At 71.1% G+C, this 224,501-nt stretch carries 210 protein-coding genes, 1 tRNA gene and 7 pseudogenes (2 of these 218 running past the window's edge); 92 read left to right on the top strand and 126 right to left on the bottom strand.

Features of this window, described 5'->3' with window-relative positions; genetic code table 11:
• The 4 genes from ACIQWG_RS23425 to ACIQWG_RS23410 all read right to left on the bottom strand — a co-directional run.
• Positions 1-1,056, bottom strand: the 5' portion of a protein-coding gene (locus ACIQWG_RS23425; protein ID WP_404099408.1) for a PstS family phosphate ABC transporter substrate-binding protein. 483 nt of this gene lie to the left of the window's left edge; 1,056 of the gene's 1,539 nt are visible here — the first part of the coding sequence; it begins with the start codon at positions 1,054-1,056; its stop codon lies off the left edge, out of view.
• Between the two features lie 130 nt (positions 1,057-1,186).
• Positions 1,187-3,124 carry a serine/threonine-protein kinase gene (locus tag ACIQWG_RS23420; protein ID WP_404098961.1) on the bottom strand — a complete coding sequence of 646 codons (1,938 nt, stop codon included), beginning with the start codon at positions 3,122-3,124 and terminating at the stop codon, positions 1,187-1,189.
• Positions 3,125-3,202: 78 nt separating this feature from the next.
• Positions 3,203-3,661 (bottom strand): MarR family winged helix-turn-helix transcriptional regulator, encoded by a 459-nt coding sequence (locus ACIQWG_RS23415; RefSeq protein WP_404098959.1) that lies wholly within the window; start codon positions 3,659-3,661, stop codon positions 3,203-3,205.
• On the bottom strand, positions 3,658-4,263 hold the full coding sequence (locus ACIQWG_RS23410) for a type 1 glutamine amidotransferase family protein (protein ID WP_404098955.1): 606 nt from the start codon (positions 4,261-4,263) through the stop codon (positions 3,658-3,660). The genes ACIQWG_RS23415 and ACIQWG_RS23410 overlap by 4 nt, the downstream gene beginning before the upstream one ends.
• Positions 4,264-4,449: 186 nt before the next feature.
• Between ACIQWG_RS23410 and ACIQWG_RS23405 the strand changes: the two genes are divergently transcribed.
• The 4 genes from ACIQWG_RS23405 to ACIQWG_RS23390 all read left to right on the top strand — a co-directional run bounded on the left by ACIQWG_RS23405 (position 4,450) and on the right by ACIQWG_RS23390 (position 9,865).
• Complete coding sequence (locus ACIQWG_RS23405; protein ID WP_404098952.1) at positions 4,450-5,805, top strand: aspartate aminotransferase family protein; 1,356 nt, start codon at positions 4,450-4,452, stop codon at positions 5,803-5,805.
• 120 nt (positions 5,806-5,925) lie between these two features.
• Positions 5,926-6,627 carry a GntR family transcriptional regulator gene (locus ACIQWG_RS23400; RefSeq protein WP_404098949.1) on the top strand — a complete coding sequence of 234 codons (702 nt, stop codon included), beginning with the start codon at positions 5,926-5,928 and terminating at the stop codon, positions 6,625-6,627.
• A gap of 122 nt (positions 6,628-6,749) precedes the next feature.
• Positions 6,750-9,167 carry a glycosyltransferase gene (locus ACIQWG_RS23395; protein ID WP_404099406.1) on the top strand — a complete coding sequence of 806 codons (2,418 nt, stop codon included), beginning with the start codon at positions 6,750-6,752 and terminating at the stop codon, positions 9,165-9,167.
• Between the two features lie 47 nt (positions 9,168-9,214).
• Positions 9,215-9,865, top strand: coding sequence for a hypothetical protein (locus tag ACIQWG_RS23390; protein ID WP_404098946.1), 651 nt, complete (start codon positions 9,215-9,217; stop codon positions 9,863-9,865).
• 78 nt (positions 9,866-9,943) lie between these two features.
• On the opposite strand, the gene ACIQWG_RS23385 is transcribed toward ACIQWG_RS23390, so the two are convergent.
• The 4 genes from ACIQWG_RS23385 to ACIQWG_RS23370 form a co-directional block, all read right to left on the bottom strand.
• A complete protein-coding gene (locus tag ACIQWG_RS23385; protein WP_404098943.1) occupies positions 9,944-10,387 on the bottom strand; it encodes a hypothetical protein in 444 nt (147 codons plus the stop codon).
• Complete coding sequence (locus tag ACIQWG_RS23380) at positions 10,384-10,650, bottom strand: hypothetical protein (RefSeq protein WP_404098940.1); 267 nt, start codon at positions 10,648-10,650, stop codon at positions 10,384-10,386. Before ACIQWG_RS23380 ends, ACIQWG_RS23385 begins: the two co-directional genes overlap by 4 nt.
• Before the next feature lie 28 nt (positions 10,651-10,678).
• Positions 10,679-11,299 carry a hypothetical protein gene (locus ACIQWG_RS23375; protein WP_404098939.1) on the bottom strand — a complete coding sequence of 207 codons (621 nt, stop codon included), beginning with the start codon at positions 11,297-11,299 and terminating at the stop codon, positions 10,679-10,681.
• Positions 11,300-11,524: 225 nt separating this feature from the next.
• Positions 11,525-11,920: a hypothetical protein gene (locus ACIQWG_RS23370; RefSeq protein ID WP_404098937.1), complete on the bottom strand. Its 396-nt coding sequence runs from the start codon at positions 11,918-11,920 to the stop codon at positions 11,525-11,527.
• A 125-nt stretch (positions 11,921-12,045) separates the two neighbouring features.
• On the opposite strand from ACIQWG_RS23370, the gene ACIQWG_RS23365 reads away from it, so the two are divergent.
• The 3 genes from ACIQWG_RS23365 to ACIQWG_RS23355 all read left to right on the top strand — a co-directional run bounded on the left by ACIQWG_RS23365 (position 12,046) and on the right by ACIQWG_RS23355 (position 13,831).
• Positions 12,046-12,882, top strand: coding sequence for a Scr1 family TA system antitoxin-like transcriptional regulator (locus ACIQWG_RS23365; RefSeq protein ID WP_404098935.1), 837 nt, complete (start codon positions 12,046-12,048; stop codon positions 12,880-12,882).
• The gene (locus ACIQWG_RS23360) at positions 12,879-13,085 is read left to right on the top strand and encodes a DUF397 domain-containing protein (protein ID WP_404098932.1); all 207 of its coding nucleotides are present in this window, start codon (positions 12,879-12,881) and stop codon (positions 13,083-13,085) included. Before ACIQWG_RS23365 ends, ACIQWG_RS23360 begins: the two co-directional genes overlap by 4 nt.
• A gap of 158 nt (positions 13,086-13,243) precedes the next feature.
• On the top strand, positions 13,244-13,831 hold the full coding sequence (locus ACIQWG_RS23355) for a TetR/AcrR family transcriptional regulator (RefSeq protein ID WP_404098930.1): 588 nt from the start codon (positions 13,244-13,246) through the stop codon (positions 13,829-13,831).
• Between the two features lie 45 nt (positions 13,832-13,876).
• On the opposite strand, the gene ACIQWG_RS23350 is transcribed toward ACIQWG_RS23355, so the two are convergent.
• A complete protein-coding gene (locus tag ACIQWG_RS23350) occupies positions 13,877-15,160 on the bottom strand; it encodes an adenylosuccinate synthase (RefSeq protein ID WP_404098929.1) in 1,284 nt (427 codons plus the stop codon).
• A 197-nt stretch (positions 15,161-15,357) separates the two neighbouring features.
• Between ACIQWG_RS23350 and ACIQWG_RS23345 the strand changes: the two genes are divergently transcribed.
• Positions 15,358-16,218 carry a diacylglycerol kinase family protein gene (locus ACIQWG_RS23345; RefSeq protein WP_404098927.1) on the top strand — a complete coding sequence of 287 codons (861 nt, stop codon included), beginning with the start codon at positions 15,358-15,360 and terminating at the stop codon, positions 16,216-16,218.
• A gap of 12 nt (positions 16,219-16,230) precedes the next feature.
• Here the strand turns inward: ACIQWG_RS23345 and ACIQWG_RS23340 are convergent, their stop codons facing one another.
• A complete protein-coding gene (locus tag ACIQWG_RS23340; RefSeq protein WP_404098925.1) occupies positions 16,231-16,728 on the bottom strand; it encodes a GbsR/MarR family transcriptional regulator in 498 nt (165 codons plus the stop codon).
• A gap of 73 nt (positions 16,729-16,801) precedes the next feature.
• On the opposite strand from ACIQWG_RS23340, the gene ACIQWG_RS23335 reads away from it, so the two are divergent.
• Positions 16,802-17,707, top strand: coding sequence for an ATP-binding cassette domain-containing protein (locus ACIQWG_RS23335; RefSeq protein WP_404098922.1), 906 nt, complete (start codon positions 16,802-16,804; stop codon positions 17,705-17,707).
• Positions 17,704-19,308 carry an ABC transporter permease gene (locus tag ACIQWG_RS23330; protein WP_404098920.1) on the top strand — a complete coding sequence of 535 codons (1,605 nt, stop codon included), beginning with the start codon at positions 17,704-17,706 and terminating at the stop codon, positions 19,306-19,308. The genes ACIQWG_RS23335 and ACIQWG_RS23330 overlap by 4 nt, the downstream gene beginning before the upstream one ends.
• Before the next feature lie 9 nt (positions 19,309-19,317).
• Here the strand turns inward: ACIQWG_RS23330 and ACIQWG_RS23325 are convergent, their stop codons facing one another.
• The 10 genes from ACIQWG_RS23325 to ACIQWG_RS23280 form a co-directional block, all read right to left on the bottom strand.
• Positions 19,318-19,899 (bottom strand): Uma2 family endonuclease, encoded by a 582-nt coding sequence (locus ACIQWG_RS23325; protein WP_404098918.1) that lies wholly within the window; start codon positions 19,897-19,899, stop codon positions 19,318-19,320.
• Positions 19,900-19,986: 87 nt separating this feature from the next.
• Positions 19,987-21,207, bottom strand: a complete 1,221-nt coding sequence (locus tag ACIQWG_RS23320; protein ID WP_404098916.1) for a cytochrome P450 — start codon at positions 21,205-21,207, stop codon at positions 19,987-19,989.
• 41 nt (positions 21,208-21,248) lie between these two features.
• Positions 21,249-21,686: a VOC family protein gene (locus ACIQWG_RS23315; protein WP_404098914.1), complete on the bottom strand. Its 438-nt coding sequence runs from the start codon at positions 21,684-21,686 to the stop codon at positions 21,249-21,251.
• A 23-nt stretch (positions 21,687-21,709) separates the two neighbouring features.
• Positions 21,710-22,375, bottom strand: a complete 666-nt coding sequence (locus tag ACIQWG_RS23310) for a response regulator (protein WP_404098913.1) — start codon at positions 22,373-22,375, stop codon at positions 21,710-21,712.
• Positions 22,372-23,712 (bottom strand): sensor histidine kinase, encoded by a 1,341-nt coding sequence (locus tag ACIQWG_RS23305; protein WP_404098910.1) that lies wholly within the window; start codon positions 23,710-23,712, stop codon positions 22,372-22,374. The genes ACIQWG_RS23310 and ACIQWG_RS23305 overlap by 4 nt, the downstream gene beginning before the upstream one ends.
• A gap of 118 nt (positions 23,713-23,830) precedes the next feature.
• On the bottom strand, positions 23,831-24,505 hold the full coding sequence (locus ACIQWG_RS23300; protein WP_404098907.1) for a response regulator: 675 nt from the start codon (positions 24,503-24,505) through the stop codon (positions 23,831-23,833).
• A gap of 16 nt (positions 24,506-24,521) precedes the next feature.
• The gene (locus ACIQWG_RS23295) at positions 24,522-25,877 is read right to left on the bottom strand and encodes a sensor histidine kinase (RefSeq protein ID WP_404098905.1); all 1,356 of its coding nucleotides are present in this window, start codon (positions 25,875-25,877) and stop codon (positions 24,522-24,524) included.
• Positions 25,870-27,135: an acyltransferase gene (locus ACIQWG_RS23290; RefSeq protein ID WP_404098903.1), complete on the bottom strand. Its 1,266-nt coding sequence runs from the start codon at positions 27,133-27,135 to the stop codon at positions 25,870-25,872. The genes ACIQWG_RS23295 and ACIQWG_RS23290 overlap by 8 nt, the downstream gene beginning before the upstream one ends.
• Positions 27,128-28,201: an alpha/beta hydrolase gene (locus ACIQWG_RS23285; RefSeq protein ID WP_404098901.1), complete on the bottom strand. Its 1,074-nt coding sequence runs from the start codon at positions 28,199-28,201 to the stop codon at positions 27,128-27,130. Before ACIQWG_RS23285 ends, ACIQWG_RS23290 begins: the two co-directional genes overlap by 8 nt.
• A gap of 152 nt (positions 28,202-28,353) precedes the next feature.
• Complete coding sequence (locus tag ACIQWG_RS23280) at positions 28,354-29,244, bottom strand: alpha/beta hydrolase family protein (RefSeq protein WP_404098899.1); 891 nt, start codon at positions 29,242-29,244, stop codon at positions 28,354-28,356.
• A 209-nt stretch (positions 29,245-29,453) separates the two neighbouring features.
• Here ACIQWG_RS23280 and ACIQWG_RS23275 point away from each other — a divergent pair, with 209 nt between their 5' ends.
• The gene (locus ACIQWG_RS23275; RefSeq protein WP_404098896.1) at positions 29,454-30,056 is read left to right on the top strand and encodes a TetR/AcrR family transcriptional regulator; all 603 of its coding nucleotides are present in this window, start codon (positions 29,454-29,456) and stop codon (positions 30,054-30,056) included.
• Here ACIQWG_RS23275 and kynU read toward each other — a convergent pair.
• From kynU to ACIQWG_RS23250, 5 genes are all read right to left on the bottom strand, one after another.
• The gene (gene kynU, locus ACIQWG_RS23270) at positions 30,053-31,255 is read right to left on the bottom strand and encodes a kynureninase (protein ID WP_404098895.1); all 1,203 of its coding nucleotides are present in this window, start codon (positions 31,253-31,255) and stop codon (positions 30,053-30,055) included. The two genes, ACIQWG_RS23275 and kynU, sit on opposite strands and share 4 nt — an antisense overlap.
• A complete protein-coding gene (locus tag ACIQWG_RS23265; protein ID WP_404098893.1) occupies positions 31,248-32,096 on the bottom strand; it encodes a tryptophan 2,3-dioxygenase family protein in 849 nt (282 codons plus the stop codon). The genes kynU and ACIQWG_RS23265 overlap by 8 nt, the downstream gene beginning before the upstream one ends.
• Before the next feature lie 141 nt (positions 32,097-32,237).
• A complete protein-coding gene (locus ACIQWG_RS23260; RefSeq protein WP_404098891.1) occupies positions 32,238-32,651 on the bottom strand; it encodes a DUF3151 domain-containing protein in 414 nt (137 codons plus the stop codon).
• A 125-nt stretch (positions 32,652-32,776) separates the two neighbouring features.
• The gene (locus ACIQWG_RS23255; protein ID WP_404098888.1) at positions 32,777-33,805 is read right to left on the bottom strand and encodes a methyltransferase; all 1,029 of its coding nucleotides are present in this window, start codon (positions 33,803-33,805) and stop codon (positions 32,777-32,779) included.
• Positions 33,806-33,849: 44 nt separating this feature from the next.
• On the bottom strand, positions 33,850-34,698 hold the full coding sequence (locus tag ACIQWG_RS23250) for an alpha/beta fold hydrolase (RefSeq protein WP_404098886.1): 849 nt from the start codon (positions 34,696-34,698) through the stop codon (positions 33,850-33,852).
• A 217-nt stretch (positions 34,699-34,915) separates the two neighbouring features.
• Between ACIQWG_RS23250 and ACIQWG_RS23245 the strand changes: the two genes are divergently transcribed.
• A complete protein-coding gene (locus tag ACIQWG_RS23245) occupies positions 34,916-35,425 on the top strand; it encodes a MarR family winged helix-turn-helix transcriptional regulator (RefSeq protein WP_404098884.1) in 510 nt (169 codons plus the stop codon).
• Between the two features lie 33 nt (positions 35,426-35,458).
• Here ACIQWG_RS23245 and ACIQWG_RS23240 read toward each other — a convergent pair whose 3' ends face one another.
• The 7 genes from ACIQWG_RS23240 to ACIQWG_RS23210 form a co-directional block, all read right to left on the bottom strand.
• The gene (locus tag ACIQWG_RS23240; RefSeq protein ID WP_404098882.1) at positions 35,459-36,937 is read right to left on the bottom strand and encodes an MFS transporter; all 1,479 of its coding nucleotides are present in this window, start codon (positions 36,935-36,937) and stop codon (positions 35,459-35,461) included.
• Between the two features lie 59 nt (positions 36,938-36,996).
• On the bottom strand, positions 36,997-38,019 hold the full coding sequence (gene fbaA / locus ACIQWG_RS23235) for a class II fructose-bisphosphate aldolase (protein WP_404098880.1): 1,023 nt from the start codon (positions 38,017-38,019) through the stop codon (positions 36,997-36,999).
• 138 nt (positions 38,020-38,157) lie between these two features.
• The gene (pyrE, locus tag ACIQWG_RS23230; protein ID WP_404098878.1) at positions 38,158-38,706 is read right to left on the bottom strand and encodes an orotate phosphoribosyltransferase; all 549 of its coding nucleotides are present in this window, start codon (positions 38,704-38,706) and stop codon (positions 38,158-38,160) included.
• A gap of 10 nt (positions 38,707-38,716) precedes the next feature.
• On the bottom strand, positions 38,717-39,514 hold the full coding sequence (locus tag ACIQWG_RS23225) for an aldose 1-epimerase (RefSeq protein ID WP_404098876.1): 798 nt from the start codon (positions 39,512-39,514) through the stop codon (positions 38,717-38,719).
• A gap of 57 nt (positions 39,515-39,571) precedes the next feature.
• Complete coding sequence (locus ACIQWG_RS23220) at positions 39,572-40,435, bottom strand: SRPBCC domain-containing protein (protein WP_404098874.1); 864 nt, start codon at positions 40,433-40,435, stop codon at positions 39,572-39,574.
• Positions 40,436-40,549: 114 nt separating this feature from the next.
• Positions 40,550-42,187: a polyamine aminopropyltransferase gene (locus tag ACIQWG_RS23215; protein ID WP_404098872.1), complete on the bottom strand. Its 1,638-nt coding sequence runs from the start codon at positions 42,185-42,187 to the stop codon at positions 40,550-40,552.
• A gap of 36 nt (positions 42,188-42,223) precedes the next feature.
• The gene (locus tag ACIQWG_RS23210; protein ID WP_404098870.1) at positions 42,224-42,796 is read right to left on the bottom strand and encodes a DUF2617 family protein; all 573 of its coding nucleotides are present in this window, start codon (positions 42,794-42,796) and stop codon (positions 42,224-42,226) included.
• A 1,062-nt stretch (positions 42,797-43,858) separates the two neighbouring features.
• Here ACIQWG_RS23210 and ACIQWG_RS23205 point away from each other — a divergent pair.
• Positions 43,859-44,362 (top strand): hypothetical protein, encoded by a 504-nt coding sequence (locus tag ACIQWG_RS23205; protein ID WP_404098869.1) that lies wholly within the window; start codon positions 43,859-43,861, stop codon positions 44,360-44,362.
• Positions 44,363-44,425: 63 nt separating this feature from the next.
• On the opposite strand, the gene ACIQWG_RS23200 is transcribed toward ACIQWG_RS23205, so the two are convergent.
• The 12 genes from ACIQWG_RS23200 to ACIQWG_RS23145 all read right to left on the bottom strand — a co-directional run bounded on the left by ACIQWG_RS23200 (position 44,426) and on the right by ACIQWG_RS23145 (position 54,357).
• Positions 44,426-45,730, bottom strand: coding sequence for a tyrosine-type recombinase/integrase (locus ACIQWG_RS23200; protein ID WP_404098867.1), 1,305 nt, complete (start codon positions 45,728-45,730; stop codon positions 44,426-44,428).
• Between the two features lie 88 nt (positions 45,731-45,818).
• A complete protein-coding gene (locus tag ACIQWG_RS23195; RefSeq protein ID WP_404098865.1) occupies positions 45,819-46,058 on the bottom strand; it encodes a helix-turn-helix transcriptional regulator in 240 nt (79 codons plus the stop codon).
• A 492-nt stretch (positions 46,059-46,550) separates the two neighbouring features.
• Positions 46,551-48,029: an ATP-binding protein gene (locus ACIQWG_RS23190; protein ID WP_404098863.1), complete on the bottom strand. Its 1,479-nt coding sequence runs from the start codon at positions 48,027-48,029 to the stop codon at positions 46,551-46,553.
• A 2-nt stretch (positions 48,030-48,031) separates the two neighbouring features.
• Positions 48,032-48,880, bottom strand: a complete 849-nt coding sequence (locus ACIQWG_RS23185; protein WP_404098860.1) for a bifunctional DNA primase/polymerase — start codon at positions 48,878-48,880, stop codon at positions 48,032-48,034.
• Positions 48,881-48,969: 89 nt separating this feature from the next.
• Complete coding sequence (locus ACIQWG_RS23180; RefSeq protein ID WP_404098857.1) at positions 48,970-49,437, bottom strand: hypothetical protein; 468 nt, start codon at positions 49,435-49,437, stop codon at positions 48,970-48,972.
• 204 nt (positions 49,438-49,641) lie between these two features.
• Positions 49,642-51,768 (bottom strand): FtsK/SpoIIIE domain-containing protein, encoded by a 2,127-nt coding sequence (locus tag ACIQWG_RS23175; protein WP_404098855.1) that lies wholly within the window; start codon positions 51,766-51,768, stop codon positions 49,642-49,644.
• Between the two features lie 105 nt (positions 51,769-51,873).
• Complete coding sequence (locus tag ACIQWG_RS23170; RefSeq protein ID WP_404098852.1) at positions 51,874-52,191, bottom strand: hypothetical protein; 318 nt, start codon at positions 52,189-52,191, stop codon at positions 51,874-51,876.
• A 28-nt stretch (positions 52,192-52,219) separates the two neighbouring features.
• On the bottom strand, positions 52,220-52,597 hold the full coding sequence (locus ACIQWG_RS23165) for an RRQRL motif-containing zinc-binding protein (RefSeq protein ID WP_404098850.1): 378 nt from the start codon (positions 52,595-52,597) through the stop codon (positions 52,220-52,222).
• A complete protein-coding gene (locus tag ACIQWG_RS23160; RefSeq protein ID WP_404098848.1) occupies positions 52,597-53,487 on the bottom strand; it encodes a DUF2637 domain-containing protein in 891 nt (296 codons plus the stop codon). The genes ACIQWG_RS23165 and ACIQWG_RS23160 overlap by 1 nt, the downstream gene beginning before the upstream one ends.
• Entirely contained in the window at positions 53,484-53,906 is a 423-nt protein-coding gene (locus ACIQWG_RS23155; RefSeq protein ID WP_404098846.1) for a hypothetical protein, read from the bottom strand. Before ACIQWG_RS23155 ends, ACIQWG_RS23160 begins: the two co-directional genes overlap by 4 nt.
• Positions 53,903-54,094 carry a hypothetical protein gene (locus ACIQWG_RS23150; RefSeq protein ID WP_404098845.1) on the bottom strand — a complete coding sequence of 64 codons (192 nt, stop codon included), beginning with the start codon at positions 54,092-54,094 and terminating at the stop codon, positions 53,903-53,905. Before ACIQWG_RS23150 ends, ACIQWG_RS23155 begins: the two co-directional genes overlap by 4 nt.
• A complete protein-coding gene (locus ACIQWG_RS23145; protein WP_404098843.1) occupies positions 54,091-54,357 on the bottom strand; it encodes a DUF6284 family protein in 267 nt (88 codons plus the stop codon). Before ACIQWG_RS23145 ends, ACIQWG_RS23150 begins: the two co-directional genes overlap by 4 nt.
• Before the next feature lie 552 nt (positions 54,358-54,909).
• On the opposite strand from ACIQWG_RS23145, the gene ACIQWG_RS23140 reads away from it, so the two are divergent.
• Positions 54,910-55,305, top strand: coding sequence for a GntR family transcriptional regulator (locus ACIQWG_RS23140; RefSeq protein ID WP_404098840.1), 396 nt, complete (start codon positions 54,910-54,912; stop codon positions 55,303-55,305).
• Between the two features lie 216 nt (positions 55,306-55,521).
• Here the strand turns inward: ACIQWG_RS23140 and ACIQWG_RS23135 are convergent, their stop codons facing one another.
• Positions 55,522-56,100 carry a flavoprotein gene (locus ACIQWG_RS23135; RefSeq protein ID WP_404098837.1) on the bottom strand — a complete coding sequence of 193 codons (579 nt, stop codon included), beginning with the start codon at positions 56,098-56,100 and terminating at the stop codon, positions 55,522-55,524.
• Positions 56,082-57,317: a helix-turn-helix domain-containing protein gene (locus tag ACIQWG_RS23130; protein WP_404098834.1), complete on the bottom strand. Its 1,236-nt coding sequence runs from the start codon at positions 57,315-57,317 to the stop codon at positions 56,082-56,084. The genes ACIQWG_RS23135 and ACIQWG_RS23130 overlap by 19 nt, the downstream gene beginning before the upstream one ends.
• Before the next feature lie 327 nt (positions 57,318-57,644).
• Here ACIQWG_RS23130 and ACIQWG_RS23125 point away from each other — a divergent pair, with 327 nt between their 5' ends.
• Positions 57,645-58,835 (top strand): pyridoxal phosphate-dependent aminotransferase, encoded by a 1,191-nt coding sequence (locus ACIQWG_RS23125; protein WP_404098831.1) that lies wholly within the window; start codon positions 57,645-57,647, stop codon positions 58,833-58,835.
• A gap of 257 nt (positions 58,836-59,092) precedes the next feature.
• On the opposite strand, the gene ACIQWG_RS23120 is transcribed toward ACIQWG_RS23125, so the two are convergent.
• Both ACIQWG_RS23120 and ACIQWG_RS23115 read right to left on the bottom strand, forming a co-directional pair.
• Complete coding sequence (locus ACIQWG_RS23120) at positions 59,093-60,802, bottom strand: hypothetical protein (protein ID WP_404098830.1); 1,710 nt, start codon at positions 60,800-60,802, stop codon at positions 59,093-59,095.
• A 320-nt stretch (positions 60,803-61,122) separates the two neighbouring features.
• On the bottom strand, positions 61,123-61,677 hold the full coding sequence (locus ACIQWG_RS23115) for a Uma2 family endonuclease (protein WP_404098827.1): 555 nt from the start codon (positions 61,675-61,677) through the stop codon (positions 61,123-61,125).
• 132 nt (positions 61,678-61,809) lie between these two features.
• Between ACIQWG_RS23115 and ACIQWG_RS23110 the strand changes: the two are divergent.
• Positions 61,810-62,082: pseudogene (locus tag ACIQWG_RS23110) on the top strand (aminotransferase class I/II-fold pyridoxal phosphate-dependent enzyme); the annotation flags it as partial.
• 129 nt (positions 62,083-62,211) lie between these two features.
• Here the strand turns inward: ACIQWG_RS23110 and ACIQWG_RS23105 are convergent.
• Complete coding sequence (locus ACIQWG_RS23105) at positions 62,212-62,739, bottom strand: YbjN domain-containing protein (protein ID WP_404098826.1); 528 nt, start codon at positions 62,737-62,739, stop codon at positions 62,212-62,214.
• 136 nt (positions 62,740-62,875) lie between these two features.
• Between ACIQWG_RS23105 and ACIQWG_RS23100 the strand changes: the two genes are divergently transcribed.
• Positions 62,876-63,373, top strand: coding sequence for a hypothetical protein (locus tag ACIQWG_RS23100; protein WP_404098823.1), 498 nt, complete (start codon positions 62,876-62,878; stop codon positions 63,371-63,373).
• Between the two features lie 57 nt (positions 63,374-63,430).
• Here the strand turns inward: ACIQWG_RS23100 and clpB are convergent, their stop codons facing one another.
• On the bottom strand, positions 63,431-66,040 hold the full coding sequence (gene clpB, locus ACIQWG_RS23095; protein ID WP_404098821.1) for an ATP-dependent chaperone ClpB: 2,610 nt from the start codon (positions 66,038-66,040) through the stop codon (positions 63,431-63,433).
• A gap of 119 nt (positions 66,041-66,159) precedes the next feature.
• On the opposite strand from clpB, the gene ACIQWG_RS23090 reads away from it, so the two are divergent.
• Positions 66,160-66,573, top strand: coding sequence for a pyridoxamine 5'-phosphate oxidase family protein (locus ACIQWG_RS23090; protein WP_404098819.1), 414 nt, complete (start codon positions 66,160-66,162; stop codon positions 66,571-66,573).
• 184 nt (positions 66,574-66,757) lie between these two features.
• Here ACIQWG_RS23090 and ACIQWG_RS23085 read toward each other — a convergent pair whose 3' ends face one another.
• Entirely contained in the window at positions 66,758-67,093 is a 336-nt protein-coding gene (locus tag ACIQWG_RS23085) for a hypothetical protein (RefSeq protein WP_062673604.1), read from the bottom strand.
• 382 nt (positions 67,094-67,475) lie between these two features.
• Here ACIQWG_RS23085 and ACIQWG_RS23080 point away from each other — a divergent pair, with 382 nt between their 5' ends.
• On the top strand, positions 67,476-68,447 hold the full coding sequence (locus ACIQWG_RS23080) for a helix-turn-helix transcriptional regulator (RefSeq protein ID WP_404098816.1): 972 nt from the start codon (positions 67,476-67,478) through the stop codon (positions 68,445-68,447).
• Between the two features lie 45 nt (positions 68,448-68,492).
• On the opposite strand, the gene ACIQWG_RS23075 is transcribed toward ACIQWG_RS23080, so the two are convergent.
• Together ACIQWG_RS23075 and ACIQWG_RS23070 are read right to left on the bottom strand one after the other, a co-directional pair.
• Positions 68,493-69,602: a LuxR C-terminal-related transcriptional regulator gene (locus ACIQWG_RS23075; protein WP_404098813.1), complete on the bottom strand. Its 1,110-nt coding sequence runs from the start codon at positions 69,600-69,602 to the stop codon at positions 68,493-68,495.
• Between the two features lie 417 nt (positions 69,603-70,019).
• Positions 70,020-71,144 (bottom strand): substrate-binding domain-containing protein, encoded by a 1,125-nt coding sequence (locus ACIQWG_RS23070; RefSeq protein WP_404098811.1) that lies wholly within the window; start codon positions 71,142-71,144, stop codon positions 70,020-70,022.
• Between the two features lie 294 nt (positions 71,145-71,438).
• Between ACIQWG_RS23070 and ACIQWG_RS23065 the strand changes: the two genes are divergently transcribed.
• Positions 71,439-73,127 (top strand): fibronectin type III domain-containing protein, encoded by a 1,689-nt coding sequence (locus ACIQWG_RS23065; RefSeq protein WP_404098810.1) that lies wholly within the window; start codon positions 71,439-71,441, stop codon positions 73,125-73,127.
• A 74-nt stretch (positions 73,128-73,201) separates the two neighbouring features.
• On the opposite strand, the gene ACIQWG_RS23060 is transcribed toward ACIQWG_RS23065, so the two are convergent.
• From ACIQWG_RS23060 to ACIQWG_RS23040, 5 genes are all read right to left on the bottom strand, one after another.
• Entirely contained in the window at positions 73,202-73,666 is a 465-nt protein-coding gene (locus tag ACIQWG_RS23060; protein WP_404098808.1) for a heat shock protein transcriptional repressor HspR, read from the bottom strand.
• Between the two features lie 5 nt (positions 73,667-73,671).
• On the bottom strand, positions 73,672-74,853 hold the full coding sequence (gene dnaJ, locus ACIQWG_RS23055) for a molecular chaperone DnaJ (protein ID WP_404098806.1): 1,182 nt from the start codon (positions 74,851-74,853) through the stop codon (positions 73,672-73,674).
• Positions 74,854-74,889: 36 nt separating this feature from the next.
• Positions 74,890-75,540: a nucleotide exchange factor GrpE gene (gene grpE / locus ACIQWG_RS23050; protein WP_404098804.1), complete on the bottom strand. Its 651-nt coding sequence runs from the start codon at positions 75,538-75,540 to the stop codon at positions 74,890-74,892.
• Positions 75,540-77,387 (bottom strand): molecular chaperone DnaK, encoded by a 1,848-nt coding sequence (gene dnaK / locus ACIQWG_RS23045; RefSeq protein WP_404098801.1) that lies wholly within the window; start codon positions 77,385-77,387, stop codon positions 75,540-75,542. The genes grpE and dnaK overlap by 1 nt, the downstream gene beginning before the upstream one ends.
• Positions 77,388-77,481: 94 nt before the next feature.
• A complete protein-coding gene (locus ACIQWG_RS23040; RefSeq protein WP_404098799.1) occupies positions 77,482-78,546 on the bottom strand; it encodes an MraY family glycosyltransferase in 1,065 nt (354 codons plus the stop codon).
• Between the two features lie 184 nt (positions 78,547-78,730).
• Here ACIQWG_RS23040 and ACIQWG_RS23035 point away from each other — a divergent pair, with 184 nt between their 5' ends.
• Both ACIQWG_RS23035 and ACIQWG_RS23030 read left to right on the top strand, forming a co-directional pair.
• A complete protein-coding gene (locus ACIQWG_RS23035; protein ID WP_404098796.1) occupies positions 78,731-81,025 on the top strand; it encodes a heterodisulfide reductase-related iron-sulfur binding cluster in 2,295 nt (764 codons plus the stop codon).
• 108 nt (positions 81,026-81,133) lie between these two features.
• Positions 81,134-81,427 carry a zinc-ribbon domain-containing protein gene (locus ACIQWG_RS23030; RefSeq protein WP_404098795.1) on the top strand — a complete coding sequence of 98 codons (294 nt, stop codon included), beginning with the start codon at positions 81,134-81,136 and terminating at the stop codon, positions 81,425-81,427.
• A 49-nt stretch (positions 81,428-81,476) separates the two neighbouring features.
• Here the strand turns inward: ACIQWG_RS23030 and ACIQWG_RS23025 are convergent, their stop codons facing one another.
• The 7 genes and pseudogenes from ACIQWG_RS23025 to ACIQWG_RS22995 all read right to left on the bottom strand — a co-directional run bounded on the left by ACIQWG_RS23025 (position 81,477) and on the right by ACIQWG_RS22995 (position 86,586).
• Positions 81,477-82,175: a DUF2637 domain-containing protein gene (locus ACIQWG_RS23025; RefSeq protein ID WP_404098793.1), complete on the bottom strand. Its 699-nt coding sequence runs from the start codon at positions 82,173-82,175 to the stop codon at positions 81,477-81,479.
• 2 nt (positions 82,176-82,177) lie between these two features.
• Positions 82,178-82,357: a hypothetical protein gene (locus ACIQWG_RS23020; RefSeq protein ID WP_404098791.1), complete on the bottom strand. Its 180-nt coding sequence runs from the start codon at positions 82,355-82,357 to the stop codon at positions 82,178-82,180.
• 218 nt (positions 82,358-82,575) lie between these two features.
• Positions 82,576-83,225 (bottom strand): annotated as a pseudogene (locus ACIQWG_RS23015) (MFS transporter); the annotation flags it as partial.
• A 49-nt stretch (positions 83,226-83,274) separates the two neighbouring features.
• Positions 83,275-83,886 carry a Chromate resistance protein ChrB gene (locus ACIQWG_RS23010; protein ID WP_404098789.1) on the bottom strand — a complete coding sequence of 204 codons (612 nt, stop codon included), beginning with the start codon at positions 83,884-83,886 and terminating at the stop codon, positions 83,275-83,277.
• Between the two features lie 70 nt (positions 83,887-83,956).
• On the bottom strand, positions 83,957-84,886 hold the full coding sequence (locus ACIQWG_RS23005; protein ID WP_404098786.1) for a calcium-binding protein: 930 nt from the start codon (positions 84,884-84,886) through the stop codon (positions 83,957-83,959).
• Positions 84,887-85,101: 215 nt separating this feature from the next.
• Complete coding sequence (locus ACIQWG_RS23000; protein ID WP_404098783.1) at positions 85,102-85,830, bottom strand: SDR family oxidoreductase; 729 nt, start codon at positions 85,828-85,830, stop codon at positions 85,102-85,104.
• Positions 85,831-85,917: 87 nt separating this feature from the next.
• Positions 85,918-86,586: a nitroreductase gene (locus ACIQWG_RS22995; protein ID WP_404098781.1), complete on the bottom strand. Its 669-nt coding sequence runs from the start codon at positions 86,584-86,586 to the stop codon at positions 85,918-85,920.
• A 172-nt stretch (positions 86,587-86,758) separates the two neighbouring features.
• Here ACIQWG_RS22995 and ACIQWG_RS22990 point away from each other — a divergent pair, with 172 nt between their 5' ends.
• Positions 86,759-87,409 carry an FMN-dependent NADH-azoreductase gene (locus tag ACIQWG_RS22990; protein ID WP_404098780.1) on the top strand — a complete coding sequence of 217 codons (651 nt, stop codon included), beginning with the start codon at positions 86,759-86,761 and terminating at the stop codon, positions 87,407-87,409.
• 130 nt (positions 87,410-87,539) lie between these two features.
• Here ACIQWG_RS22990 and ACIQWG_RS22985 read toward each other — a convergent pair whose 3' ends face one another.
• Positions 87,540-88,031, bottom strand: coding sequence for a MarR family winged helix-turn-helix transcriptional regulator (locus ACIQWG_RS22985; RefSeq protein ID WP_404098779.1), 492 nt, complete (start codon positions 88,029-88,031; stop codon positions 87,540-87,542).
• A 160-nt stretch (positions 88,032-88,191) separates the two neighbouring features.
• Here ACIQWG_RS22985 and ACIQWG_RS22980 point away from each other — a divergent pair, with 160 nt between their 5' ends.
• On the top strand, positions 88,192-89,508 hold the full coding sequence (locus ACIQWG_RS22980) for an FG-GAP repeat domain-containing protein (protein WP_404098778.1): 1,317 nt from the start codon (positions 88,192-88,194) through the stop codon (positions 89,506-89,508).
• Between the two features lie 9 nt (positions 89,509-89,517).
• On the opposite strand, the gene ACIQWG_RS22975 is transcribed toward ACIQWG_RS22980, so the two are convergent.
• On the bottom strand, positions 89,518-90,123 hold the full coding sequence (locus ACIQWG_RS22975) for a hypothetical protein (RefSeq protein ID WP_404098776.1): 606 nt from the start codon (positions 90,121-90,123) through the stop codon (positions 89,518-89,520).
• A gap of 242 nt (positions 90,124-90,365) precedes the next feature.
• Between ACIQWG_RS22975 and ACIQWG_RS22970 the strand changes: the two genes are divergently transcribed.
• The 6 genes from ACIQWG_RS22970 to ACIQWG_RS22945 all read left to right on the top strand — a co-directional run bounded on the left by ACIQWG_RS22970 (position 90,366) and on the right by ACIQWG_RS22945 (position 97,877).
• Positions 90,366-91,025: a DUF5701 family protein gene (locus ACIQWG_RS22970; RefSeq protein ID WP_404098773.1), complete on the top strand. Its 660-nt coding sequence runs from the start codon at positions 90,366-90,368 to the stop codon at positions 91,023-91,025.
• Positions 91,026-91,290: 265 nt separating this feature from the next.
• Positions 91,291-92,766, top strand: a complete 1,476-nt coding sequence (locus ACIQWG_RS22965; RefSeq protein WP_404098771.1) for a VCBS repeat-containing protein — start codon at positions 91,291-91,293, stop codon at positions 92,764-92,766.
• Positions 92,767-92,850: 84 nt separating this feature from the next.
• Positions 92,851-94,257 (top strand): FG-GAP repeat protein, encoded by a 1,407-nt coding sequence (locus ACIQWG_RS22960; protein WP_404098769.1) that lies wholly within the window; start codon positions 92,851-92,853, stop codon positions 94,255-94,257.
• 47 nt (positions 94,258-94,304) lie between these two features.
• The gene (locus ACIQWG_RS22955) at positions 94,305-95,750 is read left to right on the top strand and encodes an FG-GAP and VCBS repeat-containing protein (protein ID WP_404098767.1); all 1,446 of its coding nucleotides are present in this window, start codon (positions 94,305-94,307) and stop codon (positions 95,748-95,750) included.
• A 78-nt stretch (positions 95,751-95,828) separates the two neighbouring features.
• Complete coding sequence (locus ACIQWG_RS22950) at positions 95,829-96,872, top strand: Yip1 family protein (protein ID WP_404098764.1); 1,044 nt, start codon at positions 95,829-95,831, stop codon at positions 96,870-96,872.
• 201 nt (positions 96,873-97,073) lie between these two features.
• Complete coding sequence (locus ACIQWG_RS22945) at positions 97,074-97,877, top strand: hypothetical protein (protein WP_404098761.1); 804 nt, start codon at positions 97,074-97,076, stop codon at positions 97,875-97,877.
• A 44-nt stretch (positions 97,878-97,921) separates the two neighbouring features.
• On the opposite strand, the gene ACIQWG_RS22940 is transcribed toward ACIQWG_RS22945, so the two are convergent.
• On the bottom strand, positions 97,922-98,437 hold the full coding sequence (locus tag ACIQWG_RS22940; protein WP_404098758.1) for a phosphoribosyltransferase: 516 nt from the start codon (positions 98,435-98,437) through the stop codon (positions 97,922-97,924).
• Between the two features lie 8 nt (positions 98,438-98,445).
• Positions 98,446-99,021 (bottom strand): dCTP deaminase, encoded by a 576-nt coding sequence (dcd, locus tag ACIQWG_RS22935; protein WP_030951181.1) that lies wholly within the window; start codon positions 99,019-99,021, stop codon positions 98,446-98,448.
• A gap of 530 nt (positions 99,022-99,551) precedes the next feature.
• Between dcd and ACIQWG_RS22930 the strand changes: the two genes are divergently transcribed.
• Together ACIQWG_RS22930 and ACIQWG_RS22925 are read left to right on the top strand one after the other, a co-directional pair.
• Positions 99,552-99,625 (top strand) — tRNA-Gly (locus ACIQWG_RS22930).
• Positions 99,626-100,146: 521 nt separating this feature from the next.
• Positions 100,147-101,553 (top strand): hypothetical protein, encoded by a 1,407-nt coding sequence (locus ACIQWG_RS22925; protein WP_404098755.1) that lies wholly within the window; start codon positions 100,147-100,149, stop codon positions 101,551-101,553.
• 35 nt (positions 101,554-101,588) lie between these two features.
• Here the strand turns inward: ACIQWG_RS22925 and ACIQWG_RS22920 are convergent, their stop codons facing one another.
• From ACIQWG_RS22920 to ACIQWG_RS22910, 3 genes are all read right to left on the bottom strand, one after another.
• Positions 101,589-102,428 (bottom strand): ImmA/IrrE family metallo-endopeptidase, encoded by an 840-nt coding sequence (locus ACIQWG_RS22920; protein WP_404098754.1) that lies wholly within the window; start codon positions 102,426-102,428, stop codon positions 101,589-101,591.
• Between the two features lie 433 nt (positions 102,429-102,861).
• Positions 102,862-103,629, bottom strand: a complete 768-nt coding sequence (locus tag ACIQWG_RS22915) for a phytanoyl-CoA dioxygenase family protein (RefSeq protein ID WP_404098752.1) — start codon at positions 103,627-103,629, stop codon at positions 102,862-102,864.
• A 151-nt stretch (positions 103,630-103,780) separates the two neighbouring features.
• The gene (locus tag ACIQWG_RS22910; protein WP_404098750.1) at positions 103,781-105,085 is read right to left on the bottom strand and encodes a cation:proton antiporter; all 1,305 of its coding nucleotides are present in this window, start codon (positions 105,083-105,085) and stop codon (positions 103,781-103,783) included.
• Between the two features lie 132 nt (positions 105,086-105,217).
• Between ACIQWG_RS22910 and ACIQWG_RS22905 the strand changes: the two are divergent.
• A pseudogene (locus tag ACIQWG_RS22905) lies at positions 105,218-106,595 on the top strand (polysialyltransferase family glycosyltransferase).
• A gap of 147 nt (positions 106,596-106,742) precedes the next feature.
• Here ACIQWG_RS22905 and ACIQWG_RS22900 read toward each other — a convergent pair.
• Together ACIQWG_RS22900 and ACIQWG_RS22895 are read right to left on the bottom strand one after the other, a co-directional pair.
• Positions 106,743-107,396, bottom strand: coding sequence for a 4'-phosphopantetheinyl transferase (locus ACIQWG_RS22900; RefSeq protein ID WP_404098747.1), 654 nt, complete (start codon positions 107,394-107,396; stop codon positions 106,743-106,745).
• 12 nt (positions 107,397-107,408) lie between these two features.
• Positions 107,409-108,638, bottom strand: a complete 1,230-nt coding sequence (locus ACIQWG_RS22895; RefSeq protein WP_404098744.1) for a methyltransferase domain-containing protein — start codon at positions 108,636-108,638, stop codon at positions 107,409-107,411.
• Between the two features lie 304 nt (positions 108,639-108,942).
• Between ACIQWG_RS22895 and rfbA the strand changes: the two genes are divergently transcribed.
• The 3 genes from rfbA to ACIQWG_RS22880 are packed head-to-tail and all read left to right on the top strand — an operon-like array spanning position 108,943 to position 112,295.
• The gene (gene rfbA, locus ACIQWG_RS22890; RefSeq protein WP_404098741.1) at positions 108,943-109,815 is read left to right on the top strand and encodes a glucose-1-phosphate thymidylyltransferase RfbA; all 873 of its coding nucleotides are present in this window, start codon (positions 108,943-108,945) and stop codon (positions 109,813-109,815) included.
• A gap of 58 nt (positions 109,816-109,873) precedes the next feature.
• A complete protein-coding gene (gene hutH, locus ACIQWG_RS22885; RefSeq protein ID WP_404098738.1) occupies positions 109,874-111,400 on the top strand; it encodes a histidine ammonia-lyase in 1,527 nt (508 codons plus the stop codon).
• Between the two features lie 13 nt (positions 111,401-111,413).
• Positions 111,414-112,295 carry an SAM-dependent methyltransferase gene (locus tag ACIQWG_RS22880; RefSeq protein ID WP_404098736.1) on the top strand — a complete coding sequence of 294 codons (882 nt, stop codon included), beginning with the start codon at positions 111,414-111,416 and terminating at the stop codon, positions 112,293-112,295.
• A gap of 71 nt (positions 112,296-112,366) precedes the next feature.
• On the opposite strand, the gene ACIQWG_RS22875 is transcribed toward ACIQWG_RS22880, so the two are convergent.
• The 4 genes from ACIQWG_RS22875 to sbnB form a co-directional block, all read right to left on the bottom strand.
• Positions 112,367-113,074: a response regulator gene (locus tag ACIQWG_RS22875; protein ID WP_404098733.1), complete on the bottom strand. Its 708-nt coding sequence runs from the start codon at positions 113,072-113,074 to the stop codon at positions 112,367-112,369.
• Positions 113,062-114,231: a sensor histidine kinase gene (locus ACIQWG_RS22870; RefSeq protein WP_404098730.1), complete on the bottom strand. Its 1,170-nt coding sequence runs from the start codon at positions 114,229-114,231 to the stop codon at positions 113,062-113,064. The genes ACIQWG_RS22875 and ACIQWG_RS22870 overlap by 13 nt, the downstream gene beginning before the upstream one ends.
• 22 nt (positions 114,232-114,253) lie before the next feature.
• A complete protein-coding gene (locus ACIQWG_RS22865) occupies positions 114,254-114,982 on the bottom strand; it encodes a hypothetical protein (protein ID WP_404098727.1) in 729 nt (242 codons plus the stop codon).
• A gap of 70 nt (positions 114,983-115,052) precedes the next feature.
• Positions 115,053-116,078 carry a 2,3-diaminopropionate biosynthesis protein SbnB gene (sbnB, locus tag ACIQWG_RS22860; RefSeq protein ID WP_404098726.1) on the bottom strand — a complete coding sequence of 342 codons (1,026 nt, stop codon included), beginning with the start codon at positions 116,076-116,078 and terminating at the stop codon, positions 115,053-115,055.
• A 74-nt stretch (positions 116,079-116,152) separates the two neighbouring features.
• On the opposite strand from sbnB, the gene rfbB reads away from it, so the two are divergent.
• The 5 genes from rfbB to ACIQWG_RS22835 all read left to right on the top strand — a co-directional run bounded on the left by rfbB (position 116,153) and on the right by ACIQWG_RS22835 (position 122,942).
• Positions 116,153-117,160: a dTDP-glucose 4,6-dehydratase gene (rfbB, locus tag ACIQWG_RS22855; protein WP_404098724.1), complete on the top strand. Its 1,008-nt coding sequence runs from the start codon at positions 116,153-116,155 to the stop codon at positions 117,158-117,160.
• A 125-nt stretch (positions 117,161-117,285) separates the two neighbouring features.
• Positions 117,286-118,302, top strand: coding sequence for an NAD-dependent epimerase/dehydratase family protein (locus ACIQWG_RS22850; protein WP_404098722.1), 1,017 nt, complete (start codon positions 117,286-117,288; stop codon positions 118,300-118,302).
• A 142-nt stretch (positions 118,303-118,444) separates the two neighbouring features.
• Positions 118,445-119,233 (top strand): ABC transporter ATP-binding protein, encoded by a 789-nt coding sequence (locus ACIQWG_RS22845; protein ID WP_404098719.1) that lies wholly within the window; start codon positions 118,445-118,447, stop codon positions 119,231-119,233.
• Between the two features lie 2 nt (positions 119,234-119,235).
• Positions 119,236-121,755: an ABC transporter permease gene (locus ACIQWG_RS22840; RefSeq protein ID WP_404098717.1), complete on the top strand. Its 2,520-nt coding sequence runs from the start codon at positions 119,236-119,238 to the stop codon at positions 121,753-121,755.
• 380 nt (positions 121,756-122,135) lie between these two features.
• A complete protein-coding gene (locus tag ACIQWG_RS22835; protein WP_404098715.1) occupies positions 122,136-122,942 on the top strand; it encodes a BTAD domain-containing putative transcriptional regulator in 807 nt (268 codons plus the stop codon).
• A gap of 86 nt (positions 122,943-123,028) precedes the next feature.
• Here the strand turns inward: ACIQWG_RS22835 and ACIQWG_RS22830 are convergent, their stop codons facing one another.
• Positions 123,029-124,141, bottom strand: a complete 1,113-nt coding sequence (locus tag ACIQWG_RS22830) for a hypothetical protein (protein WP_404098712.1) — start codon at positions 124,139-124,141, stop codon at positions 123,029-123,031.
• Positions 124,142-124,311: 170 nt separating this feature from the next.
• On the opposite strand from ACIQWG_RS22830, the gene ACIQWG_RS22825 reads away from it, so the two are divergent.
• Positions 124,312-125,292 (top strand): TauD/TfdA family dioxygenase, encoded by a 981-nt coding sequence (locus tag ACIQWG_RS22825; protein WP_404099404.1) that lies wholly within the window; start codon positions 124,312-124,314, stop codon positions 125,290-125,292.
• 49 nt (positions 125,293-125,341) lie between these two features.
• On the opposite strand, the gene ACIQWG_RS22820 is transcribed toward ACIQWG_RS22825, so the two are convergent.
• The 5 genes from ACIQWG_RS22820 to ACIQWG_RS22800 form a co-directional block, all read right to left on the bottom strand.
• Positions 125,342-126,289, bottom strand: a complete 948-nt coding sequence (locus ACIQWG_RS22820; protein ID WP_404098710.1) for an ornithine carbamoyltransferase — start codon at positions 126,287-126,289, stop codon at positions 125,342-125,344.
• Between the two features lie 4 nt (positions 126,290-126,293).
• Positions 126,294-132,827: an amino acid adenylation domain-containing protein gene (locus ACIQWG_RS22815; RefSeq protein WP_404098707.1), complete on the bottom strand. Its 6,534-nt coding sequence runs from the start codon at positions 132,825-132,827 to the stop codon at positions 126,294-126,296.
• Positions 132,824-138,031: an amino acid adenylation domain-containing protein gene (locus ACIQWG_RS22810; protein ID WP_404098705.1), complete on the bottom strand. Its 5,208-nt coding sequence runs from the start codon at positions 138,029-138,031 to the stop codon at positions 132,824-132,826. Before ACIQWG_RS22810 ends, ACIQWG_RS22815 begins: the two co-directional genes overlap by 4 nt.
• Positions 138,028-138,243, bottom strand: coding sequence for an MbtH family protein (locus ACIQWG_RS22805; protein ID WP_404098702.1), 216 nt, complete (start codon positions 138,241-138,243; stop codon positions 138,028-138,030). Before ACIQWG_RS22805 ends, ACIQWG_RS22810 begins: the two co-directional genes overlap by 4 nt.
• A gap of 183 nt (positions 138,244-138,426) precedes the next feature.
• Complete coding sequence (locus tag ACIQWG_RS22800; RefSeq protein WP_404098700.1) at positions 138,427-139,467, bottom strand: asparaginase; 1,041 nt, start codon at positions 139,465-139,467, stop codon at positions 138,427-138,429.
• A 151-nt stretch (positions 139,468-139,618) separates the two neighbouring features.
• Between ACIQWG_RS22800 and ACIQWG_RS22795 the strand changes: the two genes are divergently transcribed.
• Together ACIQWG_RS22795 and ACIQWG_RS22790 are read left to right on the top strand one after the other, a co-directional pair.
• The gene (locus tag ACIQWG_RS22795; protein ID WP_404098699.1) at positions 139,619-141,205 is read left to right on the top strand and encodes a tryptophan halogenase family protein; all 1,587 of its coding nucleotides are present in this window, start codon (positions 139,619-139,621) and stop codon (positions 141,203-141,205) included.
• 3 nt (positions 141,206-141,208) lie between these two features.
• Positions 141,209-141,763, top strand: coding sequence for a flavin reductase family protein (locus ACIQWG_RS22790; protein ID WP_404098697.1), 555 nt, complete (start codon positions 141,209-141,211; stop codon positions 141,761-141,763).
• Between the two features lie 24 nt (positions 141,764-141,787).
• Here ACIQWG_RS22790 and ACIQWG_RS22785 read toward each other — a convergent pair whose 3' ends face one another.
• The 13 genes from ACIQWG_RS22785 to ACIQWG_RS22725 form a co-directional block, all read right to left on the bottom strand.
• Positions 141,788-143,050: an activator-dependent family glycosyltransferase gene (locus tag ACIQWG_RS22785; RefSeq protein ID WP_404098694.1), complete on the bottom strand. Its 1,263-nt coding sequence runs from the start codon at positions 143,048-143,050 to the stop codon at positions 141,788-141,790.
• A 22-nt stretch (positions 143,051-143,072) separates the two neighbouring features.
• Entirely contained in the window at positions 143,073-144,344 is a 1,272-nt protein-coding gene (locus ACIQWG_RS22780) for an activator-dependent family glycosyltransferase (RefSeq protein ID WP_404098692.1), read from the bottom strand.
• Between the two features lie 24 nt (positions 144,345-144,368).
• A complete protein-coding gene (locus tag ACIQWG_RS22775) occupies positions 144,369-145,646 on the bottom strand; it encodes an activator-dependent family glycosyltransferase (protein ID WP_404098689.1) in 1,278 nt (425 codons plus the stop codon).
• Positions 145,647-145,681: 35 nt separating this feature from the next.
• Complete coding sequence (locus tag ACIQWG_RS22770; protein WP_404098687.1) at positions 145,682-146,947, bottom strand: activator-dependent family glycosyltransferase; 1,266 nt, start codon at positions 146,945-146,947, stop codon at positions 145,682-145,684.
• Positions 146,948-146,963: 16 nt separating this feature from the next.
• Entirely contained in the window at positions 146,964-148,259 is a 1,296-nt protein-coding gene (locus ACIQWG_RS22765) for an activator-dependent family glycosyltransferase (RefSeq protein ID WP_404098684.1), read from the bottom strand.
• Between the two features lie 10 nt (positions 148,260-148,269).
• Positions 148,270-149,301, bottom strand: a complete 1,032-nt coding sequence (locus ACIQWG_RS22760) for an NAD-dependent epimerase/dehydratase family protein (RefSeq protein ID WP_404098682.1) — start codon at positions 149,299-149,301, stop codon at positions 148,270-148,272.
• A gap of 77 nt (positions 149,302-149,378) precedes the next feature.
• Positions 149,379-149,939, bottom strand: a complete 561-nt coding sequence (locus ACIQWG_RS22755) for a GNAT family N-acetyltransferase (protein WP_404098681.1) — start codon at positions 149,937-149,939, stop codon at positions 149,379-149,381.
• Between the two features lie 4 nt (positions 149,940-149,943).
• Positions 149,944-150,924, bottom strand: a complete 981-nt coding sequence (locus tag ACIQWG_RS22750; RefSeq protein ID WP_404099402.1) for an aldo/keto reductase — start codon at positions 150,922-150,924, stop codon at positions 149,944-149,946.
• Between the two features lie 18 nt (positions 150,925-150,942).
• Positions 150,943-152,547, bottom strand: coding sequence for a PH domain-containing protein (locus ACIQWG_RS22745; protein WP_404098678.1), 1,605 nt, complete (start codon positions 152,545-152,547; stop codon positions 150,943-150,945).
• Entirely contained in the window at positions 152,544-153,083 is a 540-nt protein-coding gene (locus ACIQWG_RS22740; RefSeq protein WP_404098676.1) for a PH domain-containing protein, read from the bottom strand. Before ACIQWG_RS22740 ends, ACIQWG_RS22745 begins: the two co-directional genes overlap by 4 nt.
• Positions 153,080-153,805, bottom strand: coding sequence for an LmbU family transcriptional regulator (locus ACIQWG_RS22735; RefSeq protein WP_404098675.1), 726 nt, complete (start codon positions 153,803-153,805; stop codon positions 153,080-153,082). The genes ACIQWG_RS22740 and ACIQWG_RS22735 overlap by 4 nt, the downstream gene beginning before the upstream one ends.
• Before the next feature lie 194 nt (positions 153,806-153,999).
• Positions 154,000-154,989, bottom strand: coding sequence for a 2,3-diaminopropionate biosynthesis protein SbnA (sbnA, locus tag ACIQWG_RS22730; RefSeq protein ID WP_404098673.1), 990 nt, complete (start codon positions 154,987-154,989; stop codon positions 154,000-154,002).
• Positions 154,990-155,023: 34 nt separating this feature from the next.
• Positions 155,024-155,362: a hypothetical protein gene (locus ACIQWG_RS22725; protein ID WP_404098670.1), complete on the bottom strand. Its 339-nt coding sequence runs from the start codon at positions 155,360-155,362 to the stop codon at positions 155,024-155,026.
• A gap of 312 nt (positions 155,363-155,674) precedes the next feature.
• On the opposite strand from ACIQWG_RS22725, the gene ACIQWG_RS22720 reads away from it, so the two are divergent.
• The 5 genes from ACIQWG_RS22720 (at position 155,675) to ACIQWG_RS22700 (ending at position 160,577) form a co-directional block, all read left to right on the top strand.
• Positions 155,675-156,205, top strand: coding sequence for a GNAT family N-acetyltransferase (locus ACIQWG_RS22720; protein ID WP_404098667.1), 531 nt, complete (start codon positions 155,675-155,677; stop codon positions 156,203-156,205).
• A gap of 22 nt (positions 156,206-156,227) precedes the next feature.
• Entirely contained in the window at positions 156,228-157,337 is a 1,110-nt protein-coding gene (locus ACIQWG_RS22715; protein WP_404098665.1) for a DegT/DnrJ/EryC1/StrS family aminotransferase, read from the top strand.
• A gap of 3 nt (positions 157,338-157,340) precedes the next feature.
• On the top strand, positions 157,341-158,750 hold the full coding sequence (locus ACIQWG_RS22710) for an NDP-hexose 2,3-dehydratase family protein (RefSeq protein ID WP_404098662.1): 1,410 nt from the start codon (positions 157,341-157,343) through the stop codon (positions 158,748-158,750).
• 29 nt (positions 158,751-158,779) lie between these two features.
• A complete protein-coding gene (locus tag ACIQWG_RS22705) occupies positions 158,780-159,901 on the top strand; it encodes a glycosyltransferase (RefSeq protein WP_404098660.1) in 1,122 nt (373 codons plus the stop codon).
• A gap of 88 nt (positions 159,902-159,989) precedes the next feature.
• Positions 159,990-160,577 (top strand): dTDP-4-dehydrorhamnose 3,5-epimerase family protein, encoded by a 588-nt coding sequence (locus ACIQWG_RS22700; protein ID WP_404098657.1) that lies wholly within the window; start codon positions 159,990-159,992, stop codon positions 160,575-160,577.
• A 19-nt stretch (positions 160,578-160,596) separates the two neighbouring features.
• Here the strand turns inward: ACIQWG_RS22700 and ACIQWG_RS22695 are convergent.
• Positions 160,597-161,492, bottom strand: a pseudogene (locus tag ACIQWG_RS22695) (IS982 family transposase).
• A gap of 140 nt (positions 161,493-161,632) precedes the next feature.
• Between ACIQWG_RS22695 and ACIQWG_RS22690 the strand changes: the two are divergent.
• The 6 genes from ACIQWG_RS22690 to ACIQWG_RS22665 all read left to right on the top strand — a co-directional run bounded on the left by ACIQWG_RS22690 (position 161,633) and on the right by ACIQWG_RS22665 (position 166,350).
• Positions 161,633-162,100, top strand: a complete 468-nt coding sequence (locus ACIQWG_RS22690; protein ID WP_404098655.1) for a DUF5990 family protein — start codon at positions 161,633-161,635, stop codon at positions 162,098-162,100.
• Between the two features lie 517 nt (positions 162,101-162,617).
• Entirely contained in the window at positions 162,618-162,821 is a 204-nt protein-coding gene (locus tag ACIQWG_RS22685; RefSeq protein ID WP_004986771.1) for a cold-shock protein, read from the top strand.
• Between the two features lie 246 nt (positions 162,822-163,067).
• Positions 163,068-164,561, top strand: a complete 1,494-nt coding sequence (locus ACIQWG_RS22680; protein ID WP_404098653.1) for a DEAD/DEAH box helicase — start codon at positions 163,068-163,070, stop codon at positions 164,559-164,561.
• A gap of 86 nt (positions 164,562-164,647) precedes the next feature.
• On the top strand, positions 164,648-164,968 hold the full coding sequence (locus ACIQWG_RS22675) for a hypothetical protein (protein ID WP_404098650.1): 321 nt from the start codon (positions 164,648-164,650) through the stop codon (positions 164,966-164,968).
• The gene (locus ACIQWG_RS22670; RefSeq protein WP_404098647.1) at positions 164,932-165,252 is read left to right on the top strand and encodes an SCO5918 family protein; all 321 of its coding nucleotides are present in this window, start codon (positions 164,932-164,934) and stop codon (positions 165,250-165,252) included. The genes ACIQWG_RS22675 and ACIQWG_RS22670 overlap by 37 nt, the downstream gene beginning before the upstream one ends.
• 744 nt (positions 165,253-165,996) lie before the next feature.
• Positions 165,997-166,350 (top strand): MerR family transcriptional regulator, encoded by a 354-nt coding sequence (locus ACIQWG_RS22665; protein WP_404098645.1) that lies wholly within the window; start codon positions 165,997-165,999, stop codon positions 166,348-166,350.
• Positions 166,351-166,655: 305 nt separating this feature from the next.
• Here the strand turns inward: ACIQWG_RS22665 and ACIQWG_RS22660 are convergent.
• Positions 166,656-166,835 (bottom strand): annotated as a pseudogene (locus ACIQWG_RS22660) (site-specific integrase); the annotation flags it as partial.
• Positions 166,836-167,076: 241 nt separating this feature from the next.
• Between ACIQWG_RS22660 and ACIQWG_RS22655 the strand changes: the two are divergent.
• Positions 167,077-167,520, top strand: coding sequence for a hypothetical protein (locus ACIQWG_RS22655; protein WP_404098643.1), 444 nt, complete (start codon positions 167,077-167,079; stop codon positions 167,518-167,520).
• 324 nt (positions 167,521-167,844) lie between these two features.
• On the opposite strand, the gene ACIQWG_RS22650 is transcribed toward ACIQWG_RS22655, so the two are convergent.
• The 3 genes from ACIQWG_RS22650 to ACIQWG_RS22640 all read right to left on the bottom strand — a co-directional run bounded on the left by ACIQWG_RS22650 (position 167,845) and on the right by ACIQWG_RS22640 (position 170,506).
• On the bottom strand, positions 167,845-168,435 hold the full coding sequence (locus ACIQWG_RS22650; RefSeq protein WP_404098640.1) for a DUF6415 family natural product biosynthesis protein: 591 nt from the start codon (positions 168,433-168,435) through the stop codon (positions 167,845-167,847).
• A 140-nt stretch (positions 168,436-168,575) separates the two neighbouring features.
• On the bottom strand, positions 168,576-169,763 hold the full coding sequence (locus tag ACIQWG_RS22645) for a helix-turn-helix domain-containing protein (protein ID WP_404098638.1): 1,188 nt from the start codon (positions 169,761-169,763) through the stop codon (positions 168,576-168,578).
• Between the two features lie 101 nt (positions 169,764-169,864).
• A complete protein-coding gene (locus tag ACIQWG_RS22640) occupies positions 169,865-170,506 on the bottom strand; it encodes an HAD family hydrolase (protein WP_404098635.1) in 642 nt (213 codons plus the stop codon).
• A 674-nt stretch (positions 170,507-171,180) separates the two neighbouring features.
• On the opposite strand from ACIQWG_RS22640, the gene ACIQWG_RS22635 reads away from it, so the two are divergent.
• Entirely contained in the window at positions 171,181-171,612 is a 432-nt protein-coding gene (locus ACIQWG_RS22635; RefSeq protein ID WP_404098632.1) for a hypothetical protein, read from the top strand.
• A gap of 629 nt (positions 171,613-172,241) precedes the next feature.
• Positions 172,242-172,577, top strand: a complete 336-nt coding sequence (locus ACIQWG_RS22630; protein WP_404098631.1) for a hypothetical protein — start codon at positions 172,242-172,244, stop codon at positions 172,575-172,577.
• A 340-nt stretch (positions 172,578-172,917) separates the two neighbouring features.
• On the opposite strand, the gene ACIQWG_RS22625 is transcribed toward ACIQWG_RS22630, so the two are convergent.
• The 4 genes and pseudogenes from ACIQWG_RS22625 to ACIQWG_RS22610 all read right to left on the bottom strand — a co-directional run bounded on the left by ACIQWG_RS22625 (position 172,918) and on the right by ACIQWG_RS22610 (position 174,908).
• Positions 172,918-173,094: a hypothetical protein gene (locus ACIQWG_RS22625; RefSeq protein ID WP_404098630.1), complete on the bottom strand. Its 177-nt coding sequence runs from the start codon at positions 173,092-173,094 to the stop codon at positions 172,918-172,920.
• 139 nt (positions 173,095-173,233) lie between these two features.
• A pseudogene (locus ACIQWG_RS22620) lies at positions 173,234-173,344 on the bottom strand (alpha/beta hydrolase); the annotation flags it as partial.
• Positions 173,345-173,765: 421 nt separating this feature from the next.
• Positions 173,766-174,275 (bottom strand): zinc-binding dehydrogenase, encoded by a 510-nt coding sequence (locus ACIQWG_RS22615; RefSeq protein ID WP_404098629.1) that lies wholly within the window; start codon positions 174,273-174,275, stop codon positions 173,766-173,768.
• Positions 174,276-174,386: 111 nt separating this feature from the next.
• On the bottom strand, positions 174,387-174,908 hold the full coding sequence (locus ACIQWG_RS22610; RefSeq protein ID WP_404098628.1) for a hypothetical protein: 522 nt from the start codon (positions 174,906-174,908) through the stop codon (positions 174,387-174,389).
• Between the two features lie 190 nt (positions 174,909-175,098).
• Here ACIQWG_RS22610 and ACIQWG_RS22605 point away from each other — a divergent pair, with 190 nt between their 5' ends.
• Complete coding sequence (locus ACIQWG_RS22605) at positions 175,099-176,298, top strand: 4-hydroxybenzoate 3-monooxygenase (protein ID WP_404098626.1); 1,200 nt, start codon at positions 175,099-175,101, stop codon at positions 176,296-176,298.
• Between the two features lie 90 nt (positions 176,299-176,388).
• Positions 176,389-178,077, top strand: a complete 1,689-nt coding sequence (locus tag ACIQWG_RS22600) for a methyltransferase (protein ID WP_404098624.1) — start codon at positions 176,389-176,391, stop codon at positions 178,075-178,077.
• 74 nt (positions 178,078-178,151) lie between these two features.
• On the opposite strand, the gene ACIQWG_RS22595 is transcribed toward ACIQWG_RS22600, so the two are convergent.
• From ACIQWG_RS22595 to ACIQWG_RS22585, 3 genes are read right to left on the bottom strand one after another with little or no spacing between them, the layout of a single operon-like run.
• Positions 178,152-178,889, bottom strand: coding sequence for an LmeA family phospholipid-binding protein (locus ACIQWG_RS22595; RefSeq protein WP_404098621.1), 738 nt, complete (start codon positions 178,887-178,889; stop codon positions 178,152-178,154).
• Positions 178,886-181,162 carry an MMPL family transporter gene (locus tag ACIQWG_RS22590; RefSeq protein WP_404098618.1) on the bottom strand — a complete coding sequence of 759 codons (2,277 nt, stop codon included), beginning with the start codon at positions 181,160-181,162 and terminating at the stop codon, positions 178,886-178,888. The genes ACIQWG_RS22595 and ACIQWG_RS22590 overlap by 4 nt, the downstream gene beginning before the upstream one ends.
• A gap of 23 nt (positions 181,163-181,185) precedes the next feature.
• Positions 181,186-181,749, bottom strand: a complete 564-nt coding sequence (locus ACIQWG_RS22585; RefSeq protein ID WP_404098616.1) for a hypothetical protein — start codon at positions 181,747-181,749, stop codon at positions 181,186-181,188.
• 143 nt (positions 181,750-181,892) lie between these two features.
• Between ACIQWG_RS22585 and ACIQWG_RS22580 the strand changes: the two genes are divergently transcribed.
• Positions 181,893-182,579 carry a response regulator transcription factor gene (locus ACIQWG_RS22580; RefSeq protein ID WP_404098613.1) on the top strand — a complete coding sequence of 229 codons (687 nt, stop codon included), beginning with the start codon at positions 181,893-181,895 and terminating at the stop codon, positions 182,577-182,579.
• Positions 182,576-184,012 (top strand): sensor histidine kinase, encoded by a 1,437-nt coding sequence (locus tag ACIQWG_RS22575; RefSeq protein ID WP_404098611.1) that lies wholly within the window; start codon positions 182,576-182,578, stop codon positions 184,010-184,012. The genes ACIQWG_RS22580 and ACIQWG_RS22575 overlap by 4 nt, the downstream gene beginning before the upstream one ends.
• A gap of 43 nt (positions 184,013-184,055) precedes the next feature.
• On the opposite strand, the gene ACIQWG_RS22570 is transcribed toward ACIQWG_RS22575, so the two are convergent.
• A complete protein-coding gene (locus ACIQWG_RS22570; RefSeq protein ID WP_404098608.1) occupies positions 184,056-185,123 on the bottom strand; it encodes a PQQ-dependent sugar dehydrogenase in 1,068 nt (355 codons plus the stop codon).
• Between the two features lie 206 nt (positions 185,124-185,329).
• Here ACIQWG_RS22570 and ACIQWG_RS22565 point away from each other — a divergent pair, with 206 nt between their 5' ends.
• Together ACIQWG_RS22565 and ACIQWG_RS22560 are read left to right on the top strand one after the other, a co-directional pair.
• On the top strand, positions 185,330-185,545 hold the full coding sequence (locus ACIQWG_RS22565; protein WP_404098605.1) for a hypothetical protein: 216 nt from the start codon (positions 185,330-185,332) through the stop codon (positions 185,543-185,545).
• A 189-nt stretch (positions 185,546-185,734) separates the two neighbouring features.
• Entirely contained in the window at positions 185,735-187,873 is a 2,139-nt protein-coding gene (locus tag ACIQWG_RS22560; protein ID WP_404098603.1) for a PQQ-binding-like beta-propeller repeat protein, read from the top strand.
• 61 nt (positions 187,874-187,934) lie between these two features.
• Here ACIQWG_RS22560 and ACIQWG_RS22555 read toward each other — a convergent pair whose 3' ends face one another.
• A complete protein-coding gene (locus ACIQWG_RS22555; protein WP_404098601.1) occupies positions 187,935-188,621 on the bottom strand; it encodes a DUF2848 domain-containing protein in 687 nt (228 codons plus the stop codon).
• Between the two features lie 127 nt (positions 188,622-188,748).
• On the opposite strand from ACIQWG_RS22555, the gene ACIQWG_RS22550 reads away from it, so the two are divergent.
• From ACIQWG_RS22550 to ACIQWG_RS22540, 3 genes are read left to right on the top strand one after another with little or no spacing between them, the layout of a single operon-like run.
• Complete coding sequence (locus ACIQWG_RS22550) at positions 188,749-190,122, top strand: MFS transporter (RefSeq protein WP_404098598.1); 1,374 nt, start codon at positions 188,749-188,751, stop codon at positions 190,120-190,122.
• Between the two features lie 13 nt (positions 190,123-190,135).
• Positions 190,136-190,933, top strand: coding sequence for a carbon-nitrogen hydrolase family protein (locus tag ACIQWG_RS22545; RefSeq protein ID WP_404099400.1), 798 nt, complete (start codon positions 190,136-190,138; stop codon positions 190,931-190,933).
• Entirely contained in the window at positions 190,930-191,274 is a 345-nt protein-coding gene (locus tag ACIQWG_RS22540) for a cupin domain-containing protein (protein WP_404098596.1), read from the top strand. Before ACIQWG_RS22545 ends, ACIQWG_RS22540 begins: the two co-directional genes overlap by 4 nt.
• Here ACIQWG_RS22540 and ACIQWG_RS22535 read toward each other — a convergent pair.
• The 6 genes from ACIQWG_RS22535 to ACIQWG_RS22510 all read right to left on the bottom strand — a co-directional run bounded on the left by ACIQWG_RS22535 (position 191,271) and on the right by ACIQWG_RS22510 (position 197,573).
• Positions 191,271-191,918, bottom strand: a complete 648-nt coding sequence (locus tag ACIQWG_RS22535) for a GntR family transcriptional regulator (RefSeq protein ID WP_404098594.1) — start codon at positions 191,916-191,918, stop codon at positions 191,271-191,273. The two genes, ACIQWG_RS22540 and ACIQWG_RS22535, sit on opposite strands and share 4 nt — an antisense overlap.
• A 70-nt stretch (positions 191,919-191,988) precedes the next feature.
• Complete coding sequence (locus ACIQWG_RS22530; protein WP_404098591.1) at positions 191,989-192,573, bottom strand: hypothetical protein; 585 nt, start codon at positions 192,571-192,573, stop codon at positions 191,989-191,991.
• Positions 192,570-193,988, bottom strand: a complete 1,419-nt coding sequence (locus tag ACIQWG_RS22525) for an ATP-binding protein (RefSeq protein ID WP_404099398.1) — start codon at positions 193,986-193,988, stop codon at positions 192,570-192,572. Before ACIQWG_RS22525 ends, ACIQWG_RS22530 begins: the two co-directional genes overlap by 4 nt.
• A 53-nt stretch (positions 193,989-194,041) precedes the next feature.
• The gene (locus ACIQWG_RS22520) at positions 194,042-194,725 is read right to left on the bottom strand and encodes a response regulator (RefSeq protein WP_404098589.1); all 684 of its coding nucleotides are present in this window, start codon (positions 194,723-194,725) and stop codon (positions 194,042-194,044) included.
• Between the two features lie 23 nt (positions 194,726-194,748).
• On the bottom strand, positions 194,749-196,302 hold the full coding sequence (murJ, locus tag ACIQWG_RS22515; protein WP_404098586.1) for a murein biosynthesis integral membrane protein MurJ: 1,554 nt from the start codon (positions 196,300-196,302) through the stop codon (positions 194,749-194,751).
• 53 nt (positions 196,303-196,355) lie between these two features.
• Positions 196,356-197,573, bottom strand: coding sequence for a lipid II:glycine glycyltransferase FemX (locus tag ACIQWG_RS22510; protein ID WP_404098583.1), 1,218 nt, complete (start codon positions 197,571-197,573; stop codon positions 196,356-196,358).
• A gap of 205 nt (positions 197,574-197,778) precedes the next feature.
• Here ACIQWG_RS22510 and ACIQWG_RS22505 point away from each other — a divergent pair, with 205 nt between their 5' ends.
• Positions 197,779-198,963, top strand: a complete 1,185-nt coding sequence (locus tag ACIQWG_RS22505) for an Ig-like domain-containing protein (RefSeq protein ID WP_404098581.1) — start codon at positions 197,779-197,781, stop codon at positions 198,961-198,963.
• A gap of 190 nt (positions 198,964-199,153) precedes the next feature.
• Positions 199,154-199,927: a polysaccharide deacetylase family protein gene (locus tag ACIQWG_RS22500; RefSeq protein WP_404098578.1), complete on the top strand. Its 774-nt coding sequence runs from the start codon at positions 199,154-199,156 to the stop codon at positions 199,925-199,927.
• Between the two features lie 7 nt (positions 199,928-199,934).
• On the opposite strand, the gene ACIQWG_RS22495 is transcribed toward ACIQWG_RS22500, so the two are convergent.
• Both ACIQWG_RS22495 and ACIQWG_RS22490 read right to left on the bottom strand, forming a co-directional pair.
• Positions 199,935-200,120, bottom strand: a complete 186-nt coding sequence (locus ACIQWG_RS22495; protein WP_404098575.1) for a hypothetical protein — start codon at positions 200,118-200,120, stop codon at positions 199,935-199,937.
• Positions 200,121-200,325: 205 nt separating this feature from the next.
• Positions 200,326-201,147 carry an MBL fold metallo-hydrolase gene (locus ACIQWG_RS22490; RefSeq protein WP_404098572.1) on the bottom strand — a complete coding sequence of 274 codons (822 nt, stop codon included), beginning with the start codon at positions 201,145-201,147 and terminating at the stop codon, positions 200,326-200,328.
• A gap of 231 nt (positions 201,148-201,378) precedes the next feature.
• On the opposite strand from ACIQWG_RS22490, the gene ACIQWG_RS22485 reads away from it, so the two are divergent.
• The gene (locus ACIQWG_RS22485) at positions 201,379-201,993 is read left to right on the top strand and encodes a TetR/AcrR family transcriptional regulator (RefSeq protein ID WP_404098570.1); all 615 of its coding nucleotides are present in this window, start codon (positions 201,379-201,381) and stop codon (positions 201,991-201,993) included.
• 89 nt (positions 201,994-202,082) lie between these two features.
• The gene (locus tag ACIQWG_RS22480; protein WP_404098567.1) at positions 202,083-202,754 is read left to right on the top strand and encodes an enoyl-CoA hydratase-related protein; all 672 of its coding nucleotides are present in this window, start codon (positions 202,083-202,085) and stop codon (positions 202,752-202,754) included.
• A 32-nt stretch (positions 202,755-202,786) separates the two neighbouring features.
• On the opposite strand, the gene ACIQWG_RS22475 is transcribed toward ACIQWG_RS22480, so the two are convergent.
• The 4 genes from ACIQWG_RS22475 to ACIQWG_RS22460 are packed head-to-tail and all read right to left on the bottom strand — an operon-like array spanning position 202,787 to position 204,775.
• On the bottom strand, positions 202,787-203,221 hold the full coding sequence (locus tag ACIQWG_RS22475; protein WP_404098565.1) for a DUF6233 domain-containing protein: 435 nt from the start codon (positions 203,219-203,221) through the stop codon (positions 202,787-202,789).
• A gap of 33 nt (positions 203,222-203,254) precedes the next feature.
• On the bottom strand, positions 203,255-203,473 hold the full coding sequence (locus ACIQWG_RS22470; RefSeq protein WP_404098562.1) for a hypothetical protein: 219 nt from the start codon (positions 203,471-203,473) through the stop codon (positions 203,255-203,257).
• A 51-nt stretch (positions 203,474-203,524) separates the two neighbouring features.
• Positions 203,525-203,911, bottom strand: a complete 387-nt coding sequence (locus ACIQWG_RS22465; RefSeq protein ID WP_404098560.1) for a barstar family protein — start codon at positions 203,909-203,911, stop codon at positions 203,525-203,527.
• A gap of 21 nt (positions 203,912-203,932) precedes the next feature.
• Positions 203,933-204,775: a hypothetical protein gene (locus ACIQWG_RS22460; protein WP_404098558.1), complete on the bottom strand. Its 843-nt coding sequence runs from the start codon at positions 204,773-204,775 to the stop codon at positions 203,933-203,935.
• A 315-nt stretch (positions 204,776-205,090) separates the two neighbouring features.
• Between ACIQWG_RS22460 and ACIQWG_RS22455 the strand changes: the two genes are divergently transcribed.
• The 11 genes from ACIQWG_RS22455 (at position 205,091) to ACIQWG_RS22405 (ending at position 212,121) form a co-directional block, all read left to right on the top strand.
• Positions 205,091-205,441, top strand: a complete 351-nt coding sequence (locus tag ACIQWG_RS22455; protein WP_404098555.1) for a MerR family transcriptional regulator — start codon at positions 205,091-205,093, stop codon at positions 205,439-205,441.
• Between the two features lie 232 nt (positions 205,442-205,673).
• Entirely contained in the window at positions 205,674-205,877 is a 204-nt protein-coding gene (locus tag ACIQWG_RS22450; protein WP_007383480.1) for a cold-shock protein, read from the top strand.
• A 244-nt stretch (positions 205,878-206,121) separates the two neighbouring features.
• Positions 206,122-207,654 (top strand): DEAD/DEAH box helicase, encoded by a 1,533-nt coding sequence (locus ACIQWG_RS22445; RefSeq protein ID WP_404098552.1) that lies wholly within the window; start codon positions 206,122-206,124, stop codon positions 207,652-207,654.
• Positions 207,655-207,776: 122 nt separating this feature from the next.
• Positions 207,777-208,064, top strand: coding sequence for an SCO5918 family protein (locus ACIQWG_RS22440; protein ID WP_404098550.1), 288 nt, complete (start codon positions 207,777-207,779; stop codon positions 208,062-208,064).
• Between the two features lie 57 nt (positions 208,065-208,121).
• A complete protein-coding gene (locus ACIQWG_RS22435; RefSeq protein ID WP_404098547.1) occupies positions 208,122-208,502 on the top strand; it encodes a hypothetical protein in 381 nt (126 codons plus the stop codon).
• Positions 208,503-208,615: 113 nt separating this feature from the next.
• On the top strand, positions 208,616-208,936 hold the full coding sequence (locus tag ACIQWG_RS22430) for a hypothetical protein (protein ID WP_404098545.1): 321 nt from the start codon (positions 208,616-208,618) through the stop codon (positions 208,934-208,936).
• 215 nt (positions 208,937-209,151) lie between these two features.
• Positions 209,152-209,523, top strand: a complete 372-nt coding sequence (locus ACIQWG_RS22425; protein ID WP_404099395.1) for a DUF6325 family protein — start codon at positions 209,152-209,154, stop codon at positions 209,521-209,523.
• 49 nt (positions 209,524-209,572) lie between these two features.
• On the top strand, positions 209,573-209,869 hold the full coding sequence (locus ACIQWG_RS22420; RefSeq protein ID WP_404098542.1) for an SHOCT domain-containing protein: 297 nt from the start codon (positions 209,573-209,575) through the stop codon (positions 209,867-209,869).
• Positions 209,870-209,876: 7 nt separating this feature from the next.
• Complete coding sequence (locus ACIQWG_RS22415) at positions 209,877-210,248, top strand: DUF2255 family protein (RefSeq protein ID WP_404098539.1); 372 nt, start codon at positions 209,877-209,879, stop codon at positions 210,246-210,248.
• Between the two features lie 57 nt (positions 210,249-210,305).
• Positions 210,306-211,340: a zinc-dependent alcohol dehydrogenase family protein gene (locus ACIQWG_RS22410; RefSeq protein WP_404098536.1), complete on the top strand. Its 1,035-nt coding sequence runs from the start codon at positions 210,306-210,308 to the stop codon at positions 211,338-211,340.
• A 94-nt stretch (positions 211,341-211,434) separates the two neighbouring features.
• On the top strand, positions 211,435-212,121 hold the full coding sequence (locus ACIQWG_RS22405; protein WP_404098533.1) for a DNA alkylation repair protein: 687 nt from the start codon (positions 211,435-211,437) through the stop codon (positions 212,119-212,121).
• Positions 212,122-212,155: 34 nt separating this feature from the next.
• Here the strand turns inward: ACIQWG_RS22405 and ACIQWG_RS22400 are convergent, their stop codons facing one another.
• Together ACIQWG_RS22400 and sigJ are read right to left on the bottom strand one after the other, a co-directional pair.
• A complete protein-coding gene (locus ACIQWG_RS22400; protein WP_404098530.1) occupies positions 212,156-213,367 on the bottom strand; it encodes an NAD(P)/FAD-dependent oxidoreductase in 1,212 nt (403 codons plus the stop codon).
• A gap of 101 nt (positions 213,368-213,468) precedes the next feature.
• Complete coding sequence (sigJ, locus tag ACIQWG_RS22395) at positions 213,469-214,413, bottom strand: RNA polymerase sigma factor SigJ (protein WP_404098527.1); 945 nt, start codon at positions 214,411-214,413, stop codon at positions 213,469-213,471.
• Positions 214,414-214,539: 126 nt separating this feature from the next.
• Between sigJ and ACIQWG_RS22390 the strand changes: the two genes are divergently transcribed.
• On the top strand, positions 214,540-215,757 hold the full coding sequence (locus ACIQWG_RS22390; RefSeq protein WP_404098524.1) for a cysteine desulfurase-like protein: 1,218 nt from the start codon (positions 214,540-214,542) through the stop codon (positions 215,755-215,757).
• Between the two features lie 66 nt (positions 215,758-215,823).
• Here ACIQWG_RS22390 and ACIQWG_RS22385 read toward each other — a convergent pair whose 3' ends face one another.
• A complete protein-coding gene (locus tag ACIQWG_RS22385) occupies positions 215,824-216,300 on the bottom strand; it encodes an SRPBCC family protein (protein ID WP_404098521.1) in 477 nt (158 codons plus the stop codon).
• A gap of 153 nt (positions 216,301-216,453) precedes the next feature.
• Between ACIQWG_RS22385 and ACIQWG_RS22380 the strand changes: the two genes are divergently transcribed.
• From ACIQWG_RS22380 to ACIQWG_RS22340, 9 genes and pseudogenes are all read left to right on the top strand, one after another.
• The gene (locus ACIQWG_RS22380) at positions 216,454-217,980 is read left to right on the top strand and encodes an FAD-dependent oxidoreductase (RefSeq protein WP_404098518.1); all 1,527 of its coding nucleotides are present in this window, start codon (positions 216,454-216,456) and stop codon (positions 217,978-217,980) included.
• Positions 217,981-218,083: 103 nt separating this feature from the next.
• On the top strand, positions 218,084-218,263 hold the full coding sequence (locus ACIQWG_RS22375) for a hypothetical protein (protein ID WP_404098515.1): 180 nt from the start codon (positions 218,084-218,086) through the stop codon (positions 218,261-218,263).
• Between the two features lie 49 nt (positions 218,264-218,312).
• On the top strand, positions 218,313-218,915 hold the full coding sequence (locus tag ACIQWG_RS22370) for a flavodoxin family protein (RefSeq protein WP_404098512.1): 603 nt from the start codon (positions 218,313-218,315) through the stop codon (positions 218,913-218,915).
• A 20-nt stretch (positions 218,916-218,935) separates the two neighbouring features.
• On the top strand, positions 218,936-219,616 hold the full coding sequence (locus ACIQWG_RS22365) for a HemK2/MTQ2 family protein methyltransferase (RefSeq protein ID WP_404098509.1): 681 nt from the start codon (positions 218,936-218,938) through the stop codon (positions 219,614-219,616).
• On the top strand, positions 219,600-219,827 hold the full coding sequence (locus tag ACIQWG_RS22360; protein WP_404098507.1) for a CDGSH iron-sulfur domain-containing protein: 228 nt from the start codon (positions 219,600-219,602) through the stop codon (positions 219,825-219,827). Before ACIQWG_RS22365 ends, ACIQWG_RS22360 begins: the two co-directional genes overlap by 17 nt.
• On the top strand, positions 219,824-220,840 hold the full coding sequence (locus tag ACIQWG_RS22355; RefSeq protein ID WP_404098505.1) for an iron-containing redox enzyme family protein: 1,017 nt from the start codon (positions 219,824-219,826) through the stop codon (positions 220,838-220,840). Before ACIQWG_RS22360 ends, ACIQWG_RS22355 begins: the two co-directional genes overlap by 4 nt.
• A gap of 55 nt (positions 220,841-220,895) precedes the next feature.
• On the top strand, positions 220,896-221,912 hold the full coding sequence (locus ACIQWG_RS22350; protein ID WP_404098502.1) for a Ppx/GppA family phosphatase: 1,017 nt from the start codon (positions 220,896-220,898) through the stop codon (positions 221,910-221,912).
• 73 nt (positions 221,913-221,985) lie between these two features.
• Positions 221,986-223,458 (top strand): annotated as a pseudogene (locus ACIQWG_RS22345) (aminotransferase class I/II-fold pyridoxal phosphate-dependent enzyme).
• A gap of 127 nt (positions 223,459-223,585) precedes the next feature.
• On the top strand, positions 223,586-224,501 hold the 5' portion of the coding sequence (locus ACIQWG_RS22340; protein ID WP_404098499.1) for an LLM class F420-dependent oxidoreductase. 41 nt of this gene lie beyond the right edge of the window; only the first 916 of its 957 coding nucleotides appear in the window; it begins with the start codon at positions 223,586-223,588; the stop codon falls past the right edge of the window.

Below are 224,501 nucleotides of genomic sequence, written 5' to 3'. Positions count from 1 at the left end.
GATCTCCTTGCCGGCCCCCGGAAGCACCTCGCCCCACGTCTTGTACCGGCCCTTGTAGAGGTCCCGTACCTGCTGCACGGTCAGCCCGTCCGGCCCGAGGTCGATCCCGTCGTTGACGACGAGGGTGAACACGGACAGCGCGACCTTCTTGCCCTTCAGGCCCAGCCGTTCGCCGAGCGGGCCGTCGGAGAACGCGATCACCGAGCGTGCCCCGCTCTTCGACCGCTCGGCGAGCGCGCCGAGTTCGGCCACACCGGCCTCGCTGCCGCGGGCTTCGACGTGGATCTCCGCGCCCGCGCACTTGCCCTCGTACTGCTTCGCCAGCGTCGAGATCACCGGCTCGAACGCGGTCGACCCGATGACCGTCAGATCGCCCTGTTCGCATTCGATCGGGTTGCCGTCCCGGAAGACGACGATGCCCGCGAGGGCGAGGACGGAGAGGGTGAGCAGTCCGGTGAAGATCCTGGCCGGGAGGCTGAACACCGGTGCCTTGTCGTCCGGGGTGGCACTGCGGTTGGGGTGCACCTCGCCGTCCCGGATGCCGCCGCGCAGCCGGATCTCGGCGCCGACGTCGCCGCCGGACAGCAGCACCAGCAGCTTGTAGTAGTCGCCGGGGTTGAGCGGGACGCGCGGGACGCGCAGCCGGTTGTCCTCGTAGCCGAAGCCGCGCTGGGCGGTGAAGTGGTCCATCAGATGGTCGATGTCGGTCGGCTGGGTGACCGAGACACCGCGGATGGTGCGGTCGGTGAACACCGCGGTGAGGCCATGGGGTCCGGGACCGGTGTAGTCGTCGCGGTCGATGCTCTGCGAGCCGTCGTTCTCGACGCGCAGCAGTACGAGCGTCGCGTCCTCCATGTCCACGTCGAACAGCCCGAGCCGGACGTTGGCCCGCCCCGAACGCACGTCGTCGCCGATGGGGTTGTCCATCTGGACGCGGTAGCCGATCCGCTTCCTGCGCGGCACGCGCCGCTCGTACCAGACCATGACGCCCGACGCGACCACACCGATCACCGCGGTGCCGACGGCCACGATGTTCTCTGCGCTCAGCCACTCCACAGTGGTGCCCCCGTGACTCACCAGAGCCGTAGTGTGGGGTCACCGTACGTCCGTTCGGGGCCACCGTCAGGGTGCCGACGACGATGTTCGCCGGACGTTCAACTGCCTCACGGCGAAGCCGATTTCACCCTCACTGCCGGGTGTACGTCAGCTTCTCCCCGCTGCCGCTGTTCACGCGTTCCAGCCTGCCGTCCGGCAGCAGGGTGACCTCGGTGGCGCCGCCCGGCGAGCAGGAGGTGGCCGGCTCACCGGCCGTCACGGTGGACGGGCCGATCCTCAACCGGCCGTCGCCGCCCGGCGCTTCGGTCAGCGCCGCCTCGAACTCGCAGTGGTAGGTGCCGGTGCCGGCAGGGCCGTTGGCGACGAGGGAGAGGACGGTGTCGCCCACCTTGCCCTGCCGGATGGTCAGCCGGCGGGTGTTTTCGCCGGTGCCGTTGTCGATCGAGGCCGTCCAGGTGCCGAGGAAGCCGGTCGGGATCGCGCCGTCGACGGGAGCGGAAGTGGAGTCGGCCGGGTCCGGGGAGGTGGCGGGGTCGGTCGGGTCGGCGGTGGCGGGGTCGGCCGCGGTGGCCGTGGGGCTCGGGCCGCCGTCGGCCCGGTCGTCTCCGCCGCCGCTCATGAGGGCGTACACCGAACCACCGGCGGCGAGTGCGACGACCAGCGCGACGAGGACGAGCACCACCGTGGAACGGCCGCTGCGGCGGGCGTCGTCGGGCGGCGGCGTTGGGAGATACGGCAGCGACGGGTCGTAGGGCGGGGTGGGGCCGTAGGACGGGCCGGGACCGTACGAGGGGGCGAAGCCGTACGGCGGCTGGGGGCCGGGCGGCGGGTTCGAGGCGGCCGGCGGATGGCCGTACGGCTGCTGCTGCGGGTGCTGCTGGGGGTAGCCGTAGGCCGGGTGGGCCGGGGTGTCACCGGGCGCGGCGGCGTCCCCGAAGGAGCTGCCGGACGGGGTGCCGGGGCCCGGCGGCAGGGTCGGGCCGGTCCGGGTCGCGGCGATGGTGGGGAGGTGGTCGGGCGGTGTCGCCGGAGCGGCCGGGGCGTGCTCCGGGGAGGCGGCGGGGGTCGGCTCCCCGGAACCGGGCCCGTCGGGGGCCGCCTGCGCCGGAACGCCCTGCCGCTCGGCGGCCTGCGGTCCTCCCGGCCCGACCGGGTCCTCCGTGTCCAGCAACCGCACGGCGTGCCGCCCCAGTTGGGCGACCAGGGCGCTCGGCAGCCACGGATCGCGGGACCGCCCGCCGGAGACGGTGTCCTCGGCGCCCGTACGCTCCAGGATCCGGTCGAGTGTGGGACGGGCGCCGGGGTCCTTGCGCAGACAGTCCCGCACCAGCTCGGCGATCCCTTCGGGCACGCCCTCCAGATCGGGGTCCTCCTGCGCGATCCGGAACATCACGGCGTGCGCGCCGCTCTCCATCGAACCGAAGGGCAGCTTGCCGGTCGCGGCGAACGCGAGCACCGAGCCCAGGCAGAACACGTCGCACGCGGGCGTGATGCGGTCCCCGCGCACCTGCTCGGGCGCCATGAACCCCGGCGATCCGACGAGCGCGCCGGTGCGGGTGAGCCCGCTCTCGTCGACGGTCTCCAGCGCGCGGGCGATGCCGAAGTCGATGACCCGGGGCCCGTCGATGGTGACCAGGACGTTCGACGGCTTCAGGTCCCGGTGCACGATCCCGGCGGCGTGGATGTCCTTCAGGGCGTGCGCCAGTCCGGCCGCCAGGATCCGCACCGAACGCTCGGGCAGCGCCCCGTGGTCGTGCCCGACGACCTGCTGGAGGCTGGGCCCGGCGACATACCCTGTGGCGACCCAGGGCACCTCGGCCTCGGTGTCCGCGTCGAGCACCGGCGCGGTCCAGAACCCGCCGACCTGCCGCGCGGCCTGCACCTCCTGCCGGAACCGGGCGCGGAACTCCTCCTGCGCGGCCAGCTCCCGCCGTACCAGCTTCACGGCGACGGTACGGCCCCGGTCCGACCTGGCGAGATAGACGTCCCCCATGCCGCCCGCGCCCAGCCGTGCCAGCAGCCGGTACACCCCGATGCGCTGTGGATCCCCCGGCCCCAGCTTCTCCATCGCCCGCCCCCAAGCAGCCCCCGCCAATGCGTCGGCCCCACGATAGTGCGGCATTTGGCGAGGTGAGCGGCCCGGTGTCTACGGTTCCGTAACAGCCACGGCGAGTTCGTCGAGGACCTTCGACATCCGTTCCAGAATCTGGACCGCGTCGGCGAGTTCGGCCTCCCCGAAAGCCTCCGCCAGCCGGTCCGCGAAGACCGCGTGGCCGGGGTCGATCCGGGAGATCGCCGTACGGCCCTCCTCGGTCGGCGCGAGGAGCTTGGCACGGCGGTGCGCGGGGTTGGGCCGGTACTCGGCGAGTCCCTTGTCCACCAGCAGGTCGGCGATGCGCTGCACGCTCTGCCGGGTGATGCCCATGGCACGGGCGATGCCGGAGACGGGCAGGGGCTCGCCGAGCACCGCGCCCAGCACCTGCCACCAGGCCGCCGTCAGCCCGGACGGCCGGGCCAGTTCCTCGGCGACTGCGAGGAACTGGCCGTTGAGCCGGAAGACTCCGAGCGCGCCACGGCTGAGCAGGTCCTGTCGCTCACGGCTCACGCGGCTCCCGCCTTCTCCAGCACGGCGTACGCCGCCGGGTCGGAGTCGTGGAACAGCCGGTACCAGGCGTCCAGCACCTCGCCCTCGTACACCCCGAGCAGCCGGAGGATCTCCCGGGCGAAGGCGACGGGCTCGGTGGGGCCGGCGGTGATCAGCTCGCCGTCGGTGACGGCATCGGCCTCGACGTACCGCCCGGCGCCGCCGTAGCCCGTGGCCGCGAGGTAGAAGGAGACGGCGCTGGTGTGGGCCCGGTCGTCGAGCAGCCCCTCACGGGCCAGCCCCGCGGTGGCCCCGCAGATCGCGGCGACGGGCACCCCGGCGTCCAGGAACTCGCGCGCCTTGCGGGCGAAGGGCGCCAGGTCGTCGCCGGTGTCCCAGAGGTCGGCGCCCGGGAGGATCAGCAGGGCGCTGTCCTCGGGCCGTACGCCGTCCAGGGCGAGGTCGGGCTGGACGCGCAGTCCGCCGATGCTGCGCACGGGCCGGGTGGACGGGCCGACGGTACGGATGTCGTGGCCGGCGCGGGCGAGATGGGCGGTGGCGTGCCCCGTCTCCCAGTCGGCGAAGGTGTCGTAGACGGCGAGGTGCACGGGCTTGCTGCTCATGGCTTCCCCCTTGGGAGGCTTCGAGAACGCTGACCTCAAGATGACAATATCCTGTCACTTGGACAGCTTGCTGTCAACAGCTTCGGGACCGCCCCTGCCCCTGTCGACACCCTGTCGCGGAAACCCTCCGACCACAGACAGGACGCCGATATCTCGCCCACCCCCCGCACGCCTACGCTCACCCGCATGACCCCTCAGCCAAATCCCGAGGTCGGCGCCGCCGTGAAGGCCGCGGACCGCGCGCATGTGTTCCACTCCTGGTCAGCGCAGGAGCTCATCGACCCGCTCGCCGTCGCCGGTGCGGAGGGGTCGTACTTCTGGGACTACGACGGCAAGCGGTACCTGGACTTCACCAGCGGGCTCGTCTACACCAACATCGGCTACCAGCACCCCAAGGTCGTCGCCGCGATCCAGGAGCAGGCCGCGCGGATGACGACCTTCGCGCCCGCCTTCGCCGTCGAGGCGCGCTCGGAGGCGGCGCGGCTGATCGCCGAGCGGACGCCCGGCGACCTGGACAAGATCTTCTTCACCAACGGCGGCGCGGACGCCGTGGAGCACGCGGTACGCATGGCCCGGCTGCACACGGGCCGCCCGAAGGTGCTCTCGGCGTACCGCTCGTACCACGGCGGCACCCAGCAGGCCGTGAACATCACCGGTGACCCGCGCCGCTGGGCCTCCGACAGCGCCGCGGCCGGTGTGGTCCACTTCTGGGCGCCCTTCCTCTACCGCTCCCGCTTCTACGCCGAGACCGAGGAGCAGGAGTGCGCGCGGGCGCTGGAGCACCTGGAGACGACGATCGCCTTCGAGGGGCCGTCGACCATCGCCGCGATCGTCCTGGAGACGGTCCCGGGGACGGCCGGGATCATGATCCCGCCGCCCGGATACCTCGCCGGTGTCCGTGAGCTCTGCGACAAGTACGGGATCCTCTTCGTCCTGGACGAGGTCATGGCGGGGTTCGGCCGGACCGGCGAGTGGTTCGCGGCGGACCTCTTCGACGTGACGCCGGACCTGATGACCTTCGCCAAGGGCGTGAACTCCGGGTACGTCCCGCTGGGCGGCGTGGCGATCTCGGGGGCGGTGGCGGAGACGTTCGCCAAGCGGCCGTACCCGGGGGGTCTGACCTACTCGGGCCATCCGCTGGCCTGTGCGGCCGCCGTCGCGACGATCAACGTCATGGCCGAGGAGGGCGTCGTCGAGAACGCGGCCCGGCTGGGCGCGGACGTGGTCGGACCCGCCCTGCGGGAGCTGGCCGAGCGGCACCCCTGCGTCGGCGAGGTGCGCGGCGTAGGCATGTTCTGGGCGCTCGAACTGGTGCGGAACCGCGAGACCCGGGAACCGCTGGTCCCCTACAACGCGGCGGGCGAGGCGAACGCCCCCATGGCCGCGTTCGGCTCCGCCGCGAAGGCGGCAGGCATCTGGCCGTTCGTGAACATGAACCGCACCCATGTGGTGCCGCCGTGCAATGTGAGCGAGGCGGAGCTGAAGGAGGGGCTGACGGCGCTGGACGCCGCGCTGGCCGTGGCGGACGAGTACACGTCGTAGCGGCCGATCACCGGGCGGCGGTCGCGGAAAGCTCCCCCGTGATTCGAACGCGTAAGGTGGCGTGCTCGTAGACATATACGTGCACGCCACCTCATCGCGACGACGGGAGACGCCCTGACCATGCCCGGTACCGGCGGCAACGGCTCCGTCACGCGCAGCACCCTGCGCCAGCAGATCGCGGACGCGCTGCGGGACGAGGTACTGGCCGGGCGTCTCCAGTCGGGCCGCGAGTTCACCGTCAAGGAGATCGCCGAACAGTACGGCGTCTCCGCGACCCCCGTGCGCGAAGCCCTCGTGGACCTCTCCGCGCAGGGACTCCTGGAGGCCGACCAGCACCGCGGCTTCCGGGTGCACGAGTACTCCGTGGCCGACTACCGCGGCATCGTCGAGGCCCGCGGCCTGGTCACCGACGGCATGTTCCAGGTCCTGGCCACCGACCGCTCGCCCCACCGCGACCCGGACAACCCCCGCGTCGCCGCCGCCGTGACCGGAGTACGCCGCCGCGCCGAGGAGGCGCAGCGCGCCGCCACCGCCGGCGACCTCACCGTGCTGATCGGCTACGACCTGCGCTTCTGGCGCGAGCTCGCCTCCCTCTTCGGCAACCCCTACCTCGCCGACTTCCTGCACCGGCTGCGCCTCCAGTCCTGGGTCTGCGCCGTCCAGCACCTGCGCCGCGTCGACGATCTGCGCGGCCATCTGTGGGCCCGGCACACCGACCTGGTCGACGCCCTGATGCGCCGCGACCTGCCCACGGCCCGCGCGATCATCGCGTCCGGCGACGCGGACTCCGTCGCCCTGATCGAACGACTGGCGGCCCAGTGACCGCTGAGGGGAGCCTGCCGGACCTCTCCGAACCCGACCCGCCGGTCGATCCCGCCCCGACCGAACCCGGCCCGGTCGCCCCCACCCCCGTCACCCCCGGCTCCTGCGACCTCTCCGTCGTCATCCCCGCCTACAACGAGCAGCATCGCCTCACCCCCACCCTCGACGCCCTCACCGCCCATCTGGCCGGCGAGCACGAGCGCTGGTCCGCGTGGGAGATCGTCGTCGCCGACGACGGTTCCACCGACGCCACCCGCGAGCTCGTCGCCGCCCGCCAGGACCCCCGCATCCGTCTGGTCACCGGCGACCGCAACCGCGGCAAGGGCCATGCGCTGCGTCTCGGTGTCGCCGCCTCCCGGGGCCGTCGGGTGCTGGTCACGGACGCCGATCTCGCGACGCCCATCGAGGAGTTGGAGCGGCTGGAGAAGGCCCTCGCCGAGGGCAACTGCGCGGCGATCGGCTCGCGTTCGGCCCCCGGCGCCACGATCGGCGACCGCCAGCACCGGGTGCGCGAGCTCCTCGGCCGCGCCGGGAACCTGCTCATACGCGCCACCGCCCTGCCCGGCATCCGCGACACCCAGTGCGGCTTCAAGCTCTACGACGGCGACCGCGCCCGCGAGGCCTACGCCGCCTCCCGCGTCAACGGCTGGGGCATAGACGTGGAGGTGTTACGGCATCTGCGCCGCGCCGGCCTGTCCGTCGCCGAGGTCCCCGTCCGCTGGTCCCACCGGCCCGGCTCGAAGGTCGGCCCGCTCGACTACGTCCGCGTGCTCACCGAGATCACCCGCATCGCCGCCCGCGCACTGCGCCCGGCCGACGTCTTCGCCGCGTTCCTGTTCCTCCTGATGTCGGTGGCCCTCTACTCCGCCCGCTTCTTCGCCCCCGCCGACCGCTACCTCCCCGACTCCCTGCGCGACCAGAACCAGTGGGAGTGGTTCTTCGCGGTCACCGCCGACAACGTCGCCCACTTCCGCAACCCCCTCTTCACCGACCTCCAGGGCTTCCCCGACGGCGTCAACCTCATGGCCAACACGGTCATGCTCGGCATGTCCGTCCCCCTGACGCCCCTCACGCTCACCGCCGGACCCGCCGTCACCCTCAGCCTGGTCATGACGCTCGGTCTCGCCGCGACCGCCGCCGCCTGGTACCGGCTCATCGTCAAGTACGTCGTACCCGGCAGGGTCGCGGCCTTCCTGGGCGCCTTCCTCGCCGCCTTCGCGCCGCCGATGGTCAGCCACGCCCACGCGCACCCGAACTTCGTGGTCCTGTTCATGATCCCGCTGATCATCGACCGCGCGCTGCGCCTGTGCACGGGCACCCGGGTGGCACGGGACGGGGTGCTGCTCGGCCTGATGGCGGCCTACCAGGTCTTCCTCGGCGAGGAGCCGTTGCTGCTGACCGCGCTGGGCCTGCTGCTGTTCGCCGCCGCCTACGCCGTCGTACGCCCGGACACGGCCCGCACGTCCTGGCGTCCGCTGCTCAGGGGCCTGCTCATCGCCGCCTCCGTCTGTCTTCCGCTGGTCGTGTATCCCCTGGTCTGGCAGTTCGCCGGTCCGCAGAGCTACACCGACATCGAGCACAACCCGCGCTCCTTCAACAGCCCCCTCGCCCTGCTCTCCTTCGCCGAGCGCTCCTGGCTCGCGGGCGACGCCCGGACGGCGAACGCCCTGGCCTTCAACACCACCGAACAGAACGCCTTCTACGGCTGGCCGCTGGTCCTGCTCGCCGCCGCGATCCTCGTACGGCTCTGGCAGCGGGCCCTGGTCAGGGCGCTGGCGTTCACGGCGGTGGCCGCGGCCTTCCTGTCCCTGGGCCGGGAGTTCCGCATTCCGCTGACGGACGTCACCCTCCCCGGCCCGTGGCGACTGTTCGCCGACAAGCCGTTGTTCGAGGCGGTCATCGAGAGCCGGGTGGCGATGATCTGCGCCCCCGCGCTGGGCCTGCTGCTCGCGATCGCCGTGGACCGGCTGAGGACGGTACGCCGCCCGGCCGTGCGCCGCGCCGGCCTCCTCGGCGTCGCCCTCGCCCTGCTCCCCCTGATCCCGGCCCCGCTCAGGGCGGTCGACCGCGAGGAGGTGCCCGACTTCATCGCGGACGGCACCTGGACGTCGTACGTCCGCGAGGGCGAGTCACTCGTGCCGGTGCCGCTGCCCGACCCCTCCGACGCGGAGGCGCTGCACTGGCAGACCGAGGCCGGCCTCGGCTTCAAGCTGCCCGGCGGCTATTTCAACGGCCCCTACGGCGACGAACGCGTCGGCATCTACGGCGCCGAGCCCCGCTTCACCTCCAACCTGCTGCGTGACGTGCGCAATTCGGGGGACGTCCCGCCGGTCAACGAGTCCTGGCAGGCACAGACCAGGGCGGATCTGGCGTACTGGAAGGCGGGCGTACTGGTGCTGGCCCCGCAGCCGAACGACCGCGCGCTGCGTGAGACCTTGGACAAGCTGGTGGGCACCGGGGGGACGTGGGTGGACGGAGTATGGGTATGGGACCTGCACGAGGGGAGCCACTCCCGCGCCGCACCGATTACCCTGCCCTGACCACCGCACTACACCGTGCTACGACCTGCTGAGCGAGGAGCCCTCTTTTGGCCTGTGACCTGTGGCTGGTACCGCTCGTCGACGTGTTGTGCCACACCCCCGACAACCCGTTCGCCGAGGAACTCGCGCAATACAACAAGGTGCTCGCCGAGGCCGGGCTGCCACCGGTGCCGGTGTACCAGTACATGCCGGGCCTTTCCGGGGACGTCGCCCCGGTCGCCGGCTTCGACTACGACGCGCTGCACTTCCTGCGCCGCGCCTATCTCCTCCAGGTCTGCGGACTCGCGGTCACCCCGGTCGACGACCTGGGCGGCGACTACGAGCAACTGCTGGAGATGTTCGAGTCGACGGCCAAGCAGTCGCACCTGGTCTGGCACTACGACCACGCGGGCGCCTATGTCCCCGTCGACTTCCCGAGCCCGCTGTCCAACGACGAACTCCTCGCGGGCGGCGGCCCCCTGGGCTCGGCACAGTCGCTCCTGCGCGAGCTGGAGTCCGTGGCCCCGGTGATCGGCATCGACGCGGCCAACCCGCCGACGGCCCCCCAACCCCCGCTCAGCCCCACGGCCCTGGAGGAACCGGCGGTCCCCGCCCCCTACGACCCGAGCCCGTTCGCCCGCGAACGACACGTCTGGCTGGGCCTGCACGCGGCGGCGACCCGGAGTCTGGCGCAGGGCTCGATGATCGTGTTCAGCTAGCCACGTCAGCTGGGCCGGCCTCTTCCGCATCGGCACCCGGACCGGGGCGGCGGGCTGCCGCCCCGGTGACTGTGGGGGTCAGCTCTGCTCGACGATGCGGATGGTGCGGATGCCCGTGCCTCGATAGCGGGTCGGCGTCCTGGTCAGCACCGGACGGCCGCGCGGCCACTCGACGGTGGGCAGGGCGAGGTGCAGCACCTGCGCCCCGCTCCAGTCCGGTTCGTCCTTGCCCTCGTCGTCGACGCCGGCCGTCCGCAGGCGCTTGCCCACGGCGGCAGCGGCCGAGAAGTCGAACCCTTCCACATTGACCGACGGCAACGCGCCCAGGTGCTCGGCGACTCCGACCCGCTCACGCTCTGCGGCCGCGAGGCTGAGTGCCGGGATGTAGACGCGCAGGGCGGGGTCCTTCTCCGCCTCGACGACGAGCCGCGAGGCCATGCTGTTGCCCGCCCCGAGGGCGAGCGCGGCCGTTTCGTCGAAGATGACGGCACGCGGCAGCGGGTACCGCTCCTCCTGAGTCACTGCACCTCACCGATCCGTCCGGCTTCGAGGTCGGCCCACAGCTTCTCGCCGGCCCGCTCGTCCTCCTCGGTGTACGGCCGCCCGAGGAAGTGCTCCTCGACGTACGCCTTGGTCTCCTCGTACCGCTTGAGCAGCTCTTCCTTGGTGGGCGTGGCCCCCGCCAGCTCCGCCACGAAGTCCCGCATGCTCATCCCGCGCTCCCGGGCCAGCTCCTGGAGCCGGTCACGGACAGCGGGGTCGACCTTGATCGTGGTGTCAGCCATGAGCAGAGTATACCGACGGTATACCACCTCAGGCCGCTCCAATACGGCAGTCATCGAACACGCTCCATTTCTCCCGAAGGAACCGCCGGACGAATCCGCCCGGCTCTCGGAAATCGACCTCAACGGCCGTGACAGGAACGGGGGTCGGTGCCACCGGAGGCCGCAGCCGGGCCTCGACATGGCTGTACGCGGAGGGCGCGCACCGGGGCCCACCCCACGTCACCGCCGCCCGCACCTGGGCACTGCCGGCCCCCCGCCGCCACCACTCCTCCACCAGCGGCGCGAGCCGCACCGCCTCGGCGGCGTCGAGGGTGAGGCGCCGGTCGTAGTCCCCGAACGACAGGAGCAGACGCACGGCTTCGGCGGTACGCGCGCCCGTCGGCGCACTCCGGCCGCCGACTTTTTCGGTTTCACCCGTTCGTGGCCCGGCTTCGTACGGAGCGTCGAACACCTCGTAAGCGACGGAGAGTTGGCCCGCCGCACCGCACCGGCACCCCTCCCGCACCACCCGCCGCAGATACCGCCGTTCCTCCAGCTCACGCAGGGCGGCGGCGACCCGCCCCCGCCCCTCGCCGCGCGGCACGGCGAGCGCGCGCAGGGTGACGCGGGCGTGATGCGGGAGGGCCAGCAAGTACGTCAGTACGCTCACCGCGCACCAGGAGATGCTCCGGTCGCGGAGAAGGGCGGCGGACAGGCCTGAAAAGACGCGCGCAGGCGTCGTACGATGAGAACGCATCCGGAGGTAGTGCTCCTGGGTGTCGAGCCCCCGGGTGTTGGCGCACCGCGGGGGCATTTCCGTTGGCGTGACTCTAAGGCCACGCAGAGCGACGATTGCAAGTCGAAACCGCCTTTCCCGGGCGGAAGTTCGCGTTCTTCACTCCTGCGAGTGAAGAGCGGTGCGCAGCAGCAACGTGTGCACGAGCCGGTCGGCGGACGTGGGGCGGTAGCGCCAACTCAAGGGCCAGGTCGGACCGTTGAGCGCGGGCACCGGGACGTACGAGACATGGCCCGGAGCGGCGACGAAGCGGGTGACTCCGGCGGGCCAGACGCGGTGGGACGTACTGCCGACGGGCACGAGGAAGTACACCCCGCGCCGCCCGGTCGCCGTCTCTACGATCGGCCCCGGGTCACCGCCGGTCATCCGCGCGAGCCGGTCGGCGAGGTCCCGGCCCTCCTCGCCGTCGACCCTGATCGCGTCGAACTGGACGCCCGCCTTGCGGAGTTGCATGCCGGTCGGCGGGACCCAGGTCAGGTCACTTTGCGTATTCACGGCCTCAGTCTGAGGGCACAGAGCTAGCGTGATCCATAACTCTGCGTCGCCGGTTGAGCACGGTTGATGACCGGCGTCCGTGAGTTGTGACCGGTTGAGTTCGGTTGAGTTCGGAGGTGACCGCAATGGCGCGGGCGGAGAACAAGACGGAGGCAGGCGGAACGGCCCATCTGGTCGCCGCGTTGGCGAAGGCTTTGCGGGAGCAACATGGGCTTACACAACCGCAGTTGGGGGACAAGCTGGGGTATACGGCAGCGGCGGTGAGCGCGATGGAGACGTGCGCGCAGCCGGCCAGCGATCAGATGCTGGTGAAGTTGGAGAAGGAGATCGGGGGTGGGCTGGGCGTATTCGAGAAGGCCCGCAAGTGGATGCTGCTGGAGAAGTACCCGGCTCGGTTCCGGGGGTTCTCGGAGCTGGAGGCGGGGGCGGTCACCATCTGTTCGTACGAGACGCTGGTGGTCGACGGGCTGTTTCAGACGGAGGACTACGCAAGGGCGCTGATCGGCGGCAGCTATCCGCCGGTTTCCGAGCAGAAGCGGGAGGAACTGGTTGAGGCGCGGCTAGCCCGTCGGGCGCTTTTCGTCAGAGATCCAGCTCCGATGATCGAGCTGATCCTGGAAGAGAGCGTGCTGCGGCGGCCGTTTGGCAGCCGGGAAGCTCTGCGTGGTCAGTTGCGCTCGCTCGCCGAGGACGCCCAGCGGGACAACGTCTGCGTCCAGGTGCTGCCTCTCGACCGTGGGCTGCGCGGAACCTATGCGGGCGACCGCGGCGCGATGAAACTGGTGGAGACCGAGCATCACCAACATGTCGTCTACTTGGAGATCGAGGACCAGGGAATTCTGGTCAGCGATCCCCCTGAGGTGTCCCAACTGACACACCGCTATGCAAAGATCCGCTCGCAGGCCCTTGGTCCCGACGACTCACTGAGCCTCATCGAACGGTTGGCAGGAGAGGAACGATGACAGGCACCGGAACCCTGCGCTGGTTCAAGTCGAGCTACAGCGACGGCGGTGGCGGCAACTGCGTCGAAGTCGCCCCCTGCCCCCACCCCACCCCCACCATCCACATACGCGACTCCAAGAACCCCGACGGCCCGAAGCTCACCGTCTCCGGCGGGGCCTGGGCCGCCTTCCTCGCGCTCCCGGCCACACCCCCCACCCCCTGACCCAAAACACGTATCACTTTCCCGAAACCCGTCACATCTTTTCCCGACCACACCCCCACCCCCGGGGGATCCGCGGGCGACTGCCCGGTGGTTGCCCGCCCGCGTGCGCGACGCTGGTCGGCATGACTGGATCCCCCCATGCCAAGGCGCCGCCCGGCATGGCCACCGTGTACCGGGCGACCCTTGAAGCGCTGGCACAGTACGGGCCGCGGCGTGCCGGGATGACGCAGATCGCGCGCCTGGCCGACACGAACCGGCCCTTTCTCTACCGGAACTGGGCGAGTCGCGATGCCCTGATCCGGGAAGCCACACAGCTTGAGCTGAGGCGTCTGCTGTTCTTGGCCCGCGAGGTGCCGGACACCGTGCCGCCCCGGTGCCGGCAGGCGCACTTCGTGGTGCGCGCCGCGCGCCTGCTGCGGGAACATCCCGTGGTCGGGACGACGGCCCGCACCACCCCGGAGCTCGTGCACACCGCTGTCCTGCGTCCGGTCAGCGACTGGCACACGACGGCATGGCTCTGGCTGCTCGAGCATGTGACAGGCCACATCAAGGCACCGGCCGAACGCGACAGCGCCACCCTGGCGGTACTCACCACAGCGCTGCCTTACGCCCTGACGCCGTCCACGAATCCCTCGGATCCCGAGGAGCGCGCGGCCGTCGACGCCCGCTTGAGCACCGCCGTACACCTTTGCCTCGCGGTCGCGCCGTGCGCGGAACCCCGACCGCCGGGCGGCCACACCGCGTGAGGTGACGCCCCGGCGGGCACCACCGCCGGGGCTCACTGCCGTCTCCTACAGGAACGAGTTGATCTCGATCGTCTCGTCCCGGCCCGGACCCACGCCGATCGCGGAGATCGGCGCGCCGGACATCTCCTCCAGCGCCTTGACGTAGTTCTGCGCGTTCTTCGGCAGGTCCGAGAAGGACTTGGCCGACGTGATGTCCTCGGACCAGCCGGGCAGCGTCTCGTAGACCGGCTTCGCGTGGTGGAAGTCGGACTGGGAGTACGGGAGTTCCTCGACGCGCTTGCCGTCGATCTCGTACGCCACGCAGACCGGGATCTCCTCCCAGCCGGTGAGCACGTCGAGCTTGGTGAGGAAGAAGTCGGTCAGGCCGTTCACGCGGGTCGCGTAGCGGGCGATCACCGCGTCGAACCAGCCGCAGCGACGGTCACGGCCGGTGGTGACGCCCCGCTCGCCGCCGATCCGGCGCAGCGCCTCGCCGTCCTCGTCGAACAGCTCCGTCGGGAACGGGCCGGCGCCGACGCGGGTCGTGTACGCCTTGAGGATGCCGATGACGCGGCTGATCTTCGTGGGGCCGACGCCCGCGCCGGTGCAGGCGCCTCCGGCGGTGGGGTTGCTCGACGTCACGAACGGATACGTGCCGTGGTCGATGTCAAGGAGCGTGCCCTGGCCGCCCTCGAAGAGGACCACCTTGTCGTTCTCCAGCGCCTCGTTGAGGATCAGGACCGTGTCGGCGACGTACGGCGCGATCTTCTCGGCGTAGCCCAGCAGCTCCTCGACGACCTGCTCGACGGCGATCGCGCGCCGGTTGTAGAGCTTGGTGAGGACCTGGTTCTTGACGTCGAGGGCCGCCTCGACCTTCTGGGTGAGGATCGACTCGTCGTAGAGGTCCTGGACCCGGATGCCCACGCGGTTGATCTTGTCGGCGTAGGTCGGGCCGATGCCGCGCCCGGTCGTCCCGATCTTCCGCTTCCCGAGGAAGCGTTCCGTCACCTTGTCCACCGTCACGTTGTACGGCGTGATGACGTGCGCGTTTCCGCTGATCAGGAGCTTGGACGTGTCGACGCCGCGCTCGTTCAGACCGCTCAGCTCGGAGAGCAGGACCGACGGGTCGACGACGACGCCGTTGCCGATGACCGGGGTGCACCCCGGGGAGAGGATGCCGGAGGGGAGAAGGTGGAGGGCGTACTTCTGGTCGCCGACGACGACCGTGTGGCCGGCGTTGTTGCCGCCCTGATAGCGGACCACGTAGTCGACGGATCCGCCGAGCAGGTCCGTGGCCTTCCCTTTACCCTCGTCACCCCACTGAGCACCGAGCAGCACAAGTGCGGGCACGCGCGTACACCCCTTCCGGGCGGGGCATGTCCAAGGTCAGGGGTGCCACACGGCGGTCTTCCACCGTGTGCACCGCAACCGTCCGCGACCGTCTTTGGCCGCGAACCGTCGGACCGGATGGCCCCGGAATAGACGAAGCCCCTGGCGCAATAGCGCAAGGGGCTCTTGCACAAAGATGCTACCCGAGGAAGCGAGGCATGGCCGAGGTGGCGACTTTCGCGATGTCCGATCAGCTGCTGGTGGTGATCGATCCGATCGCCCGGAGGACGGAGGGCGAGTCCGTCAGGATCGCGAAAGACGTGCTCAGCGCGGGTGCGGCGACGAAAGTGTGCCTGCCGGAGGGGCCGGACGAGTTCGCCCGCGCGCTCGCGAAGCGCGGGTCGCGCCGGCCGGTGGTCGTCGGCGACGACGGGGCACTGCTGCGCGCCGTGGCGCTGCTGCACCGGCAGCGGCAGCTGGCCGAATGCGTGCTGTCGGTGGTGCCGGTCGGGGGTGCGCTGGCCCTGGCCGGATCTCTGGGGGTGCCGACGAGCACGGTCGCGGCGGCTCGGGCGGTGCTGGACGGGGTGGAGCGGCGCATGGATCTGCTCGTGGACGACAGCGACGGGGTGGTGCTGGGCGCGCTGCGGATCCCGCCGATACGCGACCCCGCCGCGCCGGTCGGGGCGAGCGCGGTGGGGGCCGGGGCGGTACGACCGTGGCTGCGGACGTGCCAGTCGCTCGTCAGGACACTGGTGCCGGCTCGCGGCACAGCGGTACCGGGGCCCGCCGGCCCGGTGCGGCTGCGCGTCGAGGTCGACGGGGCGCCGCTGGTGGACCTGGACCAGCCGGTGGAGGGGGTGTCGGTGACGCCGGGGGGCGCGGGTGTGGCCGAGGTGGAGGTGCGGCCGACGTCGGTGGGGGCGGAGGCCTCGCCGCTGCGGGCCGAGGGGCGCACGGTGACCGTGTCGGGGGCGCATTTCCGGTACCGGGCGGACGGGACGGTGTCGGGGCCGGTGCGCAGACGGACGTGGACGGTCGGGGAGGGCGGGCTGCGGCTGGTGCTGCCGGGGCGGTGAGCCGCTGAGGGGTCAGCCCGGTCCGAAGGTCTTCTCGCGGTGCGCCCGCCAGCGTTCCATCATGGCCGCGACCTCACCGTCGATGAACTCGAAGAAGGCGAGCGTCTCGGCCAGGCGCCGCCCGGCCGGGGTGTCGGCGCCGAGGCTGGTGACTCCCTCGCGCAGGGCCGACTCCCACCGCTTGAGGACCGCCTCGCGGTTGGTGAGGGCCTCGTACCACTGGTCGCCGTGCACCCGGTAGCGCTCCCGGCGCGACCCGGGCTCCCGCTCACGCGACACCATGTGCGTCTGGGCCAGGTAGCGCACCGCGCCGGAGACCGCGGCGGGGCTGATGCGCAGTTGTTCGCTCAGTTCGGCGGAGGTCAGCACACCCTTGTCGGAGGCGAGCAGCGCGGCGAAGACCCGGGCGGCCATGCGCTGCATCCCGGCTTCCACCAGTTGCGCCGCGAAGGACTCCACGAACTTCGACACGGACTCCGCGTCCCGGCCGGCCCCGACTGACTCCGTCATCCGCCCATCCTATCCGGCCTTCATACGCTTCCTTAACTTCACAAATTTCTGAAAGAAGCGTACGTTCTGAACCATGACGAAGGCAATCACCGTCTCCGGACTGCACAAGTCGTTCGGCAGGACGCACGCGCTCGACGGCCTGGACCTGGACGTCGAGACCGGCGAGGTCCACGGCTTTCTCGGCCCCAACGGCGCCGGCAAGTCCACCACCATCCGCGTCCTGCTCGGCCTGCTGCGGGCCGACTCCGGCGGCGCCCAGGTACTCGGCCGCGACCCCTGGGCGGACGCCGTGGAGGTGCATCGCCGGATCGCCTACGTGCCGGGGGACGTGACGCTGTGGCGGAACCTGTCGGGCGGTGAGGTCATCGACCTGTACGGCCGGCTCCGCGGCGGGCTCGACACCCGGCGCCGCGCCGAGCTGATCGAGCGCTTCGAACTCGACCCCACCAAGAAGGGCCGCACGTACTCCAAGGGCAACCGGCAGAAGGTCGCCCTCGTCGCCGCCTTCGCCTCCGACGTCGACCTGCTGATCCTCGACGAGCCGACGTCGGGCCTGGACCCGCTGATGGAGGAGGTCTTCCAGCGCTGTGTGGAGGAGGAGCGCGAGCGCGGCCGTACGATCCTGCTCTCCTCGCACATCCTCAGCGAGGTCGAGGAGCTCTGCGACCGGGTCAGCATCATCCGCAAGGGCCGTACGGTCGAGAGCGGCTCCCTCGCGGACCTGCGCCACCTGACCCGGACCAGCGTCACGGCCGAACTCGCCGGCCCGCCCAACGGATTGGCGCACCTGACCGGCGTCCACGACCTCAACGTGCAAGGCCACCGCGTCCGTCTCCAGGTCGACACCGACCATCTCGACGCCGTACTGCGCTCGCTCAGTGAGTCCGGCGTACGGTCGCTGACCTCGACACCGCCGACGCTGGAGGAACTCTTCCTGCGCCACTACCAGGCCGACCTGAGCGAGGTGGCCGCCCGATGACCGCCACCGCCTTCGGGGTACGGCCCGGTGGCGCGCGCCAACTCGCGGGCACCGGGTCCCTGCTGCGCTTCGCCCTGCGCCGCGACCGGGTGATGATCCCGGTCTGGGTGGCGGTGAACGCGCTGATGATCCTCTCCATGCCGAACACGCTGGAGAACCTCTACGACTCCCCGGCCGACCGCGCCAACCTGGTGCAGGACACCGCGACCAACGCCTCCTTCCGCGCGCTGATCGGCCCGGTCTTCGACGACTCGATCGGCGCCCTGACGGCCTGGCGGGTCGGCGTGTACGCGGGCGCGCTCGCGGCCGTGGTGAGCATGCTCCTCGTCCTACGGCACACCCGGGACGAGGAGGAGAGCGGCCGTCAGGAGCTGGTGGCGTCCGGGATGGTGGGCCGCCGGGCCTCGCTGACGGCCGCACTGCTGACGGCGGCGGTCGCGAACGCGGCGCTGGCCCTGCTGGTGACGGCCGGACTGGCCGGCCAGGGCGCCTCGGGTGCGCTGGCCTTCGGGCTCGGTCTCGCCGGGGTCGGCATGGTCTTCGCGACGCTGGCGGCGATCGTCGCCCAGTTCACGGAGAGCGCGCGGCTGGCGCGGGGACTGACGGCGGGGCTGCTGGGCGCCGCGTTCGTGCTGCGCGCGGCGGGCGACTCGGCGTCGGACGACGGTTCGTCGGCGCTGACCTGGGTGTCGCCGCTGGGCTGGCTGGAGAATCTGCGGCCGTTCGCGAGCGAACGCTGGTGGGTGCTGTTGCTGTTCGCGGGGGCGGCGGTGGTCCAGGGCGTGGTGGCCTACGAACTCGCCGGGCGCCGGGACGTCGGCATGAGCTTCCTGCCCACCCGCCCCGGTCCCGCCGAAGGCCGCCTCGGCACGGCGGGCGCGCTGGCCTGGAGGTTGCAGCGCGGCAGCGTGCTCGGCTGGAGCATCGGCTTCTTCCTCGCCGGGGTCGTCTACGGCGGGCTGACCGACGGCGTGGCCGATCTCGTCGGCGACAACGAGAACGCGCGGGAGATCTTCGAGCGCATGGGCGGCCAGTCGGGTCTGACGGACGCGTTCCTGGCGTCGATGGTCGGCATGCTCGGCCTGATCGCCGCGCTGTATGTGGTGGCGTCGGTCCTGCGACTGCACGGCGAGGAGACGTCGATGCGCGCGGAACCGATCCTGGCGAACGCGGTGGGACGGCTGCGCTGGGCGGGGGGCCACCTGGTCATCGCCTTCGCCGGGTCGGCCCTGATCATGCTCCTGGCCGGCCTGGGCTTCGCCGTCGGCTACGGCAAGGAGGTCGGCCCGATCCTTGGGGCGTGCCTGGTGCAGCTGCCGGCGATCTGGGTCATCGGCGGCCTGGCGGTCCTGCTCTACGGCCTCTTCCCGCAAGCGGCGATGGGGGCGTGGGCGGTGGCCGGTGCGATCCTGCTGATCGGCTGGGTGGGACCCGCGCTCGACGTCCCACAGGCGGTCCTTGATCTGTCCCCCTTCGGCCATCTGCCGAAGCTGCCGGGCGGCGGGATGGAGTGGGGGCCGGTGCTGGTCCTGCTGGCGCTGGCGGCGGGGTTGGTGGCCGCGGGGCTCGCGGGGTTGCGGCGGCGTGACATGACGACCTGACGGGGCGGCTCAGTCGACGTACTGCTTGAGCTTCTCGGTGTCGAGTTCGATGCCGAGGGGCTCGGGCAGCAGGAGCTTCGCGCCGAAGGCCACCCGACGGGCATGGCGATATCCGATGCGCGGATCCGGTTCGCTGTACAGGGCAACTGTGGACTCGTCACGGTCGATCAGCAGATAGAACGGGATGCCGGCCTCGCCGTACGCCTGGCGCTTCTCCACACGATCGCGGTGGTGTGTGTACGAGTCGTGCGACGTGACCTCTACCGTCATCAGCACCCCGTCCGGATCGGACCAGTCTCCATGCCCCGCGAAGTGCCCGACGGGTGCCAGCGCGCCGTCTGGCAGGACACGCCCTTGCCCGTGTGCCTCCACCTTCAGTCCCCGCGCCGGGTAGAGGCCGAACTCGGGTCTGGCCTGCATCCACTCATGGACCAACCGCATGACAACCGTGCCGTGGTTGCCATTGGTGGCCTTCCTCAGTCCGAGCCTGCCGCCCAGGAACTCGAGACGCACGGTTTCGATCTCCCGCTCGGCAAAGGCGGCGAGCTGCTCGAATTCCTCCACCAGCAGCTGATCCGAAGTGTCCGTCACGGTGCTTCCCTTCGCAGGCGCGCACCAGCGTCGCGTGTCGCCCCCGAGCACCGTCCGGCCTTCGCACACGATCGTCCGAACGGGTGATCACCCCACCTCGACGCTGAGCCCCTCCAGCCCCCGGATCACAAAGTTCGGCTTCCGCTCCGGCTCCGCCGCCAGCCGCAGGGTCGGTGCCTTCTCCAGCAGGGCTGTCATCGAGGCGGCCAGCTCGATCCGGGCCAGCGGAGCCCCGATGCAGTAGTGGATGCCCGCGCTGAAGGAGATGTGCGGGTTCTCCGCGCGGGTGAGGTCCAGCCGGTCCGGGGTCTCGAAGACCTCCGGGTCGTGGTTGGCGGAGCCGAAGAGCAACGCGATCTCCGCGCCGCGGGGGATCGTCGTGCCGGCGATGTCGATGTCGTCCAGGACCCAGCGTTCGAAGAGCTGGAGCGGGGTGTCATAGCGCATCAGCTCCTCGATCGCGGACGGGATCAGGGAGTGGTCGGCGCGCAGCGCGGCCAGCTGGTCGGGGTTGCGGAACAGGGCCCACCAGCCGTTGACCGTCGAGTTCACGGTGGCCTCGTGGCCGGCGTTGAGGAGGAGGACCGCCGTGGAGATCATCTCCTGCTCGGTGAGGCGGTCGCCCTCGTCATGGGCCTCGATCAGGCCGGAGATCAGATCGTCGCCCGGCTCCTTGCGGCGGGCCGCGATCAGCTCGACGAGGTACTCCGAGAACTCCACCGATGCGCGGACCGCCTTCGCCGCCGTCTCCTCGGACGGGTTCAGCTCGTACATCCCGCAGATGTCCGCCGACCAGGGCCGCAGCTGCCCCCGGTCCGCCTCGGGAATGCCCAGCATCTCGGCGATCACCGCGACCGGCAGCGGCTCCGCGACATCCGTCAGCAGGTCACCGCCGCCCGCCGCCACCAGCCCGGACACCAGCTCGCCCGCCAACTGCTGGACATACGGCCGCAGCCGCTCCACCGTGCGCGGTGTGAACGCCTTCGACACCAGCCGGCGGATCCGCGTGTGGTCCGGCGGCTCCAGGTCGAGCATCCCGTGGTCGTTGAGGACGTGGAACGGCTCGTGCTCCGGCGGCGGCGCGGTACGGCCGAAGTCCTCGTGGGTGAAGCGGTGCTGGTACGTCCGGCCCAGCCGGCGCTCACGCAGCAGCGCCGAGACGTCCGCGTGGTGCGGCACCAGCCACTGGTTCGTGGGCTCGAAGTAGTGCACCCGGCCCCGGGCACGCAGCTCGGCGTAGGCCGGGTACGGGTCGGCGAGGAACGCCGGGTCCCACGGGTCGAAGGCGAGGGCGGAAGGAGCTGCCATGACCGGACGGTAGCCCGCCCTCCCCCTCCCTGACCAGGGGTCTAGGAGGCGCCGAAGTCCGGCAGTGTGATCGTGCCGTCCTCCGCCAGCGGGAACCCGGGGTTGTGCGCGACCTCCCACGCGTGACCGTCGGGATCGACGAACGCGCTGGAGTAGAAACCGATCGCGTTGACGGCCGCCGGCTTGGTGACCGTCCCGCCGGCCCGCTCCACCGCGGCGAGGAGCTCGTCCACCTCCGCCTCGGACCGGACGTTGTGCGCGAGGACGATCCCGCCGAAACCCCCCGCCGGGGCGGAAGGCTCCAGCCCGCAGTCCTCCGCCAGCTTGTCCCGGCCCCACAGCACCAGCCCCAGACCGCCCGCCTGGAAGAACACGGTCTCCTGGACCTCCTGCCCCCGCCAGCCCAGGGCCTCGTAGAAGGCCTTGGAACGGGCGAGGTCGGAGACACCCAGCGTGATCAGAGTGATGCGCTGTTCCATGTCCTCACCGTAGCCCCGGCGCCTCAGCCCGGCGTGACCAACCGCGCCTCGTACGCGAACACCGCCGCCTGGGTACGGTCCCGCAGGCCCAGCTTCACCAGGATCCGGCTGACATGGGTCTTGATCGTCGACTCGGCGACCACCAGCCGCCCGGCTATCTCCGAGTTCGACAGGCCCTGCGCGATCAGCACCAGCACCTCCGTCTCCCGCTCGGTCAGGTCGCCGTACGCCGCGTGCGCGGACGGCATCAGCCGCGGGGAGTCGGACAGCTTCGAGAACTCCGTGATCAGCCGCCTGGTGATCGACGGGGCGAGCAGCGCCTCACCGGCCGCCACCACCCGTACCCCGTCGGCGAGTTGCCGCGCCGAGGCGTCCTTCAGCAGAAAGCCGGAGGCTCCTGCCCGCAGCGCCTGGTACACGTACTCGTCGAGGTCGAAGGTGGTCAGCACCAGCACTTTGGCCGCACCGTCCGCCGCCACGATCTCGCGGGTCGCCTCGATGCCGTTCAGCTCCGGCATGCGGATGTCCATCAGCACGACGTCCGGGGCGAGTTCACGGACCCGGTCCACCGCCTCGCGGCCGTTGACCGCCTCGCCGACGACCTCGATGTCCGGCATCGCGTTCAGCAGGACCGAGAAGCCTTCGCGCACCATCATCTGGTCGTCCGCGATCAGCACGCGGATGGTCATGAGTTGTCCTCTGTGGTCGCCGCGACCGGCAGGAACACCGTCACCTCGTAGCCGCCTTCGTCCGTCGGGCCCGCCGTCATCTCGCCGTTCAGCATCGTGACGCGCTCCCGCATGCCGGTGATGCCGTGCCCGGCGCCCGGGGAGGGCTTCACCAGGGCCGGAGCGGGCGGCGGGCCGTTGACTATACGCAGGCCGAGGCCGCCGAGGACGTACGCGATCTCCACTGAGGCGCTCGCGCCGGGCGCGTGCCGCAGGCTGTTGCTGAGCGCCTCCTGCACGATGCGGTACGCCGACAGCTCCACGCCCTGCGGCAGGGCGCGCACCGCTCCGGTCACCGTCTTCTGCACGCTCAGGCCCGTGTCGCGCACGTTCGCCAGCAGCCCCTCCAGGTCGGTGAGGGTGGGCTGTGGAGTGTCGGGGGCCTCGTAGTCCTCGGCGCGGACGACGCCCAGGACCCGGCGCAGTTCGGTGAGCGCCGCCACCGCGTTCTCCCGGATGGTGGCGAAGGCCCGCTCCAGCTCCTCCGGCGGGTTCTCCACCCGGTAGGGGGCGGCCTCGGCCTGGATGGCGACGACCGACATGTGGTGCGCCACCACGTCGTGCAGCTCGCGGGCGATGTTCGTGCGCTCCTCCAGCAGGGTGCGCCGGGAGCGTTCGTGCGCGGTCACCGTCTGCTGCGCGGTCACCTCCTGGCGGGCCTCCCTGCGGGTGTGCCAGACGGCCACGACGAGCAGGACCAGCGCGGAGACCATCAGCATCGCGCCGGCGTTGGTGCCGGAGGACGGACCCCCTCCGAGCATGATGTCCGCCACGAAGGCGTACGCCGCGGTGACCGCCCACATGTACCCGGCCGTGCGCGGCCTGGTGCGGATGGCCACGATCGTCAGCACCGTCAGATGGCAGGCGAAGCTCGCGGGCAGCCACGGCCATCCCTGCATGGAGCTGCCGAAAACCTGGCTGACCGGGGTGGCCGCCAGCGACAGCCAGAAGGCGCCGACCGGCCTGATCATGGTCAGCAGGATCGGGAACAGGGCGAGCGGGCCGAGCAGCACGGCCACGCCGTCGTTGTCGACAGCGGCCATCAGCAGCGTGAGCAGGCCGATCCCGGAGATCAGGGCGTGCGGTGTCCAGGCCGCGTATTCACGCAGGCGGCCCGGCAGCCGGCGGGTCACCGGGCCGTCCACTCCCATCCGCGGCAGCGGACGGTAGGCGAAGGCGTCGTGGAACAGGTCCTGCCGCAGCCCCCGCAGGGCGCCCGCGGCCAGCCGGTACTCCGGGCTGCGCTGCTTGGCCGCGTCCCCCGTCGGAGGGGTCGGCATCTGAGTCGTGTCGGTCACGTACCGAACCGTAGGCGCCGCCCGGTGTTCCGGTCGTCCCCAGTGAGAGGGGTTCTGCCGGGTCCCTCTCAGGTACTACGGGTGTCACCGCTGGTCGGGCCCGGTCCGGGCGCTCGGGTCAATACCCCGAGGGCCGAACCAGACCCGATTCGTAGGCGAAGACCACGGCCTGCGTACGGTCCCGCAGTCCGAGCTTCACCAGGATGCGGCCCACGTGGGTCTTCACGGTCTGCTCGGCCACCACCAGGCGCTCGGCGATCTCCGCGTTCGACAGTCCCTGCGCGATCAGGGACAGCACCTCCGTCTCGCGTTCGGTCAGCTCGCCGACGCGCTCCCTCAGCGGGGCGCGCGGCCGGCCGTCGAGACGGAGGAACCGGGTGAGCAGACGGCGGGTGACGACGGGCGCGAGGAGGGCGTCGCCGGCCGCCACGACCCGTACCGCCTCGGCCAGTTGGTCGGCGGAGGCGTCCTTGAGGAGGAATCCCGAGGCGCCCGCGTGCAGCGCCTCGTACACGTACTCGTCGAGGTCGAACGTCGTCAGCACCAGCACCCTGATGTGCGGCGAGGCGGCGACGATGCGGCGGGTGGCCTCGATCCCGCCGAGCTCCGGCATGCGGATGTCCATCAGGACGACGTCCGGGGCGAGTTCGGCGACCTTCGCGACCGCGTCGAGGCCGTCGACCGCCTGGCCGACCACGTCGATGTCGGGCTTGGTGTTGAGCAGCACGGAGAATCCCTGCCGGACCATCTGCTGGTCGTCGGCGATGACTACGCGGATGGGGCTGCTCGTCATGGGGTCGGTTCTCCTGTCAGGGGCGGTGAGTCAGTGGGGCGTCGCCCCGTGGGAGGAAGGCCGAGACCGCGAATCCGCCGTGCTGGGTCGGAGCCGCGGTGAGATGCCCGCCGAGCATCGCCGCGCGCTCACGCATGCCGAGCAGGCCGTGTCCCGCGCCCGAGAAGGGCCGGACCGGTTGCTGCGGGCGGGAGTTGACGACGCCCAGATGCAGACCGTGGTGGTCGTGGGAGATCTCGACGCGTACCTGCGAGCCCGGTGCGTGCCGCAGGGCATTGCTGAGCGCCTCCTGGATGATCCGGTACGCGGACAGCTCCACGCCCGTGGGGTACGGCGGAGCCTCGCCCCGGATGTCGGTGACGACGTCCAGGCCGGCGGCACGGGTGTTGTCGATGAGCGCGTCGAGCCGGTCGAGCCTGGGCTGGGGGGCGTCGGGGGCGGCCGTGGAGCCGAGGTCGCCGAGGCCGTAGGGGTCTTCCGAGCCGTCGGGGTCCTCGGAGCGCAGGACGCCCAGCACCCGGCGCAGTTCGGTGAGCGCGTCCAGGGCGTTCTGCCGGATGCCCGAGAGGTTCTCCTTCAGCTCCTCGGAGGGGTTGTCCACCAGGTGCGGGGCCACCTGGGCCTGGATGGAGATCACCGACATGTGGTGGGCCACCACGTCGTGCAGTTCGCGTGCGATGCGGCTGCGCTCCTCCAGCAGGGTGCGCCGGGACCGCTCCGCGGCGGTGATCGTGGCCTGCCGGCCGAGTTCGGCCCGGGCCTCCCGGCGACCGCGCAGCGCCGTGCCGAGCAGCACGGCGACCGCGAACAGCGAGAGGGCGAGCGCCCCGGTGCTCTGGGTGTCCGGGGCTCCCACCAGTCCTTGAAGGAGGTAGGTGACCAGCGCGGACAGGACCAGCGCCTCGGCGGACACACGCGTGGGGACGCGGAGCGCGAGCAGCAGCAGCACGAGCAGCTGCGCGATGAGGCCGGAAGCCGTCCATGGCCACGTGAAGTCGTGCGCGTCGCCGGACATCAGCCGTTGGCGCACCGCGAGGGCCGCGACCACGGTGGCCCCCAGCGACAGCCACCAGGCCGGGATCGGCCGGCTCAGGGCGAGGACCACCGCGCCACCCTGCGCGATCGCGACCGGGAAGGCGAGCCCGAAGGCCAGCCCTCCGCTGTCCTGAAGCAGTGCCATGTCGCCGAGCGTGATGCCGAGCGCGGCCAGGCACAGCAGGCCGTGCGGCAGCCAGCGCAACCACACCGAGGGAGGCAGCGGATCCGCCCGGAGGGTCCACAGGTCGCCGCGCAACACCCGCGACCAGCGCCGCAGGCGGCCCGCGAACGCGTGCTGGGTCCCCGCCTCTGTCACATGGCCAACCCTAGGCATGATGGTGTGCCTCCGTTTCACTGTCGCGGGAGACCGGTTGGGACCGGACGACTCTGGACCGGCGGCCCCTCGGGCGGCGTGGGCCCTGTTCATGGACGCGGAAGGCCGCCCAGCACAGGGCCAGGGCCACCGTGAACAGGGGAAGCCAGACCAGACGGGCCGCCACCCAGGTCACGTGATCGGGGCGGGTGTGCAGGCCGGGGAGGTGACCTGCCGTCAGGGCCGTGGCCGTGGTGGCCATCAGAGCCGTCTGGTGCCACAGGAAGATCGTCATCGCGGAGAGGTTGAGCAGGGCCGCCGCCGCCCAGGCCACCGGGCGGCGCATCGCCCGCCGCAGCGGGTCGCGCAGAAGCAGCGCCAGGCCGCACTGGGCCAGCCCGAAGGTGACGGCGGCCAGCGTCGGCGGGTTGAGGTTGGAGACACCGGCGCCGGGGACGCCGACCATGGACGCCGGATAGCCCGCCCAGGCGATGAGCGCGGCCGTCGCCGCCGCGCCGCCGGTCAGCAGGATCCAGCCCGCGCGTGGGCGCTCCAGTTCGCCCCTGGTCCAGGCCGCGCCCAGCGTGTACGGCACCAGCCAGCCCGCCGCCAGGTTCACCCAGCCGAGCCGGTCGGGGCCGCCCAGGCCGAAGCGCAGGAGGTCCACATGGAGGACGACGGCCAGCGGCCACAGGGGGTGCAGCCGCAGCAGGAGCGGCGTCGCCGCCGTCAGCGCGGCGAAGACCAGGAGGAACCACAGGGGGGACAGGGCCAGTTTGGCCAGTGTGTGGACGGTGTCCGGGTCGGTGCCCGAGACGAGCAGCAGCGCCGATGCCACCGTCCACAGGGTGAGGACGGCCGCCACCGGTCTGAACAGGCGGGACAGCCGGAGCCTCAGCCACTGTCCGTAGGTGGTGCCGCGCTGCCGGGCCGAGGTGTAGCCGCGGGTCGCCACATGACCGCCGACCAGGAAGAACACGGCGAGGGTCTGGAAGATCCAGGAGATCGGGGACAGCCAGGGCAGATGGTGGAGCGGGCTGGCGGTGCGCAGACCGGTCCCGCCGTCGTCCGCCACCAGGGCCGTGACCAGCCAGTGGCCGAGGACCACACCGAGGATCGCGAAGGCCCGCAGGGCGTCCACGGCACGGTCGCGCTCGGCCGGGGTGGCGGCGTCCACCTGGGCGGCGCCCCGGCGTACGCCATTCCATGCGTCCTTCAGACGCGCCGCCGTCGATTTCCACGCGCCCTTCGGACGCGCCGCCGTCGTCGGCTCAGCCATGGCCGACCTCCGGGGTCTCGCCCAGGACGATGCGGGTCAGGTTCGTCAGGGAGGTCGAGCCCGGCCTGAAGTAGTCGCTGTGGCCGCCGTCGCCCGCCGCGAAGACCCGGGCGCCGAAGGCCGGGGAGACCGGGTCGGTGCCGAAGCCGACGGTCGTGCCGAGCAGGTCGAGGCTGATGTGCGGCACCTCCGCCACCCAGTCGGCACCGCCGCGCGCCGCCCAGACGCGGGCCCGGGTGTGCAGCGCGGCGGCGCTGTCCGCGCCGGTGCCGGGGCTGCCGACCAGGGCGATGTCGTTCACGTCGAGGTGGGGGGCGGCGCGTCCGCAGACCACGGAACCGTAGGAGTGGCAGAGCAGGGAGACCCGGGCCTCCCGGCCGGTGACGGCGCGCAGTTGCTGTATGAACTCCCGTAGTCGCGGGGCGGCTTGCTCGGCGCGGTCCGTCGTGGTGACCGTGGTGCTCACCGTGCCCGGGGTCTCGTAGCCGAGCCAGGCCAGCACCGCGGTGCTCGTGCCGTGCGGGGCCTGCCGGCTGAGGCGTTCGTGCAGCGCGCGGGCAGCGTCGCGGAAGCGGTCGTAGGTGTCGATGGAGGTGTCGGAGCCGGGGACCAGGACCGCGACACGGTCGGCGTGGGCGAGGTCGCCGAAGACCTCCGTGGCGAGGCCGGCGCCACGGCCGTCGTAGCTGAGGAACCGGCGTGACGGGTCGGCCATCGCGCGGACCGCGGCGGCGCGCTCATGGTTGCCGTGGGCGGCGGCCATGCGGGACGCCTCGGCGGCGTTGGCACGGTTGGCCGCGTAGGTCTCGTCCAGCGTCGCCGCCGTGACCGGTGCGAGGGCGGCCGGGGCGGGGGCGGGGATCTCGGGGCGTGCGGCGCCGGACAGCGGGACGACCACGGCGGCGGTGATCAGGGCGGCGAGGAGGGCGCGGCGCCGGCGGTGGGTCCGCCTGCGCCCGCAGGGCCCCGGTGCCGTCGGCGGCGATTCGTCCGCCTGATCGGATCCGCGCGGCCGGTGAGCCTCGCGCGGCTCGCTCGTCCCGGCCGCCCCCGTCGTACGCCCCATGGTGGTCTTCCCTTCCGGTCCGCCCGGCCATCGGGCTTGCCTGGAGGGGAAGTTACGGATCGCGACGTGTCGTCCGCGTCATGCCAGGGAGCTCACCTGCGACGTAGCTCTCAGGTACTACGGGTATGAGAGGGAGCGGTCAACGCGGCGTCTCACCAGGCCAATTGCGCGATCTCCTCGGCCACCACCGCGCACGCGTCGGCCGCCGGATCGATCAGCGGGAAGTGGCCGACGTCCTCCAGCAGCGTCAGACCGACCACTTCACCGGACTTCGCCGCCGCGTCCGCGTACGACTCGGCGACCGCCGCTGGCACCACGATGTCCGCGCGGCCCTGGACGAGCGTGGTCGCGATGCCCGTCGGAAGCAGGAACGCCGGGTCGGCGTACGGCCGGCGCTCCGCGAACTCCATGCCGCCGCCGAGGAACTGGCGCGCCGCTCCCCCGCAGACGTCCAGCTTGTCGGCGACGTCGAAGTCGGCGATCGGGGCGAGGGCGACCACACCGCGCAGGGGCGCGGGCCGGTCGGTGCGCCAGGGGGCGTCCGCCGGGAGGACATGTCGGGCCGCCGCCCACAGGGCGAGGTGGCCGCCGGCGGAGTGGCCGGTGAGCACCATGCGGCGCGCGTCGGCCTGCGGGAGCGTTTCGCGTACGAGCGCGGGCAGCGCGTCCACCGCGGCGGCGATGTCGTCGAGGGTGTCCGGCCAGCGGCCGGCGGGCGGGCCGGCGACCGGGTCGCCGTCGGCCGGATGCTCCGCCCCGCGCCGGTACTCCACGTTGGCCACGGCGAAGCCCCGGCGGGCCAGGAAGTCCGCGAACGGCGTGACGTGGCGCCGGTCGTAGCGGGCCCGCCAGGCGCCTCCGTGCAGCAGCACGACCAGCGGGGCCGGCGCGCCGGCGGGGATCTCGCCGCGGGGCGCGTAGAAGTCGATCACCTGGTCGGGGTGGTCGCCGTAGGACGCGAGGGCGTCCGGGTCGACGGGCGGGTGCGAGAAGGCCGATTCCTCCTCGGCGGCGTCCCGGGCAGCTGCGGCGTCGTCCGGCATGCTCCAACCTCTCAGCGATGAAACGGGTTTGGACGAAAGGGGGGTGGCGGACCAGGTGCGAATTCGGCCGTTGGCGGGGACGGTATCAGGCGGGTGACGTGCGCGGACACGTGGATGTCACGCTCGGTGAGGGTTAAACGGTTCTGCTGTTTCGTTACGCTGGCGGTGCGGGGCACACCACGGCCCCCGCCTGCACCAAGGAGGCCGAAATGTCCGCCGAACCCGGCACCGTACGTCCCGGAGGGCGCACCGCGCGTGTCCGCGCCGCCGTGCTCCAGGCCGCCGGAGACGTCCTCGCGGAGCAGGGATTCGACGGCCTCGACCTCGCGGACGTCGCCCGCCGCGCGGAGGTCGGCAAGACCACCGTGTACCGCCGGTGGGGCTCGGTGACCGGGCTGGTGGCCGATCTGCTCGCCGACATGGCCGAGCAGTCGTCGCCGCGCCAGGAGACCGGCTCCGCACTGGGGGACCTGCGGGCCAACGCGGCCCTGGTGCGGCGGACGTTGGCCGATCCGAGACAGGGTGCGCTGTTCCGCGCGGTGATCGCCGCGGCGACCTGCGACGCGCGGACGGCGCAGGCGCTGCGGCGGTTCTACGAGGTGCGGGTCGCGGAGTGGGCGCCGTGCGTGGACCAGGCCGTCGGCCGCGGCGAGTTCCCCGCCGGGACCGACGCGGAGGCGGTCGTACGGGCAGTGTCTGCGCCCCTCTACTACCAGTTGCTGACGACCGGGCTGGTCCCCGACACCCCCGCCGCGGAGCGTGCCGCACGCGCCGCGCACGCCGCCGCCGTGGCGGGGGTGTACGTCGGTTAGCGCGGCGCCGCCCCGCCCAGCACCTCCGCCAGCACCCGCGCCGCCCGCTCCACGTCCGCGAACCCGGCGTACAGCGGGGTGAAACCGAACCGCAGCACATCGGGGTGCCGGAAGTCGCCCACGACCCCCCGCTCGATCAACCGCCGCATCACGTCCCCGGCGTCCGCGCAGCGCAGCGCCACCTGGCTGCCGCGCTCCCCGTGGGCCACCGGGGTCACCGACTCCACGCGTCCCTCGGGCACATACGCCCCGACGCACTCCAGGAAGAAGTCGGTCAGCGCGAGCGACTTGGCCCGTACCGCCTCGATCGACACCCCGTCCCAGACCTCCAGAGCCGCCTCCAGGGCGAGCATGGAGAGGATGTCCGGCGTGCCGACGCGGCCGCGCAGGGCGCCGGCGGCCGGCTCGTAGGCGGGACGCATGCCGAACGGCTCGGTGTGCGAGTTCCAGCCGGGCAGCGGGGAGTCGAAGCGGTCCTGGAGGGCCTGGCGCACGTACAGGTACGCCGGTGAACCGGGGCCGCCGTTCAGGTACTTGTAGGTGCAGCCGACGGCCAGGTCCACGCCGTGCTCGTCGAGCCCGACCGGCAGCGCGCCCGCGCTGTGGCACAGGTCCCACACGGCGAGCGCGCCCGCCGTGTGCACGGCGGCCGTCAGGGACGGCAGGTCGTGCAGGCGGCCGGTGCGGTAGTCGACGTGGTTGAGCAGCACCGCGGCCGTACGGCCGCTCAGCGCGTCCGGCACCTCGGCGGGCGTCACCGGCCGTAGCGTCCGGCCGGTCATCCGGGCCGCCGACTCGGCGATGTAGCCGTCGGTGGGGAAGGTGGTCGCGTCGACGAGGATCTCGTCGCGCTCGTCCCCGGCGATGCGCACGGCGGCCACAAGCGCCTTGAAGACATTGACGCTTGTCGAGTCGCCGACCACGATCTGCCCGGGCGCCGCGCCGACCAGCGGGGCGATCCGGTCGCCGATCCGCTCCGGCGCGGTCCACCAGCCGCTCTCGTTCCACGACCGGATCCGCAGCTCGCCCCACTGCCGGCGTACGACGTCCTCGACGCGGCCGGGGACGTTCGCGGGCAGGGCGCCCAGGGAGTTGCCGTCGAGATAGACGACGTCGTCGTGCAGCACGAACTGCTTGCGGACCGCGGCCAGCTCGTCGGCGGCGTCGAGCGCGCCCGCCCTCACCACCGGCTCAGACATGGGACCTCGCCGTCCACAGCTCCGGGAAGACGTTCTTCTGCGCGCGCTTCTCCAGCCAGGCCACGCCGGCCGAGCCGCCGGTGCCGGCCTTGGCGCCCATCGCGCGCCGGGTGGCGACCAGGTGGTCGTTGCGCCAGCGCCACACGAGCTCGGCGACGTCGGTCAACGCCTCGCCCAGACGGGCGAGTTCGGAGTTCTGGTCGCCGGCGTAGATCGCGGTCCAGGCGGCCTCGACCGCCTCGGTGGGCTCGTACCGGCGCGAGACGTCACGCTTGAGCACCGCCTCGGGGATCGCGCAGCCGCGCCGGGCGAGGAAGCGCAGCACCTCGTCGTAGAGGCTCGGCTCGTGCAGGGCCTTCTCCAGTTCCGCGTGGACGCGCGGGGCGCCGCGGTGCGGGACCAGCATGGACGCGGACTTCTCGGCGAGCAGGAACTCCATCCGGCGGTACATCGCCGACTGGAAGCCGGAGCCCTCGCCGAGGGCGCTGCGGTAGGAGTTGAACTGGGCCGGGGTGAGCTGGCCGAGCGGCTTCCAGGAGGAGTTCAGGGCCTCCAGTTCCCGCACGGAACGCTTCAGGGCGTCGATCGCCACGGCCGGCCGGTCCTCGCGCAGGGCGCGGGCGGCGGTCTCCCACTCATGGACGATGACCGTGAACCACAGCTCCATCACCTGGGTCGTGACCAGGAAGACCATCTCTCCGGGGTCGTCGGAGAGGGTGTGCTGGAGGTGGGTGAGCACGTCCGCCTTGACGTAGTCCTCGTAGGGCGTCGTGCCGGCGAAGTCGAGATTCGGCGTCTCGGGCTCCTGAGTCTGCGTGGACCTCTGAGCCTGCTGGGACATCGCTGTCTCCTGTGTTACTCCGGGTAGCGGTCCGCCCTGCCGTTATCGGCAAAGGGGCCCCGGTCCCCACCGGCATCCTCAGGGATCGCCCGGGGCAGCGCAAGGCCCGCCTGATCACATGGGGCGGGCCTCACGCGGGGCCTAACCCAGCGTCTGTGCCGCGGTCGGCGAGGAGTCCTTCAGGAACTGCGTGCAGCGCTCGTACTCCTCCTGCTCGCCGATCGATCCGGCGGCGCGGGCGAGGCCGTGCAGGGCGCGCAGGAAGCCGCGGTTCGGCTCGTGCTCCCAGGGGACGGGGCCGTGACCCTTCCATCCGTTGCGGCGCAGGGAGTCCAGACCGCGGTGGTAGCCCGTACGGGCGTAGGCGTACGACTCCACGACGCTGCCCCGCTCGAAGGCGTCGTCGGCCAGCTGGGCCCAGGCCAGCGAGGAGGTCGGGTGCTTCGCGGCGACGTCCGCGGGGGCGGTGCCGCCGGCGAGCAGCTCACGCGGCTCCGGGTCGTCGGGGAGGTGGGTCGGGGGCGGGCCCCCGAGAAGGTTCTCGTGAATGGACATGTGGTCCAGTCTGGCCCATCGGGCCGGTGCGGCAGCCTGGGGCGCCCTTGACCGGCCTCACCCCCGAACGCCGGCCGGGCAGACCTTGCCCGGACCGGCGTCGCAGGACGGAGTGGCGGGATGGCTCAGGCCGCGGGAACCGCTTCGATCACGGCGAACGCCCCGGCCGTGCTCACCTTCACCCGCCGCAGACCGGCCGCGGCGAACAGCGCGTCGAACTCGGCTGTCTCCCGCTCCCTGCCGCCGGTCATGCCGAGCATGTTCATGTCCATCAGCGGAGCGAGTCCGGGCTCCCCGACGGCACCGACGAGGTGGTCCACCACGACGACGCGGCCGCCTTCGAGCAACGAGGAGGCGCAGTTCTTCAGGATGCGGACACAGCTGTCGTCGTCCCAGTCGTGGAGGATGTACTTCAGTACGTAGAGGTCCGCGGGCGGGACCTCCTCGAAGAAGTCGCCGCCGACGACGGTGAAGCGCTCCGCCATCCCGTCGGCCCGGGCGGCCTCGGCGGCGGCGGGGACGATGTGCGGCAGGTCGAGGACGCCGCCGTGGAGTTCCGGATCGGCCTTCATCATCGCGCGGACCACATGGCCGGCCGCACCGCCGACGTCCAGGGCGAGCTTGACGCCCTCGGTGTCGAGGACCGCGGCGATGTCCCCGGCGGCGGCGACCGACAGATTGGTCATGGACTCGGTGAAGAGGGACGCCTCCTCGGGCCGGCGTGCGAAGTAGTCGAAGATGCTCGCGTCCGCGTGAGCGGCCGTCACCTGGTGCTCACCGGTGCGGACGGCCTCCGGGAACCGGCCCCACGGCAGCCAGTGCCCCGGCGCGGACTGCGAAACCGCGAAGTGGTGCAGCGAGTTGGGGGCGTCCTTGCGCAAGGTGCCGAGCAGGGACGTACCGGTGAAGTGGACACCGTCCTGCGACGTCATCAGGCCCAGCGACGCGCAGGTGCGCAGGAGACGACGAGTGGCGTCCGGGTCGGTCGACTCCGCGTCGGCGATCGCCTCGGGGGTGTTCGTCCCCGACGCCAGGTGGTCCGCGAGGTTGTACAAGGCCGCGGCACGGACGATCTGGGTCACCCAGTAGCCCGTCACCATGCCCATCATGCGCTGGTGATCCCGCGCCTCGGCCGGTATGTCTGCCGTGGTCATGCCATTGCTCCTTGTGTCGGTGGGGCCGCGAGTCGTGCGGGAGTTCAGCGGACGGCGGCCTGGGCGGCCCGCTCGATCAGCCGGGCCACCGCGCCCGGACGCGAGACCGACACGGCGTGGGAGGCCTTGACCTCGGCGGTGTGGGCGTGGGCGCGTTCGGCCATGAAGCGCTGGGCGGCCGGCGGGATGTTGTAGTCCTCGGTGGCGATCAGGTTCCAGGAGGGGATGGTCTTCCAGGCGGCCTCGGTCGCCTTCTCCTCCAGGGCGGACGCGGCCACCGGACGCTGGGTGGCGGCCATCAGATCGGTGACCGACTCCGGGACGTCGGCGGCGAACTGGTCATGGAACTTATCGGCCTTGATGTACAGGTCGGTACCGGTCCCACCGCCCGCCAGCGGGAACGGCACCGAGGCGAGAGTCCCGCCCAGCGTGCTGCCCGGGAACTTGCCGGACAGCTCCAGCGCGCTCTCGCCCACCTCGGGCGTGAACGCCGCGATGTAGACCAGCGCCTTGACGTCCGGATCGCCGGCGGCCGCCTGACTGATCACGGCACCGCCGTAGGAGTGGCCCGCCAGCACGACCGGCCCCTCGACGCTGTCGAGCACGCTGCGGACGTATGCGGCGTCACCGGCCAGGCCGCGCAGCGGGTTCGCCGGGGCCACCACCGGATAGCCGTCCCGCTCCAGGCGCTTGATGACGCCGTTCCAGCTGGAAGCGTCCGCGAACGCGCCGTGCACCAGGACCACCGTGGGCTTCTTCGCCGGAGCGTCGTGCCGGGCGGTGCGCTCGGTCGCACCCGCGGTGGCGGCCAGGGACACAGCCGCCACGCCGGCGACCGCGCCGAGCACGGCGGTGGTCTTGCGGCCGTTGCGGAAGACGGTCTTGAGGTTCATCTGACTCTCCTTGAAAGCACATCGCCGGGGCACCGGTCAGCCGGTGCTTCCCGTCGCCCCGGTCGGGGTGACATCGAGAAACCTAGCGAACGATTACCTCGTGCACAAGTTAAGTGTCCGCAAGGAACTCGTCAGCGATACACTGGGACCCACAGAGATAGGGACAAAGCGGTTCCGACGACAGCCCGGAACCCGAGGACCAGGGGAAAGGTCGGCCATGAGCGACGAAGACAGGCACACATCCGCACCCGACGGCCCCAGCGAGCCCCCGCTGCCCCTGGAAGACCACTTCTGTTTCACCCTGTACGCGGCCTCACGAGCCGTGACCAGCGCCTACCGGCCCCTGCTGGATCAACTGGGCCTGACCTACCCCCAGTACCTCGTGATGGTCGTGCTCTGGCAGCACGGCACCGCCTCCGTGAAGGACCTGGTCGCCGCCCTGCACCTGGACTACGGAACCGTGACACCGCTGATCAAGCGCCTGGAGGCGAACGGACTGCTCGCACGGCAGCGGCGAGCGGACGACGAACGGGTGGTGGAAGTGGCCCTCACCCCGCAGGGCAGCGCACTCAGCCACCACATCCGCGCCGTCCCCCTCGCCATCGGAGACGCCATGGGCCTGACCGACGAGGAGTTCGCGACCGCGCGGGACCTGCTGGGCCGGCTGACGGCCAACGTCATGCGGCACACCGCCGACACGGCCCCCGCGAAGGCGTCCCGCGCATAGGGGGACGCACCCACTCCGGGCCCGCTCCCCCGACTAGTCGCCCGGCTCCAGCCGCCCCCTGCTCCGCTGCCCCTCCAACGGCGGTGACGTGACGCTTCCGTGGTGGAGGCACTCCGGGCGGCGGCAGTCCGGTGGGAGGGGCCGTACCGTCGCGAAGGCGACCAGCGCACCCAGGACCATGACGCCCGCGCAGATCACCATCGCCCGGCCGAACGCGTCGTCGAAGGCGTCGGCCGAGCGGTAGGCCTCCTCGCTCATGCCGGCCAGCAGCGGCAGCGCGGCCACCGCGATCAGGCCGGCCGCGCGGGCCGCCGCGTTGTTGATGCCGCTGGCCAGGCCCGCGCGGGCGACACTCACGGAGGCGAGGACGGTGGCGGTCAGCGGGGCGACCAGGATGACCAGGCCGAGGCCGAAGACACAGACGGCGGGCAGGACGTCGGCGACGTACGAGGCGTCCGGGCCGACGCGCAGCATCAGCAACAGGCCCGCCGCACCCACCAGCGGCCCGACGGTGAGCGGGATGCGCGGGCCGATCTTGTCGGCCAGAGCGCCGGACCTGGCGGAGAACAGCAGCATCAGCACGGTCGTCGGCAGCAGCGCCGTACCGGCCTGGAGGGCCGAGTAGCCGGAGACGACCTGGAGCTGGAGCGCGGCCAGGAAGAAGAAGCCGCCGAGGGCCGCGTACACGCACACGGTGACCAGGTTGACCGCGGTGAACTGACGCGACGCGAAGATGTCGAGCGGCATCATCGGGTCGGCCCGCCGCTTCTCGACGTACACGAAGGCGATCCCGGCGGCGACACCCGCGACCGCGGTGAGCACGATGGCCAGGGACCCGTCGCGGGCCTCGATCAGCGCGTACGTCACCAGCGCGAGGGACAGCGCTCCGAGAGCCGCGCCCAGCACGTCGAAGCGGCCGTGCTTGGACCCTCCCCCACCGGACTCGGGGACATGGTGCAGGGCGATGGGGACGCACAGCAGCGCCAGCGGGACGTTGAGGAGGAAGACCCAGCGCCAGCCGGGCCCGTCGACCAGCCAGCCGCCCAGGAACGGGCCGACGGCCGCGCCGATCCCGCCGAAACCGGACCACAGGCCCACCGCCCGGGCCCGGTCATCGGGGTGGAAGGACGCCTGGATCAACGCGAGGGAACCGGGGGTGAGAAGCGCGCCGCCGATGCCCTGCAAAGTCCGCGCGGCGATGAGGAATCCGGCGTTCGGGGCGAGCCCGCACAACAGCGAGGCCGCGGCGAACCAGACGACGCCGATGACGAAGATCTTGCGGCGGCCGTAGCGATCGCCCAGCGAACCGCCGAGGAGGATCAGACCGGCGAGGGCGAGGGTGTAGGCGTTGACCGTCCACTGGAGGGCGGACAGGTTCGCGTCCAGGTCCTCGCCGATCCGGGGGAGGGCGACGTTGACGACGGTCGAGTCCAGCAACGCCATGCTGGAGCCGAGGACGGTGGTGAGCAGAATCCACTTGCCTTGCGGGGAGGCCATCCGGACGTCGGGCATGACCCCAGGTATACAGCGAGCCCGGTGCCGTAGCACCGGGCTCGCTGCATCCGCAACGGCTACTTGATCCGCGTACCCGCGGACCGCAGGTGGGCGCAGGCCTCCGTCACCCGCGCGGCCATGCTCGCCTCGGCCAGCTTGCCCCAGGTGCGCGGGTCGTAGGTCTTCTTGGAGCCGACCTCGCCGTCGACCTTCAGGACGCCGTCGTAGTTCTGGAACATGTGGGCCGCCACCGGACGCGTGAAGGCGTACTGGGTGTCGGTGTCGATGTTCATCTTGACGACGCCGTTGTCCAGCGCGGTCGCGATCTCCTCGGCGGAGGAGCCGGAGCCGCCGTGGAAGACGAAGTCGAACGGGGACGCCTTGCCGTACTTGGCGGCGACGCCCTCGTTGAGCTCCTTCAGCAGCTCGGGACGGAGCACGACGTTGCCCGGCTTGTACACACCGTGGACGTTGCCGAAGGACGCGGCGAGCAGGTAGCGGCCCTTCTCGCCCAGGCCGAGCGCCTCGGCGGTGCGGATCGCGTCGTCGACCGTCGTGTACAGGGAGTCGTTGATCTCGTGCGAGACACCGTCCTCCTCGCCACCGGTCGGGGTGATCTCGACCTCAAGGATGATCTTGGCAGCGCGGGTGCGCTCCAGGAGCTCCTGGGCGATGGCGAGGTTGTCGGCGAGCGTCTCGGCCGAGCCGTCCCACATGTGCGACTGGAAGAGCGGGTTCTCGCCGCGCGCGACACGCTCCTCGGACACGGCGATCAGCGGCCGTACGTACCCGTCGAGCTTGTCCTTCGGGCAGTGGTCCGTGTGCAGGGCGACGGTGATGTCGTACTTCTTGGCGACGATGTGCGCGAACTCGGCCAGGGCGACGGCGCCGGTGACCATGTCCTTGCTGTGCTGGCCGCCGAGGAACTCGGCACCACCCGTGGAGATCTGGATGATGCCGTCGCTCTCCGCCTCCGCGAAGCCGCGCAGGGCCGCGTGCAGGGTCTGGGAGGAGGTCACGTTGATGGCCGGGTAGGCGAACTTGCCTGCCTTCGCCCGGTCGAGCATCTCGTTGTAGACCTCGGGGGTTGCGATGGGCATCTGTCCGCTCCTTGGAGTGTGCGGGTTGACGTACTGCGTACGGCGTTTTTCTTACGGCCCTGACCTAGACCTTGGGGGGTGTGACGTCGTCGTCGGGGCACATCTTTCCAGACGAACCGGGATGCTCCGAGTGCCGTCTCAGTCCAGGCCCAGCTCGTCCTTGGAGTACGCGAACAGGTACGGCACCCCCGCGCCCTCCTGGATCTTTTCGGCGGCGCCGGTGGCCCGGTCGACGATGGTCGCGACGGCGACGACCTCGGCGCCGGCCTCGCGCACGGCCTCGACGGCGGTGAGCGGGGAACCGCCGGTGGTGGAGGTGTCCTCGACGACGAGCACACGGCGGCCGGCGATGTCCGGCCCCTCGACCCGGCGCTGGAGCCCGTGCGCCTTGGCGGCCTTGCGCACGACAAAGGCGTCCAGCCGCTTCCCGCGCGCGGCGGCGGCGTGCAGCATGGCGGCGGCGACGGGGTCGGCGCCCATGGTCAGGCCGCCCACCGCGTCGAACTGGAGCTCCGCGGTCAGGTCGAGCAGCACCTGACCGACCAGCGGGGCCGCCTCGCCGTCGAGGGTGATGCGGCGCAGGTCGACGTAGTAGTCGGCCTCCAGCCCCGAGGACAGGGTGACCTTGCCGTGCACCACGGCCTTGTTCTTGATCTGTTCCAGCAGCTCACCGCGTACGTCAGTCATGCCGCCCAGCTTAGAGGCGCCGCCAGCGCCAGACGGTGGTGGCCTCCAGCGGTTCCAGGGGTGTGACCAGGCGGGGTCGGGTGTTGAGCCCGTTGGGCGGCCCGGTCTGCGGCTCGATGCAGACGGCGGCCTCCTGTTCGTCGTACACCACCACCCACTGCTCGCGGCTGCTCACCTTCAGCTCCAGCCGCCCCGGCCAGGTCAGGGTGACGTCGACGCCGTCGGGCATGCCGAAGCAGTCGTCCCAGGGGCCGGGGCGGGGGTCGATCCGGTTCCCGGTGGGCAGGTGGTCGTCCCCGCGTTCCTCCTGCCAGGCGGGGCTGAAGTCGAGCAGGACGTCCTGGTCGCCGTCGCCGCCGAGGGTGCGGTTGAACCAGGGGTGCCAGCCGATCTGGGCCGGGAAGGACGTCTCGTACGTCTCGACGGACATGGTGAGGCTGAGGCTGTCCGGGGTGAGCGCGACGGCGTGGGTGACGCGACCGGCGTAGGGCCACGGCTCGACCAGGTCATAGGTGATGACGGCTTCGTCATCGGTGACGCGGGCGACGTTCCAGGCGCCGTCGCGGGCGGTGCCGTGGATGGCGTGCGGCGGGGCGTTGAGCGGCATCTGCCGCATCTGGGCCCCGTCCAGGAACCGACCGTCCCTGATCCGGCCGCACCAGGGGACCATGGGAAAGCACCCGAACCGCTCCCCCTGCCGCAACAGCTCGGTCCCGCCGACGCGAAGCCCCCCGACCCGCCCGCCGTTGCCCGGCAGCACGTCCACCTCCGCGTCACCCGCGGTCAGCGTGATGTGTTCGTTACGCACGGCACGACCCTACTGGGCCGATCAAGGGGACCTCTCACAGCCGTACGGCGAAACCTCTCAGCGTCGTCGCCGCAGCATCCGCCCCACGACGATCGCCGAGGCCACCACGACGACGGCCGCCGGCGCGGCCCACCGCAACGCCGGGTTCGGCGCGACGGTCTGGGGCGCCGGGACCGGCGCGTACCGCCCGCGGGGCGGTGCGTGGTCGACCTCTTCCGCGCTGCGCCCGATCATCGTCCGCCGGGCGTGCGCGGCCTCGGCGACGGGCGGCTCCTCCTCGTCGCCGTCGTCCTCGTCCCGGGCCTGGAGTGACGGCGGGGGCACATCGGTCTCGAAGACGGACGCGGACTCCGCGTCGCCGACGGGCCCTTCCCCGCTCCCGGCCTCCGGTGCCGCGTCGTCATCGGCGTCCGGCGTCGTCTCGAAGTCGCTGGTCGCCCGCGTCTCGAACTCCCCGGGCGCCAACGACTCCTCCACCGCCTCCTCGGCCGCGGACTCCCCCGCCACGCCGCCCAGCTGCTCCCCGAACCGATTCAGCAGCCGCCCCACGGCCGCCTGGACCGCGTCCGATGCGAACTCCGTGATCCGCCCGTCCGCCGAGGCACTGCCCTCGAAGCCCACGACGGACCCGCCGTCGGCCGCCCGCACCCGCACGGTCAGGGCCAGCTTCACGGACCCGCTGCCGCGCGCCTCGGCCGCCTCGCCCTCGACGGCGTACGAGCCGTCCTCCCGGGCCGACACCCGCACGGCGCCCCGATAGGTGATGGTGTGGCCACCGACCCGCAGCTTCAGCCGCCCCGCGACGGGATCGGCCCCGGCGTCCTGCTGAAGCCCGGGGACCGCCCGGGCCACCCGTACGGGATCGGCCAGCACCTGCCTCAGCCGCTCGACCGCAACCGGAACGAACACCTCATGCTCCATGCCGATCGAGCCTACCCAGCATGGCGTGAACCGCACCCGAACATCCCGGGATTCTCACCTCGCGCCCGTCCGGCGGGCGTATCCTCCCGGCCCGGCCTCGCCCCAGGGCACCGCTCAGTACCGCGGGTGCACCAGCGTCGACGGCCCGAGTCCCACGAGCCGTGTCCCCTCCGCCGCGCGTCCGTCCGCCATCAGCCCCGCCTGCGTCAGGGTCCCGGGCCGCGGCGCCCCCACCCCGAGTCGCAGTTCCGGGCGCTGTGCCCGACCGGCGAGGAGGAACCCCCATTCGTGCGGTGCGCGCGCCGGTCCGCTCAGTCGGTCGGGGCCGGCCGTGAAGGCGGAGTCGCGGCCCCGGACCCGGTAGGGGGCGGTGTGCAGGCCGGCCGCGCGCAGGGTCGTGTCGACCGTCCAGAAGACGCGCGGGCAGGTGGAGACCGGCCCGGCGTGCACCGCGAGACGGCCGTGCGGGGTGAGGGCGCGGCGGGCGAGGCCGTAGAACTCCTGCGAGTACAGCTTCGTGCTGGCCGTGATGCCAGGGTCGGGCAGGTCGGAGATGACGACGTCGTAGGTCGAGGGTGGTGCCGTCCGCAGCCAGCGGAAGGCGTCGTCGGTCATGACGTGGACGCGGTCGTCGTCGTACGCGTAGCCGTTGAGGCGGGACAGCGGGGGGTCCTGGCGCGCCAGCCGCACCACGCCGGGGTCGACCTCGACGACGTCCACCCGGTGCACCCCGGGGTGACGCAGCACCTCACGCGCCGCCAGCCCGTCGCCGCCGCCGAGGATGAGCACCCGGGTGTGCTCGCCGTTCATCGCGGGGTGGACCAGCGCCTCGTGGTAGCGGCGTTCCTCGCGCCCGCTGACCCGCAGCCGTCCGTCGAGGAAGAGGTCGAGGGGGCGGCCTCGGGTGCCGCCGGTGATGACGACCTCCTGCATGCCGGTCCGCAGCGCCACGCGGACGTCCTGTCCGTACACCTCGTGCCGGGCGGCCCGTTCGAAGTCGTCGACGAGTACGGCGGCGGAGGCGAGGATGCCGAGCACGGTGACGTTGGCGATCGTCAGCAGCCAGCGGGCGCGGCGGGTGAGGTCGCCCCGGAACAGGCCTAGGACGAGCGCGCCGCCCGCGACGACGTTGACGGCGCCGGTGATCAGGGCGGAGGTCAACTGGCCGAGCAGGGGCAGCAGAAGGAAGGGAAAGGCGAGGCCGCCGACGAGGGCGCCGACGTAGTCGGCGGCGAACAGGTCGGCCACCGCGCCGCCCGCGTCCTGCCGTCGGATGCGCTGGATGAGCTCCATCAGCAGGGGCACTTCGGCGCCGATGAGCAGGCCGATGGTCAGGGAGAAGGAGACGAGCAGCACCCGGGACCCGGCCCCGCCCGTCCCGCCCCAGCCGCCGGTCCAGGCGAACGCGGCGTACAGGGCGAGCGCGCTGCACCCGCCGACCAGGGCCAGTACGGCCTCGACGGCGCCGAACCCGGCCGCCGCGTGCGGGCGCAGGCGTTTCGCGGCGAGGGAGCCGATGCCCATCGCGAACACCATGACGGACAGGACGACGGAGGCCTGGGTGACCGAGTCACCGATCAAGTACGAGGCGAGGGCGACCAGTTCGAGTTCGTACACGAGTCCGCAGGCGGCGCAGACGAAGACGCACACGAGGACCAGGAACCGCCCGGTGTCGGGCCGCACCGGCAGCCGCGGTCGGCCGCGCCAGGGCGGCGTCGTGCCGGGCGGGGCGGGGGCGTGCGGCTCGATCACGCTGCCGACGGTACGTCACTGCACGGGCACGCTTCGTCACCCACACGTGTGGTGTTGGGGCGCGGGACGTTTGCGTCGCCGATCGACCAGGGCGGCTGCTCTGGACCTGCGCACCCCCACCCTTGTCCGCGTCGCCACCAACTGCCCGTCCTGCGGGTACGCGTGCCAGGTGCGCCAGTGCACCTGGCCCTCGTGGTGCTGGGCCAGCATCGCGGTGAAGGCGTGCGGGCTGCCGGGGAAGACGCCGGCGAGGCCGTGCGGGTGGTCGGCGACCAGGGCCAGCAACTCCTGTGCGCGTCCGGCGAACTGGCCCGGCGACAGGATCTCCACCCGGGCCGCGAACTCGTACTCCCAGTCCCCCTGTCGCTTGGCCACGCCGAGCGGAAGGGGGGTGCTGCTGCCGGGGATGCAGGCCACCGTCTCCGAACAGTTGCCCCGCTTCTCCTCCAACAGCACCTGGTGGGACGCGCCGAGCAGTCGCAACTGGAGTTTCGCGTCGGTCAGTTCGAGGTCGAGCAGGGCCAGCGCGGGCAGCGGCTCGCGCCCCAGGGCCCAGGCGAGGTCGGCCGCGCGCGTGTCGGTATAGGCGGTGTTCAGGGTCGTGAGCATGGATCGGCTCCGCAAGCACACAAAGAAAGGGAGGTGGAGGTCGCCGGCGCCCCCGTCCGACACCGGGAGGCCGGCCCGGTCAGCCCAGTCGGCCGGTCAGAAGAGGTGTCCGCGGGACGTCCGAGGGGCTGCGTCGGTGAAATTAACTGAATCATGAACGGTGGGGCCGCCACAGCGTTTTTACCCAAGTTCGTAGGGTTTCCATCCCTCAGAGGGCTTATCAGCTCAACTGTTCAACTCCGGCGTACGCCACCGGGCGTGGGGCGCGCGCCGGTGCACGGCGATTCCCGCCCGGCTCCCGCCCGTGAAAACCCGTGAGAACACGAAAGCGGGGCCGGTCCCAGGTACCGGCCCCGCTCCCCTCCGGATGCGGTTCCCCCTGCTCGGGGAGCTCAGCTGCCCCGTGTCAGCTGCCTCCGCCACCGCATCCGCCCCCGCCTCCTCCGCAGGACGACGACGACCCGCCTCCGCATGACGAGCCGCCACCGCAGGAGGAGCCACCCCCGCAGGACGACGATCCGCTGTCCCCGCCGGCCCACCAGCTGCCGCTGCCGCTGTCGCCGTGCGAACGCCTCCTGCGGCTGTGGCCGCTGTGCGCCGACCGGGCGCCTGTGCGGACGGCGGACACGACGACCGCCACGAACACCACTGCGACCAGCGCCACGATGAAGCCTGTAACCATGGCGTCAGCCTCCTTCCGTTCCCCGTAGCGGACCGAGACGTCCCCCCGTGGGCGCCTCCCGCTCGGTGCGTGCGAGGGAGATGCCCGGCCGGTCGGCGACCCAAAGCAGAGTTGAGGAACTTCAGAGGCTTCTCCACGGGCAACGGCCCCTGACCTGCACATAAGGGCAGTTCAGGGGCCGTACGTGGGTCACTGGGCCGTCTGTGGGCCGTGATCTTCCCGAGGACAGCAGTACGGCAACGTGCCTTCCCTCGTGCTGCTGGACCGACATCGCAACCGCCTTCCAACCTGACCTGCACGATCTTGACTCGGCCTTTGTCTGGTGTGGAGAATCGGTCTCGGGGTGGTCCGCGATGCGGATGAGGGCGATCAGACGGCCCGTGTATGTGTGGCTGCCGGTGACCTGCGCGATCGCCAGCTACGCCGTCGCCTCTCTGCTGATAGGACCACTGCACGAAGAACCATCGGCGGCCTTCCTGCTCGGCGGTGTGGCGATCTTCTTCTGGGCGCTCGGGTGGGACTCCGCGATCCGCAGTACCGCCGACCGCGTGTCTGTCACCAACTTCCTCCTGACCTCGACCGTTTCTTGGAACGACGTCGCGCGGGTGACGGCCGACGATGGCCTGATCATCGCTCTGCGGGACGGGCGCACCATCGGTTCGGTCGCCTTCGGCAGTTCACTGATGGGCACTTTCACCGGATACCGGACCCACCAAAGAGCCCTTCGACTGCTTGGGGAGGCGCACCGCTCGGCGTCGCGGGCGCACCGCGGCAAGAGCAACAGCCCGACCCGGATAGACGTGACGTTCGAGTGGAGACGTCTCCTCTGTGCCCTTGTGGCTGTCTACGGCCCACTCCTCATCATCTGGGCACTGTCACGGTGAGTGCACGGCGCTGCCCCGCATCGAAGGGCAGCGCCTGAACACGCATCAACCCGCAAGCGACAGCTACACCCCGTTCCCACTCGCCGCGAATTCCTTCGACGTCCGGAGCATCCCCTCAGCGATCTCCTCCTGAGACGCCCCCTGACGCTGAAACACCGTGTCGATGGCGCGGCGGGCACGCTTGCGGCTGTCGGGCATCAGGTGGGCGTACACCCGCAGCGTCAACCCCGGGTCGGCGTGCCCCATGTACTCACTGACGGCCTTGATGTTCTCGCCGGCGTCCAGCAAGGCGGATGCGTAAAAGTGCCGTAGGGCGTGCATGCCGTGCTCACGCGCCGACTCGTACTTGCCGTCATCGTCCACGTCCAGGATGAGTCCAGCGGCGGCGAGAGCAGGCTTCCACTCCTTGCCGTTGAAGTTGCTGCGCCAGACCATGCCCCCTTGCTCCGCTGTGAAGATCAGACGAGCGGATACCTTCGGGCCCTCCGGTACGTCCCACGGCAACGTGATCTCTACGGGCTTGAAGGCGTCCATGTGCGCCCGGAGGGCTTCCGCCACGGAGTCGGGCAGGGGAACGTCCCGTTTCTTGCCTCCCTTGGGGAGGGCGAAGACCGGGTGCCCTTCCACATGCTTGATCTGCCGAACCACGTGAAGCGTGCGGCCGTCGGCGTCTATGGCGTCCTCAGCGAGCCCGAACACCTCGCCCTGGCGCAGGCCGCACCCAGCTCCAACGTTGACCATCGCTTGGTACCGGTCCTGAAGGGCCGCGCGAACTGCGAACACCTGGTCGGGCACCCACGGGATGACGGGATGCGGGTCAGGCTTGGGGCGCCGAACGGTTCGGGCACCGCACGGATTGCGGGACAACAGCGTGTCGTCGACAGCGGCGGACAGGACCGCTTGGACGTCCGCAAAGATGTTCCGGGCGTAGGAGGCACTGACGCCAGGCTTCGCTTCCAGGGCCGCGACAAGCTCCCTGATGTGCTCCGGCCGGAATGTCCCGACCGGCCGGGTGCCGAGCACCGGGTAGACGTGCAGCCGAAGGCGCCGGCCGAGTTCCTTCCGCGTCATCGGGCTCGAAGTCCTGGTGTCCAACCACTTGTCGGCGTACTGCCGGAATGTGATCTGCATGGACTTGGGGTCGGTGTACTGGCCGCGCGTCATGTCCGTCTCGATGGCACTGAGCCACTTCTCAGCGAGCCGCTTCTGACGGTCGGGGAAGCTCTTGGACTTCTCGGTGCCGTCGGGGCCGACGTAGCGGGCCCGGTAGCGCAGGCCGGTGCCGTAGCGGTCGGATTTGACGCGGACGGTCTTGCCGGCGGTGTTGGTCTCAGTCTTGAACCAGCGGTCTTGGATGTGGCCTGCCATGTGGGGTGTGGTCCCTTCGGAGCATGGGACGGGGAGGGCCACGGTGTGGCCCTCCCCGGGGAGTTGGGTGGTGCGGAGTGCGGCAGGCTCAGGCCGCGTCTTCGAGGGCGGTCTGTTCGGCCTCCCACGCCTGTACGGCGGCGGGGTTGAAGCGGAGGTAGCGTCCGACTCGGAAGCCGGTCGGGCCGATGCGCTTGCGGCGCCACTGGTAGACGGTCTCGACGCTCGGGAGGCTGAACATGGTGACCAGGTCTTCAGGGGTGAGGTAGCGGTCCGGGAGGCCGCCGCGCAGGAGGGCGCGCGGGTCGGTCGGCTCGTCGGTGGCCATGGCGTGGTGACTCCTCATGTCCGTCGCGGGGTTGGGTGAGGTGTCCTGCGGTGGGTTGCGTGCAGGCGTCGGGGGCCTGCGTCTGTCCGAGGTGCGGATTTCTGCGTCACCTGCGTCATCTGCGTCATTCACCGCTCTGACCTGCGGTTTCGCGGTGACGCAGAACGGTGGGGGTCCGTCACCGGTGACACAGACCTGCGTCATCGGGTGACGCAGGTGACGCAGGATGACGCAGGAATCGGCCGTCTGCGTCACCCGCCTTTCGGCAGGTCACCGGCCGTTTTCGGGGCCCGGGTGACGCAGGTGACGCAGCGTCTCTCTACTTCGGACAAAGAGGGTGGTGGTGTCTGTTGTGGTGCGCGGCTCAGAAAGTGAACAAGGAGCCGCTTCGCGGCGCGACCCTCACAGGGCGGCGCCGCCGCCGAACAGCAAGAGGAGCACGCGCCCCCGGGTGCTCCTCTTGCTTGTGCGGGGCGGTCGTGGTGCGCGCGGTCAGAAGGCCGCTTCCTGCTCGGACGGAGGCGGCGCGGCGGCCGGCCGCGCGATCTCGATATAGCGGGATGCGTTGGTGCGGCCCCAGTCGATGAGGACGCCCCGGGCCGCGAGAGTGGGTTGAAGGCGCTTGAGGCGGTCTGAGAGCACCTTGCCGGTGGTCGGCCACCCTTTAGGCAGCGGACGGAAGTCCTCGCCCGCGTAGAGGCCCGTGAGGCAGTGCAGCCACTCGGCCGACGTCATCCGCTGCTCGGTGCCCGGCTCGATGCCGGCGGCGTGCTTGAGCACCGTCTGCGCCAACAAGTCGCCCTCAATGACGTCGTCGTTGAGGTCATCCAGGCTCGCCCGGTAGGCGGCCAGCGCCCCCAGACCGGTGGCCGCGTCGAGCTGCGCGCACAGGTGCGCGAAGTCGGCCATGCGCAGGTCGGTGGGGATGTCCGCCTCGGCCGCCCGCACCTGCACGGTGAGGTCCAGCAGCGAGCCGAGGATGACGGGCAGCACCTCTGCGAAGTCGGACCACAGTTCCGCTTCCGTGCGCCTCACGCGGGGGCGTTCCAGCCGCAGGGGCAACAGCCGTTCGGCGAGGTCGGGCCGGATGACGCCCACGTCGATGCCGGTCAGGAGCAGGGGGCGGCGGTAGCCGACGCGGAAGACGTCCCCGTCGGTGAACAGGGCACGCTTGACGTTCTCGGCGCCGGTGACGATGCAGCACATCGCATCCGACAGCTCCGGGGTCATGTGGGAGAGGTTGTCCAGGGCGGTGACCCAACCGGCCGCTACCGCTGTGATCAGGTTCTCCTCATCCTTCGGGGCTCGGCGCAGGTCTCCGGTCATGCCCTCGATGATCCGTACGAGCATCCGGCCGCCGGTGGACTTGCCCGCCCCCTGCGGCCCGGTGAGGAACGGGGCCGGGACGGGCACCGTCGGCCCGAGGCAGCCGATGAGCCAGGCGATGGCCAGGCACTCGGTCTCCGCGGTGGCGAAGTTGCACAGCCGCATCAGCAGGTCGATGCCCTTGCCGTTGGTGTCCTTGGCCGGCAGGGGCAGTTCCCCGGTGAGCTGGGTGCGCCGCCAGCACAACTCGCGCGGGTCCGGGGTGGCGATGTCCCATCCGGTGGGGTGGATCCGCACGGACTGCCCGTCGCTGCGCCCGAGATCCAGCCACGTCGCCCCGTCGAATCCCGGGGCGACGCGGATGTGCACGGGCTGAACGTCCTCGGTCAGTGCGAGTGCCTCGATCAAGTCGAGCGCCTCCTTCATGGCGGTGCCGTTGAACACGCCGACGCCGTCCTTGAACAGGCCGACCATGAGTTCTTGGCGGTGGCTGCCGGTGGTGCCCTGGGAGCGGATCGGGCGGGCCACGGGGTGGCCGTTGCGCTGCGCGTACACGGTGCCGTCGGCGGTGCGGAAGTAGCGGAAGTGGGATTGCGCGTAGTCGGTGATGACCTGCCGTGCAGGGTTCTTTTCGTCCTCGGACATGGCTACATCCCCAGGGCGGTGCGGGCGTTGGTCCACGCGTCGGTGCAGTGCCGGGCCGTCTCGCCCTTGGTCTGCGCGGCGGTGAACAGCCGGGCGACGTGGCTGTCGGTGAGGCAGCCGCACCGGCCGTGCGTGGACAGCACCGCGAGGAACGTCCCGTAGACGGTGGCGTGGATCGCGCTGCGGGCGGCGGTGATGCGCTGCTCGGCCATGGCGATGCCGCGTTCCAGGAAGGCGGGCGTGCGGTGCGGGCACTGCCCGCCGCTGCACCCGGTGGACGCGCCGGCGTGCGGTACCGGCCGGGCCGAGGAGCGCGTCTTGGCGGCCAGGGCACGCACGGTGTCCGGCAGGTCGACCATGCGGCCGGTGCCGGGACCGAGGTAGCGGGCATAGGACATGGACGACTTGACGTCGACGCCGGGACGCACCCTGTTGCGGGAGGTCATGGCACCCCGGTAGATCCAGTGCTCACCGCGCGTGGTCGGCACGGTCCGTGTGGCCGGTAGGGTCGCGCGGGCCCATGCGATGGCGTCCGCGTCGTCCAGGTCGACGACGGTCAGCCCGGCGCCGCCGGGGTGATAGCCGACGCACACCGCGCGCCCCCACGCCGCCGCCCACGGGGGCGAGACGATGACGGCCGGGTCGGTGGTCGCGGCGGCCCAGGCGTGGCAGACGTCGGGGCAGTCGCAGGGGCCCGGGGTCTTCATGTTCGGCCGGCCGCCGCACGCGTTGTCCGCGCACGTCGTGCAGTTACCGAACGGGACCTTGCCCCGACGCAGGGGCAATACGGGCACACCGGACGCCGCGAGACTCAGCGCCGTATGCTGCGGATAGGGCGTGGGTTGCGTCATGCTGGGTTGTCTCCAGTTCCTTGACGGGCTCTGGCTGGCAAGGGCGGCCCCGGATTCATTGGCGTGAGTGGGGGCCGCCCTTGGCGTAGCTAGCCGTGGAAGTGGTTGCGCTTGAACGTCGCCTTGCGGATGTTCACGGTCGTCCCGGCGCCCTGGTGGCCGCTCGCGCTGAAGAGCTGCACGGCGATCCATCCGCCGAAGATCACGGCGGCCAGGGTGATGAGCTGGGTGATGAACGCGGTGAGCGCGGCGATGAACGAGGTGAGCAGGATCAGCCCGCCGCACACCGCGAGGAACCCGATGCCCCCGAGGGCGACGTTCACGGCCGTCCGCGAGACGGCCGGCTTGGCCGCTACCGGCTCGGGCTGGACGGGGTTGATGGCGTAGCCGGTGACGACGCGGCCGTCCGGCAGGACGATGCTCGCCACCGCCGGAACACTGCCGGGCTGCACCGGCACGACCGGTGCCGACACGGCCACGGCGGGCGGGAGCGGGGTGGGCTGGTGGACTTCCACGGCCAGCTGTGCGGGCACGTGCGGGGTGTGGTCGGGGTACATGCGGAATCCCTTCCGGTGCTCGGTTGGGGAGGTGGAGGCACCCCCGTCGGGGTGCCGTGTGGAGGGGTGTTTCGGGGGTCTGAGCAGGGCGCCTCCCCGCCTCCCCGAAACGATGTTTGTGCTGATCAGTGCGGGGAGGCGGGCCCGGGGAGGGGGTTGGGGAGTTCTCCCCGCCTCCCCGGGCCGGACGGGTGTTCCTCCCCGCTACTCGGCAGCGGAAGCGGAATCGTCGGCGTCGCGGTTGGCGAGGGCGCGGGCCACGTCGTCGCGGCGCACGACCATGACCCCGTGGGACTTCTTCGGCTCCTCGCCGTGCTCCTCCAGCAGCCGCTTCAGGCGGACGTTGTTCCACTCGCGGTAGACGGCCGTGTCGAGCGCGTGCAGCCGCTTCAGCACCTCATCGGTGCGCAGTCGGGCCGCGTCGCCGATGACGGCCGCGACGTCGGCGAGCGCATCGCGCTCCTCGGTGCGGTCGATGGCGTGCAGGGTGGCCACTCCGTCGCGCAGGGCCTTGGCGCGGGCGGCGATCTCGGCGGCCGGTTCGTCGTCGATGAAGTGGGTTCGCACGGTGATGGAGGACTGGCCGGCGGGGATGGCGATGCCGTCGGAGGCGACCACGAGGGTGCCCTTGTCCAGGCCCTGGCGCAGCAGGTGCGGGGCGGCGCCGGCGTTGACGGCCTTGGCTCCGAGCGCCATCTCGGCCTGCGATTCGGTGCCGACCACGAGGGAGGCACGGGTGTGGGCGCCCTCGCGGACCAGCTTGGGAAGGTTCTGGTCGGTGGGGTCTTGCGTGCCCTGCCACATCAACACGTCGACCGCACGGCCCTGGTTGTGGATCTCACGCACCGCCATGAAGTAGCGGGAGGTGGCCTTGGCGCCGCCGTAGGGGCGACCGTCCTCGCCCTTGGCCGGGCACATGAACGCCTTCTGCGCCTCATCCACCAGCACGATCAGCGGCGGGAACGCAAGGGAGGGGTCTTTGCGAACCGCCTCGATCCGCCGGTTCATCTCCTCCACCGCGTCCTCAACCATCTCGGTCGCCTGAATGCAGTGACTGTCCGAGGGGCCCTCGATCAGGACCTTTGCGATGCCGTCGAACGGGGCCCAGTCACCGACACCCTTCAGGTCGGCGATCCAGAACTGCACCGTCCTATCCAGCGCCAACCACAGAGCCAGGGCGCGCAGGGCGGCCGTCTTGCCCTGGTTGGACAGGCCCGTGACCAGCAGGTGGCGCTGATACACGCTCAGCTCAGCGGCGTCCCCGCGCAGGTCCTGGCCCCACGGGGCCCGACCGGTCTTGTAGTTCGCGGTCAGCGTCTCGTCGGTGACCAGCGGGGACGGGCCGATCGGCTCGTCCAGCGCCCCGGAGTCGGCGATCCACAGCCGCACCGTCCGCGCGGCCTCCGGGATCGTAATGAACACCTCGTGCTCATGCCGGGTCAGGTTCTCGGCAAGCTTGCGGCGCTTGCCCTGCACCTCGTTCGTGGCCACCCCGGAAGGCAAGGTCACGTCGACCTCGACACCGCATCCGGCGATGCGGATCGGTCCGAGCATGCTCGCGCCGGCGTCCCCCATCTCCTGAATCGCCTTGCGCAAGGCCGGGATTCCCAGGTCACGCAGGGCCATGACCACGATCGACGGGGTGATCGGCTCACCTTCGCTCGATCGGGCGTTGGCCGGCAGCGCCCACTGGGGTGCGGCCTGCTGCTTGCTGCCGACGGCCCACATGCCCAGCAGGGCGAACAGCGGTCCGAGGACGACCGCGTAGGGCCACACGACCTGCACGATCCGGATCAGGGTGGCGATGAAGTCGATGGTGGCGGCGAGCGGGGTGACGACGTCCTTGACGTCGCCGTTGCTGATGGCCATCACGATCCCGAGCGCGACCAGCGCGCCGATACCCATTCCCGTGCCGACGGCGGCGCCCTTGGCGACCTCGATCGGGGAGTGCAGCAGGTCCATGCGGCGGCGGTGGCGGGCGTCACGGAAGCGCTGAAGACGCTCTTCCCACTCTTCGGCGACTTCGTAGTTCCCCGCGGCTTCCGCCGCGCGGAGCATGCGTTCGTAGCGGGCGCCGGTGCGGCCGTCCCAGGTGCGGCGGGCCACGATCCGGCCCCCGTTGAACGTGTAGAGGCCGTGCCGGGCGACCGCGCGAGCGGCGGCAGTGGTGCGGTCGTGGGTGGCGGCGGACTTCACCGCCCGCCCGGAGCGCACCCACAACGGCACCGGCCGCGCGGGCAGGGCGTCGGGCACCACGGTCAGCGTGGTCACCGAAGCATCAGGGTCGACGGGTTCGGGTGTCTTGTGGAGGTGGATGACGTTCTCGGACATGCTGGGAGTGCTCCTGACTGCCCCAATGCCGGGGCGGGAGTTGAGGTGAGAGACGGGGTGGCCGTGTCCCTGGCAGGTGGCGGCCACCCCGGCGGTTTCGGCTGGTCAGAACCAGCCGGACTTCTTGCGGGCGGCCTTGGCGCGGGCGGCCTCGGTGATCAGGCGCTGACGCTCGCCGTGCAGGGCGGTCAGCTCCGCGTTCAGCCGCGTCTCCACGGAAGAACCGATGGAGTCCATCCGGCTTTCCGCGCCGGTCGTGCTGCGGTCGCGGTAGACGCTGCGGGCCCCGCTGGCCATCGCGCGGCTCATCGAGAGCCGTTCACGGGCGGTCAGGGGCCACCACTCGCCCCGGCGCACCGCTTCCAACTTCCTCTGGGTCCGCTGGATCTCACGGTCCAGGCGGCGAATCTCGGAGTTGCCCATCACGTACTCCTCGGTGGTAGGTGAGAGGTCAGGCGGCTTCTTGTGCGGCCAGGCACAGGCCGCAGATGCCGTGCGAGCGGGGGATGCAGTAGCCGACGTCCAGCCGGCAGGACGGGCAGGTACGGCGGGCGAGCATCGCCAAGGCCAGGGCGCCCCACTTGCGCGACGTCATCGGCCGTACGGGCTTGGCGCGGTCGATGCGGTAGAGGTAGGCGACCCTCGGGGTGCCGGTGCGGCGGTTGATCCGCATGGCTTGGGCCGCTATCGGCTGACCTCCCGGGCGCAGGCCCTCAGCGCGTAACTGGCGGCGGGTGGCCAGGCCATCCGGCGCCAGGCGCCACGGGTACGTGGGGACCCCGTAGCGGGCGCCGGTCGGGTCGAAGCACTTGCCCCACGCGGCCGACATCAGCCGGCTCGCTCGGCAAGGAGGGTGTCGCGCAGCATCCGCGCGTTCGCCGGCGAGGTACGGACCTCGCGACGGATGCCCTCGGCAGTCACCTTCGCGTCCGGCCAATCGGCCGTCGCCTTGCGCGCCTCGATGAGCAACTCATGGGGGGTGCGCTTGGGTCGGGTCGACTTCGCCGCGTCGGGGAGTCGACCGGTCGCCCGACGGGATCGGGTCGACTCGGCAGGCACCGCGCGCCGCTCGATTGGGGCGAGCGAGACGGTGTCGCCCTGCGGGATCGGCTTGAAGACCGGGGACGACTTCACGTGGTCGACCGGGCCCTGATCGGGCACCCGCACGAGCGTCGCGGTGATCGGCTCGGGAGTCGATTCGGGGAGGTCAGCCGTAGACCGTTTCATTGTGGTCTCGGTGGATTCCTCCGCATTCTCGATCGGGGTGGCGATCGGGGTAGGGCGGTGGTGCAGGACCTTGGCGACCAGATCGGAACCGAAGTAGATCGACCCGACCGGCAGCGATGTGGCGAGCAGGACCAGGGCCCAGTTCGCCGGGTCCCAGTCGGCCAGCCGAGTCCAGTCGACCCTGGCGCCCCCATCGCTGTGCAGCTCGGGCACGAGACCGTGGACGTAGTTGAGGACCAGCGAAGCGAGCGTGTAGGTGCCCAGCACCCGCAGCGCGAACTTCCGCGCATCGCCGGTGAGCACGAGGGTGGCGATCAGGGCCAGGGCCATGAGGCCGTCGACCACGAACGGGTACAGCGTCGCGGCGGTCTCGTCCGCACCGACCGCGCCGGCAATGTCCCGCAGCGCGTTCCACGACACCCGAAACGCCATACCGACCACGCCGACCAGCGCCAGGACCAGGGCGGCGCGCCCCTTGCGGTGAAGGTTCATGACCGGCCCTCCCGCCACGGGAAGGGACGGGTGCGGTGCGCGGCCCGGAAGATGCGCAAGGCCACCCCGGCGGGGGCGTCCGGCTTAGCGACCGGGCGAGCACCGGTGATCGAGGCCAGCATGCGGATGGCGTGCAGCTCGCAACCGTCGGCGCCCGCGTGGTGCGCGTCCAGGACGGTCACGACGACCGGACCGCCACACGGCGCCGGGTCCTCCGGGTGCGCGGCCGGGCACCGGCGGGCCGGATCCTGGCCGGCGCCGAGGATCTCCAGCAGAGACCGCAGCGACACCTCCAGGCGGCCCACCATGTACGCGGCGGCGGACGCGTCGGTCAACCTCGCCCCGACGATCGCGGCGAGCGTCTCCCGCGCCGCTTCAACCTGCGCCCGCTCATGCGGGCTCAACTCAACGCGGCTCATCGCCTGCCCCCGTTCCGACCGCCGTGGACGAACCAGCCGAGGAACTGCACGAAGCAGCCGCCCGCGATCAGGTAGCGCCAGACGCGCTCGTCGGTGACGAACGCGGCCGTGATGCTGGTGAAGGAGAGCAGCAGGCCCACCACGATCAGCAGCAGGGCCAGACCGGTCGGGGAAGTGTTCGCCCTCATGCCGCACCCCCCGGCATGCTCGCGTTCTCGCGGTTGATCAGCGCGACCCGGGCGGCGAGCGCCCGGCGGCGGGCACGGCGGATGCGCTGGTGGTCCAGCTCGCTCGGGGGGCGGTCCAGGGTGACGATCTGCGCGTCGAGCAGCTCGACGTCCGCCAGGATGACGGGCATCTCCTGCTCGATCGCATCCAGCTCCGCGTCCGTCGGCTCCATGAAGTCGGCGAACGCGGTAACAGCGTCCTGAACAGTGACGATGTGTTCCATTGGGTCGTGTTCCTCTCAGCGCGGAACGGCCCATCGCGGCTCCCGGGATGCACCCCGGGAGCCGCTTGCCGTTGGAGTCGGTTCCGGCTCCCCTCAGCGCTGCACGTACGAGACGTGCAGCGGAGGCAACCGGCCGCCGCACGATGCGGCGAGGGTCAGAGGTGCGCGGGCCTGAGCCGCGCCGGACGCCTTTTGCGGGAGGCGACGGCCCGTCGTACGCGATATGGATCTGTGCCTCAGTCCCGCTCTTCCGAGGAATCGCATCTCGGTCTCTTCGCGCGGCGTGCGTGCCCTTGGGCAGATCCGTTCTTTTGAGTCGGCACGTGTCCCTGACGGGAGATGACCGACTGGTCTCCACTCGCCTCGGCCGGAGTCGTCACGGCCGTCGTATCTGCGGTGGATCACGCTGTGGAGTTGTCGTGCACCGGCACTGAGGCGAACCCTTGCGGGCCACCTTCCGGCGTGAGTTCAGATTGACCTAGGTCAATCTGTCTGTCAAGAGAGTCCGCCGAAGGATCAGAGATTGACCTAGGTCCGGTTACTCTCGATGCCATGGAACAGAGCCCCGAAGCGCCCAAGCAGACGCCCACGGCCAAGGAGATCGCGGCGCAGTTCCGCGAGAAGATCACGGGCCCCGACCGCGACTACGAGCCGGGCGACCAGCTCCCAGCCGCTCGCAAGCTCGCCAAGGAACTTGGCGTGCAGCTCATGACTGTTCAGAGCGCGTTCGGTCAGCTCCGTGACGAGGGGTTGGTTCTCACCCAGCAGGGCCGCGGCACGTTCGTCCGCGATCCTTCCGTGCCCCTCGGCAGCGAGCCGGGCAGTAGCCCGGCGTTCACCGCCCTGGCCGCAGAACTCAGCACGATTCATGACGCCCTGGCCCAAGTCGGCGAGCGCCTTGATCGCCTTGAGCGGCTCGTGGGTAGCGAGACTCCACCGTCGCCGTGAGTTCGTCCGCGCGCCTCAGCAGTCGTTCGACCTTGACCCGCGCCTCGCTCAAACTCGCTTTGATCAAAGCGAGTTCGGCGGGAGTCATGCCTTCCAGCTCGCCGCTTTGCTGATTGATCCCTGACATGCCAATGAGCATGTGGCCCCGAACGGCGGAGGACCCGGACAGACTGTCCGGGTCCTCTTTCCTTGCAGGTCAGGGGTGTTGACGAATCGTCACTGGGTGACCGCATCCACTGTGTCGAGCACTGCCGACCAAGGAAGTGGGCGGCCCGCCGGCGCTTCCCGGGGCTCATACAGCGGCCACACATCCGGGCCGTAGACGACGTGCACGCCTCCCGCCCGGAGGGTGTCGATGTGGTGTTGCCATGCCGGATGGCGAGCGTGCGCCGCGTTCACCCGAGGGAAGACGACGACCGGTAGACCGAGGGTGCCGATCGCCTCGCCCACCTGCGTCAGTGCTTGGTTGTCCATCAGGCCGGTCGCCAGCTTCGCGACCATGTTGGCCGACGCGGGAGCGACGGCGTAGCAGTCAACCGGCGGGTGCGGTCGCACCTCGCCGGGCAACCGTGGCTCATCGCGGACGGGGAGGCCGGTCAGCTTCTCCAGCCGCTCGACCTCGCCACTGAGCCGCAGCCACTGACCTGCGGTCGGGGTGAGCGTGACGGCCACCTGCCATCCGCGATCCATCGCGGGCTCTACGAGACCGGTACGCAGCGACTCAACGCCGCCGGCCGCAGAGCCGACGACCCCGAGCACTCCACGCCTGCCTGAACTCACTGCACCGCCCTGCATCGCTGAGCCATCACGAACACTTCGGACGAACGCGAGCCGCCCGTGACCGGAGACTGTTTGATCAGGTCCCGCAGCGTCTCGCGCACCCTGGGATTGTTGCGTACGAGCTGCGGTGACGTGCGCTCAGCCGTTCGGAGTTCCGTGAACGCATCATCGCCCTGTCCGGCCAGTGACAGGGCGCGCGCGTAGTCGATCCTGTGCGACACGCTGCGTTCCTGCGGCATGTGGTCCACGTTGACCTGTCCGTGCTCCACCACATACGACACGTTGTCGAGGTCCAGCTCTACGGACAGGCGGTGAAGCAGCACGTTCGTTGGCCCAAAGCCGGTCTGCCAGTAGTTCTCATCCGACCCGAGATCGTCCGCGAGTTCCTCGGCTCGGTTCAGCAGGCCGGTCGCGGTGGGTCGATCCTGGTGACGCGCTGCGGCCACCGCGGCACGCAGGTGGATCATGCCCAGCAGGCTCAGTGCCGCCGGGTCGTTCTCCGTGACCCGGGACGACAGCCATGTGGCGGCGGTGTTGCCCAGTTCCAGCGCGTCGTCATACCGACCGTTGGCCAGCAGGGCATGCGTTCCGGAACGCGCGGCTGACGCCAACACAAGCGGGTCGTCCGATTCGTCAGCGGCCCGCATCGCCCGTTCGGCAGCGAGCCATGAGATGTCCGACTCGCCGATCTTCGCGAGCGTCGTGGCTGCGAGGTGATGTGTGCGCGCCGATACAGCCCAGCAGTCGCTACGGTCATCGCCGCGTCGCGCGGCGCGGTCCTCCAGCTCCTGTGCCGTCTGCAAGAGAGCCGGAAGGGCCGCGATCACGCTGCCGAGCCGTCCGCCCTGGTAGTCGTTCCAGGCCTGCTCCACACGTACGGCCACGGGTGCCGGTGTCGGAAGTTGCGCATCTGCCTCGGGACCGAAGAGCAGGCGCGAGAGTCGCCGCGGGGTCATCAGCGCATCGCGCACGGCCGGGACGTCGTCCTGCTGCCTCTCGTCCTCCACGAGGACGGTCTGACCGAGCAAATCCCCGAGCGGGACGCGCAGGATGCGCGACAGCTCGGCAAGCATGTCGATTCGGGGAGGCTTCCGGCGCCCCGTCTCGATCTTCGCCAACCAGTCGGTGCTTCGGCCGACCAGGCCGGCCAAGACCTCTTGCGTGTAGCCGCGACGCTTGCGGTAGAACGCGATCCGCTCGCCGATGCTGAGGTGATCTCCGAGACCACGCATTGCGTGCTGCCTCCTGCTGCTTGTGAGGGGCCGGTTTCACGGTACAGAGCCGGTGATGGGGCGGGTAGCGGGCCTTGTCCACTACCCCGAGTGGGTACGAGCGTGACGGGCCCGGAAGGGCGCAACCCGGACACTCTGTCCGGGCCTCTGATCTCCTGCTTTGCGCGTCAGGGCCGGGCCGTCTGTGGGCCGTCCGAGGGTGGCCAACGCCGACAGATGACGACAGTTGCCGACGGCTCAACCCCTGCTCAGAGGTGGCGCGTTGAGTCCCTCCGCAGGCGCCCAACCCCGAAGGTAAGTTGAGGAACTCCAGAGCTTGGGCGCAGGATGGCCGGCATGACCTCCAGCACCCGCCCGCTGCTCAACCGCCGGCTCGCCGAGTTCGGGACGACGATCTTCGCCGAGATGTCGGCGCTCGCGCTGAGCACCGGCGCGATCAACCTCGGCCAGGGCTTCCCCGACACCGACGGTCCCGAGGAGGTCCGCGAGGCGGCCGTACGGGCGCTGCGGGACGGGCGCGGCAACCAGTACCCGCCGGGCCCCGGCGTCCCCGAGCTGCGCAACGCGGTCACCGCACACCAGGAGCGGCGCTACGGGCTGTCGTACGAACCCGACACCGAGGTCCTGGTCACCGCGGGCGCCACCGAGGCCATCGCGGCGGCTCTGCTCGCGCTGCTGGAGCCCGGTGACGAGGTCGTCGCCTTCGAGCCGTACTACGACTCCTACGCGGCCTCCATCGCCATGGCGGGCGGCACGCGCGTGCCGGTCACCCTGCGCCCGCACGAGGGAAGCTTCCGGCTGGACCTCGACGAGCTGCGGGCCGCCGTCACCGACCGCACCCGGCTGCTGCTGATCAACACCCCGCACAACCCCACCGGCACGGTCCTCACCCGCGCGGAGCTGGCCGCGATCGCCGAGCTGGCCGTCGAGCGGGATCTGCTGGTGGTGACCGACGAGGTCTACGAGCACCTGGTCTTCGACGACGCCGAGCACCTGCCGCTCGCCACGTTCCCGGGCATGCGGGAGCGGACGGTGACCATCGGGTCGGCGGGCAAGACCTTCTCCTTCACCGGGTGGAAGGTCGGCTGGGTGACGTCGACGCCCGCCCTGGTCACGGCCGTGCGCTCGGCGAAGCAGTACCTGACGTACGTCGCGTCGGGGCCGTTCCAGTACGCGGTCGCGGAGGCGCTCGCCCTGCCCGACGGCTACTTCACGGCCTTCCGCGAGGACATGCTGGCCAAGCGGGACCTGCTGGCGGCGGGGCTCGCGGAGGCCGGGTTCGGGGTGTTCAAGCCGGCCGGCACGTACTTCGTCACCACCGACATCCGGCCCCTCGGCCACACCGACGGCTTCGCCTTCTGCCGTGCCCTGCCGGAGCGGGCCGGGGTCGTCGCCATCCCGAACGCGGTCTTCTACGACCACCGCGAGCAGGGGGCGCCGTTCGTGCGGTTCGCGTTCTGCAAGCGGACCGAGGTGCTCCAGGACGCGGTGAAGCGGCTCAAGTCCCTGGCCGGCTGAGTCCGCCCACACCGTCCACAGGCTGTGGACGGACGGGGCGCCCGACCCCGCACACGGCGAAGCCCGGCCCGGCACCCGGCGCACCGATGATCGGCAGTGTTATCACGCAGCCCGTCCTCGCCCCATCCCTCAACCACGCCCCCGACGGTAACGCGCCACCGAGGACGTACGACGCCGGGACCCATCGGCTTCCCTCCGCCCGGCTCCGTGCCAGTGCCGGTGCACCCGGCGCCTGGGGGGCAGGCGGTGTTGCCCGGTCAGCGGCGCCGCTTGCGGCCGCTGTTTCCTGACGAGCGCCGAGCCTTCCGGGCGCGGCCGACGCGGGCGCCCTGGGCACCCAGTGCCCGGGCCGCCAGCCGCCCGAGTTCGTCGAGTCCGGACCGGTCCGGGTGCGCGGAGTCCAACGCGGCGGCAACCGCGTCCCTGGCCTGGGAGCCCTGGGCGCGCAGCATCTGCTCGGCGCCGTCCCCGCCGCCCGCCAACTCCACGAGCTGAAGCAGGCTCTCGGCGAGCACCAGCAGAGACTCTGCATCGGTCATGTCCTCCGGGAACAGCAACTCACTGTGTGCCAGCGCGTTCAGCGCCAGCGGCGCCAGCTGTGTGTCTCGCCGCAGCGTGCGCAGCAGCCGCTCGCCCTCACCGTCCGGCAACGCCACCAGCAGCACGTCGAGCATCGCCTGCGCACGCGTGCGGAAGGTCATGGTCCTTACGGCGTCGGTCAGTTGCCGCAGGGCACCTTCCCGCTCGCCGCGGGCCGTGATCCAGCCGGCCAGCTCCGTGCGGGCGGCGTCGGGATCGTAGTCCTCGGCCAGCACTCCCAGCAGGCCGGACGCCGGCGCCTGGGCCAGTTCACCGACCGACGGTGCGTCCCTGCCGGCCGCCAGCAACCGCTGTCGTACGGCCCGGGTACCGAGCTCGGTGAGACGGATGAGCTCGACCGGCCCGGCGGTCAGCTCCTCTCGCCGGGCATCGGCACGCTCCCGCGCCGCCGGGTCCGTTGCCGCCCCCGCGACGCCCAGCTGCTCCGCGAGCTCCGGCGGCACGTCCGCGGGCACCTCGGGACCGGCATCGGAGAGGTCGATGTCGAGGAACGCCGGGTCGGCCATCCCACGGTCACGCTCGATCGCGCCCAGGTCGTCCAGCAGGTCGAGCACCGCGCGCAGGTCCCGGTCGGCGTGCTCGAACCACATCCGGTGCTGAAGGTCCAACCCTGCGTCGAACTGGAAGGAGGTCCGATAGGCCAGGTGTACCGTGTCGCGCAGCCGCGGCCAGGGCATGGGGTACGGCAGGCTGTAGAGCGTGTTCAGCACGTCGTCCAGGATGTGCTCGTAGACGTCGAAGAGCATCGACTCGACGTGCCAGCCGCTGCGTACCCCGATCAGGGCCTGCCGCAGCTCGAAGCACGCGTCGAAGGCGCGCAGCCACAGCTGGAGCGGGTCGGCCAGCACCGGCCGGGCCTTGGCGACCGCGTACAACCGCCCCTTGACCACCCGGACCAGCCGTGCCTTCTTCGCCCACTCCATCAGCAGTCCCAGCCGCGGCAGGTCGGCCGAAGAGCGCACCCCCTCCGTTCTGTCGCCGGTGCCGAGTACGTCCACCAGCTCGCGGGCCTCCGCCATCCGCAGCCGTCCCGTCCCCGTCACCGGGCGGCCGCCCTGCCCCGCCCATTCGGCGAGTCTGCGCAACTGCGCCACGGTCGTCGACGCCTCGGCCCGCAGGCGCAGTTCGTCGTCCGGGGGAAGCATCACGGGCAGTTGCGGCTCGGCCCGGGCCACGCCGGACAGCGTGCGGTCGGTCAGCCGCCGTTCCATGATCGCGGCGAGAGCCTGCTGATCGTAGGCGACCTCCCCGCGCTGCGCTCGGTCCGCGAAGCGCTGCAACGCCGCCCCGTCCTGGACGTCCACGCCCTGCTCCGCAGCCGTCATCGCCCAGAACTTCGCCAATCCCCAGCGAGTGCGGTCCGTCATCGCCGCCAGATGCTGTTCCGCGACACTGTCGACCGCGGCAAGGGAATCCTGGAGTGAGGGGCCGCGCGGGTCCGCCAAGTGCGCGGCGTGCAGATAGCGCAGTAGCGTGCGCAGTGTGCCCTGGGCGTCGGCGCGTTCCTCCCCGGGAAGCTCGGTGACCTGCTGAGGAAGCCTACAAGCGGGCCCGCTGCCTCAGGGCAGTACGTGGTGGTTGTCGCCCGCAGCAAACACGGCTTCTAACCTCCTTGTGAAAAACCGGACTTCGTCGCGAGGACTCACGGCACAGAACGGCACGGGCCTGGCCAGGCGGAAGTCCCTCGTCAGCGAGCGTCCGACTCGGAATCCGGGCGCGGGAGTTCGTCGAGGTCGAGGGTGAAGGTGCGGCCGTCGGCCAGGGGGATGGGGAGCTTGCCCGTGCCGTACTTGTGAGTGTGTGCGGCGATGTAACCGGTGGCGGTCGGCTGGGCGTGAAGGACGACTTCCTGGGCGTAGGGGTCCACGACCAGGTAGATCGGGATTCCGTAGCGGCCGTACTTCGCGGTGCAGTCGTCGTAGTCCTTGCGTGCGGAAGAGGTCGAGACGACCTCGGAGATCAGCAGGACGTCCTCGAAGCTGTAGCGCTTGCCTTCCTTGCGTGCGTCCTCGCGCAGGATCGCGAGGTCGGGGGCGGAGTTCTCGTCGGCGGGGAAGTCGATATAGACATCGGAGGTGACCTTCGCGTGACGGCCGAGAGCAAGAGCGGAGTCGATCTGCATCGACCTGATGGTGCTGGAGTGCTCTTCGCTCTGCGGGGTCATGATCACCTTTCCGTCGGCCCCGAACAGGACCGTGTACCCCTTGGGGAACTCGGTGTGCACGATCGCGTCGACGCTCATGGACGGCTCCTTCCCGTGTGTGGTCAGGATACGACGGACAGTGCCGCGTCACCGAGCCCGTCGGTACGGCCGGCAGACCGGTCCGGACTGGTTGTGCGCTCGCTCACCGCCGGTGCCGGAGATCCGCAGTGGGACCTGCTGGCGGCGGGGCTCGCGGAGGCCGGGTTCGGGGTCTTCAAGCCGGCCGGCACGTACTTCGTCACCACCGACATCCGGCCCCTCGGCCACACCGACGGCTTCGCCTTCTGCCGTGCCCTGCCGGAGCGGGCCGGGGTCGTCGCCATCCCGAACGCGGTCTTCTACGACCACCGCGAGCAGGGGGCGCCGTTCGTGCGGTTCGCGTTCTGCAAGCGGACCGAGGTGCTCCAGGACGCGGTGAAGCGGCTCAAGTCCCTGGCCGGCTGAGTCCGCCCACACCGTCCACAGGCTGTGGACGGACGGGGCGCCCGACCCCGCACACGGCGAAGCCCGGCCCGGCACCCGGCGCATGTCGGCGCCGGTGCCCTGGCCGGGCTCCGCCTCGCGGCTGCGGGACTACTCCTCGCCGTCCTCCGGTTCCTCCGCGTCGTTGACCTCCTGCTCCAGGCCGAGCTGCTCGACGAGCCACTTGTCGAACTCGATGGCGGCCCGCACCCAGCTGACCGTCGACGAGACGAAGTGCTCCAGGCTCACGCCCGTGCCGATCAGCATCTGTGCCTCGCCGATCAGGCGGACGGTGCCGTCGTCGTGCGTGTGGCTGTAGACCTTGGGCCACAGGGTCCGGCGGTTCCAGTCGTCGATCGACTCCAGAAGCTGGGGCTTCTCGTCGATCTTGTGGGGCCGGTCGTAGAACGTCCGCACCGAGAAGACCTGCTGGTCACCCTCGCCGCGGAACATGAAGTACGTACGGAACTGCTCCCACGGCGCCGCGAGGTCACCCTCGTCGTCGACGACGTACTTCAGCTCCATCTGGTCGAGGAGCTGCTTCACGAGGTCCTGATCCGGGACAACGGGGCCGGGCGGGGGCCCGGGCTGCGGCTGCTGGCCCCCGAAGTTCGGAATCGAGGACGGGTCGATGCTCACCGTGATTTTCCCTTCGTACGGATTACGCCATCCTCCCCCATGCGGGGAGGGGGGTGGCAACCCCGGACCGGGCCTGTCAGCCCTCGGCTGACATGATCTGGCCTGTCGTGGCGGTCCCGTACGGGAGGTGGGGGCGATGTCCGAAACGGAGGGCGGGCCGGGCGCGTCTCGCGGCCGTACCCGGTGGGGGCTGGTCGCCTCGATCACGGCCGTGCCGGCGCTGGCCCTGGCGGGCATCCTGACGCTGGTGGCGGTGTGGGTGATGGCGGACGACTCTCCGGGCCGCTCGGGCCCCGAGAAGGTCCCCTGCGCCGAGGCCCTGCGCTTCGGCGGTGCGGCCCTGCCCGACGGAGCCCGGCTCGTCGGGGCGTGCGAGGTGCAGGGTTTCCAGGACATCCACTACAGGGCGACCTTCCGGATGCCGCGGGCCGACGTCCAGGACTGGCTCACCGCCACCTATCCGGACGCCCCCGCGCCGCGGAATCGGCCGTGCGGCGGCGCGAACGCCGATCTCTGTCTCGATGTGAACCTCGCCGGGACCGAGCCGAAGGCGGACGCTCACGCGGTGCAGGTCGGCGTGGAGTACGAGGACGCCGACACCGCCCTGGTGCGCTTCGCCGCGTTCACCATGTGACGTGAGCGGCGACGGCCCGCCCCGGTCGTGCGGGGCGGGCCGTCGCCGGTCTCGGTGTCAGAGGGTCTTGCCGGTCGCCTCCTCGGTCGCCGGTCCCACGATCAGCCCCTCCCCGAAGGAGTCCACCCGGACCGTGTCGCCGTCCTTGACCTCGCCGGAGAGGATCTCCTTGGCCAGCCGGTCGCCGATGGCGGTCTGCACGAGCCGGCGCAGCGGCCGGGCGCCGTAGGCCGGGTCCATGCCCTCGTCGGCGAGCCAGGCCAGGGCCGCGTCGGTGACCTCCAGCGTGAGCCGGCGCTCGGCCAGCCGCTTGGCCAGGCGGTTGATCTGGAGCCGGGCGATACGGCCGAGCTCGTCCTTGTTCAGGGCCGAGAACACCACCAGGTCGTCCAGGCGGTTGAGGAACTCCGGCTTGAAGGAGGTCCGGACCACCTCCAGCACCTGCTCCTTCTTCTCGGCCTCGCTGGTGATCGGGTCGACCAGGAACTGGCTGCCCAGGTTGGACGTCAGCACCAGGATCGTGTTGCGGAAGTCGACCGTACGGCCCTGACCGTCCGTCAGCCGTCCGTCGTCCAGCACCTGGAGCAGCACGTCGAAGACCTCCGGGTGGGCCTTCTCCACCTCGTCGAGCAGCACCACGCTGTACGGCCGCCTGCGCACCGCCTCGGTCAGCTGGCCGCCTTCCTCGTAGCCGACGTAGCCGGGAGGCGCACCGACCAGCCGGGCCACGCTGTGCTTCTCGCCGTACTCGCTCATGTCGATGCGGACCATGGCCCGCTCGTCGTCGAAGAGGAAGTCGGCGAGGGCCTTGGCGAGTTCGGTCTTGCCGACGCCGGTCGGGCCGAGGAAGAGGAAGGAGCCGGTCGGGCGGTCCGGGTCGGAGATACCGGCACGGGTGCGGCGTACGGCGTCCGACACCGCGCGCACGGCCTCGCCCTGCCCGATGAGCCGCTTGCCCAGCTCGTCCTCCATGCGCAGCAGCTTCTGCGTCTCGCCCTCCAGCAGCCGCCCGGCCGGGATGCCGGTCCACGCGGCGACGACATCGGCGATGTCGTCCGAGCCGACCTCCTCCTTGACCATGGTGTCCTTGGCGGCCTCCTCCTCGGCCTCGGAGGCGGCCTCCAACTCCTTCTCCAGGGCGGGGATCTCGCCGTACAGCAGCTTGGAGGCGGAGTCGAAGTCGCCGTCGCGCTGGGCGCGTTCGGCCTGGCCGCGCACCTCGTCGAGCCGTTCCTTCAGCTCACCGACGCGGTTGAGGGACTGCTTCTCCTTCTCCCAGCGGGCGGTCAGACCGCGCAGCTCCTCCTCCTTGTCGGCGAGGTCGCGGCGCAGCTTCTCCAGACGCTCCAGGGAGGCCGCGTCGGTCTCCTTGTCGAGGGCGAGCTCCTCCATCTTCAGCCGGTCCACGGACCGCTGGAGCTCGTCGATCTCGACCGGCGAGGAGTCGATCTCCATACGCAGCCGGGAGGCGGCCTCGTCGACCAGGTCGATGGCCTTGTCGGGGAGGAACCGGGAGGTGATGTACCGGTCGGAGAGGGTCGCGGCGGCCACGAGCGCGCTGTCGGCGATCTGCACCTTGTGGTGAGCCTCGTAGCGTCCCTTGAGCCCGCGCAGGATCGCGATGCTGTCCTCGACCGTCGGCTCGGCGACCAGCACCTGCTGGAAGCGCCGCTCCAGGGCGGGGTCCTTCTCGATCCGCTCGCGGTACTCGTCGAGCGTCGTGGCACCGACCATGCGCAGCTCGCCGCGCGCGAGCATCGGCTTGAGCATGTTCCCGGCGTCCATGGCGGAGTCGCCGCCGGCTCCGGCGCCTACGACGGTGTGCAGCTCGTCGATGAAGGTGATGATCTGCCCGTCGGAGTCCTTGATCTCCGCGAGCACGGTCTTCAGCCGCTCCTCGAACTCACCGCGGTACTTGGCGCCGGCGACCATGGCGCCCAGGTCGAGCGCGACGAGCCGCTTGTCCTTGAGGGACTCGGGCACGTCGCCCTTCACGATCCGCTGGGCGAGTCCCTCGACGACGGCGGTCTTGCCGACGCCGGGCTCGCCGATGAGGACGGGGTTGTTCTTGGTACGGCGGGACAGCACCTGCACGACCCGCCGGATCTCCTGGTCCCGCCCGATGACCGGGTCGAGCTTGCCCTCGCGCGCGGCGGCGGTGAAGTCGGTGCCGAACTTCTCCAGCGCCTTGTACTGCCCCTCCGGGTCGGCGCTGGTGACCCGACGGCCGCCGCGGGCCTTGCGGAAGGCGTCCAGCAGCTTCTTGGCGGTGACCCCCTGCCGGCCGAGCACGTCCGCCGCCGGGCCGCCCTTGGCGGCGATGCCGATGAGCAGGTGCTCGGTGGAGAGGTACTCGTCCCCGAGATCCTGCGCCCGCGCCTGGGCGTCCGCGATCGCGGCGAGCAGGTCCCGGTTGGGCTGCGGGGGCGCCACGGTGGACCCCGTGACGCTCGGCAGCGCGGCGAGCGCCTTCTCGGCGTCCGCGCGCACAGAGGCCTGGTCGGCGTCGACGGCCGCCAGCAGATCGATGATGTTCTCGTTGTCCTGCCCCTGGAGCAGAGCCAGCAGCAGGTGTGCGGGGGTGAGATCCGGGTGCCCCTCCGTCACGGCCCGGTTGCTGGCCGCGTTGATCGCGTCCCGGCTCCTGTTGGTCAGCTCGGCGTCCACGTGTCCGTTCTCCTCCTGGTGTCAGCTTCTCCCAGTACTGACTGAAACAGCGTACACAAAGTTGAGCGTATTCCACTCAAGGTGGGCGCGGGAGGCTTGGGGCGACTAGCTTCCCTGGCATGGCCGCATACCCCCAGGACCCTGCCGCGCCGGACGCGCCGTACCTCGCCTTCTGGCAGGAGAAACACCTGTGCACCCTCACGACCCTGCGCCCGGACGGCACACCTCACGTGGTACCCGTCGGAGTGACATACGACCCCGAGGCACGTCTGGCTCGGATCATCGCCGACAAGTCCACCGCGAAGGTGCGGCATGTCCGCCGCGCCGGCCCGGACGGGGCCCGGGTGGCCGTGTGCCAGGTGGACGGCCGGCGGTGGGCGACGCTGGAGGGGCGGGCGTACGTCAGGACCGAGCCGGAGCGGGTCGCGGAGGCCGTGCGGCGGTACGCGGTCCGCTACCGGCGGACGCCGGCGCCGAATCCCGACCGCGTGGTCATCGAGATCGAACTGACGCGGGCGATGGGGCAGGGGTGAGCGCACGCAAGGTGGCATGGCACGGGTTGGCCGGATACCGGTCGCCCGGTTTCGGCCACCGCCGGAACGGGCGGATACGGGGAAATGTCCCCGCAAAACTGCAGCGGCGTCACCGTGTTCAGGTCACGGTGACGCCGCTGCGGGGGGAAGCACCTGAGCGATCTGTTACGACGGGGGAATCGCGTCAGGCACTGCGGGGGGTGGCTGAGATGGTCCTTGGGGCCGGGGCCTCCGGCTCCACCAGCCGGTGGTCGCGCTGATCGAGGTTGACGAAGATCATTCCGTACCGGATGGCGCACCGCACGGGCTGTGGCGCCCCCCGGGGCCGCCGCAGACACCGGTATGCCCGTACGTCCTCGTCCTCGTCCCGCGTGACCACGACCGGTTCTCCGAAGACCGTCACCATCAACGAGTCACCGGGGTGGGGGATCGCGGTGACCAGGTCGATGAAGTGCCAGCCGGAGCGGTAGGCGGTAGCCATCTCGCGGCGAAAGGAACGGTCGTCGGGTGGGGTGGTCATGCCGACTCCTGCCCGCTGCTGCTCTCCTCGCTGGCGACCGGGGCGACCGGCCACGAACTGTCCGTGGCGATCGTGACAGTCTGGGCCTGGCTGGGCCAGCTGCTGTCCGCCCGCAAGTCGCTCTTCGCTTCCGAGAGGCCACTCAGGACTCCGAAGGCCATAACGGTGGAGAAGGCGGCGACAAGAATCGAGCGAAGCATTCTGTTCCGCATAGTCGGCTTCGTCCTCACTTGAAGGTCCCCTCTTCCCCCGTCGAGTAAGACGATGGCTCATTCGGGCACTTCATGGCCACACGATCGGTGCATCATGTTCCTGCATGTTCAGGACCCTGGGGGGTGGAGATTTGACAACGAATCAGACTAAAGCGACACATCCCCATGCGATGACCGAGATGTGCGCGGAAGGTGGCCGACTCTATGCGAACGCGCTGCGCACGGGGCGTATCGCTCGCGCGGACGTGGAGGCCGCTCCCTGCCTGGTGGAGTTCGCGCTGCTCTACCCGGACCCGGACGACCCGGACTGGCTGCGCCCGGTGCCGGCGTCGGTCGCCCTCGCCCAGCGTCTCAATCCGATCGAACGGGAGATCGCCGAACGCCGGCGGTTGTCGGTCGGCCTGGCCGAGGCCCTGCAACCCTTCATGGACCTCAGTACCCAGGTACCGGGGAGCACGCACTCCATCACCGTGCTGGAGGGCGGAGAGCGGATCAACGCCGCCCTCAACCTGGCCACGGCCCAGTGCCGGACCGAGATGCTCACGGTGCAGCCCAGCAACCGCATCTCGGAGAGCAGCCTGTTGCAGGGCCTGGAGCGGGACCGGCCGCTGATCGAGCGGGGCGTGCGGATACGGACCCTCTACCAGCACACCGTGCGCCACAACCCGGGGAAGCTGGCGTACGTCGCCCAACTCTCGGACGGCAAGGTGGAGTACCGCACCATCGACGAGTTGGTCGAGCGCCTCATCATCTGCGACGAGTCGGTCGCCTTCATCCCCACCCGGGACGACCAGCAGGTGGCCCTGGAACTGCGCCAGCCGGGGCTCATCCGGTACCTCATCAAGGTCTTCGAGTTCATGTGGAGCCGCGCGGTGCCGCTCACCGAACACGCGCCCTACGAGACCGCGCCGGACGGGATCACGGAGATCCAGCACTCCATCGCCAAGCTCCTCGTGGAGGGGCATGTCGACGAGGCGATAGCCCGCCGCCTGGGCATGAACGTACGCACCTGCCGGGCCCATATCGCCAAGCTGGCCACCGCCCTGGGCAGCGGGAGCCGGGCCCAACTCGGCTATCTCATCGCCCAGTCGGGGCTGCTGGAGGCGGACCAGTCCTCGTCGGGGGGAGACGGCCACCTGTGACCGAGGCGCGTCCGCCACCGCGGCCCCGCGCCCCACTCGGCCCTCTCATCGGCCGGTCGGGGATTCCTGACCGGGCACCCCATGTCCCCCGGGCACCCCACGGCCCGCGGGCAGCCCGGGCACCCCGGCGACTCTGATCACCGCGGCGTCGGAGGACGAGGCGCGCGAACGGTCCAGGCCCACCTGGGCGATCCGCACCCCCAGTTGGGTACGGCTCGCCGCCCCCAGCGTCTCCGACAGACGGGCGATGTGCGCCCGGCACGTCCGCACGCTTATCCCCAGCCGTTCCGCGATCACCGCGTCCTGATGCCCCTCGGCGAGCAGCGCGGCGATGGACTGCTCGCGGTGGGAGATGCCCTCGATGCCGGTGTCGGGGAGCGGGGCCGTCAGGGGGATCGCGAGCCGCCACAGCCGCTCGAACACCGTCACCAGGTAGTGCACCAGCCCCGGATGGCGCAGCTCCAGCGCCATCGTGCGGTCGGCGTTCGCCGGGATGAAGGCCACCGTGCGGTCGAAGAGGATCAGCCGGTCGATCACCTCGTCCAGAGTGCGGGCCTCCACCGAATCGCCCATCAGCTCGAGGTAGTTGAGCAGTCCCTGACCGTGCCGGGCCACGTGCGTGTACAGGTCGCGCATGCGCACGCCCCGCCCCCGCAGCGCCATCGCCCGGTGCAGCCCCTCCGTCAGCTCGTGCTCGGGACGGATGCCGCCGGGCTGCACGGTCAGCACCTCCCCGGTGCAGGCCTGCGTCGCCTCGTCCAGCGCGGCCTGGATGCGCGCGTCGCCCTCCAGGACCCGGATCGCCGAGCCCGGCGCCATGCCGTCGGCGCCGGCGGACTGTGCCGCGAGGGGCCCGAGTCCGGCGTACCACTCGAACGCGGCCACCGCCGAGCCCATCCGCCGCTGGCTCGCGCTCACCTCGTCGTACACCCCGCGCAGCAGGCGGGTCATGACCTCCTGCGGGGACGTGGGCACCAGCCAGGCCATGTCGTCGGGGTCGGGGTGCAGCAGCGCCAGTTCCAGCAGACAGGGCACCGGCTCCGCGTCCTGGCGCGGCACCCGGCCGTGCCGTACGGCACGCGCGTACACGCGGTCCCCGGCCTCGCACAGCCGGTCGGCACCGTGTGGATGCTCCTGCGCCCCGTGCCCGGCCATCGCCCATCCACCCCCGGTTCCTGCCTCGTTCGCCGGCTCGCTCACCTCCGGAGCGCGGGGTCGAGGCCCGGCCGTGCGGCCCTGCGGTTCGCTCGCGCTTCCGCAGCGCAACTATGCGCGGACCGGCCGTGCTCCGCAACACGGCTCCCCCGGGGACGGGCGTCGCAAAACACCAGTTCGTCCGGGTATTTCTGGGCCTCCGTCGGCCGAGTTGCAACAAGCTGACGGTGTCTTCCGGCCTTTGCGCTGTGTGCAGCAAAGGCGGAGGGGGAGAAGGGCGGAGGGACGCGGAGACGGGGTGGCGTCCCTACGGTCCGGCCGAACCGCGCCAACCGAAGGCCGCTCCCGGCCGGAGCCGAGAGCTCGCCGGGAGGTCCGGAGCGGACCGCGGGACGACCGAACGCAGTCGCAAAGCCGCTACTTGATCCCGGCCGCCGAGCAGTCCGACTTGTACTGCGCCGTGCAGATGTCGGACACCTCGTAGATCCCGTCCGCGAGGACGGTGTCCTTGATGTTCTGCTTCGTCAGGGCGACCACCGGGACCAGCAGGGCCGGGATCTTCTTGTCCGTCGGGCTGTCGACCTGGTCCTGCGCGAGCGCCTCGAACTGGATGTCGTGGCCCTGCACCTTGGCGACGGCCATCTCGGCGGCGCTCTCGGCCTCCTGCGGGTACGACTTGTACACACTCATGAACTGCTCGCCGGCCAGGATCCGCTGGACGGCGTCCAGTTCGGCGTCCTGCCCGGTGATCGGCGGCAGATCGGTCACGCCCGCCGCCTCCAGGGCCTTGATGACGCCGCCGGCCATGCCGTCGTTGGCGGAGTAGACGCCCTTGATGTTGTTCGCGCCTATGGACTTGATCGCCGCGGCCATGTTGGCCTGGGCGTTCTCCGGCTTCCAGTCCTTGGTGTCGTAGGACTTGGCGATGTCCACCGAGCCGTTGAGCTCGGAGAGGGCGCCCGCCTTGAACTGCTTGGCGTTGGGGTCGGTGGGCGAGCCGTTCATCATGACGATCTTGTCGGAGGAGTCGACCTCCCCCATGGCCTCCAGCAGGCTGCGGCCCTGGACCTCGCCGACCAGTTCGTTGTCGAAGGACACGTAGGCGTCGATCGGCCCCTCGGCCAGGCGGTCGTAGGCGATGACCGGGATGCCGGCGTCCTTGGCCTTCTGCACCCCGCCGGAGATGGCGTGCGCGTCGACGGCGTCCAGCAGGATCACGTCGACCTGGTCGGCGATCATCTGCTCCAGCTGGGTCTCCTGCTTGCCCGCGTCCGCGTCCGCGTTCTTGTAGACGACGCTGCCCTGCTTGTCGGTGAGCTCCAGGACCTTGCTTCTGATGATGGGGAAGTCGAACTTGTCGTAGCGCGTGTTCGCCGTCTCCGGCAGCAGCAGCCCCACCGTGAGGTCGTTGCCCTTGGTCGGGCTCGCCTCACTGCTGTCCCCGGTGACACCCAGTGCCCCGCACGCGGCCAGCGAGAGGGTCATCGTGGATGCGGCGGCCACGGCGGTGGCGGTGCGGCGCAGGGGGCGCAAGGGACGCATAAAGAAGCTCACTTCTGGTGCCTTCGGGACACGGGCGCGCCAGAGCGCCCAGATGTCTGAAAAGACAACGCGTCGACGCCCCCCAGCGTCAAGCGGAATCACTTAACGAGTGCGCAACACCACGCTCCGCTGATCATGTAAAGACATAGCGGAACCCCTCCAAACGCCCGTTACACCCCCTCCACCGAACCTCGATCGAACGTGTGACCAAGATCCGTACAACCAACCCCATTCCTCGCGAGTCCTGATGAGGACAGCTCGCCCCGCTGTCCCGTTACTCGACCAGAGGATCGAATGAACCCAGCCAGAGGCACGGCCGCCACGGTCGTGCTCGCCACCGCCGCAGGACTCGTCACCGCCGTCGCGGCCCCCGCCTCCGCGGCGGTCACCTGCACCTCACCGGTGTTCAAGCGGACATTCTACGCGAATACCAGCTTCTCCGGCACGCCGCGCAGGACCGACTGCGACGGCGTCATCGACCAGAACTGGGGCACGGGCGCCCCGGCTTCGGGACTGCCGACGAACAACTTCGGCGTCCGCTGGAGCGTGACCCGCGACTTCGGGTCCGGCGGGCCGTTCACTCTCAGCGCGTCCGGTCTGGACGGCATCCGCGTCTACGTCGACGGCAACCTGAAGATCAACCTCTGGAAGAACCTCTCCACGACGGTGTCCAAGACCGTCAACGTCGACATCCCGAAGGGCAAGCACGCCCTGCGGATCGACTACGTGAACTGGACCGGGTCCGCCCGCGTCAAGGTCGGCTACACGCCCCGCACTTCGGCCTCCGTCGACAAGATCGCACCGCTCAGCCCGACGGGCGCGGCCGTGACCTACGACCGGGCCACCGGCAAGGCCAGGCTGACCTGGGCCGGGAACAAGGAGATGGACCTCGCGGGGTATCGCGTCCACCGCCGGGTCAAGGGCGGCTCGTATCCCGCCGCTCCGCTGGCCACGACGACCTCGACGTCGTTCACCGACACCTCCCTCCCGGTCACGGGCGCCGCCTACGAGTACTCCGTCCGCGCCTACGACAAGGCCGGCAACGCGTCAGTGGGGACGGCTTCGCTGACGGTGACCACAGCCGACCGCACGGCGCCCGGCGTCCCGGGTGGGCTGAGCACGGATTCCCGGCAGGACGGGCTGTGGGTCGGCTGGGGTGCCGTCGAGGGGGCCACGTCGTACCGGGTGTACCGGGCGGCCACCGCGGACGGGACGTACACGCGCGTCGGCGCCACCTCCGACGCGTCCTACGTGGACACCTCGGCCGTGGAAGGCACCACCTACTTCTACCGGGCGACCTCCCTCGACGCCGCGGGCAACGAGTCCGCGCGGTCCTCGGCCGTGAGCGGCAAGCGCAAGGACCTCACCCCGCCGTCCGCTGTGACCGGCGTGAAGGTCACACCGACCGAGTACGGCTTCCATGTCAGCTGGGACGCCAACCCCACGCCCGATCTGGCGCGTTACGTGGTGCGCCGGGGTGAGCTGCTCGGTGACGAGGAGGAGCGGATGTGCTCCCTCTACCCGGGCTACTACCTCTCCGCCGATACCACCTCGTACGCCTACACCACCGTCCCGGACGGCGAGGAGTCCTGCTTCATCGTCGATGCCGTCGACGACGACTGGAACTCCAGCTTCCAGTGGACCCGCGAGGCCGAGATCGTCGTCGCGACCGAGCTGGACCTGACGCCGAGCACGCCGACGCCCGAGGGTTCGCCCCTGACGCTCACCGTCACCCCGGCCGAGGGCGCCGAGGGCAACCTCCTGGAGTGGTCCGGGGCGCAGGCCGAGAACGGCTACCGCGTCTACCGCTGGAACCGGGCGACTTCGGCCTACGAGAAGATCACCGACGCCGCCTCCGGTACCCACCAGTACTACGACACCGGCGTCTCGCGCGGCACCACGTCCTACTACTGGGTCACGGCCGTGTCCGCGGACGGCACGGAGAGCCTGCCGGCGGGCGACACGGCGGTCACCACGCCGTAGGTCCCGAGCACCGCGCAACAGACGAAGGGGCCGTGGGTTCGTACCCACGGCCCCTTCTGTGTCCTGACGTGACGTCAGTCGTTCTGCTGCCGCTTCGGCCGCCACACCACCAACGCGCTGGTCTGCTGCACCTCCTGGTACGGCACCAGATCGCGCCGGTAGGACGCGTGCACCGCCGCCTCGCGCTGCTGCATCGCCGCCGCGGCGCCCTCGACGGCGGCCTGGAGCTCCGCCACCCTGGCCTGGAGGGCGGCGACCTGGTTCTCCAGTTCGATGATGCGCTTGATGCCGGCCAGGTTGATGCCCTCGTCCTGCGACAACGCCTGCACCTGGCGGAGCAGTTCGATGTCGCGGGCCGAGTAGCGCCGGCCGCGGCCGGCCGTGCGGTCCGGGGACACCAGGCCCAGACGGTCGTACTGGCGCAGTGTCTGCGGGTGCAGGCCGGAGAGCTGGGCCGCCACCGAGATGACGTAGACCGGGGTCTCCTCGGTCAGTTCATACGGCCCACGGAAATTGTCACCGCGTCGACGACCGTCCATCACCGTCATGCTCCCTTCGCGGCCTCGAACAGCTCCGCCCGCGGATCCTCACCCGCGGTCGCCTCGCGATACGCCTCGAGCGCGTCACGAGCCTTCCCCGAAAGGTCCTTCGGGACACTCACCTCGACGGTGACCAGCAGGTCTCCGCGCGTGCCGTCCTTGCGGACCGCGCCCTTGCCCCGCGCCCGCATGGTGCGGCCGTTGGGCGTGCCCGGCGGCAGTTTCAGGGTGACCGGCGGTCCGCCCAGGGTGGGGACCCTGACCTCGCCGCCCAGCGCCGCCTCCGTGAAGGTCACGGGGACGGTCACCGTGAGGTTGTCGCCCTTGCGGCCGAACACCGGGTGGGCGTCGACGTGCACGGTGACGTACAGGTCGCCCGCCGGGCCGCCGCGCTCGCCGGGCGCTCCCTTGCCGCGCAGCCTGATGCGCTGACCGTCCGACACCCCGGCCGGGATGCGGACCTGCATGGTCCGGGACGACTTCGCGCGGCCGCTGCCCTTGCACTCCATGCACGGGTGCTCGGCGATCAGGCCGCGCCCCTTGCAGTCGGGGCAGGGGTCGGTGAGCGAGAAGCCGCCGCCCGAACCCCGGGCCACCTGGCCGGTGCCGACGCAGGTCGGGCACACCCGGGGTGTGCCGTTCTTGTCGCCGGTGCCCGCGCACGCCTTGCACGGCGACTGCGAGGACATCCGCAGCGGGACCGTCGCCCCCTCGATCGCCTCGGTGAAGCTGAGGCTGACCTCGGTGTCGATGTCCTGGCCCCGGCGTGGCTGGGTGCGGGTGGTGCCCGTACCGCCGCGGTTGAACAGGCCCCCGAAGACGTCACCGAGTCCGCCGCCGAAGCCGCCCGCTCCTTGCTGTCCGCCCTGGGCGCCGCCTCCGAAGAGGTCGCCCAGGTCGAAGTTGAAGGAGCCGCCCGTGCCGCCCGGCCCCGGGCGGAAGCCGCCGTTGCCGAACAGGGTGCGCGCCTCGTCGTACTCCTTGCGCTTCTTGGGGTCGCCGAGGACGTCGTTCGCCTCGGAGATCTCCTTGAAGCGCTCCTCCGCCTTGGCGTTGCCCTTGTTGGCGTCCGGGTGGTTCTCGCGGGCGAGCTTCCGGTACGCCTTCTTGATCTCGGCCTCGGTGGCGTCCTTGGGGACGCCGAGGACCTTGTAGTAGTCCTTCTCGATGAAGTCCTTGGTGCTCATCCTCGACGTCCCTCCTCTCTCCTCGTCAGTTCAACGTCAGCCCTCGTCCGGGCCACCGCTCTCCTTGTCGTCGGCCGCCTCGCCGGACTCCTCCGACTTGACGGTCTGCGCGCCCGGCTGGGGCTCGGCCACGGCCACCCGCGCGGGGCGGATGGTGCGCTCGCCGATGCGATACCCCGGCTGGAGGATCGCGACGCAGGTCGTCTCGGTGACGTCCGGCGCGTAGGAGTGCATGAGCGCCTCGTGGATCGTCGGGTCGAAGGGCTCGCCCTCCTTGCCGAACTGCTGAAGACCCATCTTCGCCGCCACGGTCTCCAGCGACTCCCCGACGGACTTGAATCCGCCGACGAGTTCGCCGTGTTCCCGCGCGCGGCCGATGTCGTCGAGCACGGGCAGGAGCTCGGTCAGCAGGTTCGCGATGGCGACCTCCTTGACCGTGATCCGGTCCCGCTCCACCCGGCGGCGGTAGTTCTGGAACTCGGCCTGGAGCCGCTGGAGGTCCGCGGTGCGCTCTTCGAGCGCCTTGCGCACCTGGTCCAGCTGCGCCGTCAGGCCGGCGATGTGAGCTGCCTCGTCCCCGGCCGGGGCCGCCCCCTCCTGAGGAGCGGCCTTCGACTCGGCGTCGTCAGGGGTCGCGCCGGAGGGGACGTCGGGCTTCTCCTCGAAGCCCGGGGTCTCCTCCGTCATTACGCGACACCGTCCTTGCGCTCGTCGTCCACGATCTCGGCGTCGACGACGTCGTCGTCAGCGGCCTTGCCGCCCTGGGTGGCGCCCTCGGGACCGCCCGCGGCCTGTCCGGCCTGGGCGTCGGCGTACATGGCCTGGCCGACCTTCTGGGAGACCGCGGCGACCTTCTCGGTGGCGGTGCGGATCTCGGCGGTGTCCTCGCCCTTGAGCGCGGTCTTCAGCTCCTCGACGGCGGCCTCGACCTCGGTCTTGACCTCGCCGGGGACCTTGTCCTCGTTGTCCTTGAGGAACTTCTCCGTCTGGTAGACGAGCTGCTCGCCCTGGTTGCGGGACTCTGCGGCCTCGCGGCGGCGGTGGTCCTCCTCCGCGTACTGCTCGGCCTCCTGGCGCATCCGGTCGACTTCGTCCTTCGGCAGCGAGGAGCCGCCGGTGACGGTCATCTTCTGCTCCTTGCCCGTGCCCAGGTCCTTGGCGGTCACGTGCATGATGCCGTTGGCGTCGATGTCGAAGGAGACCTCGATCTGCGGGACGCCGCGCGGGGCCGGGGGCAGGCCCGTGAGCTCGAACATGCCGAGCTTCTTGTTGTACGCCGCGATCTCGCGCTCGCCCTGGTAGACCTGGATCTGCACGGACGGCTGGTTGTCCTCGGCCGTCGTGAAGATCTCGGACCGCTTGGTCGGGATCGTGGTGTTGCGCTCGATGAGCTTGGTCATGATGCCGCCCTTGGTCTCGATACCGAGGGACAGCGGGGTCACGTCGAGGAGCAGGACGTCCTTGACCTCACCCTTGAGGACACCGGCCTGGAGCGAGGCGCCGATGGCGACGACCTCGTCCGGGTTCACGCCCTTGTTGGCCTCCTTGCCGCCGGTCAGCTCCTTGACGAGCTCGGCGACGGCGGGCATGCGGGTGGAGCCACCGACGAGGACGACGTGGTCGATCTCGTTGATGGAGACGCCGGCGTCCTTCATGACGTTGAAGAACGGGGTCTTGCAGCGCTCCAGGAGGTCCGCGGTCAGCTGCTGGAACTGGGCGCGGGTGAGCTTCTCGTCGAGGTGCAGGGGGCCCTCGGCGGAGGCGGTGATGTAGGGCAGGTTGATCGAGGTCTCGGTGGACGAGGACAGCTCGATCTTGGCCTTCTCGGCAGCCTCACGCAGACGCTGGAGGGCCATCTTGTCCTTGGCGAGGTCCACGCCGTGACCGGACTTGAACTGCTGCACCAGGTAGTCGACGACACGCTGGTCCCAGTCGTCACCACCGAGGTGGTTGTCACCGTTGGTGGCCTTCACCTCGACGACGCCGTCGCCGATCTCCAGGAGGGACACGTCGAAGGTGCCGCCACCGAGGTCGAAGACGAGGATCGTCTGGTCGTCCTTGTCGAGGCCGTACGCCAGCGCGGCCGCGGTGGGCTCGTTGACGATGCGCAGGACGTTCAGACCGGCGATCTCGCCGGCCTCCTTCGTCGCCTGGCGCTCGGAGTCGTTGAAGTACGCCGGGACGGTGATGACCGCGTCGGTCACCTTCTCGCCCAGGTAGGACTCGGCGTCGCGCTTCAGCTTCTGGAGGATGAAGGCGGACATCTGCTGCGGGTTGAAGGGCTTCCCGTCGAGCTCCGTCTTCCAGTCGGTGCCCATGTGGCGCTTCACGGACCTGATGGTCCGGTCCACGTTGGTGACCGCCTGACGCTTGGCGACCTCGCCGACCAGCACTTCGCCGTTCTTCGCGAAGGCGACGACGGACGGCGTGGTCCTGGCACCCTCGGCGTTGGTGATGACGGTGGGCTCGCCGCCCTCCAGAACGCTGACGACGGAGTTAGTCGTGCCCAGGTCGATGCCGACCGCACGTGCCATGGTTGATTCCTCCAGCTGACTTGAGTGGAACGGACTCAAGTGTGCACGACGGCTCCCGATGGGTCAACAGACCTGAGTCGCCCTCACTCAACTCTTATCCGTTCCTTACGCGCAACTGGGCTCCCACCTGCGAAGACGCGACCCGCGCGGACGCCCGAACGGAGTCCTGCACCGGAAAGCTGGGTTGACGCCGAGGCCCGTAGGTCTTGATGTGCAGCAACGCGAACACGGCGATCAGGGCAGCCACCCCCACCCACAACGTCCCGGACCGCGCCATCCATCCCATGTGCACGAGGACGCCGACGAGTACCCCGGCGAAGGCCCCGGCACCCAGCAGGACCGTCACCCCCTGCGGAGTGAGGCCGACCCGGCGCAGCCGGTGGGCGAGATGGTCCGGCCCGCCCCGCAGCAGCGGCCGTCCGGCCAGCCGCCGGGACAGCGCCACGAGCAGGACGTCGGCGGTGGCGAGGAAGGTGAGCGCGTAGAGCACGCCCGCGCTCGACACCGGGTCGTGCCCGGCACGGGTCATCACGGCCGACGACGCCAGCACGAACCCGACGAACAGCGAGCCGGACGCCCCGAGCCCGATCTTCGCGGGATGCCAGTTGTGCATGAGGAACCCGGTCAGGGCGGCGGCCAGCACGCTGAGCAGGACGGCCAGTTCGTCCATCACCTCGGCCGCCGCGCACACGCCGACACCGAACGCGGTGAGCACCCCGACCGTGCCGACCAGCGCGTCCGCGTGATCGAGCGCCTTGAAGCCGACGGCGACGGCGACGATCCAGCCGACGGCGACCAGGCCCAGCAGGATGCCCGTGTCGCCGTACGGCACCACACAGGCGGCCGCCACGGCCGTACCGCCGACCAGGAACCGCGCCTTGACCCGGCGGACGTCGGCGACCAGCCCGAGCACGGCGACGGCGCCCGCGGCGATCAGCAGCCGCATGATCTCCGGGCCCAGCCGGGCGACCCCCGTCCACTCCCCCGCACCGGCGACCAGGCATGTCACGAGCGCGACGGCCACTCCGCCGAGCAGGGGCAGCGGACGCTGCCGCCGGCGGTCCACGATGCCGAAGCGCAGGGCGGGCAGGCGGAAGAGCGCCGCGAGCAGGGCGGCGAGAAGGAGGGCGGCGGTTGCGGCAGCGATACCGTAAAGCACGGGGCTAGGTTAGTGGCGTATATACCATTTCGGGATGAATAACACGATCCGTTCTTAAGGCAACCCTCAGCGACTCAGATCACCCCGCGCCTGGCTACAGTGCGATGGAGGATGCGGGTAGTCTCAGAGGACTGCATAAGTTACCGCTTAGTAATGTCGCCTCGCAGGCCCGAGGAGCCCCGAAATGCAACTCGCCGCGATCATCGTGTCGCTGGTGCTGACCGTGGTCGGCGTTGCGCTGCTCGCACGCGCCATCGGCCAGTTCGTCCGGTACTTCAAACTCGGCCAGCCGGTCCCGGCCGGCAGCCGTACCGACAACCCCTACGCGCGCAGCGTGACGCTGGTGAAGGAGTTCCTCGGCCACACCCGGATGAACCGGTGGGGCATCGTCGGCGTCGCGCACTGGTTCGTGGCGGTCGGCTTCCTGACGCTGCCGCCGACCCTGGCCCAGGCGTTCGGCCAGCTCTTCCAGGCCGACTGGACGCTGCCGATCATCGGCGGCTTCCTGCCGTTCGAGCTGTACATCGAGTTCATCGGCGTGATGACGATCCTGGGCATCGCGGTGCTCATCGTGATCCGCCTGCTGAGCCTGCCCTCGCGCCCCGGCCGCAAGTCCCGCTTCGCGGGCTCCAAGTCGGGCCAGGCGTACTTCGTCGAGTACGTGATCCTCACCATCGGCCTCGCGATCTACGTGCTGCGGGGCCTGGAGGGCGCGATCCACCACGTGGAGCACTACGAGGCGGCGTACTTCGCCTCGTACCCGCTGGTCCTGGCCTTCAAGGGACTCAGCGTCGGTGTGCTTCAGAACCTGGTCTACCTCACCGCCATGGTGAAGATCGGCACCTCGTTCATCTGGATGATCGTCGTCTCGCTGAACACCAACATGGGTGTGGCCTGGCACCGCTTCCTGGCCTTCCCGAACATCTGGTTCAAGCGCGAGGCGACCGGCGGGACCGCCCTGGGCGCCCTCCAGCCGATGACCTCCGGCGGCAAGCCGATCGACTTCACCGACCCCGGTGACGACGACGTCTTCGGCGTCTCCCAGGTCGAGCAGTTCTCCTGGAAGGGCCTGCTGGACTTCTCCACCTGCACCGAGTGCGGCCGCTGCCAGTCGCAGTGCCCCGCCTGGAACACCGGCAAGCCCCTCTCCCCCAAGCTGCTGATCATGTCGCTGCGCGACCACGCGCACGCCAAGGCGCCGTACCTGCTGGCCGGCGGCGGCAAGACCATGGAGGGCGAGGAGAAGGCGTCCGAGGAGCAGCTCGCCTCAGTGCCTGCCGAGGCGCTGGCGGAGGCCGAGCGTCCGCTGATCGGCACCGCGGAAGAGAACGGCGTCATCGACCCGGACGTGCTGTGGTCCTGCACCACCTGCGGCGCCTGTGTCGAGCAGTGCCCGGTGGACATCGAGCACATCGACCACATCGTCGACATGCGCCGCTACCAGGTGATGATCGAGTCCGCGTTCCCGTCCGAGGCGGGCACGATGCTCAAGAACCTGGAGAAGAAGGGCAACCCCTGGGGCCTGGCGAAGAAGCAGCGCCTGGAGTGGCTCAAGGAGGTCGACTTCGAGGTCCCGGTCGTCGGCCAGGACATCGAGGACCTCACCGAGGTCGAGTACCTGTACTGGGTCGGCTGCGCCGGCGCCCTGGAGGACCGGGCCAAGAAGACCACCAAGGCCTTCGCCGAGCTGCTGCACATCGCGGGCGTGAAGTTCGCGATCATGGGCGGCGACGAGAAGTGCACCGGTGACTCCGCCCGCCGCCTCGGCAACGAGCCCCTGTTCCAGGAGCTCGGCATGGAGAACGTCATGGCGCTGAACATGGCGTTCGGCGAGGAGATGGACGACGACGGCAAGGTGACCGAGGAGTCCCGCAAGCCCAAGTCGGCCAAGAAGATCGTCGCCACCTGCCCGCACTGCCTGAACACGATCGGCAACGAGTACCCGCAGATCGGCGGCGACTACGAGGTCATCCACCACACCCAGCTGCTCCAGCACCTGGTGGACGAGGGCAAGCTGGTCCCGGTGACCCCGGTCGAGGGCATCATCACCTACCACGACCCCTGCTACCTGGGCCGGCACAACAAGATCTACACGCCGCCGCGCGAGATCATCGCCGCCGTCCCGGGCGTCCGCAACGAGGAGATGCACCGCCACAAGGAGCGCGGCTTCTGCTGCGGCGCCGGTGGTGCGCGGATGTGGATGGAGGAGCGGATCGGCAAGCGCATCAACAACGAGCGCGTCGACGAGGCTCTCTCCGTCAATCCCGACATCGTCTCGACGGCCTGCCCGTTCTGCCTGGTCATGCTCACGGACTCGGTGAACGGCAAGAAGAACGACGGCAAGGCCAAGGAGTCCATCCAGGTCGTCGACGTCGCCCAGCTGCTGCTGGATTCCGTCAAGACGCCGGTCACGGACGACGAGCCCCCGACGGGCGAGGCCGAGGCGGAGAACGCGCCGGAGCCGGCACCGGCGAAGTAACCGGCGCCCTCGGGCCGAACAGCCGACGACGCCCCCTGTCCCACGCGGGACAGGGGGCGTCGTCGTACGGCAGGCTGGAGGCAGGAACTGATCGGAGAGGACCGAAGCGTGATCATTTTCGGCACCAAGGGCTATCTGTACCAGCTCGCGATACTCACGCTGGTGTGTGGCCAGTGCGGCAACCCCGCGGCCCACACCCTGAGGAAGCGCGTCACGAAGTTCACGCTGTTCTTCGTGCCGCTGTTCCCGATCTCGACCAAGTACGCGACGCAGTGCACCTTCTGCGGCGCGGAGCAGAAGGTCAGCCAGGAGCAGGCCACGCAGCTCCAGGCGCAGGCCACCGCCGGGGGCCCCGGTGGTCAGCAGCCGTACGGACAGCCTCAGCAGCCGTACCACTCCTGACCCGGTCCCGGCCCGGTCGGCCGGGAGTTCCGGAACCCCCGGCGGGGGCCTACGGCTTCGGCTGCCTGGGGCCGTTCATGGTGTCGGCGGCGTGCTTCGGGCCGGGGCGCGACGAGAACTGGCCGACAAGCTCGCGAAAGCAGACCAGGGCGGTGATCGGCGGAATTCCGACGATCACCATCGCCAGCATGGAATCCGCGGACTGTCCGATGCACAGGGCGACGGCGACGCCGGAGGAGACGAACATGACGGCCCAGGACCGCCGGGCGGTCCGGCGCTGAACGGACGCCCGCAGGATGGAAAGTCCCGCCAGCAGCCACGGCCCGTACACCGTCAGCGGCCACCAGTGGGCCAGCTTCGGCGAGACCACGAGCAGCGCGATGGAACGCAGCTGATCGTATGAATACGAAATGGACCAGGTGAGCATCGTCACTGCGCACAGGGTGATGAGTGTGACCAGGATCGAGACGGTGAGGAACCTCGGATTTCGGGTGAGACCGTGCGCGCCGGGCTGCGGGCGCTTGCGATGGACCGGGCGGGGCTGCGGCGGAGGCGGCCGGTCCGTGTCCTGCCGGGGCGGGACGGGCTCCGCGACGACGGGCGTGGCACCCAGCATCTGCGCCAGCTCCTGGTCCAGGTCCCAGCCTTCCGGCGTGATCACCTGGTCCGGCGCCTGCCAGAGGTTCTGCATGTCCAGCTGCTGGGCGTAATGAGGCTGCTCGCCTACCGCGTCATAGTCGATCCTCATTTCTAGAACTGTTCCCCTTCCATCGCCGCACGAATATATTCACGCTCCATCCGGCTGATGGTTTTCAGGAAATCCTCAAGCAGATCAGAGCACTGGGTGATGCTTTCCGCAGCAGTCTGATCAGATACCTGAAGCGACCCGAGCGAAAGAGCATCGGCTGCGTGTTTTTCCTGCCAAGTCACGCCCACATAACGAGTGCCGCGCGGGGCAGGACATCTGGCATTCGGGGGAATATGCGTCAACGGTGATTATCTGGAATATCCATCGACAGGGTCCGGACGTCGAAATTCAGAATATCTATGAAACGGCCCAAGGGTCCGGGTGGCCACCGACGCCGGGTGGCCACCGACGCCGACACTCGCCGGTGGCGATCAACCGGGCGAGGGCGGGCGGCGAAGCCGAGTGGGGTGCGGGTGGTGAGCCGGCCGTCGTCCAGGGCCCGCCCCGCCTTCGGCTGTGCGACGGCCGCGCAGGCCGCGAGCACCGAGACCGCCGCGCGGGTCGCGACGGTGCCGAGTCCTGCGGCGGCGCCGGAGACCGGCAGGAAGCCGACACCGACGGAGAGGGCGGCGGTCGCCGCGGTCAGGGCCGCGGTAGGGCGCAGGAACGCCGGGTCGGCCAGCCGCCGGGCCAGGTCCAGCACCGTCTGCCGTTGCTTGGGAAGGGGCGGTACGTGAGGGACGGCTACGACGGCCCAGAGCGCGACCCCCAGACCGAGCGCCGCCAGGACGACGAACAGCAGCCGCAGACCGCCGGCCCACACCAGGACGCCGCCGAGCAGGGGGCCGAGGGTGTAGCCGACGGACTTGGGGAAGCCGTAGCTGCCGAACGCCCGTCCGTGCTTGGCGGCCGGGTTCAGCCGGGCGACCAGCGCGGAGGCGGACGGCGAGAACGCGGAGGCGGCGCCGTGGCCGAGCCGTGCGGCCCACAGCCGGCCAGGGCTGTCGGCGACGACTAGGCGGCGGAGCCGGCGGCGAAGGCGACGAGCCCGCCGAGCACGAGCAGGGAGGTCACGGCGTCGTCGGAGTGACCTCCGAGGTTGGCGGCGATGCCGTGCGCACCGAAGGCGCCGGAGCGGCCTGCGGGGGCGCCGGCGCGGTCATCGGCCCGTCCCCTCCTCCGACGCCCGCGGCTCCGGTACCTGGTGCAGGGCGGCGAAGACGCGCTCGGCGTAGTCCTCGCAGGCGGTCACGCAGGCCTTGAGGCGCTCACCGGCCGGCCGGGCCTCGGGGGCGCCGAAGACGTCCCTCGCCGTCAGGTCGCGGTGCCAGCGGCGCAGCCGCTCCAGAGACTGTTCCTCCTCCTCCAGCTCGGCGAGGGTGAACTTGGCGATGCGGACCTCCTTGGCCAGTTCCGTCTCGAACTTGCCGCAGTCGGCGAGGAACTCGGTCCAGTCGGCGGAGCGCGCGGCCGTGAACATGGCCCGCAGCCGCCGCCCGTCCTGCGCCCCACGCCCGGTCGCCGCGAGCGACACCGCCTCGCCGCCGGCTCGCTCGGTCAGCTCCAGCGCCCGGCCGACGCCGTCGGTGAACACCGGTACGTCCGGTACGGCCCACACGCCCTGCCCGAGCGAGAGCGCGCCGATCTTCCGCAGTTCGCGCCAGACGGCGACGCGGTGCCGGGAGGGTTGGGCCGGGAGCCGGACGACGAGGACGATCCAGCGCGTCTCGTCGCGCGCGTCGCCGCCCTCGTCGTCCTGGAGCTCGGTCACACCTCAAAATGTAGCAGCCGTTACATCCGAGCGGGCCTCGTCCGGTATCCGGGGATCGATGCGGGAACGGTCAGTCCTGGCGCTCGACGTCCGTGCCGGGTCCGCCCGAGAGGGTGTCCGTGCCCGGGCCGCCGTACAGCTTGTCGTTGCCGCTGTTGCCGTAGATCGTGTCGTTGCCGCTGTTGCCGTACAGGACGTCGGCGCCCGGACCGCCGTACAGGAAGTCGTCTCCGGTACCGCCCCGCACGGTGTCGTTGCCGTCTCCGCCGTTCAGGCGCTGCCGGCCGGCGCCGCCGAGGAGGACATCGTTGCCCGCGCCGCCGTCCGCGTCGCTCTCGTCGCCGTAGGAGTAGATCCGGTCGGCACCGTTCTCGCCGAGCGCGATGGTTCCGTCCGCGCCGTGGATCTCGTCGTTGCCGTCCCCGCCGAGGGCCACGCCGGCGGTGCCCACCGTGAGGGTGTCGTCGCCCGTGCCGCCCTTGACCGAGCCGCCGTCGACGCTGCCGGCGTGGGTCGAGGTGTCCTTTCCGGCGCCCAGGTCGGCGGAGACCATGTAGTAGGCCTGGTCGGTGTCGTTGCGGTAGGTGAAGGCGTCGTTGCCGTCGCCGAGTGCCACGGTCAGGGTGGCGTACGGGTCCTGGCTGTCCCGGGTCTCGATCGTGCAGGAGACCTTGGTGAGGTCCGCGCTGTCGGGGTGGGCGCAGCCGGTTCCCACGGTGATCGCGACCACGTCGTCGATGACGTACGTGATGTGCGACAGGCCCTCGCTCGCCGTGGCGGTGACGACGGCCTTGTTGGCCTGGCCGGACGCGGCCCGGTATTCGATGGTCCCGCCGGAGGCACCGGCCGTCGCGGTGGCCGACGATGTCGCGGCGGCCGCCACCACGGGCAGTGCCGCCGACGCGGTCAGGGCCGCGCCGAGGGCCAGGGTGAGGGCCGAGGCGGCTCGTAAGCCCCTGGGGCCGACGGGACGGACGGTGCGTATGGGGCGCAAGGACATGACATACCTCCGTGAGGAACAAGTGGTGTCAACAACCACATGTGACTCGCGGTGTATGCGCGGGGTTGCGTTCGCATTCGTACGGCGACGGGCGGTCAGCCGCCGGCACAGGGCCCGCCGACACCTGCTGACCAGCGGTGATCGTTCCTTCCGAGCACGCGACGACACCTGGCCTTCGGCCAGGTGTCGCCAGGAATTCACACTGCGGCGCGGGGTCAGGAGAGCCAGTCGGAATAGCGGGTGGGCGCGAGGTGCGCCCCCTTGTCCGTGAGGACGTCTCCGTTGACGACCGCGAACATTCCGGCCGTGGGATCGGTGACGACCGTACGGCTGTCGCCCTTGTGGGACAGGGTGATCCGGCCCAGTTCGTCGAGGTTGAAGATCTCGGGTCCGCCGATGGCGTGGATGCCGTTGAGGGGCTCGCCCGCGGCGACCTCCGCCACTCCCGCCGCCACGTCCTTCGCGGCGATCGGCTGGACCGGCGTGGCGGGCAGCCGGACCGTGTCGCCGTCGGCGGTCCAGGACAGGACGGAGTCGATGAACTCCATGAACTGCGTCGCCCGGACGATCGAGTACGGCACGGGCCCGGCCGCGAGGAGTTCCTCCTGGAGCGCCTTGGCCTTGTAGTAGTCCAGCTGCGGGACCTGGTCGACGCCGACGATGGAGAGGATGACGAAGTGGCCGACGCCGCTCTTCGCGGACGCCGCCAGCAGGTTCTCCATCGAGGTCCGGAAGAACGCGGGGGACGCTTCGTCGAACGTCGGCGAGTTCGTCAGGTTGACCACGACGTCGGCTCCCGCCACCGCCTCTTCCACCCCCTGTCCGGTGATGACGTCGACGCCGGTGGACAGTGAGTGCGGCACCGCCTCGTGCCCGGCGGAGTTGAGATGGGCGACGACCTGCGAGCCGATGAGGCCGGTTCCGCCGATGACCGCGAACTTCATGAGATGCCTTTCGCCGGTGGAGTTGTGGAAAGTGGCTTACGTACCACTATGTGGGCCCGTCGGGAACGGGCGCGCGCTGTGCGGTCCTCAGCCACCGTCGACGACCGTGACCGTCTCGTCCAGTGGAGCCCGGCCGATACGCGCCTCGCGGGCGGCCGCGTCCTCGAACCCGATCGACATGCCGCAGAAGAGCATGAGGTCGTCCGGCGGTGACAGCACCTCGGCCACCGACTTGTGGTACTTCGCCCACGCCATCTGCGCACAGCTGTGCAGCCCCTCGGCACGCAGCAGCAACATGACCGTCTGGAGATACATGCCGACGTCGGACCACTGGGCCGGACCCATACAGCGGTCGATGTAGCAGAACAGCGCGGCCGGCGCGCCGAAACAGTCCCAGTTCGCGGCAGCCGCCCGCTGGCGCGCCTCCAGGTCCTCACGCGGGATGCCGAGCCCGCCGTAGCGGTGCTCGCCGAAGGCGTTGCGGCGTTCGCGGTAGGGGGACTTCAGACCATGCGGGTACTGCTCGTACTCGGCCTCGTCCCAGGGCTCGCCCGACGCCACGCGCTCCCCGGCGTGCGTCTTCAGCTCGGCCAGCGGTCTGCCGGTCACCACGTAGGCACGCCACGGCTGGAGGTTGGACGCCGACGGCGCCCAGGCCGCGGCGGACAGGACACGTCGCAGCACCTCCCTCGGAACGGGCCGGTCGGTGAACCCGCGCACCGCCCGTCGGCTCGTGACCGCTTCGTAGACGTCCAAGATCGCCTGCCTCCGTTCGCTCGGCGCGCTCGGTCGGCGCGCTCGCTCAAGCACACTTATTTCCGTTGCACTCGCGACGGTATCATTCGATACTTTCTCAAGCTAAACTGTGGTCGAGTACAAGACACCGCCCTCGGCTCCCGCCCTGGGCACGGCCCCTTGGAGAAAGCGCATGGCCACCCTGCTGCACATCGACTCGTCCGTGCTCCCCGGCGAGGCGTCCTCGTCCCGTTCGGTGGCGGCCGCCTTCCGTACGGCCTGGCAGGAGCAGCACCCGCGAGGCACGGTGATCCACCGCGACCTCGCGGCCGACCCCGTCCCGCACATCACCGCCGCCGCCTGGTCCGCCGGCTACACCGACCCGGCCGAGCACAGCCCGGAGCAGGCCGCCGCGTTCGCCGCCCGCCTACGGCTGATCGAGGAACTGGAGCAGGCGGACGCGGTCCTGATCGGCGCCCCCATGCACAACTTCTCGATCCCCTCGACCCTCAAGGCATGGCTGGACAACGTCCTCCTGCTCGGCCGCACGGCGGGCGAGAGCCCCTCGGTCCAGGGCACCCCGGTCACCGTCATCGCCAGCCGCGGCGGCTCCTACGCGCCGGGCACCCCGCGCGAGGGCTTCGAGTTCGTGCGCAACTACCTGGAGGCCGTCATCGGGCGCACCCTCGGGATGGACCTCGACTTCATAGTCCCGGAGCTCACCATGGCGCCCCGCAACCCGGCCATGTCCGAGCTGATCCCGCTCTACGAGGCCTCCCGCAAGCGCGCGTTCGAGGACGCCGCCACCAAGGCCAAGGAGGTCGCGGAGCGCCTCGCGGCGTAACCCCCCCCGGCCGGACACCATGCCGGACGCCGTGCCGACACCATGCCGGACGCCGTGTGACGCCCCACCCCCCGGACGTCACACGGCGTCCTCGTCCCCGGACGTCACACGGCGTCCTCGTCCCCGGACGTCAGACGGCGCCCTCGTCCTCCGCGGGATGGGCGAACCGGGTCAGCAGGTCCACCAGTTGCGCGTCCTCGCCCGGAGCGAGCCCGGCGACCAGACGCCGGGCCTGCGGTTCGGCGGCCACATGGGCCGCGTCGAAGAGCTCCATGCCCTGCGGCGTGATCTCCACCGCCCGCACCCGCCGGTCCCCGGGCACGGCCTTGCGCACGGCCAGCCCCTTGCGCTCCAGGTCGTCCACGACCCGCATGATTCCCGCCTTGTCCGTCCCCGTGGCCGCGGCCAGGTCGCGTTGCACCGTGGGCCCACGGTTGACCAGCACGATCAGCACGGAGAAGTGCCGCAGCTCGATGCCGAGCGGCCGCAGCGCCTCGGTCATCACGGTCTGCGCGCGCCAGTGCGCCCGGCGCAGCAGCAGGCCGAGCGCGAAGGGCGACTGGTCGCCAGGGCGGTCGGTCGCCCGCGAGCTGCTGGTTTCGTGCGGGACGTCGGCGGTCATGGGGCCAGGTTACCGCTGTTCGATCACTCGATACGGTATCAATTGAAACCAAATATGACACTTACGGCATCGGCCGATACTCCGCGCACAGGTCTGTCACCCTCACTCGAACGCGTGCATCATTGCCAGGTTGTTGCCCCAGATGCTGACGAGGTGAGCGGTGCGCGCGCGAAGAAGCGGGAAGTGTACGGCGGCCCTGACCGGGACCCTCGGAGTCCTCGCCCTCGCGGTCGCCGCCTGCGGCCCCACCCGGCACGACGACGCCGAGCCGGCCCGCCAGACCCCCGTCCAGGTGGCCGACGCCCCGGCGCGGCTCCCCGTGCCGCAGGGCAAGGGCAGCAAGACCCCGGACGACTTCAACGGTGACGGCCACCGCGACCTCGTACTCAACGACCTGGTGAAGGCCCAGGCCCACGCGGACGACGCCGGGATCGGCATCGTGTACGGCGGTGAGCGCGGACTCGCCCCGGGCGCACGGCAGTTGCTCAGCCCCGAGCGGCAGGGGGTCCCGACCAAGGGGCAGCTCCCGGCCGTCTTCGACGCGGAGGCGACCTGCGACCTGGACGGCGACGGCTTCACGGACCTCGTGGTCTCGACCGACCCGCCCTACGACGGCCAGGGGCGGCCCCCGGTGCCGTTGCAGATCCTGTTCGGCTCGCCGAAGGGCCTGGCCGGCAAGGCGGTCAAGCTGGCGGTCCCGGACCGCGCCCGCTACGGCAACGACTGGCCCGACCAGCCGGTCTGCGGCGACTTCGACGGGGATGACGCGCAGGACCTGGTCGTCCACGCGTCGGGCGGCCGACTGAGCTTCCTGCACGGCCCGTTCAGCCGCAAGGGCACCCCGCGCACGGCCGGCGCCCCCATCCAGTCGCCCGGCAACGTCCCCACCGGCCCCGCGGCCGACGTCGACGACGACGGATACGACGACCTGGTGGTCCGTACGACGCAGGGCGCGGGCACCTCGGCGGTCGTCCTCGGCGGCCCGACCGGCCCCACCCGCACCGGAGTCGCCCTCCCCGCCGGTATCGACGTGGCCCTCGGCACCTTCGGCAAGGGCGAGCAGGCCCTGGACGCGGCGATCGGCGCCATGGGCGAAACGTCCCTGCGCTACGACCTCCCGACCGCCGCCGTGCGCGGAACCCTCGACTCCCCCGGCTCGATGCTCGACGCGGCCGACTTCGACGGCGACGGCCTGAGCGAACTCCTCTCCAGCGGCTCGCAGTTGCGGATCTTCCCCGGCCGTAAGGCGGGACTCGCGACGGCGGGCATGGTCACCGTCCAGCCGCCCGCGCGCGGCACCAGCCGTGTGGTGTCGACCGGCGACTTCGACGGGGACGAGCGGGCGGACCTCGTCGTGCGCACCTATGTCGGCGAGACGAAGGACACGGTGACGGTGTATCCGGGGGCGGAGAAGGGGCTGGTGGCGGCGGAGCCGTCGGTCACCTTCTCGACGTCGGAGTTCCTGGCCGCGCGCTGACGGGCGGCGTCAGTCGGCGACACGCGCGCCGATGGCCCGGGCACGGCGGCGGGCCTCGGGGCTGAGGCCCTTGCGGCGGGGGGAGGTACGCCAGTCGTAGGCGGTGGGCTGGGTGAGGCAGAACAGACCGCGCGGGACGGGCTTGGCCAGCACACAGGCGAAGCGGGGGTCACCCGCGTACCAGAGTTCCTCGTCGTAGTCCTTGAGCGCCTCAGCGGTCCAGGACCTCAGCAGCCAGGCTTTCGACCTCAGGGAGACCGTCTTGTCCGGATGGTCGGGGTCGGGCAGTACGAACACGGCGCTGCCCTTGTCGGCCCGTACGGCGCCCGGCAGTTGACGCCAGGGGTAGACGGTGAGGACGCGCCGGATCCGCACCCCCTGGGCGAGGCGGCCGAGGGCCCCGCTCGCCACGAAGGTGATCGCGCACAGGACGAGCACCATGGGCACCACGGCGGCCACCGGCAACAGCACCACCGTGACGTACAGCGCGGCCCACCAAAGGGCCACCCAGCCGAGGGACTTGGCCAGGTTCCACGCCGTCCAACGGTGGAGGGCGCTTCGCGTCCCCGGCGTGTCCCAGGCCACCGGGCCGTCGAAGCCCTGTTCCTCCTCCACGCAGGTCCTCCCCGCTTCGCGTTTCGCGCACGCATCGGCACCTGATCGCCGATCGCCGAACGGGCCGGATGATGCCATGGCCCCGTGCGGGAACCGTGCGCAGGTCACGGAATCCATGCGAAGACGACCTGATCCGCACGACTCGGGCCCGCACCCGGGGTGGCGCCGGGAACCTCGCGGCCGGGCGCCGCGTTGGTCTCAGGTCACCTGCCGAAAGGCCACCCGCCGATCCGAGGAGCGCTTTGCCCGATACGTCGCCACAGCACACCGACCTGCCCCCGCTCCCGTCGCTCACCTCCCAGGCGGAGCACCTGATCGCGCTCGGCGTGCACGACCTCGCCGGGACACCGGCCGACGAAGTGCGCGCCTACGCCGAGGACGCCGAGCGAGGCGATGCCCCCGGCCTGCTCGCCGTGCACCCCGACCGCGTCCCCGCCTCCGCCCTCGCGCCGCTGCTCCGCCGTGCCGACAAGCCCGGCTTCGTCGTCGTCGACATGGCCGACGTCGACGACTTCGCGCCCCACGCCGTGGAACTGCCCGACGCGCCCTTCTACGTCGTCACCGGCGTCGACCGCGGCGACCACATGGCCAACTGGAGCCCGGAAGAGGCGCTGCCCGCGCTCACCGAGGACGAGCGCAGCCCGCTGGTGCTCACCGAGGGCCTCCAGTGGGTGCTCCAGCAGCCGGCCGCCCTGGAACGCAACCGCTGCTTCATGACGATCGGCTCCCGGCTGCGCAAGGCGAACGGCACCCTGGACGCCCGCACCCCGGCGATCTGGATCAGCAACGGCACGGGGCGCGACGGCCGCGAGCGGCGCGACGCACCGAAGATCGGCTGGTGCTGGTGGGGCAACCGGCACACCTGGCTGGGCTTCGCCTCGACCACCGGTCGCAGGCCGTAGGCCCGTAGACCCGTAGACCCGTAGACCCGTAGACCCGTAGGCCCGTAGACCCGTAGACCCGTAGGACGAGCGAGGGCGCCGGGGGCTCGTCCCCGGCGCCCCGAAGAATTACCGAACTCACGTACAACCCTTCCGCCCCATCGCGAGTCTCCTGATCGCCGACCGCAAGGTGAACCCGAGGACAACTGCCGGCGAACACCCACGGTCGCACCCCATTGACTGCGGATGCCCGCCAGGCATCCCCGCATGCCGCAGGAGAACCCGCATGCACACGCACCACCTGCGACTCGCCCTCGCCACGGCCACCGCGGCCGCGCTGACGGGCGGTCTGCTCACCTTCGCCGCCTCGACGGCGAGCGCCGCCGACTCGGCCACCGTCCCGCACGCCGACTTCAACGGCGACGGCCGGGGCGACGTGGCCTTCTCCGCCGACGGCGCCTACGTCAGCGGCAAGAAGGAAGCCGGCCAGCTCGTCGTCCTGTACGGCACCGCCACCGGCGTCTCCTCCGCCAAGCGCCACACGCTCAGCCAGAACTCCACCGGCGTCCCCGGCACCGCCGAGGCCGGGGACCGCTTCGGCTACGACACCGCCTTCGCCGACTTCAACGGCGACGGCTACGACGACATCGCCGTGGGCGCCTCCGGCGAGGACGTCGGCAGCGACGCCGACGGCGGCGGCCTGGCCATCCTGTGGGGCTCGGCCGCCGGCATCACCGGCAAGGGCGTCACCGTCGCCGACCCGGCCCCGACCGCGCACGACCGCTGGGGCAAGAACCTCGCCGCCGGCGACTTCGACGGCGACGGCAAGGCCGACCTGGCCGTCGGCAGCAACAACGCCACCCTGTACGTCCTCAAGGGCGGCTTCTCCGCCTCCGGCGTCCCGGGCGGCCGTTACACCGTCAAGCCCCCGATCGTGGGCACGGAGCTGAGCGGCCCGCTGAACCTGACCGCCGGCGACGTCAACGGCGACGGCCGCACCGACCTGGTCGTCGACGGCTTCGAGAACCAGACCCAGTACGGCTGGAACAAGAACTACTTCATCCCCGGCTCCGCGAGCGGCCTGGCCACGTCCGGTGTCCAGCCCCTCAAGCCCGGCGTGATCACCGCGATCGGCGACATCGACCACGACGGCTACGGCGACATCGTCAGCGGCGCCTCGTGGAACGCCACCACCGAGGACGGCACCTCCGTCCCGGACGCCGCCAAGGGCGGCAAGGTCTGGGTGACGTACGGCACCGCGTCCGGCCCCGGCTCGGCCACCGGCATCACCCAGGACACCGGCAACGTCCCCGGCGCCTCCGAGACCAACGACTGGTTCGGCTACGAGCTCGACCTCGGCGACATCAACGGCGACCAGTACCTCGACCTCGCCGTCGGCGTGGCCGGCGAGAACATCGGCAGCGCCGTGAACACCGGTGCCGTCACGATCCTGTACGGCACCGCGAGCGGCCTGAACACCACCTCGGGCGCACAGTCCTTCGCGCAGTCCAGCGCGGGCGTCCCCGGCAACGACGAGAACGACGACATGTTCGGCATCGACCTCAAGCTGGACGACGTCACCGGCGACGGCAAGGCCGACCTGATCGCCGGCTCCGCCGAGAACGACGGCAACGGCGGGGTCACCTACCTGCCCTCCGACGGCTCGAAGATCAGCACCACCGGCTCCCGTTCCATCGCCCCGAGCACCTCGGGCGTCTCGACGACGGGCACGCCGTACTTCGGCGCCAACTTCGCCGACTGAGCCACGTACGCCTCAATCCGCCCTTCGACCGGCCGGGCCCGTCCCTCCACGGGCCCGGCCCCCTCCTCGACCGGAGCACCCAGCTTGCGCAAGCGCCCCCTTCTCCTCGCCGCGGCTCTCACCACCGGCCTGCTCACCGCACTCCCGGCGCCCGGCGCCACGGCCGCTCCCTCCGGCCTCGCCGGTGACTTCAACGGCGACGGCTACCGCGATGTCGCCACCGCCGCCGTGTGCACCGACGTCGGCTCCGCGTCCTGCGCCGGCGCGGTCGTCGTGCTGTACGGCTCGTCGACCGGTGTGTCCGCGAGCCGCAGGGCCGTGATCACGCAGAACTCCACCGGGGTGCCCGGCACCGCCGAGTCGGGCGACCTCTTCGGGTCCTCCCTCGCCGCCGCCGACCTCGACCGCGACGGCTACTCGGACCTGGTCGTCGGCTCCTCCGGCGAGACCGTCGGCAACAGTGACGGCGTCGGCTCCGGCACCGTGCTGTGGGGCTCCAAGTCCGGCCTGTCCGGCGGCAAGGGCCTGCCGCAGCCGTCCGGGCTCGCCGAGTACGGCGGCTTCTCGCGGGGCGCCGCGACCGGTGACTTCGACGGCGACGGCGACATGGACGTCACCCTCACCGGCCAGAACCACACCCGCCTGTACCTGGGCCCGTTCACCCGCTCCGGCGGACCGCTGAGCAACTACCGCGTCGGCGAGGTCGGCACCACCCACGACGTGATCGCGGGCGACCTGACCGGCGATCGCGTGGCCGAGCGCGTCTACCCCTTCAGCGAGGACGGCGACGCCGGCGGCTCCGTCGACTACTACCGCTGGACCGGCGGCGGCTACAAGTTCACCGAGCTGCCGAACGCGGACGGACTCGGCGGCTCCATCGCCGACATCAACGGCGACGGCTACGGCGACCTCGTCCTCGGCGACTCCTCCGACCCCAACAGCGTCAAGCCCGGCGGCCACAAGGGCGGCCAGATCACCGTCTGGTACGGCGGCCCGAACGGCCCCGACCCCGCACAGACGCCGACCGTCGTCCACCAGGACAGCGCGAACGTGCCCGGCTCCGGCGAGACCGACGACGGCTTCGGCATGTTCCTGAGCACCGGCGACATCAACGGCGACAAGTACGCCGACGTCGCCGTGGCCGCCCCCGGCGAGGACCTCGGCCCGGCCACGGAGGCCGGCTCGGTGACCGTGCTGTTCGGCTCCGCGTCCGGACTGCGGACCTCGGGCGCGAAGTCGTACACCCAGGACACCGCCGGCGTCCCCGGCACCGCCGAGACCTGGGACCGCTTCGGCTCCGCGGTCGACCTCACCGACATCACCAAGGACGGCAAGGCCGACCTGATCGTCGGTGTCGACGGCGAGAACGGCACGGGCGGCCTGTGGACCCTGCGCGGCAGCGCCACGGGCCTGACCACGACCGGCGCCCAGGGCCTGACCGCCGCCGCCGTCAAGGCCGGCAACGACTTCGGCTCCGTGATCGCCCAGTGACGCGCCGCCCGCGGCCCCGCATCCACTCCACCCCGGGAGAACCCCCCATGCTCCGGTCCCGCCTGCACGCCCTGGCCCTCGCCACGGCCACCGTCGCCGCCACCCTGACGGCCACCCCGCTGCTCACCGCGGCCCCGGCCGCCGCGGCCCCGGCCGCCGCGGCCCCCGCCAAGTACGCCGACGACTTCAACGGCGACGGCTACCGCGACCTCGCCACCGCCGCGCCGTACACCCCGGTCGGCGGCAGCACCGACGCGGGCGCGGTCGTCGTCAACTACGGCTCCGCGAACGGCATCAGCGCGGCCCGCCGCACGGTCATCACCCAGAACACGGCCGGCATCCCCGGCACCGCCGAGCAGGGCGACGAGTTCGGCCAGTCACTCGCCTCCGGCGATCTGAACCGGGACGGCTACGCGGACCTCGTGATCGGCTCCGAGGGCGAGAACGCCGAGGCCGGCGCCGTGGTGATCGTCTGGGGCGGCAAGAGCGGCCTGTCCGGCGGCCAGGTCGTCCCCGACCCGGCCCCCGCGGACCACGACGAGTACGGCATGTCCCTCGCCGTCGGCGACTTCAGCGGGGACGGCAAGGCCGACCTCGCCGTCGGCAGCACCGGCAGCGACGTCTGGATCCACAAGGGCGGCTTCCTGAAGGCCTCCGGTGCCGCGTCCCGCTTCAAGCTCGCCACCGACCTGTACTCCGGCATCATCTACGGCGCCCAGGGCCTCGCCGCCGGCGACGTGAACGGCGACGGCACCGCCGACCTGGTCATCAGCGGCACCCAGGCGGAGACCTACGACGGCGGCACCTTCGTCTACCTGGGCTCCGCCTCCGGCCTCACCCGCCAGACGTTCCTCAAGAACGGCGCCTACGAGCTGGCGGCGGTCGGCGACCTCAACGGCGACGGCTACGCCGACGTCGTCACCTCGACGTACAGCGACGACGGCGTGACCAGCGTCGGCGGCACCGTCAGGTCCTACCTCGGCGGCGCGAACGGCGTCCGCACCCAGCCGCAGGCCACGATCAACCAGGACACCGCCGGCATCCCGGGCTCGGACGAGGAAGGTGACTGGTTCGGCAACGCGCTCTCCCTCGCGGACATCAACCGCGACGGCTACGCGGACCTGGCGGTCGGCACGATCCACGAGACCATCGGCACCGCCAAGATCGCCGGCAGCGTCACCGTGCTGCGCGGCTCGGCCGCCGGCCTGACCGCGACCGGCGCCCAGTCCTTCACCCAGAACACGGCCGGCGTCCCCGGCACCGCCGAGTCCGCCGACCGCTTCGGCGCCTCCGTACGCCTGTCCGACCTCAACGGCGACGGCCGGGCCGACCTCTCCGTCGGCGCGGACGGCGAGAACCACCCGGCGGGCTCGATCTACAGCCTGCGCGGCTCGGCGTCGGGCGTGACCACCAGCAAGGCGACCAGCTTCGGCCCCGGCTCGCTGGGCCTGCCGTCCGGATACCTGCGGCTGGGCCAGGTCATGCTCGGCTGACCTCCCGTCCCGGGGCGTCCCCCGTACGGCCGAACCCCGACCGACCCTCCGGAGGGAAGCCGCCGCGCCCCCTAGGGGATGTCACAGGTCGGCAGCAAAGCCGGGCCCGAACCACAGGGCCCGGCACGCGGCTCTCCGGGACCAGGTACGTTCGAAGACGTGGCTGGATTCAGGATCGGACGGGGCAGCCGGAACAACGGCACCCCGCAGACGCGACCGCAACAACCTCCGTACGGTCAGCAGGCGCCCCAGGGGCCGTCGTACGGCTATCCCCCGCCGCCGCAGCAGCCGTACGGCGGCTCGGCCGGCGCCGCGGGCGGCTGGCCGCAGCCCAACGGCGGCGGTGGCCACGGGGGTTACGGCCCCGGCGGTCATGGCGGTCACCGGGGTCACGGCGGGCAGGGCGGGCACGGCGAGCCGGAGTACTTCGGCGACGGCGGCTACCCGCAGGGCCCGGCCGGCGCGGCGGACCCGTACGCGGCCAACAACCCGGGCCACACCCAGGCGTTCTCGGTCGGCGAAGACCCGTACACCCAGGGCGAGACGTACCACGCGGGCTCTGCCCCGGCCGGCCCGATCGGCCCCCGCCTGCACTGGAAGGCCCTGCTGCGCGGCATCGTCTTCTCCCCCGCGCAGACCTTCCTCCAGATGCGGGACTACTCGATGTGGGGCACCGCCCTGATCGTGACGTTCCTCTACGGCCTGCTCGCCGTCTTCGGCTTCGACGGCGCCCGCGAGGACGCGATCAACGCGACCCTGTCCAACGCCATCCCGATCGTCCTGACGACGGCGGTGGCGCTGGTGCTCTCGTCCTTCGTCCTGGGCGTGGTCACCCACACCCTCGCCCGTCAGCTCGGCGGCGACGGCGCCTGGCAGCCCACGGTCGGCCTCTCGATGCTGATCATGTCCCTCACGGACGCGCCCCGCCTGATCTTCGCCATGTTCGCCGGCGGCGACGCGACCTTCGTCCAGGCCCTCGGCTGGGCGACCTGGGTGGCAGCGGGCGCCCTGCTCACCCTGATGGTCTCCAAATCCCACGACCTCCCCTGGCCGAAGGCCCTGGGCGCGAGCGCGATCCAGCTGATCGCGCTGCTGTCGATCGTGAAGCTGGGCACGTTCTAGTAGTCACCACGGCAACGCAGAAGGCCCCCGGCAGCACAGGCAGCCGGGGGCCTTTCGTTCCGCCCGGATCCCGGGCGAAGGGGCGCACCTGCACTCCCGCATGCGCCGCTCCGCGCTCCGGGCGCATGCTGGAAGGTGGGCGAGAAACTCCGGCTCGCCTTGAGCGTGAGCACGAGGAGCGCGCGAATGTCGAATCACGCGATGTCGAATCAGCTGAACGCCGCACTGTCGGGACAGGCCCCCACAGCGCTCGCCGAAGACGTCTCTCTCGCCACTCCCCTCGCCGCATCCCGCATCTCCGGTCGCGACGCCGTCTCGGCGGCTCTCGCTACGTACCAGCAGGCACTCGGCGAGCCTGAAGCGACGGTCCGGCTCAAGGGAGACGGGGTGGAGGCGGTCGTGTACAGCGCGAGCCCCGGCGGACGCGAGACAGAGATCGTGGCGCTGGCCCGGAACAACGCCGCGGGCCAGATCGCCACCGTCGACGTCTACGGCCGGCCGTGGCCCTTCATGGCCGCTCTGCGCGAAGTGATCGAGCAGTCGGACCCCGCCCTCGCCGACCCGGACCTCGGATCCGGGCCGTATACCCCGGAAGGGCCGACGCCGGTCTGGGTGGACCATCCGACCGTCCCGCCACTGGCGGAGGACGTCACCCTCTACTCCCCGATCCTGAGTGAAGAGCCGACGGGGAAGGCTGTCGTAGGGCCGGTCCTGAAGGCAGCGGCGCAGAGCTTCACCGACCTCAAGGTTCGTACCGTCCTCGACGTCGAGGGCCGGACGGCATTCGCTGTGGTGATCGACGAATACGTGGACGGTCACGTACAGCAACTCGTCGAGATCTTCACGCTCAACGACGCGGGCGAGGTCGCGGAGATCCGCATCTTCACCCGCCCATGGCTCGTGACGGCCCACTTCCGCAAGAACATGTACGCCCTGCTGAAAGAAACACTCGGCCCCGATTTCTGGGGCGGCCCCGACCCGCAGGGCCCGTTGCCGACCCCATGACCTGAGGCCCCCGCCGGGACGATCCGAGACGGAGGGCCGGCAGGTCAGAGCGCTTCCTTGTTCTCCTTGGCCGCCTCTCCCGACTTGTGTACGGGAGGCAGAACACTCCACGGGAAGTTGATCCACTCGTCGGTGCGCTTCCACACGTACTCGCACTTCACGAGGGAGTGCGACTTCTCGTAGATCACGGCGGACCGCACCTCGGCGACGTGTTCGAGGCAGAAGTCGTGGACGAGCTTCAGGGTCTTGCCGGTGTCGGCGACGTCGTCGGCGATCAGCACCTTCTTGTCGGTGAAGTCGATCGCGTTGGGGACGGGAGCGAGCATGACCGGCATTTCGAGCGTGGTCCCCACACCGGTATAGAACTCGACGTTCACCAGGTGCAGGTTCTTGCAGTCGAGGGCGTAGGCGAGCCCGCCGGCGACGAAGACCCCGCCGCGGGCGATGCTGAGCACGACGTCCGGCTCGTACCCGTCGTCGGCGATGGTCTGCGCGAGCTCACGGACGGCGACGCCGAACCGCTCGTAGGTGAGGTTCTCCCGTACCTGTTCGTCGCTCATGCCGCCGCTCACACCTGAGTCCGATGGAAGTTCTGGAAGGACCGGGAGGCGGTGGGCCCGCGCTGCCCCTGGTACCGGGATCCGTACCGCTCGCTCCCGTACGGGAACTCGGCGGGCGAGGTCAGCCGGAACATGCACAGCTGGCCGATCTTCATGCCGGGCCAGAGCTTGATCGGGAGCGTGGCGAGGTTGGACAGCTCAAGGGTGACGTGCCCGCTGAACCCCGGGTCGATGAACCCGGCGGTGGAGTGCGTGACCAGCCCGAGCCGCCCGAGCGAGCTCTTCCCCTCCAGCCGCGAGGCAAGGTCATCGGGCAGCGAGATGACCTCGTACGTCGAGGCCAGCACGAACTCCCCGGGATGCAGGATGAACGGCTCATCACCCTCGGGCTCCACGAGCCGGGTCAGGTCCGCCTGCTCGATCGAGGGGTCGATGTGCGGGTACCGGTGGTTCTCGAACACCCGGAAGTACCGGTCCAGCCGTACGTCGATGCTGGACGGCTGCACCATCGTCTGGTCGTAGGGATCGATCCGTACCCGCCCGGCGTCGATCTCGGCCCGGATGTCTTTGTCTGAGAGAAGCACGTCCCGAGAATACGCAAGGCGCACGGAACGACGACAATCGCGCCGCCCGCGCGCCAGGCTGCTACCGCTCGCTCCCGCTACTGCTTCTCGAGCTGCACCGGCACCGCACTGCGGAGCCGGGCACAGCGGGGACATCGGACGAGCCGTCCGGGGCCGAGCCGCTCGGCCTGCTGCATCGGGAACGAAGCGGTGCTGAACACGTGCCCGTCGGCACAACGGACGAGGGTGCGATCCATCAAGTCCCTGAGTCCCTTCCCCAAGAGCCGCGTCAGGCTGCTGCCCGCCCGACGACGAGGGCCCACATTACGGGATCAAAAGGACGGCTCTCCAGGCGGCACTCCGACCCACCCGGCCCCTCTCCCACCCCTCCACCGTACGCCCCAACTCCGGCGCCCCGCACCCGAATCCACCCCCGAAAACGCACTCGGGCCCCACGGCGTCAGCGCCGGGGGCCGGTGATGGGGTACAGTGACCGGGCGATCGGACACCGCGCCGGATGATCACAGATAATCACGGAGCGAGCGTCTTACGCGGGTGTAGTTTAATGGTAGAACATCAGCTTCCCAAGCTGAGAGCGCGAGTTCGATTCTCGTCACCCGCTCCATGATGAAACCCCAGGTCAGTGGCCTGGGGTTTGTTTGTTGTCTAGTCCAATTTGAGGGTGGCGCGCCCTCTGCGTGCCCTAAGTCGAGGGCGAGGGGCGTCCAGAGGGGCCTTCGAGTGCCACTTCAGACACCACGGCGCCGAATGATCTCAAATTGTGAGACGCATTTTCGGCGACCTGGGTCACAAGGTGCGCAAAGGTCGACCAAGTCGCGTAAGCAAAGAAGCAGTTGTCAGGTGCGCCAGTGCCGCTGCTCACGCAGTCGTCGCGCTCAGGAGTCCCTCACCGACCAGTAGCTCTCGACTCTGGTGATGAGGGGCGCCCCCGCTCCATCTGCCTCCCACACCAGCCTGACCGCAGAATCGGGCATCTCTGCCCGATGGCAAAGTGGGTGGATGCTTCCTCCGCCTGGGGCGAGCGACATCACGATGTCTGCGCCCGATGCTTTCGACGTACCTGTATTCGTCAGACGCAGTTCCCCCCTGAGCCCCGCGCAACGGCCGTCGCGCCCAGAGGTAGAGATGGCCCGGAAGCGCTGGCCAGCTTCGAGCAGCATCCCTCCGGACGGGGACTACCTCGTCACCACCACGTGGCGTGCCCTCCTCGACGCCACCACCACCGTCGGCCGCGACATCACCCCGTGGGTCGCCTCCGTCCCCCGGCTGGCCCGCCGCGAGATCATGGCCCGGCGGTATCCACTGTCGGCCTACCTGGTTCGCGACAGCGTGCAGACCGACCAAGGACTACGGCCGGGACGGAAGGTGATCCCTAGTGCCGTCTACTCCCATGGCACGGAAAGCTCGACTCGCACTGCGTTCGGCTATCACATCGGCATGACGATGGCTGAGTGGGCCTGCCGCACTCTCATGGGGCTCGGCCCGACGACGCATGCGGAAAGTGCAGCACCGCCTGGAGCTGCTCCAGGTTGGGCCAAGACTCGCAGCCTGCCCGACCTGTTCGGCACGCACCCGACGAATCCGGGAGTCTGGTTGGTCGAGGCGAAGGGAAGTCGTCGGCTGCACATGCCCTCCCGAAAAAAGGGAGCGAAACAGCTGGATGTGGGTGCCCTGCTCCCCGTTCCACACCACAAGGTGCTGTGTGGCACGAGCCTTGAGGGGCGCCTCTTCATGATGATCGACGTCGAGAGGGTGGACAACGGCGGCGAGGACTCCGGGCCGGCTGCTACGACCGCTGCCGACGACCAGGATCAGGACAGCGGCGAGACGCTGCTGGAACTCGCGCGAGCCCGCATGATGACGTACTTCGCCTTGGCATCGCTACCGCCCAACCTGCTGAGGGTCACCCCCGTCGGGAGACCTGAGATCGGACAGGGGCTGCAGCACTCCGACCCCTTGCGCCTGCTGGAGCACGACTCCGCGACGGATGGCCTGCGCCGACGGGTCAGCCGATCCGCCCCTGAGGGCACGATCCGCAACCATGACGGCCTGGACATGCTGATCGGCAGGATTCCAGGAACGGACCTCGTCCTCGGCATGTCTCGTCGGCTGTACGGCGCGTGCCGTGAACTCGCCGGGATGGAACGTCGCATCGCTGACCAGGCACGCGAGATGCGCCCCGAATACACGCCGTACGTAAGCGAGATGTCGTCGGCACGAGATCTCGATGTACAGCTGCCCGCTATTCACCAACTGGCGGACGACAGAGATCGGCAGGTGAGTGATCGGCAATACGCACGGCAGGTGTCCGAGGCTCGAAGCCTGGTGCAGCACCTCAGGGCCGACCAGAGGAGCGAATACCTCGTAGCCGTTCGGCGTGGCTTTTCAGCCGGGGGCGACAGGACGTGGGAGCAGCTCATCGACGTCAGCCCTGAGCCTGCGCTCCCCAGCGAGGATGGATACCTGGAGGCCGCGACCACAGATACGTACCTCGCAGTCGAGCGAACGGCCCTCGATTTGGACGGGGAATAGCAGGTCGCTGGGTCCACAGACTGTTTAGCCCAGCGTCAGCGGACGACGGACAGCCGGGGCCGGTTGTCCGTGTCGCCGTGCCTTTGCCCCTCTCCCTCCTGCGCGGTGACAACGAGCCCGAAGATCAAGTCGTTGAGATCGGCGGGCCGGAGGTGAAGCTCGCGGGCCACGTCCGCAGGCCGCGTTCCCTCGCTACGTAGGGCAGTGAACACCTTGCCCAGCACCTGGGAGGTCTCGCGGGCGACTCCGCTGCGAGTCTCCGACTTTCGGTAGCCGAGACGGTCGAGTTCCACGCAGTGGGTGCGGTATTGCCATTCGGTGGTCAGGCCCAGTTCGTGCAGCCGGTGTGCGAGCGCCATGGCAGCGACCTTCCAACGGTGCTTCGCCTGGAGGATCCAACTCGTGCTCGCCCCGTGCGGCGCGTGGGCGAGGACGTCCGCCTGCGGCATGAGGAATGCGGCTGCGAACCGGTGCGCTTCCGCCTCGGCCTGTGGGCCGTGTGGCATCTGCTCCTCGCCGTGCAGAACGAGGTGTCCGAGTTCGTGGGCGGCGTCGAAGCGCCCTCGCTCCGCGGTCTTCTCGGTGCTCAGCAGGACGAACGGGATCCCCCGGTCCCAGAAGGAGAACGCGTCGACTTCAGGACAGTCCCTGGAGAGGGAGAAGACGCGGACGCCGTGCGCCTCCAACAGGTGCACCACGTTCGGGATCGGTGCGTTCCCGAGTCCCCATCGGGCGCGCACCAGGGAGGCGACTTCCTCCGCTGGGACATCCGTGCCGACCGCCTCCCCTGGGTGGGGAATCTCATTCTCGTCCGAGCCCAGGCGACTGAACGAGGTGAGCGACGGGATGTCGGGCGGGAAGGCGGAAGTGCGCACCCATCCAGTCCTGTAGCGCACGCGCCAACCGTCCGGAGCTGAGGGCGATGTCCCGCTGGGAGGCGGTCATCTTGCTCAGGGCCCGGAAGCTGACCGAGTACCCCTTCCGCCCCCGCGCCGAGGCACGCTTCAAGATCGCCACCTCGATCACCGACTTCTACGACGCCAGGCGGCTACACCGCGTGTGCGGGTTCAAGAGCCCGATCGACTACGAACGTGATTGCCGAGGCCGATGCCACGCGATGAACTGGTCAACTGGCGTCGGCGACGCCAAGCAGTCGCCCGGCGCTGCCATTACCAGCGGTGATGGCACACGCTCGAGGGGCGGCCTCCGTCAGACCGCCCCTCACCACTCCATGACCCACTACATGCCAGCCGCCCAGCGAAACCAGCAGGTTCAGACAAACCCTGCTGGAGTACTAGCCGTCTCTCACTACAGCCCCAGTCCCATCCGCACCGCGCGCTCCACCGGGCTGTACGCGCCGTCGGGGCGGTCGGTTCGGACGAGTTCACGGGGCTCGACCGATGCCTGGGCCATGAACTTCGGGCGGCCCACGCGGTTCGCCTGGGCGGCGTGGACCACGAATGGGTGCACGATGTAGACGTCGCCGGGCTCGCCCGTGGCCAGTACCTCAGGGCGGTGGGCCGTCGCCTCGTCGATGACGTCGTCGCGGAGGAGGCCGCAGCCCTCCTCGCCGTACGGGGCGATCATGGGTGGGACGTCCAGATGTGAGCCGACGCGGATGCGGGTCGGGGCGTCCTGGGGGCCGACCTCGGAGTAGAGCAGCAGGATCAGCAGGGCGCGGCCACGCGACTGGATGCTGACGCGGAACCCGTGCGGGTCGACCTTGCCCAGGTCACCGCCGTCCTCGAGCGCCTCGAACCAGCTCTCGTCGACATGCCAGCCGGCATCGAAGTGCCAGGCCGTATCCATCGGTTCACCGGGGTGGGGAAACCGCACCGGAAAGGTGCCGGGCCAGTCCGGGTCGATCCAGCGACCGACGCCGTAGAGCTGGTCGTACGCCCGGTGCAGGATCGGCGTGTTGCACGACTCCAGGAACGGGGGATCATTGATCGGCGGAATGCGCACCACCGGCTCCGTCCACGTTCTCGGATTCTCCGGATCCTTTCCGGTCTCCCGCCAGAGCCGCTCGCGGCACACTTCCGCTGTCTCTTTCGAGAATGCTCCGGGTATTTTCACGAAGCCGTCTTTGACGAAGCTTTCCACCTCGTCATCGGTGAGGCCCGTCGTAACCACTGTAAACCTCCCACTAATTGACGCCGATATCCTAGTCACAGCCGAAAGGGCGTCAACCCGTAAACCGATCAACTCGCCGTTTCCGCTCCAATAGTCAGTGGACAGGGCGGCGCACAATCACCTCCTGCGGTTGTCCCGCCGCGCGGGACACTTCTTCCGTCGACCGCCCCGTTCCGGCGCCCAGGTCCGGTGTTCCCGGGGGCAGGATCCGGCTCAACAGCGGGCCGGTGAGCGCGGTCGTGGTCACCGCCATCACCACCATCAGGGAGTACAGCGAGCCGTCCAGCACGCCGAGCTCCAGGCCCACCCCGAGCACCACCAGTTCGGTGAGTCCACGGGTGTTCAGCAGCGCGCCCAGCGCGGCCGAGTGACGGCTGTCCAGGCCGGCGAAGCGCGCACCGACGTACGCGCCGAGGAACTTGCCCGTGATGGCCACGGCCAGGATCGCGGCAAGTTCAACGAGGCTCGAGGAGTCCAGTTCGGAGAGATCGACCTTGAGGCCCGACAGCACGAAGTAGACGGGGAGCAGGAGCAGTCCGCACAACGGCTCCACCCGCTTCAGCACCCCGTCGCGCAGCCTGCGGCCGGCGCCGCGCGGCAGCAGCGCTCCGAACAGGAACGCCCCGAAGATGTAGTGCAGCCCCAGCCACTCGGTGAAGGCGGCCGAGAGGAGCAGACCGCCCAGCACCAGGGCGAGGAAGTTGCGGTCGTCGCCCGGTTCGGCCGCCTCCGTACCCGCCTGAGCGGCCCGGCGCAGCAGGGGGCGCACGAGCGTGAACATCACCGTCACGTACGGCACCACCAGCGCCAGCCGCCAGTCGAGACGCTCGCCCGTGGCGATGGCGACCACCACCGCGAGCAGGGTCCAGGCCAGCAGGTCGGCGATCGCCGCACAGGTCAGGGCGGTGGTGCCGAGTCTGGTGTGGGCGAGCTTGCGGTCGGCGACGATCCGGGCGAGGACGGGGAACGCCGTCACGGACATCGCGACCGCGAAGAACAGCACGAAAGCGGCGGACGATCCCTTCCCGTGCGACCGCACCAGCAGCAACGCGAGGCCCGCGCCAAGCGCCAGCGGCAGCAGCGTGGAGCCGGCGGACGTCCACAGGGTGACCCGGCCACCGCCTCGCAGGACGCCGATGTCCAGCTCCGTGCCCACGACGAACATGAAGAGGGCGACGCCCACGCCGGCGAGCGCGCTCAGCAGGAGCCGTACGTCCGCGGGGAAGACGAGTTCCGAGAGATCGTCGCCGAACAGGGTGGGCCCCAGCAGCACGCCCGCGAAGATCTCACCGATCACCGACGGCTGGCCCAGCCTGCGGGCCAGCGCCCCCAGGAGGCGGGCCAGGCACAGGATCAGCGCCAGGTCGAGAAAGAGAACGACGGTCTGGGACGCGGTCACCGTCTGCCTCCGGACATCATGATGAAGTCTCCTTATGCCGTGTCAGTGTTCGCGCTTCGGACATCTCTAGGACATGCGCTGTTCGCCGACGGGCGGACAGTCGGATCCGGAGTTCCTTTATCGTTCTTCGGCATGGGTATCACCGGCACCACGCAACTCTTCGTGGCCTGCACGCAATACGCGGCGGCCACGATCACCGCCGCCATTCGTTCGGGATTATTCGGGCGGCGCTCGGAACACCGGCGCGTTCTTGTCGTCAGCGATCCGTCCGCGCTTCCCGAGGTCGGCACTCAGCTCGACAGCATGCCCGGATTCGAGGCGCTGCGGCCCGAATTCGACGACGTGTACTCCTGGAATGAATTCATCCGGCCGTTCCATCCGGCGGACTGGTCGCCGAGGGATCAGGACACGCTGTTGTGGGAGCGGGCACTGCGGCGGGGCGTGGAACCTGGGTGGAGGTGCCGTCGAGATCGCCTGTGAGTCGGTCCAGGGGGCCACGACCCAGGCCGTGGCGCGGATCTTCGCCGACAGCCCTCTGCACGTCTACGCCGACGGCCTGATGAGTCACGGACCCGCGCGCGGCACCATCGACCCCTCGATCGGCGCGCGGATCGAACGCCTGCTGTACGTGGATCTCGTCCCGGGCCTCCGACCGCTCCTGCTCGCCGAGTTCGGCGTCGAGCAGGAGGTGGTCCCCACCGAGGTGTTCCGGGGGGACGCTCGGCGATGTGGCACGTGGCGCGGGTGACGTGGATGTGGACGGTTCGCCCAATGCTCCGGCCCTCCTCCTCGGGCAGTACCTGTCGGCGATCGACGTGTTGTCCGCGCACGAGGAACAGTCGCTCCATCTGCGCATGCTGCGCGGCGCCGCCCGACTGGGACACACGGACGTCGTCTTCAAGCCGCACCCCTCCGCCCCACCCGGCTGGACCCGGGCGTTGGAGCGGGAAGCGGCGCGGCTCGGTGTCGAGTTGCGCACGCTCGGCACCCCGGTTCTCGCGGAGGTGGTCTACCAGCGGCTGCGGCCTGCGCTCGTGGTCAGCTGCTTCTCCACCGCCCTGTTCACGGCGTCGCGGCTGTACGGCCTTCCGGTGGCCCGGATCGGCACGGAGCTGCTCCTGGAGCGACTGACCCCGTACCAGAACAGCAACCATGTCCCGGTGACCGTCGTGGACGCCCTGCTGCCGGATCTGGAGGATCCGGAAGCCTTCGCGTCGTGGCGGTTCCCGGGGGCCGGGGAGGTGCGGGACACGCTGGGTGATCTGGTGCGGGCCGTCGGATACGTGATGCAGCCCCAACACCATCCCGACCTGCGTCGACGGCCGAGCGCTATCTCGCCGGTCAGTTGAACGCGCACACCTGGCGCTACTTCAAGCGGCGCCGGCTGACCGCGCTGGCCCTGCCCGGCGCGGCTCCTGCGCGGCTCGCGTTCGTGCCGCGCACGGCGGTGGTACGCCGGGCGGCCCGACGGGCTCGCGCCCTGAAGCGAGCGGTGTCCCGTCAGGGCTGACCTCGGCGCCGCCCCGGGCGCGGGCACCGCGGGGCTGCCCGATCCGTCGGCGGGCCGCACGTCCGGCCCGCCCAGTCACCGGCCCGCGCGGGCACGGACGGCGCCGACGGCAGGCCGGGCGCGCTGCTGCGGTCGCCGCGTGAACGGCTATGCCTCGACGCCGATGGCGGTCGCCGCGAACCCGTCGTGGACCAGCCAGCGGCCGTGGAGCATGCCGAGCCGGTGTTCGTGCGCCAGTGGTGCGGCCCTGAGCAGTCGGGCGGTGAAGCGACCGTCCGGGTCGAACCGGATGTCGGCTTCGGTGAAGCCGAGCCGGCTTCGCGTCAGGGGGAACCAGACCTTGTACACGGTCTCCTTGGCGCTGAACAGCAGCCGGTCCCAGTGGATGTGGGGTTGTCCGGCCGCCAGGCGCTCGAGTGCGGCGTGTTCCTCGGGCAGGGAGACGGACCGCAGGAAGCGCGCCGGCAGCGGGCGATGCGGCTCCGCGTCGATGCCGAGTCCCAGCAGGGCCGTGTCCCGGGCGAGGGCCGCGCCCCGGTAGCCGACGCAGTGGGTCATGCTGCCGACCACTCCGTCCGGCCATCGGGGTTCCCCCCGCTCGCCGTGCAGTACGGGCGCGGGCGGCAGCCCCAGACCGGCCATGGCGAGCCGCGCGCAGTGCCGCACGGTACGGAAGGAGCGGGTGCGTTCCGCGCCCGCGCCCTCGATCACCGCCTCCTCCTGGGCGTACGGGGAGGCCCGGTCCTCGTCGTCGAACCGCTCCGCCCACGCCACGCTGGGCGGCAGGATGTCCCCGATCACGCGCCGACCGGGTCAGACGACGTGGACATCGGGGACGTACATGATCCACTTGCCGCCCGCGGCGCGGAACTCCTGCTCCTTCTCCATGATTTCCTCCGCGTGGTTCCAGGCGAAGAGCAGCGCGTAGTCGGGGTACGCGTCGGAGAACTCCTCGTGGGGGCGGACCGGGATGTGCACCCCGGGGGTCAGCCGGCCCTGCTTGCTGGGCGTGATGTCGCTGACGAACTCGACCAGTTCCGGGCCGATGCCGCAGAAGTTGGTGACCACCGAGCTCTTGGCAGTGGCTCCGTAGCCGACGACACGCTTGCCGTCGGCCTTCAGCTCCAGCAGGAGTGTCGTCAGATCACGGAAGATCTTCTGCACGTTCTCGCCGAACCCCTCCAGGGTCACCAGGTCGGAGATGCTCATCCGCTGCTCCTCGGCGAGCAGTTCGGCCACTGCGGGGCTCGGTTCACGGGCGCCGCGATGCGCCAGCGTGTAGCGGACCTCTCCGCCGTGCACCGGCAGCCGTTCGACGTCGACGAGTTCGAGGCCGTGCCGGCGGGCCATGAACTGGACCGACTGCGCGCTGAAGAGGAAGAAGTGCTCGTCGTAGATCTGGTCGAACGACGTGCGTGCCACGATGTCCGCGAGGTAGGGGTCCTCGAAGACGAAGACCCCGCCCGGCGCGAGCAGTTTCGTGACGCCCGACAGCACGGACCCGATGTACGGGATGTGGCACAGGGTGTTCGCCGCGTAGATGACGTCGGCGTGGCCCTCCCGCTCCAGGATGTCGGCGGCGACCTCGTCCTCGAAGAACGACTTGCGCACCCGGATCCCCTTGGCGGCCGCCAGGTCGGCGACGCCGCCGGACGGTTCGACACCGAGGTGGCGGATGCCGGCGTCCGCGAGGACCTGCAGCATGATCCCATCGTTGCAGCCGATCTCGACGGCGAACGGGGAGTCGCCCGTCAGCTCGGTGGAGATCAGCCGCTTCGCGAGGTTCTCGAAGTGGGTGCGCATGTAGACGGAGCCGGAGGAGTGGTACGGGTAGTCCTCGTGGAACATGTGCTCACGCGGGACTTCCCTCATCAGCTGCACCATTGAGCACTCCGCGCAGATGCCGATGGCGAGACGGAAGAAGAACTCCTTCTCGACCGCGCTGCCCGGAACGAGGAAACAGTCGGAGAGCGGCTGCCTCCCGAAATCGAAGAACTCGGTGACCGTGCCGTTGCAAATACGGCAACACGAAGTGCGCGACATTCAAACTCCTGACTTGCCGCTCTGCGGGAAGGAAAAGATCGGGTCCGGAGAAACGTACGCTCGGCAACTCTCCCGAACAAGCTTCTCCGGGGGCTGCTGTGAGCGGGACCGTACCCCACAACTGTTCCGTTGTCCCGCCAGCGGGACGGATCGGCGGGACGGACCAGTACCGCCGGGAAACCGCCTCGGCCTGCTCATTCTTACGAGGACGCATCCCACGATAGCCGGTGATCGCTCGGCCATCCCATTGAAAGGCTGATAGCGTGCCGCCGCATCACACCCTCAATGAGAATTAGGTGGGCTGATGAAGGGAATAGTTCTCGCGGGCGGCAATGGAAAACGACTCCATCCATTGACTGTGGGGACCTCGAAGCAGCTGCTCCCGGTCTATAACAAGCCGCTGATCTACTACCCGATCTCCGTTCTCATGCTGGCCGGCATTCGCGATATCCTGGTGATCTCCTCACCGCGGACCCTGCCGGCGATCAGGGGACTGCTGTCCGACGGCTCGCAGCTGGGCCTGAACTTCAGCTATCGCGTCCAGCCGACGCCCCGGGGCATCGCGGACGCGTTCCTGGTCGGCGCCGACTTCATCGACGGGGACAACACCGCGCTGATCCTGGGCGACAATGTCTTCCACGGCGCCGGATTCCCGCGGCTGCTGCGCAAGTCCATCGCCACGGTCGACGGCTGCACCCTGTTCGGCTACCCGGTGTCCGATCCGGAGCGCTACGGAATCGGCGAGACGGACGAGTTCGGAAACCTCGTGTCGATCGAGGAGAAACCGCTCCGGCCGCGCAGCAGCAACGCGATCACCGGGTTGTACTTCTACGACTCCGAAGTCGTGGAAATCGCCCGCTCGGTGACGCCTTCCGAGCGGGGCGAACTGGAGATCACCGATGTCAACAGGGCGTATCTGAAGCAGGGCAGGGCAAAGCTCGTACGCCTCGGCCGGGGGTTCACCTGGCTCGACTCCGGCACGCACGACTCCCTGCTCGCCGCCAGCCAGTACGTGCAGGTGATCGAGCAGCGGCAGGGCGAGCGGGTCGCCTGCCTGGAGGAAATCGCGGTCCGCATGGGCTACATCTCGCAGGAGGACTGTGCGCGGATGGGCGCCGAGATGCAGGACTCCGGATACGGCCGCTACCTCATGGAAATCGCCGAGTCACTGCACTGAGGCGATTCCCGCCGGCGTTCCGGCCGAACACTCCCCACCACCAATGCGAAGGAATGACATGACATTTGTCGCCGAGGCGCCGGGAACCGACATCAGCGGCACGGGCGGGCTCTTCGAGCTCGTCGGCAACGCGGCGTGGGACGCCAAGCTGGCCCCGTGCACGGACGCGGACATCGCGCGCCTGCGGGCGAGCGCGGACACCGTGGACCGGTACCTGGCCGACGGCCGGCCCATCTACGGCCTGACCCAGGGATTCGGGCCGCTCGTGCTCTTTCCCGCCAAGTCCGAGATGGAGCAGGGCAGTTCACTGATCTCCCACCTCGGCACCAGCCAGGGCGCGCCGCTGTCGCCCGAGACCAGCAGGCTGGTCCTGTGGCTCCGGCTGAACAGCATGCGCAGCGGCTTCTCGGCGGTCTCGCCCGAGCTGTGGCAGACCCTGGCAGACGCGTGGAACCGCGGCTTCACCCCGGTGATCCCGCGCGAGGGCACCGTCAGCGCGAGCGGTGACCTCCAGCCGCTGGCCTGCGCGGCACTCGCCTTCGCCGGCGTCGGGGAGGCATGGGTCAAGGACGCGCACGGACAGTGGCAGCGGCGGCCCGCGAAGGAGGCCCTGGACGAGCTGGGGCTGGCACCCTTCGAGTGGCCCGTGCGGGAGGCCCTCGCCTTCGTCAACGGCACGGGCGTGGGCCTCGCCGTCTCCCTCCTCAACCAGCAGTCGGCGCTGCGGCTGGTCAGGGCGGTGGCCGTGCTCACCGGCCGGCTCGCGACCCTGCTGCGGGCCAACCCCGAGCACTACCACCTCGGCATCCAGGAGGCCCGGGGCCAGGTCGGTCAGCGGATCGCCGCGGGCTGGATACGCGACGAGCTGCCTGCGGACCAGGAGCGCGGGGATGACCGCCCGCTCCAGGAGCCGTACAGCCTGCGCTGCGGTCCGCAGGTGCTCGGTGCCGCGCTCGACCAGCTGACGTCGGCGGGCGAGGTGCTGCTGCGCGAGGCGCGGGGCTGCACCGACAACCCGATCGCCTTCGAGGGCGAGGTGCTGCACGGGGGCAACTTCCACGCGATGCCCGTCGGGCTCGCCTCGGAACAGATCGGCCTGGCCATGCACACCGTGGCGTACCTGGCCGAGCGTCAGCTGGGTCTGCTGGTCAACCCGACCACCAACGGCGACCTGCCGATCATGCTCACGCCCCGGGCCGGGCGAGGCTGCGGCCTGGCGGGTGTCCAGATCAGCGCCACCTCGTTCATCTCGCGCATCCGTCAGCTGGTTCAGCCCGCCTCGCTGACGTCGCTGCCGACCAACGGTTGGAACCAGGACCATGTGCCGATGGCGCTCAACAGCGCCAACGGGGTGAGCGACGCGCTGGAGCTCGGCTGGCTGGCCGTCGGATCCCTCGCCGTGGGCGTGGCCCAGCTCGCCGCGATGGTCGGGGCCGAGGCCCCCCGGGACGGCCTGTGGGACCGGCTGGCCGAGGTCTCCCCGGCACTGGACGCCGACCGGCCGATGGCCCAGGAGGTCCGCACGGCGGCCCGACTGCTGTCCGAGCACGCCGCACAGCTGCTCGCCGAGCCCACCGCACCCTGACGGAGACACCCAGATGAGCGAGGCAACCACCCTGGCCGACGGGCCCGCGCCTCCCGGACCGGCCGGCGTGAGCGACTTCTACGACCGCAACCACCTGCTGCTGACGGACCTGTTCGGCGGCAGCATCCACAGCGGCTACTGGCACGGACCCCACGACATCAGCGGCGTCGAGGTCGCCGGCGCCCGGATGACCGACGAGATCCTCGACCGGCTCGACGTGGGGCCGGGCATGAGGGTGCTCGACCTCGGCTGCGGCACGGGCGGGCCCGGGGTGCACCTCGCCCGGTGGTGCGACGCGGAGATCACCGGGATCTCCCCCAGCGCCGCGGAGGTCGCCGTCGCGACGGCTCGGGCCGAGGCCGCCGGGGTGTCCCACAAGATCGCGTTCCGGCACGCCGACGCGGCCCGGATGCCGTTTCCCGACGACACCTTCGACCGGGTGATGGCGATCGAGTCCGTCGTCCACGCCGCCGACCGGGTGGCCTGGCTGAGGGAGATCGCGCGGGTGCTGAAACCGGGCGGCCGGGTCGTCCTCAGCGACTTCATCGCTCGCGGACCCGAGCCGCAGGACGCGGAGGACCGGGCGGCGGTGGCGCGGCTGCTCACCGCGCTGCGGCTCGCCGCGAGGGTGCGGGTCGAGGACTATCCCGGTTTCCTGACGCGGTCCGGGCTGGAGCCGGTGGAGATCACCGACCTCACCGACCACACGAAGTACACCCTGGGCCGCCTGTGCCTCGCGATCGGAGCGCACCTCAGGGAACGCACCGGCGTGCCGGAGGAGTTGCGGCTCGTCCACGACATGCACGAGAACATCGACTGGGTGGGCCACGCCCAGCAGCCACAGACCGATGGCGTCGCCGTCGTCGTCGCCGAGGCACCGCGGCACGGCGGTTAGACCACGCTCCCGCGGTCGGGGTGCCCGCCGGTTCGCCTCCGCGCGCCGGCGGGCACCCCGTCGCGTTGTGCTCAGCGTTGGTCCCAGCGGTCCGGGGGAGTACGGCGGGACAGCTCGCGGGCCTCGTGGACGAGGATGGCGACCTGGACCCGGTTGGTGCAGTTCAGCTTGGTGAAGATCCGTGTCACGTTGGCCTTCACGGTGGCGAGGCTCATGTACAGCGAGGCGGCGATGTCCGCGTTCGACTGGCCTTCGCTGATCGCGAGGGCCACTTCCCTTTCCCGGGTGGTGAGCCGGTCCAGCGCGGTACGGGCCTCGGCGGCCTGGGCCTCGACCTGGTCCTGGTCCTCGTGCCGTACGACATGGCTGATCAGCCGGGTGATCACGGACGGCGAGAGCATCGACTCGCCGGCGGCGACCCGCCGTACCGAGTCCAGGATGGCGGTGGGCGGGGTGTCCTTGAGCAGGAAGCCCTTGGCGCCCGCGCGCAGCGCCCGGAGCAGGTGCTTGTCGGTGTCGAAGGCGGTCAGCACGATGATCGCCGGGCTCTCCTCGGTGGAACGCAGCCGCTCGGTCGCGGTGAGCCCGTCCACCCCACGCATACGGATGTCCATCAGCACGACGTCCGGGCGCACCCGGCCCACCAGGTCGATCGCCTCGCCCCCGTCGGACGCCTCCCCCACCACCTCGATGTCAGCCCCGGCCCCCAGGACCGTGGTCAGACCCATGCGTACGAGCGGATCGTCGTCCACGACGATCACGCGGATCAGTTCGGCCATGGAACCCACGCTTCCAGATGAAAGGCCAACTGCCCACCCGGATCGCGCCGAACGCCGTGCTCCAGCCGTCCACCGGCGACTTCCAGCCGTTCCCTGAGGCCGATCAGCCCGAAGTGGGAGCCGGGCACCAGCGGGCCGTCCCGGCCGAGCACCAGCGGATTGCGCAGCAGCAGGTGCAGTTCGTCGTCCTTGGCGCGCTCCAGCAGGACGTGGACCGTGGTGCCGGGGGCGTGCTTGCGGGCGTTGGTCAGCCCCTCCTGCACCACCCGGTACGCGGTGCGGCCCACCGGCGACGGCGCCGTCATCAGGGTCAGCCGGTTCTCCACGTCGATGCTCATCCCCGCGGTGCGGCACTCCTCGAAGAGGTCGTCGAGCTCGGCGAGGCCGGGCATCGGCCGCAGGCTGTTGCCGACGGTGCCCATGCGCAGCACGCCGAGGATCTCCCGCAGCCCCTCCATCGCCTGGTGGGAGCTGTCGTAGATGGTCGAGGCGACCCGGGCCATCTCCTCGGGCACCAGGTCGGACCTGATCTGCAGCGCGCCGGCCTGCAGGCTGATCAGGGAGATCTGGTGGGCGAGCACGTCGTGCATCTCCCGTGCGATGCGCTCGCGTTCCTTGGCGCGCAGCAGTTCCGTGCGCTCCAGGGCGGCGGCCTCCGCCGCGCGGGCGTGCTCCCGCAGGGCGATCATCAGTTCGCGCCGGGCGCCCATGACGCTGCCGAACCAGGTGGTGACGGCGAGCACCGCGATGGTGAACAGGTTCGCGAGCAGGGGCGGGGTGCCGTCGTCGGGGCCCCACAGCGAGAACGGGACGTAGGCCGCGGCGAAGAGGGCGGCCGTCGCGATCGCCACCCGGCGGGAGCGGTAGGCGGCGACACTGCCGACCGCGAAGAGCGCGGCGACGAACACGAAGTCCGTGACGGCGAAGCAGCAGGCGAGCGCCAGGGCGACCCGGACGGGGTGCTTGCGGCGCCACCAGAGCAGCACGCTGCCGGCGAGCCCGAGCAGCATCAGCCAGAACAGCAGGTCGCCGGTGATCTTTTCGCTCTCGTAGGCGGCCACCGCCCAGGCGAGGGCCGCCATCGCCGAGATGGAGACATAGAGCAGGTCGAGAAGTCTCTCGCTCCAGGGGCGTGGCCGCAGGTCCAGGTGAGGCACGGACGGGCCGGCCTCCCGGTGCTCAGGACTGGACAAGTGGCCGCCAGAACTGTTCGGTTCCCTTGTCCCGGACGGTGTAGCCGAGTTCTTCTGCGGCCCGGGTCAGTTCCCGCACGTCGTAGCCCGACTTGTGCTTCAGCGCTTCCTTGCGGGCGGCCAGCACGGCGTTGACCTCGGGGCGCAGGGCGCCCGATTCGGGGCTCCACTTCTTGAACAGGTCGGCGTACGGGTCGCTGTCCTGCCAGGGGTATCCGCGCGCCCGGAAGGCGGCGGCCAGCCGCTGTGCGGGCGCCGCGTGGGTGCCGCGCACGAGCTGGCGGGAGTCGTGGCCGAGGACGACGAGTTGCTTGCCGTCCATGAACACGGCCGACACCTGCGCGCGGTCGACGGCGACCTCTCCCCACTGGTCGTGCGCCGCCTCGATCCGGGAGTCGGTGAGCGTGACCGTCATCGACTCCGACAGGGCGACGAAGGCGAAGACGAGCCCGAGCGCGAAACCGCCCGCCATGAAGGCGAGGACCTGCCAGGTCTCCTCCACGGAGGCGACGAACTCGACGACCGTGCGCAGGGGCAGTTTGGACAGGTCGGTGATCTGTCTGGCCAGAATCGGCAGGAGTAATCCGAGGACGACGCCGACCAGCGGCATACCCACGAGAATGAGGATCTTGTCGGAGCGTGGATAGCCGAGCACGGTGGTGGATGACTCGGTGACGGATTTGCCGAACTTGTCGTCGGATCGCTTGCTCGCCATGTTTCGCATGCTAGGTGGGCCCGAGCGAGCGGGGACAGTAGCCAAAGGTCGATGGGACGGCGGACCTTCGTCACCCGTGCCGGCTTCTCTCGTGGAAGAAGCCGGGGACGCTGTGCAGTTCACCCGCGGCGGCGGCCTCGTCGTACACGAACCGGGCGAGTGCCAGGTCGAGGACGCCCAGGCCGAACGGTGAGAAGACCACCGTGCGGTCGGCGGGCGGGACGGCCCGGCCGGTGAGCACGTCGTGGAGGGTGCCGGCGACGAAGTCACGGTTGCCAGTGCGCTGTTCGGCCAGGTGCGGTGAGGTGTCCGCCTTCAGGCAGTGGTCGACGTCGTCGACGATGTTGTACGAGTCCAGGACGATGTCGGGCGACAGGTCGCGCAGCGAGACGTGCAGCACCAGCGGGTGGTGCGCGAAGTGCGCCGGGTCGTGGACGTGGGGGCTTCCCGCGACGGTCGCGAAGACCACGAGGTCGCTGGAGCGGATCACGTCCTCGGCGCTCTCGTGGAGCACGGTCGGGGTGTCGCCGCCGCGGCGCAGGTGGTCCCGGAAGGCGGCGGCGTGCTCCGCCGACAGGTCGTACAGGCCGATCTCGTCGAAGCCGAGGCCGGCCGCCCGCAGGAAGCGGTGCACATAGCGGGCGATGAGGCCGGTTCCGACGAGCCCGAGGCGGCGGGGGCGCACTCCGCGCAGCTCGCTCAGCCTGCGGGCGGCGAGCGCAGCGGAGGCCGCGGTGCGGCTCGCGCTGATGATGGAGCTCTCCAGGCAGGCGAACGGATAGCCGGTCACGGTGTCGTTCAGGATCAGGACGGCCGACGCCCGGGGGATTCCGGAAGCGACGTTCTCGGGAAAGCTCGAGATCCACTTGATGCCGTGCACGTCAACCGGCCCGCCCACGGAGGCCGGCAGCGCGATGATGCGCGACGAAGGACGGTCGGGAAAACGCAGGAAATACGAGTCGGGGTTGACGGTTCTGCCTTCGCCGTGCAGCACATAGGCGTTCTCGACAATATCGATCGTCCGGTCGTCCCGACCGGAGAGAATCCGCTGTACCTGCTCACCGGAGATGACCGAGAACGGAGGTATGGAGGTCATGGTTCACGTTTATCGTCCACGGCACCCGATTTCAAGGCTCACGGTGACGACAGGGCGGTAGTACGGTGCCGGGCATGACTTCAATTCTCGTTACCGGCGCCGCCGGTTTCATTGGTTCGCACTTCGCCCGTTACTGGGTGGAGAAGTATCCGGACGACCATGTGGTGGCGCTGGACGCGCTCACCTACGCGGGGGTCGAGGAAAACCTCGCCGACGTCCGTGACCGGATCACTTTCGTACACGGTGACATAGGCGATTCCACGCTCGTCGGCCGGGTGCTCGCCGAGCACGGGATCGCCACCGTGGTGAACTTCGCCGCGGAATCCCACAACAGCCTCGCCGTGCTGGATCCCCGGCGTTTCTTCCAGACGAACACGATGGGCACCCAGGCGCTCCTCGACGCCTGCCTCAAGGCGGAGGTGGAGCGGTTCCACCACATCTCCACCTGCGAGGTGTACGGCGACATGGCCCTCGACGAGGAGCAGGCCTTCACCGAGGACCACCCCTATCGCCCGCGCACCCCCTACAACGCCAGCAAGGCCGCCGCCGACCACGCCGTCAGGGCCTACCACGAGACGTTCGGGCTGCCGGTCACCCTCACCAACTGCGCCAACAACTACGGGCCGTACCAGTTCCCCGAGAAGGTGCTCCCGCTGTTCATCACCCGCTCGCTGCGCGGGGAGCGGATTCCGGTGTACGCCTCCAAGGACAACCGGCGCGAGTGGATCCACGTACGGGACCACTGCCGGGCCGTGGAGGCGGTCCTCAAGGGCGGCCGGGTGGGCGAGACGTACCACGTGGGCACGGGCTTCGAGCTGAGCGTGGACGAGATCGCCGATCTGGTCCTGGGTGAACTGGGGCTGTCCCAGGACCGCAAGACGATCGTTCCCGACCGGCCCGGCCACGACCGCCGCTACCTGCTGGACTGCGCCCGGATCCGCGACGAGCTGGGATGGCGCCCCGAGATCGAGTTCGAGCAGGGCCTGAAGGAGACGGTGCGCTGGTACGCCGAGCACCGCGGCTGGTGGGAACCGCTGTACGACCGCAGCCCGGTGGTCGAAGGCGCCCTGACGCGCTCGTAGCCGCGTACGCGCCGGGACGAGGGCGCGGCGGCGGCACGCCACGGGCGGCCGTCCCGCCAGCGGGACCACGACACCACGGCCCGGGAGGCGGAGCCGTGCGGAGCCAAGGGAAGACGGGGAAACACATGGCCAAGGACCGGGTCGACAGCCGATCGGGCGCGGCAGCACCCCTGGTGACGGTGCTGGGCGCCTCGGGGTTCATCGGCGCCGCGGTCACCGCGGCGCTGGTCGCCGAGGGGACGAGGGTGCGGGCGGTGTCCCGCCGTCCGGCACCGCTGCCCGCCCACCACGCCGACCTCGTCGAGACACGGACGGCCGACCTGACCGGGGCCGGCTCGCTCGCCGGGGCGGTCGACGGGTCGGACGCGGTGGTCAACCTCTGTCTGTGCGACGGCGGTTGGCGCGCCGCAAAGAGCGCCGTGGGCGAACGGGTCAACGTCGGGGTGATGCGGGACCTGCTCACCTGGGCGGCGCACCAGCCGCGCGGCGCGGGTGGGCCGCCCGTCGTGGTGCAGGCGGGCGCGGTCTCACAGATCGGGGTCCCGCCCGAGGGCCGGCGGATCGACGGCACCGAGCCCGACGAGCCCGTCGGGGTCTACGCCCGGCAGAAGCTGGTGGCGGAACAGGCGCTGAAGGCGGCGACCCGCGACGGTGTCGTCCGCGGTGTCGCCCTGCGCCTGTCCACGGTGTTCGGGGACAGCCACCCGCGGGTCGCCGACCGGGGCGTGGTGGCCACGATGATCCGGCGTGCGCTGGCGGGCGAGTCGCTCACCATGTGGCACGACGGCACGGTCGCCCGCGATCTGGTCTACGTGCACGACGTGGCCGCGGCGGTGACGGCCGCGCTCCGGCACGCGGACGCGCTCGGGGGCCGGCACTGGCTGGTGGGCGCGGGCGAGAGCCTACCGCTGCGGGAGGTGTTCACCGCTGTCGCCGGGACCGTCGCACGGTACACCGGCAAGCCGGCCGTCCCCGTGGTCGGCGTCGACGCGCCCGCGGACGCCCCCCTGACGGACTTCCGGGACAACCTGCTGGACGTCTCGGCGTTCCGCGCGGCGACCGGCTGGCGCCCGCGGGTGCCCTTCCACCAGGCGCTGGAGAACACCGTCGCCGCCCTGGCCGGCCAGGAGTCGAGGCCCTGACGTCGACCATGGGCCAGTGTGTTGCCGACTTTGGTCTAGGGTCCCGCGGAATCACCCGGTCCGGGCTTGTCGGAGAAAGAAGATGGGCTGAGAGTTTCCGGCAAGCGATCGGTGGTTCACCGAGAGGAGCGGGGTTTCTGCAATGGCGAAGAAAACGGCGAACCTGTCTGCGGACAGCGTGGCGGGACGCCCCGCAGTCCGTGCGGTGGAGGTGTCCAAGACCTATTCCTCCGGCGCGGTCGCGGTCCAGGCCCTGAAGGGGATTTCCCTGGACGTTCCGCAGAGCAGATTCGTGGGAATCATGGGCCCCTCCGGATCGGGCAAGTCGACGTTGATGCACTGCCTCGCGGGTCTGGACACCCTCGACAGCGGCGAGGTCTTCATCGGTGAACAGGAGATAACCCGGCTCAGCGACAAGAAGCTCACGCGGCTGCGGCTCGAACACGTCGGATTTATCTTCCAGTCCTTCAATCTCGTGCCGACGCTGAGCGCCCTGGAGAACATCACCCTGCCGCTGGGCATCGCGGGCCGGAAACCCGAGCGCGAATGGCTCGACACCGTCATCGAGACCACCGGGCTCACCCAGCGGCTGCACCACCGGCCCAGCGAGTTGTCGGGCGGCCAGCAGCAGCGGGTGGCCTGCGCGCGGGCCCTGGTCGGCAAACCGAAGGTGATCTTCGCCGACGAGCCCACCGGAAACCTGGACTCCCGCTCCGGCGCCGAGGTCCTCGCCTTCCTCCAGCAGTCGGTCCGGCAGCTGGGCCAGTCGGTCGTCATGGTCACCCATGACCCGACCGCGGCCGGATACACGGACGACGTCGTCTTCCTGGCCGACGGCAGCCTGGTGGACCGCATCACCGCGCCGACGGCCGCGGACGTGCTGGAGCGGATGAAGGGCTTCGAGCCCGCCGGCGCGGGGGCACGCTCGTGATGATGATGAAGCTGACGCTGCGCAATCTCGCGGCGCACCGGCTGAGGCTCGTCTCGACGCTGATCTCGGTGGCCCTCGGCGTGGCGTTCGTCGCGGGCACCCTGATCTTCACGGACACCGCGAGCAGTGCCATCGGCGCGCAGTTCAAGGACCTGGAGACCAGCGACGAGGTCATGGTCCGGCCGAAGGACTCCTTCTCCAGCGAGGGCGCCGCACCGCGCGTGGTGCCGGAGAAGGTTCTGAAGGACCTGGAGAAGAACGTCGGCGAGGCCGAGTCGTTCACGGGCGCCGTCGAGGGCTACGCGGCGATCATGAAGGGGGACGGCAAGGTCGTACGCGGTGACGGCCCCGCGCAGTTGGGGCGGTCCTACGTCGAGCGGGCCGGGTCCGACATGCGGGTCAGCTCCGGTGAGCGGCCGCGGAAGGCCGACGAGGTCGTCGTCGAGACGGCGACCGCGAAGGACGGCCGTATCGAGGTCGGCGACACGGTCACCGTGGTCACCGAGAAGGCCACCAAGGACATGCGGGTGGTCGGTCTGTTCAAGCTCGGCGGTGTCGCCGACAACGTCTCGTTCGTCGCCTTCGCCCCGGACGTGGCGCGGACGATGTTCGCCACGAACGGCGCCTACACGGCGCTGTGGGCCAAGCCCGGCAAGGGCGTCTCGCAGGACCGGCTCGCGCAGCGGATCGACGCGCGGCTGCCCGACGGACTGGAGGCGAAGACCGCGCAGGAGGTCGCCGACGAGAACAAGTCGGAGGTCCGCTCGGTCTTCGGGATGCTCAACTGGTTCCTGCTGGCGTTCGCCGGGATCGCCCTGCTGGTCGGATCGTTCATCATCGTCAACACCTTCAGCATGCTGATGCAGCAGCGCGTCAGGACGCTCGCCCTGCTGCGTGCCGTGGGCGCCCACCGGGCCATGGTGACGCGTTCGGTGCTGGGCGAGGCGGCCGGTGTCGGGCTGGCGGGCGCCGTGGTCGGCCTGGGGGCCGGCGTGGGCCTGTCGTATCTGCTGCGGCTCGTGTTCGAGCGGCTCGGTACGTATCTGCCGCTCGCCGCGCCGGTCGTCGCCCCCCGCACCGTCCTGGCCTCGCTGGCCGTCGGTGTCCTGGTCACCATGGTGGCCGCCTATCTGCCGGCGCGCCGCTCGGGGAAGATCCCACCGGTCGCCGCCCTCCGCGACGACGCGACGCTGCCCGCGCGCGGCATGAAGGTGCGCACCGTGTTCTCCGTACTCCTGCTGCTGCTCGGCGCCTTCGGGGTGGTCGGCGGTCTCCAGGACGGCGGCGAGGACGGCGCGTCGCTGGTCGCGGTGAGCGCCGTGTTCGTGTTCGTCGCCATGGTGATGCTCAGCCCGGTGCTGATCCGGCCGGTGGTGAAGCTGCTGGGCTGGCCGCTGGTCCGGTTCGGCGGTACGGTCGGCCGGCTCAGCAGGGAGAACGCCCGCCGGGCACCGCGCCGTTCGGCCGCGACCGCGTCGGCGCTGACCGTGGGCCTGGCGCTGATCACGATGGCGACGGTGCTGGCGGCGTCGATGAACGAGTCGGCGGACCGCCGAATCGAGTCCCAGTTCGGCGCGGACTACTTCCTGGACCCCCGCGGCACCAAGGGTTTCTCCGCGGACGCGGTCGACCGGATCGCCGACGTGCCCGGGGTGGCGCAGGCCGTGCCCGTGCGCTACGGCGTGGTGAAGCTGGGCTCGAAGGAGAACAACGTCGTCGCGGCCGACGCGGCGGCCCTGAAGAAGCCCACGTCGCTGGACGTCTACGCGGGCGGCACGGCGCTGCGCACGGACGAGCTGCTGGTCGAACGGTCCGTCGCCGAGCGGGAGAAGTGGAAGGTCGGCAGCGAGATCGCCGGCTCCTACCCGGACGGACAACGGGCCACGTTCAGGGTCGGCGGCCTGTTCGAGTCGAACCAGGTCATCGACAGTCCCTACATCATGAGCCCCGGGAGCTACGCGGCCCATGTGTCGGGCAGCCTGATCAACAAGGCGTTCATCATGCTGGACGGCGACCCCTCCGACGGCCGGCGCGAGGCTCTGCGGGCGGCGCTGGCCGACTTCCCCAACGTCGAGCTGAAGGACAGTGAGGGCGCGAAGGAGAACGCCCGCGCGGACGTGAACCAGTTGCTGAACATCATCACGGTCCTGCTGGTGCTGTCGGTCGTCGTCGCCGGCGTGGGCCTGGTCAACACGCTCGGCCTGTCGGTGGTCGAACGTACCCGGGAGATCGGGCTGTTGCGGGCGATCGGTCTCGACCGCGGCCAGACGGGCGTGATGATCTCGCTGGAGTCGGTGGTCATCGCCGTCTTCGGGGCCCTGATGGGGATCGGCCTCGGCGTGGGGACGGGTGCTCTGCTGCAGCGGGCCATGGTCGACACCGGGGTCGAGTACCTGAGCGTCCCGGTGGGGCAGTTGGTCCTCTATCTGCTGGGTGGAGTCGCCATCGGAGTGATCGCGGCGATCTGGCCGGCGAGGCGCGCCGCGCGGATGCAGATCCTCCGGGCGATCCAGCAGCACTGAGGTCTTCCGCCGCCCGGCCTCGTCGGGCTGACGGAGAGAAACGTGCGGTCGATGGCAAACCCCCGCCCATCGGCCGCACTTCTCCGTATGAAACCGGCGGAACGTGACGATCCGCCTGGGTGCGAAGATCGGTGGACGCCTCCACGAGTCACAGCTATTGTCGGTTGTCACAAGACCAACAAGTCCTCAAGCTGACACCAACAGGTCTACAAGTTCCCTGACCAAGAGCTTGGGACTCGGGGACGCCCGCCACCTCCAATTGCGGCACTTGCGGAGGCGCGCCGCGAAAGAGTCTGTGCGCGCTCTTTCCGCACCGGCGGTGTCAGGGCGTTGACACTTGCTTGGCAACACGGGGGTACACATTGTTTTGTGCAAAAAAAATGCGCATACGGCTTCTCGGACCGGTGGGACTGTGGGAAGAGAGCCGACGCCTCGACACGGGATCACCGAAGCAGCAGGCGGTGTTCGCCGCTCTCGCCTCGCACGCTCAACAGGTGTTGACGCGCGAAGAACTCATCAAAAGCGTCTGGGGGATCGACGCACCGACGACCGCGGTCAACAGCCTGTACACCTATGTGGCTCGGCTGCGCAACGTCCTGGAACCGGAACGCTCACCTCGCGGAGCATCGAGAATGCTCGTCTCCGACGGTTCCGGATACTCCTTGATAATACCGCCCGAGCAGGTCGACCAGCACCTTTTCGTATCCCTGCTGAAAAGCGCCCGCCATTACCGGGCCGCGGGCGAGGTCGACAAAGCCGTGTCGGAAATGGAGGCCGCACTCGACCTCTGGGAGGGAATTCCCTACGGGGGTGTGCCCGGCCCCTTCGCCAGCGCCGAGCGGGCCCGGCTGACCGAGATGCGGCTCACCGCCATCGAGGAACGGGCCGAACTGCTGCTGGGCCGCGGTGAGTACAACTCGGCCCTGGGCGAACTGGTCTCCCTGGCACGCGCCTATCCGCTCAGGGAACGCATGTGTCATCTGCTGATGCTCTGCTGCGTGGCGCTCGGCAGGCAAGCCGACGCGCTCAACGCCTATCACCGGCTTCGCGCCAGCCTGGTCGAGGAGATGGGCATCGACCCCGGAGAGCCGTTGCAGCGCCTGTACGGGCAGATCCTCCGCCAGGACTCCTCCCTGCTGCGGTTCGTCAGCTCCTCCCTGCACGAGCTGCCGGCACGGGCCTGCTGAGACCCTGAGCGACGTGCGGGCGGCAGGGGCGGCCAGCTGCCCCTGCCGCCCGCCGTGCTCAGGGGCGCCGTGCCGCGGACGCCCTGCTACGGGGTCTGCTGGGGCCGCAGCTTGCCCAGCGCGGACCGGCTGATGGCCGGCACCACGTGCACCCGGCGTGGCCGCGCGCCCAACAGTGCGAGAACCGGTGAGAGATCGAGTTCGTCCGCCCGCGTGTCGAGGGCGGGGACGACGTAGAAGTCGACGTGCTCGCCGATCATCGGGTCGCTGACCGGGACCAGCGCCAGGTCGGCGCAGTGCAGCCGGGCGCGCAGCCGGTGCTCCGTCTCGTCCAGGTTGACGCGGCGGCCGTTGACCTTGACGAGCCGCCCGATCCGGCCGACGAGCCGGAACGTGCGGTCGTCCAGGGGCTCGACCAGGTCGCCCGTGTGCCACTCGGCCGGCTGTGGCTCCCCCGGGCGGTGGCCGAGCCGGGGACTGCGGATCACCAGCGGAACCGCCCCCTCGTCGCCCGGCGCGTCACCGTCGACCCGGGTGACGTCCGGGAACAGCGTCCACACGGGCGACTCGCCGCCCTCCCAGCGCCGGACGGCGATGCCGCCGGTCTCGGTGGAGCCGAGCAGTTCGACCAGGGTCACCCGGCCGGGACCCGCCTGCTCCAGCAGGGTGCCGGCGTCGGACGGCAGCATCGCGCTGCTGTACAGGACGGTCAGGTGCTCGAAGGAGCGCACCCAGTCGAGGTGGCGCAGCAGCAGCGAGAAGATCCACGGGGTGGCCACCACCAGGGCGCGGCGCTGCCCGGTCTCGGGCAGCGCGCCCACGTACTCCTTCCGGTACCAGACCGGGACTCCCAGCCTGGCGGGCACCAGGAACGTGGCCAGCGCCCCGTAGACGTGCAGGGGCGGGGCGAAGGCGACGACGGCGCCCGGCGCGTGCGGTGTGCCCGCGCCGACGAACTCGGCGAGCATGCCCGCCTCCAGCCAGGCGGTCTCGCGGGTGCGCCGCCAGCAGCGGCTCGGTCCCGTGCTGCCGGAGGTGTGGAAGTCCAGCACGGGCGGCAGGGTGTCCAGCACCAGCCGCTCGGCGGCGCTCCCCTCCTCGCTCGGGTCCCAGGTCACGCACCAGGAGGAGTCGTTGACCTCCGGGGCGGCGTTTCCGAGTGCCAGAAGTTCCTTCGCGGTCAGCTTCTGATAAGGCATTGATTCTCCCTGTGGGCCGATTCTCTTGTCCCGCCGGCGGTACATCCAATTTCGGTTCATCGGGCGCCGATTGATTTCCGACAGCATGGTCGCTAGCGTCGCTTTACGGTAATTCGAATACTCGGAACCATTCCTCTCCACAGCATGAGCGACAAGGCGGTGTGAGCATGATGGAAACCAGTCCTTTTCCTCTTCCGACCGATACGGCCGTGCGGCTGAGCGACGCCCAGCGCGATCAGGTGCGCGCCGTGGTCGACGGCCTTCTCCCTGTCGTCGGCGGGGAGGTGGACCACCCCGCGTGGGTCACCGCGGCGCGGGCCGCGTCGCAGCGGCTCCCCCACGAACTGCGCGCCGCCTTACGTGAGTTCCGCCACGAGGCCGGGGCCGAGGGGGTCCTGCTGGTGCGCAACCTCCCCGTGGAGGAGGACCTGCCCGCCACGCCCGTACGCCCCGGCTCAGTGCGCACCAGGGCCTCCGTGGCGGGCGGGGTCATCGCCACCGCGATGCTGCAGCTCGGCGAGGTGATCGCCTACCGGAACGAGAAGTCGGGCGCCCTCCTGCAGGACGTGGTGCCGGTCCCCGGCCACGAGAGCCAGCAGAGCAACGCGGGCTCGGTGCGGCTGCACCTGCACACCGAGAACGCCTTCCACCCCAACCGCCCTGACTTCCTTGGCCTCATGTGCGTACGCGCCGATCCGACGGGTGACGCGCGGCTGTGCACGGCCTCCGTGCGCCGGGCGCTGCCGCTGCTGTCGGAGAATGCGCGCCGGGTGCTGTCCGAGGAGCGGTTCCTGACCGAGCCGCCGCCCTCCTTCGGGGGCGGCGAGGGTGTCACACCGGTCCACGCGGTCCTGCGGGGAGCGCCCGAGGACCCCGACGTGGTGGTCGACTTCGCCAGTACGCACCCGGTGGACGACCCGGCCCGGCAGGCGCTGGAGGAGCTGCGCGTGGCGTTCGAGCGGGTCACGCACGCGCTCGCCCTCGACGTCGGGGACCTCGCCCTGGTCGACAACCGGCTGACCGTGCACGGGCGGACCTCCTTCAGCCCCCGCTACGACGGCACGGACCGCTGGCTCCACCGGGTCTACGGCGCCCTCGACCGCCGCCGCACCAGGATCCACACGGAGGCCGGCGGGGCGGTACTGCGCTGAACCGCGTTGTCCGTCCCGTCCCGTCCCGCCCGGCGCGGAGCCTCGGCCGTCATGGGTGTCGTGGCTCCGCGGCGCGGCACCACTCCAGTACGGCCATCGCGCTGTGCATCTTGTTCTCGGCCTGCTCGAACGCGATGCTCATCGGCCCGTCCAGGACGTCGGCGGCGACCTCCTCGCCGCGGTGCGCGGGCAGGTCGTGCATGAACACCGCCTTGGGGCTGCTCTCCCACAGTCCGGAGCCGACGTGGAACGGCGCGAAGACCTCGCGCCAGTCCGGGTCGGCCTTCGACGTTCCGGTGGTCTGCCAGCGGGTGGTGTAGACGACGTCGAAGCCGCCGGGCAGTCCCTCCATGGTGTGCTCCTCGCGCACCACGGCGCCGGTGCGCGCGGCGTGGCCGCGGGCCGAGTCCAGGACGTGGGCCGGGAGCCCGTATCCGGGCGGGGTGCGCAGCTCCAGCGTCGTGCCCGGGTACCGGGGCAGGGCGCGGGCGAGGGCCACCGCGGTGTTGTTGCCCTCGCCGAGGTAGAGCACGCGCAGGCCCTCGATCCTGCCGAAGTGCCGCAGCAGCGTGGTCAGGTCGGTGAGCGCCTGGGTGGGGTGCTCCTCGGCGCTCATGGCGTTGACCACGGACATCCGGTCCTGGCGGGCCCAGGCGCGCATCTCGGCCGGGTCGGCGGCCGTCCGGGCGACCAGGACGTCGAGCATCCGGGAGAAGACCCGCCCGGTGTCCTCGCTGGTCTCCCCGGTGTTGGTCTGCAGGTCGCCGGGGCCGTAGGTGACGATCGAGCCGCCCAGGCGCTGGGCGCCCGCGGAGAACGCCGTACGGGTGCGGGTGGAGGTCTTGGCGAAGTAGATGCCGGTGACAAGGCCCTCCAGCGGGCGTCGGCCTCGGGCGGAGCCCGAGGAGAAGTCCGCGCCACGCTCGGCGAGGAGGTGCAGCTCGGCGTCGGACAGGTCGTCGAGGGATATCAGATGGCGGGCGGGTCGAGGGTCCATCGGGTCAGTTCTCCGTCTCGGCGTCGAGGGCTTGTGCGAGGGCGGCGACGGTGGAGTGGCGCAGCAGCGTGCGCAGATCGGCGCGGAGCCCCGCCGCCCGGGCGGCGGCGAGCACCGACAGCACCGTCAGCGAGTCGCCGCCCAGCTCGCGGAAGCGGTCGTGCACGCCGACGTGTTCGACGCCGAGCACGCGCCGCCAGACCTCGGCGAGCCGGCGCTCGGTCGCCGTCCTGGGGGGCGTGTGCGGGGCGCGTACGGGTGTGCTGTCCCGGTCGGCCGGGGCGGCGGCCAGGGCCTGCCGGTCGTACTTGCCGTTCTCCGTGAGCGGCAGCGCGTCGACGACGCGGTACGACACCGGCAGCAGTGGCTCGGGCAGCAGCGCGCGCAGCCCGTCGCGCAGCTCCGCGGCCGTCGGCGGCCCGTCCGGCCCCTCGGCGGGCACCACCCAGGCGACCGTACGACGGTGTCCCGAGGCGTCGGGCGGCGCGTCGACGAGGGCTTCGCGCACCCGGGGGCCGGTGAGCAGCGCGGCCTCGATCTCGGCGGGCTCGACGCGGTGGCCACGCACCTTGACCTGCCGGTCGGCCCGCCCGACGAACTCCAGCTCACCGCCCGCCCGCACCCGCGCAAGGTCCCCCGTCCGGTACAGCCAGGATCCCGGCGGACCGTACGGGTCGGGCACGAACCGCTCGGCCGTCGCCCCAGGGCGCCCCACGTACCCGCGGGCCAGCCCGGGCCCGCCGATGTGCACCTCGCCGACCACGCCGTCGGGCACGGGTGAGAGGTGCTCGTCGAGCACCCGCAGGGTGGTGCCGGGCAGTGCTCGGCCGAGCGGGACGAGGTCACGGGCGGCCGGTTCGGGGGCCAGCAGATGCGCGGAGGCGGCCACGGTGGCTTCTGTCGGGCCGTACTCGGCGATGAGGCGCGGGCCACCGTCGTAGGCCGCGAGCCGGGAGGTGAGGCGCTCGGCCCGGGCGGCGGGCAGGGCGTCGCCCGCGACGACCAGGAGGGGGGCGAGGCCGGCGAGCCGCTCGTCGTCGAGGTGTGCTTCGAGGAGGGCCAGGTGTCCGGGGGTCAGGCCGACGAAGGCGTAGGGCGCCCCGGCCGCGAGGAGCGCGCCGAACTCCGCGGGCTCCCATCGCTGCGGCAGCAGCCGCACCGGCTGCCCGGTGAGCAGCGGCGCGAAGAGCGCGGGCACGCCGAGGTCGGCGCCGACGGAGGTGAAGAACGGCGCGCCGCCCGCCGCGCCCCGCGCGTAGGTCCGAACAGCCCAGTCCAGGTAGTGGCCCAGCGCCCGGTGACTGACGGCCACGCCCTTGGGGCCGCCGGTGGATCCCGAGGTGTGCAGGACGTACGCGAGACGGTCGGGGTCGGGCTCGGGCACGCGCTCGGGAGGCAGGGGCGGCTCGGCGTCGAGGGCGCGCTCCTCCCCCGGCGCGTCCACGACGAGCGAGGGGAACGGGGCGACGCGGGGCACGTGCCCGGTGCCGGTGACGACGAGACGGCAGTCCGCGCCGGTGAGCAGCGTGTGCAGCCGGGCGTCAGGGACGCACGGGTCGAACGGCACGTACGCCGCGCCCGCCTTCCACACCGCCAGGAGGGCGGTGACGAGGTCGGGGCCGCGGTCGAGCAGCACGCCGACGCGGGTCTCGGGCCCGGCTCCCAGCGACCGCAGCCGGTGCGCCAACCGGTTGGCGCGGGTGTCGAGTTCGCCGTAGGCGACGGTGTCCCCGGTGGCGGTGGTGAGGGCGGTCGCCCCGGGCGTGCGGCGGGCCTGTTCCTCGAACGCGGTGAGCGCGTCCAGCGCCCGGGGCGTGCCGGGGTGCACGGGCAGGCCCGGGCCGAGCTCGTGCTCCTCGGGGTAGCCGCGCCGGGCGTCGCCGCCGGGGCCTGAGGCGGCCATGTCGGCGAGGACGGCACGGTAGAGCCGGGCCAGCCGACGGCCGCGCTCCTCGCGCAGGGTGCGGGTGTTCGCGGCGATGCTGAGCAGGCCGCGGGTGGGGGTGCCGACGACGACGGGGAACTCGTTGGGGCTGTCGTCCCGTGTGGCCGCCGTGTCCACGAGGCCGGTGTCGACCTGGTGGAAGTCGAGGTAGTGGAAGAGCACGTCGACCAGGTGCGGATCACCGCCGGGCACCCGCATCGCGGGCATCGGGAAACGCCGGTGCGGCCACAGCCCGACCTCGGCGTCGAAGACCTCCCGGACCAGCTCGCCCCAGTTCCGGGCCCCGCCGCGGTACGGGAACGGCACGGAGTTGAGGTACATCCCGGACACCCGGTCGGCGCCGCTGACCTCGGGGCGGGCGTCGATCACCATGCCGCCGCGGAAGGCGCGCCGCCGGGTGAGCAGGCTGAGCACCTTGCTGTGCGCGGCGTGCAGCACGCTCTTGTACGGCACTCCCGTCGCCGTGGCGAGCCGGCGCAGCCCCGGCTCCAGGTCGTCCAGGGGGATGTCGAGGCGGTACCGCTCGGCGGGCGCCTCGGGGTCGCCCGACCAGCCCCGGGGGATGCGGAACTTCTCGTACCGGTCGACGAGGTCGCGCCAGAACGCACGGTCCTCCTCGTCGTCGAGCGAGCGCAGTTCGGCGGCGACGAAGTCGGCGTAGCGCACGGCCGGCGCGGGCGGCGCGGGCTCGGGGTCCTGTCCGTCGCGCAGGCGCCGGTAGGCGCGGAGCATCTCCATGAGCTGGTTGTGGTAGCTCCAGCCCTCGATGACGGGGTGGCCCTCGGTGATGGACAGCCACCAGCCCGAGTCGTCCAGGACGTGTGTGGCCAGCCGCATCATGGGCGCAAGGGCCGGGTCGAAGAGCCGGGCCCGGTCGGCGTCGGAGTAGGCGTCGAGCACCTGTGCGTGCCGCTCCTGGGGAAGCGGGCGCAGGTCGTGGTGGCGGTAGGGCATCGACGCGGACGCGTGCACGATCTGCAGCGGCCGGGCGGGCCCGGTGAACGCGAACGAGGTGCGCATCACCTCGTGGCGCGCGACGACGAGGTCGGCGGCGGCCTGGAGGGCGACGGGGTCGAAGGGCCGGTCGTCGCGGATCCGGAAGGAGGTGACGTTGTGGTAGCGGTTCTCGCCGCTCGCGCCGTACATCTCCGCGAACATGCCCGCCTGGGTGCGTGAGAGCGGGTAGGCGTCGACGGCGTCGGCCGGCAGCGCCGCCCGCTCCTCCTCGGCGAGGAGGGCGAAGGGGGCGACGGGCGTGAAGCGCTCGGTGCCGCCTCCGCCGCCCTCGCCGAGCGCCTGGCACAGCCCGGCCACGGTGCGGTGCTCGAAGATGTCACGGACCGCGACGGGCCGCCCCCGCTCGCGCAGCGCCCCGGCGAGCGCGACGGCGCGCAGCGAGTCGCCGCCGAGGTCGAAGAAGTTGTCGTGCACCCCGATCCGGTCCAGGCCCAGCACCTCGGACCATACGGCGGCCATGGCGCGTTCCTCGTCGGTGCGGGGCGCGACGTGCTCGCCCACGGCCGCCGCCGCACGCCCGGGTGCCGGCAGCGCGGCCCGGTCGAGCTTGCCGTTCGCGGTCAGCGGCAGCGCCTCCAGGGTGACGAACGCCGAGGGGACCATGTACTCGGGCAGCGCCGCGCTCAGCACGTCGCGCAGGGCGCCGGGCGCGAGGCCGGCCGGGTCCGCGCCGGGCGCGGGGACGATGTACGCGACCAGGCGCTTGTCGCCCGGGGTGTCCTCGCGGGCGAGCGCGACCGCCTCGGCGACGGCCGGCAGCGCGGTCAGCGCGGTCTCGATCTCACCGGGCTCGATGCGGTAGCCCCGCAGCTTCACCTGGTGGTCCGCGCGAGAGACGAAGTCGAGGTTGCCGTCGGCGAGGACGCGGGCGAGGTCTCCGGTGCGGTAGAGCCGGGTGCCCGGCGGGCCGTAGGGGTCGGGAAGGAACCGTTCGGCGGTCTGGGCGGGGCGGCCGGCGTAGCCGCGGGCGAGCCCGATGCCGCTGACGCAGACCTCGCCCACGGCGCCGATCGGCACCGGCCGCAGCTCCTCGTCGAGGACGCGCATCGCGGTGTGCGGGATGGCCCGCCCGATGGAGACGAGTTCGGCCGTCTCGGGCCCGTCGAGGAAGTAGGCGGAGTTCCCGACGGTGATCTCGGTGGGCCCGTACTCGGCGGCGAGCCGGGTGCCGTCCGGGCCCGCCTTGCGCAGCCAGCGGTTGGCCAGGCGCCCCGTGAAGGAGTCACCGGCGGCGATCACGAGCCCGGCGAGGGAGGCGGCCTCCTCGTCGCCGAGCTGCTGGGTGAGCAGGTCGAGATGGCCCGGGGTGAGCTTCACGAAGGCGTACGGGGCGCCCTCGGTGAGCTGGGCGCCCAGCGTGGTGACGTCGGCGTCCTGGTCGAGCAGGTGCACCTCCCGGCCGGTCATCAGCGGGGTGTACAGGTCGGGCACGCCCAGGTCGAAGGCGATCGACGAGAAGAACGGCGCCCCGCCCTCACCGGCGCTCGCGTAGGCGTCGACGGTCCAGCCCAGGTAGTTGGCGAGGCCCCGGTGCGGGACCAGCACGCCCTTGGGGCGGCCCGTGGAGCCGGAGGTGTAGATGACGTACGCGAGGTGGTCGAGGTCGTACCCGCCGGGCGGGGGCGGGGGCGCGGGGTCCGGGTGGCCGTCGAGCGCGGCGCGCTCGGTGTCGTCGTCAAGGACCAGGAGACGGGCGCCGGTCCCGGCGAGCCGGTCGGCGTGGCGCCGTTCGGTGACGACGAGCGGGGCGTCGGTGTCGGCGACCATGTAGGCGAGGCGGTCGTCGGGATACCCGGGGTCGAGGGGCACGTAGGCGCCGCCGGCCCGCCAGATGCCCAGCAGTACCGCCACCATCTCGGGACCGCGGTCCAGCAGTACGCCGACGGTGCGTTCGGGGCCCACGCCGAGTTCCCGCAGCCGGTGGGCGGTCCGGCAGGACAGGGCGGCGAGTTCGCCGTACGTCATCCGGCGGTCGCCGTGCCGGACGGCCGTGGCGCCGGGGGTGGCGGCGGCCTGGCGGGCGATGGTCTCGTGCACGGGGCGCAGCGCCGCGGCGTCGAGCGGCCGGCGGGTGCCCACCGGGTCGGTGCGGCCGTGCAGCAGGAGGGCGCGTTCGCCGTCGTCGAAGAGGTCCAGGCCGGAGACCGGGGTGTCCGGCGCGGCGGTCGCGGCGGCCAGCAGCCGGGTGTAGTGGCCGGTCATCCGGCGGACCGTGGAAGCGTCGAAGAGGGCGGTGGCGTACTCCAGTGAGCCGTGGACGCTGCCGTCCGGGCGTTCCTGGAGGTGCATGGTGAGATCGAAGCGCGCGGTGCGTCCGGGCGCCTCGAACGGCGTCGCGTCGAGGTCCGGCAGGCTCAGCGGCTCGCCGGGCTCCGCCTTGGCGAGGTCGAACATCACCTGGAAGACGGGGGTGGTGGACAGGTCCCGTTCGGGCTCCAGGTCCTCGGCGAGCCGGTCGAAGGGCGCGGAGGCGTGGTCGAGGGCGCCGAGGACCGTGCCGCGGTTGCCGGCGAGGAGCCGTTCGAAGGCCGGGTCGCCGTCCCAGCGGGCGCGCAGCACCAGGGTGTTGTAGGCGTAGCCCGACATTCCGGCCAGCTCGTCGCGGATGCGTGCGGACACCGCGGTGCCGACGGCGATGTCGCGTCCGCCGGTGTGCCGGGACAGCAGCACCTGGAAGGCGGTGAGCAGCACGATGAACAGCGAGGCGCCGTGCTCGTCGGCGAGCGCCCGCAGGGCGCTCACCTGCGCCGGGCCGAGGGTGAACTCCTCGGTGGCGCCCGCCCAGGACCGTACGGGGGGCCGGGGCCGGTCGGTGGGCAGGTCGACGGGGCGCAGCCCGGCGAGGTGCCGCCGCCACCAGTCGAGGTCGTCGCGCACCTGCGGGCTGTCCTGGCCGGCGTTGCGCCAGGCCGCGTAGTCGGCGTACTGCACCGGGCGCGCCGCCAGCGCGGGGGCCCGGTCCTCGACACGGGCGCGGTACAGCTCGGACAGTTCCCTCAGCAGCAGCGGCTGGGCCACGGCGTCGCAGGCGATGTGGTGGACGACGAGGACGAGCAGATGGTCGTCGGCGGCGAAGCGGACCAGCCGGATCCGCATCGACGGCCGGGTGGCCAGGTCGACGGGCGTCAGCGACTGCTCTTCCACCAACCGGGCCGCCTCCGCCTCGCGCGCCCGGCGGGTCAGCCCGCTCCGGTCGAGCACGGCGAAGTCGGCCGGGCCCGGCGGATCGATGACCTGGCGGGGCTCGGTGCCGACGAGGGAGTAGCGGGTGCGCAGGATCTCGTGGCGTGCGGCGAGCAGGTCGCACGCCTCGCGCAGCGCGTCCGGCCGCAGCGGCCCGCGCAGCCGGTAGGCCGTGGTCAGCAGGTAGCCGGGGTCCTCGGGGGCGAGCTGGTGGAGGAACCACAGCTGCCGCTGCCCGGCGGACAGCGCCGGCGGCTCGTCCCGGGGCACGCGCGGGATGCCTCCGGGGGTGCGGGCCGCGGAGCCGGCGAGCCGGCGGCGCAGCAGTTCCTCGCGCAGGGTGTCGGCGTCGAGCGGGGTGGCCGACGCGCGGGTCTCGACGGGCCTGGTCACGTGTGGAGCTCCCTGTGTGCGGCGGCTAGTTCGGCGTCGCTGAGCGAAGCGATCTCGGCGCGTACGGCCTCTTCGACGGCTTCGGCGAGCGCGGCGACGGTGGGCCGGTCGAAGAGGACGCGCAACGGAAGCGCGACGCCGTACTCCTGCTGGACGCGGGCGATGACCCGGGCCGCGCGCACCGAGTCGCCGCCCAGCCGGAAGAACCCGTTGCGGGTGCCGACCCGTGGTCCCGCCCCGTCGGGGCTGGTCAGCACCTCGCTCCAGATCCGGGCGATGGTCTCCTCGACGACTCCGTCGGGGGCGACGTACGGCTCGTCGTCCGCGACGGCACTGAGGCCCGGCGCGGGCAGCGCGGCGGTGTCGACCTTGCCGTGCCGGGTCACCGGCAGGGCGTCGAGGCGGACGACGAGGGTCGGCAGCATGTAGTCCGGCAGACGGCGGGCGCAGTGGTCGAGCAGGGCGCCGGGCGGCGGCAGTTCGGCGCGGGCCGCGGGCACGCAGTACGCGACCAGGCGCGCGTTGTCGCCGGTGCCGTGGGTGACGACGACGGCCTCGCCGACGGCGGGGTGCTCGGCGAGCACCGCCTGCACCTCGCCGGTCTCCACCCTGCGGCCCCGGATCTTGACCTGCCCGTCGGCGCGGCCCGCGAAGACGAGGGTGCCGTCGGGCAGCGTTCGGGCCAGGTCGCCGGTGCGCAGCAGCCGGGCCCCGGGCGGACCGTAGGGGTCGGGGACGAGACGTTCGGCGGTCTCGGCGGGGCGGCCCGCGTAGCCGCGGAACAGCCCCCGCCCGCCGATGCACAGCTCACCGACCGTGCCCTGCGGCACCGGCCGCAGGAACGGGTCCAGGACACGGGCCGTGGCGAAGCCGTACGGGCGGCCGATGGCGACGGTCTCGGCGGTGCTGTCGGCCTCCCAGCGGGTGGCGGCGATGGCGGTCTCGGTCAGCCCGTACTCGTTGACGAACCGCTTCAGACGCCCCGCCAGGTCCCGGGCGAGGGCGGGCGGGCAGGGCTGTCCGCCGGTCTGGCCGACCAGGGGTCTGCTGCCGAGTCCGGCGTCGACGAGCATCCGCCACGTGGGGAAGGCCGCCTGGAGGTGCGTGACGCCATGCCGGTCGATCAGGCCGAGCAGCGCCGCGTGGTCCGCGGTCTCCTCGTCCCGGGCCAGCACGACCCGGCCGCCCGCGAGCAGCGGCATCACCAGTTCGGTGAAGACGATGTCGAAGGTGGGCGGCGCGAGCGCGAGCCAGGCGTCGTCGGCTCCCTCGCCGAAGCGCAGGTGGGCGCGTCCGGCCCGCAGCACCGAGAGGATCGCGCGGTGCTCGACGCCGACGCCCTTGGGGCGGCCGGTGGTGCCGGAGGTGTACATGAGGTAGGCGAGCCGCGCGGGGTCGCGTTCGAGCGCGGTGGGCTCGGCGTCGTTCACGCCGGTGTCGTCCACGCCGGTGTCGTCCACACCCGTCTCGTCGCCGTCCTCCTGGTCGGTGACGACCAACGGGCCCGTGTAGTACGGCCCGAGGCGGCGGGCGCCCTCCGTGTCGGTGAGGACGGCGGTGACCCGCGCGTCGGACAGGATGTGCGCGAGCCGCTCGTCGGGCGCCGCGCGGTCCAGCGGCAGGTGGACGGCGCCGGCCCGCCACACGGCGAGCGGCGCGGCGACGAGGTCCGGGACGCGGGGCAGCAGGACGGCGACGGTGCGTTCGGGTCCGGCGCCGAGCGCGCGCAGCCGGCGGGCGAGGGCGGCGGTGCGGTCCAGCAGCCTCCCGTACGGCCACTGTTCGTCGCCGCAGACCACGGCAACGGCGTCGGGGGCGCGCAGCGCGGACGCCTCGAACGCGGTGTACCCGCACACGTCGGGGCCGTCGTCGGTGTCCGCGTCCGGTCCCGGGGCGCCCAGCGCCAGCAGCCGGGCGTGCTCGTCCTCGGGAAGCAGGGCGAGTTCGGCGAGCGGCACGGCGGGGTCGGTGACGAAGGACTCCAGCAGCCGCGCCCAGCAGTCCGTCAGCCGGTCCACGGTCTCCGCGTCGAACAGCGCCTTCGCGTACTCGGCCCGCACCAGCAGGCTGCCGTCGGTGCGGCGCAGCACCACGAAGGTGAGGTCGGTGCGCGCCGACTGCCAGCCGTCGCGCAGCGCGGTGAGCCGGGCCGGCGAGCACGCGGTGCCGGTCCGCCCCTCCTCGTGGAAGTCGAACATCACCTGGTAGAGGGGAGTGCGGGAGAGGTCGCGCCCGGACTCCAGCTCCTGCACCAGGCGGTCGAAGGGAAGCTCCTGGTGGCTGAGGGCGTCCAGCACGGTGTCGCGTACCGACGCCAGCGCCTCCAGGACGTCGCCCTCGGTGTCCGTACGGCAGCGCAGCACGAGGTTGTTGAGGAAGCAGCCCACGGTCCGCGCCACCTCGGGCCGGTGCCGTCCCGCGACGGGCATGCCGACGGTGAGGTCCGTACGGCCCGTCAGCCGCGTCAGCAGCACCGCGAACGCGGTCAGCAGCGTCTGGTGGAGCGTCGCGCCCGCACCGCGGCCGAGGTCGGCGACCCGCTCGGCGAGACGGGCGTCGACGACCCGGGTGCGCAGCCCGCCGCGTCCGTCCCGGGCGGCCGGGCGGGGGCGCTCCGACGGCAGCTCCAGCGGGGTGACGCCGTCAAGAACGGCGCTCCAGTGGGCGAGCTCGCGCCGGATCGTCTCCGGGGTGAGGCGGTGGTTCTGCCGGACGGCGTGGTCGGCGTACTGCACGGGGACCGGCGGCAGGTGCGGCTCGCGGCCCTCGTGCAGGGCCGCGCCGAGGGCGCGCAGGTCCTCGTCGAGCAGGACCGAGGACCAGCCGTCGCAGGCGAGGTGATGGGCGGTCAGCAGCAGCGCGGCGGGGCCGTCCTCGTCCACGCCGTCCGCCGTACGGATCAGCAGGGCCCGCCAGACGGGGCCGTTCACCAGGTCGAAGCCGCGAGCCAGTTCCGCCGCGGTCAGCTCGCCCAGGGCCGCGGCGTCGCGGGCCTCGGCGACCCGCAGTTCCACGGGGTGTCCCGGCGGGTCCACGATCTGCACGGGGCCCTCGTCGCGCAGCGCGTAGCGGGTGCGCAGGATCTCGTGCCTTTCCGCGAGCCGTTCCAGCGCGGTGCGTACGGTCCGCTCGCTCCACTCGGCCGGCAGCCGCACCCACTGCGGCGTGGTCCACTCGGGCCCGCCGGGGTCGAGCTGCTCCAGCAGCCACAGCCCCTGCTGACCGGGCGACAGCGGCAGCCCCGCGCCGCGCGGTACGGGCCCGGGGGCGGCGGTGTCCGGCGGGGGCGCCGACGTCGTCCCGACGGGTGGCAGCGCGGCCTGCGCCGCCACGGTCGAGGTGGTGAACAGCTCCCGCAGTTCCGTCTCCAGCCCGGCCTGCTCACGCAACCGGGTGAGGAGGTCGGTCAGTTGGAGGGAGGAGCCGCCGAGCTGGAAGAAGTCGTCGTGTGCGCCGACGGACCCGGGGGGCAGACCGAGCAGCGCGGCCCAGATGTCCGCGACGGCGCGTTCGGCGGGGGTGCGCGGCGGGGTGGGCTCGGCGGGGTGGGCGCCGCCGGGACGACCGGTCGTCGAGGGGTCGGACAGCGCGGCGCGGTCGGTCTTGCCGCTGGGGGTCAGGGGCAGGGCCGCCAGCGGGACGAACACGGTCGGGATCAGCGTGTCCGGCAACCCCTCGCGCAGGAAGGCCCGCAGGTCACCGGGGGACGGCGCGGTGCCGCGCACCTCGATCCAGGCGGCGAGGCGCCGGGTGCCGCCGCTGCCGGTGACCGTGCCGACGACGGCGGCGGCCACACTCGGGTGCGCGACCAGGGCCGCCTCGACCTCGCCGGGCTCGATGCGCACACCGTTGACCTTGATCTGGTGGTCCAGGCGGCCCAGGTACTCCAACGTGCCGTCGGGCAGCAGCCGGACGCGGTCGCCGGTGCTGTAGAGGCGGGCGCCGGGTGGCCCGGAGGGGTCCGGAACGAAACGTTCCGCCGTGCGTGCGGGGCGGCCCAGATAGCCGAGGGCGACTCCGACGCCGCCCGCGTACAACTCGCCCTCGCCGCCCGGTGCCACCGGTTCGCCGCGCGGGTCGAGGACGAGCGCGCGCATGCCGCCGATGGGGCGGCCGATGGGCACGGGGCCCCGGGTGAGGGCCGGGTCGAAGCGGTGCTCGGTGATGTCGACGGAGCACTCCGTCGGGCCGTAAGTGTTCCAGATCTCCGCGTGCGGAACCCGGGCGAGCAGCCGGTGACACAGCTCGGCGTGGAGCGGCTCCCCCGCGCTGAAGATCAGCCGCAGCGCCTCGCACCCGTCCCACGTCGGCAGGTCCGCCAGCGCGCGCAGCACCGAGGGCACGCCCTGGAGCACCGTGATCCGCTCCCGGGCCACCGCGTCGAGGAGCGCCGCGGGTTCCCGCTCGGCACCGTGCGGCGCGAGCACGACCGTGCCGCCACCGACCAACGGCGCGAACAGCTCCAGTCCCGCCGCGTCGAACCCGACCGTCGTCTTCTGCAGCACCCGGTCACCAGGTCCCAGCCCGTGCCGCGCCACGAGCCACCGCACCCGGTTGGCGATCCCGGCGTGCGGGACCACCACGCCCTTGGGCCGACCGGTGGAACCCGAGGTGTAGAGCACGTACGCGGGCGCCGATCCGTCGGTGACATCCCCTCCGGACTGCCCGCCATCCCCGGCCCACCCGGCCGACCCGGCCTCCACGGGCTCCACGGGATGCTCTGCCGACCTGCGCCGCTCCGCCCGGCCCGCATCCTGCGGTGCTCGCGGTGTTGCCGGCCCCTCTGCCCGCTCCACTTCCTCGTCGGCGAGGGCCTCGTCCAGCGTCAGCAGTGGTACCGCGACGTGTGTACCGAGTGCGGGGCGGGCTGTGCGGTCGGTGATGACGACGGGGGTCTGGGCGTCGGTGAGCATCCAGGTGAGGCGGTCGGTGGGGTGGTCGGGGTCCAGCGGGAGGTAGGCGGCGCCGGTCTGCCACACCGCGAGCAGGGTGGCGACCAGGTCGGTACCGCGGCGCAGGCAGACGCCGACGACGGTGCCGGGCCCCACGCCCAGCGCCCGCAGGCGGCGCGCCAGTTCGTCGGACCGCCGCCGCAGCCCGGCGTAGCTGAGCCGGTCGGGTGTCGGGCCCGCGGCGACGACCGCGACCGCCTCGGGCGTGCGCGCTGCCTGCGCGGCGATCAGCTCGGGCAGGGGGACGTTCACGAAAGCCGCTCCATGCGGCGGCGCAGGCTCAGCGGGCGCATGTCCGACCACACCTCGTCGATCCGGGCGAGGCACTCCTGACGGCTGCCCTCGGTGCCCTCGGTGCGCCAGCCGTCCGGGAGCGGCCGGTCCGCCCACCAGATCGAGTACTGCTCCTCGTCGTTGAGCACCACGCGATAGGCACGTTCGCCGGTGCCGCTGTGGTCATCCATGAGTCATCCCCCTTGTGGCGCCTTGTCGAGCTGAATTCGACTGGGTTTCTTTCCGCCCGGTGATCGCGCCTGCGATTTCACCAGCGTTTTCGCCTGCGCGGCCCGGCTTTCTTTTCGCCGCGTGACCGTACGCACCGTTTCCACGCAGGGTCAACGCCCATGTCCCGCCGGCGGGACGCGCATTCAGAATTGCGCGTTGCCGACCGTGGCGAACACTTCCCTGATCCGGTCGGGATCGCCGCTCTCGGCGCAGGCGAGCAGCAGCAGCACGCGCGCCTTCTTCGGACTGAGATCGCCCGCGTTGATCAGCCGGAGCCGGTCCGTGTCGACCCGTGTCGCACCCGCGCCGTATCCGCCGGCGGCGACGAAGAGAACACCGTGGGACCGCTCGGCCTCCGACGCCGCCGCGAGTTGCCGGGGCGACGGCGTCCCGGCGATCACGATGCCACGCACCCCCGCTTCGGCACTCGCGGTGATGGCCTCGCCGCCCGCGTCCGCGTAGGTGGCGACGATCTCCACCCGCGGCAGTTCGTCGCACCCGGGCGCCGACAGGTCGAACGGAGCCCGTCCCTCCGGCAGCGCACGGGCCGGCGCGCGCTGGAGCCGGATCTCCCGCTCGTCCACGGTACCCAGCACCCCGAACTCCCGGGTGCCGAAGGCGTGCAGTCGCAGGGTGTCCGTCTTCGTCGCGTCCCTGGCCGGCAGGATCTGGTCGTTGAGCAGCACGGTCGTCCCGAACGGCCCGGTGCGGCCGCTCGCGGCGAGACGGACGGCGTTGTAGAGGTTGGCCGGCCCGTCGCTGCCCAGCACCGTCCACGGACGCATGGAGCCGGTGACGACGACGGGTTTGCCGCCGCCCACCGTCAGGTCGAGGAAGTAGGCCAGTTCCTCCAGCACCGCCGTGCCGCTGGTGACGACCACGGCGTCGGCCGTCCGCAGGTGCTTGCGCACCCGCTGGGCGAGGTCGCGGTGGTCGGCGATCGTGTACTCACCGGAGCTCTTGGTGCCGAAGTCCTCCACCGTCAGGTCGGCGACCTGGTCTATCTCCGGCCGGAGGTATTTCACCAGATCCACGACGGGAATTGCGCCCGCCGTATAGGTTTCGAAATCGGTGCGCCGCGCGGAGACGGCCGAGAGAGTGCCGCCCATTGCGATGAGAACGACTTCCGGTCTGCTGCTTCCCGCTGTCCCCCGGTCCGTGGTAAGAGAATTGTCGAGTTTCATGGCGTGCAGCATGACGCCCCACCGGCGAGAACGGCAAGGCCGGACAACCGGCGGCCATTTTCCGTCCTGCTGGCGGGACAGGCGCCCCTGATCGTGCTGTACGGTTCCGCCAATCCACCCCGGCAATATTCCTGCAATTGGAGGGTGTGCAATGCCCGAAAGTCCGAAGAGCGTCGTGATCGTGGGCGGCGGAACCGCCGGCTGGATGACGGCCTCCTATCTGCGGGTCGCGTTCGGTGACCGGATATCCGTCACCCTGGTCGAATCGAAGAACGTCCCCACGATCGGCGTGGGTGAGGCGACCTTCAGCACCGTCCGGCACTTCTTCGACTATCTCGGTCTGGAGGAGCGGGAGTGGATGCCCGAGTGCCAGGCGACGTACAAGCTCGGCATCCGGTTCGAGAACTGGCGGAAGCGGGGCGACCACTTCTACCACCCGTTCGAGCGGACACGGGTCGTCGACGGCTTTCCGCTGACCGACTGGTGGCTGGCGGGGAAGGCCGACGACGACAGGTTCGACAAGGACTGCTTCCTCATCGCCTCGTTGTGCGACGAGATGCGCTCGCCCCGCTTCCTGGACGGCACCCTGTTCGAGAACCGGCGCGCCGAGCCGACGATGTTCCGCACCACGCTGACGGAGCAGAACACCCAGTTCCCGTATGCGTACCACTTCGACGCCACGCTCCTGGCGAGGTTCCTCACCGGATACGCCACCGACCGGGGCGCCCGGCACGTCCTGGACGACGTGCTCGACGTGGTCCTGGGCGGCGACGGCACCATCAGCCATGTGGTGACCAGGGAACACGGCGAGCTGCACGGTGACCTCTTCGTCGACTGCACCGGCTTCCGGGGGCTGCTGATCAACCAGACGCTCGGCGAGCCCTTCGAGTCCTTCCGGGAGTACCTGCCCAACGACAGCGCGGTGGCGCTGCGGGTGCCGGTGGACATGGCCGAGCGTGGCATCCGGCCGTGCACCACGGCGACGGCCCAGGACGCGGGCTGGATCTGGACCATCCCGCTGTTCGGGCGGATCGGCACCGGCTATGTCTACGCCAGTGAGTACACGACGCCGGAGGAGGCCGAGCGCACCCTGCGGGAGTTCGTCGGTCCCGCGGCGGCGGACGCGGAGGCCAACCACATCCGTATGCGCATCGGCCGCAACCAGCGTTCCTGGGTGGGCAACTGCGTGGCCATCGGACTGTCCAGCGGCTTCGTCGAGCCGCTGGAGTCGACCGGCATCTTCTTCATCCAGAACGCCATCGAGCAGCTCGTCAAGCACTTCCCCGACGGGCGCGGCCACGAGGCGCTGCGCGACTCCTACAACACGCACATCGCCCACATGATCGACGGTGTACGGGAGTTCCTCGCCCTGCACTACTACGGTGCCGCCCGCTCCGACAACCAGTACTGGCGCGACACCAAGACCCGTCCGCTGCCGCCCGGCATGGCCGAACGCCTGCAGCGGTGGGGGGCCCGGCTGCCCGACACGGAGTCGGTCTTCCCCCACTACCACGGCTTCGAGCCGTACTCGTACCACGCGATGATCCTCGGTCTGGGCGGCCTGCCGGTGCGCCACTCCCCCGCGCTGTCCCTCATCGACGGCACCGCGGCCGCCAAGGAGCTGCAGGCGGTCCGGGACGAGGCGGCGGACCTGGTCGCCACCCTGCCCAGCCAGTACGAGTACTTCGCCCATCTGCACGGGCTGCCCCCGCACGAGCGCGCCGCCGGGCGGCGATGACCCGTGGCAGCGCGAAGAACGGCGCTCGACGCGGCGCCCTGTGCCTCACCGGACCGCTTCCGCGAGCTGATGTCCGCCTTCCCGACGGGGGTCGGGGTCATTACCGCGTTCCGCGCCGACGGCCGGCCCGTCGGGATGACGTGCTCCTCGATCTGCAGCGTCTCGCTGGAGCCGCCCACGCTGCTCGTCGCGCTGCGCAACGCGAGCCCCACCCTGGCGGCGGTGCTGGAGAGTTCGGTCTTCTCGCTGAACTTCCTCCACGAGGGAGCGCGCGAGGTCGCGAAGCTGTTCGCCTCCGGGGACGCCGACCGCTTCGACCAAGTGGACTGGCGCGACGACGGGACCTGCGGCGGCCCCCACCTCGTCCGCGCGGCCCACGCGAGGGCCGACTGCCGGGCCGTACGGCACGAGAGGGTCGGCGACCACACCGTGGTCTACGGCGAGGTCGCCGCGACCAGGGCGGGCCCGGGCGGCGGCCGGCCGGAGGCGATCCGGCCGGAGGCGATCCGGCCGCTGCTGTACGGCCAGCGGCGCTACGCCACCTGGCCCGCCGCCTGACGGTCCGCCCGCGGGGAGCCACCGTCACCGGCTCCCCGCCAACCGCTCCAGCTCCCCGACCAGTTCGTGCGGTCCCGGATACGCCGACACCTCCTGGCGCAGGGCCTCGGCGGCGCGGGCGTAGGAAGGCTCGGTCAGCAGCCGGGACAGCAGGTCGCGGACGGCCTCCGCGGTCGCCTTCTCCGCGTCCAGCGCCAACGCCCCGCCCCGGGCCGCCAGTCGCTCCGCCAGCACCGGTTCGTCACGGTCGTACGGCAGGAGCAGTTGGGGCACGCCCTGCAGCAGCGCGGTGCACAGGCTGCCGAAGCCGCCGTGGTGGACGATCGCGGAGCAGGTGGCCAGCAGGGGCTGCATCGGTACGAAGTCCACCAGGCGCACGTTGTCGGGGACCGCCCCCAGCTCGCGCCGGGTGGCCTCGGAGACGGTGGCGACGAGTTCCACGTCCAGCCCGGCCAGCGCGTCGACGACCGCCCGCGGTCCCACCGCGTGCTCGGTGCCGTACTCCCGTCCGCTGAGCCCCGTTGTCATCGCCACCCGGGGCCGCTCGGGCCGGGCCCACAGCCAGTCGGGGACGACGGAGGCGCCGCCGTACGGGGTGTAGCGCACGGGCAGGTAGGTGAGGTCGGCCTCGCTCTGCAGGAACGGGGGCATCATGTTCACCGAGAACTGGCCGGTGATCAGGTCCTCCGAGAACTCCGTGCCGTACTTGCGCGCGTACGCCGACAGCCACTGGGCCATCGGGTCCGAGGTGCGTTCCTCGGGCCGTTCGGCCTTGAGCCGCAGGAAGTGCTCCCGGGTGACGGCGAAGACGTCGACGTCGAACAGGACACGGCCGTGCGCCGCCCCGCACGCCTCGGCGGCGACGGAGGCGGCGTAGGTGGTGGGCTCCCACAGCACCACGTCCGGCTTGAAGTGCTGGGCGAACTCCACCAGTTCGGCCATCAGCGGCACATTGGTGATCTTGTGCCAGCGGGTGACCTGCACGGCGTACCCGGAGTGCAGTCGCTCCCAGGTGACGGCCGACTCGTCCTCGTCCGCGGCGCCGTAGGGCTCGGGCCAGCCGGCGACGCCATCGTCGATCCAGTCCGGGTCGCGCGACATGATCTGCCAGAGGTCGCGGTTGCTGCCGACCGGTACCGCCGTGAGTCCCGCCCGGGTGATCTCGGGGACGAACTTGGGCTGACTGGCGAAGCACACCTCGTGCCCCGCCGTCCGTAGCGCCCAGGCCAGCGGGGCCATGGCCAGGAAGTGGGTCTTCTCCGGGTAGCAGACGAACAGGACGCGCATCGGGCTCTCTTTCGGTGGGTGGTCAGCGGGTGGCGTGGATGCGGGTGAGCTCTTCGAGGCGCGGCACCAGCTCGTTGGGGGTGGGCAGCGCCCGGATCTCGTCGGTGAGCCGGGCGGCGCCCTGCCGGAACGAGGGGTCCTTCAGCAGCCGCTGCACCGCGTCACGGACGTTCTCTCCGGTGGCCTGACTGGTGTGGATCTCCAGCCCGGCGCCGGTCGCCGCGAGCAGCCGGCCCAGCAGCGGCTGGTCGTAGTGGTAGTGCAGGGCCAGCTGCGGCACCGGGGTGAGGCTGGTGGTGGCCAGGGTCGCCGCCCCCGCGTGGTGGATGACGACGTCGCAGGTCGGCACGAGGGCGTGCCAGGGGACGTAGGACACCAGGCGGGCGTTGTCCGGGACGTGCGTCAGCCGGCGCTGTTCGGATTCCGCGACCGTAGCGACGACCTCGATGTCCAGATCGCCCAGCGCGGACAGCACGTCCTGCACGGAGATGGTGTAGCCCGAGTACACCTCCGTGGCGCTCAGCCCCATGGTGAGCGCCACCCGAGGCCGCTTCGGCGCCTCCCACAGCCAGCGCGGCACCTCGGCCTTCCCGCCGTACGGCACGAACCGGACCCGCTCGTAGTCGAGTCCCGAGTCGATCTGGAGCGAGCGCGGCAACTGGTCGACCGTGAAGTGGCCGGTCGTGAGGTCCTCGGAGAACTCGAACCCGTAGGCGCGTCCGTACGAGGCGAGCCACTCACGCAGCGGGTCGTCCACACCGGCCGGGCCGTCCTGCTCCTTCATCAGCTCCAGGTGGCGCTGTCGTACGGCGCCGAAGACGTCGATGCCGAACAGCAGCCGCCCGTGCGCCGCGCCCACCGCCTTCGCCGCGACGGCTCCTGCGTACGCGGTGGGCTCCCACAGCACCAGCTCCGGCTGCCAGTGCCGGGCGAACTCCACCAGCTGGGAGACGAGGGGGAAGGTCTCCATCTTGTGCCAGTGCCGGACGGCCACCTGGTAACCAGACCGCAGGTACTCCAGCGACTCCTTCTCCGGGTGCTCCAGAATGTCGTACGGCTCCGGGATGCCCGCCCGTTCGGCCTCGGCCTGGTCGGGGTCCAGGCCGGCCAGCCGCCACTGGTCGCGGTTGCGGCCCACGGGCAGCGCGGTGAGTCCCGCCTCGGTGATGGTGTCGGCGAAGTCCGGCTGGGCCGCGAAGCGGACCTCGTGCCCGGCTGTGCGCAGCGCCCAGGCCAGCGGCACCAGATAGCGGAAGATCGTCTTCTCCGGGTTGGTGACGAAGAGGACGCGCATGGGGGTGACTCCTTCCCGACGGGATCAGTGGCCGTGTGCGCGGTTCTTGGCGGTGAGCTGTTCCAGTGCGGGGACCAGCGCGTTGGGGCTGGGCAGCGCGCGGATCTCGTCGCGCATGGCGAGGGCGCGCTCCCGGTAGGACGGCTCGTTCAGCAGCTTCAGCACCTGCTCGCGGACCACGGGTCCGGTGGCCCGGTCGGCGCGGACGGTCTCGGCGGAGCCCTGGGCCGCGAGGCGCCGGGCGAGCTCCGGCTCGTCGAAGTCCCACGGCAGACACACCTGGGGCACGGCGGCGAGGGCCGTGGTGAGCAGCGTGCCCGGTCCCGCGTGGTGGATGACGGCGGAGCAGGTCGGGGCGAGGGCGTGCAGGGGGACGTAGGACACGACGCGGACGTTGTCGGGGACCGTGCCGAGCTTGCTCTGCTCGGACTCGGCGATGGTGGCGACGACCTCGACGTCCAGGTCGGCGAGCGAGTCCATGATGTCCCGGACTCCGACGACGTAGCCGCTGAACCGGTTGGTCGCGGTGATGCCGAGGGTGAGTGCGACGCGCGGGCGTTCGGGCTCGCTCCACAGCCACTTGGGTACGGAGGCCGCGCCGCCGTAGGGCACGTACTGGACGGGCAAGTAGTCCAGGTCGGCCTCCAGTCGCAGCGAGTCGGGCAGCTGGTCGACGGTGAACTGGCCGGTGACCACGGACTCGTCGAAGTCGAACCCGTACTTCCTGGCGTAGGAGTCGAGCCAGTCGCCCAGCGGGTCCTCGCGCTGGTCCGCGGGACGCTCGGCGTTGAGCCGCAGGTACTGCTCGCGGGCCACGCCGAAGACGTCGATGCTCCACAGCAGCCGGCCGTGTGCGGCTCCGGACGCCTCGGCGGCGATGGCCCCGGCATAGGTGGTGGGCTCCCACAGCACGAGGTCCGGCTTCCAGTGCCGGGCGAAGTCCACCAGGTCGGCGATCATCGGGAAGTTGTCGAACCGGTGCCAGCGTCTGACGTGGTGCCGGTACCCGTCGCGCATCGCCTGCCAGTCGAGGTTCTCCGGCGCCAGCTCGGCCGCGTTGTAGGGGTCGGGCAGGCCCTTGCGGGACGCCTCGCGGGCGTCCGGGTCGAGTTCGGCGACGCGCCAGATGCCCCGGTTGCGGCCCACGGGTACGGCGGTCAGGCCGGCCTGGGTGATGGTGTCGACCAGCTCGGGCTGGCTGGCGACCCGGACGTCGTGCCCCGCGGTGCGAAGAGCCCAGGCCAACGGGACCATCACATGGAGGAAGCTCTTCTCCGGGTAGGTGGTGAGCAGAACGCGCATGCGGCTCCTTTTCCGGGTTCCGGTGGGGTGGGTGGTCAGCGGGTGGCGTGGCGGCGGGTCAGTTCTTCGAGGCGGGGCACGAGCGCGTTGGGGGTGGGCAGGGCCCGGATCTCGTCGGTGAGGCGGGCGGCGCCCTGCCGGAACGAGGGGTCCTTGAGCAGGCGCTGGACCGCGTCGCGGACGTTGTCGCCGGTGGCCCGGCTGGTGTGGATCTCCAGGCCGGCGCCGGTCGCGGCCAGGAGCCGGCCCAGCAGCGGCTGGTCGTAGTGGTAGTGCAGGGCCAGCTGCGGCACGGGCGTGAGACTGGTGGTCCCCAGGGTGGCCGCCCCGGCGTGGTGGATGACCACGTCACAGGTCGGCACGAGGGCGTGCCAGGGGACGTAGGACACCAGCCGGGCGTTGTCCGGGACGTGGGTGAGCCGGGCCTGCTCGCTCTCCGAGACGGTCGCGACGACCTCGATGTCCAGGTCGCCCAGCGCGGAGAGCACGTCCTGCATGGAGATCGTGTAGCCGTCGAAGATCTCGGTCGCGCTCAGCCCCATGGTGAGCGCCACCCGGGGCCGCTTCGGCGCCTGCCACAGCCAGCGCGGTATCTCGGCCTTCCCGCCGTACGGCACGAACCGCATCCGCACGTACTCCAGGCCCTCCGCCTCTATCTGGAGGCTGCGCGGGAACTGGTCCAGGGTGAAGTGCCCCGTGACCATGTCCTCGGAGAATTCGAAGCCGTACTTGCGCGCGTACCCGGACAGCCAGTCACCGAGCGGGTCGGTGTCGTCGTCGTGCTCCTTCATCAGCTCCAGGTAGCGCCGGCGTACGCCGCCGAAGACGTCGACGCCGAACAGCAGCCGGGCGTGAGCCGCCCCCACGGCCTTCGCGGCGATCGGACCGGCGTAGGTCAGCGGCTCCCAGAGCACCAGATCCGGCTGCCAGTGCCGGGCGAACTCCACCAGGTCGGTGATGATCGGGAAGTTGCTGATCCGGTGCCAGCCCTCGGTGGCCTTGGTCATGCCCGGCTTCAGGTACTCCCAGGTCGACTTGGCCGGATCCTCGAAGGCGTCGTAGGGCGCGGGCACGCCGACCCGCAGCGCCGCCCGGTCCTGCGGCCGGTGCGCGGTGATGCGCCACGGATTGCGGTCGCTCCCGAGAGGGACGGCGGTCAGCCCCGCCTGCGTGATGACGCGGGCGAACTCCGGCTGGCTGGCGACGACCACGTCATGGCCCGCGGTACGCAACGCCCAGGCGGTCGACACCATGTACTGAAAGATGGACTTCTCGGGATTGACGGCAAGCAGAACCCGCACGGGGCTTCCTCCAAGGTCAGACGGGAACGTGTTCGGATCGCTTGTTACGGGTTGCCCGCAGCGCCAACTCCTCGATACGGCCTACCAGTTGGTTGGGCGTCGGCATGTCGAGGAGCTGGTCGCGCAGCCGACGTGCGCCCTCCTGGAAGCGCGGCTCCGTCAGCAGGCGCACGAGCTGCTCCCGCACCGCGGGCCCCGTCGCCTCGGCGGCGGGAACGCACAGAGCGCCGCCCTGCGCCACGAGTCCGCGCGCGAGCTCCGGCTCGTCGAAGTGCCAGGCCAGCAGCAGCTGGGGGACGGCGTGCAGGGCGGTGGTGGAGAGGGTGCCGAAGCCCGCGTGGTGGATGACCGCGGAGCAGGTGGGGACGAGGGCGTTGAGCGGTACGTAGGACACGACGCGGACGTTGTGGGGGACGCTACCGAGCTTGGCCTGCTCGGACTCGGCGATGGTGGCGACGACCTCGACGTCCAGGTCGGCGAGGGACGCCATGACGTCCTCGACCCCCACGACGTAGCCGTCGAAGCGTTCCGTCGCGACCAGTCCGAAGGTCAGCGCCACCCGCGGCCGCTTCGGCGCCTCCCACAGCCACTCGGGGACGACCGCGGTCCCGCCGTACGGCACGTACCGCATCGGCACGTAGTGCAGGTCGGCCTCCATCCGCAGGCAGGCGGGCAGTTGGTCGATCGTGAAGTGGCCGGTGACCATGTCCTCGGAGAACTCGAAGCCGTACGTACGGCCGTAGGAGCCCAGCCACTCGGCGAGCGGGTCCACCTGCTCGGCCGCGGGCCGGGTGGCCTTCAGTCGCAGCTGGTGGTCGCGGGTGACGCCGTAGATGTCCAGGCTGAACATCAGCCGTGCGTGGGCCGCTCCGCACGCCTTGGCCGCGATGGGGCCGGCGTACGTGGTCGGCTCCCATATCACCAGGTCGGGCTGCCAGGAGCGGGCGAACTCCACCAGGTCGGAGATCATGGGGACGTTCTCGGGCCGGTGCCAGTAGCGCACCTGGCGGGCGTAGGCGTCGCGCAGGGGCTCCCACTCGATCCGCTCGGGGGGCAGGAGTGCGGCGTCGTACGGCTCCGGCAGTCCGACGCGGCCCGCTCCGTGGGCGTCGGGCGCCAGCTCCATCATCCGTGCCGGGTCACGGTGCCGGCCGACGCTCACGGCGGTCAGCCCGGCCCGGGTGATCTCGTCGACGAACGCCGGCTGGCTCGCGAAGCGCACCTCGTGCCCGGCGGTGCGCAGGGCCCAGGCCAAAGGAGCCATGGCCAGGAAGTGGGTGCGTTCCGCGTAGGTGACGAACAGGACTCGCACAACCGCCCCCTCAGCCCGTCTCGCCGGGCCGGGACACGGTCGCGGCCCGCTCGTGGGCGACGGCGGTACAGGCGCGCTCCACTCCGTCCGGGAGCGGGACCTCGGCCCGCCATCCGGTGGCGGCGTGGAAGGCTTCGGGGTCGACGACGAAGTCGAGTTGGTCGGTGGGCTGCGCGTGCGCGACCGGGGGAACGGTGACCACCGGCACGGGGTCCTTGCCGGTGTGCGCGGCGACGCTCCGGGAGACCAGGGTGAACAGCTCGGCGATGCGGGTGCCCCGGCCGGTGCCGACCAGCCAGTGCCGGCCGGCCAGCGCGTCGACCGCGTCGAGTGCGGCGCCGAACGCGCGGGCGGCGTCGTCCACGCACAGCAGGTCGCGCTGGACCGTGCCGTCGTGCCACATCTGCAGCGGCTCCCCGGCGCATGCCCGGCGGGCCATGGCGGCGACCACTCCCTGGTCCAGTCCGACCGGGTCGGTGCCCTGGCTGTAGAGCGTCGCGAGGCGCAGCGCGACACCACGGACCGAACCCTCCTCGGTGGCGTCGCGCAGGACGCGCTCGGCGTCGGTCTTCTGCTGGTCGTAGCCGGTCAGCGGCTTGTCCGGGACGTCGCTCGTGATGCGGCCGCCCCCGGCCGAGGCGCCGCACTGCGACATCGCCCCGGAGAACAGCACGGCGGGCGGCGGCCCGTCCCCGCTCCGCCGGGCCCGTACGGCAGCGACCAGGTCCCGGACGGTGCCGACGTTGACCCGCTCAGCCGCCACGTCGGTGCCGGCCACCCGCCAGGCGGTGGGGCCAGCCATGTAGGCGGCGAGGTGGATCACCGTGTCTGCGCCCTCGATCGCCTCGGCGACTGCTCCGTCCGCGGTGAGATCCGCCCGGCACACCTCGATCTCGGCGGCACCCCGCTGGGGAACCCGGGGTAGTCGCCGTCCGACGAGGCGCAGTCGGACGGGCCGCTTCGCCAGTTCACGGGCGACGGCCGTGCCCAGGAGCCCCGAAGCGCCGAGCACCACCAGCCGCTTCGCCTCTTGGCTTGCCACAGGTTCTCCTTTGGTCAGGAAGTCTTGTCGAGGAGTCGAGTTGCGCGTGGATCCACGCGGGAGGAGAGGGGGCGGCCTCAGGCCGGAGCGATGCGCCAGCTCAGGGAGTCCGCCAGGAGCCCGTCGTCGAGGTTCCTCCTGACGCGGTCCTCCCATTCGGCTCTGTGGACCTCGTACGTGTGCAGATCCCAGTACCGTCCGCGGAAGTACAGGTGGTTCCCGAGCACGGCCGTCTTGCGGGGAGCACCCTCGGTCAGCCCGAAGGAGGCGAAGCTCGCCTCGGTCGTCTGCACGATCACCTTGCTGATATCGAACGTCGCGAAGGCGTAGTTGTACGTCAGGTGCGCGGCCTCGGCGCCGACGCCCAGCCGGGTCTTCTCCGGGTCGAGGTACAGCCCGCACTTCACGTGACCGGCGGGGCTGAGGCCGTGCAGCACGCTGAAGCCCAGGACGTCCCCACTGCTGCGGCGCCGGACGAGGAACGCGGCGCAGGAGTTGTCCATCAGGCCACCGGCACCGGCGGACGGGCGCAGGCTCTCGATGCCCGTGCGCAGCAGTGTGCCCAGCATGGTGTCACGGGCGGTGTCGGAGGTGGCCGGGTCCAGCCTGAGCCTTCGGCTCTCGGTGTGGGGAAACACTGGGCTACCGCTCCAATGCTGTGGGGAACCGGTCGCGGTCCCAGCTCATCTCGCCCATGGCCGCGGGCAGTTCGGCTATCTCCTTCAGGTCCTGCTCGGTGAGCTCGAGGCCTGTCGCGGCGACGTTCTCCTCGAGCCAGCGCAGCCGCCTGGTGCCGGGGATCGGCACGACGCCCGGGCCCTGCGCCAGCACCCACGCGATCGCGATCTGGGACGGCGTGGCGCCATGGCGCTCGGCGATCAGGCGCAGCCCGTCGACGATCGCCCGGTTGACGCGGACGGCATCGGGGGCGAACCGGGGGTCGCGCCTACGCGAGTCGGTCGCGGCCAGGCCGGCCTCGTCGACCCGGCCGGACAGATAGCCGCGGCCGAGCGGCGCGAACGCCAGGAAGCCCACACCGTTGTCCCGGCACCACGCCAGCACGCTGTCGAGGTTGGCCGTGGACCAGACGGACAGCTCGTACTGCACGGCGGTGAGCGGGAACACGGCTTGGACGCGGTCCAGTTCGTCGACGGTGGCGTGCGAGATGCCCAGCGCGCGCACCTTGCCCTCGGTGACCAGTTCACCGAGGGCTCCCCAGGTCTCCTCCAGGGGGACGGCGGGGTCGACGCGGTGCAGCTGGTAGAGGTCGATGGCCTCCCGGCCGAGCCTGCGCAGCGAGCCCTCGCAGGCGCGACGCAGGAAATCGGGTCTGCCGTTCCTGCTGAGGGTGCCGTCGGGCGTGGCCACGAGACCGCACTTGGTGGCCACGGCGGCCTTGCTCCCGCAGGAGCTCAGCGCGCGGCCCAGCAACTCCTCGTTGGCGTACGGGCCGTAGACGTCGGCGGTGTCGAAGAGCGTGACGCCGAGGTCCACGGCCCGGCGCACGACCTCGGCCGACTCCCGGTCGTCACGCTTCCCCGGGTTGTAGCCGTGGGACATGGAGCTGCACCCCAGTCCGAGCGCGCTCACCCGAAAGTCCTTGCCGAGTAAGGTCTCCCACATCATTCTGCGCATCCGTTGCTAGGGGGAATGGGGGGTTGGCCGGCCGCCCTTTTCCTCCGCATAGGGGGAAACGAGCTCCGGGCTCACCTGGCAGGCAAACGAGACGGCCCTCGCGGTGCCGACGTCGGGCGCCTGGTAGGTGCCGTAGCCTGCGGCCGTCGACACCCGGACCGTCACGAGGCCGAGCCATCGCTGTACGAACGACTGGCGCACCGTCCAGCCGATGACCGCCTTCTTCTGCAGCGCGGCCGTCGACCGGCTCAGCAGTCCGCTGCGCAGGACGACATAGGGCCCGGTCACGGTGTGCCCGAGGCAGCGGTACGCGACCAGCGCCAGCGTCACGGTGACGGGCAGCAGCGCCACCGGCACGAGCCACGCCCAGGGCTCGACCACGCCCGTCCGGGCGAGCCGGACCAGCAGGACCGCGGCGGATCCGGGGACGAACAGCGCCCACCACATCCGCCGCACGAGCGCGGCCCGCGGGTGCCGTCGCAGCGGCGCCTCCAGGGGGCGCACGTCGTCGCCGAGCACCAGCCGGGCCACCCGCAGGGCTTCCTTCACCGGGCCGCGCGGCAGGATGTTGCTCGCCGGCTCGTTCTTGAGCGACCAGCCACCGAGGCCCGTGGAGATGACCTCCGTCTCCGACAGGCCGATCCAGCGCCAGAACAGCGGTTCGCTGAGGTGCATACCGCGCAGCCGCGCGTCGTCGCGGTAGACCTCACGGGTCTGGAACAGGCCCCGGCGGGTGAGCAGCGCCGTCCCGGTCTCGGTCGTCTTGCGGACCAGCCGGAAGTCGTAGTTCTCAGTGATGAACGCGCCGGCGAGGCCGACGACTCCGATGAGGAACACCGCCGCCGCGACCAGCGCGAGGGACCAGCCGGTGCCGCGGTCGCGCCGGCCGATGAGCGGCTCGGCGTACTCCCGCAGGTCGATGCCCAGCAGGAACAGCGACCAGCCGACGGTGAGCAGGAGGAACGCCCCGACGAAGAACGCCCACAGGTTGATGAGGTTGTACGGCAGCCACCACCAGCTCAGCCGGGCCAGCTCGGTCTCGTCGGAGGCGTCCGCACCGCTCGCCGACTCCTCCTCGCCCCGCGGCACGGGGGAGGCGGCGTGTCTGCCCAGCAGTTCGCGCCGCAGCCGCTCGGCCGTCGGCCGGGACACCGCGTCGAGGCTGAGGGAGGTCTTCTGTTCTCCCGAGCCGATGTGCAGGATCCGTACGCCGACGAGCCGGTGCGAGAGGCGGGCGGTGACGTCCACGCTGCGGATCCGGTCCCGGGCGACAGAGCGGTCCTTGCGCACCAGCACGCCGACGCGCAGTTCGACCCGCTGATCGGTGATCCGGTACTTCGTCTTCATCCAGCGCAGCAGGTTGCGCAGCGGGGTGAAGGCGCCCACCACGGTCGCGGTGACGGACGCCCAGATCGAGGGCGAGCCCGGCTGGATGTCCAGCAGGAACATCGTGAGGTAGCTGGGCAGCAGGGACAGCAGGAACAGCGCGACCTCGACCCACACCATGCGGGCGTCGAGGCGCTGCCAGGGGGCCGTGCCTGGCGCGTCCTCCCCAGCCGCTCCCGGCACGGTCACGGTCCCCGCGTCGGCGTCGTGGGCGGTGCCGCTCACGTGGCGTCCCCCGGCGTGCTCTGGGTGAGTTCGGTGAGCTCGTGGGCGAGCCGTTGGGCGACCTCGGCGTCCAGTCCGGAGATCTTGATCTTCCCTTGTCGGGACGCCGTGGTGACCTGCAACGTGGCCAGACCGAACAGCTGTTGGAGCGGGCCGCGCACGGTGTCGATGGTCTGGATCCGCGAGACCGGCGCGAAGCGCCACTCCCGGACCACCCAGCCACGCAGCGCGTAGACGGCCTCGTCGCTCGTCTCCCACCGGTGGATCAGATAGCGCCAGGTAGGGGCGACGGTCACCTGGAGCGTCTGGACGACACCGGCCAGTACCAGGAGCGGCTCGAGCCACGGCCTAGAGGGTTCGTGCAGGGCGTAGAGGAGTCCGAGCGGGCCGAGCACGACGAGCGCCTTGCACAGGTTCGCGGCCGTCCACCACAGGATGCTTCTGCGGTCGAGCCGATGGCGCGGAGGGCGCAGGCTCAGGGGCCCGTCGGGGGCCGCGGGAACCGGGGCGGACGCCACGGCTGCTGCCTCGGTCATGGGGAGACGCCCTGCTTCGGCGGGGCCTCCAGCTGGTTGACCCGCTCGGCCGGTAAGAGCGTCGTCGTGGCAGCGTTGTCGAGGGTCGAGATGATCCACTCGGCGAGGTTCTTGTCCGCGCTCTCGGCGGCGGCCTCCCAGCGCTGCTTCTGGTCGGCGGCCAGGCTGACCTGGAACTGGACGAGGTCCTTGGCCTCGCTCTCCGGCTGCCTGCTCCTGCGGATCTGCCGGCGCAGTTCGTTCTTCGACCAGGCGAACTCCTCGGCTCTGGTCAGCCAGGTGTCCTGGTCCTCCGGCGCCAGGCTCGCGACTTCGGCGTGGTGCTGGAAGCTCAGCTTCTCGTGCCGCCGGTCGGGCGTGAACCTACGGGCGACCCAGGCGTAGTTGCGCAGCGTCTGGTAGTCGAGCTGGGTCTCCGCTATCGCGTGCTTGTAGCGGTTGGGGTACTCGGACTGCCCGTAGATCAGCCAGTCGCCGAGCCACCAGGCGGACGAGTCCGTGATCAGGAAGATGTGCCGCCCGAGGTCGCGCCATTCGACGAGGGGGATCCCCTGCGGGATCTGCAGTGCGGTGCGCCGGGTCACCGCCCGGCCGACCGGGGCCGGGCGGTCCTTGGTGGTGCGCCGGGGGGCCGCACCGTTGGTGGCGCGCGGCGCCCGGTGAATCCTCTGGCGCGGTGCCTGAAGGGATGTGGTTCCTTCGGAGTGACTTGCGCTGGGCATCTCTCGTGGTTCCAATCCGTGGCTCCTGTGGGGATGTCCAGGAGCCTTGCAGACCCGATGTACAAAGCGACTGAAAGGCTTCTAAACATGCTGGTTGCGCACTTGCTGCGCCGCGAGCGGCGCCCTCCGGCGCCCCGCCGGCAGCGCCCGGCCCAGGCCCGTGAGGGTGACGAGTCCTCAACGGGCCGGTCCCGTCAGCGCTTCCACAGGTGTTCGATGTGACCGAAGTGCCTCTCAACCCAGGCGTCGGAGTAGATGGTGTCGACGTAGCGTTCCCCGCGGTCGGGCAGGACGAGGACGCAGACGGCACCCTCCGGAAGTTCGGCGGCCCGCTGCTCGACGGCGCTCACCACGGCGCCGGACGAGCCGCCACTGAGGATCGCCTCGGCCGCCACGAGCCGTCGGCAGCCGACGACGCAGTCCTGGTCCGTCATACGGGCGACGGAGTCGGCCAGTCCCTCGCGGTGCAGGGCGGGCCGACGGGCCGCTCCGTGGCCCGGGACCAGCCGTCGGCAGGTCACGTCGCCGAAGATTGCGCTGCCCACCGCGTCCACCGCGACGATGTGGGTGTCCAGCCCGTGTTCGGCGATGTACCGGGCACAGCCGTGGATCGTTCCGCAGGAGCCGGTGGCGACGAAGAGGTAGTCGACCTTCCCGTCCAGCTCCTCGGCGACCTCCCGCATCATCCCTTCCTGTGCCCGGGCGTTGAGCAGGTTCGCGTACTGGTTGGGCCAGAAGGCATCCGCGATCTCCTCCGCCAGCTGCTGGGCACGCTCGATCCGGGCGTGCAGGAAGTCACCCTGGTCGTTGTCAGCGGTGGTGACCATCTCCAGGTGCGCCCCGTACGCCTTGAGGGTCGCGATGTGCTGCGGGGTCGTCTTCGGGTCGACCACGCAGACGAACCGCAGACCGAACCAGCGGCAGACCTGCGCGAGACCGACGCCGAGGTTGCCGGAGCTCGATTCCACGACGGTGGAGCGACCAGGTATCAGCTCGCCGCTCGCGATCGCGCCCCGCACCATGCTGAGCGCGGCGCGGTCCTTCATGCTCCCGCCCGGGTTCATTCCCTCGATTTTCGCGTGGAACCGGGCGGGAGAGTCCTGGAAAAGCCGTTCGAGGCGCACGAGCGGCGTCTCCCCCACCGCGGAGAGTATCCCGCTTCCGATGTGCTTCTTCATCGCCATCTGAGGGCTCCGCTCTCCGTCGTGGCGTCTTTCCCTACGAATGCGCGGAGCCGGTCCCGGCCGTGTCCCGGGGCGCGGCGTCCTGCTGCGCCTGGACCCGGGCGATACCCACGGCGAGATCGCGGAAGGTCTGTCCCTTGAAGTCGTCGAGGTGCTCCAGGAGCTTGCGCTCCAGCTCGTTCTCCAGTTCGAGGATGGTCTCGACGTAGGAGAAGGAGTCGAGGTCCGTCAGGCCGCTCGGCTCCGGTATGTCGGGCTGCTCGGCGCAGATCATGACGGCGGTTTCCCGCACCTGCTTCTCGAGTTCGTCGATGACCTCCGGGTCGAGATCTCCGTAGCTGTCGTTCTCCTGCACGAGACCGTTATTCGTCATGCGCTGTCGACACCCTTCATTCACGCCGGAAAATTTGAGTAGCCGTATTTCCGTGAAACACTAGGCAGGCACCCGGTGCTGGTCAACTTCCGGAGTCGCCGGAAGCAAGTAATCGCAGGTAGCCCGCCTGTTGCGGTGTCCCGCTGGCGGGACGTGGAATTACCTTCCACCGGACCGCAAAGCCGCCTGACGCACCCGGCTCACCTATGCCGCTTGACACATCAGGTGGCCCGTGATTGGTTCACTCGCCAGTTCATTTTGCACGCCGCGTCACCGTTTTCCAGGAATTAACGCAATCAGGGGGGCGCACTGATGCTGTACCCGCACATGGCAAGCAAACGGATCCAGTTGAAACCCGCTGGAAGAGATGATGCGGCCGCAGCCTACGATATTCTCTTCCGCAGCGGGTTCGGCCCCCTTCCGATGCTCGACAACTATGTGGAGAACTTCGGAACCGGCCTCTGGGCGTGCTTTATGGTGCACGGCAGGGAGGACGACGACCTGCTCGGCTTCAGCACACTCTCGGAACTCAAACCGGCCGGACATCTGCGCGCCGAAGTCCATCTCCGCCTCGGCGTCCCGCCGGACGTGAGGTCCGAGATCAACGCGCTGGCCGTGAATTTCGCGTTCTCCATGTGGCGGACGCGGAAGGTCTATTTCGAGGTGGTCGATCCGACCGCCGCCCGGATCGGCTTCGGACGGCACACCAAGGCCATGCACCAGGAGGCCGTCCTGCCGGACTACGTCTTCCGGCACGGAAAACTGCAGGACGTGCATGTCTTTTCCTACACCCGGGATAAATGGGAAGCGCACGGCCTGGATTTCATCCAACAAATCGTCTGACGCGGTGGAGGTAACGGTCACCATGACCACGCATGTCTGGGGCTATCTTTCCGAGTACGAGAAGGAGCGGACCGAGATCCTCGACGCCGTCGACACGGTGTTCGGTTCGGGCCGGCTCGTGCTCGGCGCCAGTGTCGAGGGGTTCGAGAGGGAGTTCGCCGACCACCACGGGCTCGCGCACTGCGTGGGCGTGGACAACGGAACGAACGCCCTGGTCCTGGGGCTGCGCGCGCTCGGCATCGGCCCCGGCGACGAGGTCGTCACCGTCTCCAACACCGCGGCCCCGACCGTCGTCGCCATCGACGCCGTGGGCGCCACCCCGGTCTTCGTCGACATCCACAGCGACACCTATCTCATGGACGTCGACCAGGTCGAGGCGGCGATCACCCCGCGCACCCGATGCTTGCTGCCGGTGCACCTCTACGGCCAGTGCGTCGACATGGCGCCGCTGGAGCGGATCGCCGAGAAGCACGGTCTGCCGATCCTGGAGGACTGCGCGCAGGCGCACGGGGCCCGCCACCACGGCCGGATCGCCGGCACGATGGGCAAGGCGGCGGCGTTCTCCTTCTACCCCACCAAGGTGCTGGGTGCCTACGGCGACGGCGGCGCGACGATCACCGCCGACCCCGAGGTGGACGCCGCTCTGCGGCGACTGCGCTACTACGGCATGGAGACCACGTACCACGTCGAGCAACTGCCCGGATACAACAGCCGGTTGGACGAGGTGCAGGCGGAGATCCTGCGCCGGAAGCTGACCCGTCTGGACGACTACCTGGTCAAGCGCCAGGCCATAGCACAGCGTTACGCGGAGGCGTTCGCCGACACCGAGCTGGTCACCCCGGTGACGGCCCCCGGCAACACACACGTCTACTACGTCCACGTGGTGCGCCATCCCCGGCGCGACGCGATCATCGAGGCGCTCAAGGCGCACGACATCCACCTCAACATCAGCTACCCGTGGCCGGTGCACACCCAGCGCGGCTTCGCCCATCTCGGTTACGCAGAGGGCTCGTTGCCGGTGACCGAGGCCGCCGCGCGGGAGATCTTCTCGCTGCCGATGTACGCCTCCCTCGCGCCCGCAGACCAGGAGCGCGTGATCGACGCCCTCCGCGGCGTTCTCGCGAAGATCTGAGCCGTGTCACAGACTGTGCACACGGGACTCGGCCCGCCCGCACCGGGCGACGGCCCACGGACCTCCGGCTCCGACTTCCATGCCTGGTGGGACGACCGGCACCGGGTGGGCCGCCACCACGTGGAGCAGGTCGACTTCGCCGACCTGACCGACTGGGACTTCGACAGCAGGACCGGCAACCTCCAGCACTCCAGTGGACGCTTCTTCTCCGTGGAGGGCCTCGAGGCCCGCGAGGGCGGCGCGGTCACCTGGCAGCAGCCGATCATCAACCAGCCCGAGATCGGCATCCTCGGCATCGTCGTCAAGGCCTTCGACGGCGTACTGCACTGCCTGATGCAGGCGAAGATGGAGCCGGGCAACGTCAACGCGCTCCAGCTCTCCCCGACCGTCCAGGCCACCCGCAGCAACTACACCCAGGTCCACCGCGGCAGCAGGACGCCCTACCTGGAGTACTTCGTCGGACCCGGCCGCGGCCAGGTGCTGGTGGACGTGCTCCAGTCGGAGCAGGGTGCCTGGTTCTGGCGCAAGCGCAACCGGAACATGGTCGTCCTGCTCACCGACGACGTCCCCGTCCTCGACAACTACTGCTGGCTCAGCCTCGCCCAACTGCGGGCGCTGACCCACCTGGACAACTTCGTGAACATGGACGCGCGCACCGTGCTGTCCTGCATGCCGTTCGCCTTCCCCGACGAGGCCGAGGTCCGCGACGACGGCTCGTTCCGCGACGCGCTCATCCGCTCGTACCAGCACCAGCCGAACCCGGGCCCGGCCGACCACCGGCACAGCTCGGCGGACATCCTGAGCTGGTTCATCGAGGCCAAGACCCGCTGCGACTGGTCGGCCCGGCTCGTGCCGCTGAACGACGTGGCGGGCTGGGCCCACGACCACCGGGAGCTGAGCGACGCCGAGGAGCGGCAGTTCCGCGTCATCGGGGTGTCCGTGGAGGCCGGCGACCGCGAGGTCAAGCAGTGGACCCAGCCGCTGCTGGCACCGCGCGGCCGGGGCAGGGCCGTCTTCCTGGCCCGCCGCATCGAGGGCGTGCTGCACCTGCTGGTCCAGGCGCGGCCCGAGTACGGGCTGATGGACATGGTCGAGATGGCACCGACGGTTCACCTGCTGCCGGGCGAGGACGTCTCGGCGATCCGGGATCCCGGCCTGCGGAAGGCGGTGACGGACGGCGGCCGCGACGGGCACGTGGTCCGCTACGACTCGGTGCAGTCCGAGGAGGGGGGCCGCTTCTACCAGGCGCTGACCCGCTACCAGGTCATCGAGGTCCCGGACGGCACCCCCGACGAGATCCCGCCCAGCCACCGCTGGGTGACGGTACGTCAGCTCCAGGACCTGCTGTGCCACGGCCACTACCTCAACATCGAGGCCCGCAGCCTGTTGGCCTGCCTGCACAGCCTGTACTGACGCGCGAGAGACGTTCGGAGGGACCACACGTGCGACTGCTCTTCACCACGGTGCCACTGCCCGGCCACTTCCAGCCCCTGGTGCCCCTGGCGTGGGCCGCCAGGGCGGCCGGCCACGAGGTCCTGGTCGCCACCACCGAGGACTTCGCCCCGGCTGTAGCAGGCGCGGGGCTGCCCGTCGTGGCGTGGTCGCCGCCGACCGACTTCATCGCGCTGGCCCAGGAGGAGAGCGACGGGGGCGGCGCGGGTCGGCACGGCTCAGTCGGACGCCGGCTGGCCCACGGCCGTGCCTTCGCCCGGGTGGCCGAACGCTGTCTGGAGGGCGCGTCTGCCGTGCTCGACGACTGGCGTCCGCACCTCGTCGTCAGTGAACGCGCGGAGTCGGCGGGCCCGTTGGCCGCCGCCCAGCGGGACGTACCCCATGTCGAGTTCCACTGGGGCGCCGACGAACTGCCCGAGTACCGGGAGGCCGCCGAGAAGCACCTCGACGCGCTGCCCGCGGCGGCCGAGGTGCTCACACCCTGGCCCGCACGGCTGCGCCCGCCGTACGCCGCCCACTACCGGCCCGTCCGCAACATCGACTACAACGGCACGGCCCACATCCCGCACTGGGCCCTCAGGGCTCCCGTCCGTCCGCGCGTGTGCGTCACCTTCGGCACCGTCCTCCCGCTCCTCGCGGACCTTCCGCTGCGCACGACGATGACCCCGGTGCTGGAGCGCCTCGCCGCGCTCGACCACGAGATCCTGATCGCCGCCGACGAGCGCACCACGGAGAGCTGGCCCGAACTGGCTCGGTTCGCCCACCGGTTGGGCCGGATGCCGCTGGCGCAGATCCTGCCGTCCTGCGCACTCTTGGTGAGCCACGGGGGACAGGGCACCGTCCTCGCGGCACTCGGCGCCGGGTGCCCGCAACTGCTGCTGCCCCAGTTCGACGACCAGTTCGGCAACGCGGAGGCGGTGCACGCGGCGGGTGCCGGACTGCGGCTGACGCCGGAGCAGCTCTCCCCGGACGCCGCCCTCGACCTAGTGACCGCCCTGGTCGAGGACTCGGTGTGCACCCGTCAGGCCACGCTGATCGCCGAGGAGATCCAGACGCTGCCGTCCCTGCCGGAGACGGTGGACCTGCTGGCACAGCTAGCAGGCCGGCGATGACGACGAGCGGTCGCGCGCCTTCCGGCCCCAGCAACGACCCAACGACATCCAGAGTGTGGTGAGCATGTCAACCGTGAAGATCACCGAGATGGCTGTGCCGAATGCGTATCGGATAACTCCCCAGCGGCACTCGGACCGGCGGGGCTACTTCTACGAGGCGTTCCGCTCCGAGGAACTGAGCGAGGTGATCGGCTATCCCTTCGTCGTCCGCCAGGCCAACTGCTCCAGCAGCCACGCCAACACCCTGCGTGGCATCCACGGCACGCTCCTGCCGCCCGGACAGGGGAAGCTGGTCAACTGTGTGCGCGGTGCCGTGATGGACGTGGTCGTGGACCTGCGCATCGGATCGCCCACCTTCGGCTGTTACGACATCACCTACCAGGACGAGGACTCGGGTGTCGCCGTATACCTCGCGGACGGCCTCGGCCACGCGTTCCTCACCCTCACCGACGACGCCTGCATGTACTACCTCTGCTCCGAGGCGTACGTGCCCGGCACCATGATCGACATCAACGCCCTCGACCCCGACATCAACATCCCCTGGGGACTGACCGACCCTCCGATCATGTCCGACAAGGACGCGTCGGCGGTCTCCCTCAAGGAGGCCGCGGCCTCCGGCATCCTGCCCACCTACGAGGAGTGCTTCGCCCACTACGAGGCACTGCGCAACGCCTAGACGAGTCATTCCGATGTGATCAGTGGTCATAGGCGATGAGGGAGCGTGTGACCGGCTGGCCGGTCTTGTGCTTGTGCCAGATCGCGGCGGCCATCGCGAGGACGCGCTGGGCCACGCGGACTGCGACGCCTTCGAAGGTCCGGCCGCCGTGCTGTTCCAGGTTGAGCTGGCCTTTGAGGGTGTCGTTGACCGACTCGATCAGCTGTCGCACTGATTTCAGGAGGCTCTCGCCCTTGCGTTTTCTTCTCGCGCTTGAACGACGGCCGCAGCAACTCAGCGCCCCTCAAGGCCAGATCGGCCTCGAACTCCTTGGAGGCGAAGCCCTTGTCGGAGATCACCAGCAGCCCCGGCCGGCTCGTGACCGTCTGGGGTTCGCCGTCGAGCATCGCGGTCAGTACCTCGCGCTCGTCCATCTTCGGGGTCGCCAGAGCCCACAGGATGGGCATCCCGGTCGGGGTGCCCACCAGGAACAGGCGCAGGCCCCAGAAGAACCGGCTGTGGCTGGCGCAGTACCCGTATCCGGCCCAGCCGGCCATCCCCGACCGCTTCACGGTCGGACGTGAGCGACCGCATTCCACCGGCGTCGAGTCGACAATCCAATGGTTGTCGAACCAGAAGTCCGTGTCGACGGCCAGCAGCCGTATTGCCTTCTTGACCAGCGGCAACGCGACCCTCAGCCGCTTGTTCCAGCCCGGCTGCCTGGGCACGTACGGGAACATCCCGCCCAAGCGGGAGTCCGAGAACCGCAGCCACCGCGACTCTGAAGTGAAGCCCAGCAGCGCCTGCGCGACAGCGAGGCAGACAAGCTCGGAGTCCGTCAGTTTGCGGCGGTCGGCCCAGCCACCGGGTGCCCCCGATCTCATCGTCGATCTTCACGTACAGTGCGGTCAGCAAGGCGTCCAGGTTGTTCGTCACACAACGATCTTGGACGCCCTGTCTGCGTTCCCGGACACACCGTCAGCATTCGGAATGACTCGTCTAGAGTGGCGGCCCTTGCCATGACGTCCTCGACATCGGCTGACCTCTGCACGGACGATGGCGGGATGATGGCCGCCATGCGCATCCGCATCGACGCCATCGACCTGCCCGGCCCAGCCTGCCCAGCCTCCGTCGACGGCACGGTCCCGGCGTACGGCAACATCCACGTCGCCGTGCAACGCCGCGATCGTCCGGCCGAACTCCTCGCGCCACAGCCCGGCGACGCACCGTCCGCGACATGGACCCTGGAGTGCACCACGAGCGCTTCGCCGACCGGCACCGACGTCAAAGGCCCCTACGTGCAGGACCGTCTGGGCCGACGGTTCATCTACCTGTCGTGGGGCACGGTCGACGAGTCGGGCACCTTCACGATGTTCCGCCGCGCCAAGCTCCTGCTCGACGTCATCCCCGCCGACGTACTCGCCGCCGCCGCACGCGACGGGCTGCTGGTCGGACGCCTCGGTCTGACCGACGCGCAGGGCGGGCCCCTGTGCGGACGAGTCGAGCCCCCGCTCATCACCTGGACCGCCGAGCGCGCCGACTAGGTGAGGTCGCATGCCGCTCCTGGCCCGTCAGGGCGCAGGAGTCCTGGTGCAGGCGCTCTCCCGTCTCTCCGTGCCGCGCACGAAGGACGACGCGACACAGTGTCATCGGCGATCAAGCCGACCGAGCACAGACCGCGCCGATGTGACCTTCATCGCGACAGTGAGGTCTCGGCGCGTTCGCCGTCGTCCCATCCGTTGATGCCGATGGCAGCGGCCCATCGCTCATCGACGGAGGTCATGGCCCTGTGGCCGGAAACGTTCGGCAGGAACACTGCATCCGTGCGGATCAATATCTGTATCCGTGAAGTGAGAAATAGGTATGGCACACGGCGAGTATTCCTCGACCGCCAACCCGAGCGGAATTATTGACCAGGCAGAGCCGACCGCGTCATGCTAACGTCGTTCTCAGTTGCAGGTGTGGTTGCCAGAGGGTTCATTTTCCGACGGGCTAATCAGCACGGCGACGCGGAATTCGCACACGGCGAATTCCGAACATCGTCCCCGAAGGAGAAATGACATGGCTACTGGCACCGTGAAGTGGTTCAACGCGGAAAAGGGCTTCGGCTTCATCGAGCAGGACGGCGGCGGCGCCGACGTCTTCGCCCACTACTCGAACATCGCCGCCCAGGGCTTCCGTGAGCTGCTGGAAGGTCAGAAGGTGTCGTTCGACATCGCGCAGGGCCAGAAGGGCCCGACGGCCGAGAACATCGTTCCCGCCTGACACAGGCGGCAACACATATTTCGCAGCTGGGGCCCGCACCTTGGGGTGCGGGCCCCAGCTCGCTGCATTTCAGGGCGGCGTGTGGCGGGAAGGCCCACCCCATCACCAAAAGGGTGACGCATTACCCCGTCGATACGACTTGGCGCCCATCGTCTCCGGCTCGTTCTCGCGATTCTCTGCGCCGTTCATTTGCTGCGGAAATTCCTTGCTACGTGCCTACGTGCTCACATCGAGGAAAGGTTCCGTTTGAACCGCGCACGCACCACCCGCACGGCCCGTACCAACGACCGCTTCCGGGGTTCCACCGCCCAGCGCTCGGGGGCTCCCCGGCGTTCCAGGAGCAATGAGCGCCGGCAGACCGCACCTCAGGGCGAGTTCGCACTGCCGGTGACGGTCACGCCCGCGCTGCCCGCCGTCGAGTCGTTCGCCGATCTCGCCGTACCGGCGCCGCTGCTGGCCGCGCTCGGTCACGAGGGCTTGACCGTACCGTTCCCGATCCAGGCGGCCACCCTGCCCAACTCCCTCGCCGGACGTGACGTGCTCGGCCGCGGCCGCACCGGTTCGGGCAAGACCCTCGCCTTCGGCCTGGCGGTACTGGCTCGTACCGCGGGCCGGCGCGCCGAGCCACGACAGCCGCTGGCCCTGGTCCTCGTACCCACACGCGAACTCGCCCAGCAGGTCACCGACGCGCTCACCCCGTACGCCCGCTCCGTGAGTCTGCGGCTGGCCACCGTGGTCGGCGGGATGTCGATCGGCAAACAGGCCGGTGCACTCCGCGCCGGCGCGGAGGTCGTCGTCGCGACCCCGGGGCGGCTCAAGGACCTCATCGTCCGGGGCGACTGCCGGCTGGACGACATCGCCATCACCGTCCTCGACGAGGCCGACCAGATGGCCGACATGGGTTTCATGCCCCAGGTCACCGCGCTGCTCGACCAGGTGCGCCCCGGAGGGCAGCGGATGCTCTTCTCCGCCACGCTGGACCGCAACGTCGACCTGCTCGTCCGCCGCTACCTGACCGACCCGGTGGTCCACTCCGTCGACCCGTCCGCGGGAGCGGTCACCACGATGGAGCACCACGTGCTCCATGTGCACGAAGCGGACAAGCACCGGGCGACCACCGAGATCGCGGCACGAGACGGCCGCGTGATCATGTTCCTGGACACCAAGCATGCCGTGGACCGGCTGACCAAGCACCTGCTGAACAGCGGCGTCCGCGCCGCGGCCCTGCACGGTGGCAAGTCCCAACCGCAGCGCACGCGGACCCTGGCCCAGTTCAAGACCGGACACGTGACGGTACTGGTGGCGACCAACGTCGCGGCCCGCGGTATCCACGTCGCGGGCCTCGACCTCGTCGTCAACGTCGATCCGCCCACCGACCACAAGGACTACCTGCACCGCGGCGGCCGTACCGCCCGCGCCGGAGAGTCCGGCAGCGTCGTCACCCTGGTGACCCCGGGCCAGCGCCGCGGCATGAACCGGCTGATGGCGTCTGCCGGCATCACCCCGCAGATCATCGCCGTACGGTCCGGTGAAGCGGAGCTGACCCGCATCACGGGCGCCCAGGCCCCTTCCGGTGTCCCCGTCGTCATCACCGCACCGGCCGTGCCACGTCCCCGCCGCGCCGTGTCCTCCGCGACTCCCTCGTCCCGAGGCCGCCGCGACCGCTCCGCCCAAGGGCGCCCCACCGGCCAGGCGAAGCGGCGCAGGGCACAGCGGCCCGCCTTCGACCCGGCGGGCTAGGGACATCGATCAGAGGCTCACCCAACTCCGAGGAGGCAGCTTTGACACCGGTTCAGACGCAGCGACAACAGGCGGTTCTCTCCCCCATGAGCGCGATCGACGACATGGAGGCGGCCGGCCCCCGGGTCAGTGACGACATGACCGTCGAGGTCGCCCTGTCCGTGATGGCCAGTGCCCGTGTCGAGTACCTCCTCCTGTGCGACGGAGACGACCAGAGCACGGGCTCGATCACCCTGGCCGAACTCGCCGTCCACCGCGGCAGTTCCACGTACACGGACCGGATCCGACTACGGGACGTCCTGGCTGATCGCCTCCCCCGCTCAGCCGGTTCTCCCTCTCCCCGCCCGTTCTCCTTCCCTGTGAGGGCATCATGCGCTGTGTCATCGCCCGGTACCCGTTCGACCTGACCAAGAACGGCGTGCTGGCCTCGATGAAGGGCGTCACGCCCGAACTCGTCACGGGTGAGTCCGTGACCATCGGCCGTCGCCGCTACCCCGTCAAGCAGGTGGGCCAGGTCATCACCCGACAGGACCGCCGCGACTTCACCGGTGGTGAAGTCATCCGCGCCATGACCCGCCTCGGCTTCACCTGCCATGCCCGCCCCGACGGCGCCGACGCCACGCCCGTGCGTGTCCCCTTCCCCCTCCACTCCGCATCGGCAGTGTTCGGCGCCGCCTCCCTGGACGGATGAGGACGAGCGGCAAACCGCCATCAGGATCCCGGTGAGGGCCCTGCCGACATGTGTCGGCAGGGCCCTCACGGCTGTCTCGCCGTCCGTGCTCCGCGGCTGGACCGCGGGCCACGACACTCAGTGGCAGCTGGCGGCCTGACCCGGATTGCACGGGCGGGAGGCGACTCACGACGCCTGCGTCATCCGTTGCTGCGCAGGTCACAGGCTATCTGTTCCCCCACAGGGCTTAAATCTGTCTTTGTCAGAGTAGACATTGAGCTCTGACATGGTTAGTCTTTTCCTCGTTGACACCGGTCAAGCGAAGCCCGGCAGACACGAACTGGCGGGTTGCAGTACATGAAGTTCGCAGGTCAGTACGGTTCTGGAGTCCCGAAGCCAAGGTGTTCGCAGGACGGTGACGGGGCTGAGGACCGCACTGGGCGGCTCGCAGGTCGAGGGGCCGCCGACAGCACCACCGAGCAGTACCGCAGTACCAGTTCACCAAGTTCGGAGAAAGGACGGAGGAGCAGACGCCATCAGGATCGCCCGGTCCGAGAAGCACTCGCCCGGGTACCGCAAGACCCCGGATTGGAAGGTGGTCCCCGGTCACGCAGCCGCGATCCCCGCACCCCCCTTTTGGCAGGGCTGGTAGCGGAAACAGAAGGTCGGCACAGCATTAGGGCCGACAGATGGTGTTGAATTTCCTTCGGGGCCCTGGTGCCGTACGGCACCAGGGCCCCTCGACGCGTTGCACAACGAGGTGACATGACAGCAGATATCCCCCTCAGTGATCGTCTGGACGACGACGACTACCCCGCATACACGATGGGGCGGGCCGCCGAGATGCTCGGCACCACCCCGGCCTTCCTCCGAGCCATCGGTGAGGCTCGTCTGATCACGCCACTGCGCTCGGACGGCGGACACCGCCGCTACTCCCGCTACCAGCTCCGGATCGCGGCACGCGCCCGCGAGCTCGTCGACAGGGGCACGCCGGTCGAGGCCGCTTGCCGCATCGTCATCCTTGAGGACCAGCTCGAGGAAGCTCAGCGCATCAACGCCGAGTACCGCCGCCGGGACGGACATGAAGCGCCCGACACTTCCGTTCCCGGTGCCGGCTGATCACGTGGAAACGAGCCGGTCGGCTCGAACACGTACTACGCCCGATCGCCCGATCGCCCGTGAGGCCCGCACGGAGAGCAGGCCCGTGCGCCTTGCGCCCAGATCCTGCGGCGGGGGACGGCACGGGGTCGCGGCTCCACGGTCGCTCACCTCTCGATCCGCTTGCCCATCGCGTGCCCTTCAGAGCGGACAACCGCGGTCGGCAACGGTGCCGACAGAACATGGCGCGAGTGCGTTTCTCAGCAGCCGCTCCATGTGAAACCCCAGGCCAGAGGCCAGGGGTTCTCTGTTGTCTGGACCGACTAGATCAACGCGGCCTTCTCCGGGACTGGCCGGCGCGAACCATCGTGTCTGCCAGGGTGGCTCCGGATCGGGTCGAGAGGGTGTGCCCGGTGTGACGAAGGCCGTGGGAGCGAAGGCCGTCCGGTAGCCCGACAGCAGTAAACCCGCCGCCACTTCCGTCCGAAGGAGGTCCGGCAGAACGGGGAGAGCCGTGCCATTCACGTGCCAGATCCTGCGGGAAGTCACGGGGAACAGCGGTGACCAATGCACGAACACAGTCGGCTTGAGGATGAAGCAGGTGACCGCGTTCGGACCACTTGCGCGCTCAGGAGCAGTGTCGTGCCCCACCCGGACTGACCATGCGTCACGAAGGGAAGAGGCGTCGTAACCGCTGGCTCCGGGGGGACGATGCTCAATCAAGTAGCTATCTGGCTCCTGCTAGCCATGGCTGGCGCCACCGTGCAGCGTGTCTGCGACATCGTCTTCGGTGAGTCCATCGAAAAGATCGTCTACTCCTTGCTAGTCAGGCGTAGTACTGCGGCTGCCAATCTCAGAGGCCAGTGGCGCAGTTCCTTTGAGTACATCTCCGACGACGACGGAAGTGTGATCGTCGAAGAGCGAACTATCCGCGTATCGCAACGGGGCAGGCGCGTAACGGTCAAAGATCCCGGTGGTGCGGATCGGACGCCTATCGCTCTTCAGGGGACTATTTCTGCTAATGGCGTCTTCTCAGGCAATTGGGAGGAACAGTCGCTCACGGGACGTCAGTACCACGGCGTGTTCCAGTTCCTCATGACCAGAACCGGGAGCGAGATGAGCGGGAAGTGGGTGAGCTACAGCCGCGATGACATTGTGCAGAGCGGCAGTTGGAGTCTGCACAGAGTCTGATGGGCTGCTTCAGCCCGCTTCGAGCGTGAGCACGATCCCGCCAGAGCGTAGAAGAAACCTCTGTGAAGCAGTCTGGAGCGCAATGCACCACAAGCGCACCAGAACGAGCGGGGAACAGCGGGGAATCAAGGTGAAAGCAGCCGCGTCCGCAGAGATGGCGAACCTGTCGTTCGAGCAGGTCAGCCCCCGTAGCGGGCCTTTGGCGTCCCTAGTCTCCCGAGCTGAGAGCGCGAGCTCGATTCTCGCCACCCGCTCTATCTGAAACCCCTGGGCCAGAGGCCCCAGAGTTGCCTCTTCCTCTGCCCGCATTGGGCGAGCCCCGCGTCAGGGGAGACGCCTATGGTCAGCGGCGCAGGACCGGGCGGCCGACTGTGCCCGATCCTCCGGATCGCGGACCCGACATCTCGTGATCCCGCTGAGGGCGTCGAAGTGATCGCACAAGGCGACTACGGAACCGGCCAGTCCCCTGACCCTCCCCAACTCGGAAATCTGGCCGGTGGTCTCGCTCTCGATGAGACGGTTGCGTGCCTCGGCGACACCGGCCAGCGCCGTCCTCGCGGTCACATCCTCCTCCGGCCGACCGTCGGTCATCCGCTCGATGTGTGGAATCACCAACGCCAGGAAGAGACGGAAGTCCTGATCGAACAGCTTGAGGGTCTCGCGGCCCAGCGGCACCGCCTGATCAAGGAGCCAGGCAGCGGCGGCGCGCATCGAGACCGTGCCGAGTGTCGGCGCTTCCTCGTCGGCATGGGTGCCCTCGTCCGGTCCTGCCTGCTGACCTCGACATCCCCGGCATGCGCAGGGTGGGAGCGCGCTGGTGACAGGAGGCGGCTCGTCGGCGGGCAGAACGCTCACGGTTCCCCGGTCCTCGGTAACCGTTCCGTAGCGATCCATTCGGTACACGCGGATTGTCATCCGGGCACCTGGCTCGGTAGAGGCTGAAGCTCGCATGATGTCGCCGCTCCCATCGAACTGCCGCTTACTGCGCGTGGGAGAGATGGTCCGGGCGAGTTAGGGCTACAAGTACCCCGGTGAGGGGTAGCTCGCGAGCTCGCTCAGGTGGCCGCACACCACTCGGCGAAATTGGTAAGGCTCTCGGAATCCGCGCGCTTCAACCGGCGGAGCGTGCCGGCGTCTTCACGGACCCAAGGGTGCTCACGAGTGTGCTGCGGGGCGATCCGACGTGCTGCCTTCAGCGACTCGAACGCCTGCTCCGCAAGCCCGGACCAGAGCTGTGCGCGGGCGCGTTCGATGTAGTAGCCGCTGCGGCGTTCTGCTGATAGCTCCGCAGGCGGCCGCCAATTGCGCGCCAGGTCGAGGGCCTGGCCGACGTGATCGGCTCCGAGACTGACAGCCACCGACATCTCGTGCACACGAACGGAGTCGGGACCGAACGCGGTGCCGTAATAGACACCTTCGGCTACTCGATCGGCCAGTAGGCGGGCTTGCGCGAGGTGAGACCGAGCTGTTGGGGCATCCCCTGCCCGGCCGGCGATGACCGCGGCGCGCATGTGCAAGGCTCCCCTCATCGCGATCTCAAGCGGACCGCCGAGGTCGGGGGCGCTGTCCAAGGCCTGCTCCAGGGCACGCAATCCGGATGCGTAGGCATGCGCGGCGAAGAACGTCTCCGTCCTCACATAGGCGACGGAGGCGACAAGCAGCGGATCCTCGGCCTGGGGAACGGCCCACCGCATGAGTTCCACCAGGCGTGCCGACAGATCCCGAGCACCGAACTTGAACGCAACGGAGTCCGCCGACCGGTATGCACTGATCAGCAGTCGAGACAATTCACGGCGCTCTGTAGTGCCCGCCCGGTGGTACGCACGCGCCAGCTCGGCAAGCAGGCCGGGTACGTCACGCACGATGGGCGTGTACTGCGCTGCCAGCCGCCACCGCTCCGCCTCCGAAACGGCCGTATCGAGCTCAGGAAGCGGCCGGACTGGGCCGTCGTCGGGAACGTCGTAGGCGGCGATCGCGGCGGACAGTGCGGGCAACGCGGCTCGAACGGCAGACTGCGCACGGCCGCGCTCGGCGCGGAGCCGACCGGGGTCGACGCCGAGGGCACCGGCAATCGCTTCGAGCGTCGCATCGGTGACACCGCGCTCCCCACGCTCGATCTTGCGGATGGCGCCAAGAGAGACGCAGGCGACGTCGGCGAGCCGTTGCTGCGTCATCCTCGGCCGGAAGACGCTGCGGTAGTAGGCGATACGCCGGCCCAATCCGTCGTGAGCAAGGTCGGGCATCCCGGCTCCATGTTCAGGTCGTCCGTGACCGTCCATGACGAAAGGTACCCGTGCGGTGACACAGTGTTTACGTGAACGCCCAACTCGCTCCTTGGTCTGGTTCAGTCGACCACGGTCGAAGCGAGCTGGATGAGGCTGTCGATCCTCCAGTCAGCGGCAGCCACCACCTCGGGGTCATCGGCCCATAGATGCCCCCACGGGCCACGCCGAAGGTGCGCCGCCCGCATTCCGGCTGCCTTGGCCGGGAAGATGTCGTTGGCTGGATGATCACCGACGTACAGCGTCCGCTTCGGCGCGGCCCGCGACACCTCAAGCACCCGTTCGAAGAACTCCGGCCGGGGCTTGGCCACACCCCAGTCCCCGGACGTCACGATCAGATCCGCGGGCAGATCGAGGTCACGCAGCAGGTCGCCGGCGCGGGAGGTCTGGTTTCCGGCGATGATGACGCGAGTTCCGAGCTGACGAAGCTGCGCCAAGGCGGGACGTACGTCGTCGTACAGATCCGATTCATCGAGCGCCTCGCCCCGCCCCGCGGCCTCACGAGCGTGGTACTCGGCGGAGACGTCAACCCCGGGGCGCGCCAGCCGGATGGCATCCGCGTTGTCGCGCCCCTGAGCGACCACGGCACCGACCAGCGCGGAGAGCGTATGACGCGGGACACCGAGCCAGTCGGCCCACGAGTGCCAGTACCGGTCGTCGCGGGTGATGGTCTCGCCGACATCGAGAACGATGGTCTCAATCACCCCGGGAAGCCTAGGGCTTGCCCGTGCGACGCGATGCAATCAGCGTGCGCCGGGGCGAGTTACAACCTTCTCTACTACTTCAAGGCGGCTCGCTCCGCTCAGAGCATGCAGCCGCCTGATGTCAAGGAAGGGTACGTCGTGGCGGGGGCGGTCGGCTCCACGGCTTTACGGAGCCACTTTGGCGCGAGCCCAAAGCCGTTCCACCACCCCTGACTCACACCGTGCGGAACATTCTGTGCAGCTTAAAATCAAGGCGGCGCGCTGAGCTTCCAGACTCAGGGCGCAGTGCCGTCTGCGCCGACGCGGAGGTCTTCCCGCATGCGCGCTCGAAGCACAGCAAGCGCATCGTCATAGGTTCGGCGCCCCTCCTGATACACGGGATCAGTTGCCAAGACTCCCTCCATCACCCGATCACGGAGATCGCGCAGACAGCGGAAAGCATCCTCCGAAGCCTCTACAACGCGGCCTGGGGCACTGACGGTCATCTGGTACCTCAGTCCGATGCATGGCCCGAACGCCTCGCGAGCCGAGGTACGCCGCGTCGAGGGTTGCATATCTGGGTCCCGTGCCAAATTGCCGCAGGCGTGACGGGCCTCGGAGAGGCCGGCGAGGTAATCGCCGTACAGGGTGCGACGCACTTGCGTCTCTCGATCCGAGCGTTCCCGCCTCCACCGTTGACGGTCGAGAAGCATGGCGGATCCTGTGGCGATCGTCGCGCCAACTATGGTGCTGATCAGGGTGATCCACTGCATGGACCGACCGTAGCCACTGGCACGACGTCCGTCGGCCCCGCACCACAAGCCCACCAGGTCGAGCGGGGCACGGCGGGAACCACGGTGAAGGAAGCCGTGCGCGCCGTCGTCAAGCACCTGGGCGACCGGCCCGCCAGTCTCGGCAACGAGTGCTCCAGGTACCAGCCTGGGCATCTACGTGATCTCCAGCCCTTCACGAGCGACATCGATAAACCGGTGATGCTGGTCTCGGAAGGCGCGGTAAGCGACGGTGTAGCGGTCTCGCTTGTTGCCGGACCCATCACCAATTTCTGCGAGCTTCCAGAAGGCCACGACCGCGACTTGTCGGAGCTCCCGCGCCTCCTTGGCCACTGACGCAGGCCCTTGCAAGAAGACCTCCGTACTCGCCTTGGTCAGTTCGCTCAGCGCCCTACTGGACGCCATCTGCATCTCACTTATGATCGTTGCTCTCGCCGAAGTATCCGCGGACCGGTCCACTTCCTCCATACGCCAGAACACTTCAGCTAACGCATGGGCACTCGCACTCATCGCGCTGTAAGCCCGGCGTCTTTCGTCCCGTACTTGCGCAACGCGGCCAGCGTGCGCATTGACTTCAGCTTGAATCCGTGCTGAAGACGAATTACCCCGACTGGTGACCCAACTGGCGCCAAGGGCCGTAAGCGCGGTGAGCACGCCAACCCACCAACTGTTGTCCCCCACAGGGCAAGTATCACGGTGGACCAACCTGCCACGGTAGACCGCACAGCACCATCGAGGTTCCCAGGAACCGCCGCCTCAGTTTCCGTCTCATTCAATAACGCAGGTGAACGCCCTCGAACAGCTGGGCCGGGCCGTTGCCCCGGGGCTGGGCCCTCGGCTGGAGCGGTCCCCGGTATCGGCATCCTCCGTACCGGGACCCTCAGACGTCTCAGGTACCCGCCCGAGTCCTGGTGACCTTCACTGATCCCAACGCCTGGGCACAGGTCGGAACAGAAGGGCAGGACATGAAGAGCCTCTGGAAGCGCGCGCTCGTCAGCGGAACCGCGGGGATCGCTCTCGCCGGCGGAGTCGGTCTCGTGACCGCCTCACCCGCGGCCGCCGCGGAGGGCAACGTGCTGCAATGCAACACCTGGATCGCGGACAATGTCGCCTACGGCAACTGCTACAACCCCGGGACGCAACTGCACGCGTTCTCCGTACGCGCCATCTGCGGCTGGTCCGCTGACGCTTACTCGAATTGGGTGTATGTGTCGCCGGGCACGAGCAGCAGTATCGGTATCGGCTGCGGCGCGCCGTGGTCCACCGGTGTCGGCGGCGTGGCGATCGAATACGGCGGCTGAGGGTCCCGAGGCGTCCAGATCCGTCGGTAGCCCGCCCCTATGCGGCGAGTTGGGCTGTCGCGACCTGCCCCTTTGGTTACATCGGCAGCTGCCACCCGCGCCGGGCGACGCAAGGTCGGGTGCGCGCCTGTGGCTTCGGCACATTCCCGTTCCCTGCGCCGTTCCGGAGACCGGTTGTTCGAGCTCAGGCGCCGTGCCGGGTGAGGAAGTTCGTGATGAGCTTCTGCCACTCCTCGGGGCGTTCGACCATGGGCAGGTGGCCGGTGGGGATTTCCACGAACTCGGCGCCGGGGATGGTGTCGGCGAGCTGACGGTGCTGGCGGGTGGAGGTGAGCCAGTCCTAGGTGGTGGAGATGACCAGGGTGGGCACCTTGATGCTCGCGAGGTCGTCACGGACGTCGACGCGCGGGACCAGCTCGGCATGTTCGGGGGTGCCGTCTTCGACGCCTGCGGCGGTGAAGCCGACGGCCTGCTGGAGCTGTTCGTCCGGCATCGCCTCCAGCGCGTCGGCGCCCACGGCCATCATCGTCAGGTATTGGGCCAGCAGGTCGCGGTCCCCCGGACTCGGCCAACTTGCGCCAGATCGGCGCCGAAAGGGCCATCCGGTTGTCGTGGTGGGCGAAGGTCGCGGTCAGCACGAGCGCGGTGACGCGCTCGGGGTGGCGGGCGGCCGCTCGTATGGCAACGGGGCCGCCGAGGGAGTAGCCGGAGATGGCGAAGGTGTCCAGGTTCTCGGCGACGGCGGCGGCGGCGAGTTGGTCGGCCAGCTCATACAGCGACAGCGGGGTGGTGGAGCGGGGGGTGTCGCCGCTGCCGGGGTAGTGCCGACGACGGTGTGGCCTGCGGCCAGGCCGTCCAGGATGGGGCCGTAGGTGCCGACGACGCTGCTGCCGACGCCGTGGGCGAGGGCGAGGCCGGGGCCGGAGCCCAAGGTGGTCCGGGCGAAGGTCGCTTCAGGCAGGGTGCGTGAAGACATTACGGGGTTCCGTTCTGTGCGGAGGTGACGGGTCTGTCAGGTGCGCTGCCGACAGCCGGTGCGGGTCCGCTCCGGTGTGGGCAGCCCCTCCCGCCCGTCGGCGGCGCGAGGATCGGCTCGTGAGTCCGATGTCCGATGTCCGATGTCCCTGCCGGTGCGGGTGATCGGAGGGCCGCCGTCGGCAGGAGGACGGACCTGGGCAGCTGTGCCGGTCAGGGCAGCAGGACGGCCTTGCCCCGGTTGCGATGGGCCTCGAGGTCCGCGTGCTCTGTGGCGGCCTGCTCCAGCGGGTAGGTGCGCCAAACGGGCAGGGTGAGCTTGCCGGATGCGGCCAGCCGGACCAGTTGCGGCAGGGCTTCCTCGGCCTCATCGGCGTTGCCCGTGCTGCCCGCGCTGAAGCGCACACCGTGCTGGGCGGCTGACATGTCGGCGATGGTGATGACGCGTGCGGTGTCCCCGGTCAGGGCGACCGAGTCGGCGAGCACACCCGCGCCGGAGGCGTCGAAGACGAAGTCGACCCCCTGTGGCGCCGCGGCCCGCACCCGCCGCATCCAGCCGTCGCCGTAGCGGACGGCGGTGGCCCCGTACGCGGTGACGCGCTCGATGTCATGCTCACCAGCGGTCCCGATGACGGTGATTCCGCCCGCGACGGCCAACTGCACCGCGATGGTCCCCACGCTGCCGCCGGCACCATGGACCAGCAGGGTCTGCCCGGCTTGCACACCCAGCTGCCTCAGGAACCTCGTACAAGCCGCAGCCCAGGCCGCTGAGCCGAGCACGGAGGACCGGCGGTTGCGGTGACTCGCCGGTATCCGCACAGGGCGAGCAGTCAGTCACTCATGCTCCGAGACCTGCTCGCCGTGGCTGCGCAAGAGGTCAGCGGCGGCCTCCCGCATGTTCTGCTCAATGGTGGGCCGTCCGTCCGGCCAATCCTCCCAGTTGCTCCAGAGCCCCGCGAAGAGAAGCATCGGTTCGGTGACTCTGTCCGTCCGGTCCAGATGGCAGAGGCACCAGTAGATCTCGTCGCTGGCCTCATAGGGTGAAAGCGAGCCGCTGAGCATGGCTCGGGCCGCATCGAGCATTCGGTCGATCCAGGCCTCTTCGACTCGGGGCATGGGAAGTCCCAGCTCTGCCAAGGCTTCGGTGAAGAGGTCGCGGATGTCAGCCGGCGGGTCGCGGCGGGAAAGGCCGGCCAACTCGACCAGGGCCGGACTCTCCAGGCCGTCAGCCAACGCCAGAGCAGCGATCATCGGCAAGTCCTCGGGTGGCTGCTCCCCGAGAGCCAGCTTCATCGCTGCACGACGTAGGCGGTCCATGAGGGAGGAGGCTAGCCCGCTCGTCAGCACGGTCACCACGGGGTTTCCCTGCACGCCTCATGGCCGCCATCACCACCGGCGCCGCCATGACCGCCACGTCCGCGAAGCCACTCGCACCCCCTGCTCAGCGCGCTCCCCGCGCCTCGCGCCCCACCGCGCTGCCACCGCTCTCCCCGTTCAGGTGATTTTCGTCAGGTAAGCCGCTTCGGGGAACCTACTATCCCTTCTCGTGACAGACAGGCAGACCCGGAGTGCATCCGACGTGGTCATCCTCGGCGCCGGACCGGCCGGGCTCGTGCTGGGCAATCTTCTTCAGGACAGCGGGATCGACTGCGTCGTCCTGGAACGGGCCGAGCGCGCGCACATTCAGACGCGGGCGCGTGCCGGGTTCCTGGCCGCCGGGACCGTACGGATCCTGGAGCGGCACGGGCTGGCCGAGGGGCTGCGTCGGCACGGAAAGGCGCACAGCACATGCGAGTTCCGTAGCGAGGACGGACGGTTCCGGCTGGACTACGGCGGACTCGGACGCGGTGAGCGGCATACCGTCTATCCCCAACAGCAGTTGGTCACCGATCTGTTGACGCGGTTCCTGGCCGCCGGCGGGCGGGTCGAGTTCGGCACCGAGGCGGTCGCCGTACTCGACGCGGACACCGATCGGCCCGCGGTAGCGGTGCGCGCGGCGGACGGGCGGACCGGCCGATGGCGGGCGCGGTACGTGGCCGGGTGTGACGGGCGGCGCGGCGTGGCCCGGCGCTCGCTGCCGGCCGGCTCGGTGCGCCGGCACCACTGCGATCACGGCGTGACCTGGCTCGGGCTGCTCGCCGAGGCGCCGCCCAGTCTGGACGCGGTCGGCTACGCGGTGCACGAGCGCGGCTTCGCCGGGCACATGGCGCGCACCAGTGAGGTCACCCGTTACTACCTACAGTGCGAGCGCGGCACCCCGGCCGATGCCTGGTCCGAGGCGAGGATCTGGGACGAGCTGGATCTGCGGATGCGGGGCGCCGACTTCGGGCCGCTCCAGCGCGGGCGGGTCGTGCAGCGGGCCGTCGTGGACCTTGAGTCCGATGTGCTCGAACCGCTGCGTCACGGTTCGCTGTTCCTGGTGGGCGACGCCGCCGGTCTCATCAGCCCGTCCGCCGCCAAGGGCGCCAACCTCGCGGTGCTGGAGGCGTCGATCCTCGCGCAGGGTCTCATCGACGACCTCGTCCACGACGACTCCGAGGGGCTCGACGCCTACTCCGCGCGCTGCCTCACGTACATCTGGCGTGCGCAGGAGTTCTCGCACTGGATGATCGGGCTGCTGCACGGCCCGTCCGGTTCGGATGCCACGGCGCTGTTCCAGAACTCGCTGCGGCGCTCGCGCCTCACCTCGCTGCGTACTTCGCGCAGCCGGCAGGACTGGTTCGCCGAGCACTACGTCGGCGTGTAAGCCCCCCACACACACTCGATTCCCTCAGTTCCCCCCGCCCTCCCTTCCGCGCGCCCTGAGCTCCGCATACCCCGAATGAGGATCCCCGCAATGATCACGACGTTGTCGGGCGACACGTCCCGCCTGCTCGCGACGGTCGACTTCGTCAAGGAGCAGGACACCGCCACCCTGCTCCCGCTCCTGCTCCCCGGGCTCGACGGCCCGGAGCTGCGCGCGCTCGTGGAGCACTGTCGCTTCGCCCATGCCGCGCTGCTCGTCTTCCCGTCCGGCGACGCGGAGTTGAGCGCCATGCTCGGCGACTGCGGGCTCGTCGCGGAGCTGCCGCCGCAGCCGAGTGTCGTCGTACGCGGGCGGCTCGCCGTGCGGCATCGGCGGCCGGCGGCCGAACTGGAGGTCGGCATCCTGCGCCCCGCCGTCCTGGGCGCGGACGGCGGGCAACGGATGGTCGAGGTGTTCGTGCTGACCGTGCCGCCCGGATCGGGGCTGGACGCGATCGCCGCCCACGAACGGGACCGCCGGCACGAGACACACGTCGCCTTCGAGGTCACGGCGCCGGACCCGCTGGTGCTGCGTGGCCTGTGCGCGACCTTCGCACGCCACGGCGCCCTCCCGGACGGCGGCGGATACAACCCGCACGAGAACGGCACGGTCTTCTACTTCGCGGCGCCCGCCGAAGCAAAGGTCGAGTACCGGCGCGTGGAGCTGTACGTCCCCGGCGACCACCGTGACGTGCTCGCCGCCCACCTCGACGAGTACCGCTCCCGGCAACCCGCCGAAACGCTCCTGCGCCTACTGACCGGTGCGTGGACGACCCAGGCCCTGGCCGCGTTCGCCCAGCTCCGGGTACCCGACGCCATGGACGCCGAGCGAGCGACCGGTGTCGAGGAACTGGCCCGGGAAGTCGGGGCGCGACCGCGGAATCTGGCGACGCTGCTGCGTTACGTCGCGATGCTGGGCGCCGTCACGGAGAGCCGCGACGGCTTCCGGCTCACCGAGCTGGGCGCCCTGTTGCGCGGTGGCGTCCCGGGGTCGATGCGGGCGCTGGCGTTGATGTACGGCGGCCCGTTCTACGAGTCGTTCGCGGGGCTCGCGCACACCGTGCGCACGGGAGAGGTCGCCTTCGAGCACCTCTTCGGCGAGAACCACTTCGACCATTTCGCCCGCGACCCCGAACTGGCGGAACTCTTCGACCAGTCCATGGCCGCCGGATCCGCCATGTTCGACCCGGTCCCCACGCATCCGGTGCTCACCGCCGCGGCCGGCAGACCCGCAGGGGCCACGGTGGTCGATGTCGCGGGCGGCAACGGCGAGTTGCTCGGCCGCATCCTCGCCGCGCATCCCCGCCTCGACGGGATCCTGCTGGAGCGCCCGCACGCGGTCGAAGCCGCCCGCATCCGGCTGGCGGAGGCCGGCCACGGCACGCGATGCGCTTTCCTGTCCGGTGACTTCGCGGACGTCCCCACGGGCGGTGACGTCTACGTCCTGTCGCGCATCCTGCACGACTGGGACGACGAGCGCTGCCGCGAGATCCTGCGCCACTGTGCCCGCGCGATGCCCGACCACGCCGATCTGCTCGTCGTGGAGAGGGTGTTGCCCTCCGACGGGTCGGTCTCGCTGGCGACCGCCTGGGATCTCCACATGATGTGCAACGTCGGCGGACGCGAACGGCACGCCGACCACTACGCCGCGCTGTTCGCCGACGCCGGCCTCAGCCTGGTGGACCAGGCGCGGCTGCCTCTCGACGGCAACGTGCTGCACGTCAGGAAGGCCCGGTCGTAGGTCCGGTGACGGGCGATCGGTTAGCGGTAATCGGGTGATCGGTACGGCAGCCGATGCCGGTGGCGGCCGGCCGATCACACCGTCGTGTCCTTCGTCGGGAGCCGCGTACCGCCGCCCTTGAGGGCGACCTTCAGACCGGTGGCCGTCACATCGAGGGACGTGGCCCTCAGGCCCAGTGGATAGGGCCTGTCGGTGCGCTCGGACAGGCTGTGCCGGATGCGCTCGACCATGGCCGCCGGCGCGGGGCGGCCCAGGACCTCCGCGCTGTCGACGTACAGCGTGACCCGCCCCTCCTCGATCTCCGGTCGCAGGGTCGCGCTGCCCAGGCCGCCCTGACCGAGGGTCAGGGTGAGGGTGCCGGCCGCCTCGTCCGGGTGGACGCCGGAGACGGGGAGTCGGCCGCCCGAGGCGGCGGCCAGGCTCAGCACCGAAGCGGCCGGGACCTCGATGTGGGCCTGGGTGCGGGCGACGGTGGCTCCGTCGGACCGGAGGCTGAGGTCTTCGAGCCGGACCGCGACGGACACATCGGGCATACGGCCGAGGGTGGCGTCGTCGCTGCTGACGGTGACCGCGTCGGCGTGCCCCTCGATCAGCGCGGCCAGCGCCGGTCCGCCCTCGATCTCGACCTCGCTGTCGGAGCCGAGCACCCGGCCGGCCGCGCCGGCGATCCGGCTCTCCAGCAGGGCGCGGGCGCCGAGTTCGGCTGCCGCGGTGGTCAGCAGCAGGGCAGCGAGCGCGACGCAGGCGGTGACCCGGCGGCGGGTGCGGAGGATGCCGCGAACCCTCGGACGGAGTGGACGGGCGGTGATCATGCGCTGTCCCCTGCGGCCGCCATGACCGGGGCCGCCTTCCGAGGCTCGGCCTCCGCGCCCTCGGGGTCCAGGCGGGGCAGGACGCGGTCCAGCCGGCCCGGCAGCCACCAGTTCGCGCGGCCGAGCAGATACATCGTGGCCGGCACCAGGACCAGCCGTACCACCGTGGCGTCGATGACGACGCTGACGCCCAGCCCCAGCGCCAGCATCTTGATCACGACGTTGCTCGAGAGCAGGAAGGCGAAGAAGACGCTGGTCATGATGAGCGCGGCGCAGGTGATGACCCGGGCCGTGCCGGCCAGCCCGGCGGCCACGCTGAGATGGTTGTCGCCGGTGCGCAGCCAGGACTCCCGGATCCGGGACAGCAGGAAGACCTCGTAGTCCATGGACAGGCCGAAGACGATGGCGAACATCATCATCGGGACGTACGACTCCACCGGCACCGGTTCCGGGACGCCGAGCAGCGCACCGCCCGAGCCCCACTGGAACACGGCGACGACCACGCCGTAGGCGGCCGCTATGGACAGCAGGTTGAGCAGGGCCGCCTTGAACGCCACCAGCAGGCTGCGGAAGACGGTCAGCAGGAGCAGGAAGGCCGCGGCCACGACGACCCCGACGATCACCGGGAGCCGGTCCACCATGACGTCCCGGAAGGTGAGTTGGGCGGCGGTGACACCGGTGACGTAGCCGTCGGCCCCGGTGCCGGAGAGGGCTTCGGGCAGGGCCTCGTCCTGGAGGCGGTGCAGCAGGTCGGCGGTGGTCTCGTCCTCGGGGCCGGTGCCGGGGGTGACGGTGGCGGTCAGCAGCGCCCGGTCCGAGGTGGCGACCGGGGTGGAGACCTGGGCGACGCCGGGGGTCGAGGAGAGGGCGGCGCGCAGGTCGGACGACAGGCGCTCGATCTCGGCGGGGCTGTCGGTACGGGTCCGGTCGAGTGCGGCTACGACCGTGAACTGGCCGTTGGTGCCCGGCCCGAAGCCCTCGGAGACCAGGTCGAAGGCTCGGCGGTCGGTGTAGTCGGCCGGGTTGGCACCGGCGTCGACGTGTCCGAGCCGCATGGAGGCGGCCGGGACGGCGAGCACGGTCAGGACCAGCGCGCCGAGGAGCAGGGCCGGCCAGGGGCGGCGGCCGATGGCGCGGGCCCAGCGGTGCCAGGTGTCCGCGCCCGAGGGTGGGAGCCCGGCCGCGCCGTCCGGTTCTCCAGGTTCGGCCGTGTCGTCCGGTTCGTCGACGGGGCGCCGTACGCTCCACCGGTCGATCCGCCGCCCCGCCAGGCCGAGGAGCGCCGGGGCCAGGGTGAGCGCGGCGACCGCGGACACGGCGACGGTCAGGCCCGCGGCGATGCCGAGGGTGCCGATGAAACCGACGCCGGACGCGGACAGTCCGGCCAGCGCGAGGGCCACCGTCGCGGCGGCGACGATCACCGCGCGTCCGCTGGTGGCCACGGCCCTGCCCACGGCCTCGGCCGGGTCGTCGAGGTCGCGCAGCAGCCTGCGGTGCCGGGTGATCAGGAACAGGGCGTAGTCGATGCCGACGCCGAGGCCCATCATCGTGGCCAGCGTGGGAGCGGCCGTACCGAAGGTGAACGCGGCGGCCAGCAGCCCCAGCAGACAGATGCCCGACAGCAGCCCCACCAGGGCGGTCAGCAGCGAGAATCCGGCGGCGGCCAGCGAGCCGAAGCCGATCAGCAGGACGACCACGGCGGTGGCGAGCCCGATGCCCTCCGACAGGAGGCCGGCCGCCTCGGGCCTGGCGAGTTGGCCGAGCGGACCGCCGTACTCGACCTCGACGCCGTCCGCGCGCAGCCCGGCCACCGCGTCGTCGACCTGCTCGACGTACGACCTGTCGAACCCGACCGGGTTGTCCGTGAACCGGACGGTGACGACGGCGGTGGTGCCGTCGGCGGAGACCGCGCCGGGGGTGGCGAGCGGGTCCGACGCCGAGATCACCTCGGGGAGGTCGGTCAGTTCGCCGACGGCCGTGTCCACGGCGGGGCGGTGGGCGTCGAGCCGTCCGCTCCGCGTGTGCAGCACGACCTGCGAGGCGGTGCCGCGTACGGCGTCCGAGCCGTGCTCCTGGAGCAGGTCGGCGCCGGTCTGGGCGGCCGTGCCGGGCAGCGAGAAGTCGTCCTCGTACGTGCCGCCCCAGGTGCGGTCGGCGGCGAGCGACGCCAGCAGGACCAGCAGCCAGACGCCGAGCACCCGCCAGGGGCGGCGTGCGCAGAGGCGGCCGAGCCGGTGCAGCCGGCCGACCCGTGGGAGGGAGGTGTCCGTCATCGTGGCGTCCTCGGCCGGTCCCGTCACCACTGCTCGGAGCGGCGTTCGGCCCACCGCCGCACCTGGTCGCCGTACTCGCCGTCGAGGGCCTTCTCGCGGATCTCCTGGCGCTCCCTGCGCCGGTCCTCGCCGTCGAGACCGCGCAACTCCTCGATGTCGTCGCGCAGTTGCTCGGGCAGTGCCTGGTAGCGGGCTCGCGCCTCGGCGGCTCGTACGCGCACGCGTGGCCCGTACTCGCCCGCGAGGGCGTCCCGCCAGATCCGGGCCGCCGCCCCGGGCCGCTGCTCGGGCTTCAGCGAGCGCAACTCCCGCAGGTCGGCGCGGAGTTCGCGGGGAAGCCGGTGGGGCAGCGGGCGGACGTCGGTGCCGATGACGGACGGCGTGCCGGTCGCGCCGGTGTCGGTGAGCGGATCGGCGTCGGTGAGCAGAGCCGCCGATGTGTCCAGGGCCATCACGGCGTCGGCGTCGCGGGAGGAGCCCGCCGCCCACACCAGCCCGGCCACCGCTCCCGCGGCGACCAGGACCACGGCGGTCGTGCGCACGGCCCGGACCGCGGCATGCGATACCGCGGTACGTGTGCTGTTCACGATGGATGTCCTTCCGTTCCTCGGTCTCGGGTGGGCCCAGCCTCGTGGCGGTCTGCTAGCGGAAGGTTCGGCGAATGTTCGGGCGATGTAAGGATCGGACGCCGGGGAGGGGCGGGCGCGGGCGGTCTGGTTAGCATCGGGGCATGCCGGACAACAGGGGCCTCGTCCTGGTCGTCGAGGACGAGCGGCACATCGCCGATCTCCAGCGGCGCTATCTGAGCCGGGAGGGCTTCGGCGTGCACGTCGAGTCCGACGGCTCGGCGGCGCTGGCCGCCGCCCGCCGGATGCGTCCGGTGGCGATCGTGCTGGACATCGCGCTGCCCGGGATGGACGGCGTGGAGGTGTGCCGCCGGCTGCGCGAGGAGGGCGACTGGACGCCGGTGCTGTTCGTGACCGCACGGGACGAGGTCACCGACCGGATCGTCGGCCTCGAACTGGGCGCCGACGACTACCTGACCAAGCCCTTCTCACCGCACGAACTGGTCGCGCGGCTCAAGAGCGTGCTGCGCCGCGCGGCCGGCCCGCCGCAGGATCCGGTGCGCCGGATGGGGCGGCTGACGCTGGACACCGGCCGCCGCACGCTGCGGGTGGACGACGGGCCGGTGGAGCTGACGACCACCGAGTTCAACCTGCTCGCCTTCCTGGTCCGCAACCCCGGTCAGGTGTTCTCCCGCGACCAGTTGCTCGCGCAGGTGTGGGGGCAGGCCGGCTACCGGGACACCCGGGTGATCGACGTATACGTGTCGCAGCTGCGCTCCAAGCTCGGTGACGCGAGCCCGATCCGCACGGTCCGCGGCGTCGGTTACAGCGCGTCCGACGCGGGCCGATGACGAACGGCGGCGGCGTGACGGACGGGCGGGCCGGACCGTTCCGCGTCGGCGCGGGGCGTCGTAGGCGCTCCCTCGGCCCCTTCGGCACCCTCACCGGGCACATGATCGTGCTCACCACCGCCGTGGCGGCCGTGGCGGTGGTCCTGACGGGTCTGTTCGCGTGGCGGATGATCCGTACGAGTGCGGAGGCCCAGGAACGCGACCGGCTCACCGACCAGGCGCAGGTGCTGGCCCGGACCCCGGCGCTGGCCTCGCTGATCCTGGGCAGGCAGGAGCGGATCACCGGTTCCGGCGGCACCGCGCTGGCGCTGGTGGGGCCCTCCGGGGCGGTGGGCGGCCCGGCGGCGGAGGTCGTGGACGCGGACCGGCGCCAGGCCCTGCTCGGCGGCGAACCGGTGTCCGCGACAGCGTCGCTGAACGGACGTGAGGTCCTGGTCGAAGGTGTGCCCACGCCGTCCGGCGGCGGCCTGGTGCTGGCCCAGCCGATGAGCACCGTGGACCAGGCGTCCGCCCGTATCCGGGGCGGCCTGGCCGTACCGCTGCTGCTCGGTCTCGCCGGGGCGGCGGGGGCAGGCGCGCTGCTCGCCCGCCGTCTGGCCCGGCCCCTTGCGTCCGCCGCGGTCACCGCACACGCGCTGGCGGGCGGCGAGCGCGGGCTACGGGTGGAGGCCCGCGGACCCGCCGAGGTCGCGGAGGTGGCGGCCGCCCTCAACGCCCTGGACGCGGCGCTCGCCCGCAGCGAGAACCGCCAGCGGGACTTCCTGCTGTCCGTCTCCCACGAGATCCGCACCCCGCTCACCACGGCTCGGGGCTACGCGGAGGCGCTCGCGGACGAGGTGATCACGGGTGAGGAGGTTCCGTCGATCGGCCGCACCATGACCTCGGAGATCCAGCGCGTGGAGGGCTTCGTGGGCGATCTGCTCACGCTCGCGCGGATGGAGGCGGACGACTTCCGGCTGGAGGTGACTCAGGTCGACCTGGACGCGCTGGTTGCGCAGACCGCGGATGTGTGGGGCCCGCTGTGTGCCCGCCACGAGGTCGACTTCCGCGTGGAGCGCCCCGGCCGCCCGCTGCCCGTGGTCACCGACGCCTTCCGCGTCCGCCAGCTCATCGACGGCCTGGTCGAGAACGCCTTGCGGGTCACCCCGGCGGGGCGTCCCCTGGTCGTCGCCGTCCGCCCCGACGCCGGTCACGGCGCCGTCCTCCAGGTCCGCGACGGCGGCCCCGGCCTCACCGACGCCGACCTCGCGGTGGCCTTCGAACGCGGCGCCCTCACCACCCGCTACCGCGGGATCCGCCCGGTGGGCAGCGGTCTGGGCCTGGCCATCGCCCACCGCCTGACCACCCGGCTCGGCGGCACGATCACCGCCGAGAGCCCTGCCCCGGAAGGCGGCGCCTGCTTCACGGTCCGGCTGCCCGGACAGCACACCTAGGAACGCCGGCCTCCCACCGAGGCGCCGGCCGCCCGGGCGGGCGTCACGGAGTCACCCGGAGGATCAGGTCGTGGTCAGGGCCGGGCCGGCCGTTGGTCAGTACCCACAGGGAACCGTCCGGAGCCTCCGTCACCAGTCGCAGCCGGCCGTACTCACCGGTCAGCAACTGCTCGGCCGACGAACCGTCGGTGGCCATCCGGTAGAGCCGCTCTCCGCGCAGGCAGGCGACCCAGATCCGGCCGTCGTGGTACGTCATCCCGCTGGGCGAGGCGTCGGCGGGTTTCCAGGTCGCTATCGGGTCGGTGAAGTCGGGCTCGCCACCGGTGCCTTCCAGCTCGGGCCAGCCGTAGTTGGCGCCGGGTTCGACCAGGTTCAGCTCGTCGAGGTTGTGGTGGCCGAACTCGGAGACGTACAGCCGGCCCTTGTCGTCCCAGGCGAGCCCCTGCGGGTCGCGGAAGCCCCAGCTGTAGACCGGGGAACCCTCGATCGGGTTGCCCGGCGCGGGCTTGCCCGCCGCTGTGACGCGCAGGATCTTGCCGCCCAGGTCGTCGCGGTCCTGGGCCCTGGCACGCTCGTCGGCTTCCCCGGTGGTGACGTAGAGCATGCCGTCCGGGCCGAACCTGATCCGCCCGCCGTTGTGGATCTCGCCGCTGGGTATGCCGGTCAGGATCGGCTCGGGCGCAGCGGACGAGTCCAGCCGCAGCCGGCTCACCCGGCTGTCCTGTGCGGTGGTGTAGTAGACGTAGATCCAGCCGTCGCGCTCGTAGGTGGGGGACACCGCCACGCCCTGGAGCCCGGCTTGGCGGACCGGCTCGGCGATCTCGTCGATCGTCCGGACCTCGGTCAGCCGCCCGTCCGGACCGACCTTCCGCAGCCGGCCGGTCTCCCGCTCGGTGACCAGCGCCGACCCATCGGGCAGGAACGCCAGGTCGAAGGGGTGGCGCAGTCCGCTCGCGAGCGGTTCCACGGCCGCCGGTTCCGCCTCCGGCGCGTCGTGGATCGTCGGGCGGGCCCACCATCCGAAGAACGAACCGTAGGAATAGACACCAACGGCCGCCGCAGCCACCAGCACGCCGGCCAAGCCAAGTACGAGTACCCGTCGCCATCGCACGCGGTGATCCTAGGAATCGCCCCGTCGGGCCGACCACCTCGAAAGGGTGACCGGCACCTGAAGAATTGGGGCTCCCGGCACGGCCCGGCGTACTCGCCGCGCCCGCCCTCCGACAGGGTGTCCCCCGGCGGTGTCGGGCGGCGTGCCGGGAGGCCTTCGGCCATGCTGGGGCGGGGTGGAACCCTTCCTGCGACAAGGAGCACCGTATGACCACGGACCCGGTCGGACGATTCCTGGCAGCGCTGGACCCGGAGCGGCGCGAGGCCATCGGCGCGAAGGCGCCGCAGGAGCAGGAACGCCTCGCGGCGGCCTGGGAGCGGGAACTCGAAGCGGACGACGAGCTCGACACCCTCGACGAACTGTCACCCCCGGCGGCGGAGGCCGAGGCGGCCCGTCGTGTCCTGGAGCGCGAGAGCGACTAGGCGGCCTCAAGGCCAGGCAACAGCGGGTGCCTTGAGCCCGCCTCGCCGGCCCCGTCATCAGGGCAGACACCTCGTCGGCCACCCCTCGGCGGCCCAGGGACACCGACCCGCGCTCCGGCCCACCCCGCCCGCGGCCCTACGCTGAACCCGTGACGTAGGCATGGCAGGCGCTGGGAAGGATGATCCGACATGACGCCCCTGAGCACCGGGGACCCGGAGTCCATAGGCGGGTACTCCCTGCTCGGCCGGCTCGGGGTGGGCGGTATGGGGGTCGTCTATCTGGGGGTCTCCGCCTCGGGACGGCAGGTCGCGGTCAAGCTGGTGCGGGAGTCGTACGCCCAGGAAGAGGAGTTCCGCACGCGCTTCCGGCAGGAGATCGCGGCGGCGCGCAGAGTGAGCGGCGCCTTCACCGCGCCCGTCGTGGACGCCGATCCGGACGCCGAGCGGCCGTGGATGGCGACGCTGTACGTGCCGGGGCCCACCCTCGCCCAAGTCGTCGAGAAGAGCGGCCCGTTGAGCCAGCGGGCCCTGCGCACCCTGGGGCTGGGGCTCGCCGAGGCGCTGCGCGACATCCACCGGGCGGGTCTGGTGCACCGGGATCTCAAACCGGGCAACGTCCTGATGACCGAGGACGGGCCGCGCGTCATCGACTTCGGCATCTCGCGCGCCTCCGACAACCAGAGCCTCACCGTGACCGGGCGCATCATCGGCACTCCGCCCTTCATGTCGCCGGAGCAACTCGCCTCCCCCCGCGACGTCACCGCCTCCTCGGATGTGTTCTCGCTGGGGTCGCTGCTGGTGTACGCGGCCGTCGGCACGGGGCCGTTCGACGCCGACAGCCCCTACATGACCGGCTATCAGGTGCTGCACGAGGCCCCGGACCTGGACGGGGTGCCCGAAGCGCTGCTGGACGTCGTCGGTCGCTGCCTGGACAAGGACCCGGGGGCACGGCCGGAGTTGGCGGACCTGCACCGCATGCTCCAGGCCCTGCCGGAGTCCGACACCGTCGCGCCCCCGAGAACCGCCGACTCCGCGAAACCCCGTCCCCGCCCCGCCCCTTGGGGCACGGCCACCGCCGCCCCGGGCGCCGCGACCCGCACCGGCAGGGCGCGCCGCCCCCGGCTGCTGCTCGCCGGCCTCGCCGCGGCGCTGGCCGTCGCGGGGCTGAGCGTAGGGGCGGCCGCCTTCGTGTCCGGCGACGACACGGCCGCCACCGCCGCGACCCCCGAGCGCGCGGCGTCCCTGCCCGCCGGCTGGCAGCCGTGGCGCACGGCCCTGCGCCAGGAGGTCAAGGGCGTCCCGCTCGACTACCAGGCCCTCGGCTGCGTGACGAGGGCGGGCGCCCTGTTCTGCGGCGGGACCGGCTTCACGGTCGCCAGGGTCGACCCGGCCTCCGGCCGCACCCTGTGGCGGTCCGGCACCCGCCCTCAGGGGGTGCGGCCGATCGGCGTACGCGACGGACTGGTCTACGTGTACGAGGATCCGGACGACTCGGTCAGGCGGGTCGTGGCCCTCGACGCCGGCACCGGGCAGCGACGGTGGCAACGCGACATCAGCAAGTCCGAGGACGCGATCCTGTACGACGGCGGACTGCTGACCCTGTCCGCCGACCACTCGACGTTCGTCGCCTACGGGCGGGCCGGCAAGGAACTGTGGCAGGCGCCCTCGCTGGACGACGAGTACTGCACCACCTCGGTGCTGGGCGGCACCCCCTACGCCCTGTGCACCGCCGCCAACGAGCCCGGCCAGGCCCCGGTCGACCTGATGAAGCTCGGCCCCGGCAGCCTGACCGAGATCGCCACCGTGCCCAAGAAGGCGGAGGCGCTCGGCGCGGTCGGCGGGCGCCCCCTGTTCCTGGCCCCGCAGACCGCGAAGGACGTCTACGAGTCCGGGTACGAACGGCCGTACAACGCGCTGCTGCGGGTGGACCCGGAGACCGGGAAGGTCGGACGGACACCGCTGGCGCGGCCGCTGACCGGCGCGGCCACCCTGGTGGACGGTGTCGTCTACTTCGTCCGGGCCGACGGGTCGGTCACGGCGGTGTCGGCGGACAGCGGCAAGGAGCTCTGGCAGAAGGCCACGGACATGGAGAACCTGTCCGCGCCCGCGGTGTCGGCGGCGTACGGCCGGGTCTACTTCTCCAACCGCTTCGGCCGGCTGCTGGCCCTGGACGCCGGCACCGGGGCGGAGATCTGGCGCACCTCCGCCCTGGACGACCCCGGCGACAAGGCGCTGGACACCCCGCCGCGGGTGCTGCTCGTCAAGGACGCGATCGTGGCGACGGCCGGCGACACGGCCTTCTCCCGGAGCCCGGACGGCTCCGACTGAGCGGGCGGGGGACCGGGCGACGGGTCCGCGTCCCCGGTCGTCGCCGTAGCCCGGCGCCGCGTCAGCCGATGGCCGCCGGCATGGGCCGCACGTCGTAGGCCAGGCGGATCGTGTCTCCGGTCGCGGGGTCGGACAGTTCCACGCTCCAGCCGTCGCCGAACTGGTCGACGCCCGGCGTCATCGGGATCGTGCCGGAGATCAGGACCGTGCCGGGCGTGAGCGCCTCGCGTGAGCGCAGGACGTCGATCCAGTAGGCGGGGGCGAGGAGCTCGGCGAGGGTGCCGTGCTGGATCTGCGTCGAGGTGTCGCCGTGGGTGACCCAGGCGCGCAGGGTGAGGTCGTCGAGGCGGGACTCCACGTCGGCCAGGGGCCAGGCCCGGCGGGCGAGGACGTCGGGGCCGGCGTTCTTGCTCCAGGCCACGCCGTGCACCTCCAGGTCGCGGTCGGTGTGGTCGCAGGCGGCGGTCAGCAGCAGCTCCCCGCCGTCCGCCACGACGAGCGCCCACTCCGCCTCGCCGGAGGTGTGCGCGTGCTGGGCGTGGACCCGGTCGGTCTGCTGGGCGAGGTATGGGGAGACGGGGTAGAGGGCAGGCGTCACGGACGGCCCCGGAACGCCCAGTTCCGCGAGCTCCGCCACATGTGCGGCGACGTCCTCCTGGCTGCGTCCGGCATACCCGGCGTTGAGGACCTGGACGACGTCGACCTCGCGCGTCGATCCGTCGGGCAGTTCGAAGGTCAGCACGGCCATGAGGACACTCCAGAGATCGGGTACGAGGTGAAGTTCTCGTCGCGCGGGGGTTGCGCATACGACCTGTATACAAGAAGTATGCCGGAAGGTCGATGTCCCCCGACGTCCCCGAGCAAGGATGGGAACCATGCCCGACACCCCGAAGGACGACACGAAGGACGCCGCGAAGGCGTCCGCGCGGCACTCCGGCGTCCGCCGGGCCTTCGTCGCGAGCCTGACCGGCACCGCGCTGGAGTGGTACGACTTCGCCGTCTACTCCGCCGCGGCCGCCCTGGTCTTCGGCGACCTGTTCTTCCCCTCGGAGGACCCGCTCACCGGCACGCTCCTGGCGTTCTCCACCTACGCGGTCGGCTATGTGTCACGCCCGCTGGGCGGATTCGTCTTCGGCCGCCTAGGTGATGTGATCGGCCGCAAGAAGGTGCTCATCGCCACGCTGGTCCTCATCGGCGCGGCGACGTTCCTGATCGGCGTCCTGCCCTCCTACGGGACGGCCGGTGTGGCCGCCCCGATCGCCCTGGTCGTGCTGCGCTTCGCGCAGGGCGTCGGGGTCGGCGGCGAGTGGGGCGGTGCCGTCCTGCTGTCCAGCGAGTTCGGGGACCCGCGCCGCCGCGGCTTCTACGCCTCCGCCGCCCAGGTCGGCCCGCCCGCCGGAAACCTGCTGGCCAACGGCGTGCTGGCGGCCCTCGGCGCACTGCTGACCGAGGCACAGTTCGAGTCGTGGGGCTGGCGTGTGGCCTTCCTGTTCTCCGGCGTCCTCGTCGCGTTCGGGCTGTGGGTCCGGGCGAAGCTGGAGGAGACCCCGGTGTTCAAGGCGATGGAGGCCGAGCACTCCCGGCCCGAGGCGCCGATCCGCGAGGTGTTCACCACCCAGCCCCGCGCACTGCTCGCCGCGATCCTGTGCCGCGTCGGCCCCGACGTGCTGTACGCCATGTTCACCGTGTTCGTCCTGACGTACGCCACGAAGGAACTCGGCATGTCCCGCGGCTCGGCCCTCGCGGCCGTGCTCATCGGCTCCTCGGTCCAGGTCTTCCTCATGCCCCTGGCCGGCGCCCTGTCCGACCGGGTCAACCGCCGGCTGCTGTACGGCACCGCCGCGGTGGCCGCCGGTGTGTGGCCGTTCCTGTTCTTCCCGATGATCGGCGGCGGCACCTGGCTGCCGCTCGCCACCGGCGTCGTCGTCGGCCTGGTGATCCACTGCTGTCTGTACGGCCCGCAGGCCGCCTTCATCACCGAACAGTTCGAGCCCCGGCTGCGCTCCACCGGCTCGTCCCTGGCCTACACCCTGGCCGGGATCATCGGCGGTGCCGTCGCCCCGCTGCTGTTCACCACCCTGCTGAGCGCCTACGGCAGCTGGGCGCCGCTGGCCGTGTACATCGCCCTCGCCTCGGCCGTCTCCCTGGTCGGCGTCTGGCTGGGGCGTGACCCCGAGGCCGCCGTGGACGAGGACGCGGCGCTCGCCGCGCCGAAGGCGCCGTACACGCACACGACCACCCGTGTCTGAGGAGGACCACACCGTGCGGATCGCCCTGAGCCAGCTCACCACCGGCTCCGACCCCGAGAAGAACCTCCTGCTCATCGAGGAGTGGACCCGGCGCGCCGCGGACGCCGGAGCCCGAGTCGTCGTCTTCCCGGAGGCGTCGATGGCCTGCTTCGGCACCCCGCTGGCACCGCTCGCCGAACCCCTCGACGGTCCGTGGGCCGACGGCGTGCGGCGGATCGCCCGTGAGGCCGGCACGGTCGTCGTGGCCGGTATGTTCACCCCGGCCGACGGCGGCCGGGTGGCCAACACCCTGCTCGCCACCGGGCCCGGCGTCGAGGCGTCGTACGACAAGATCCATCTCTACGACGCCTTCGGCTTCCGCGAGTCCGACACCGTCGCCGCGGGTTCGGCGACGACCGTCATCGACGTGGACGGCGTCCGGCTGGGCCTGGCCACCTGCTACGACGTCCGCTTCCCGGAGCTGTTCCGGGCGCACGCCGACGCCGGCGCCGTCGCCACGCTGCTGGCCGCCTCCTGGGGCGCGGGGCCCGGCAAGCGCGAACAGTGGGAGCTGCTGGTGCGGGCCCGCGCGCTGGACGCCACCCTGTGGCTCGGCGCCGTGGGGCAGGCCGCCCCGGAGCCCGGCACCGGCCAGGGCTCCGCCCCGACGGGGATCGGGCACAGCCTCGTCGCCGGACCCGACGGGACCGTACGGCACGCGCTGGGCGCCGAGCCCGAGCTGCTGGTGGCCGACCTGGACACCGACGAGGTCGCAGCGGTCCGGCAGCGGATCTCCGTACTGGCCAACAGGCGCCCGGAGGTGTGGGGATGAGCAAGCCCGAGCTGGAGTTCCATCTCCCCGGCGGACCGTGGCGGACCCCGGCCGGCGCCGCCCCCGGTGTCGAGGAGCGCGTCCTGGCCGACGACCCCGAGCGCGGATCCCGTACGGCGCTGGTGCGCTGGGCGCCGGGCACCGACAGCTCGGCGGACGGCGTGACCCGGCACGACTTCTGGGAGGAGGTCTACCTGGTCGAGGGGGCGATGCACGACGTGACGCTCGACCGGACCTTCACGGCCGGCATGTACGCCTGCCGCCCGCCCGGGATGCCGCACGGCCCCTGGACCTCCCGGGACGGCGTCACCATGCTGGTGATCACCTACCCCGCGCCCTAACCCGCGAGCAGCACCTTCAGCGTCGACTCCAGGTGGTGGTCGATGGCGGCCCACGCGGCCTGCGCGTCACCGGCCTCCAGCGCGTCCAGGATGGCCTCGTGCTCCTCCAGCACCGTCTCCTGCCGTCCCTGCTGGTTGAACAGGGCGACCACGCCGGCCCGGACCTGGCGGCTGCGCAGGCCCTCGTAGTGCCGGTCGAGCAGGGCGTTGCCCACCGCGGACACCATGACGGCGTGGAAGCGGTGGTCCACGGCGATGAACTCCCGTGCCTGGTCGGCGCCGGTGAGTTCGCGCTGCCGGTCCAGCAGCGACCGCAGCTCCGCCACCGGCGCCGCGCCCTCGGCGACGAGCTGTTGGGCGGCGTACCGCTCGACGATGCCCCGCAGCTCCATGAGCTCGCGGATCTCCCGTCCCGTCAGGGGGGCCACCCGGGCGCCCCGCTTGGGCACGAGCTCGACCAGATCCTCGGCGGCGAGCTGGAGCAGCGCCTCGCGGATGGGCGTGCGGGAGACGCCGATCCGGTCCGCGAGCTCCTGCTCCGACAGGAAGGCGCCCTGCATCCCGGGATCCGTCAGCACCGTGTCCCTGAGATACGCGTACGCCTTCTCCCGACCGGACGTCACGGCAGCCCCCAGCTCTCGCATACAGCTTGTATACAGACAGACGCTACCACGCGACCTCCGCCAGGGGCCCTGGCCGACGGCGCATCCGTGGTCAGTTCCCGGGCACCGTCCCGACGCTGCCCACGACGAGTCCGCAGGTGCCGGACCGCGCTACCCCGTCCTGCCCCGTCAGCTGTACGGCGACCTTGCCGTCGGGGTCCTGGCTGTAGGCGATCGTGCAGGTCAGCTGGCGCAGGGCGGTGCTGTTCAGGTCCTTCAGGGCGAGGGGCAGGCGGGTCGCGACCCTGCCGCCCGGGGAGGGGTCGACCTCGATCTTCGCGCCGGGGCGGGCGGTGGGCAGGGAGGTGGTGAGGCCGGCCGCCCGGTCCTCCCTGTCCGGGCCGGCGAGCAGCGCCAGGACGGTTTTCTCCGTCGGCACCGGGCCCTCCGGATCGCCGGCGTCCTCGACGTATCCGTGGCCGAACTCGGACGGCGGCAGGGTCGAACGGATCACCGGCGTCAGTCCCCCGTCGGGGGAACGGAAGAAGAGCAGCATCTGGGTGTCACGGTCGAAGAAGGCCTGGAAGCTCGCGGGACCGCCTGCCTCGATGACGTCGGTCTCGGGGATACCGCAGCCGCCGAGCACCGGTCCCGCCATCGCGACGGCCACGGCAACGGCCGCCCGCGCACCCCTCATCCGCCGGCCCCCTCCGCGTGCAGCGGTATCTCGACGGTGAAGACGGCACCGCCGCCGGGCCGGTTCCCGGCGTGGATCGTGCCGCCGTGCAGCTTCACGTTCTCCAGGGTGATCGCCAGTCCCAGGCCGCTGCCCGCCGACCGGGTACGGGCCGCGTCGGCCTTGTAGAAGCGGTCGAAGATGTGCGGGAGCACCCCGGGCTCGATGCCGGGACCGGCGTCCGCGACCTCGGTGATCAGCACGGACCCTCCGGCGCGGCCGGTCCGCGTGCTGAGGCTCACGGTGACGGGCGCGCCGCCGTGCCGCAGGGCGTTGCCCACGAGGTTGGCGATCACGACGTCGAAACGGCGCGGGTCGAGGCGGGCGCGGATGCCGTCGGGGAGTTCGGTGCGGAGCCGGCCGTCGGTCCAGTGACGGTGGTGCAGGGTCTTGCGGATGGCCTCGGCCACCTCGACCTCGTCGGCGTTCAGCTCCGCCGCGCGGGCGTCGAACCGGGAGATCTCCATCAGGTCCTCGACGAGCACGGCCAGCTTCCCGGTCTCCGCGCTGACCAGCCGGACGGCCCGGGCGGTGTCGGCGTCCAGATGGTCCGCGTCCTCGTCGAGGACCTCGGTGACGGCGAGCATTCCGGCGAGCGGGGTGCGCAGTTCGTGCGAGACGTCGGAGGCGAACCGGCGGGCGCGGGCCTCGGCGTCGCGCAGTTCCCGTACGGAGTGTTCGAGTTGGGCCGCCGACTCGTTGAAGGTGCGTGCCAGGTCGGCCAGTTCGTCGCTGCCGCGCACCGGAATCCGGGTGTCGAGTCTGCCGCTGCCCATGCTCCGGGCCGCCTCGCGCAGTTCCCGTACCGGACGCAGCACACTGCGGGCGGCGATCAGTCCGGGTATCAGCGCGATGGCGAGGCCGGGCAGGGCGCCGTCCCGGGCGGCCGTGAGGAGGGCGTCGACGTTGAGCTGCTCGTCGGTCATCCGCATGACGGCGTACAGGACGAGTCCGCTGGGCACCAAGCTGTACGGGCCCGTCTTGAAGACCATGGGCATGGCGATGGTCAGGTAGGGGACGCCGTCCTTGACGACCCGCTCGAAGCTGCCGTGCGGGTTGGCCCGCGCGGCACGGCGCAGTTCGGGTGTGATGACGGTGGAGACCGGGTTCTCGCCCGAGGAGGCGCGGACCGACCCGTACTCGGCGAACACCACCCAGGGATGCGGCTTGCCCTTGCGGGCGATGTCCCGCAGGACGGCCTCCAGGTCCGCCCCGCCCCGCATGGGCAGGGCGAAGGCCGTCAGCTGGACCTGGTCGCGGAAGGACGTGACCGCCGTGTCCTGGGCGGTCTGGAGCACCGCGTTGCGGGCCTCGCGGTAGGTCAGCGCGGCCGTCGTTCCGGCGCTGACGGCGGCGACCAGCAGGAAGGCGAGCATGAGCCGGGTGCGCAGCCCGAACGCCCTGAACCTGGACCGCCGGGGGCCGGTGATCACAGCGGTCCGAAGCGGTAGCCGAAGCCCCGCAGCGTCTGTACGTAGCGGGGGCGGCCGGCCTCGTCCTCGATCTTGCCGCGCAGCCGTGCGACGCACGCGTCGACCAGCCGGGCGTCGGCGTGGTAGCTGTGGTCCCAGACGTGCTCCAGCAGTTGCTGTCGGCTGAACACCTGCTCGGGGGCGGCGCAGAGATGGAGCAGGAGCTTGAGCTCCGAGGGAGCGAGCGGCAGCGGCCGGCCGGCCTTGCTGACGGTCAGCCCGACCCGGTCGATGGTGAGTTCGCCGTGGACCTCGATGGCGGGGCGGCCCTGGCCGCCGTCGTCCAGGCGGCGCAGTACGGCACGGATCCGGGCCTCGATCACCTCGGTGCGGGCCGGCTTGACGATGTAGTCGTCGGCCCCGGCCTCCAGGCCGATGACCACGTCGAAGTCGTCGCCGCGCGCGGTGAGCATGATGATCGGCAGCTGGCTGCGGTCGCGGACCCGGCGGCAGACCTGGACGCCGTTCATGCCGGGCAGCATCAGGTCCAGCAGCAGCAGATCGGGGCGGAACTCGGCCATCGCGGCCAGGCCGGCCTCGCCGGTCGCGGCCGCCCGTACCTCGTGGCCGCGGCGGCGCAGCCCGAGTTCGACCCCCTCGCGTACGGAAGGGTCGTCCTCGATGAGGAGCACGCGGGACATCGGCGGTTCTCCCTCGGTGATGGTCAGGTCCGGGTCGAGCGCCGGCGTACGCCCGACAGCAGCGTCTCCAGTTCGGCCAGCCGCAGCGGACGGGCGAGCAGGGCGAAAGTGAGGACGACGGCGGCCGCACCGGCAAGCATGGAGACCACCGCCCCCGCCGACTCGGTTCCCACGGCGGCGAAATGGCCCAGCACGGTGGCGGGCACGGCGGCGAGCGACAGCCTCGCGTGAGCGCCGGCGGCGGATGAGCGCAGGGGGCGTGCGACGGACAGTCGGCGGCTCAGCACCCGGCCGGTCACCGCCCAGCCCACGCACAGCGCCAGCGAGTACGCCGCCGCCATGCCGGTCACGGCCCAGCGCGCCGGCAGCAGTTGGGCCGCGGCCAGGGACAGTCCCGCGTTGAGGGCGACGATCACCAGGTTCAGCAGGAACGGCGTACGGGTGTCGGAGAGCGCGTAGAAGGCGCGGGACAGCACGTACTGACCGGACAGCGCGACCAGTCCCGGCGCGAAGGCCATCAGGATGCCGGCCATGGCGGCGGTGTCGTCGGCGCTGGTCCTGCCGTATCCGAAGACGAGGGCCATCACCGGCCGGCCGAGGGCGAACAGCGCGCAGGCGGCGGGTACGACGGCCGAGGCGCAGACGCGCAGGGCGTGCGAGACGTCGCGCCGCACCGCGGCGGTGTCCCCGTCGGCGGCTGCCGCGCTCATCCGCGGCATCAGCGCGGTCACCACGGAGACGGTGATGATGCCGTGCGGGACGACCCACAGGGCATAGGCGTTGTTGTACGCGCCGAATCCGGGGCCGCCGTCGAGGCCCGCGGTCGTGGCGAGGCGGGTGGTGACCCAGTAGGCGGCCTGGTTGGCCAGCACCAGCAGCACCAGCCAGCCGGCCGAGCGCAGCGGGCGGGTCATTCCGCTGCCGCGCCAGTCGAAGCGTGGCCGCCAGCGGAAGCGGGCCGCGCGCAGGGCGGGGACCAGGGCGAGGGCCTGGGCGGCGATGCCGGCGGTCGTGCCCCAGCCGAGCACGGCGGTCTCGGTGGCCGTGAGGGTGCCGCCGCCGCCCAGGGCCATCGCCAGGTACAGGCCGAACACGGCCATGACGACGAGGTTGTTGAGCACCGGCGCCCACATCATCGCGCCGAACCGGCCACGGGCGTTGAGTATCTGCCCGAGCAGGGTGAACAGCCCGAGGAAGAAGATCTGGGGCAGGCAGTAGCGGGCGAACGCGGTGGTCATGGCGGCCTGTCGGCCGGTGTAGTCGGTGTACGCGTCGACGATCGCGGGGGCCGCCCATACGGCCGTCGCGGTGATCGCCAGCAGGGCGACCACGCAGATGGTGACGAGCCGGTCGGTGTACGCGGCGCCCCCGTCGTCGTGCTCCTTGGCGGCCCTGACCAGCTCGGGCACGAAGACGGCGTTCAGGGCGCCGCCGAGGAGCAGCACGTAGACGATGGTGGGCAGGGCGTTGCCGACCGCGTAGCCGTCGGCGGTCGGGCCGATGGTGCCGATCGCCGCCGCGACCACGGCGGAACGGGCGAAGCCGGTGGCCCGCGAGACGAGGGATCCGGCGGCCATGACGGCACTGCCGCGCGCCGGGGTCGCCCTCGTCTCCGGCGCCGTCACTTGCCTCACCGGCGGTTCAGGTACGCCTGGAAGGCGCGGTAGAGCGTGTGGTTGGCGCTGCCGCCCAAGGGTTTCTCCCATTCCCCCAACGTCTCGACGACCTGTCCTCCGGTGCCGAGCTTCCAGCGCAGCAGTCCGTACGCACGTTCGCCTGGATCGAGAGTGGAGGGTACCCCGCGCATGTCGTAGACGTCGGCGCCGAGGGCGTGGGCGTGGGCGTCCCGCAGCATCCGCCATTGCAGGGCGTTGGAGGGCCGGACCTCGCGGCGGTGGTCGGCCGAGGCGCCGGTCTGGTACCAGACCCGCCGGCCCACCGTGATCATCGTGTGGGCCGCCAGGATCTCTCCCCGGTGCCGGGCGAGGTACAGCTTCATCCGGCCCGGCTGCTCGGCGTTGAGCGCCGCGTACTGACGCTCGTAGTAGGCGAGCGAGCGGCCCAGCCGGAATCCGTCGCGCCGCTCGGTCAGGCCCAGCAGCCGGTAGAACTCGGGGAGTTCGGCCGCACCGCCCACCACCACCTCCACGCCCTCCTTCTGGGCGCGGCGGACATTGCGGCGCCACTCCTGGTTGAGCCCGGACCACAGCTCGGCCTCGGTGCGTCCCGCGAGCGGCACCTGGAAGACGTGCCGGGGCTGGGCGTCCCCGTCCCCTCCGGTCCCCTCCCGTCCGGTCCCGTCACCACCGCAGCGGCGCCAGCCCCGGGCCCGCAGCCGCTCGGCGACGGCGGTGCCGAGCGGGTCGACCTCGCTGGCGACGACGTCGACGAGCCGCCGGCCGGGACCGGTGAACGGCTTGAGCCGGGCGGCGTCCCAGCGCCGGTGGGCGGGCGAGGGCCCGATGCGTACGGCGAAGGCCCCGGAGCGGCGCAGGTGTTCAAGGAGCGGACCGAGCCAGCCGTCGACGTCGGGGTCGTGCCAGTCGGCGACGGGCCCTTCGGGGAGGTAGGCGAAGTACTTGCGGGTGCCGGGGAACTGGCGCAGCAGCACCAGGGCCACGCCCGTCAGTTCGCCCGCCTCCGGGTCCGGCCCCCAGCCGAGCAGTTGGGCGCGCCAGCCCTCCTTGACGTCGGCCCAGGAAGGGCACTGGAGGAAACCGGCGCCGAGCGCCGCGCCCTCGGGGGTGGCGAGGAAGGCGCGGTACGTCCGAGCGGTGACGGTCCGCAGGGCGAAGCCCCGGTCGTCTGCCCGGGGCGTACGGCTGGGCGGCACGAGCAGCGCTGACACAGTCTGAGCCTCTCCTTCTCCCCGGTCCGGTCGCGGGGACAGACAGGAGGCTCACAGCGGTCCATGACCGCGCCGTCCGGCGAATGTGACCGGACCATGACCGTTCCTCACCAGTCGCCGTCACACAGCTCCATGGCGGCTGACCTCGGGTTTTCCGGCTCTACAGTCACGACATCGCCCGTTCCTGCGCCTCCCGGAGGTCCCGTTGCCCCGCCTACGCGTTCGTACCTACGGCTTCGTGCTGGCCGCCCTGCTGGCGCCGCTCGCGGCCTGTTCGTCGAGCGGTTCCCCCGACGCCGGCCCGGCCACCGGGAAGAAGCCGAGCGCCGATGTGAAGGTGACCGTCACGCCCGAGGGAGAACAGGTCCCGGCGGGCGAGCCCGTGAAGGTCACGGCCTCGGGCGGCAGGCTCACCTCCGTGACCGTCACCGACGACGAGGGCCACCGGCTCTCCGGCGAGGTCGCCGCCGACGGCCGGTCGTGGGTCTCCGACCGCAAGGCCGTGCCCGGCGCGGCGTACGCGGTGACGGCGGCGACCCGGACCGAGGACGGAAGCGCCAAGAGCACCAGAGCCGCCTTCACCACCGCTCCGGCGGACAAGGTCAACAAGGTCGACTGGAGGCCGGGCACCGGGACGACGGTCGGCATCGCGCAGCCGATCTCCCTGGTCTTCGACCATCCGGTCAGGAACCGGGCCGAGGTCGAGAAGCAGCTCAAGATCACCACCTCGAACGACACCGAGGGCTCCTGGGGCTGGATACGCGACTGGTCGGGCCGGGACCGGGTGGACTGGCGGCCCAGGACGTACTGGAAGGCCGGCACCGAGGTCACGCTGAACGCCGAGTTGAACGGCACCGACTCGGGTGCGCGGGGCGGCTGGTTCGTACGCGACTACACGACGACCTTCACCATCGGCGCCCGGCAGATCGTCGAGGTCGACCTCGACAGCCATCAACTGGCCCTCGTGCGCGACGGCGAGACGGTCCGCCGTATCCCGGTCTCCGGCGGCACGCCCGGCGGCGACAAGCGCTCCTGGCGGGGAACCGCCGTGCTGATGGCCAAGGAGGGCACGATCAACATGAACTCCGAGACCGTGGGCCTGGCCGACGCCTACGACAAGATGGTCGACCACTCGATGCGGTTGACCTGGTCGGGTATGTACGCCCACGCCGCCCCGTGGAACGCACGCTACTTCGGCAATTCCAACCAGAGTTCGGGATGCATAGGGATGAGCGACGCGGACGCGGCCTGGTTCTACGCGCAGGTGCGGCCGGGCGACCCGTTCGAGATCACCGGCAAAGACACCAAGGGCGTGGTCGCGCCCGGGAACGGCTTCGGCGCGTGGAATCTGTCGTGGGCCGAGTGGCAGCGCAAGAGCGCGCTGGGCTGAGCGGCGGTGACCCGGTGGGGCGAGGTCAAGTGGTGCTGCGTGCCGGGTGCGTCGACGGTTGTCCGCGAACTCCCCCGGAATTGTCCGTGATCGGTAACGGACGGATCCCCCGGCGCCCGTCCCTCGTCCTGCCTGTTGGTCGCGAGGCGATCCGGGGATCGGCGAGGAACTGGGCGAGAGCGGGGCGGACATGGCACGGCACGGCGGCGGGCGGGGCTGGTACGGCAAGCTGGTCGGGGCGGCACTCGGGGTGACGGTGCTCGCCACCGGTGCCTCGGTGTGGACCGCGCAGGCCGGTGCGGTGGACGACTCGTCGCCGAAGGCCACCGCGTCGGCCAGGCCGAGCAGTGCGGTCGAGCCGGTCGACCTGACCATCGCGCACGCCTCGGACAAGGGCGCGCGCGGCGTCAACATCACCATCGACGACGGCCCCGACCCCGTGTGGACGCCCCAAATGCTGGACGTGCTGCGGGAGTACGGCGTCAAGGCCACGTTCTGCATGGTGGGGACGCAGGCGCAGGCCCACCCGGACCTCGTGAAGAAGGTCGTCGCGGCCGGGCACCGGCTGTGCGACCACTCGGTGTCGCACGACACCACCATGGACAAGCAGTCCGAGGCGTACCAGTCGCAGCAGATCCTCGACGCCGAGCGCATGATCACCGAGGCGTCCGGAGGCGTACGGCCGATGTACTACCGCGCGCCCGGCGGTGCCTTCACTCCCTACAGCCGCAAGCTCGCCGCCTCCCGGGGCATGCGCCCGCTGGGCTGGAACGTGGACACCAAGGACTTCGAGCAGCCGGGCACGGACGCCATCGTCGCCACCGTCGAACGCGAACTGCCCAACGGCCCGACCCTCCTCTTCCACGACGCGGGAGGCGACCGCTCCGAAACGGTCGAGGCACTGCGCCAGTTGCTGCCCCGACTGAAGGAGGAGGGGTACGCGTTCGGGTTCCCGGTGCGCTGAACCTCCGTCAGGACGAGCGCGTGAAGCCGGCGGAGCGGTCGAGGTGGAACGCGGGGCCCGGAACCGTCGGAGTCCACCCCTCACGCAGGGCAAGCCGAACAGCGGCGGCGACACCGGACGGCAGTACGGGCTCAGCCTCGCGGCCGACCCAGTTGCTCGGATGCGGCTGGTCGGTGGTGACCACGAGCGTCATGCCCGGGGTGTCCACACCCTCGACCGCGAACGTGCACGGCGACCAGGCGAGCCCCTGGAAGTACGTCGGCCGGCCCCTCAGCCACCAGCGATAGTCCGTGCCGTCGACGACGATCCGTCGTGCCCCCCTTGCGGACCAGCGCCATGACGTCCCCTTTCGCCGACGAGGATGCTAGCGAGATCAGCCGGCACCCCGCCCCCACACCTCAGCCGAACCCGAACATCAACCAGGACTGATGGGCCGCCCAGCCCGGATACCGCTTCGTCATGGCCTCGAACAGCTCGCCGTCGCTGGAGGTTTCCTGCTTCAGCTGGGCGAAGTCGGTGAGGTAGCGCTTCGTCCAGTCGATCGCCTCGGGGGTGTCCGGAGCACCCAGCTTCTTGTGGCCGGCCACCGCGACCTTCGGGTTCAGTGCGGCCAGGCGGTCCAGGGCGGCCAGCCAGTTCTCCAGGATCTCGGGGGTGAGCTCGGCGACGTACTGGTGGCACCGGTTGTAGAGGACGTCGCCGCCGACGACGAGGTCGAGCGAGGGAACGTGCAGCGAGGTGCTGTCCACGGCGTCGGTGTGGCCCTGTTCGATGATGCGCAGTTCGTGGCCCTCCAGGGTGAGGACGTCGTCGTCGTAGGCCTCGGGGAGGGTGATCGCGGCCGGTAGCTGACCGGGCAGCAACTTGCGGTAGACGCTTACCGGTTGCTTGGCCGCCAGTTCCGCCGCTCCCGGTGCCGTGACGCACCGCGCTGCGGGGAAGTGGCGCTTGAGGACGGTCAGGCCGGCGAAGTGGTCGAGGTGGCCGTGGGTGATGTAGATCGTCGTCAGGTCGCGGTGGTGCAGGGCGACCCAGGCGGCCAGTGCCTCGGCCTCGGCCTCGGTCGTCAGCGCGTCCACGAGCACCGCTTCGTGCTCGCCGTAGATCAGCGTCGCCGTCATCGGGTCCCAGGCCGTCGTGTCCCCGAAGGGGCGGGGCCGGTCGCCCACCAACGGCTTCTCCGGGGCGTCGAAGACATTGTGGCTCAGCGTCGATGTCATGTCGCACGGCTCCTTCCGTGACGGGATGACGGGATGACCGGGGTGACGGGGTGGGGGGCGAGGTGGGGCGGGGAGTCCGGGAGGGGGCGGCCGTCCCTCACCTTCCAGCCTCGCATTCCACACATGTACGTGCAGGACACAGCCTTGCCTGTTCTATGTCATAGACCATAGATTGAAACCGGCCGCGGACCACCGACGGGCGCGGCATGCACATGAGGTGGTGGTGGATGCGTGAGCCCTCGTAAGAGCGACAGTCGCGAGCGCATGGTCCGCAGTACCGTGACGCTCCTGCGTGAGTACGGCGCGAGCGCCACCAGCATCGACCGGGTGCTCGCCCACAGCGGAGCCCCTCGTGGCTCGGTCTACCACCACTTCCCGCGGGGGCGGACGCAGTTGATCGAAGAGGCGGTGGCGCTGGCCGGCGACTTCGTGGCCGGCGTGATCGAGGCCGCCGCCCAGGCCGACGATCCGGTGGAGGCCATCGACAGGTTCTTCGCGGTGTGGCGCGACCGGCTGGTGGACAACGGTTTCAGGGCCGGCTGCCCGGTCGTGGCGGTGGCCGTGGAGACCAACGACGACGCACCCCAGCTGACCCACACCGCGGGCGCGGTCTTCGCCGACTGGCAGGACGCGCTCACGGCGCTGTTCCGGCGGCACCGGCTGCCCGAGGACCGCAGCCGCCGGCTCGCCGCCCTCGTCGTCGCCGCGGAGGAGGGCGCGGTGATCATGTGCCGGGCCCAGCAGAGCATCGCGCCGATGGAGGCCGTCGCCGCCGAGATCCACGAGCTCCTGGTGCACGCCCTGAGCAACCGGCCCCCGACGGAGCCCCCGCCACCGGGGCCGTAGACCGCACACGCGCACCCTGGCCGGCTCGCACACCCACCGCATCACCTCCCTCTGCACCACTCCCTGCATCACCTACATACGGAGCTCCAATGCCCCTGCTCGAACGCCTGGACAACGTCTTCGTCCTCGACCTCGGCGACGGCGAGAACCGCTTCCACCCGGACTGGCTCGCCGCCGTCGACGCCGCGGTCGACGAGGTCGAGAAGGCCGAGGGCCCGCGGGCTCTGGTGACCGCCGCGACCGGCAAGTTCTACTCCAACGGCCTCGACCTGGAATGGCTGTCCGCGCACGCCGAGCAGCACGAGGACTACGTCGTCTCCGTCCACCGGCTCTACGCCCGTCTGCTGTCGCTGCCGGTGATCACCGTGGCCGCGATGCAGGGGCACGCCTTCGCGGCCGGCGCGATGTTCTCCCTGGCCCACGACTTCCGGGTGATGCGCGGCGACCGGGGCTTTTGGTGTCTGCCCGAGGTGGACATCAACATCCCCTTCACGCGCGGCATGGCCGCCCTCATCCAGTCCCGGCTGACGCCGCGGACCGCGCACGAGGCCATGCTCACCGGCCGCCGCTACGGAGGGTCGGACGCGGAAGCGGCCGGCATCGTCGACCGGGCGGTCGCCGAGGACGCCGTACGGGACACGGCCGTGGAGATCGCCCAGGCGCAGTCGGCCAAGGCCGGTGACACCCTCGGCATCGTCAAGGCCCGGATGTACGCCCCGGTCCTGGCCACCCTGCGCGACACCAGCAACCCGCTGGGCTGATCCGGGGGCCGGCCCTCGTCACCGGGCGCCGGCTACTCCAAGATCCCCAATTCGCTGTCCGGGCGGCAGAACGCGCACGGTTCGATGTGGGGATCGGTGAGGGCGACGCGGGCCTCGTGGGGCCTGATGGGGTGGGCGGTGCCCTCGATCATCGTGCAGTCGTCCGTGTGGATCACCGCGGGTTCCGGGCCGTCGGGCGTGCGTTTCTGCTGGACCGCGAAGGCTCTGGGCCGCCCCGCGCCGAGGTTGGGGGTGAACGGGGGCGGCGCCGCGGACCGGCGGCCGGGCCCCGGGGTGGGGCGGGGCTGCCTGGACGGGGCTCCGCCTTCGACCTCCGCCAGCGCCGCCCGTACGGCGTCCCGCTGGAGGCGCAGATAGACGGCCACGGTCTCGTTCTCGGCGATCCGGTCCTCGATGAAGGCCAGGATCGCCCGGAGTCGCCGTGCGTCAGGCGGCAGCGCGGTCATCGTCCGCACCCTTGCCACGCGCGATGAGGGCCCTCACCCCCAGGTCCTCTCCCCTCGCGCCAGACTCCGCAGTTCCCACCACGCCGCCGCCGATCTACCGCGCTCCTGCCAGTACGGGTGGAAGAGGACCGCGGTCGACAGCCGGTACAGGCGCCGGCGCAGCTCGGTCCGGCCGGGGTGCTCGGCGAGCCGGCGGTAGGTGTGGCTCCACTCCTGCTGTGCCTGGACGAGATCGTCGGGGAACGGTCGCATGGCCAAATTCAATCACGTGTTCGATTTTCTACGCCATTGGACCGACCGCTGTCAGCGAAGCACCAGAGCGCCCGGCACCTGGTCTTCGAAGACCTCGACGAGCCAGTCGAAGACCGTCGGGCCCTCGCCCGCGCGGGCCGCGGCGAGTCGCTCGGCCACCGAAGGCCGGTTCGCGGGATGGCAGCGCCCAAGCCTGATCTCCAGTTGGCGGGCCGTCTCCGCGTGTCCGAGGGCCCGCCGGGAGGCGGCGTGGTCGTGCCACTCCACGGTGAAGTCATCGTTCTCCGGCGTGCCGAACCCGCCTCGAAGGCAGTCGTTCAACGCGTCGAGGTTCCGTCCGAAGTAGCCACCCGGGCCGTTGATCGCTTCGCCGATCACCAGCCAGAAGTCCTCCAGCGTCCGAATCCGCCCGCCGTCCAGCACATAGATCATCGTCACGCCGCGAAGGCTAAGCGATCCTCAGGGACGCTCGCCGTGCTGGAGGACGCCGCCGAGCGAGAAGCAGGAGGCGCCGACGAGGGTGGCCCAGTTCGCGATGCCGGCGTTGATCTCGCTGCCGGTGGCGGGGCGGGTGAACGCGGCGAGCGCCGAGACCATGAAGAGCACCGAGCCGAACTGGTTCACGGCGACGATCCACCAGCCGAGGCTGCGCCGGCGCAGGCAGAGCCGGCCGTGGCAGATCTCGACGAAGGCGAGGTGGCCGGAGATCAGGAAGAGCAGGCAGCCGATCACGTCCGGGGCCCAGATCAGCCGGTTGGTCTGCCGGACGCTCAGCCCCTGGAGGAACGAGTCCAGCAGGTCGACGGCGAACACGACGGTGCCCGCGAACAGGACGAACGCGCTCAGCCAGTCCACCCGCGCCGGCTCGTAGCTCCACCAGCGCCAGCGCCGGGTGACCAGTCGCCCTTCGCCACCGGGCACGTGCCGGGGCGCGTCGACGACCTGGAGCAGGGAGACATAGCCGCCGGTGTTGAAGAAGAGGCCGCCGACGAAGTAGATCGTGGCGCAGGTCGTGGCGTCGCCGGAGCCGAGTTCGGCGACGCCGGCGCCGGCCGCGAACAGGGCCCCGCCGATGACGAAGGCGGTCGCGGCGGTGGCGTTGAGCCAACGCAGCCGGCGCAGCGCGACCGCGTCGGCCCGGGTGTGCCGGCTGGTGGGCGCGCCCGGCGGGCGCACGGCGATGACCCCGCGCCGGCGGGCGAGCCGTGACTCCCATACGGCGGTGCCGCCGCCGGGGGGCCGCCAGGTGAGCCGGGTGGTGAACGGTCCCGCGCCCTCGGCGCGCAGCTCGGGTTGTCCCACGGGCCGAGGGTAGAGCGCCCGCCGGAGGCGCCCCGCGAACGAAACGCCCTCGGTGGATCACCCGGCGGGCTGTGTCGTCGTTCACCGGAATGGCACGCGGGACCTCGGGTTTTCCCCAAGTCCGTCCGCCCTGATGACGTCGGTGGCCGTTCGAGGTTCGCGGGTCGCCGGAGGGGAAAGTCTGATACGGCGAGGACACATCTGCTCGCCCGTCGGAGTTAGGGTTGTCCCACGAGGCAGATGGTGCTGAACCCTTCGGAGCACGGGTGCCGCGCACGCCCGGGTCCCTTGCCGCATCCCCGAAACGAAGGTGCCATGCCCGCTGAGAACGCCCCCGTCGCCGGGAACCTCGACGACGACGACTACCCCGCCTACACCATGGGGCGGGCCGCCGACGTTCTCGGCACCACACCCGCGTTCCTCCGGGCCGTCGGCGAAGCCGAGTTGATCACCCCGCTGCGTTCGGAGGGCGGTCACCGGCGGTACTCCCGCCGCCAGCTGCGCATCGCCGCCCGCGCCCGTGAGCTCGTCGACCAGGGCACGCCCATCGAGGCCGCGTGCCGCATCGTCTCCCTGGAGGACCAGCTCGACGACGCCCTCCGCCTGAACCGGGAGATGCGCCGGCGGCTGGACGAGCACGGCGGCCGTCCGGTCGCGAATATCTAGTCCCGCCGGTATAGACTTACGGGCTGTGCGGGGATGAGAATGTGTGAACGATCCCGAAAACCCGCAGGCAGCTTGCAAGCGAGCTGTGTTAGCGTGATAGCAGTTGCAGTTTTGGTTGCCAGAGACTTGTTTCTTTGCAGAGCTTTCCGGATCTTTCCGGAGGGGTGATCATCGCGGCGACTCGGATCCGTAAAGTGCGGAGTCCGGCACTGCCCCCCAAGGGAGATTCAATATGGCATCTGGCACCGTGAAGTGGTTCAACGCGGAAAAGGGCTTCGGCTTCATCGAGCAGGACGGCGGCGGCGCTGACGTGTTCGCCCACTACTCGAACATCGCCACCTCCGGCTTCCGCGAGCTTCAGGAAGGCCAGAAGGTTACCTTCGATGTCACGCAGGGCCAGAAGGGCCCGCAGGCCGAGAACATCGTTCCCGCCTGACGCTGACGCGACATGAGGCTGGGGCCCGCGCTCTTGGGGTGCGGGCCCCAGCCCATTGTTTTCTCCGAGCCACCGGGACCCCCGGGACGGGCCGGAGTCACCGGAGTTTCCGGATAGTTGGCAGCCCCGGCTCACGAGCCGAGCTGCCTTTCGTATTTGCCTCGGCTTATCCATGTGAATCCGCGTGCGGCTCATCACCGCTGGGCAGAATTCCTCGATACGCCGGATCGAGGAAGGTTCCTCATTGAACCGCACCCGCGCTCGCGGCGGCCGCTTCCGTGCCCAGGGGGCCGGTCGGCAGAACCCCCGCGCACGTTCAGCTCCCCGCCCGCAGGAATTCACCCTGCCGGTCACCCTCACCGAGCCGCTTCCGCCCGTCGAGTCGTTCACCGAACTCGACCTGCCCGCCCGTCTGTTGGCCGCGCTCGGCACTGAGGGCGTGACCGTGCCCTTCCCGATCCAGGCGGCCACGCTGCCCAACGCGCTGGCCGGCCGGGACGTGCTCGGCCGCGGCCGCACCGGCTCGGGCAAGACGCTCGCCTTCGGCCTGCCCGTACTGGCCCGGCTGGACGGACAGCGGGCCCAGCCCCGGCAGCCGCTCGCCCTCGTCCTCGTCCCCACCCGGGAACTGGCCCAGCAGGTCACCGACGCCCTCACCCCCTACGCCCGCGCCCTGCGCCTGCGGCTCGCCACCGTGGTGGGCGGCATGGCGATCGGCCGCCAGGCGAGTGCGCTGCGGGCCGGCGCCGAGGTCGTCGTGGCGACACCGGGCCGGCTCAAGGACCTCATCGAACGCGGTGACTGCCGGCTGGACCAGGTCGCCGTCACCGTCCTGGACGAGGCCGACCAGATGGCCGACATGGGCTTCATGCCCCAGGTGACCGCGCTGCTCGACCAAGTCGGCGCCGACGGCCAGCGGTTGCTGTTCTCGGCCACCCTGGACCGCAACATCGACCTTCTGGTCCGCCGCTACCTCCACGACCCCGTGGTGCACTCCGTCGACCCGTCCGCGGGTGCCGTCAGCACCATGGCGCACCACCTGCTGCACGTCCACGACGACGACAAGCACGCCACCGCGACCGAGATCGCCGCCCGCGACGGGCGAGTGATCATGTTCCTGGACACCAAGCACGCGGCCGACCGGCTGGCCAAGCACCTGCTGTCCGTCGGTGTGCGCGCCTCGGCACTGCACGGCGGCAAGTCCCAGCCGCAGCGCAACCGCACCCTCGCCGGGTTCAAGGACGGCCGTGTCACGGTCCTGGTGGCCACCAACGTCGCCGCCCGCGGCATCCACGTCGACGACCTCGACCTGGTCGTGAACGTCGACCCGCCCGGCGACCACAAGGACTACCTGCACCGCGGCGGCCGTACCGCCCGGGCCGGCGAGTCCGGCACCGTCGTCACCCTCGTCCTGCCGCACCAGCGGCGCGCGATGGACCGTCTGATGGCCGACGCCGGCATCACCCCGCGTTCCGTCCGGGTCCGCCCGGGCGAGGCCGAACTACAGCGCATCACCGGCGCCCGGACCCCCTCCGGCGTGCCGGTCGTCGTCACCCCGCCGGCCGCCGAACAGGGCGAGCAGAGCGGACGTACCGGAGCCGGCGGCCGTGGTCGTCGAGGCCGGGGCGCCGGTCGGGGCGGCAGCGGACAGGCCTCAGGCCGGGGCGGGAGCGCGCGGACCGCCGGGCGGGGCGGCAGCGGGCAGGACGCCGGCCGTGGTGCCGGTGGACGTGCCGCCTCCCGGACCCGCCGTTCCACGCCGAGGAACAACCCGTAGCCCCAGCAGGCCCTGGCGTCCCCGCTCCCCTTCCCGACCGTCGTCCCGAGCCCTACCGCCGTCCGACCGTCGCCGCGCGGTCATCCCTCCGGTGTTTCTCCCCCAACCCTGTGGAGGCATCCATGCGCTGTGTCATCGCCCGATTCCCCTTCGACCTGACCAAGAGCGAGGTCGAGCACTCGATGAGCGGGATCACGCCCGAGCCGGTCACCGGCGTGGCCGTGACGATCAGCCGGCAGGTCTACCCGGTCATGCAGGTCGGGGAAGTGATCACCCGGCAGAACCGGCGTGACTTCACGTCGGGCGAGATGCGCCGGGCCCTGACCCGGCTCGGCTTCACCTGCCACGACGTACCGCCGGCCGCGCCCGTCGGGGAGACGCGAGCCGACGAGGGCCCGCTGGGCTGGTGACGCCGCTTCGGCTCCCGTCACCCACCGGCGGCCGTCGTCGGACTAGGCTCCGGAGGCATGACGAACCCTGACGACCTGCTCGTCGCGATCGCCGCGATGGTGGAGTCGCAGCACAGCAGCCAGATGTCCCTGACCGTGGTGATTCCCGGAGCCGTCATCACGGGACGGCTGGCGCCGGAAGCCCTGTGGAAGGAGCGGGTGGCCGAGGTCCTGCGGGACTCCGAGCACCTGAGGCGATTCGCCGCCGCGTTCGCCCCGTCCCAGGACAGCGGCGCCGGCAAGCCGGAGGACGACGAGCGGCCCACGTATCTCCACTTCCACCTCGCCCGGATTCTCCAGGGCAGCTTCGGCATCCCCGACACGGGAGGCATGTACCGGGTGGCGCTGGAGGACGTGAGCGCCTGGACCGTCGGGGACATCGGCTACTCGGACCAGTGAGACGGCGGGTGCGTCATCCGTGCGGCCTGGATACGGTTGACAGGTAGGGAAAACGTGCCAAAACGCATCGCCGGCACGGCTGTCCGCGGTCGGCGGTGGATCGGATGGCGGCCATGGACGCGTCGACTGTTTCTCCTCAGGGGGTCCGTCCGCTGAGGCAGGGCGACCCGGACGGGCACGCGACGCCCGCCGGTCCCGGTGCGGCGGCCGAGCAGGCCGTCGCCCGGCACAGCGTGACGTTCGATGTGTTCGGCACGCACATCGAACTGCCGCCCGTCGAGCAGCTGGCCTTTCTCGCGGGTGTCGGCGCACTGGCCGCCTTCGAGATCATCGAGTGGCCGGTCGCGCTGGTCCTGGGGGTCGGGCACCAGCTCGCCCACAGCCATCACAACCAGATGCTGCGCGAGTTCGGCGAGGCCATGGAAGAGGCCTGAGCGCGGCGATTCGGGCAGACCCGGTGATCGCCCACGGCTCGGATACGGGCGTCTCGTCCCGAAATGCGAGGTCCGGGGCCCGGTGATGCAATTGGGGGAAGTGGCGCCCCGTGCGGGCGTCGGCAAGCCGTGAGCACCGAGGTGGCACCGTGACCGACGCACTCGAAGAAGTGGGCCCGATCGACTACCTGGTCGTGGAGTTCCCCGGCAACCGGATGACCGGCGAGGGGTTCCCCCTCCTGGTCGACCTCGTGGACCGCGGCCTCATCCGGATCCTGGACCTGCTGTTCGTCAGGAAGGACGAGGACGGGTCCGTGACCGGCCTGGAGATCGCCGACCTCACCGGCGACGGCGAACTCGACCTGTCCGTCTTCGAGGGCGCCTCGTCCGGGCTGCTGGGCCAGGACGACATCGACGAGGCGGCCACCGCGCTGGAGCCGGGCAGTTCGGCCGGCATCGTGGTCTACGAGAACCGCTGGGCCGCTCCGTTCAGCGCCGCTCTGCGCCGTAGCGGCGCCCGGCTGGTCGCCTCCGGGCGGATCCCGGTGCCCGACCTCGTCGCCGCGCTCGACGCGGCCGAGGCCTGATCGGCCCGACGGCCACCGACGACGGCTGAGGTACGGAAGGGGAACGGTCATGCCAGGTCTCATCCGCGGAGTCGCGCGCACCGCCGTCGTCGCCGGTACGGCGACCGCGGTGTCCAACCGTGTGACACGTCGCCAGCAGGGGCGCTGGGCGGCACAGCAACAGGACCCGTACGCCGCGTCCTCGCCCCGACCGGCGTCCTCCGCCCAGCCGCCGACGGCCCAGTCGACCGCCGACGAGATGACCGACCGGATCGACCAGCTGAAGCAGCTCGGCGACCTCAAGGCGCAGGGCGTGCTCACCGAGGCGGAGTTCGAGGAGCAGAAGCGCCGGGTTCTGGAGACGTGACACGACGATGACGCAGTGGACCAGCGCGGACCTGGAGAAGATCGGTACCGCCGAGGAACTCGCCCTCGAGTCCGAACGGGCCGACGGGACGCTGCGGGACCCCGTCACCATGTGGGTGGTGCGCACCGGCGACCACCTGTACGTGCGCTCGGTGAAGGGCAGCGGCGGACCCTGGTACCGGGGCGCGCGCTCCCGTCACCAGGGCCGTGTCCGGGCCGGCGGGGTGCGGCAGGACGTCGTCTTCCGGGAGGCCGACGCCGATGTGCACGCGGCCGTGGACGCCGCCTACCGGGCCAAGTACGGGCGTTACACCAGCATCGTCGACGCCGTCCTGACCGACGAGGCGCGCGCCGCCACGCTCCGGCTCGACCCGCGCTGAGGACCTCGCCACCGTCCCGTCCCGATCCGCCCCGATCCACCGAAGGAGGTTGCGCGCATGCGCGCCACCCTGCTCCACGCGGCCGACGACATCCGCGTCGAGGACGTCGCCGACCCGAAGATCCAGCGCCCGACCGACACGCTCGTACGCATCGTGCTGTCCTGCATCTGCGGCAGCGACCTGTGGCCGTACAAGTCGCTGCCGCCCACCGACGACCCCCGGCACATGGGCCACGAGTTCCTCGGCATGGTCGAGGAGGCCGGCTCCGAGGTGCGCGGCCTGCGGCGCGGCGACATGGTGGTGGCCCCGTTCGTCTACTCGGACAACACCTGCGCGTACTGCCGCGAGGGCCTCCAGACGTCCTGTGTGCACGGCGGACAGTGGGGGATGAACGGCGTCGACGGCGGCCAGGGCCAGTTCGTCCGAGTCCCCTACGCGGACGGCACGCTGGTCAAGCTGCCGGTCGGCGAGGACTCCGAGCTGCTGCCGGACCTGCTGACCCTGTCCGACGTCCTGTGCACCGGCTACCACGCGGCCCGCACCGCGGGCGTGACCCGCGGCGACAGCGTCACCGTCATCGGCGACGGCGCCGTGGGACTGGCCGCCGTGATCTCCGCCCGGCTGCTGGGCGCGGAGCAGATCATCCTGATGGGACGCCACCGGGTACGCACCGACCTGGGCCGCGAGTTCGGCGCCACCGACGTGGTCGCCGAGCGCGGCGAGGAGGGCATCGCCCGGGTGCGGGAGCTGACCGGCGGGGAGGGCACCCGCCGGGTCCTGGAGTGCGTGGGCCTCAAGGACGCCATCGTGCAGAGCTTCGGCGTGGTGCGTGACGGCGGCACGATCAGCCGGGTCGGCGCCCCCCAGTTCACGGACGTGCCGTTCGGGTTCGGCGACTTCCTGCGCAACATCACCCTCACCGGCGGCGTCGCCCCGGCGCGCGCCTACATCGAGGAGCTGATGCCGTACGTCCTCGACGGCCAGGTCCGGCCCGGCCGTGTCTTCGACCGCACGCTGGACCTGGAGGACATCGCCGACGGCTACCGCGCGATGAACGACCGCGAGGCTCTGAAGGTCCTCGTCCGGCCCTGATCCGCGCGGGTCGCGACCGGGCGCGTACCGCGCCTCCTCGGGCGTCCGGCCTCCGTCCTAGGCTGTCCCCGCACGCGAGGGACAGGAGACCGACATGGCCGAGACGACGTCGACCGAGGCGACCGTGTCCGAGGTGATGGCCGAGCTGGCCGCGCTGGAGGATCCCAAGGCCCGCGCGGTGAACGAGCGGCACGGTGACGACCACGGGGTGAACCTGGGCAAGCTGCGCGCGATCGCGAAGCGGCTGAAGACCCAGCAGGAGCTCGCGGGCCGGCTCTGGGCGACGGGCGACAGCGCGGCGCGGCTGCTGGCCCTGCTGATCTGCCGGCCGAAGGCGTTCGGGCGGGACGAGCTGGACGGCATGCTGCGCGAGGCCCGCACCCCCAAGGTGCACGACTGGCTCGTCAACTACGTGGTGAAGAAGAGCCCGCACTGCGAGGAGCTGCGCCTGTCCTGGTTCGCCGACCCGGATCCGGTGGTCGCGAGCGCCGGCTGGGCGCTGACCACGGAGCGCGTGGCGAAGAAGCCCGAGGGCCTCGACCTCGCCGGTCTGCTCGACGTCGTCGAGGCACGGATGAAGGACGCCCCGGAGCGTCTCCAGTGGGCGATGAACCACTGCCTGGCCCAGATCGGGATCGAGCACCCCGAGTACCGCGCACGCGCGATCGGCATCGGGGAGCGCCTTCAGGTGCTCAAGGACTACCCGACGCCCCCGGGCTGCACGTCCCCGTTCGCGCCCGTCTGGATCGACGAGATGGTGCGCCGGCGGCACGAGAAGTAGGACGTTCGTATCCCTCCCGTGCCGCGCGGCCGCGTCAGGCCCGCGTGCCGACCGCCGAGCCCTGCGGGGACGGCTGCCGTACGAGGCGACGGCGTCGGGCGGGGACGCCCATCGTCGGGTTGGCGACGCCCCAGGCGGCGCCCTTGCAGACCAACTCCTTGTAGGCGGCGGCGAACCGGCCGGTGAGGGCCGCGTTCACGGCGCGGTCGTCGGCGGTGACGTACTGGATCAGGCCCTCCTTGCGGCCCAGCGAGATGCACTGGTTGAAGTAGCGCAGCGGCGCGTTCGGGAGCTTGCCGCCGGTCAGCCGGGCCGCGATGGAGTCGGCGGCCTGCCAGGCCATGGGCGTGCCGGAGGCGCAGGACATGCGCAGCGGCTTGTCGCCGGGGCCCATCGCCATGGCCGCGTCGCCGATGGCGTACACCTGCGGATGCGAGACGGAGCGCATGGTCGCGTCGACCACGATCTGTCCGGTGCCAGTGACGTCCAGGGCGGTGGCCCGCGCGATCGGGTGGACGGCGAAACCGGTGGTCCAGACGGTCACCGCGGCCGGGATGGTGGTGCCGTCGGCGGTGGTCACGTCGTGCGGTCCGACGGCGGTGACGGCGGCGTGCTCGTGCACGGTGATGCCGAGCCGCTCGAAGACCTTGCGCAGGTGCCGGGCGCCCTTGGGCGAGAGCCAGTCGCCGAGCCCGCCGCGGGCGACGAGGGCGACGTCCAGGTCGGGGCGGGCCTCGGCGAGCTCGGTCACGGCCTCCAGACCGGTGAGGCCGCCGCCCACCACGACCACGGGCTGTCCGGCGTCCAGTGCGGCCAGGCGCTCGCGCAGCCGGAGCGCGCCGGGGCGGCCGGCGATCTGGTGGGCGTGCTCGGCGGCGCCGGGGACACCGTGGTCGTTCCAGGCGCTGCCGAGGGCGTACACGAGGGTGTCGTACGCCAGCTCCTCGGCGTCCGGTTCCCCGGCGCCGTTCGCGTTCGCCAGGCGGACGCTGCGGCGGTCGACGTCGACGCCCGTGACCCTGGCGAGCCGCAGTTCGACGCCGGTGCCCGCGAACATCTCGGCGAAGGGCCGGGGCCTGAGGTCCTGGCCGGCGGCGAGCTGGTGCATCCGTACGCGCTCGACGAAGTCGGGTTCGGCGTTGACGAGGGTGATGGCGACGTCCTCGCGGTGCAGCCGCTTGGCGAGGCGCCCGGCGGCGATGGCTCCGGAGTATCCGGCCCCGAGGACGACGATGCGGTGCTGCATGTCCGTACTCCTGTCTTCGGCGGGTTCGCCCCTTGAACCGGACGGCCCGCAGATTCCTGACAGAAGTGCGATGTGAAGCAGGTCACATTCGCACCGGGGGCTCAGAAGGCGGTGAGCAGGGGCTCCCCGTGGTCGGTGGCCGCCCACCGCTCCGTCGCGCGTTCGAGCTTGTCCGGGTTGACCTGGTTGCGGAACCCGGCGATGCCCTCGGCGGTCACCTGAAGGCACATGACGCCGACGACCCGGCCGGCGACGACCGCCACGACCGCCGGGTCGCCGTTCGCGACGGTGGCGTAGACCTCGGGCGATCCGCCCACCAGGGAGCGCTTGGCCTCGCTGGGCTTGAACAGGCCCCGCATGAACTTGGCGACCGCGAGGGCGCCCTCGAACGCCTTGGCGCGGGCCGGGACCTTCCCGCCGCCGTCGCCGATCGAGACGGCGTCCTCGGTGAGCAGCCGTACCAGCGGCTCGGTACGACCGCTGGTGGCGGCGGCGAGGAACTCCTCGATGATCCGCCGGGCGGCCGCCTCGTCGACCTCGGTGCGGGCCTTGCCGGCCGCGACGTGCTTCTTCGCGCGGTGCAGGATCTGCTGGCTGGCGGCCTCGGTGAGGTCGAGGATCCCGGCGATCTCACGGTGCGGGTAGTCGAAGGCCTCCCGCAGCACGTACACCGCCCGCTCGTTCGGGGACAGCCGCTCCAGTACGGCGAGGACCGCGTAGGAGACCGACTCGCGCTGCTCGGCGGTGTCGGCCGGGCCGAGCATCGGGTCCCCGGCGAGCAGCGGCTCGGGGAGCCACTGGCCGACGTAGGTCTCGCGGCGGGCGCGGGCCGAAGTGAGCTGGTTGAGGCACAGGTTGGTGAGCACCTTGGTCAGCCACGCCTCGGGGACCTCGACCCGCTCGACGTCGGCGGACTGCCAGCGCAGGAACGTCTCCTGCACGGCGTCCTCGGCCTCGCTCGCCGAGCCGAGCAGACGGTAGGCGATGGCCTCCAGACGGGGCCTCGCCGCCTCGAACCGGTCCACGTCGTTCACGGTCAGCGCCATGGGCCGGATCCTAGCCCGGTCCTCGCGGTCCCTCGCTTTACGTGGCGCGAGGCCGCGGCCAGGGTAGGGGCACCGAGGTCCAGAACCCCCGGCGCGCAGCACCCCGTCCGACAGAAAGCCGAGAGCATGGCCATCGACGTCACCGCCCTGCGGGCCCACTTCCCCTCCCTGGAGAGCGGGCTCGCCTTCTTCGACGGTCCGGGCGGGACGCAGACCCCCCGCCAGGTCGCCGACGCCATCGCCGCGACGCTCACCGGCCCGCTGTCCAACCGGGGCGGCGTCAGCCCGTCCGAGATCAACGCCGAGCGCGCCGTGGCGGACTTCCGCGCCGCGTACGCCGACTTCCTGAACGTGCCCGCGAACGGCGTCGTCCACGGCCGCAGCGCCACCCAGCTGACGTACGACTTCTCCCGGCACCTCGCCAAGACCTGGCGCGCGGGCGACGAGATCGTCGTCAGCCGGCTGGACCACGACTCCAACGTCCGGCCCTGGCTCCAGGCGGCCGTGCGGGCCGGGGTGACGGTCCGCTGGATCGAGATCGACCCGGAGACGACCGAGCTGGACCTCGGCACCTACGAACGGGCGCTGACGCCCCGGACCCGGCTGGTCGCGGTCACGGCGGCCTCCAACGTGCTCGGCACCAAGCCGCCCCTGCGCCGCATCGCCGACCGGGCCCACGAGGTCGGCGCCCTGGTGTACGTGGACGGCGTCCACTTCGCCGCGCACCATCCGGTGGACGTGCCCGCGCTCGGCGCCGACCTGTTCGTGTGCTCGCCGTACAAGTTCCTCGGACCGCACTGCGGGGTGCTCGCGGCGGACCCCGAACTCCTCGGCACCCTGCGCCCGGACAAGCTCCTGCCCTCCCCCGACACCGTCCCGGAGCGCTTCGAGTTCGGCACCCTGCCGTACGAGATCCTGGCGGGCGCCACCGCGGCCGTCGACTTCCTCGCGGCGGCCGACCCGGGCCCGGGGGCCGGGCGCCGGGAACGGCTGGCGCACTCGCTGGCCGCCCTGCACGCGCACGAGCGGACCCTGCGGACCCGACTCCAGGACGGCCTGCGGGAGTTGGGCGACGCGGTCACCCTGCACTCGAAGGCCGCCGACCGCACCCCGACCCTCCTGATGACCCTCGAAGGCCTCGACGCCCGCGACGCCCAGACCCACCTGGCCGCTCGGGGCGTGGTGGCGCCGGCGGGGTCCTTCTACGCCTACGAGCCCTTCACCGCCCTGAAGATCGAGAACCCGGCGCTGCGGGTGGGCCTGGCTCCCTACAACACCGCGGACGATGTGGACCGGTGCCTGGAGGGTCTTGCCGGGTTTCTCTCCACCGCGCCCGGATCGTGAGCGGTTCGCCTGCCGACGCCCGCCGGCCCCGCGAAACCCGCGGGGCCGGCCGGGATGTCCGCTTCGTCAGAGGGTCATGCCCGGGTCCTGCGGGCGGATCCGGCCGCGCCAGCCGCCGGCTTCGCCGCCGCCGCTCTCGATGTAGTCCTTGAAGCGGCGCATGTCCCCCTTCACCCGGTGGTTGATCACACCGAGCGCGTCCGCGCCCTTCTCGGCGGCTCCGGTCGGCTCGACGTCCATCGTGAGCTCCACCCGGGTGTGCGTGTCGTCCAGCCGCTCGAACCGGACCGACCCGCGCTGCTGGGTGTCACCGCCGACGGAACGCCAGGTGATCCGGTCGTCGGCCAGCTGGTCGACGATCTCCGTGTCGAACTCGCGCCGCACCCCGCCGATGCTGGTGGTCCAGTGGTTGTGCCGGTCGTCGAGCTGGGTGACCTCGTCGACGCCCTCCATGAAATTCGGGAAGTTCTCGAACTGGGTCCACTGGTCGTAGGCCCTGCGGAGCGGGACCTCCACGTCGACCGTTTCCTTGACCGTGCTCATCGATCCCTCCTGGTCCGCTCGTGGGGGGCTCGGCCGCCGGTGGGCCGGCCCCGCGCGTCTACGAGGCGCCGGGTACCCGGGAAAGGCGGCGTAAACGATCGTCGGCCGACTCGGTCCGCGTGTCAGTTTCACGAAGGGGGCAACTCGGCGGCCATGAACGCCGAGAGAGAGTTCCGCGGGTCCCACTGGCTCGAGACCGCGCCGCCCGGCGCGCCCGCTCCCCCACCGGCCGGCGACCTCACCGTCGACGTCGCCGTGGTCGGCGGCGGCATCGCGGGGCTGAGCACGGCCTGGGAACTGGCCCGGCGGGGACGCGAGGTCGCCGTCCTGGAGGCGGGGCGCCTCGCCGCCGGCGTCACCGGGCACACAACCGCCAAGCTCACCGCCCTGCACACCCTGATCTACGACCGTCTGCGCCGCAGCCGCGGCCCCGAGGGCGCCCGGCTGTACGCGCGCTCCCAGTCGGACGCGATCCGGCACGCCGCCGAGACCGCGGCCGAGCTCGGCGTCGACTGCGAGTGGGAGGACGCCGCGGCCCTCACCTACGCCGAGGACCCTCGGCGCGTCGCGGAACTGCGGGCGGAGGCGGAGGCGGCACGGGAGGCGGGGCTGCCGGCCGAGTTCGTCACCGAGACGGAGCTGCCCTTCGCGGTCGCCGGCGCGGTCCGGGTGAGCGGACAGGCCCAGTTCCATCCCCGGAAGTACCTGCTGGCGCTCGCCGACGACCTGCGCCGGCACGGCGGCTCGGTGTACGAGGACACCCGGGTCGTCGGGCTCGACGAGGGCGAACCCTGTGTGCTGTCGACCGACGCGGGCGTGTCGGTGCGCGCCCGTGACGTCGTGATCGCCACGCACTACCCGATCTTCGACCGGGCCCTGCTCTTCACCCGGCTCTCGCCGCGCCGGGAACTGGTCGTGGCCGGCGTGATCGACGAGGAGCACGCCCCGCGCGACATGTACATCACCCCGGAGCAGGACACGCGCTCCGTGCGCACGGCACCCCTCGACTCCGGCGGGCGCCTGCTGATCGTCACCGGGGAGCACTTCACTCCCGGCGCCGCCGACGTCGAGAAGCGGTTCGCCCGGCTGTCCGGCTGGGCCGAGAGCCGCTTCCCCGGGGTCGAGCTCACCCACCGCTGGGCCACCCAGGACAACGACTCCACCGACTCGGTCCCGCTCGTCGGCCCCCTGCACCCCGGCAGCCGTCACACCTATGTGGCGACCGGGTTCGGCGGCTGGGGTCTGAGCGGCGGCATCATGGCGGGCCGCCTGCTCGGCGACCTGGTGACCGGACACGAGGTCGAGTTCAGCGGCCTGTACGACCCGCGCCGGCTGGCCTCCGTGATGCGCGAGGGCGGGGCGTTCCTGAAGCACCAGGCCCAGGTGGCCCGGCACTTCGTCGGTGACCGGATACCGCCGCTGACCGGGCCGGCGCCGGAGGACATCCCGCCGGGCGAGGGCGCCGTGGTGCGGGTGGGCACGGGCCAGTACGCCGTGAGCCGCGACGAGCACGGTCAGCTCCGGGCGGTCTCCGCCACCTGCACCCACCTGGGCTGCGTCGTGGCCTTCAACCGCGCGGAAAAGGCGTGGGAGTGCCCCTGCCACGGCTCCCGTTTCGCGCCGGACGGCAGCATCCTCCAGGGGCCCGCGGTACGGCCGCTGAAGAAGCGAGAGCTGTGAGCTTTACGACGTTTTCGGTCATTTACCCGGGGAACCCGATCCCACGTCATCGAGAGCCGGAACCGGCTCATCCTCGGACAGACCAGAGAGAAGTTGAAGCGCCGTGACCGCGCGCACCCTCAAGAAGAAAGTCCTGCACGTGCCCGAGACCGGCTGGACGAAGGCCGCCCGTCAGCGCGAAGGCAAGCCGATACGCACCTGTGTCGCCGCCGTGGAGGACACCGGCTCGCGCGGCCCGGCCCGCCCGATCGCGGAGTGGAACATCGTCCGGGGCGAGGACTGAGCAGTCGTCCCCGGCGAGGACCGACGTACCCACCGACCTCGGAGCGACGGTGAAGGCACTCGTCATCAACTGCACCCTCAAGAAGTCTCCCGAACCCTCCAACACCGAGGCACTGGCCTCGGTGGTGGCGCGCCGGCTCGCCGAGCGGGACGTGGAGGTGGGCTCGGTACGGGCCGTCGACCTCCAGCTCGCCCCCGGCGTGGTCACCGACGCCGGTGACGGCGACGAGTGGCCCCGGGTCCAGGCGCGGATCCTGGATTCGGAGATCCTGATCATCGCCTCTCCGACCTGGCTGGGCCGGCCGTCGTCGGTGGCCCAGCGGGTGCTGGAGCGCATGAACGCGATGATGTCCGAGACGGACGACGAGGAGCGTCCCGTCGCCTACAACCGGGTGGCCGGCGTCGTGGTCACCGGCAACGAGGACGGCGCCCACCACGTCATCAGCGAGATCTCCGGCGCGCTCGCCGACATCGGCTTCACGATTCCGGGCCAGGCGTGGACGTACTGGCACCTCGGCCCGGGCCCCGGACCCGACTACCTGGAGGAGCAGCGCGGCCGGGACTGGGCGCACCGCACCGGTCAGGCCATGGCCGACAACCTGCACGGAGTGGCACGGGCCCTGTCCGTGTCGCCGTTGCGGGCCCCCGTCTGACGAGGCCGAGGAAGGTGTTCATGACGGCCGACGCCCTCACCGCCGCCCCTCCGCTGCGCTGCTGGGTCCCCCGCGGCGTCTACCCCCCGCAGACCGACAGCCGTCTCCTCGGGCGTGCGATGCGCCGCGAAGGGGTCACGGCCTGGACGGACGTACTGGATCTCGGCACCGGAAGCGGCATCCTCGCGGTGGAGGCGGCACGCCTCGGCGGCCGGGTCACCGCGGTCGACATCTCCTGGCGGGCGCTCGCCGCCACCTGGTGCAACGCCCTGCTGAACGGCCAGACCCTCAGCGTGCGCCACGGCGACCTGGCGGAGGCCGTGCCCGGCCGCCGCTTCGACCTGGTGCTCTCCAACCCGCCCTATGTGCCCGCCCCCGACGCCGGTCCGCCCAGGGGCCCCGCACGGGCCTGGGACGCCGGGCACGACGGCCGGCAGCTGATCGACCGCATCTGCGACACCGCGCCCACGCTGCTGCGCCCGACGGGGACGCTGCTGCTCGTCCACTCGCATCTGTGCGACGTCGGCGCCACCCTGACCCGCCTGTCGGACGCCGGGCTGCGCGGGAAGGTCGTCGACCGGACCCGGCTGCCCTTCGGCCACGTCCTGCGGTCACGGATGGCCTGGCTGAACGGACAGGGGCTGACCGCCGACGGTACGACGACGGAGGAGCTGGTGGTGATCCGTGCCGAACACACCTGAACGCCCCCGCCCGGTCCGCGTCCGCGTGCAGCGCGACGGACCGCTGCTGGTCGAGGGGCCGGTCGAAGTGGTGGGCGAGAACGGCGAGGTGACGGCCTCCGACCGGTTCACCGTGGCGATCTGCACCTGCCGCCGCAGCCGAATCTTCCCCTGGTGCGACACCAGCCACCGGCGCCGCGCCCCGCGCACCGGCGAGAGCGGGGCCACGTGAGCCAGGCCCGCCCCCGACAGCAGTCACGACACCGGCCGCCCCCGCTGCCCGCACCCCGCGGCACGCTCTCCTCGGCCGTGACGGCCCTGCTCAGCGGCTCGCGGGACGCTACGAACCTGCCCTCCCCCGAAGGCGCCGACCCGTACGGCGACGACCTGCAACTGGCCCTCTACGTCCTCTACGAGCTGCACTACGAGGGCTTCCAGGACGTGCCCGAGCACCTCGAATGGGACGGCGGGCTGCTGACGTACCGCGCGGCGCTGGAGGACCGCTTCCTGGGCGCGCTGCGCCGGGACGTGCCGGTCGACGGCACCGACACGGCCGGTGATGCGCTGGACGAGCTCCAGGTCGAACCGGTGGACGCCCCCGGCAGCGTCTCGCACTTCCTGCGCGACCGGGGCGACCTCGGCCACCTGCGCGAATACGCGGCACTGCGCTCGCTCTACCACCTCAAGGAGGCCGACCCGCACGCCTGGGTCATCCCCCGGCTGCACGGGCGGGCCAAGGCGGCCATGGTCGCCGTCGAGTTCGACGAGTTCGGCGGCGGCCGCGCCGACGAGATCCACGCCCAGCTGTTCGCCGACCTGATGGCGGACCTCGGGCTGGAGACGGCGTACGGGCACTACGTGGACGCGGCGCCCGCCGAGGCGCTGGCCACCGTCAACCTGATGTCCCTGCTCGGGCTGCACCGGGCGCGGCGCGCGGCGCTCATCGGGCACTTCGCCGCCGTCGAGGTCACCTCATCGCCGGCCTCGCGCCGCCTCGCCGAGGCCCTGGGCCGGGTGGACGCGGGCCCGGCGGCCGTGCGGTTCTACGCCGAGCACGTGGAGGCGGACGCAGTGCACGAGCAGGTCGTACGGCACGACGTCGTCGGCGGGCTGCTGGAGAGCGAGCCGGAGCTGGAGGCCGACGTGGTGTTCGGGATCCGCGCGACCACCCACCTGGAGGACCGGCTGGCGGCGACGCTGCTCGGTGCCTGGCGCGGGGGCGGCACGGCACTGCGCGTGTCCTGACCCGCGGGATTCGTTCAGTACGCATCAAATTCGCCGGACGGGGTACCCCCGGCCCGTGAGAATCAGTGTGCTGGACGCGGGATCCAACACGGTCCGACTGGCCGTGTGCGACGTGGGGGACGGGGTACCGCTGCCGGTACACACCGCGAAGTGGAAGCTACGGCTCTCCGAACAGGTGGACGGTGACGGCCGGCTCGGTGAGGAGGCCACCGAGCATCTGGTCAAGGCGCTGAGCGCGGCCGTCGACATGGCTCGGCAGTGGGACGCCCCGGAACCGCTGGCGTTCGCGACGGCCGTGGTGCGCGACGCGCCCGACCGGGCGGAGGTCCTGAGTACGGTGCACGGCCGGACCGGGCTGCGGCTGCGGGTGCTGCCGGGCGAGGCGGAGGCCCGGCTGACGTTCCTGGGCGCTCGGCGCTGGATGGGGTGGCGCTCCGGCCCGCTGGCCCTGTTCGACATCGGCGGCGGCTCCCTCGAAGTGGCCTTCGGCCGGGGCCGTACACCGGATTTCGCGGCCTCCCTGCCGCTCGGCGCCAACCGGCTCACCAACGAGTTCTTCCGCACCACCGATCCGCCCACGCCGTCCGAGGTGGCCGCCCTGCGCCGGAAAGTGCGGCACGAGCTGCGGGACGTCACCGCCCGCATCCGCTGGGAGCATCCGCACACCGCCGTCGCCACCTCCCGCACCTTCCAGCAGCTGGCCCGGCTGTGCGGCGCCGCTCCCGGCCGCCGGGGCCCCTTCGTCGAGCGGGTCCTGTCCCGCCGCGACCTGCGCTGCTCGATCGACCGGCTGATCGGCCTGTCCGTGGCCGAGCGGGCCGGGCTTCCCGGCATCTCCGCCCCGCGCGCCCGGCAGTCCCTGGCGGGCGCGGTCATCGGCCACTCCGCGATGAAGCTCAGCGGCCTGAGATCCCTGGTGATCTGCCCGTGGGCCCTGCGCGAGGGCATCCTCCTGCGCTACCTGGAGGAGGGCGCCGACTGGTGGGCCGACCTGGAGCTGCACGACGCCGTGGGCCGGGACCCGCACGGAGCACGCTCCCTGCGCGTGGCCACGCCCTCGTCGGTGTCCTGAGGCGGCCCTCGGGCCCGCTCCCCCGGGCCCGGCGAGCCGGCATGTGCGCCGGCTCCCGGGGAACCCGGCGCGCATGGGAGCAAACCACTCCGAGGCCCCGATCCTGGAGGCCCTCACCCGCTATCAGCAGGTCGACGAACTGGGTTTCACACCTCCCGGCCACAAACGGGCCCGCGGCGCGGATCCACGCGCCCGCGCGGTCCTGGGCGACGCCGTGTTCTTCGGGGACGTCCTCGCCAACGGCGGTCTGGACGACCGGCTTGCCCGGGGCCGGGTGCTGTCGCGCGCCGAGCATCTGATGGCCGACGCCGTGCACGCGGAGCACACGTTCTTCTCCACGTGCGGCAGTTCCCTGTCGGTGAAGGCCGCCATGCTCGCGGTGACCTGCCCGGGCCACCGGCTCCTCGTCGGGCGGGACGCGCACAAGTCGGTGGTGGCCGGACTCATCCTGTCCGGGGTCGACCCGGTGTGGGTGGAACCCCAGTGGGACGCCTCCCGGCATCTCGCCCACGCTCCCTCCCCGGCCGCCTACGACAAGGCGTTCACCGAGCATCCGGACGCCGACGGAGCCCTGGTCACCAGCCCCACGCCGTACGGGTCGGCGGCCGATCTCGGGGCCATCGCCGAGGTCTGCCACCGGCGCGGCAAGCCGCTCATCGTCGACGAGGCGTGGGGTGCCCATCTGCCGTTCCACGACGATCTGCCGACCTGGGCCATGGACGCGGGCGCCGACATCTGCGTGACCAGCATCCACAAGATGGGCAGCGGTCTGGAACAGGGCTCGGTCTTCCACCTCCAGGGCGACCTGATCGACCCCGCCGAGCTGGCCTCCCGGGCCGACCTGCTCGGCACCACCAGCCCGAACGTCCTGATCTACGCCGGGATCGACGCCTGGCGCCGGCAGATGGTCCAGCACGGACACGAACTCCTCGGCCGGGCCCTGGAGCTGGCCGGACGCACCCGGGCGGCCATCGAGGCGATCGACGGCTTCCACGTCAACGACGCGCGGGACTTCTGCGGCCCCGGCCTCGCCGCCGATTTCGACCCGCTCCCGGTCGTCATCGACATCGGCGAACTCGGCACCAGCGGCTACCACGCGGCGGACTGGCTGCGGAGCCGCCACCACCTCGACACCCACCTCTTCGACCACCGGCGCATCAGCACCCAGCTCACCCACGCCGACGACGAGGAGACCACGGCGCGGCTGCTCACGGCCCTGCGCGAGCTGTCCGACCATGCCACCGAGCTGCGTGACGCCCCCTAGGTCGCCGTGCCGTCCCCGGACGAGCTGCGCACGGACCAGGCTCTGCTGCCCAGGGACGCCTACTTCGCACGGTCCGAGCAGGTTCCCGCCGGCGGGGCCGTCGGCCGGATCGCCGCCGAGATGATCACTCCCTACCCGCCCGGCATCCCCGTGGTCCTGCCCGGCGAGCGCCTGACCGAGCCGGTGCTGAAGTACCTGGTCACCGGGGTCGAGGCCGGGATGTTCCTGCCGGACGCGGCCGACCGCGACCTGAGCACCGTACGGGTCGTCGCCGAGGACTGAGCGGTCCGGGAGCCGGCCTCGGGGAGGGCTGTATTACGTGCGCTTCTCCCGTTAGCCCGGTCGGCCCCCCGGGTACCCGGCGCCGCGTCCGCGGAACCGCGACCACCGCGCCACCTGGGAGAACGCGATGCCTGACTTCGGATACTTCCTGTCGTCCGAGGAGCACAGCCCGGCAGAACTCGTCGAGCAGGCCCGGATGGCCGAGCAGGCCGGCTTCGACTCCCTGTGGATCTCGGATCACTACCACCCGTGGAACGACGAACAGGGCCAGAGCCCGTTCGTGTGGACGGTGATCGGCGCGCTGTCCCAGGCCGTGTCGCTGCCGGTGGAGACGGCGGTGACCTGTCCGCTCGTGCGCACGCATCCGGCAGTGATCGCCCAGGCGGCCGCCACCAGCGCGGCACAGCTGGGCGGCCGTTTCCGGCTGGGGGTCGGCACCGGTGAGGCGCTCAACGAGCACATCCTGGGCACCCACTGGCCGGAGGCGCCGGTGCGGCTGGAGATGCTGGAGGAGGCGTTGCAGATCATCCGGCAGCTGTTCACCGGCGAGCGGGTCAGCCATCGCGGCAAGCACTACACGGTGGAGAACGCCCGCCTCTACACGCTGCCCGACGAGCCGGTGCCGATCGACGTCTCCGCCTTCGGCCCGCAGGCCGCCGAGGTCGCCGCGCGCATCGGCGACGGACTGATCACGATGACCCCCGACGCCGCCATGGTCGAGCGCTTCCGCCGCGGCGGGGGCGGCGCCAACCCGGTGTACGGCGGGCTCAAGGTGTGCTGGGGCCCGGACCGGCAGGAGGCGCTGCGCACCGCGCACCGACTGTGGGCGAACGAGCAACTGCCCGGGGAACTCCCGCAGATCCTGCCCACCCCGAGCCACTTCGAGCAGGCGTCCACGATGGTCACCGAGGATCAGGTGGCGGACGCCGTGCCGTGCGGCGACGACGCGGACGCGCATCTGGAGGCCCTCACCGCGTTCGTGGACGCGGGGTTCGACACCGTGTACGTCAACCAGATCGGCAAGGACCAGCAGGGCTTCTTCG

The organism is Streptomyces sp. NPDC098781 (genome assembly GCF_044759995.1).
In the GTDB taxonomy this organism is placed as follows: Bacteria; Actinomycetota; Actinomycetes; order Streptomycetales; family Streptomycetaceae; genus Streptomyces.
This window is presented reverse-complemented; position numbering and strand designations above follow the sequence as displayed.

Bases quoted from the DNA above. Each gene is read 5' to 3' on its own strand.
- ACIQWG_RS23420 (WP_404098961.1), bottom strand. From the start codon at position 3,124: ATGGAGAAGCTGGGGCCGGGGGATCCACAGCGCATCGGGGTGTACCGG.
- ACIQWG_RS23410 (WP_404098955.1), bottom strand. From the start codon at position 4,263: ATGAGCAGCAAGCCCGTGCACCTCGCCGTCTACGACACCTTCGCCGAC.
- ACIQWG_RS23405 (WP_404098952.1), top strand. From the start codon at position 4,450: ATGACCCCTCAGCCAAATCCCGAGGTCGGCGCCGCCGTGAAGGCCGCG.
- ACIQWG_RS23400 (WP_404098949.1), top strand. From the start codon at position 5,926: ATGCCCGGTACCGGCGGCAACGGCTCCGTCACGCGCAGCACCCTGCGC.
- ACIQWG_RS23380 (WP_404098940.1), bottom strand. From the start codon at position 10,650: ATGGCTGACACCACGATCAAGGTCGACCCCGCTGTCCGTGACCGGCTC.
- ACIQWG_RS23365 (WP_404098935.1), top strand. From the start codon at position 12,046: ATGGCGCGGGCGGAGAACAAGACGGAGGCAGGCGGAACGGCCCATCTG.
- ACIQWG_RS23360 (WP_404098932.1), top strand. From the start codon at position 12,879: ATGACAGGCACCGGAACCCTGCGCTGGTTCAAGTCGAGCTACAGCGAC.
- ACIQWG_RS23355 (WP_404098930.1), top strand. From the start codon at position 13,244: ATGGCCACCGTGTACCGGGCGACCCTTGAAGCGCTGGCACAGTACGGG.
- ACIQWG_RS23345 (WP_404098927.1), top strand. From the start codon at position 15,358: ATGGCCGAGGTGGCGACTTTCGCGATGTCCGATCAGCTGCTGGTGGTG.
- ACIQWG_RS23340 (WP_404098925.1), bottom strand. From the start codon at position 16,728: ATGACGGAGTCAGTCGGGGCCGGCCGGGACGCGGAGTCCGTGTCGAAG.
- ACIQWG_RS23335 (WP_404098922.1), top strand. From the start codon at position 16,802: ATGACGAAGGCAATCACCGTCTCCGGACTGCACAAGTCGTTCGGCAGG.
- ACIQWG_RS23330 (WP_404098920.1), top strand. From the start codon at position 17,704: ATGACCGCCACCGCCTTCGGGGTACGGCCCGGTGGCGCGCGCCAACTC.
- ACIQWG_RS23320 (WP_404098916.1), bottom strand. From the start codon at position 21,207: ATGGCAGCTCCTTCCGCCCTCGCCTTCGACCCGTGGGACCCGGCGTTC.
- ACIQWG_RS23315 (WP_404098914.1), bottom strand. From the start codon at position 21,686: ATGGAACAGCGCATCACTCTGATCACGCTGGGTGTCTCCGACCTCGCC.
- ACIQWG_RS23310 (WP_404098913.1), bottom strand. From the start codon at position 22,375: ATGACCATCCGCGTGCTGATCGCGGACGACCAGATGATGGTGCGCGAA.
- ACIQWG_RS23300 (WP_404098907.1), bottom strand. From the start codon at position 24,505: ATGACGAGCAGCCCCATCCGCGTAGTCATCGCCGACGACCAGCAGATG.
- ACIQWG_RS23295 (WP_404098905.1), bottom strand. From the start codon at position 25,877: ATGCCTAGGGTTGGCCATGTGACAGAGGCGGGGACCCAGCACGCGTTC.
- ACIQWG_RS23290 (WP_404098903.1), bottom strand. From the start codon at position 27,135: ATGGCTGAGCCGACGACGGCGGCGCGTCCGAAGGGCGCGTGGAAATCG.
- ACIQWG_RS23285 (WP_404098901.1), bottom strand. From the start codon at position 28,201: ATGGGGCGTACGACGGGGGCGGCCGGGACGAGCGAGCCGCGCGAGGCT.
- ACIQWG_RS23280 (WP_404098899.1), bottom strand. From the start codon at position 29,244: ATGCCGGACGACGCCGCAGCTGCCCGGGACGCCGCCGAGGAGGAATCG.
- ACIQWG_RS23275 (WP_404098896.1), top strand. From the start codon at position 29,454: ATGTCCGCCGAACCCGGCACCGTACGTCCCGGAGGGCGCACCGCGCGT.
- kynU (WP_404098895.1), bottom strand. From the start codon at position 31,255: ATGTCTGAGCCGGTGGTGAGGGCGGGCGCGCTCGACGCCGCCGACGAG.
- ACIQWG_RS23265 (WP_404098893.1), bottom strand. From the start codon at position 32,096: ATGTCCCAGCAGGCTCAGAGGTCCACGCAGACTCAGGAGCCCGAGACG.
- ACIQWG_RS23260 (WP_404098891.1), bottom strand. From the start codon at position 32,651: ATGTCCATTCACGAGAACCTTCTCGGGGGCCCGCCCCCGACCCACCTC.
- ACIQWG_RS23255 (WP_404098888.1), bottom strand. From the start codon at position 33,805: ATGACCACGGCAGACATACCGGCCGAGGCGCGGGATCACCAGCGCATG.
- ACIQWG_RS23250 (WP_404098886.1), bottom strand. From the start codon at position 34,698: ATGAACCTCAAGACCGTCTTCCGCAACGGCCGCAAGACCACCGCCGTG.
- ACIQWG_RS23245 (WP_404098884.1), top strand. From the start codon at position 34,916: ATGAGCGACGAAGACAGGCACACATCCGCACCCGACGGCCCCAGCGAG.
- ACIQWG_RS23240 (WP_404098882.1), bottom strand. From the start codon at position 36,937: ATGCCCGACGTCCGGATGGCCTCCCCGCAAGGCAAGTGGATTCTGCTC.
- fbaA (WP_404098880.1), bottom strand. From the start codon at position 38,019: ATGCCCATCGCAACCCCCGAGGTCTACAACGAGATGCTCGACCGGGCG.
- pyrE (WP_404098878.1), bottom strand. From the start codon at position 38,706: ATGACTGACGTACGCGGTGAGCTGCTGGAACAGATCAAGAACAAGGCC.
- ACIQWG_RS23220 (WP_404098874.1), bottom strand. From the start codon at position 40,435: ATGGAGCATGAGGTGTTCGTTCCGGTTGCGGTCGAGCGGCTGAGGCAG.
- ACIQWG_RS23210 (WP_404098870.1), bottom strand. From the start codon at position 42,796: ATGCTCACGACCCTGAACACCGCCTATACCGACACGCGCGCGGCCGAC.
- ACIQWG_RS23200 (WP_404098867.1), bottom strand. From the start codon at position 45,730: ATGGCAGGCCACATCCAAGACCGCTGGTTCAAGACTGAGACCAACACC.
- ACIQWG_RS23195 (WP_404098865.1), bottom strand. From the start codon at position 46,058: ATGGCCACCGACGAGCCGACCGACCCGCGCGCCCTCCTGCGCGGCGGC.
- ACIQWG_RS23190 (WP_404098863.1), bottom strand. From the start codon at position 48,029: ATGTCCGAGGACGAAAAGAACCCTGCACGGCAGGTCATCACCGACTAC.
- ACIQWG_RS23185 (WP_404098860.1), bottom strand. From the start codon at position 48,880: ATGACGCAACCCACGCCCTATCCGCAGCATACGGCGCTGAGTCTCGCG.
- ACIQWG_RS23180 (WP_404098857.1), bottom strand. From the start codon at position 49,437: ATGTACCCCGACCACACCCCGCACGTGCCCGCACAGCTGGCCGTGGAA.
- ACIQWG_RS23175 (WP_404098855.1), bottom strand. From the start codon at position 51,768: ATGTCCGAGAACGTCATCCACCTCCACAAGACACCCGAACCCGTCGAC.
- ACIQWG_RS23170 (WP_404098852.1), bottom strand. From the start codon at position 52,191: ATGGGCAACTCCGAGATTCGCCGCCTGGACCGTGAGATCCAGCGGACC.
- ACIQWG_RS23165 (WP_404098850.1), bottom strand. From the start codon at position 52,597: ATGTCGGCCGCGTGGGGCAAGTGCTTCGACCCGACCGGCGCCCGCTAC.
- ACIQWG_RS23160 (WP_404098848.1), bottom strand. From the start codon at position 53,487: ATGAACCTTCACCGCAAGGGGCGCGCCGCCCTGGTCCTGGCGCTGGTC.
- ACIQWG_RS23155 (WP_404098846.1), bottom strand. From the start codon at position 53,906: ATGAGCCGCGTTGAGTTGAGCCCGCATGAGCGGGCGCAGGTTGAAGCG.
- ACIQWG_RS23150 (WP_404098845.1), bottom strand. From the start codon at position 54,094: ATGAGGGCGAACACTTCCCCGACCGGTCTGGCCCTGCTGCTGATCGTG.
- ACIQWG_RS23145 (WP_404098843.1), bottom strand. From the start codon at position 54,357: ATGGAACACATCGTCACTGTTCAGGACGCTGTTACCGCGTTCGCCGAC.
- ACIQWG_RS23140 (WP_404098840.1), top strand. From the start codon at position 54,910: ATGGAACAGAGCCCCGAAGCGCCCAAGCAGACGCCCACGGCCAAGGAG.
- ACIQWG_RS23135 (WP_404098837.1), bottom strand. From the start codon at position 56,100: ATGCAGGGCGGTGCAGTGAGTTCAGGCAGGCGTGGAGTGCTCGGGGTC.
- ACIQWG_RS23130 (WP_404098834.1), bottom strand. From the start codon at position 57,317: ATGCGTGGTCTCGGAGATCACCTCAGCATCGGCGAGCGGATCGCGTTC.
- ACIQWG_RS23125 (WP_404098831.1), top strand. From the start codon at position 57,645: ATGGCCGGCATGACCTCCAGCACCCGCCCGCTGCTCAACCGCCGGCTC.
- ACIQWG_RS23120 (WP_404098830.1), bottom strand. From the start codon at position 60,802: ATGACGGACCGCACTCGCTGGGGATTGGCGAAGTTCTGGGCGATGACG.
- ACIQWG_RS23115 (WP_404098827.1), bottom strand. From the start codon at position 61,677: ATGAGCGTCGACGCGATCGTGCACACCGAGTTCCCCAAGGGGTACACG.
- ACIQWG_RS23100 (WP_404098823.1), top strand. From the start codon at position 62,876: ATGTCCGAAACGGAGGGCGGGCCGGGCGCGTCTCGCGGCCGTACCCGG.
- ACIQWG_RS23090 (WP_404098819.1), top strand. From the start codon at position 66,160: ATGGCCGCATACCCCCAGGACCCTGCCGCGCCGGACGCGCCGTACCTC.
- ACIQWG_RS23085 (WP_062673604.1), bottom strand. From the start codon at position 67,093: ATGACCACCCCACCCGACGACCGTTCCTTTCGCCGCGAGATGGCTACC.
- ACIQWG_RS23080 (WP_404098816.1), top strand. From the start codon at position 67,476: ATGACCGAGATGTGCGCGGAAGGTGGCCGACTCTATGCGAACGCGCTG.
- ACIQWG_RS23075 (WP_404098813.1), bottom strand. From the start codon at position 69,602: ATGGCCGGGCACGGGGCGCAGGAGCATCCACACGGTGCCGACCGGCTG.
- ACIQWG_RS23070 (WP_404098811.1), bottom strand. From the start codon at position 71,144: ATGCGTCCCTTGCGCCCCCTGCGCCGCACCGCCACCGCCGTGGCCGCC.
- ACIQWG_RS23065 (WP_404098810.1), top strand. From the start codon at position 71,439: ATGAACCCAGCCAGAGGCACGGCCGCCACGGTCGTGCTCGCCACCGCC.
- ACIQWG_RS23060 (WP_404098808.1), bottom strand. From the start codon at position 73,666: ATGGACGGTCGTCGACGCGGTGACAATTTCCGTGGGCCGTATGAACTG.
- dnaJ (WP_404098806.1), bottom strand. From the start codon at position 74,853: ATGAGCACCAAGGACTTCATCGAGAAGGACTACTACAAGGTCCTCGGC.
- grpE (WP_404098804.1), bottom strand. From the start codon at position 75,540: ATGACGGAGGAGACCCCGGGCTTCGAGGAGAAGCCCGACGTCCCCTCC.
- dnaK (WP_404098801.1), bottom strand. From the start codon at position 77,387: ATGGCACGTGCGGTCGGCATCGACCTGGGCACGACTAACTCCGTCGTC.
- ACIQWG_RS23035 (WP_404098796.1), top strand. From the start codon at position 78,731: ATGCAACTCGCCGCGATCATCGTGTCGCTGGTGCTGACCGTGGTCGGC.
- ACIQWG_RS23025 (WP_404098793.1), bottom strand. From the start codon at position 82,175: ATGAGGATCGACTATGACGCGGTAGGCGAGCAGCCTCATTACGCCCAG.
- ACIQWG_RS23005 (WP_404098786.1), bottom strand. From the start codon at position 84,886: ATGTCCTTGCGCCCCATACGCACCGTCCGTCCCGTCGGCCCCAGGGGC.
- ACIQWG_RS23000 (WP_404098783.1), bottom strand. From the start codon at position 85,830: ATGAAGTTCGCGGTCATCGGCGGAACCGGCCTCATCGGCTCGCAGGTC.
- ACIQWG_RS22990 (WP_404098780.1), top strand. From the start codon at position 86,759: ATGGCCACCCTGCTGCACATCGACTCGTCCGTGCTCCCCGGCGAGGCG.
- ACIQWG_RS22985 (WP_404098779.1), bottom strand. From the start codon at position 88,031: ATGACCGCCGACGTCCCGCACGAAACCAGCAGCTCGCGGGCGACCGAC.
- ACIQWG_RS22965 (WP_404098771.1), top strand. From the start codon at position 91,291: ATGCACACGCACCACCTGCGACTCGCCCTCGCCACGGCCACCGCGGCC.
- ACIQWG_RS22955 (WP_404098767.1), top strand. From the start codon at position 94,305: ATGCTCCGGTCCCGCCTGCACGCCCTGGCCCTCGCCACGGCCACCGTC.
- ACIQWG_RS22950 (WP_404098764.1), top strand. From the start codon at position 95,829: ATGTCACAGGTCGGCAGCAAAGCCGGGCCCGAACCACAGGGCCCGGCA.
- ACIQWG_RS22945 (WP_404098761.1), top strand. From the start codon at position 97,074: ATGTCGAATCAGCTGAACGCCGCACTGTCGGGACAGGCCCCCACAGCG.
- ACIQWG_RS22940 (WP_404098758.1), bottom strand. From the start codon at position 98,437: ATGAGCGACGAACAGGTACGGGAGAACCTCACCTACGAGCGGTTCGGC.
- ACIQWG_RS22925 (WP_404098755.1), top strand. From the start codon at position 100,147: ATGGCCCGGAAGCGCTGGCCAGCTTCGAGCAGCATCCCTCCGGACGGG.
- ACIQWG_RS22895 (WP_404098744.1), bottom strand. From the start codon at position 108,638: ATGTCGCGCACTTCGTGTTGCCGTATTTGCAACGGCACGGTCACCGAG.
- rfbA (WP_404098741.1), top strand. From the start codon at position 108,943: ATGAAGGGAATAGTTCTCGCGGGCGGCAATGGAAAACGACTCCATCCA.
- hutH (WP_404098738.1), top strand. From the start codon at position 109,874: ATGACATTTGTCGCCGAGGCGCCGGGAACCGACATCAGCGGCACGGGC.
- ACIQWG_RS22880 (WP_404098736.1), top strand. From the start codon at position 111,414: ATGAGCGAGGCAACCACCCTGGCCGACGGGCCCGCGCCTCCCGGACCG.
- ACIQWG_RS22875 (WP_404098733.1), bottom strand. From the start codon at position 113,074: ATGGCCGAACTGATCCGCGTGATCGTCGTGGACGACGATCCGCTCGTA.
- ACIQWG_RS22865 (WP_404098727.1), bottom strand. From the start codon at position 114,982: ATGGCGAGCAAGCGATCCGACGACAAGTTCGGCAAATCCGTCACCGAG.
- sbnB (WP_404098726.1), bottom strand. From the start codon at position 116,078: ATGACCTCCATACCTCCGTTCTCGGTCATCTCCGGTGAGCAGGTACAG.
- rfbB (WP_404098724.1), top strand. From the start codon at position 116,153: ATGACTTCAATTCTCGTTACCGGCGCCGCCGGTTTCATTGGTTCGCAC.
- ACIQWG_RS22850 (WP_404098722.1), top strand. From the start codon at position 117,286: ATGGCCAAGGACCGGGTCGACAGCCGATCGGGCGCGGCAGCACCCCTG.
- ACIQWG_RS22845 (WP_404098719.1), top strand. From the start codon at position 118,445: ATGGCGAAGAAAACGGCGAACCTGTCTGCGGACAGCGTGGCGGGACGC.
- ACIQWG_RS22840 (WP_404098717.1), top strand. From the start codon at position 119,236: ATGATGAAGCTGACGCTGCGCAATCTCGCGGCGCACCGGCTGAGGCTC.
- ACIQWG_RS22835 (WP_404098715.1), top strand. From the start codon at position 122,136: ATGCGCATACGGCTTCTCGGACCGGTGGGACTGTGGGAAGAGAGCCGA.
- ACIQWG_RS22830 (WP_404098712.1), bottom strand. From the start codon at position 124,141: ATGCCTTATCAGAAGCTGACCGCGAAGGAACTTCTGGCACTCGGAAAC.
- ACIQWG_RS22825 (WP_404099404.1), top strand. From the start codon at position 124,312: ATGGAAACCAGTCCTTTTCCTCTTCCGACCGATACGGCCGTGCGGCTG.
- ACIQWG_RS22820 (WP_404098710.1), bottom strand. From the start codon at position 126,289: ATGGACCCTCGACCCGCCCGCCATCTGATATCCCTCGACGACCTGTCC.
- ACIQWG_RS22805 (WP_404098702.1), bottom strand. From the start codon at position 138,243: ATGGATGACCACAGCGGCACCGGCGAACGTGCCTATCGCGTGGTGCTC.
- ACIQWG_RS22800 (WP_404098700.1), bottom strand. From the start codon at position 139,467: ATGAAACTCGACAATTCTCTTACCACGGACCGGGGGACAGCGGGAAGC.
- ACIQWG_RS22795 (WP_404098699.1), top strand. From the start codon at position 139,619: ATGCCCGAAAGTCCGAAGAGCGTCGTGATCGTGGGCGGCGGAACCGCC.
- ACIQWG_RS22785 (WP_404098694.1), bottom strand. From the start codon at position 143,050: ATGCGCGTCCTGTTCGTCTGCTACCCGGAGAAGACCCACTTCCTGGCC.
- ACIQWG_RS22780 (WP_404098692.1), bottom strand. From the start codon at position 144,344: ATGCGCGTCCTCTTCGTCACCAACCCGGAGAAGACGATCTTCCGCTAT.
- ACIQWG_RS22775 (WP_404098689.1), bottom strand. From the start codon at position 145,646: ATGCGCGTTCTGCTCACCACCTACCCGGAGAAGAGCTTCCTCCATGTG.
- ACIQWG_RS22750 (WP_404099402.1), bottom strand. From the start codon at position 150,924: ATGTGGGAGACCTTACTCGGCAAGGACTTTCGGGTGAGCGCGCTCGGA.
- ACIQWG_RS22740 (WP_404098676.1), bottom strand. From the start codon at position 153,083: ATGACCGAGGCAGCAGCCGTGGCGTCCGCCCCGGTTCCCGCGGCCCCC.
- ACIQWG_RS22735 (WP_404098675.1), bottom strand. From the start codon at position 153,805: ATGCCCAGCGCAAGTCACTCCGAAGGAACCACATCCCTTCAGGCACCG.
- sbnA (WP_404098673.1), bottom strand. From the start codon at position 154,989: ATGGCGATGAAGAAGCACATCGGAAGCGGGATACTCTCCGCGGTGGGG.
- ACIQWG_RS22725 (WP_404098670.1), bottom strand. From the start codon at position 155,362: ATGACGAATAACGGTCTCGTGCAGGAGAACGACAGCTACGGAGATCTC.
- ACIQWG_RS22720 (WP_404098667.1), top strand. From the start codon at position 155,675: ATGCTGTACCCGCACATGGCAAGCAAACGGATCCAGTTGAAACCCGCT.
- ACIQWG_RS22715 (WP_404098665.1), top strand. From the start codon at position 156,228: ATGACCACGCATGTCTGGGGCTATCTTTCCGAGTACGAGAAGGAGCGG.
- ACIQWG_RS22700 (WP_404098657.1), top strand. From the start codon at position 159,990: ATGGCTGTGCCGAATGCGTATCGGATAACTCCCCAGCGGCACTCGGAC.
- ACIQWG_RS22690 (WP_404098655.1), top strand. From the start codon at position 161,633: ATGCGCATCCGCATCGACGCCATCGACCTGCCCGGCCCAGCCTGCCCA.
- ACIQWG_RS22685 (WP_004986771.1), top strand. From the start codon at position 162,618: ATGGCTACTGGCACCGTGAAGTGGTTCAACGCGGAAAAGGGCTTCGGC.
- ACIQWG_RS22675 (WP_404098650.1), top strand. From the start codon at position 164,648: ATGAGCGCGATCGACGACATGGAGGCGGCCGGCCCCCGGGTCAGTGAC.
- ACIQWG_RS22670 (WP_404098647.1), top strand. From the start codon at position 164,932: ATGCGCTGTGTCATCGCCCGGTACCCGTTCGACCTGACCAAGAACGGC.
- ACIQWG_RS22665 (WP_404098645.1), top strand. From the start codon at position 165,997: ATGACAGCAGATATCCCCCTCAGTGATCGTCTGGACGACGACGACTAC.
- ACIQWG_RS22655 (WP_404098643.1), top strand. From the start codon at position 167,077: ATGGCTGGCGCCACCGTGCAGCGTGTCTGCGACATCGTCTTCGGTGAG.
- ACIQWG_RS22650 (WP_404098640.1), bottom strand. From the start codon at position 168,435: ATGACAATCCGCGTGTACCGAATGGATCGCTACGGAACGGTTACCGAG.
- ACIQWG_RS22645 (WP_404098638.1), bottom strand. From the start codon at position 169,763: ATGCCCGACCTTGCTCACGACGGATTGGGCCGGCGTATCGCCTACTAC.
- ACIQWG_RS22630 (WP_404098631.1), top strand. From the start codon at position 172,242: ATGAAGAGCCTCTGGAAGCGCGCGCTCGTCAGCGGAACCGCGGGGATC.
- ACIQWG_RS22600 (WP_404098624.1), top strand. From the start codon at position 176,389: ATGATCACGACGTTGTCGGGCGACACGTCCCGCCTGCTCGCGACGGTC.
- ACIQWG_RS22595 (WP_404098621.1), bottom strand. From the start codon at position 178,889: ATGATCACCGCCCGTCCACTCCGTCCGAGGGTTCGCGGCATCCTCCGC.
- ACIQWG_RS22590 (WP_404098618.1), bottom strand. From the start codon at position 181,162: ATGACGGACACCTCCCTCCCACGGGTCGGCCGGCTGCACCGGCTCGGC.
- ACIQWG_RS22580 (WP_404098613.1), top strand. From the start codon at position 181,893: ATGCCGGACAACAGGGGCCTCGTCCTGGTCGTCGAGGACGAGCGGCAC.
- ACIQWG_RS22575 (WP_404098611.1), top strand. From the start codon at position 182,576: ATGACGAACGGCGGCGGCGTGACGGACGGGCGGGCCGGACCGTTCCGC.
- ACIQWG_RS22565 (WP_404098605.1), top strand. From the start codon at position 185,330: ATGACCACGGACCCGGTCGGACGATTCCTGGCAGCGCTGGACCCGGAG.
- ACIQWG_RS22560 (WP_404098603.1), top strand. From the start codon at position 185,735: ATGACGCCCCTGAGCACCGGGGACCCGGAGTCCATAGGCGGGTACTCC.
- ACIQWG_RS22555 (WP_404098601.1), bottom strand. From the start codon at position 188,621: ATGGCCGTGCTGACCTTCGAACTGCCCGACGGATCGACGCGCGAGGTC.
- ACIQWG_RS22550 (WP_404098598.1), top strand. From the start codon at position 188,749: ATGCCCGACACCCCGAAGGACGACACGAAGGACGCCGCGAAGGCGTCC.
- ACIQWG_RS22540 (WP_404098596.1), top strand. From the start codon at position 190,930: ATGAGCAAGCCCGAGCTGGAGTTCCATCTCCCCGGCGGACCGTGGCGG.
- ACIQWG_RS22535 (WP_404098594.1), bottom strand. From the start codon at position 191,918: ATGCGAGAGCTGGGGGCTGCCGTGACGTCCGGTCGGGAGAAGGCGTAC.
- ACIQWG_RS22530 (WP_404098591.1), bottom strand. From the start codon at position 192,573: ATGAGGGGTGCGCGGGCGGCCGTTGCCGTGGCCGTCGCGATGGCGGGA.
- ACIQWG_RS22525 (WP_404099398.1), bottom strand. From the start codon at position 193,988: ATGCTCGCCTTCCTGCTGGTCGCCGCCGTCAGCGCCGGAACGACGGCC.
- ACIQWG_RS22520 (WP_404098589.1), bottom strand. From the start codon at position 194,725: ATGTCCCGCGTGCTCCTCATCGAGGACGACCCTTCCGTACGCGAGGGG.
- murJ (WP_404098586.1), bottom strand. From the start codon at position 196,302: ATGGCCGCCGGATCCCTCGTCTCGCGGGCCACCGGCTTCGCCCGTTCC.
- ACIQWG_RS22500 (WP_404098578.1), top strand. From the start codon at position 199,154: ATGGCACGGCACGGCGGCGGGCGGGGCTGGTACGGCAAGCTGGTCGGG.
- ACIQWG_RS22495 (WP_404098575.1), bottom strand. From the start codon at position 200,120: ATGACGCTCGTGGTCACCACCGACCAGCCGCATCCGAGCAACTGGGTC.
- ACIQWG_RS22490 (WP_404098572.1), bottom strand. From the start codon at position 201,147: ATGACATCGACGCTGAGCCACAATGTCTTCGACGCCCCGGAGAAGCCG.
- ACIQWG_RS22480 (WP_404098567.1), top strand. From the start codon at position 202,083: ATGCCCCTGCTCGAACGCCTGGACAACGTCTTCGTCCTCGACCTCGGC.
- ACIQWG_RS22475 (WP_404098565.1), bottom strand. From the start codon at position 203,221: ATGACCGCGCTGCCGCCTGACGCACGGCGACTCCGGGCGATCCTGGCC.
- ACIQWG_RS22470 (WP_404098562.1), bottom strand. From the start codon at position 203,473: ATGCGACCGTTCCCCGACGATCTCGTCCAGGCACAGCAGGAGTGGAGC.
- ACIQWG_RS22455 (WP_404098555.1), top strand. From the start codon at position 205,091: ATGCCCGCTGAGAACGCCCCCGTCGCCGGGAACCTCGACGACGACGAC.
- ACIQWG_RS22450 (WP_007383480.1), top strand. From the start codon at position 205,674: ATGGCATCTGGCACCGTGAAGTGGTTCAACGCGGAAAAGGGCTTCGGC.
- ACIQWG_RS22440 (WP_404098550.1), top strand. From the start codon at position 207,777: ATGCGCTGTGTCATCGCCCGATTCCCCTTCGACCTGACCAAGAGCGAG.
- ACIQWG_RS22435 (WP_404098547.1), top strand. From the start codon at position 208,122: ATGACGAACCCTGACGACCTGCTCGTCGCGATCGCCGCGATGGTGGAG.
- ACIQWG_RS22430 (WP_404098545.1), top strand. From the start codon at position 208,616: ATGGACGCGTCGACTGTTTCTCCTCAGGGGGTCCGTCCGCTGAGGCAG.
- ACIQWG_RS22425 (WP_404099395.1), top strand. From the start codon at position 209,152: ATGACCGGCGAGGGGTTCCCCCTCCTGGTCGACCTCGTGGACCGCGGC.
- ACIQWG_RS22420 (WP_404098542.1), top strand. From the start codon at position 209,573: ATGCCAGGTCTCATCCGCGGAGTCGCGCGCACCGCCGTCGTCGCCGGT.
- ACIQWG_RS22415 (WP_404098539.1), top strand. From the start codon at position 209,877: ATGACGCAGTGGACCAGCGCGGACCTGGAGAAGATCGGTACCGCCGAG.
- ACIQWG_RS22410 (WP_404098536.1), top strand. From the start codon at position 210,306: ATGCGCGCCACCCTGCTCCACGCGGCCGACGACATCCGCGTCGAGGAC.
- ACIQWG_RS22405 (WP_404098533.1), top strand. From the start codon at position 211,435: ATGGCCGAGACGACGTCGACCGAGGCGACCGTGTCCGAGGTGATGGCC.
- ACIQWG_RS22400 (WP_404098530.1), bottom strand. From the start codon at position 213,367: ATGCAGCACCGCATCGTCGTCCTCGGGGCCGGATACTCCGGAGCCATC.
- sigJ (WP_404098527.1), bottom strand. From the start codon at position 214,413: ATGGCGCTGACCGTGAACGACGTGGACCGGTTCGAGGCGGCGAGGCCC.
- ACIQWG_RS22390 (WP_404098524.1), top strand. From the start codon at position 214,540: ATGGCCATCGACGTCACCGCCCTGCGGGCCCACTTCCCCTCCCTGGAG.
- ACIQWG_RS22385 (WP_404098521.1), bottom strand. From the start codon at position 216,300: ATGAGCACGGTCAAGGAAACGGTCGACGTGGAGGTCCCGCTCCGCAGG.
- ACIQWG_RS22380 (WP_404098518.1), top strand. From the start codon at position 216,454: ATGAACGCCGAGAGAGAGTTCCGCGGGTCCCACTGGCTCGAGACCGCG.
- ACIQWG_RS22365 (WP_404098509.1), top strand. From the start codon at position 218,936: ATGACGGCCGACGCCCTCACCGCCGCCCCTCCGCTGCGCTGCTGGGTC.